Raw genomic sequence first — 228,598 nt, 5'->3', positions numbered from 1 at the left:
TAGATGCCCCGCATGCGCAGCACGTGCAGGGCCAGGGTCAGGTTGAGGCGCAGGTGCGGGTCGTCGGTGAAGTTGCCGAGCAGGCGCTCCAGCTTGCCGATCCGGTAGCGCAGGGTGTTGTAGTGGAAGTGCAGCCGCCGGGCCGTCTCCGCGACGTTGAGGTTGGTCTCCAGGAGCACCTGCAGGGTGCGGCGCAGGTCGGCGTTCTCCGCGTCGTCGTCGGAGGCCAGCGGCCCGAGCGTCTCGCGGACGAACGCGTGCAGCTCGTCCGTGTCGTTGACCAGCGACAGCAGGCGGTAGACGCCGAGCTGGTCGAAATGGGCGACCGCGCCGGGGCCGTGCAGCTGGCGCCCCACCCGGGCCGCCTTCAGGGCCTGCGAGTACGCCTCCGGCAGCGTCTCCGCCCCCGGGCTCGGCCGGGAGGTGCCGGTGGAGAACGTGGCGGGCGGCACGTCGGCGAAGGCGGAGGCCGCGTCCTTGGCCAGCCGGGTGGCGTCGATGCCCGCGTCCACCACGGCCACCACCTCGTGCGAGAAGCCCGCGACCGCGCCGCGCGGGTCGTGCCGCCGCAACGCCGCCGTCCAGCAGGTCACGAGCCGGTCCTGCGCGCTGCGCTCGTCGCCGTCCGGGTCGAGCTCGGCCACCAGCACCGTGACGGTGCGCGCGAGGTCCCAGCCGAACGCGCGGGCCCTGGCCGTGATCCGCTCCGCCGTGCCGGCCCGCCCGGTGAGGACGTCGCGCAGGAAGTCGGCGCGGTACTTGCTCTCCACGGCGTTGACCGCCTCCTGCCGCGTCACGACGAGCGCGGCGACGGTGGCGGCGCGTTCGAGGATGCCGACGTCGCTGTCCCTGATCGCCCCGGATGGGCTGTAGGCGACGATCCTGCCGTGGTGGTGGCCGCCGGCGAGCACGGGCACCGAGGCGAACGACCGCGCCCGGCCGGAGGCGGGCGTGCGGGGCGGGCCCTCTCGGGAGATCGACTCGCGCAGCACCGCCACGTGCTCGGCGGGACCGGCGGTGGCGAGCACGCGGCCGGAGCCGTCCACGGCGGCCACGGACACGTCGAGCAGGTGGGCCACCTCGGCGGCCACCTCGTTGAGCCCGCCGCCGGCCAGCACCACCTGCACCAGCGCCCGGTGCGCCTCCTCGGCGCGGGCGAGGACGGCGGCCTGGCGGTTGAGGATGTCGGTCAGCACCTGGTTGAGGATGTCGTCGAACCCGACGTCGTTCGGCAGCAGGATGAGGGGGAAGCCGAGCCGGTCGGCCTGCTCGACCATCTCCGCCGGCAGCTCGTCCACGTAGCGCCCGAGCTTGATGGCCAGCGCCGCCAGCCCGCGCTCGTCCAGGTCGGCCACCAGCCGCCCGAGCGACTGCGGCGTGTTGCGCAGCGGGTAGCCGGTCGTCAGCAGCAGCTCGTGCGGCTTGACCCAGGCCAGGATGTCGGGCACCTCCATGACGTTCAGCCGCTGCACGATGCGGCCCAGCCCGCTCTCCCCCGCGATCAGCCTGGCCTCGGCGAGGGTGGAGACGCCGAGCACCTCTCCTACGGAAACACCGTGAATGATCGTCCCGGTGCTGGCGAGACGGACGGGGGGCTCCATGTGGACGATTGTGACTCGCGAAGCCGTCTGTCAGGAAGAGCCAACCTTCCCGCTGACTGTTGGCAAATTTACCCGTACGGAGGGTTCCCGGGCCGTTCTACGGTCAGGTCCAAGGTCGGATGGGAGGCCAGGTGACCGTCAGTACTCATGCGCGGCGTACCCGCATCCACGTCACCGGGGCGGCCAGTACGGCGGTGCGCCCCGTGCTCGAGGCGCCGCGCCGTCCGGCCCGCGTGCTGGCCGTCTTCCCGTCGGGGGTGTACCTCCAGGTCAGGACCGAGCTCGAACCGTCGGTGATCGCCGTCATCACGGGCACGGCCACCCGGCTGCCCAACTCGGTGCTGCTGGCCGGCCCGCTGCCGGGCGTCACGGTGGGTGAGGACGCCTCGGTCGGCGAGCGCACCGTCGAGCTGGGCCCGCTGAGCCTGGGGGTGCGCCGCTGGTGGGACCCGGCGCCGCCGCTCGGCCAGGTCGAGCGGGCACGGCTCGAAGACGCCGCGACCCGGCTCGGCGACCCGCCGCGTCCGGGCCTGGCGGGCAACGCCGACGTCGAGCTGCTGGCCGTCAGCTGCGCGAAGGGCTGGCTGCTGGGGGCGGTGACGGCGGCCGAGCAGCTCGTCGGCCTGGGTCCCGGGCTCACGCCGAGCGGCGACGACGTCCTGGCGGGCCTGCTGGTGACGCTGCGCCACCTGGGCGCGGCGGCCGGGGCGGAGCGCGCGGTCTGGCTGGCGGGCTGGCTGGCGGCGACCGTGACGTACGACGCGGGCTCGCGTACCACGCCGATCTCGGCGACGCTCCTGCACTGCGCTGCCAGGGGCGAGGCCAGCCCCGAGGTGATCGCGGTGCTGCGCGGCATCGCCGGCCGGCAGGCGCTGGAGCCGGCGCTGCGCCGGCTGCACCGCCTCGGCCACACCTCCGGCGCCGACCTGGCCCAGGGCATCGCCATCGGCGTGGACGCCGTCCTCGCGCTGGGCGGGCCCCGATGAGCGGTGCGGGGGGCCCGATGAGCCCTGCGGGGGACCCGATGAGCGGTGCGGGCGGCCCGGTGGGCGCCGCGCAGGACCCGGCGAACTCGGACACGGTCCTGGTACGGAAGGGCGCCTACCACGACTCCGTCACCCTCATGCGGATCAGCGGCGCGCTGACGGCGCTGCCGGGGGTGGCGGCGGCCATGGTCGCCATGGGCACGGAGCTGAACCTCGGCATCCTGCGCGACCTCGGCTTCTCGGTCCCGGCCGCCGACCCGGGCGACCTGCTCATCGCCGTGCGCGCGCACGACCCCGGCGCGGCGGTCGAGGAGGCCGAACGCCTGCTGAGCTCCGTACGCCCGCCCGACGGCGGCTCCGCGGAGCAGCCCCCGCTTACCACCGGCTCGGCCGCCAGGGGCGGCGCCGACCTGGTGCTCGTCTCGACGCCGGGCGAGCACGCCTTCGCCGAGGCCCAGGACGCCGTGCGCGCCGGGCTTCCGGTCATGATCTTCAGCGACGGCGTCCCCGTGGCCCAGGAGCGCCTGCTCAAGGAGCTGGCGGAGAGCACGGACGTGCTGGTGATGGGCCCCGACTGCGGTACGGCGGTGATCGGCGGCGTCGGCCTGGGCTTCGCGAACGTCCTCTCGCCCGGCCCCGTCGGGGTGGTGGCCGCGTCGGGCACCGGCGCGCAGCAGGTGACGTCCCTGCTCGACTGGGCGGGCACCGGCGTCAGCCACGTGCTCGGCGTGGGCGGCAGGGACCTGTCGGCGGAGGTGGGCGGCCTGTCGACGCTGCGCGCGCTGCGCATGCTGGACGACGACCCCGCCACCGAGCTGATCGTGCTCGTCTCCAAGCCGCCGTCCCCCGGCGTGGCGGCGGCCGTGCGGGAGGCGGTCGGGCGGCTGCGGACGCCGGTGGTGCCGGCGCTGCTGCCGGAGACCGACCTCACGGAGGCGGCCGAGCGGGCGCTGCGGACGCTCGGCAGGCCCGTGCCCGAGTGGCCGTCCTGGCCCGCCTGGTCGGGCAGGCAGACCCGGGCCAAGACGATCAAGGGGGTCTACTCCGGCGGCACGCTCGGCGCGGAGGCCGCGACGGTCGCCGGGCAGGGCGAGTTCGTCGACTACGGGGACGACGCCTACACCAGGGGGCGGGCGCACCCCATGATCGACCCGACCCTGCGCGTGGAGGCGCTCGCCCAGGCCCACGAGAGCGAGCTGGTGCTCATGGACGTCGTGCTCGGCCACGGCGCCGACCCCGATCCGGCCGCCTCGCTCGCGCACGCCGTCGCCCGCACCCCCGCCACCGTCGTGATCGCGCTCGTCGGCACCGAGGGCGACCCGCAGGACCTGCACCGCCAGGCCGCCGCCTTCCGCGAGGCGGGCGCGGCGGTCTTCACCTCCAACGCCCAGGCCGCCAGGCACGCCAGGAGCCTTCTGTGAACCTGCTGTCCGCCCACCCGTCAGCCGGGCCCCGCGTCATCACGGTCGGCGCGGGCCTGCTCGACGAGGCGCTGCGGGCGCAGGCCGTCCAGACCGTGCCCGTGAGCTGGCGCCCGCCGCTGCCCGGCACCGCCGATGCCCTGGCCAGGGTGCTCGCCGACCCGCGCAGGCAGGCCGCCAACGAGCTGGCCGTGAGCAGGCTGACCTCCGCGCGCCCGCACCTGGTCGGCGTGCGGCGGGCCGCGGAGATCCTCCCCGAGGGAACGTTCCTGCACGCGGGCCCGCCCATCACCTGGGAGCGCGCCTCGGGGCCGCTGCGCGGCGCGCTGATCGGCGCGATGCTGCTGGAGGAGCTGGCGGGCGACGAGCGCGACGCCGCGCGCAAGCTGGCGGCCGGAGAGGTCGAGCTGCGGCCGTGCCACGAGCACGCGACCGTCGGCCCGATGGCCGGCGTGGTCAGCCCGTCCATGTGGGTGTTCGAGGTACGCGACGAGGAGCACGGCGGCACCGCGTACTGCTCGCTCAACGAGGGCCTGGGCAAGGTCCTCAGGTACGGCGCCTACGGGAGCGAGGTGCTGGAGCGGCTGCGCTGGATGGACGCGGTGCTCGGCCCGGCGCTGAAGGCGACGCTGGAGCGCACCGGGCCGGTCGACCTGCGCTCGCTCATCGCGCAGGCCCTGCAGATGGGCGACGAGCTGCACAACCGCAACCGCGCCGCCACCTCGCTGCTGCTGCGCGAGCTGGCGCCCGCCGTGGTCGAGGCCGCCCCGGGCGACGCCGCGGCCGTGCTGCGCTTCGTCAACGGCAACGACCACTTCTTCCTGAACCCCGCGATGGCCGCCGCCAAGGTCAGCACCGACGCGGCCCGCGACGTGCCCGGCTCGTCCCTGGTCGTCGCCATGGCGAGGAACGGCACCGACTTCGGCGTCCAGCTCTCGGGGCTGGGCGGGCGCTGGTTCACCGGCCCCGCCGGGGTGCCCGACGGGCTCTATCTCGGTACGTACGGGCCCGGCGACGCCAATCCGGACATCGGCGACTCCACGATCACGGAGACGTCGGGGCTGGGCGGGTTCGCGATGGCGGCCTCGCCGGCCATCGTGCGGTTCGTGGGCGGCGAGGTGTCCGACGCGGTGCGGGCCACCCGCTCGATGTACGAGATCACGCTCGCCGAGCATCCCGCCTACCAGATCCCGGGGCTCGGCTTCCGCGGCACGCCGGTCGGCATCGACGTGACGCTCGTCGCCCGGACGGGCCTGCTGCCCGTCGTCAACACCGGCATCGCGGGCCGGGTCGCGGGCACGGGGCAGGTGGGCGCGGGCCTGGTCAGGCCGCCGGTGGAGGCGTTCACCGCCGCGCTGGCGGCGCTCGCCGAGCAGGCCGCTGAATAGCGGCGTCACCACAGGTCAGCGCGCTTGTCAGGAACGCTCCAGCTTCCCTTGCGGAAAAGCCGCCGATATCGTAACGAACCACTTTGAATTGCTCGCGGCGCGGGATGGGGGCGGGAACATGGCAGCCGACCACTTGCTCGGCGGACCCGGCCCGGACGGAGGCCCCGACGGAGGCCCCGGCGGCGGCCCGCCGAGCGCTCAGAGCCAGGGACGCCTGGTCGGCCAGCGCTACCGCCTGATGTCGCCGGTCGGCCGGGGCGGCATGGGCATGGTGTGGCACGCCCACGACGTGCTGCTCGACCGGGACGTGGCGGTCAAGGAGCTGATCCTCCCGTACGGGCTCGACCACGCGGGCATGCAGGGGGCGCACCGGCGCATGCTGCGCGAGGCCAGGTCGGCGGCGCGGCTGACGCATCCCGGCATCGTGACCGTGCACGACGTGGTCGAGGAGGACGGCCGCCCCTGGATCGTGATGGAGCTGGTCCGGGCGTGGTCCCTGGAGCAGGCCGTACGCCAGAGCGGGCCGCTGCCGGTGCTCCAGGCGGCCGAGATCGGCATCCGGGTGCTCGACGCGCTCAGGCACGCGCACGCCGCCGGGATCCTGCACCGCGACATCAAGCCGGGCAACGTGCTGCTCACCTCGGACCGGGTGGTGCTGACCGACTTCGGCATCGCCGCCATCGAGGGCGACGTGACGATCACGCAGACCGGGCTGCTCATGGGGTCGCCCGCGTACATCCCGCCGGAGCGGCTGTCCGGGCAGCCGATCACGCAGGCGGCCGACCTGTGGTCGTTCGGCGCGACGCTGTACGCCGCCGTCGAGGGGCGGCCGCCGTACGAGGGGCCCGACCCGGTGGCGGTGCTCGGCTCGGTGCTCACGCAGGAGCCGATCGCGCCGCAGCGGGCCGGGTCGCTGCAGCCGGTGATCGAGGGGCTGCTGCGCAAGAACCCGGCGCTGCGGCTCACCTCCGACCAGGCCGTCGAGATGCTGGAGGCGGTGCTGCGCGCGCACGGCTCCGCCCGGCCGCGCCCGGTCGAGGCGCTGCCGGCGCAGGACGACCCGCCGCCGCTGGATCCGGGGCCGATGCCCTCGCGGATCGTGGAGACGCCCTCCGGTCCGATACGCGTGCCGTACGACCCGATGACCAGCCCGTCGGGCGGCTACTCGATGCCGTACGACGGCCTGTCCAGCCCCTCGGGCAGCCATGAGACCGCATCGCTGCGGGCACCCGCCGGCGGGTTCGACGCGTTCAGGAGCTCGTCGGGGCCGCAGCCGGCCGGTGAGCCCCCGGCCGCCGCCCACCCCTCGGGGCCGCCGTACCGGATCGGGGCCGGCGCCTCGCGGCCCGAGGGGGCCGGGGCGGACGCCGACCTCTCGCGGGCGCGCCGGATCGGGGCGGATCTCGACGACGACTCGGGGCCGCGGCCGCAGCCGATCCTGCCGCTGACCACGGACAGCCGCACGTCGTCCGGCGCCACGCCGTGGCCGCCGGCCTCGTCCGACGACCTGCGCGAGCAGTCGCGCGACATCGGCCGCAGCCGCCTGGCCACGCTGCCCAGCGCGGCGCCGCGCCAGGGCAGGCGCCGGCCGGGCGAGGACGACGGCGGGCGGTCGCGCCGGCCGGCGGTGCTCGCGATCATCGGCGCGCTCGTGGCGGCGGTCGTGGTCGTGGGCGTCGCCGTGATGATCCTCACGAGCGGCGAGCCGGTCACGCCCACCCCGCTGGCCGCGACCTCCCCCACCACGTCCACCCCGGGCGGCGATCCCTCCCCCGCGCCGGCGGGCTACACCGAGCACGAGGCGGCCGGGTTCGCCGTCGCGGTGCCCGAGGGCTGGAAGGAGACCACCTCGGGCGGCGCGACCACGTTCAGCGGGCCGAAGGACTCCGGCATCCGGATCACGGTGCGTGAGGCCGCGCCCCAGACCGACGGCGGGCTGGCCGCGCTGGGCAAGAAGGAGGCCGCGGGCGGCGTGGAGGGCTACATCCAGGTGCGGCTGCAGAAGGTCGGCTACCGCGGCTGGCGGGCCGCCGACTGGGAGTACACCTACACCACGTCCGCGGGCGTCCCGATGCACGCGCAGACCCGGTACGTCACGGTCGGCGACGGGGCCGCGTACACGATCGCGTTCGACCTGCCCGAGCTCACGTGGGACGAGCAGGCGGAGGCCAGGAAGGTGTTCCTGGACACGTTCCAGCCGACCGGCCCCTGAATTTGAACTGACCGTTCCAAAACGTGCTACCGTACGGCGCATGGGGCGACCGCGGAAGTTCGAGGAGGAGCGCGCCGTCGAGGCGGCGATGCGCGCCTTCTGGCGCGCGGGCTACGAGGCCACCTCCACCGAGGACCTGTGCACGGCCACCGGGCTGGGGCGCAGCAGCATCTACAACACCTTCGCCAGCAAGCGCGAGCTGTTCGTCAAGGCGCTGCTGCGCTACATGGAGCAGCGCGAGGCCGCGCTGGCCGAGCTGCTGGACGGCGACCTGCCGCTCCAGGAGAAGATGAGGACCGTGCTGTGGTGGGCGGTCGACCCCGACCCCGGGGAGCCGCCCGGCTGCCTGGTGGTCAGGTCGATGACCGAGCTCGCCCCGCACGATCCCGAGATCGCCGGCCTGCTGCGGCGCGACAACGACCGGCGGCGGGAGATGCTCCGGGCCGCGATCGAGGCCGGCCGGGCCAGGGGCGAGGTCGATCCGGGCAAGGACCCGGTGGCCCTGGCCCACTTCGTCTTCGCCACCGTCGCCGGGCTGCGCGTGTCCGAGCAGGGCGGGACGGACCGGTCCGGGCTGGAGCTGGTCGCCAGGATCGCGCTGGACGCCTTCTGACCCTGCAAGCCCCTGATCCGGGCCTTTTCGCGCCCTTGTTTTGAACTGATCAATCTAAAATGGAGGTTCCGCCATGCCACTGGCGGTCTACGTCCTGGGACTGTCGATCTTCGCCCAGGGCACGTCCGAGTTGATGCTGGCCGGGCTCATCCCCGAACTGGCCGCCGACCTGCGGGTGTCCGTGCCGCGGGCGGGCCTGCTGATCTCCGCGTTCGCGATGGGGATGCTGGTGGGCGCGCCGGTGCTGGCCGTCGTCACGCGGCGCTGGCCACGGCGTACGGCGTTGCTGACGTTCATCGGGGTGTTCGTCCTGTCGCACGTCGTGGGCGGCCTGACGTCGAGCTACGAGGTGCTGTTCGCCACCCGCGTCGCGGGCGCCTTCGTGTACGCCGGCTTCTGGGCGGTGGCGGCCGCCACGGCGATCGGCATGGTGCCCGCGAACGCCCGCGGCAAGGCGATGAGCGTGCTGGCCGGCGGGCTGACGGTCGCCACGATCGTCGGGCTGTCCCTGAGCACGGTCATCGGCCAGCACATGGGCTGGCGGGCGGCGTTCTGGGCGGTGGCGGCCCTGTCGGCGCTGGCCGGGCTGGGCGTGCTCGCCACCATCCCGGGCGGCCGGGCGGACACCGGCGACGCGCCGGGCGCGGGCGCCGAGCTGCGCTCCATGCTCAACCCCGGGCTCTGGCTCGCGTACGGCATGACCGCGCTGACCACGGGAGCCCTGCTCGCCTCCTTCAGCTACCTGAGCGTGCTGCTCGTCGACACGACCGGGCTGGACGCGGCGTGGGTGCCCGCCGTCCTGGCGCTCTACGGGGTGGGCTCGCTGATCGGGATCGCCATCGGCGGCAGGACCGCCGACGCGCGGCCGTTCCGCGTCCTGTACGCCGGCGTGACCGGCCTCGTCGTCACCTCGGCGGCGCTTGCCCTGGCCGCACCGGTCCCCGTGGCGGCCGTCCTGCTGGTGTTCCTGCTGGGCGCGTTCGGCTTCGCCACCAACCCCGCGCTGAACAGCCGCGTCTTCTCGCTGGCCCCGGGCGCCCCCACGCTGGTCGCCGCCGTGAACGTCTCCGCCTTCAACGTCGGCATCACCGCCGGTCCCTGGCTGGGCGGGCTGGCCATCGGCGCCGGGTTCGGCTACCCGTCGGTCGCCTGGATCGGCGCGGCGATCGGCGTACTCTCCCTGGTCACCGTGGCGCTGGCGGCGGCGCGGCACCGCGCGCCCGCTCCGGCGGATCGTGAGATATTTTCGCCGGTATGAAGCTGGCGAGCATGCACTACTACCCCGTCAAGTCCACCGCGGGACACGAGGTCCGCGAGGCCGAGGTGCACCCGTGGGGGCTGGCGGGCGACCGCCGCTATTTGATCACCGACGAGCACGGCGAGGTGGTGACCGCGCGCGAGGAGCCTCGCCTGCTGTCCTGCGTCGCCCGGCTCGACGGCGACGCGCTCACGCTGACGGGGCCGCACGCCGGCCCGCTGCCCGTCACGCCCACCGCTTCGAGGTCCACGGTGACCATGGGGCGCACGCCGATCGAGCTGACCGACTGCGGCGACGACGCGGCGCGCTGGCTGTCCGGGCTGGCGGGGCGGCAGGTCCGGCTCAAGTGGCTGGACGACCCGACCCGCCGGCCGGTCAATCCGCAGTACGGGCTGCCCACCGACCGGGTGAGCCTGGCCGACGGCTACCCGCTGCTGCTCACGACCACCGCCTCGCTCGACCGGCTCAACGACTGGATCGTGGAGACCGCGCTGGAGCGGGGCGAGGAGGCGCCCGCGCCGCTGCCCATGCACAGGTTCCGGCCGAGCGTGGTGATCGACGGGGCGGCGGAGCCGTTCGCCGAGGACGGGTGGAAGCGGATCCGCATCGGCGCGGTCGAGTTCCGGGTGAGCAAGGGCTGCGACCGGTGCGTGATGACCACCATCGACACCGCCACGTACACCAAGGGCAAGGAGCCCATCAGGACGCTGTCCCGGCACCGCAAGTGGGACGGCAAGGTGTGGTTCGGCGTCAACCTGATCCCCGACGCGCCCGGCCGCATCGCTCAGGGAGATTCAGTCACCATTCTCTGATATTTCGCCCTTTGGGGTGATGTTGGGGGTTATGCGAGACTTCACGGGTGACCAGTGCCCCCACAACGTCCTCTGTCTCGCCCTCTGACCGGATTCGCCTCGTCCAGCGGCGCACGCTGGCCGTGCTGTCGGCGACGCAGATCGTGGGCGGCGTGGGGGTCGCCGTGGGGCTCGCGCTCAGCTCGGTGGCCGTGGACCAGCTGTCGGGCTCCACGGTGATCAGCGGCTTCGCCGGCACGGCCACCGTGCTCGGGGCGGCGCTGCTGGCCCTGCCGACGGCCAAGGCGTCGGGCCGGGGCGGCCGCCGCGCCGGGCTGTCCCTGGCGTACGCGGCGGCGCTGGCGGGCTGCGTGATCTCGGTGCTCGCGATCAGCCTGGACCTGTGGCCGCTGCTGCTCGCCGGGCTGGTGCTGGTGGGCGGCGGCAGCGCGGGCAGCCTGGCGGCACGCTACTCGGCGACGGACCTGTCGCCGCAGGGCCGCTCGGCCCAGCACCTGTCGCTCGTCGTGTGGGCCTCGACCATCGGCTCGGTGGCGGGCCCCAACCTGGCCAGGCCCGCCGACCAGATCGGCATGCGGCTGGGGCTGGTCGAGAAGGCGGGGCCGTTCGCGTTCGCGGCGCTGGCGTTCGCCCTGGCGCTGCTCGTCATCTTCGCCTTCCTGCGCCCGGACCCGCTCACGCTCGCCCGCTCCCTGACCGGCGGCGCCGGCTCGAACCGCGACCGCAAGGGGACCGTCCGCACCGCCTGGCAGACCCTGCGCGCCACCCCGGCCGCCCGCCGCGCCCTCGTCATGATCGCGGTCAGCCACACGGCCATGGTCTCGGTCATGTCCATGACCCCGGTCAAGCTCCACCACGACGGCTCGACCCTCGACGTCATCGGACTCGTCATCAGCCTGCACATCGCCGGCATGTACGTGCTGTCGCCCGTGGTGGGCTGGCTGGCCGACAAGGCGGGCAAGGTGCCCGTCCTCGTGCTCGGCATGGCGCTGCTGCTGGGCGCCGCCGCACTCGCCGGCACCGCCGGGCACCGGGTCTGGCAGGTGACGGCCGCGCTGGTGCTGCTGGGCCTCGGCTGGTCGTGCGGGCTGGTGGCGGGCTCGGCGCTGGTCTCGGAGTCCGTGCCGCTCGACGGCCGGCCCGCCGTCCAGGGGCTGTCCGACCTGCTGATGAACGTCTGCGGCGCCACGGGGACGATCGTCGCGGGCGCCATCGTGGGCACGCTCGGGTACGGAACGCTGGGGCTGGTCGTGGGGGTCATGGTGACGCTGGCGGGAGTCTGGCTGACCGTCACCCGGAATCGCGCCGGTCACCTGGCGTCGGCGTAGGAGGAGCCCGCCACCCGGCATCTGGCGTCGGAGTGGCACGTCACTTGGCGTCGGCGTAGGACGAGACCGCCACCGCCTCCATCGGGATGCGCACCGGGGTCTGGCCGAACAGCAGGCGGGTCGCCTCCGACGCGGCCGACGACACCGCGGCGATCACCTCCTCGGCCTGCGCGAGGGGGCAGTGCACCATCACCTCGTCGTGCTGGAAGAACACCAGCCGGGCCGGCTCCGGCAGCAGCCCGCGCAGCACCGCCATCAGCGCCAGCGCCCACTCGGCCGCCGTGCCCTGCACCACGAAGTTGCGGGTGAACCTCCCACGGTCGCGAGCCGCCCGCGTGCCCTCCGGCCCCGACACCAGCTCCTTCCACCGGGACGAGGGCGGCGGGCTGGTGCGCCCGAGCCAGGACCGCACGAGCCGCCCCTCCTCCCCCGCCTTGGCCGCGTCCTCCACGAACTGGTACGCCTTGGGGAAGCGCTGCCGCATCACCGCCAGCAGCTTGGGCGCGTCGCCGCTGGTGCCGCCGTACATGGCGGACAGCATGGCGATCTTGGCGTTGGCCCGCTCGCCACCGAACGACTGCGCCAGCGCGGCGTACAGGTCGATCTCGCCCGCGGCCCTGGCCAGCCCCACGTCGCCGGCCATCGCGGCCAGCACCCGCGGCTCGAGCTGGGCGGCGTCGGCGACGATCAGCGCCCAGCCCTCGTCGGCCATGACCACCCGCCGCATCACCTTGGGGATCTGCAGCGCGCCGCCGCCGCTGGTGGCCCAGCGCCCGGACACCACGCCACCCACGACGTATTCGGGCCGGAACCGCCCGCCGCGCACCCATTGGTCGGCCCACGCCCACCCGTGGGCGCTGAACAGCCTGGCCAGCTCCTTGTAGGCCAGCAGCGGCGCCACGGCGGGGTGGTCGATCTGCTTGAGCTCCCATGAGCGGGTGGTCTTCAGCCCGATCCCGGCCGCCTTGAACGCCTTGACCAGCTGCTGCACCGAGTCGGGGTTGACCGGGTGGCCGAAGGCGGCCGCCACCTCGTCGGCCAGCGCCTGCAGCCGGGCCGGGCGCATGCCGTGCACGGGCCGCGGGCCCAGCAGCTCGGTCAGCAGGGCGTCGTGCGCGTCGCGCCGCCACGGCATGCCGTCGTGCGACATCTCCGCCGCGATGAGCGCCCCGGCCGACTCGGCCGCCGCCAGCAGCCGGAACCTGCCGGGCTCCGGCAGCGCCGCGATGCGCCGCAGCTGGTCGTCGAGCACCTCCGCGACGGCCTCCGCGCCGAGCGGCTCGGGCGCGAACAGCGTGCCGGGCGCGCTCGGCTGCTCCTCCGGCACCGGCAGCCCGCGCAGCCTCGCGTGCGCGGCCCTGGCCGAGCGGGACTCGCCGTAGCGGCCCTCGTACGCGAGCAGCAGCCCCTCGGTGAGCGCGACGTCGTGGCAGCGCGAGACCCGCACCCCCGCGCCGATCAGGTCGGGATAGACCTCCCGGGCGTCGGCCCACACCCAGCGGGGGCGCTCGGCCGCCTCCAGCTCGCGCACGGCGCCCGCCAGGTCGGCGGGGCGGCGGGCCGAGCCGCCGACCGGGAGCACCGTCTCTCCGGCGACCACGACATACACGTGGTCAAGGGTGCCAAACGCCTCCGACAGAAACGCGCGGCGGGTGACGTCACGTCAGCGGGATGCGCACCTCGTCCTCGACCGGCGGGTCGAGCTCCTGCGCCAGGCAGCCGGTGGCGGCGAAGCACCGCAGGGTCAGCTCGTCCGGCGTGACCGACATGTGCAGGAACTGCTTGAAGAACGGCGGGGTGTCCCAGTCGGACAGCTCCGACAGGTAGCGGTGGAACACCCTGTCCACCGGCAGCCTGAACGGCCACGGCCAGGACCCGAGCAGCCGCGCCGCCCACCGCATCCTGAAGGTGATCCGCACCGGCCCCTCGGGCGTCCTGACCGGCTGGTTCCTGATCCGGTCCGCCATGATGCAGGAGGCTTCCGACGGCGTCAGGTAGAGCCACTTCATCCGCAGGCGGCGCGCGTACAGCTGGCTGTAGAACGACAGCGAGTCGCCGCGCAGCGGGTAGCACCGGAACTCGTCCTCGTGCACGCCCTGGACGCCGACCCGCTCGATCGTGTGCGTGGCGTGCATGAACGCGCCGCCGCCGCCCGACACGACGTACTGGATGACCCGGTCGCCCACCCTGACCGGGTAGCGCTGGTAGTTGTGCACGTCTCCGCCGATGGCCGCGACGTACCGGTGTGCCGGGTCGCGCACGATGTCGTCGATCGTGCCGCCTTCCTCCAGCGGTGACGGCTTGTACGCGTTGGCGGTGTAGATGGGCTTGCCCGTGACGAGGATCTTCGGCCGCGGGTCGAGGGAGACGCGCCGCAGCCACGCGGTCTGCCGCCTGTCGATGACGTTCCTGATGCCGGTGTCGACGCCGACGATCAGCAGGCTGTCGCTCTCGATCACCCAGTACGGCCCCGGCTGCGCCGCCTGCTGGGCCGCCTGCTGGGACGGCTTGCCCCGGAGCGCGCGTGCTTCGGCCAGCCGCGCCTCGTCGATCGTCTCCGGCTTGCGCCACAGCAGCCCGCGCAGGCCGCGGTCCGGCTTCGGCTTGAGCGGGGGCGCGTCGCAGAAGACCCGCATGAAGCCGCCGAGCCCGTCGTACCAGTCGTGGTTGCCGGGGACGGCGTAGATGGGGGCGTCATAGTCCTTGTACGGACGGAAGAACTTGTCCCCGTACTCGTTGCCCGATCCGGTCGGATAGATCACATCGCTGGCTATGACGGCGAACGACGTGTCCTTCCCCAGTTTCAGCATCCCCGGAACAACGGCATACTGCGACGCATCTCCCTCTCCTGTATCGCCGAGCAGGAGGAAACTGAAATTTCCCCCGACGGGGGGTTTGATGCGAAATTCCGGATCAATCCCGCGCGCTTCCTGAGCCGCCACCCACCGCGCCCGAACCTGTCCTGACGGATCTCCGAACAACCCGGCGAGGATCTCGTTGCGCGAGCGCCACAGCGTTCCTAATTTGAGCCAGGAAAAACCGCGGTCATCGGGCCTGAGCTGGGCGAATGTTCCCAGCTGGGAGCAGGCCCACCCGGCACCCTCCTCCGACACCCGTGACGAAAGCTGCTTTCCACGCTCGGCCGCGACTTCCACCATGACCACATCTTTACCGTGATCTCCCTTTCGCGCATACTGAACGCGCCGTACCGAGAGGAACGCGGAACGTTCGCAATGGTGTAGCCTCACCCCCCAAGCAAGCGGTTGGGACCGCCGAGGGGAGGCTCCCTTGACCCGTAACGGCCCGGACGACGCGACCCGCAGAGGCACCTCCGACGTGGAGGCCATTGAGGGGTTGCTGGCTTATGCGCAAACCCGCTCCTCCCGGTGGGGCGGGGCGGCGCTGAAAAGGCTCAGCGAGGCGGTCGCGCGCAGCCGGGCCCTCGACGCGCGCGCCCCCGGCCAGCACACGGCCCTGCTGGCGCGCAGCCTCCTCGCCAAGGCCCGGCTGCTGCTCGAGCGGAACCGGGCAGGGGAGGCACTGCCGCTGGCCGAGGAGGCGGTGGCGCTCGCGCGGGAGGTCGGCGGGCCCTTGCTGGTGATGGCGCTGAGCCGCCTGGCCGCCACGCTGGAGGCGCTCCACCGCTACAGCGAGGCGGCCGCGACGATCGCGGAGGCCGACCAGCTGCTCCGCCCGGACGAACCGGACTGAACACCGCACTGCGTCCCCGCACGGCGCCCCCACACGGCGTCCCTGCACGACGTCCCTGCACGACGTCCCTGCACGACGTCCCCCCGCACGGCCGTCCCCGCACGGCCGTCCCCGCACGGCCGTCCCTGCACAGGGCCTCCACGGAGCGCCTCCCTCAGGGAAGCGCTCGCCGAAGCCGCCCTCACAAGCGCGGTCGCCGCCGGAGCAGGAGGGTGGGGCGCACCGTGGGGCTCGTGGTGGGGTGCTCGGTGGAGGCGCCGGGTGCGGGGGCTTCGCCGGTCATGCGTCCCGGGCGGGCGGCGGGACGAGGACGCCGGGGTTGAGGATGCCGGCCGGGTCGAGCCGGGCCTTGACGGCCTGGAGCACGCTCACCCCGGCGGGGCCCAGTTCGGCGGCGCAGGCGTCGCGGTGGTCGCGCCCGACCCCATGGTGGTGGGTGATCGTGCCGCCCGCCTCGACGATGGCCGCGTTCGCCGCCGCCTTGGCCCGGTCCCACTGCGCCACCGGGTCCCCCTCCTGCGCGGTGACGACGGTGAAGTAGAGCGAGGCCCCGGTCTCGTACACGTGCGAGACGTGGCACATGACCAGCGGCGAGGGGAGCGAACCGGCCAGGGCGAGCCGGACCGCGTCGTAGAGGCGCGGCAGGTTCGACCAGAACCCGGCCGTCTCCAGCGTCTCGACGGTGGCGCCGACGGCGAGGAGCGAGTCGCGCAGGTACGGGGCGGAGAAGCGGCCACGCTCCCACGCCTCGCCGGGCTCCGCGCCCAGCGGCTCGCCGCCCATGCGGCTCAGGACCGCCCCGGCCTCCGCCCGCCGCCCGGCCACCGAGCCGCCCTCGTAGCCGGCGATCAGGAGGCAGCCGGAGCCGCCGGAGCCGATCGCGTCGGGCTTGGCCAGGCCGATCATCGTCTCGGTCTCGTCCGAGAGCCGGAGCACGGTGGGGAGCGGGCCCTCCTGGGCGAGCGCGCGCACGGCGGCCGAGCCCTCCGCGAACGTCCCGAACCGCCACCCTTCGTACCGGCGCTCGACCGGCGCCCGGCGCACCCGGAGCCGGAGCAAGGTGATCACGCCGAACGCGCCCTCCGAGCCCAGCATGAGCTGCCGCAGGTCCGGACCGGCCGCCGACCTGGGGGCGCGTCCGAGGTCCAGGGTGCCCGACGGCGTGGCCACGGTGAGGCCCATGACCATGTCGTCGAAGCGCCCGTAGCCGGCGGAGGCCTGGCCGCTGGAGCGGGCCGCGGCGAAGCCGCCGAGCGTGGCGTACTCGAAGGACTGGGGGAAGTGCCCGAGCGTGAGGCCACGTCCGGCGAGCAGCCGCTCCGCCTCGGGCGCGCGCACGCCCGCCTCGAAGGAGGCCACCAGGGACTCCTCGTCCACGGAGAGCAGCCGGTCGAGCCGCGCGAGGTCGAGGGCGATCACCCCGGCGAAGCCCGGGCCGCCGGGCGCGGCCCCCCCGGCAACGCCGGAGAGCCCGCCCACCACGGAGGTGCCGCCGCCGAACGGCACCACGGCGATCCGCTCGGCCGAGCAGACCCGCAGCAGCTCGGCCACCTCGTCGTGCGAGCCGGGCAGCACCACCGCGTCGGGCGCGTCGGAGCCGTCGCCGGCACGCATGCGCAGCAGGTCGGGGGTGGACTTGCCGCGGGTGTGGCGGACGCGGGCCTCGTGGGAGGTCAGCACGTGCGCGGCACCGACGACCCCGGCCAGCGCGCCCAGGAGCGGCTCGGGCAGGGCGACGGGCGGCAGGCGCACCGACTCCAGGGCGACGGCCGGGGTGGCGGGCGCGCGCACGCCGAGGAAGTCGCGCAGCAGGCCGCGCACCTGCTCGGGCAGCTCGCGGGCCCGGGCGGGGTCGCCCCAGCCGGACCACAGCATCGGTTCGGGAGACACGCTTACACTGTGACACATGACGTCGATTCGTCACAATGAAGGCGTGCTGGACGCGGCACGCGAGTGCGTGCTGGCGTACGGGGTGCGCAGGACGACGCTCACCGACGTGGCGCGCCGCGCCGGGGTGTCGCGGATGACGCTCTACCGCCGCTGGCCCGACGTGCGCACGCTGGTGGCGGACGTGATGACCAGGGAGTGGGTGCGGGTGGTCGAGGGGCTCGACGTGGCCGACCCGGTGCGCGCGGTCGTGGCCGGGGTCAGGGAGCTGCGCGCGCACCCGCTGTGGCGCAAGATCGTCGAGGCCGATCCCGAACTGCTGGTGCCGTACCTGATCGACCGGCGCGGCGCGAGCCACGAGGCGGTCCTGGAGGTGCTGGAGCGAGCCGTCGGCGACCCGCGCAAGGCGCGGGCGGTGCTGCTGGTGGCGCAGTCGTTCCTGCTGTCGGCGCCCACGATGCTCGACCCCGTGACGATGGACGAGCTCGACGCCGAGCTCGCCGCACTGCTGGAGGCCTACCTTGGATAGCTCGTTGAACGCGCGGAGGCGGGCCGCGGAGCTGCGCGAGGTCGCCGAGTCCCGGCTGGACGTGCTGGTCGTGGGGCTCGGCGCGACTGGCACGGGGGCCGCGCTCGACGCCGCGTCCCGGGGGCTGCGCGTGGCGGCGATCGACGCGCACGACCTGGCGTTCGGCACGTCCAGGTGGAGCTCCAAGATGGTGCACGGCGGCCTGCGCTACCTGGCCAGGGGGCAGGTCGACGTGGCGTACGAGAGCGCGGTCGAGCGCGGGATCCTGCTCCGGACCACGGCTCCGCACCTGGTGTCGGCGCACCCGTACCTGCTGCCGCTGACGAAGGGCGTGTCGCGGCGGCAGGCGGCGCTGGTGATGAGCGGCTACCGGCTCGGCGACGGCCTGCGGGCCGCCGCGCGCACGCCGCGCCGCCTGCTGCCCGGCCCCACCCGGCTGAGCGCGGCCCGCGCCCGCACGCTGGCCCCGGTGCTGGACGGCGACGGCCTGCGCGGCGCGCTGCTGTCGTGGGACGGCCGGCTGCTGGACGACGCCCGCCTCGTGGTGGCGCTCGCGCGCACGGCCGCCGCGCACGGCGCCCGCGTGCTCACGCGCTGCCGCGCGCTGCGGCTCACCGGCCGGGGCGCGCTGGTGCGCGACGAGCTGACCGGCGAGGAGTTCGACGTCCGCGCCAAGGTGGTGATCAACGCGGCCGGGGTGTGGGCGGGGACGCTGGACCCGGAGGTCCAGCTGCGCCCGTCGCGCGGCACCCACCTGGTGCTGGCGCCCGGCACGCTGCCCGGCCTGATCGCGGGCATGCACGTGCCCATCCCGGGAGAGACCAACCGATTCGCGCTCGTCCTCCCCCAGCGCGACGGCCGCGTCCACGTCGGCCTGACCGACGAACCGGTGGACGGGCCGGTGCCCGACGTTCCGGAGGTGCCCGAGGAAGACGTCAGAACGCTCCTGGAGGTGCTGAACGGGGTCCTTGCGACTCAGGTGACCAGAGAGGCGGTCGCGGGCGCCTACGCGGGCCTCAGGCCCCTTCTGGCGGCCGACGGCCACACGGCGGACCTCTCCCGGAGGCACGCCGTCCTGTCGCACGACGGGGTCGTCACGGTCGTCGGGGGCAAGCTGACGACATATCGGCGCATGGCCGAGGACGCGGTGGATCGAGCGGTCTCGTACGCGAAACTCCCGGCGAGGCGGAGCCGTACCAGGAAGATCCCGCTCGTCGGGGCCGGCCCCCGGCCGGAGGGGGTGCCGCAGCGGCTGGCCGAGCGGTACGGCTCCGAGGCCGGGCCGGCGCACGAGCTCGTCAAGGCGCATCCCGAGGAGGTCGGGCTCGGCCTCACCGCGGGCGACCTGCTCTGGTCGGTCCGGCACGAGGGCGCGCTGGACGAGGGCGACCTGCTGGACAGGAGGACCAGGATCGGCCTGGTCGCGCGGGACAGGGACCGGGCGCTGGCCGCGACACGGGACGTTCTGGACCGTTGGGGCCGCGTCTGACCCCTCCAATCCGTTAGGTTAGTCTTACCTAATTCGGATCGGGGAGGGAGACCGGGCGTTGGCGAGGGGCTGCGAGCATCTGGCGGGGTGCCACACCGGAGAGGTGCCGACCTTGGCCAGCGCCACCGTGGGAGCCAGGCTCTGGATGCTCGTCGAGCACACCGGACCATGGCCGTCGCATCTGGAAAGCTTCGAGCTTCCTGAGAAGATTTCCGAACTCGTCCGCCGGGCGCTCGACCGCGGTATCAGGCCCCAGCTGATCCGCCGGCCCGGCAAGCGGACCCGCCCGGAGAATCAGGGCATCCGTGTGCTAGTCGCGTACGCGACAGGGGAGCACCCATGGCTGGCGAGCGGCGTCGTCGCAGGTCCTGACGATCTTGACCTGGACGCGCTGGTGGCGGGAGTGGTCCCGGAGTCCTGCATACTTGAAGACGAGCCGGTATTTCTGGTCTGCACGCACGCCAAGCGCAATGTGTGCTGCGCCCGCATTGGACTACCCCTCGCTCGGTCTCTGGCCGATTCGCTGCCGGACAGAGTGTGGGAAACGTCACACGTTGGCGGCGATCGCTACGCCGCCAACCTCGTGTGCTTGCCACACGGAATTTTCTACGGCAGCATGTCTCAGGCTGCTGCACTGGCAGCGGCTAACGCGTACCGGTCGGGCGAGGTCATCCTCGACCGCTACCGGGGACGCGCAGGCATCCCTGAGCCATTGCAAGCCGTGGAGCACTTCGCCCGAGCCCATACGGGAGAGTGCGCCGTCGGCGCGGTGGCCGTGGAATCCTCCAGGACGGACGGCGACGTCACCGAAGCGATTGTGCGCTGCGGCGACGTCCGGCTCCAGGTTGTGATTGAGCCATCGGTGTTCACAGCACCGTGTGGTACGGCTTGCGCCGAGACGATCACCACCTACCGGCTGGTTTCGCTGGACAGGCTCGCGCCTGTGCGGTACGCCACGCCTGCCCTCGCCTGAGCAGGGGAACATCGCGGCCCGACGTTGCGTTGGAACAGTGACGCCAAAAGCGTCCAATGCGGCTCAATTACCGAAATACCTCTCACGAAGGTGGTTTTCTCATGTCTCAGGTACGTCGGCAGCTCGCCCGCCCGCGCCCCAGCTGGGGTTGGCAGGATGATGCCGCGTGCCGGGGTGAGGACCTCGTGCTCTTCTTCGGCCCCGACGGGGAGCGGCAGCCCGAGCGTGACGTACGTGAGCGGAAGGCCAAGGCGATCTGCGCCCAGTGCCCCGTCCGCACCGAGTGCCTTGACTACGCGCTGTCCCGTCCGGAGAAGTACGGCACGTGGGGCGGTCTCAACGAAGACGAGCGCGCCTCCGAGCGTCGTCGTCGCATGCGCCGCGCGGCCAGCGCCGGCATCTCCGCCGCCTGACACACCCGGCAGCGTCACCATCATGCGTGATCACGCAGTTGTCCCGATGAACCGGAGCCTGGCCCTCCACGCCCAGGCTCCGGCGAACCCGGTCGGGACAACTGCCTGATCAGGCACCTCCAGGACAACCGGCCTCCGGGCCGGAATCGCGCCGTTCGCCCCCCAAAGACGCGGACGCGCCCATATTCGACGAAGCCGCCCCGGGCCCAGCGCCCGGGGCGGCTTCGTCGTTCCTCACGCCGGCCCGACGGCGGGCGGCGGTAGGGTGCCGCCCATGCCCCTTGACCCGCCTCACGGCCCCGCTACCGGCCCCGCGACCAGCCCTGTGACCGACGCCGTGACTGACCCTGAGACCGGCCCCGTCACCGCCGACGACCTCGACGAAGCCGTACGGCTGGCGATCGGCACCCTCCGCCACGCGCCCGCGGGCGGCTGGGACGAGAGGGCGGGCTCGCTGGAGTGGACCTGCTGGGAGACGGTCGAGCACCTGGCCGACGACCTGTTCGCCTACGCGGCACAGCTCGGGCTCGACATCCCGCCGCTCGACGGCTACGTCCCCTTCGCCCTGGACAAGCGGAGCCCGGACGGCCCCGGCAACACCATCCACGCCGACCCCGGGGCCGGTCCCGCGGGGCTGCTGCAGGTGCTGCAGTCATGCGGCGCGCTGCTGTCGGCGATGGTGCGCACGGCGCCGGCGGACGCCCGCGCGCACCACGGTTTCGGCGCGGCCGACGCCGAGGGCTCGGCCGCGATGGGCATCGTGGAGACGCTCGTCCACACCCACGACCTGGCCGAGGGGCTCGGCCTGGCCTGGGCTCCGCCGGCGGGCATCTGCGCGCGGGTGCTGGCCCGGCTCTTCCCCGACGCCCCGCTCGACACGGATCCGTGGACGACCCTGCTGTGGGCCACCGGGCGCGCCGACCTTCCCGGCCGCCCGCGCCTGACCGCGTGGCGCTGGTACAGCGCACCCCGGTGACCTCGTCCAGACCCGATCAGGCCTGGTTCACCCGTTCAGACCTGGCTCACACGATCAGGTCGTCGAACTCGCCGTCCTTGGCTCCGAGGACGAACGCGGTGATCTCCGCCCGCGTGTAGACCAGCGCGGGACCTTCGGGAAAACGTGAGTTACGCATGGCTATCTCCCCCGTGGGCAGGTTCGCGACTTCGACGCAGTTGCCGTTGGGGTTGCTCCGCCTGCTCTTGCGCCAGACGACGGGAAGACGACCGGCGGGCGTTCCGTTCCGGAACTCATGCATGGGGGCAGCTCCTCGCGATCTTACGGATGCACGTGCATCCGCGTTTGCGAGGAGACAATACGGTAACGCGCTGATCTCCATATAGCGGACGACCAAAAATCCCCTATGGAGTGGCTCACAAGGGAGGGCAGCTCAGAGGGAGAGCAGGCGCTCCAGGAAGCGCCTGGTCTCCTTCGGCTCCTCGGCCTGGACGCTGAGCCGGTCCATGACCTGCATGTAATGGTCGGAGTCTGCGGGTTTGTCCAGGTAGAGGGCGCTGGTGAGCTGCTCCATGTAGACGACGTCGGGCAGCTCCGGCTCGGGGAAGCGCAGGATGCTGAACGGCCCGCCGGCCGCCGCGTGGCCGCCCCGGTCGAACGGCATGACCTGGACCGTCACGTTCGGTTCGGCCGTCAGGTCGAGCAGGTGCCCGATCTGCTCGCGCATGATCCGCGGGCTTCCGAGCGTGCGGCGCACGACCGCCTCGTCGATCACGGCCCAGACCCTGAGCCCGCTCGCCAGCCGCCGCTGCCGCGTGGTGCGCACCGTCACGCGCCGCTCGAGCTCCTCCTCCGGCGCCTTCTCGTGGGCCAGCTCGATCACCGCCCTGGCGTAGTCGGGGGTCTGCAGCAGGCCGGGCATGAACTGGTTCTCGTACGTGCGGACGGCCGAGGCCGCGCCCTCCAGGCCGATGTAGACCTCGAACCAGGACGGCAGCACGTCGCCGTACTTGTGCCACCATCCGGGGGCGTTGGCCTGCTTGGCCAGGGAGAGCAGCTGCTCGCGCTCGTCCAGGTCGGTGACGCCGTACAGCGTCAGCAGGTCGGCCACGTCGCGCTGCTTGAAGCTGACCTGGCCGAGCTCCAGCCGGCTGATCTTCGCGTGAGATGCGCGAATCGAGTATCCGGCGTCCTCGCGCGAGATACCCTGCTCCGTGCGGAGCCTGCGTAGCTGGGTCCCGAGCAGGATCCGCAGCACCGTCGGGCTTCCCGGCGCATGACTGAGCAGTTTTCCCTCCGCGCGCTCCGCGCTCACCACACAGCTCCTAGATCATCTGCACGTGCAGATGCTTTTCGCATCTGTAAACAACGAAAAGTCTTGCATCGGTAAGCACTCCCCGTAAAGATGGGCATTGGATCACCAGACCGCGCTTCGGGGGCCTGAATGACGACTTTCGACGCACGGCCGCAAGCCGCCATCGGTTCTCGGCCACCGGGCTGGCTTTCCTCCATCCTGGTGGAGGGACGCGCCTGGGAGTGCGATGCGGTGTTCCCTTTCCACCAGCGTGTCGCGCTGGAGCCGGCGTGCGTGTCGACGGCCCGCCGGTTCGTCGACCAGACGCTCGCCGCGTGGGGCGCGCTGGGGCTCGCCTATGACGCGCAGCTCGTGGTGTCGGAGCTGGTGACCAACGCGATGCGGCACGGCGGCGGGGCCGCCCAGCTGCGCCTGCTGTGCCATGAGGCCGAGCTGGCGTGCGTGGTGTCCGACCACAGCCGCACGGTGCCGATGGCGACGGCGCCCGACGTGTTCTCGGAGTTCGGGCGCGGGCTGCGGCTGGTCGACGCGCTATGCACCGCGTGGGGCTGGCTGGTCCCCGGCGGCACGCGCAAGCTCGTCTGGGCCGTGCTCGCCGGCTGACCCCACCCCTCATCCGGCCGCCTTGCCCAGCAGTTCGAGCACGTCGGCGTCGCTGAGCTGGTCGAAGTGCGCGTACCACTGCCCGACCGCCCTGAAGTCGACCGGCGTGCGCAGCACGACCACCTCGTCGGCCTCGCGCCGCAGCGACTCGACGGTCTCCCGCGCCCCCACCGGCACGGCCAGCGTCACCTTGGCGGGCCGGGCCGCGCGCACCGCCCGCAGCGCCGCCCGCGCGGTGCCGCCGGTGGCCAGGCCGTCGTCGACCACGATCACCTCCCGCCCTTCGAGCGCGGGCGGCGGGCGGTCGCCCCGGTAGGCGCGCACCCTGCGGGCCAGCTCGTGCCGCTCGTCCTCGACCACGTCGGCGACGGACTCGGGCGTCATGCCCAGGCGGCGCAGCAGCGTGTGGTCGAACACCGGCTCGCCACCCTCGGCTATCGCCCCCACGCCCAGCTCGGGGGAGGGCGGGTAGCCGATCTTCCTCGTCACGAGGACGTCCAGGGGAGCGCCGAGCCTGCGCGCGATGGGCTCGGCCACCGCCACGCCGCCGCGGGGCAGGGCCAGCACGACGGGATCGTGCGCGCCCTCCAGCCGGCCGGCCAGCGACTCCCCCGCCTCGGCCCGGTCTGCGAACAGCTCCATGCCCCTTGCCTACCCGCTCACGAGCGCTCCCCACGCACCGCCAGGAAGCGCGGGGAGCCGGGGCGTCAGGGGCGGCCGCGGCCCGAGCGGCGCATCTCCTTGGTGATCACCTTCCACTTGTTCTGCTGCTCCTTGCGCAGCCGCGCGTCCGTGCGGGCGGCCATCCACGCCGCCTCCCGCTGCAGCTTGCGCCAGCTCTCCAGCCTGCGCTCCGGCAGCTCCCCGCTCTCCAGCGCGGCCAGCACGGCGCACCCGGGCTCGCCGGAGTGCCCGCAGTCACCGAAGCGGCACTCCGCCGCCAGCGACTCGATGTCGGCGAAGACCCGGTCGACCCCCTCGCCGATGTCGTAGAGGCCGATCCTGCGGATGCCGGGCGTGTCGATGACCAGCCCGCCCCCGGGCAGCGGGATGAGCTCCCGGTGCACCGTGGTGTGGCGGCCGCGCCCGTCGGCCGCGCGCACCTGCTGGGTCTCCATGACCTCGTCGCCGGCGAGCGCGTTGACCAGGGTGGACTTGCCGGCGCCCGAGGCGCCGAGGATGACGGCCGTACGGGAGCCTTCGAGGTAGCCGGAGACCAGCGGCACCCCGTCGCCGCGCAGCGACGAGACCGCGTGCACGTCGACCCCGGGCGCGGCCACCCGGACGTCGGCGAGCAGCTGGTCGAGGCCCTGCTCGAACAGGTCGGACTTGGTGACGAGCACGACGGGCGTGCCACCGGACTCCCAGGCCAGCGCGACCAGGCGCTCGATCCGGCCGAGGTCGGCGAAGTCGGTGGAGTGCATGGACGGCTCGGCCACGAAGACGACGTCGACGTTGGCGGCGAGCACCTGGCCCTGGCCGTCGCCCGACAGGCCGCCCACCGAGTCGCGGCTCACGCCGCCCCTGATGAACGCGGTCGTCCGCGGCAGGACCTCCTCCAGCTCGTAGCGCCCTTCGGGCAGCCACCGGAGGGCGGCCCAGTCGCCGACGCAGGGCAGCGCGACGGGATCGGCGGCCGACGCCCGGCGTACGCGGGCGCCGTGCCTGACGTGGAACTGGCCGTCCGCCGCGATCACCTCGGCGGCGCCGCGGTCGACGCGGGCCACGCGGGCGGGGACGGTGTCGGCGGGCAGCTCGGCGGCGCGCAGGTCGGACCAGCCGAGCAGGGAAAGATCGTAAGACAACGTGATGAAACCTTTGATCGAGAAGGGAGCCGGGCGGCTCAGCGGAGCCCCCGGAGGTGGACGGACGGCATGCCGAACAGGACAACCCGCATGGTCCTCACCTCCTCGATCGGTCGCGGCAGCGACTCTACGCACCCCGCGTACCAGGACGCAATCGGATTAAGTATTGCGATCTGTTGAACCCTGTCCGGCCGGGTGGCCGTACCACCTCCCGACGGACACGAGAAAGGGGAATGATGCGCGTCACCACGTATCCCCCACCCTCGGCCGAGGGGGCCGCCCGCGGGGGCGGGGCACGACACCGGATCGGCGGGGCGGGGCCGGACGGCGAGGCCGGTTCGGTATCGCCGATGCCCTGGCTCTGTCAGGGTGCCGGACGTATCGTGATCGATGACCGGCGGCGCCATGAGCCCGGCGGCGCGCCCGTTCCTGACGAGGTGGGGGGACCGCTGCACCAGGTCGTCGTGTCAGAGGCGCTGAAGGCGTTGTCGCCGGCGCACCGCGAGATCCTCAACGAGACGATCCTGCGGAACCGATCCGTCGACGACGCCGCCAAGGCGCTCGGCATCCCGGTGGGCACCGTGAAGTCCCGGGTCTACTACGCCGTCCGCGCCCTGCGCATCGCGCTCCAGGAGCGGGGGGTGCGGGCATGACCTCGAGAGTCGAGCACACGGACGTGGGGGCGTACGCCCTGGGCCTGCTGGAGGAGGACGACCGGCTGGCGTTCGAGACGCATCTGCTGGGCTGCGGCCTCTGCCGCGCGGAGCTATCCGATTTGTCCGGCATGGCGAGCGTGCTGAGCGGCATCGGCCCCGTGGAGGACCGCGCACCGCCCTCCCCCGAACCGGTGGTCAGCCTGCTCCGGCGCAGGCGCGCGGCCCACCGGCGCACCCGCAGGGGGACGTTCGTGCTGGGGATGGCGGCGGCGGTCACGCTGGTCGCCGGCGGGCTCGCGGTCGGCACTCAGCTCGCCGCCGGCTCCGCGCCGACGGTCGCGCAGGGGAGCGACGGCCACATGGGGCCCGCCGAGCAGTTCTACGCCGACGGCGCCCCCATCGAGGGGCGGGGTGTCGACGGGGTGACCGGCGGGCTGGTGGTCGAGTCCAAGGCCTGGGGCACCCACGCGGCGCTCCGGCTGGCGGGGGTGAAGGGACCGCTCCAGTGCGAGCTGGTCTCGGTCGGCAGGTCGGGAGAGCGGCGGGTGATGACCGGGTGGTCCGTGCCTCCAGCCGGGTACGGAGTGCCGGGTTCGCCCGACCCCCTCTACATGCACGGCGGCAGCGCGACCCCGCTGAAGGACATCGATCACTTCGAGGTGGTCACCTCGGCGGGCAGGAAGCTGCTCACCGTCCCGCCCACAGCCTAGGTCCGTACGTTCGCTCATTGACGGCGCTCGTTTTCTGCGCGACAGTACGGAGCATGGCCGGTGACCAACTGTCCGAGGTGTTCGACCTCATCGAGGTCCGCGCCCTGCTGACGGGCGGCTTCGCGACGCGGGGCCCGTGGGTGTCGCGCGCCGCCATCGACGACCCGCTGAAGTTCATCGCGATGGTGGGCGGCCGGGCCCGGCTGACCACCGACGGCGGCGGGCCGGTCGAGCTGGGGACGGGCGACGTCGCCATCCTGAACAACCGGTCGTGGCTGGAGCTGGAGGGCGGCGCCGGCGACGGGCCGCGCCGCGAGATCGTCCCCGAGGAGGGCTTCTCCTCCCCCGGCTTCGTCCGCGCCGACTTCGGCACCGACGACGTCATCGTGGGCGGCCGCGTCGATCTGAACCAGGCCGGTCAGGCGCTGCTCCTGCAGGCCCTTCCGCCGGTGGGGCACGTCCGGGCCTCGGCCCCCGCCGCGGCCACCCTGCGCGGCAGCCTCCGCCGGCTCTTCGACGAGGTGACCGGCGACCGGATCGGCTCGGCGTTCGCGATCCGGCAGTACGGCCAACTCCTGCTGCTGGAGATGCTGCGCGCCTACGTCGGCCAGGCCGAGCTGCCTCCGGGATGGCTCCGGGCCCTGACCGACGAACGTCTGCGCCCGGCGCTCAGCCTGATGCACGCCGAGCCGGGGAAGCCCTGGCGTCTGGAGGAGCTGGCACACGCCGCCGCGATGTCGCGCACGTCGTTCGCCGAACGCTTCAGGACGGTGGCGGGCGTGCCGCCGCTGACCTATCTCAACCGCTGGCGCATGCTGCTGGCGCAGCGCGCCCTCCGCGACGGCGACACCCGGGTCGGCTCGCTGGCGGCCGAGCTGGGCTACGCGTCGGAGAGCGCGTTCAGCACCGCGTTCAAACGGGAGGTGGGCGAGTCGCCCCTGCGCTACCGCCACAGGATGCGCGGCGAGCGCCCGCCCTCTCAGAACGCCCGGCGAGCCACCGTGACGGCGCCGTGACGCGGGGTGGCGCCCGCCGGGCACCGCCGTACCGTATGAACCTTCGTGGAGACGGGAGCTTTAGAGACCGGGAGCGGGGAACTGCGCGGTCAGCTCGCTCACCTCGCGGTGGACGCGCGAGATCACGTCGTCGGCGTCGCCCTTGGCCAGTGCCGTGACGACCTCGTCCATCCAGGCGCCGATCTGCCGCATCTCCGCCTCACCCATGCCCCGCGAGGTCACGGACGGCGTGCCGATGCGGATGCCGGACGGGTCGAACGGCTTGCGCGGGTCGAACGGCACCGTGTTGTAGTTGGTCTCCAGCCCGGCCCGGTCGAGCGCCTTGGCGGCCGGCTTGCCCGCGACCCCCTTGGACGTCAGGTCGATGAGGATCAGGTGGTTGTCGGTGCCGCCGGAGACGAGGTCGAAGCCGCGCCCGGCGAGCTCCTCGGCCAGTGCCTTGGCGTTGGCGACCACCTGGTGGGCGTAGGTCTTGAAGGCCGGCTGGGCGGCCTCGTGCAGCGCGACCGCGATGGCGGCGGTGGTGTGGTTGTGCGGGCCGCCCTGCAGGCCGGGGAAGACGGCCTTGCGCAGCGCGGTGGCCTTCTCCTCGTCGTCGGCCAGGAGCATGGCGCCGCGCGGGCCGCGCAGCGTCTTGTGCGTGGTCGTCGAGATGACGTCGGCGTGGCCCGCCGGCGTGGGGTGGGCGCCGCCCGCGACGAGGCCCGCGATGTGGGCGATGTCGGCGGCGAGGATCGCGCCCACCTCGCGGGCGATCTCGGCGAAGGCGGGGAAGTCGATGGTGCGCGGGATGGCGGTGCCGCCGCAGAAGATGACCTTCGGCCGGTGCTCGAGGGCGAGCTCGCGGACCTGGTCCATGTCGACGCGGCCGGTCTCCTTGCGCACGTTGTAGGAGACGGGCTTGAACCACTTGCCGGTGGCCGACACGGGGGAGCCGTGCGTGAGGTGGCCGCCGGACGGGAGGTTCATGCCCATGAAGGTGTCGCCGGGCTGCATGAACGCGAGGTAGATGGCGAGGTTGGCGGGCGAGCCGGAGTAGGGCTGGACGTTGGCGTGGGCGACGCCGAACAGCGACTTGGCGCGCTCGATGGCGATGGTCTCGATCTGGTCGATGACCTGCTGGCCCTCGTAGTAACGCTTGCCCGCGTAGCCTTCGGAGTATTTGTTGGTCAGCACGGTGCCGGTGGCCTCGAGCACGGCCCTGGACACGTAGTTCTCCGAAGGGATCAGCTTGACGGTGTCGGCCTGGCGCCGCTCCTCCGCCTTGATGAGCTCGGCGATCTGCGGGTCGACGCTAGCGAGAGAACTCATGACTCTCCTGTCATCATTGACAACCGGCGAAGACCCAGGCGCACGGCCTCCGCTCCCTTCGCTCCCCGGTGGTCGTTCCCACCCAATGCGCCAGTCGCGTCTCCCCCTAGAGGGTAGCGGACCTCATTTGGTCCGGCTCACGCCTGGCCAGAGCCGGTCGACCTCCGCGTTCAGGATCGCGCCGATGAGCACCGCCAGCGCGGTGATGTACAGCCACAGCAGCAGGGCGATGGGGGCGGCCAGCGAGCCGTAGACGGAGACGGGCGAGAACCAGGCGGCGAGCACGGCCCGCAGCACCGCCGCGCACACGATCCACAGGAACAGCGCCAGGATCGCGCCGGGCAGCTCGCGGTACCACTTGGTCCGAACCGGCACGCTGACGTGGTAGAGCACGGTCAGGAACAGCACGGAGCCGATGATGACGACCGGCCAGTAGAGCACGTCGATGAGGACGCCGTACTGGCCCGGCAGGGCGTCCTTGAGCAGGGTGGGGCCGATGACGAGGATCGGCATGACGATGATGCCGATGATCAGGCCGACGATGTAGAGGCCGAAGGACATCAGCCTGGTGCGGATGATGCCGCGCTCCTCGCCCAGCCCGTAGGCGACGGAGATGAGGTCGACGTAGACGTAGAGCGCCCTGGAGCCCGACCAGAGCGACAGCAGGAAGCCCAGGGAGATGATCGAGACCTTGCCCGCGTCGTCGCTGAGCACGTCGGTGATGAGCGGGTTGATCACCTTGTTGACGGCGTCGTCGGTGAACAGCAGCCCCGCCTGCTGGATCACCCATGACTTGACCTGCGCGACGACGGTGGAGCCCAGCCAGGTGCCGAGCTTGGCCAGCACGCCGATCAGCCCCAGCACGAACGGCGGCAGCGACAGCAGCGCGAAGAACGCCGCCTCGCCCGCCAGGCCGGACACCCGGTAGGTGACGCCCGCGTTGGTGGCCGCGCGGACGATCGCCCACGACTTCGTGTCGAGCACCCAGCTCAGCCTGGCCCGGGCATGGGAGGTCAGACCCCGCTTCGTCCGGGAAGGCGCATCGGTGGACGTCATGGCACCCAACGGTATTTCGCAGTGACTCTTGCGGACAGCTTACGTCCGCAGCACTGCCCTAATCGTTGTCGACGATGCGGGCGCCCAGCGGGAGGAGGGAGACGGGGACCAGCTTGAGGTTCGCGACGCCCATCGGGATGCCGATGATGGAGATGAACAGCGGGATCGAGGTCAGGACGTGGCCGATGGCCAGCCAGATGCCGGCGACCAGGCACCAGATGACGTTGCCGATCAGGGAGAACGCGCCCGCGTCCGGGTCGCGCACCACGGTCCTGCCGAAGGGCCACAGCGCGTACGCGGCGATCCTGAAGGACGCGATGCCGAACGGGATCGTGATGATCAGGACACAGCAGATGATCCCTGCCACCGCGTAGCCCAGCGCCAGCCAGAGCCCCGCGAAGACCAGCCAGATGACGTTCAGGATTGTGCGCATGCTCACAGCATGTCATCGACCGCGCCGCCCGCGTCATCCGGCAGGTCCCTGACTCCACCCTGAACCGGGCGGGGGCAGGGCAGGGTCATGGGCAGGGTCCGCACCGGGGCCCGCCGGGCATGATGCAGGCGTGATCTGCGAGAGCTGCAAGGACAAGCGTCACGAGGACTGCCGCGGCGGCTCCTGGTGCGACTGCCAGCACCATGAGGAGGAGGAGCGGCCGGAACCGGAGCTGAGCTGGCGGCGCCAGGGGTGAGCGTCCTGACAGCCGGGCTGACACCGGACAGTCCCACACTCTGGACCCCGTCTTGGACATACGGGACGGCCAGAGTATCTTCATAGGTATGCCAGCGGACCCCATGCTCGTCGGTCGACGCCACGTCGACCTCCAGCGTGTCCGCAGTGCCATCTGTTGCGACGCCCGCCAGTAACCCATCCTTTTTCTGCCGCTGAGCGCGTCGCACTCCTCCTCCCCTCCCTGCCCTCGATGATGAGGCAGGAGGACATCATGCGCGCGCCCATGAACCGAAGGACGCGCAATGAGCACCCCTGCCAGCCGCACTCCTGCCGGCCGCACTCCTGCCAGCCGGCACCACAAGCGCCCGCGCGGCGAAGGCCAGTGGGCTCTCGGTTACCGTGAGCCGCTCAACAAGAACGAAGAGAGCAAGAAGAACGACGACGGGCTCAACGTCCGCCAGCGCATCATCGACATCTACGCCAAGCGGGGCTTCGACTCCATCGACCCGGCCGACCTGCGCGGCCGCATGCGCTGGTACGGCCTGTACACGCAGCGCAAGCCCGGCATCGACGGCGGCAAGACGGCCGTCCTGGAGCCGGAGGAGCTCGACGACCGCTACTTCATGATGCGCGTGCGGATCGACGGCGGCCAGCTCAGCCTGGCCCAGCTGCGCACGATCGCGGACATCTCCAACGAGTACGCCCGCGGCACCGCCGACGTGACCGACCGCCAGAACATCCAGCTGCACTGGGTCGAGATCGAGTCGGTGCCGGACATCTGGCAGCGGCTGGAGGCCGTCGGCCTGACGACCACCGAGGCGTGCGGCGACACCCCGCGCGTCATCATGGGCTGCCCGCTGGCGGGGATCGACGTCGACGAGGTGATCGACGCGACCCCGGCCCTCCGCGAGCTGCAGGAGCGGGTCGTGGGCAACCCCGCCTACTCCAACCTGCCGAGGAAGTTCAAGACCGCCCTGAGCGGTTGCCCGGCGCACTGCACCGTGCACGAGATCAACGACGTGGCGTTCGTCGGCGTGCTCAACGAGCGCGGCGAGCCCGGCTACGACCTGTGGGTGGGCGGCGGCCTGTCGACCAACCCGATGCTGGGCAAGCGGGTCGGCGTGTTCGTACGGCCCGACCAGGTAGGCGATGTCCACGAGGGCGTGGTCGGGATCTTCCGCGACTACGGCTACCGGCGGCTGCGGCACCGCGCCCGCCTGAAGTTCCTGGTCAGCGACTGGGGGACGGAGAAGTTCAGGGAGGTCCTGGAGACCGAGTACCTCAAGGAGCCGCTGCCCGACGGCCCCGCCCCCGAGCAGCCGCGCTCCAACCGCCGCGACCACGTGGGCGTCTTCCCGCAGAAGGACGGCAACTTCTACGTCGGCTTCGCGCCCAGGGTCGGCCGGCTCGACGGCGACGCGCTGCACCTGATCGCCGACATCGCCGAGCGGCACGGCTCGGACCGGGTCCGCACCACGGTCGAGCAGAAGCTGGTCATCCTGGACATCGCGCCCGACCAGGTCGACTCGGTCGTGGCCGAGCTGGAGGCCAACGACCTGCGGGTCAAGCCGTCCACGTTCCGCCGCCAGACGATGGCCTGCACCGGCATCGAGTTCTGCAAGCTGGCCATCGTCGAGACCAAGAACGCCGCCTCCGACCTGATCGACGAGCTGGAGCGGCGGCTGCCGGAGTTCGCCGAGCCGCTGACGATCAACGTCAACGGCTGCCCCAACTCCTGCGCCCGCATCCAGGTCGCCGACATCGGCCTGAAGGGCCAGCTCGTCGTGGACGAGAACGGCGATCAGGTCGAGGGCTACCAGATCCACCTGGGCGGCTCGCTCGGCGCCAACTCCGGTTTCGGGCGCAAGGTCCGCGGGCTCAAGACCACCGCCAAGGCGCTGCCCGACTACGTGGAGCGCGTCGTGCGCAACTACGACACCCAGAAGAAGGAAGGCGAGTCGTTCGCCGACTGGGTGCAGCGAGCGGACGAGGCGGACCTCAAATGAGCGAGCGAGCGGTCCCGTTCCACTGCCCCTACTGCGGCGACGAGGACCTCGAACCGTACGAGGGCGAGCTCAACGCCGCCGGGCCCGCGTCGGGTGGCGGCTGGTACTGCCGCGCCTGCGCCCGCGCGTTCAAGCTGAAGTTCCTCGGGATCGGAGTGAAGATATGACGCTGGTGGACATCGAGGTCGGGCTGAAACAGCAGAGTGGCGCGCTCGACCTGCAGGACATCGTCGAGTCCGCCGCGACCTTCCTGGAGGGCGCCCCGGCGCGGGAGATCATCCGCTGGGCGGCGGCGACGTTCGGCGACCGGCTCTGCCTGACCTCCTCGATGAGCGACGCCCTGCTCATCGACCTGGTGAGCCGGGTCAAGCCGGGCGTGGACGTGCTGTTCATCGACACGGGTTACCACTTCGCCGAGACCATCGGCACGCGCGACGCCGTGCGGCAGGTCTACGACGTCAACGTGATCGACGTGAAGCCGTCGCGGACGGTCGAGGAGCAGGACCGCGACCTCGGCCCGCGCCTGTTCGGCCGCAACCCCGACCTGTGCTGCTACCTGCGCAAGGTGGAGCCGCTCAACCGGGCGCTCGAGCCGTACCTGGCGTGGATCTCCGGCATCCGGCGCGACGAGTCTTCCAGCCGGACGAACACCAAGGTCGTCGAGTGGGACGCCAAGCGGCAGATGGTCAAGGTCAACCCGATCGCGTCCTGGACCCAGGAGGACGTCGACAACTACATCGCCGACAACGGGGTGCTGATCAACCCGTTGCACTACGACAACTACCCCTCGATCGGCTGCGCGCCGTGCACGCGGCAGGTGGCCGAGGGTGAGGATCCGCGCAGCGGGCGCTGGGCGGGCCTGGGGAAGGTCGAATGCGGCATTCACCTGTGATCCCCACCAGGGGTCCCGTCCCGTTGGCAGGCGGGACGGCCCCCGGCCGCGTGCCACTGGTGGCGGTGGCGCACGGGTCGCGAGACCCGCGCGCCGCCGCCACCGTGGCCGCGCTGCTCGACCGGGTGCCGCTCGACGTGCGGGTGGCCTACCTCGACCACTGCGCGCCCACGCTCCCCCAGGCCCTCGGCGGGCTGCGGGAGGCGGTCGTGCTGCCGCTGCTGCTCACCGAGGCGTACCACAGCCGGGTCGACCTGCCGTCGGTGCTGAACGAGGTGCGGGCCCGCGAGCCGGGGCTGCGCGTGCGCTACGGCGCCACGCTGGGGCCTCATCCGCTGCTGCTCGCGGCGCTGGAGCGGCGGCTGGCCGAGGCCGGCGTGCGGGCCGGCGACCCCGACACGGCGGTGGTGCTGGTGTCGGCGGGTTCGAGCGACGCCCGGGCCAACGCGGTCATCGCGGAGCAGGCGCGCGCGTGGCGGCGCTCCGGCTGGTGGGCGGTCACGGCCGCCTACGCCTCAGCCGCCGGCCCCTCTCCCGCCGAGGCGGTCGCCGCGCTCCTGCGGGCGGGCGCGCCCCGGGTGGCCGTCGCGCCGTACCTGCTGGCGCCGGGGTATTTCGCGGACAAGGTACGCCGCGGCGCCCTGGAGGCGGGCGCCTCGGTGGTGTCGGACGTGCTCGGACCGGCTCCGGAGCTGGTCGAGGTGCTGGTGGAACGGTACGAGACGGCCGTCGGCGGCCTGCTCGGCGCCCCCGTCGTCCAATAGCCCCGTCGATGGCCCCGGTCGGCCGGCAGCCCCGTCGGCCGGCAGCCCGTCGTTCAGTAGCCGCGCCTGAGGTCGCGGTGTTCGTCGCGGATCTGCCGGTGCAGCTCACGGACGTCGTCCCGCACCTGCCGGTTCAGCTCGCGCACGTCCTCCCGCACGAGCCGGTTCAGCTCGCGGCCGTCGTAGCGCATCCGCCGGCCGAGCTCCCGCCAGTCCTCGCCGTGCAGCCGGCGCCAGTGCTCCCGCCAGGCGGAGATCCCGCGCTTCACCGGCTTCGCCTGGGCGTCACCGATCACCTTCACGTCGCCCATCACCGCGTACGCGCGCACCCGCACCGTGGGGACGTTCATGCCGGGGGCCGCCTGCAGGACGTCCACCTTCTTGTCGCCCATGACGGCGATGCCTTCGAGGTCCACGTTCACCCCGTCGGGCACGATGATCTTCACGTCGCCCATCACGGAGACGGCCACGATGTCCACCGCGTCCGTGCGCACCTCGGCCTCGCGCAGGTCGAGCAGCACGTCGCCCATCACCGCGACCGCGCCGAGCTCCTGGTCGATCCGCCAGGTCCCGCGCCGCTTGGAGTCGCCCATGACGCCCACGAACCAGCGCCGCTTCACGCCCTCGCGCGCCGGCGCGGGCGCGGGAGCCGGCACGGCCCCCGACGGCAGGTCCTGGACGAGCACCACCAGATCGGCGTGCGTGGCCGCGGAGTAGGCGGCCTCTGTGCGGTCCATCAGCTCGGCGAGGGTGAGCCTGCCCTCGACCGAGGCGACACGGAGCTGCTCGACGACGGCCTCGCGCTCGGCGTCCGACGCGCGGACCTCACCCGGATCAGTCATACTCGCAACATATCGCGTTTCGTCGGCTTTGAAGCTCCTCCTTCGGGAGGAAACCATGTCATCACTACGAGGTGTTCGAACCTGGGGCGGGTTCCGGCGCGTACCAGGCGATGACACGGGGCCCTGGCGCGGTCCGGGGCGCGGCCGGACCGGCTAGGGTCCCTGTCATGCATGAGGAACAGCTCTACCGCGCGGCGTTGAACGGCGACTCGGATACCGTGGGCAAGCTGCTCACCGGCGGCGCCGACCCCAACAGTGCGAGCGAGGAGGGGTTGCCGCTGTGCGCGGCCGCCGCGTGGGACCGCGTCGAGGTGGCCGAGGCGCTGCTGGCGGCCGGCGCCGACGTGAACGGCCGGGAGGACGGCGGCTGGACGGCGCTGCTGTGGGCCGCCGCCAACGGCAACGCCGCCACCGCCCGGGTGCTGATCGAGGTGGGGGCCGAGGTCGACACGGCCAACGACGACGGCGACACCCCGCTCACGCTGGCCGCCAGGCGCGGCGCCCTGGGTGTGGTCCAGGCGCTGCTGGACGCCGGGGCCGACGCGCAGAAATATGACGGCGACGGCGACACGCCGCTCGACATCGCCACCGCCTGGGTGGGCGTGCACCTGGAGAGCGCGCTGCTCGACCAGATCGAGCAGGAGGGCTGGGAGTACGTCGTGACCCGCCAGTACGCCAAGGACGGCACCGAGCTGGTCACCGTCACCGGGCGCTCGGCCGACGAGTCGGAGACCGAGCAGGTGCAGGCGCAGCGCGGCCACGCCGCCGTCGCGACCCTGCTGGAGGACGCCACGGACACGTACACGCCGGTCGAGCAGCTCGTGGCGCGGGCCCTGGCGCACCGCGACACCGACGAGGACGCCGAGACCTGGTGGATCGTCGCCGACTCCCTCGGCAAGCGGGCGGACGAGGAGACGTACGAGCTGCTGAGCAGGCTGTGCGCGAGCGAGGACGCCCGCGAGCGGGAGTTCGGGGTGGACGCGATCGCGCAGTTCGGGTTCGCCGACGACGAGAAGCCGTACCTCGACAGGACTCTGCCGCTGCTGCAGAAGATGGTCACCACGGAGGGCAACCCGCAGGTGCTCCGGTCGGTGCTGGCCGCGCTGGGCCACCAGGGCGACCCGCGGGCGCTGCCGTACGTGCTGGACGTCATCCGGCGCCCGGGGCACAAGCGCACCATGACGGACGCGATCGCGCTGGCCGACGTGCTGCCGCCGGGCGACGAGGAGGGGCTGGGGCTGCTCATCGAGATGACGGAGTCCGAGGACACCGAGGTGCGCGACTGGGCCACCGCCGGGCTCGCCGGGCTCGCGGCCGACACGCCCCGCGTCCGGGAGGCCCTGGCGGCCCGCCTCGCCGACCCCGACCTGCGCACGGTGGCGGAGGCCACGCGCGGGCTGCTGTCGCGAGGGGACGAGCGCGGGGCCCGTGGGGCGGAGCGGGTGCTGGCGGAGAGCGACGACGAGTACGCACGGGAGCTCGTCACCCGGCCCGCCGCCGACTGACCGTCCGGTGACCGCCCGGATCGCCCGGATCGCCCGGTGACCGCCCGGCCCCGGCCGCGCGGTGGTGCCGCCGGGGTCAGTCGCCGTTGAGCACCTGGGTCACCCATTCCAGAGTGCCGGTGCGCAGGGCCTCCTCGGCCAGGCGCTTGCCCGTCGGCGTGGTGATGGCCGCCAGCGAGCTGTCGATCCACCCCTGCACGTTGTGGTGGCCCTGCTCCCGGTATTCGATCGCCTGGATCAGGCACTCCAGCTTGTCGGCGTCCCGGGCGCAGACGGCTTCGAGGCTGGCCTTCTCCTCGTACTCGCCGACCGCGTCGGCCATCATGTCGGCCACCTCGGCGGGCACCCCGCGCACCTGGTCGGCGGTGACGTCCTCGTTGGAGGCCGGCTTGAGGTAGCGCTTGCCGATGTACGGGATGTCGGTGATGCGGGTCTCCTGCGTGTCGTGGAAGAGACTCATGAACGCCGCCCGCTCCGGGTTGCCGCCCTCGATCCGGGCGATCATGCCCGCGATGACGGCGGCGCGGAAGGAGTGGTCGGCGATGCTCTCAGGATCGCGTACGCCCGCCACCAGCCACCCGGTCCGCTTGTACCGCTTGAGCAGCCCGAACTCGTACAGCAGGCCCGCCAGCCCCGTCACCTCGTCTTCCACGAGGACCCCCTCTCCTCTAGAGTGACGAGCCTAAACGAAGGGCCCCCGAAATTCGTGGTGCCGGTCCGGGGCGGCGGGGCGCTCAATCGTCGAGCGCCGCGTACGCCGTCGTCCAGAAGTCCTGGATCACCCGCGGCGCCAGCGGCGAGTCCAGGGCGCGCTGGGTGAGCACGATGCCGACCAGGTCCTCGGAGGGGTCGGTGTACGCGTCGGTGCCCAGGCCGCCGCCCCAGCCGTACCTCCCCGGCCTGGTGGCGAGGCCGTCGCGGCGGCCCTGGACGGCGAGCCCGAATCCCCATCCCCCGGAGCCCAGGAACACCTCGTTGCCGGCCTTCTGCGCCGGCGTGAGGTGGTCGGTGGTCATCAGCTCGACCGACGCCCGAGACAGGAGCCGGCCGCCGTCATACCGCCCGCCGGCCAGCAGCATGCGGCAGAAGGCCAGGTAGTCGTCGGCGGTCGAGACGAGGCTGGGCCCGCCGCCACCGGACGGGAACGCCGGGGGACGGTCCCAGGCCCCCTCGCGCGGCCCCGGCCTGGGCACAAGCGCGCCGGTCGCGCGGTCGGCGACGTAGCTGCCCGCCATCCGGCCGAGCCGGTCGGCGGGCAGGTGGAAGCCGGTGTCGCGCATGCCGAGCGGGTCGAGGACCCGTTCGCGCAGGAACGCGTCGAACGGCCGGCCCGTGGCCCGCGCGACCAGCACGCCGAGCACGTCCGCCGAGGTGTGGTACATCCACGCCGTCCCCGGCTGGTGCATGAGCGGCAGCGCGCCCAGCCGCTTGATCCACTCGTCCGGCCCGAACGGCGGCCCGTCAGGGCCCGGGCCGACGCCCGCCTCCTCCATCGCCTGCCGCAGCGGGTGGTCGGTCATGACCGCGCCCAGGCCCATGCGGAACGTGAGCAGGTCGCGGGGCGTGATCGGCCGCTCGGCCGGGACGGTGTCGCCGAGCGGCGCGTCCGGCCGCCTGAGCACGCGCGGCGCGGCCAGCTCGGGCAGCAGGTCGTCCACCGGGTCGTCCAGCCGCAGCACGCACTCCTCGACGAGGATCATGGCGGCCGCGGCGGTGAGGGGCTTGCCCATGGAGGCGATGCGGAAGACGGTGTCCCGCCGCATGGGTGCCTGCCCGCCGGTCTCCGTCGTGCCGTGCGCGGTCACGTGCGTCTCCCCGCGCCGGTGCACGAGCGCCACCAGTCCCGGCACCTCGCCGCGCGTGACGGCGCCGTCGAGCACCGCCCGCATGCGTCCGAGTCCCTCCCGCGACAGTCCTGCGCCCATCGCCCCTCCTTGTGCTGTTCCGGTCGTCAGGAGGACAGACCGGCGGGCGGCCCGGAACTCATCGGTGTCACGCCGGGCGCCTCAGGGACCGGACAGGGCGGGGGCCGTGGCGAGGACGTCTCTGGCCAGAGCGAGGTCGCCGTCCAGGTCGGCGGGGAACCCGGCCGGATCGCCCCGGCCGCCCAGCAGGAAGCAGAACCTCACGACGTCGGCCGTGATGTGCGCGTCGGGCGGGCCGGGCCGCGGGTCCTCCACGCCGAGCGGGACCTGCCACTCTCCCCCGCCGTCGCCCGTCAGCGTGAGGTGGAGGGTACGGCCGGAGCCGTCCAGGCCTGACAGGAGCATCGTCCACGGCAGCAGGCGGGCGCACAGGTCGGCGGTGGGGCGGATGTGGTCGGCGACGGGGTGGGGCAGGCGGACCCGGGCGGTCTCGGCGGCGTCGGCCGTGTGGATCCACGTTTCGAGGCCCCTGGCCAGGATGTGGTCGCGTACGGGGATCTCCATGCCGTCCAAGGTCGCCGGGGTCGTGGGCTCCAGGTCGGCCAGGCGGCGGCACAGGGCGTCGGCCTGGGCCCGCCAGTCCCTCCTGGTCTGCTCGGGGCTGCGGGCCCGCTCGTACGCCTGCACGTCCCCGGTGCGGCCCAGCGCGTCGGTCGCGCCCATGGGCGGGCCCAGCACGGGAGCCCCCACGGCGGCGGCCAGCAGGCCGTCCTTGGCGGCCAGGTGGGCGACGAGCTCCTGAAGGGTCCAGCCCTCGACGATCACCCGTGACCAGTCGTCCTCACCGGCCGAGGCGAGCAGCGCGTCCATGGCGGCCACCCGGCCCGCGTACGGCTCGGCCCAGGGCGCGGTGGGGGCCGCGGGCCTGCGCCGGGCCCGTGCCCCGGCCAGCAGCTGGGGCCGCAGGGACCGGGCCGGCACTTCCGGGTCGCCCATCATGGTGTCCAGGTAGAGGCGCTCGACGGGGTTCATTTACACCTCTTCCTCCGCGAGCGCGTCCGCCAGGCGCCGCAGCGCCAGCCGGATGCGCGATTTGGCCGTGCCCTCGGGCACGCCCAGTTCCTCTCCCACCTGCCGGTAGGTCCTGCCGCCGAAGTAGGCCAGCTCGACCACCTCGCGCAGGCCGTCGGGCAGGGATGTGACCGCCTGCCGCACCCGCTCGGCCTCGTCGGCGGCGAGCACGGCGTCCTCCAGTCTGGCAGGTTCGCGCTCGAACAGCCGGGGCCCCATCGCCGAGACCTTCCGGCGCTCCTCGGCGCGTACATGGTCGACCGCGCGGCGGTGGGCGATGGTCGCCAGCCACGCGCGTAAGGTGCCGCGCTCCGGGTCGTAGGCCAGCGGCCGCTCCCAGAAGACCAGGAAGACCTCCTGCGTGATGTCCTCGGCGATCACCCGGTCCCTGGTGACCCGCAGGGCGAGCCCGAAGATCAGCGGCGACAGCCGGTCGTAGACCTCGCCCAGCGCGGACTCGTCGCCGCCGACCACCCGCTGGTGCAGCAGGCGGTCGTCGTACGGTGCCTCCACTGGCACCACACTCCCGTGTCATGCGGACCAAGGCGGCGGGTGCGCCGCGACCCGAGCATGTCACTATTCGCCGGAAAAGTAGAGACGGATGACCGCCGGCACGAAGGGCGATCGTCTTATTGAGAGACCAAGAGCGTGTTGGCGTGCGACAATCAAGTCACATGCGCGAGGTCTGGCCGGGCGAGCCCTATCCACTCGGCGCTACCTGGGATGGCGTGGGCACCAGTTTTTCGGTGTTCTCCGAGGTCGCCGAGCGGATCGAGCTGTGCCTTTTTCACGATGACGGCGCCGAGGAGCGGATCGACCTGCCCGAGGTCGACGGGTTCGTCTGGCATGGCTACCTGCCGGGCATCCAGCCGGGCCAGCGCTACGGCTACCGCGTGCACGGCCCCTACGAGCCGTCCCACGGCCACCGGTGCAACCCCGCCAAGCTGCTGCTCGACCCGTACGCCAAGGCCATCGACGGTGAGCTGACCTGGAACCAGGCGCTGTTCCCCTACTACTTCACCGACCCCGCCAGGCGCAACACCGAGGACAGCGGCCCCTACATGCCGAAGAACGTGGTGATCAACCCGTTCTTCGAGTGGGGCAACGACCGGCCGCCGCGCACCCCGTACCACCAGACCGTGATCTACGAGGCCCACGTGCGCGGGCTCACCATGCGCCACCCGGACGTGCCGCCCGACCTGCGCGGCACGTACGCCGCCGTGGGCCACCCGGCGATCATCGAGCACCTGCTGTCGCTCGGCGTGACGGCGGTCGAGCTGATGCCCGTGCACCACTACATCCCCGAGCACTTCCTGGTGGCCCGCGGGCTGACCAACTACTGGGGCTACAACACCATGGCCTACCTCGCCCCCCACGGCGGCTACTCCAGCGCGGGGACGCGGGGGCAGCAGGTGCTGGAGTTCAAGGGCATGGTGCGGGCGCTGCACGAGGCGGGCATCGAGGTCATCCTCGACGTGGTCTACAACCACACCGCCGAGGGCGACCACATGGGGCCCACGCTGGGGTTCAGGGGCATCGACAACGCCGCCTACTACCGGCTGCACGACGGCGACCGGCGCTACTACCTCGACTACACCGGGTGCGGCAACTCCCTCAACGTACGCTCGCCGCACGCGCTTCAGCTGATCATGGACTCCCTGCGCTACTGGGTCCTCGAGATGCACGTCGACGGGTTCCGCTTCGACCTCGCCTCGGCGCTGGCCAGGGAGCTGCACGACGTCGACCGGCTGAGCGCGTTCTTCGACCTGATCCAGCAGGACCCGGTGATCTCGCAGGTCAAGCTGATCGCCGAGCCGTGGGACGTGGGTCCCGGCGGGTACCAGGTCGGGAACTTCCCGCCACTGTGGACGGAGTGGAACGGCAAATACCGGGATATCGTGCGAGATTTCTGGAGGGGCACGCATTCCGCCCTGCCCGAGTTCGCCTCGCGCCTGACCGGCTCGGCCGACCTCTACGAGTCGTCCGGCCGCCGCCCGGTCGCCTCGATCAACTTCGTCACCTGCCACGACGGGTTCACCCTCAGCGACCTGGTCTCATACGACCACAAGCACAACGAGGCCAACGGCGAGGACAACCGCGACGGCACCAACGACAACCGCTCCTGGAACTGCGGCGCGGAGGGCCCCGTCGAGGACCCCGGCATCGTCCGGCTGCGCCGCCGCCAGCGCCGCAACTTCCTGGCCACCCTGTTCCTGTCGCAGGGCGTGCCCATGCTCTCCCACGGCGACGAGCTCGGGCGCACCCAGCGCGGCAACAACAACGCCTACTGCCAGGACAACGAGCTGGCCTGGATCGACTGGTCGATGGTGCACATGGAGCCGGACCTGCTGGACTTCGTCAGGGCGCTGTCGAAGCTGCGCCGCGAGCACCCGGTCTTCCAGCGCCGCCGCTTCTTCCACGGCCGCCACGCCGACAACGGCAAGCGCGACCTGGTCTGGCTCACGCCCGGCGGCAAGGAGATGACGGCGGGCGACTGGCACATCGGCTACGCCAAGTCGCTCATGGTCTACCTCAACGGCGAGGCCATCACCGAGCCGGGCCCGCGGGGCGAGCGGATCGTGGACGACTCGTTCCTCCTGCTCATCAACGCCCACCACGAGAACATGTCGTTCACGCTGCCGGGCGACGAGTGCGGCACGCACTGGGTGCCGGTGATCGACACCAGCCACGACACCATGGAGGAGATGTTCGTGGACGAGGGCTGGCAGGCGGGCGACCTGGTGGCCGTCACGGGCCGCTCGCTCCAGGTGCTGCGCCAGCCCCGGCGCGCCGCCCGGTAAGGGCCTCCTGCACCGGCCCTCCGCCAGGTGGAGGAGGTTGTCGGTCGGGTGTGCCAAGGTAGAGGAGTGCGGCGCATCTATCCCGACATTCAGGACAACCCGGACATCGTGCAGGCGTACGCCTACCCCGCCGACCGCCCGTGGCTGCGGCTCAACATGGTCGCAAGCGCCGACGGCGCCGCGTGGCTCAACGGCCGCTCGGGCGGGCTGTCGAGCCCCGGCGACAAGCGCGTCTTCCAGCTGCTGCGCGGCCTGTCCGACGTGATCGTCGCGGGCGCCTCGACCGTGCGCAAGGAGGGCTACGGCCCGGTCCCGCCCCGTGACTCCTGGGCCGAGCTCCGGGTCGGCCGGCCGAAGGTGCCGCCCATCGCGGTGATCACCCGCAGCATGGGCTTCGACCTCGACGGCGAGCTGTTCACCGACGCCCCAAGCCGGACGATCGTGATCACCTGCGAGGCCGCCCCGCACGAGCGGCGCGAGGCGGCGGCCAGGCACTGCGACGTGGTCGTGGCCGGGGCGGAGTCGGTCGACCTGTCCCTGGCCGTGGCCGCGCTGCACGAGCGCGGCCTGACCCGGATCCTGTGCGAGGGCGGCCCCCGGGTCAACGCCCAGCTCTCGGCCCACGACCTGGTCGACGAGCTGTGCCTGTCGATCAGCCCGCTGCTGGTGGGCGGCGGCGCGGCGCGCATACTCAACGGCGAGCCGTCGCAGGTCGGCCTGGGTCTCAGCCAGGTGCTGGAGGAGGAGGGGGTCCTCTTCTGCCGATACACGAGGGAGCAGAGCCATGATCGAGCCGACTGACCGGATGCCGAGTGACGAGGTGCCGGCTGAAGGGGTCCCAACTGCAGGGGTGCCGGCTGAAGGGATGCCGGCTGCGGGGGTGCCGGCCGACCGGGTGGGGCCCGCGGAAACGCCCGCCCCGGCTGATCGGGCGGAGCCGGTCGAGGAGCCGGAGCCGGTGCCCAACCTGCCGGTGCGCCCGCCGGTGCCGCCCATGCTGGCCAAGCCGGTCAAGGCCATGCCCAAGCAGAACGGCACGCTGTTCTACGAGCCGAAGTGGGACGGCTTCCGCTGCATCGTCTTCCGCGACGGCGACGAGGTCTATCTGGGCAGCCGCAAGGAGCGGCCGTTCACCCGCTACTTCCCCGAGCTGATCGAGGCGGTCAAGGCCGAGCTGCCCGAACGGTGCGTGGTCGACGGCGAGATCGTGCTGCCCATGGGGTCGCAGCTCGACTTCGACGCGCTGCAGCAGCGCATCCATCCGGCCGCGTCGCGGGTGAAGATGCTGTCGGAGCGGACGCCGGCCCAGTTCGTCGCGTTCGACCTGCTGGCGCTGGGCGACGAGTCGCTGATGGAGGCGCCGTTCTCGGAGCGCCGGGCGCGGCTGGAGGGGATATTTCCGGAGAAGGGGGAGTCCATCCGGCTGACCCCGGTCACGACCAGCGACGAGCAGGCCGCCGAGTGGTTCGAGACGTTCGAGGGCGCGGGGCTCGACGGCATCATCGTCAAGCCGGGCGACCAGCCGTACATCCCGGACAAGCGCACGATGTTCAAGGTCAAGCACGAGCGCACGGCCGACGTGGTGATCTGCGGCTACCGCGAGCACAAGTCGGGCCCGGTCGTGGGCTCGCTGCTGCTCGGCCTCTACGGCGACGACGGGCGGCTGCACCACGTGGGGGTGGCGGCCTCGTTCCCGATGGCGCGCAGGGCCGAGCTGGTGGAGGAGATCCGCCCCTACCTCGCGGAGCTGAGCGAGCACCCGTGGGGCCACTGGGCCGAGCAGGCGGCGGCCAACGTCGGCCAGCCCGCCGCCGGGCCGTCGCGGGGCGGGCAGCGGGTGCCGGGCGCGGTGTCGCGGTGGAACGCCAAGAAGGACCTGTCGTTCATCCCGCTCCGGCCGGAGCTGGTGATCGAGGTGGCCTACGACCAGATGGAAGGCGACCGGTTCCGGCACACCGCGCAGTGGCGGCGCTGGAGGCCCGACCGCACCCCCGAGTCGTGCACGTACGAACAGCTCGAACGGCCCGTCAGTTACAACCTCGACGACATCCTTGCCCGGTAGCGACGAAAGCCGTTATATCTCGTTTTATGAGCACAGGGGATGAGTTAAAGGCAGCCGTGTCCGCCCGCCGGGATCTCGGGCCGGACTTCGAGGACGCCGTGGTGGAGTCGTTCCTCGACAAGATGGGGCAGGAGGTCGACCGGCGGGTGGACGAGCGCATCGCCCAGCGCGCGCCCAAGGCCGCCGCCCGCGACCGGGTGGCCGACGGGCAGCGGCTCGCCCTGGCGATCGTCTCGGTCAGCCTCGGCACGATCGCCACCATCCTGTTCGTCCTGCTGGGGGAGGACAAGGCGCAGTACCTGATACCGGTCTGGATGGGGTTGATCATCATCAACGCGATCTTCAGCGGGGGACGGCGGCACTGAGGCCGCATCAGCGCAACCCGGTCACACCAGCCAGATGAGCCCGGCGAAGCGGCCTCCGGGCTGCTCGCGGCGGTGGGAGTAGAGCTCCTGCGACTCGATCGTGCAGCGGGCGTCGTGGCGCACGTCGCGCAGGCCCGCCGCCCGCAGCTGGGCCTCGATCCCGGCCCGCAGGTCGAGCGCCGGGGTCTCCCACGACGTCGTGGACCACGTCTCGGGCACGCGGGAGGCCACCCGCTCGCGCAGCTCGGCGGGCACCTCGTAGCAGCGGCCGCACGCCCCCGGCCCGACCAGCGCGACCATGCGCTCGGGCTGGGCACCCTTGGCCACCATTGCCGCCACCAGGGCGCTCGCCACGCCCGCCTCGGTGCCGGGGCGGCCGGAGTGGGCGGCGCCGACCATGCGCGCCGCCGGGTCGGCCACCAGCACCGCCGGGCAGTCGGCCCCGAGCGAGGCCAGCGCCAGCCCCGGCTCGGTGGTGAACACGCCGTCGAGCGGCGGCGGATCGTCGCCGAACGGCTCGCTCACGTAGGCGACGTCGGCGCTGTGGACCTGGCGCATGAACACGATGTCACGCACCCCGAGCTCGGCCGCCACCCCCGCCCGGTTGGCCAGCACGGCCCGCGGGTCGTCGCCGACCTTCCCGCCGAGGTTTCGCGTCGCGTACGGCGGGGCGCTGACCCCTCCATGGCGATCGGTGACGGCGACACGCACTCCAGGGGCCAGCTGCATGCCTCGATCTTAGAAGGTCAGCGGCCCTGCCAGGTGACCTTCTCCTTGGCGAGGAAGGCGGGCACGGCGGCGTGGAAGTCGTCGCTGCCGAAGACGGAGGCGACGATGTCGTCCCCGTCCGGCAGCCCGGCCACGCGCAGCCGCCTGACCGCCTCCTTGGCCGCCCACATCGACAGCGGCGCGTGGGAGAGCAGCCGCTCCTCCACCTCGGCCTGCCGCGCGGGCAGCTCGTCCGGCGGGCACAGCTCGGCCACGAATCCGGCGGCGTGCGCCTCCTCCGCCGTGTACATCCGGGCCCGCAGCAGCATGTCGAGCGTACGGGCGGGGCCGAGGTGGTGGACGAGCAGCGAGTACGTGTTCATCGACAGGCAGTTGCCCAGCGTCTTCGCGATGGGCGCGCCGAACCGGGAGCCGGGCACGGCCAGCCTCAGGTCGCAGGCGGCGGCCACGACGAGGCCACCGCCCACGCAGTAGCCCTGGACGACGGCCACGGTCGGCACCTTGACGCGTTCGAGCCGGTCGATGATCCGCTGCACCTTGCGCTCGTAGGCGATGCCGTCGTCACCGTCGGTGAAGCTGGAGAACTGCGAGATGTCGGTCCCGGCGACGAACGCCCGCCCGCCGGCCCCCGACAGCACCAGCAGCTTGAGCCCGGGGTCGGCGTCGACCCGCTCGCAGGCGTCGTAGAGGCCGTCCCACATCGCCCAGGTCAGCGCGTTGTGCTGGCCCGGCCGGTTGAACGTCACCCGCAGCACGGGCCCGTCGGCGGTGACGAGAAGCTCGCTCACACCGTCTCCTTCTCTCTGCGTGGTAGGAGTTTCAGCAGCGATGGCCCGGCCACCAGCAGCGCCGCCAGCGCGAGCACCACCAGCGCGATCGGCCGGGTGAGGATGAGGGTCAGGTCGCCGTCCCCCATCGCGGACGTCTGCACGAGCGCCTTCTCGAACAGCGGCCCGATCACCAGTCCCAGCACGAGCGGCGCCATCGGTAGATCAAACTTCTTCATGAAATATCCCACCAGGCCAGAGACGAACACGATCCACACGCTGAACATGTTGTTGTCGATCGAGTACGCCCCGACGAAGCTGGTGACCAGGATCAGCGGATACATGTAGCCGTACGGGATCCGCAGCATCTGCGCGAACAGCGGCGCCAGCGGCAGGTTCAGCACCAGCAGCAGCACGTTCCCGATGAAGAAGGACGCCAGCAGCCCCCACACCAGCTCCGGCTGCTCGTCGAAGAGCAGCGGCCCCGGCTGGATCCCGTACATCATGAACGCGCCGAGCAGCACGGCCGTGGTGGCGCCGCCCGGGATGCCCAGCGCGAGGGTGGGCACGAAGTTGGCGTTCGCGGCGGCGTTGTTGGCGCTCTCGGGCGAGGCGACGCCCTCGATCGCGCCGTGGCCGAACTCGTCCCTGTGCTTGGAGACCCGCTTCTCCACCCCGTACGCGAGGAAGGAGGCCAATGTGGAACCAGCGCCCGGCAGGCAGCCGAGCAGGTAGCCGATCAGGCTGCCCCGGGCGATGGCCCCCTTGGAGCGGGACAGCTCCTCGCGGTTGATCACCAGGTCCCTGAAGCGGGCCCTGATGGGGGCGGCCGCGCCCTGCCTGATCTGGTAGAGCACCTCCCCCACCGCGAACAGCCCGATCATCACCTGGACGAACGGCAGCCCCGAGAGCAGGTCGACGTCCCCGAACGTGTAGCGCGGCAGCCCGGTGGCCGCGTCCACGCCGACGGTGGCGAGCAGGATGCCGAGCACGGCCATGGCCAGGCCGCGCAGGCGCGCCCCGCTGGAGAAGCTGACGATGGTGGTGAGGCCGAGCAGCATGACGGCCAGGTTCTCGGGCGGGCCGAAGTCGAGCGCCAGCTTGGCGAACGGCGGCGCCATCGCCACCAGCAGCACCAGCGAGACGATGGCGGCCACGAACGAGCCGATGGCCGCGATCGACAGCGCCGCGCCCGCACGGCCTCTGCGGGCCATCTGGTATCCGTCGATCGCGGTCACCACGCTCGCCGCCTCGCCGGGCGTGGAGATCAGCACGGACGTGATCGTGCCGCCGTACTGGGCGCCGTAGTAGATGCCCGCGAGCATGATGAGCGCGGTCAGCGGCTCGAACGACAGGGTCAGCGGCAGCAGTACGGCCACGCCGGTCGTGGAGCCGAGCCCCGGCAGCAGGCCGATGACGGTGCCGGCGAGCACCCCGACGAAGCACCAGAGCAGGTTGGCGGGCGTGAGGGCCGCGCCGAAGCCCATCATCAGGTTGTCGAGCATCAGCCGTCACCCCCGACGCCCAGCAGCCCGGCGGGCAGCGGCACGGTCAGGAAGAGCACGAACACCGCGTAGATCACCACCGTGGCGGCCACGGCCACGCCGGCGGCGGACACGATCCGCTGCTTCTCCACGAACGCCGACACGGCGAACACCAGCAGCCCGAACGCCACCAGGAACCCGGTCAGCGGCACCAGCAGCAGCGCGACCAGCAGCATGCCGAACACGGTCCACAACGTCCTGACGCGCCGCGGATCGGCCGCCTCCTCCTCGGGCTCGGGCGCGGCCCGCCGTACGGACCGAAGGAGGCAGGCGGCCGAGATCACGGCCAGCGCCGCGCCGCTGACCAGCGGCAGGAACCCGGGACCCACCTGACCGCCCTCCCTGGTGACGCCGTAGCCGAACGAGACGCCGGCCATGGCCGCGGACAGGCAGACCAGCAGGCCCCAGACGGCGGCCTCGCCCCGCAGCAGCCGCCTCATGACGGCTTCTTCAACAGCGGCGCGAGCGCCGTGTCGAGCTGTTCGAGGTAGGCGGCGAAGTCGTCGCCGTACAGCTCGGACTGCTGCAGGTAGTTGTCCTTGAGCCACTTCTGGAACTCGGCGGTCCTGGTGATGCCCTTGGCGGCCTGCACCCAGTACGCCTTCTCCCGCTCGTCCAGCCCGCCGGCCCCCAGGATTCCTCTGAACTGCACATACGACACGTCGATGCCCTGCTCCTTGGCCGTGCCGAGGGAGGCCAGCTCGGGGTAGGTGTAGCGCTCGTCGGTGGTGACGCACAGGCCCCTGAGGTCGCCGGACCTGAACTGACCGATCACCTCGCCCGGGTTGAGCAGCGCGACCTGCACCTGGCCGCCGAGCACCGCGGGCACCAGCTCGCCGCCCGACTCGAACGGCACCCGCTGGAACGTCACGCCGGTCTTCTGCTCGATCAGCGTGAAGATGACGTTGTCGACGCCGTACGCGCCGGACATGCCCACGCTGACCCGTCCTGACTTGGCCGCGTTCACCACGTCCGTGCAGGTCTTGAACGGCGAGTCCTTCTTGACCACGAGGATGCCGCCGTCCTCGGCCAGCTTGGCGACGGGCGTGAAGTCCTTGCGGGTAAAGGACACCTGGCCGCTGATCGGCAGGGACAGGATGGCGTTCTCGGTGGCGAGCAGGTAGTTGCCGTTGCCCTTCTTGCCGAGCAGCGCGGAGTAGCCGACCGCGCCCGAGCCGCCGTCGCGGTTCTCCACGGTGACCTTCAGGCCGGGCTGGGCCTTCTCCAGCGCGGCGGCGATGGAACGGCCGGCCAGGTCGCTGCCGCCGCCCGCGGCGAACGGCACGATCATGCGGACGTCGCCGCGGGGCTTCCACGCGCCCCCGCCGCTTCCGGCGCCGGCGTTCGTGCCGCCGCAGGCGGTCACGCCGAGCAGGAGCACGGCGGCGGCCAGTGCCGCCCTCACGACGCCAGCTCCTTCAGCCTGGCGTCGAACGTGTCCAGGTTGATGATGAAGCGTTCGTGAGTGCCCTCGCCGACCTTGCCGTTGGCGTCCTCGGCGACCACGGCGAACGCCACGCGCCGCCGGTCCACCTCGGTCACCGTGGCGGTCGCGGTCACCTCCCCGCCCTTGAGCGTGGGCGCCACGTGCGCGATGTCGACCTTGCTGCCGACGCTGCCCTCGCCGCCGGCCAGGTAGGGAGCCAGCGCCTCGATGGCGGCGTCCTCGATCAGGTGGACCAGGTTGGGGGTCGAGAGGATGTCGTGCTCGCCGCGGCGGGTACAGTGCCGCTCCGCCACGACCCAGGTGAGGCTGGCGCTCACACCCGGGGTCAGCTGGTCGCTCATGAACTCTCCAAGGGGGTGGGGGATTGAGCCGCCGCGCCTTCGGCGAGCAGCCGGTCGATCTCCTGCTCGGTCAGGCCGCACTCGCGCAGCACCTCGACGGTGTCCGCGCCGAGCAGCGGCCCGGCCGGCCCGCGTCTCGTCGGGGTGTGCGAGAAGCGCATGGCCGAGCCGAGCTGGCGTACGGGGCCCATGTCGGGATGCTCGGCATCCCAGAAGAACCCGCGCCGGTTCAGGTGCTCGTCGTTGAACACCTGCGCGTAGTCGGAAATGGGGGCGCACGGCACGCCGTGCTCGTCGAGCGCGGCCACGATTTCGGCCGTGGTGCGCCCGGCGGTGACCGCCTCGATGGCGGGGATCAGCTCGTGGCGCAGGCCGTGCCGGTCGTGCGCGTCGGCGTAGCGCTCGTCGTCGAGCAGATCGGTCAGGCCGAGCGCGAGGCAGAAGCCGCGCCAGGTCTTGGGGGTGACGGCGCCGACCGTGCACCAGCCGTCCGAGGTGCGGATCGCCTGGTACGGCGCCGTGCTCTGGTGCGCCGAGCCGAGCGGCCGGCCGACCTCGCCGGTCGCGAAGTACTTGCCCGCCTCCCAGACGGCGAACGTCACGGCCGACTCCAGCAGCGACACGTCCACGTGCTGGCCCTGGCCGGTCAGCGTGCGGGCGTGCAGGGCGGAGACCGCGCCGAGCGCGCCGTAGAGCCCGCACACCAGGTCCGCGACGGGCACGCCGACCTTGACGGGATCGCCGCCGGGCATGCCGGTGACGCTCATCAGCCCGCCCCTGGCCTGGGCCATGATGTCGAGCCCCGGCTTGCCGGCGAGCGGCCCGTCCTGGCCCCAGCCGGAGGCGGAGACGTACACGAGTCCGGGGTTGAGGGGGCGGAGGTCGTCGAAGCCGAGGCCGAGCCGGCGCATGGCGCCGGGCCGCAGGTTCTCCACCAGCACGTCGGCGCCGGCGACGAGGCGGCGGAAGGCCGCCGCGCCCGCCTCGGACTTGAGGTCCAGCGCGACGGAGCGCTTGTTCCTGTTGAGGCGGGCGAACGGGGAGCTGTGCCCGGCCGTGAACGGGCCGATGGCGCGGACCGCGTCGCCTCCGTCGGGGTTCTCGACCTTGACGACGGTGGCGCCCAGGTCGGCGAGCTGCATGGTCGCGAAGGGCGCCGCCATGAACGCGCCGACCTCGACGACAAGAATTCCGGACAACGGAGTGGTCATTTGTTGCGAAAACCTCACTTCGGACCGGGGTTGGTCTATTGTCTACAGAAGACAACTCGGCTGGACAAGGGTTCTGCCGGAACTTCTTCGGCACTATGGCGACAGACGCCGATCGCCTACGACAAGAGAGACCACGATGCGCATCGAGGCACCCCCCAGCATGGTCCAGCTCGCGACCGAGGCGCTGATGCGCATGCTGCTCAGCGGCAGGCTGCGGCCCGGCGACCGGGTCGTGGAGAACCAGCTGACCCAGGAGCTGGGCGTCAGCAGGCCGCCGCTGCGCGAGGCCATGCGGGTGCTGGAGCAGCAGGGGCTGATCACGCAGCAGCCGCGGCGGGGCGCGTTCGTCACGCAGCTCACACTGCACGACATCTACGAGATCGTCACGCTGCGCCGCCAGCTGGAGCGCATGGCCGTGGACCTGGGCGTCCCCGTACGCGAACCGGCCCGGCTCCAGCGCTGCCACGCCGCGCTCGACCGGCACGAGGCCTGCGCGCGATCCGGCGACTGGCTGGGCGTGCTGGAGCAGGCCGTCGAGTTCCACAGCTCGGTGATCGGGCTGTCCGGGCACCGGCGGCTGGAGGAGGCCTACCGGTCGATCCAGCTGCAGATGCTGCTCTGCATGGGCATGAACCGGCAGGCCAGGGCGTCGGGCGAGTCCCTCGTCGACGACTGGGACCGGCATCGCCGCCTCCTGGAGGTGATCGAGGCGGGCTCGCCCGAGGCCGTGCACCGGCAGCTGGCCACGCATGGGGACATGACGTTCCTCGACGGCATCGAGGAACGGGTCGGCGGCCACTCCCCCGAGTCGCTGGCCTGGCTGAAGCGGGTCAGGGAAGGAGACACATGATCGAGGCGCTCCAGGAGGCGGTCGGCTGGACGGGCCCGCCGCGCGAGGACGTGATCGAGCGCCGCCACCTGGCGTTCTACCTGCACGCCATCGGGGCGACCGGCGACGAGGTCCCTCCGACGTTCACGGCGTGCTTCCTCGACGAGCCGCCCTCGCTGCCGGCCGCCGCGTCGTACGGGTCGGGGTGGCTGAACGGCGGCGACCGGTTCGAGTACCACGCGCCGCTGCGGGTGGGCGACGTGATCGTGTCGCGGCCCCGGTTCACCGGAGTGGTGGAGAAGAACGGGTCGGCCGGGACGTTCGCGCTGCTGACGTTCGAGACGGAGTTCAGGCGGCCGGACGGTGAGCTGGTGGTCAGGCACATCGGACGCAGGATCAGAAAATGACCGACATTCCCCCTCTGGCGGACATTCCCCCACTGACGGAAACGACCACCTTGCGGAGGCTCGTGGAGTACGCCGGGGCCTCCGGCGACTTCTACGGGATGCACTACGATCTCGACTTCGCCCGCTCGCTGGGCCATCCCGAGCTGGCCGTGCACGGCCTGCTCAAGGCCGCCTACCTGGGCCGGCTCGTCACCGAGTGGCTGGACGGGCGGGGCCGGCTGGCCGTGCTGGAGGTCAGCTACCGTGGCATGGACTTCCGCGACCGCGCCCACACGTGCCGGGGGCGCGTGGTGTCGGCGGCGGCGAACCGGGCGGAGCTGGAGCTGTGGGGCGAGGACGACACGGGCCGCCGCACCACGCTCGGGCGCGCCGAAGTGATCTACGACGAGGAGCCTTCCCCATGACGAACCTGGCCGACCTGCACGCTCTCATGGCCCGGCTCGGCCACCCGGTGGCCGGTGCCGCCACCGCCGTGGAGTCGCGGTTCGCGGACGGCGCGCCGTACCGGTTCGAGATCCCCAGCGTCGAGGGGCCCGCCGTGCTGGAGACCGTGGTGGCCGAGGCCGACCGGCTCGGCGTGCCGGTCGCCAGGACGTCGCAGGGCAGCGGCGTGATGATGCTGACGGACGCCGAGATCTCCGAGATGGCGCGGATCGGGGCGGAGCGCGGCATCGAGGTCAACCTGTTCCTCGGGCCGCGGGCCGCCTGGGACACCGGCGGCCAGGCCAAGCTCACGCAGGCCGTGGGCGCCGCCGCCCGGGGCAACGCGATGGTGGCGGCCTGCGTCGCGGACGCGCTGCGCGCCTGCTCGCTGGGCATCCGCAGCCTGCTCGTGGGCGACCTCGGCACGCTGGACGTGCTGCGCGAGCTGAAGGCGGACGGCACGCTCCCCGCCGGTCTGGTGCTGAAGACGTCCGTGCTGATGCCGCTCACCAACGGGCCGACCGCCGCCGTCCTGGAGCGGCTCGGCGCGACCACCGTGAACGTGGGCACCGACCTGACCGTGCCGCACCTGGCCGAGATCCGGGCCGCGACCCGGCTGCCGATCGACCTCTACCTGGAGGTGCCCGACGACCAGGGCGGTTTCGTGCGCTTCTACGAGGCGGTGGAGATCGTCCGCGCCGCCGCGCCCGTCTACCTGAAGATGGGGCTGCGCAACGCGCCCAACATCTACCCCTCCGGCGGCCACCTCGGGGCGGTGCCCCGGGAGCTCGGGCGCGAGCGCGTCCGCCGGGCGGCCCTGGTGCAGCGGCTGATCGAGGAGCTCGACCCCGGGCTCGCCAAGCAGGCCGGCGCCGGTCCCGCCCCCGACCTCGGCGTCCCCGAAATCTAGCCGTTCAGCCGGTGGACGGTGAGCGGGCCGCCGCCCCAGCGGCCGATCGCCTCCTCGTCGGCGAAGGCCAGCACCCGCATCATGTTCCCGCCGTCGCTGAGCTCGACGTTGCGGCGCAGCCGGCTCACCATCGGGCCGGACAGGCGCGTGGTGCCGGCCTCGACCGTGTCGCCGTAGTGGGGGGCGAAGGCGACCCCCGCGAAGCCGGTACGGCGCAGCAGCGTACGCACGGTCACCGACGAGTAGAACATCAGGTGGTTCTTGGTGAACCCGCTCCACCCCGACCCGTACGCCTTGAGCTGCGTCGAGTGGGCGTTCACCGTCAGGATGAGCAGCAGCCCGCCGGGCGCCAGCAGGCTCCTGAACCTGCCGAAGTCCTCCAGCGGCCGCGGCAGGTGCGCCAGCACCGACCAGAGCGTGATCACGTCGAAGCCGCCCGCGGCGATCTCCGGCACGTCCTCGGGCGCGCCGTAGAACGTGCGCGCGCTGTCCAGCCGCTCGTTGGCCTGGACGACGGACTCGGGCGACAGGTCCACCCCGAAGGCGTCGAACCCGCGCCGCTCGGCCAGCTCCAGGAACAGCCCGACCCCGGAGCCGAAGTCCAGCAGCCGCCGCTCCTTGCCCTCGTCGAACACCGGCGAGAACGCCTCCATGGTCAGCTCGTAGCGGCGTTGCCGGTTGGCGGCGTACCTGCCGGTCAGGAAGGTGTTGTAGCCGGAGGCGTACAAGTCGCCGAGGCGTTCGGGGCGGATGCCCGGGTTGCGGTAGAGGAAGCCGCAGGCGGGGCAGCGCACGACGTGATAGCTCCAGCCGTTGGCGCCCGGCTCGAAGAGCGGCTGCTGGCGCGACTCCCCGCACATCATGCAGCTCAGGAACTCCTCGATGTCCTTGAGCGGCCTGAGCCGCTGGTATTCCGCCAGCGACATGACCGGGGCGCGCCTGATCAGCCGGCGCCACTGGGCCTCGCGTATCAACCGCTCCCCCGGGCGGACATAGACCCGCTGACTCGACGGGATGCGGTCATAACGGGAGCCATAGGCCAGGCGGCCCAGCAGTCGACGTGCCATGCGAAGCGTCCTGCCCGCCCGCGTAGATGACCATGCGTGGGCGTTCGCGTACTTTACGTGATCTTGGGAGTGGCACATTACGGCCCGGATCCGGCCTGTGAAAAGGCGGTCCTCATCCAGATTTGGTCAGATAGATTTACGCCTCATGAGCGAGGGGATCAAGGACGGGGCCGCCCTGCCGGAGGCGGCGGCGCAGTCCCGCGCGTCGGTGTTGCGCAGCCGCGCGGAGTCGTACATCGCCCTGTCGAGACACGACGCCGCGATCGCGGACCTGACCGAGTCGATCGCGCTGGTGCCCGACAACGCCCGCGCCTGGCGGCTGCGCGGCGAGAGCCACCGCGTCATCGAACGTTACGAGGCGGCGCTGGAGGACTTCGACCAGGCGCTCAGGCTGGAACCGGACAGCGCGTACGCCTTGGGCTCGCGCGGCCAGACCTACACCGCCATGGGCCGCCTGGAGGACGCCATGGCCGATTTCGAGCACGCCCTCACCCTCTCTCCCGACTCGCTGTGGATCCTGGAGGCCAAGGCCGACGCCCTGGTGGACCTGGACCGGCTGGACGAGGCCCTGGAGACGCACGGCAAGATCATCGCCCTGAACGAGGAGCTGCCCTACTCCTGGGCCGCCCGCGGCGACCTCTACCAGCGCCTGCACCTCTACGCCGAGGCCATCGACGACTACACCAAGGCGCTGGAGGTCAATCCGGAGTACGTGCGCGCGCTGAGCCGCAGGGGCGAGGCGCTGCGCATGATCGACCGCTACGAGGACGCGCTCGCCGACCTCAACCGGGCGCTGGAGCTGGACCCCGACAACGACCGCGCCTACGGCAGCCGGGGGGCGGTGCTGAGCGAGCTGGGCGACAACGAGGCGGCCCTGAGCGACCTGAACAAGGCGGTGGAGCTGGACCCCGAATACATCTGGGCGTACCGGGTGCGCGGGGAGATCCTCCAGGAGCTCGACCGCCACGAGGAAGCGGTCGCGGACTTCACCAGGGCCCTCCACCTCGAGTTCGGCGACTGACGCGGAAGTGGCCAGGCGGGCGTGCCGATCACGAGGGGGCGCCCGTCCCTGGGCCGTCGGCGCGGGCGCCGTTATTCCGTTGCCGCGCGCCACGCGGATCACCCATGATGGCGCCTATGGCCACGACGCGACGCGCCGACATGTTCACCGCGGACGGCAAGCCCTCCGACGACGACCCCCGCGAGAGCGGGCCCACGCTGGGCGACGAGCGCACGACGCTGGCCGAGGCCCTGCGCTGCGCCCGGCTCACCCTGGAGATGAAGTGCGCCGATCTCGACGCCGAGGCCATGGCGAGGCGCTCCGTCGAGCCGTCCACGATGTCGCTCCTGGGCCTGGTGCGCCATCTGGCCGAGGTGGAGCGCGCGACGTTCCGGGTGCTGATGGCGGGCCAGGACGTGCCCAAGCTCTACTGCTCCGACACCGACCGCGACGGCGACTTCGACGGCGCGGTCCCCGACCCGCGGGTGGTGGCGGAGGCGTGGGAGGCGTGGCGCGCGGAGGCGGACTTCGCGACGCGGTTCGTGGCCGAGGCGCCCAGCCTCGACATCACCGCCGACGATCCCCACAACCTGCACGGCAGCGGTGGCGGGGCGATATCGCTGCGCGAGGCGCTGGTCGGCATGGTCTGGGAGTACGGCCGCCACATGGGCCACGTCGACCTGCTGCGGGAGCGGATCGACGGACGCATCGGCCAGTGACGACCACGGGCGGGGCGGGCCGCGCCTGCCGCCACGGTGGACGGCGTCGAGATCCGCTACCTTCCTCCGAGCCTCGGCACTCCGTACACACGGCATGTCACGGACGGCCCCCTGCACGGCACCGCCATCTCGTGGGGAAGCGCCGACGACCTCGTCCGCATCACCGTCTACCGGCATACGGACGTCTTCAGCCCGGACGACCTCGACCGGCTGGGCCTGCCGCGCCATGCCAGGTCCACCTCCTGGGAGGGGTACGCGCGCGCGCCTCCGGCGACGGGAGCGATCTCCTCTGGATCGAACAGCCCGGTTTCCTGCTCCGCGTCACCGCCGGCAGGCGCCACATCGACGACGTGCGGCCCATCGCCGGAATGCTGCGACCGGCGGACCCGCCCGGCGCGCCGGGAGGGGTCTTCGAAGGCCTGCGCCTCGGCTACCTGCCCGAAGGCGTGCAGCTGCGGTCGACGCGGACCGTGGAGATGGACGGGCGTGACTATCGCACCCGGACCTGGGCAGGCCCGAACAACCGGAGCGTCACCCTGACCGCCACCGGCGGCCTCCAGGGCGAGCTCGACCGCATCGTCGCCGGCGTGCGGTAGCGCCCGTGTCGCCCACGTGGCGAGTCGCGGCATGAAGGACGGCGCCCCCGACGATCCGTCAGGCGGCGTGGGCGCGCACCCAGTCGAGCGCCGCCGGAGCGGCGTGCAGGATCGAGATGTGGCCGTCGTCAGGGAACGTCCGCAGCTCCGCCGAGGGACAGTGCCTGGCCAGCCGGCGGCCGTGCGCGACCGGCACCACGCGGTCCTGGTCGCCGTGGACCAGCAGCACCGGAGCCGACACCCGGGCCGGGTCGGCGCCCCACGGCCTGACGTACGCGAGGTCGTCGTCGATCTGCCCGCCGGGACCGCCCGCCACCGCCGGGCCGACGACGCTGCCGAACCAGGACCACTCCCCCTCCAGCGCCGCGTGATCGGCCGGGGTGAACATCTCGGGGTCGTACTCGGACGTCGCCTCGTGTCGCTCCCTGGCCGCCCGGCCCGCGGCGGCGGCGCGCAGGGCCGCCTCCCCGGAGGGACACATGCCCGCGAACCAGTCGAGGCCGTCCGCGCCGCGCGGGGCCATCCCGGCGATGCTGACGACGGCGAGCACCCGCTCGCCGAGCAGGTCACCGCAGGCCAGGGCATGGGGGCCGCCGCCGGAGTGACCCATGATCGCGAACCGGCCGATGCCCAGCGCGTCGGCGACCGCGGACACGTGGCCGGCGGCCGAGGCGATGTCGCGCCCCGGCACGGGCGTGGAGCCGCCGTAGCCGGGCCGGTCGTAGGACACCCAGCGGATGCCGAGCCGCTCGGACACCGGGAAGAGCGGCTCGGGAGGGGTGCCGATGTTGGGCGTGCCGTGCTGCCAGAACACGACCAGCCGATCCGTCGCCCCCACGGGGCCGGTGTCGTAGACGTGCAGCTTGCGACCGTCGCTCAGGCCGAGATCGAACTCTTTCACCACGCCGCGAGCGTACCCCCCGCGACCGACGGTTCCGCTCCATCTGCGGGGCCCGGAACAGGGACGATCGGCCCGCACGCCCCACGAGGGGAGCTCGGCCTCGCGCCGGGCCCCCCTCCCCTGGCGTCAGATGGTCAGCAGGAGGGCGCTGACCGGCAGACGGGGGTCGGACAACGGGCGTACGGCGATGCTGAGCAGGGCTCGCGCGTTGTCGTCGCCCGCGATGCGGTTGGCGCTGAGCCCGCCGCACGACTGGCACAGGTGGATGATCAGCCACTCCCCGTCGGGCCGGACGCTGACGCTCAGCGCCGCCATCCGGCCCCGGCAGCCCGCCCGTCGATCCCCGGGGACCCGATGATCGACGTGCAGGCTGGTCAGGCAGTTGGGGCAGTGGTTGCGGTGGGCGGTGCCCGGCGCGCTCATCGGCACGTCGAGCCTGCACCCGACGCACCGGAACGTGCCGCCGTGCCGCGTGTTCTCGTGCCGCGCGCTCTTACGCCGTTGGGGCCGTTCCCGCCCCGGGTTCCTCCTCGGCATGTCACAGATCACCGAACGCCTCGAGCGGGAACGGCGGCTGCGCCAGCGGGCGTACCGCCATGCGCATGAGGATGAGCTGGTTGTCGTCCCCGCAGATGGGGTTGGACGTCAGCTCGCCGCACCGGGTGCAGCGATGGATGATCATCCATTCGCCGGTCCGCAGGACCGCGATCGAGATCGGGATCATCCGCGACCTGCACTCCGACGGGCCGCCTTCCACGCGGTCGAGCACGTGCTGCGAGTGCAGGCAGCTCGGGCAGTGGTTACGGCGGGCGCCGTCCGGCGCGGTCGCGGTGACGGTCAGGCCGCAGCGCACGCACGGGAACGTTTCGGTGTTCGTGATGGAACGGGACTTGCTGTTGGTGGACAACCTGGGACTCCTTGCCGGAATGATCGATCTGAGGCAGCAAGGGAGCGCCGAGTGAGCCTCGCGGTGTGCGCGGGCATGAAGGCACCGGCAGGCGGTCCGGCCGATCTGGTGTGACGTCTCAGAGGCAGGATCGGCCCGCGGCACGGCGAGGCGCACTGGGCGCGGTGCCAGGCATCAATTCACCCCGTTTCCAGGGCATGGCTGCCCCGCCGTAGCTTCGTCAGGTCATGACGGAGCCTAGCCATGGGCGGCGGCGTACCGCGAATGGTTTTCCTCCGGGCGCCGGATCAGCTCTCCCACGGGGTTTAGCTACACCCCACCGTGGCAGGGAAATATCGGCATAAAGGGGGACAAATGCCATGAGCAATCCACAGCAGCCCGAGATCCGCCGATCGGGCAAATCTCCCACGGAGTTCAAGTCCGCCCAGGCCGTACGCGACACCAAGAGCGGCGCCAGGCGCTCCGCCCGCCCGCACGGCACCGACAAAGGGCACAGAGGGGGCGGCCAGGGCGGCGGCGTGCCTCCCGGCCAGCGCCCGCCCCACCCGGAGTGAGCAGCCATGAAGGGAAGCCTGCAGTTCATCGGCAACGCCACGACACTGATCCGGTACAACGGCTTCACGCTGCTGACCGATCCCAACTTCCTGCACCGTGGCCAGCGCGCGTACCTCGGCTACGGCCTGTCCAGCCGCCGCCTCACCGACCCGGCCGTCGAGATCGAGGACCTGCCGCCCATCGACGCGGTGGTGCTGTCCCACCTGCACGGCGACCACTGGGACCGGGTCGCCCGCAAGGGCCTGGACCGGGACACGCCGGTCATCACGACCACCGCGGCCGCGCACCGCCTGCGCCGCCACGGCTTCCGGCGCGGCGTGGGCCTGGAGGTCTGGCAGCAGCACGAGATGCGCGGCCCGCACGGCTCGCTGCGGATCACCGCGCTGCCGGCCAAGCACGCCCCGGGACCGGCCGAGGCCCTGCTGCCGCCCGTGATCGGCACGATGCTGGAGTTCTGCGACACCGACGGGCGGGTGGAGCTGCGCATGCACGTCAGCGGCGACACGCTGCTCGACCGCCGCCTCGACGCGATCCCGCGCCGCTTCCCCGAGATCGACCTGGCCCTGGTGCACCTGGGCGGCACCAGGCTGCTCGGCCTGCTGCTCGTCACGATGGACGGCGAGCAGGGCGCAGCATGGGTCGACCTGATGAACCCGCACGCCGTCGTACCGGTGCACTACGACGACTACACCGTCTTCAGCTCGCCCCTGGACGACTTCCGCCACCACATGGAGCAGAACGGCCTGGCCGGCCGGGTGGTCTACCTGGAACGCGGCGAGACCCGCGAGCTCGCCCCGCACCGCCTGGTGCGCTAGCGCGCCACGCCCGCCGGCCTTCGGGAGGTGGACCTGAAGCGCGAGTGCCGCCTAGTCGTCCTTCGTCGCGGCCCTGGCCCGGCTGGGCTGCACCCTCATCGGCTCGCCCGGCATCTTCGGGTAGTTCGGCGGGTACGGCATGTCGCCCCGCTCGTCCTTGGCGTAGAGCTCCAGCAGCGACTCGATGGAGTACGCCACGTCGTCGATGTCCGCGTGCACGTCGCCCACCTCGGCGAAGCGGGCCGGCACCGTGCGGATGTCGAAGTCGCGCGGGTCGGCGTCGGCCAGCTCGTCCCAGGTCAGCGGGGTCGAGACCGGGGCGTGCGGCTGGGCCCTGACGGAGTAGGCGCTGGCCACCGTACGGTCCCTGGCGTTCTGGTTGAAGTCGATGAACACCCGCTCCCCGCGCTCCTCCTTCCACCACGCCGTGGTCACCAGCGCCGGGTCGCGCTCCTCGACCGCCCTGGCCAGGGCGATGCCGGCGTGGCGTACCTGGATGAAGTCCCAGCGCGGCTCGATGCGCACGGCGATGTGCACGCCGCGGTTGCCGGACGTCTTCACGAACCCGGTCATGCCCAGCTCGCCCAGCACCTCCCTGGTGAGCAGGGCCGCCCGGCGGGCCGCCGTGAAGTCCAGGCCCGGCTGCGGGTCCAGGTCGACGCGGAGCTCGTCGGGGTGCTCGACGTCGGTCGCGCGCACCTGCCAGGGGTGGAAGTCGATGGTGCCGAGATTGGCGCAATAGGCGATGGCCGCCACCTCGGTCACGCGGAGGGACTGCGCCGTACGGCCGCTCGGGAACGTCACCGTCGCCGACTGGAGCCAGTCGGGGTGCCGGGGCGGCATGCGCTTCTGGTAGATGGCGTCGCTCTGCACGCCGTCGGGGTGGCGCTTGAGGTTGGTGGGCCGGTCCTTGAGCGCCCGCAGCGCGCCCTCGCCGACGCTCACGTAGTACTCGACCAGCTCCCTCTTGGTGGCGCCGATCCCGGGAAAGTAGACCTTGTCGGGGTTGGTGACCTTGACGGTCCGCTCCCCCACCTGGAGCTCGATGTACGGCGATGCCATGCCCCCGAACCTACCCCTGACGTCAAGGTCGAGGTGGGCCCGTCCCGGAGCCGCCTCGGTGGCGGGACCGAGGGCTCGACGGGACGGGCCGCTAGACCATCCACCGCCGTTCCGGGCGCTGGCGCGCCACCCGGCCGGCCGTGACGACCTCCGGCGGCTCCAGCACGGGCGTGGGCTGTGCCGCTCGCCGAGATCTGCGGATGATCTCACCCCTTGGCAGGGAGCGATGACACCCCCTTGCCTACAAAGACGCGAATTCACCCCAGAACGGATGCTTCACGCTGCGAAGATCTCTTTTTGCCTCATCTCCTACCGCCCCCGGATCTGTCCTCACGGGGATCTCGTAGTCTGGACGCATGGAGAAGGTGGACAAGAGCGAGGCCGAATGGCGGATCCAGCTGTCACCTGAGGAGTTCCACGTCCTCAGGGAGGCCGGGACCGAGCGCCCGTTCACGGGGGAATACGTCGACACCAAGACCGAGGGCGTCTACTCGTGCCGCGCCTGCGGCACCGAGCTGTTCCGGTCCGACACGAAGTTCGAGTCGCACTGCGGGTGGCCGAGCTTCTTCGAACCGTCCGACTCCGACGCGGTGCGGCTGATCGAGGACCGCAGCCACGGCATGGTACGCACCGAGGTGCGCTGCGCGCGGTGCGACTCGCATCTGGGGCATGTGTTCCACGGCGAGGGTTATGCGACTCCGACCGACGACCGCTACTGCATCAACTCGATCTCGCTCAGGTTCGCCGACAGCGCTGGAGATCAGTAGTCGTACCGGCTGAGCCGTCAGGCACCTTGCCCGCCTACGGTCTTTTTACGGGCTGACAGAGGTCTGCGCGGTGTGCCGAGTGACGCCTCCTCTTCTGGGACCCCCTGCAAGGGCCGTGGTGGCGTAGGTCAGTCGTGAGCGCCTGCCGGATCAGTCCATCGCTCGTGTGTTCTACCCTGCGGCACCAAGAAGTAGTAATGTGACGACTACGCTACGTGGCGCCGGGGTTGCGGTCGTGCAACTTCGACACGCCGTTGAGCCAAAGCGCCAAGGGCTGCCTGCGAGGTGTCGGTGACAGCAGTTTCGGCGCGGCTGCGGACAGGTGTACTGGGGTGCCAGGGGTGCGGCCGATGCTGCGGCTGCGGGCGGAGGTGGCCGGTGAGGTGGAAGGTGCCGCTCGCCGAGGGCGAGACGGGTCGCATGGCGTGTACGCGGGTGTTGCTGCGGGGCAGGGTGGAGGAGCGAAGCGGTGTGCGCTCGCATGGGCGGTTGCCGGTGGATCTGTTCGAGCTGGAGGGCGTGCCAGGGGCGGCGCGGATGCTGCTGCTGGCCGCCTGCGACCGGCACCAGGCCGCTCTCGAACGCTCGGAGGCCGACCCACGGCGTGTCGTGCTGCGATTGCAGCTGCCCACCCGGCCGGATCCGCGCTCGTACGCTGATTGGACGTGGGTGGCTTGCCCGATCAGCCTGCCCGTCACGGTCCCGGCCGGGGCGGCGTTGCACCTGCCGACTCTGCACGTGCGGGACGGACGGGTACGCGCAGAGATCACCTTTACTCACGCCGTCCCCCAAGCAAGGCATCGCGGGCACGCGGTCGCGCTCGGTGTGGACCGGGGCCTGAAAACCCTCCTGCCCGCCGGGGCAGCCTGCTTACACCCCGACGGCCGCATCACCACCCTCGGCTCCGGAGCCCGCTTCCGCGCGGCTGGAGTGCTGGCCAAACAACACCGCCTGCGCCGCCTGTCCGAACATCTCCACGCCAAATCCACCCAACACCAGCACCTACTCGACGGACGTGCCCCGAGCCCGGCCCTTCCCGGCGGACACGCCCTGTCGGCCGAGGAGGCCCGACGCGTCTCGGCCCGACGCGCTCACCTCAACGGCGCGCTCGCATGGGCGGCCGCCCGCTGGACGGTCGATCAAGCCCTCACCGCCCACGCGAGCGTGATCTATCTCGAAGACTTGCGCTCGCTGGAAGCGAGCGGGATGGGCCGCACCCTCAACACCCGGCTGTCACAGACCGTGCGCGGCCGGATCGCCCACCGCATCCGGCACCTCGCCGCCGAGGCGGGCATCGCCGTTGTCACCCTCCCCGCCCGCAACACCTCCCGGCACTGCCCGCGCTGCCTGACGGTGCTGCGCCACTGCAAAGCCCCCGACAGGCCAGCGATCAGCGGATGGAAAGGGGCCAGCTGCCCCAACCCCGCATGCGGCTGGCAAGGCGACCGCGATCAGGGCGCCTGGCAGCGCATCGCCGCCCGCGGCCTGACCCACCAAACCCAGACCAGCGTGGAGCGCACAACCGCGACCATGGCAATCCGCTCGGTGAGCGAATCCCTCGAAGCCCAGGCGCTCATCACCCCGAACACCCCGAAGACTGACCGGACAGATCGGTCAAAGACCGGACCAACCCGGCGCAGCACCACATGCCCCGCGCCCAGGCGACGCAGGGCACCCTCCCCGGCACGCCCCCTGGCGCCTGCCGGACAGCGTCCGGAGGGACCCGCATCAACGGACCGGCCGTTGCCCCGCGCAGCTCACCGGCACCAGGGCGGGGCGACGACCAGCACCCCCACCACACGGCACCGACCACGCGGAGCGGCGTTAGGTGCAGGCTTCCACCTGCACGTACACGCCACGCCGCCACGATGGGAAACGATCCCAGGCACCATGTCTTCCCTGGGATCGCTAAGCTGGTCAGAGACGCTTGAACCCACGGGTGACTGCCTCGCGTAGGAGTTTCATGTGCGTTTGGTGCATCTTCGGCACCGGTGGGTGACGATCGAGACGATCGGGCGGGTCGTGACGCAACGGTGCGACGTGTGCTCCAAGACGCGCGTACGGGTCCGGTAGGCGTGCTAGCCGGGCTCGGGGTAGGTGACCCGGCAACTGGTGTCGGACGGGCCGAGGATGTTGGCGAGGACGGGGTTCCCGTTCTCGCCGAACTCCGCCTGGACGAACACGATCGGGTGGGTGACGCCGAGCGAGCGCAGGTAGGCGAGGCCGCGCCTGCACAGGGTGATCGCCTGGGAAGAGTTGTCCGCGGTTTCCGGTAAATCGGTATATATGCGCAGATAGCCACCGACTGTGCGGATGTCCTTGAGGCGTTTCGACGCCTTGTCGTTCGCGTCCCAGTGTGTGCGGAAGTACTCCGCCGCCCGCTGGTCGGTGTGCCGCGACGGCCCGTCCGCCCTGTAGTCCGTGCTGCCCTCCACCAGGCCGCCGGGGCTCGCCTTCGCCGGCGGCTCGGATGCCGACGGGCCCGTTACGGCCGATTCGGGCGCGGTGGACCGGGGCGCGGTGGACCCGGACATGGCGGGCTCGGGCATGGCGGGCTCGGTCTTCTGCGCCTCTCGTGATCTGGGGCGCGCGCTCGCCTCCGCGCCGCCGTCCCCTCCGGTCCTGGCGGTGCCGGACGGTCCTGCCTGCTCACCCGCCCGCCCCGCCCCGGCCTCCTGCCCGCTCGCCCGGCCCGGCCGCCGCCCGGCGGTCACGGTGGGCCTCCCGCCGGTGAGCGCTTCCCCCAGCACGCCGCCGGTCAGCGTCTCGCCGAGCGTTCCTCCAGACAGCGCCGGTCCTAGAACTCCTCGGGTCAGCGTCCCGCCGAGCACTCCCCCGGTCAGCGCGCCGTTCACGCTGAGCACCGCGGCCGCCCCTCCGGCCAGCGCCAGCGCGCCGACGGTCCACCGCCGCCCGCTCCCGCGCCGCCGCGCGCGCCGGCCACGTCGCGAGCGGCCTGCCGCATGCCGGCCTGTCGCCCGCCGCCCTGATCCGCTCATCACCCCGCCCGCTTCTTGGAACGTGCCACCCCCAGGCAACGCCCACACGCATCGAAGGATCACACCGATTCTGACAAACGGGATAGATCACTGCTTGGTTTTGGGGAACTTCGGGTCCGTCGGCACGGTGCAGGTGTCGCGCATCCGCCCGCGGGCCGCACCGCAGGAAGGCCCCGCCTGCAAGCGCCCCCAGAAGGGAGTCTCCTGTCCGGGAGCAGCGCCACAACGCGTCCAGTGGTCGCCGCGGGCTTCCCCCCAGGCAACCAGGACGGCCCGGCCGATCAGTGGTCGCCGCGGGGCTCCAGGCGGACCAGGGCCTTGGTGATGGGATGGGCCGTCAGCGAGAGCTGCCACTCCCGCGCCCCCAGCTCCCGCAGCCTGGCGGTCACGGTCTCCTCGGTGATCTCCGCGGGCGGCTCCCACGTCAGCCGGCGTACGGCGTCGGGTTGCAGCAGGTTCTCCGTGGGCATGTGGTGCTGCTCGGCCAGCCCCGCCACCACCGCGCGGGCGGCGGCCAGGCGTTTGGCGGCGGCCGGATCGCGGTCGGCCCAGCGGTTGGGCGGCGGCGGCCCGTCGCCGGGCGTGCTGGGCGCCGGGAGCTGGCTCTCGGGCAGCCCGCGGGCGCGGGTCACGGCGGCGAGCCAGTCGCTCATGTGCCGCCGGGCGCTCCGCCCGGTGAATGCGGATATTTCGGTCAAGGCCTTCTTGGTACGGGGCCCTTCCAGCGCGGCCGTCACGATCGCGGAGTCGGGCAGCACCCGGCCGGGAGCGAGGTCGGCCTCACGCGCGATCCTGTCGCGCATGAGCCACAGCTCCCGCACGATCGCCAGCGCGCGCACGTTGCGCACCTTGTGAATGCCCGAGGTGCGCCGCCACGGGTCGGAGCGCGGCACGGGCGGCGGCGTGCCCAGCACGGCGGCGAACTCCTCGCGCGCCCACTCCAGCTTCCCGCTCTCGGCCAGCTCCTCATGGAGCATGTCGCGGAGCTCGACCAGCACCTCCACGTCGAGCGCGGCGTATCGCAGCCAGTCTTCGGGCAGCGGCCTGGTCGACCAGTCGGCCGCCGAGTGGCCCTTCTCCAGCCGCAGCCCGAGCACGGTCTCGACCATCGTGCCGAGCCCCACCCGCTCGTAGCCGAGCAGGCGGCCCGCGAGCTCCGTGTCGAACATCCGCCGCGGCCTGAACCCCACCTCCATCAGGCACGGCAGGTCCTGCGAGGCGGCGTGCAGCACGACCTCCGCGTCGGCCACGGCCGCGTCGAGCGCGGACAGGTCGGGGCAGCCGATCGGGTCGATCAGCGCGGTGCCGGCGCCGGCGCGTCTCAGCTGAACGAGATAGGCGCGGTTGCCGTAGCGGTAGCCGGAGGCGCGCTCGGCGTCGACCGCGACAGGGCCGGTGCCGGCCGCGAACCGCGTAACGACTCCGGCCAGCCCGGCGGAGTCCGCGATGACCGGCGGGATGCCCTCGCGCGGTTCGAGCAGCGGCTCGACGGTGCGTTCTTCTGTCATGAGCTCACCGGCCTCATGACGCTGGTGCTGTCTTGACTTGTGCCCTCACTTCGTACGGTCACTCTCTGAATCGTCACGGCGGCGGGGAAGGGCGGACACGTCGGGCGGGAGCGGCGGCATCCCCGCCGCCAGGCACATGAGGTCGCACCAGGCGGCGACGTGGCCGGAAAGATCCTCCTGGGCGGGGGACCAGGACGCCCGCAACTCCAGCTCGGTCGTGACCGGGTCTTCGGCCTTGTTGCCGAACCCCTCTGACACGGCTCTTGTCACCGTACCGCCAGCGGCGGAGTAGTCGGCTTGGTGCGCGTCCAGCGCCTCGGTCAGCCAGCTCCAGGCGACCGGCCCGAGCAGCGGGTCGGAGGTGATCTCCGGCTCCATGTCGGCCCTGACGTAGGCCACCAGCCGGAACGGGCCCTCCCACCCGCGCTGCCCCTCGGGGTCGTAGAGCAGGATGAGCCGGCCGACCGCGAGCTCGTCGTCGTCGCGGTAGACCGACGCGCCGATGGCGGCCGCGTAGGGGGCCAGCCGCTGCGGGGCGGGCAGGTCCTCGAGCTCGATCTCCGGCCTGACCTCGGCCAGCCTCATGCTCTCCGCGGCGCGCGTGAACACCGCGGGAGGGGGCCGCTCACCGAGTGTCATAGCGGAAGCGTAGGTCGAAGACGGGCGGAAGGGGACCACGGGGGTGCTCATCCTTCGTGATCAAGCCGTTGCCGTAACGAACTGGCGAGCCGGTCGGATGGATGCGGCGGTGCCGAGAATGATCGCGTGCCCGCACTCGACGCAGGCCCACTCGGGGCAGTGGCCGGGCTCGTGACCATCGGCGCACGGCGGCTGCTCGAACGGCCGCTCACCTGCGCACGGCGCGCAATGCTCACTGCGGTGCTCAGGGGAACTCCACAACGCGGTCATCGCACGGGTCATCGCACACGTCATCGCATTGGGGCCTTTCTTCGGGTCGTGGCAACGACGTTGGCACGACCCGCTGACATTTCCCCGCAACGCGCTCGGCGTGTCCCGAAAGTGGTCACTGAATCGGTGCCGCGCGGTGGGTTGGCGAACATTTGGCCCAGTCGAGACCGGCTCTCTTGCCGGGCATGGGGTGTGTTCGACCCGAGTGCGGCGCCGATGCCGAGCAGACCGGTAAACCTTCATCTGGCTATCTGATCATGCTTTGGGGTCTGCCATCGATGGTTTTCCGACACCTCACGCCCGTGTCATGACCGCCGCACTCCCATGGCACCCTTGTGGGGTGAACCTCGCCGACTCAGCGTTCCTGCGTGCCTGCCGCCGCCAGCCCGTTCCGCACACCCCGGTCTGGTACATGCGCCAGGCCGGGCGGTCGTTGCCGGAATACCTGCGGGTCCGCGAGGGTGTGCCGATGCTCACCGCCTGCTCGACGCCCGACATGATCGTCGAGATCACCATGCAGCCGGTGCGGCGCTACGGGGTGGACGCCGCGATCTTCTTCAGCGACATCGTGGTCCCGCTCAAGGCCATCGGCGTCGACCTCGACATCAAGCCGGGCGTCGGCCCCGTCGTGGCCGACCCGATCCGCGACGCCAAGGGGCTCGGCGCGCTGCGCCCGCTGGAGCCGGACGACATCCCGTACGTCACCGAGGCCATCCAGGCCCTGACCGGCGAGCTGGGCGGCACGCCGCTGATCGGCTTCGCCGGGGCGCCGTTCACGCTCGGGTCCTACCTCATCGAGGGCGGCCCGTCGAAGAACCACGACAAGACCAAGGCCATGATGTACGGCGAGCCGGAGCTGTGGCACGCGCTCATGGAGCGGCTGTCGGAGATCGTCCTCACGCACCTGCGCCTCCAGGTCGCGGCGGGGGCCTCGGCCGTGCAGCTCTTCGACTCCTGGGTGGGGGCGGTGGCGCCGGCCGACTACCGCGAGTTCGTGCTGCCCCACACGCGGCGCATCTTCGAGGGCCTGACGGGCGTGCCGCGCATCCACTTCGGCGTCGGCACGGGCGAGCTGCTCGGCCTGCTGGGCGAGGCCGGGGCCGACGTGGTGGGCGTGGACTGGCGGGTGCCGCTCGACGAGGCGGCCCGCCGGGTGGGCCCCGGCCGGGCGCTGCAGGGCAACCTCGATCCGGCCGTGCTGCTGGCGCCGTGGGAAGTCGTCGAGCGCAAGGCGCGCGAGGTGCTGCGGCGGGGGCGGGCGGCCGAGGGGCACGTGTTCAACCTGGGGCACGGCGTGCTGCCCTCGACCGACCCCGACCAGCTCAAGCGCCTCACCGACCTGGTCCACGAGGCCGGCTGACCGCCCCGCCGGTCAGGCACCGCGCTCAGGCCGCCTCCGGGTCAGGGCCGCCGGGTCCGCGCTGCGGCATGGCGGCACCCGGGTTCGGGCCGCCGGGCCCGTGCGGCGGCACGGTGGCACCCGGGTTCGGGCCGCCGGGCCCGCGTGGCGGCACGGGGGCGCGCGGACGCCTGGCGCGGTCCCGCCGGACGAGGAAGATCACCAGGACGACCACCGGCAGCGAGACGCCCAGCCAGGGCAGCACCGCGCCGAGCACCGTCAGCGCCACCTGCACGAACGACACCAGCGCCGACCAGCCCGCCTTGAGCCCGGCCAGGAAGCCCGCGGGCTCCTCCTCCGGCTCCTCGACGGCGACGACCGGCCCGACCAGCCGCAGCGTCAGCGTGGCCATGGCGACCTGCGTGGCCAGCTCCTTCTGCTGCGCCTGCAGCGACTCCAGGTCCGACTCGCGCGAGCTGATCTCCCGCTCGACCTCCAGGACCTGCCCGATGGTGTCGGCCTTCTTCAGCAGCGTGCGCAGCGACTCCAGCGACTCCTGCGCCGACTTCAGCCGGCTCTCGACGTCGGCCACCTTCATGGTGACGTCCTCGGTGCCCTGCGTCATGGACAGCTGCTTGCCGAGGTCCTTGCCCAGCTGTACGAGCACGCCCGCGTACTTGTCGGGCGGGATCTTGAACTCCAGCGTGGCCGTGTCCTTGGTGCCGCCGGCCGAGTTGCTCTCCTCCTTGGACAGGTGGCCGCCCGCCGACGTCACGATCTGCTTGGCCTGCTGCACGGCGGCGGGGACCTGCTTGGCGCGCACCGTCAGCCGGCCGGTGTAGATGACCTGGCGGTCCTGCTGGGTCAGGGCCACGTTCGAGACGGGGCTCTTCTCGCGGCTGCTCTTCGACGGTTGCGGCGTCGCCCGCATCTTGGGCCGATCGCCCTGGGCCATGGCGGGCGCATCGGCCGGCTCGCGGGCGGCCGACTCCACGGCGGAGCCCCCGCCGCACCCGGCCAGGAATAAGGCCGAGCAGGCGAAGGTGAGTGCGATTCCGTACCGGATTCTCCTCATGCCCTTACGACGGCCTGCGAAGCGCCCCGGTTTGACGCGGGCGATCACGGTACGGTCACTCCTTCCCCGCGTGGTGCCGCCGACCTGAGAGGCGGGGCGCCCCGGGAAGGCGGTAGCGTCAGGAGGCGTGGAAGGGAACGTGGCAGGCAACAGGGCACACGTGGTCGTCATCGGTGCGGGGATCTCCGGTCTCGCCGCGGCGTGGCACCTCCGCCAGGGCGCGGGCGAGCGGGTCAAGGTGACCGTGCTGGAGGGCGGGTCGCGGATCGGCGGCAAGCTGTACGCCTCGGAGGTGGCCGGGGTGAGCGTGGACGCGGGCGCGGAGGCCATGCTGGCCCGGCGGCCCGAGGCCACGGAGCTGGCCAGGGCGGTCGGGCTCGGCGACGACCTGGTGCATCCGGGCACCACCCGCTCGGCCATCTACACCAGGGGCGAGCTGCGCCCGATGCCGAAGGGCCAGGTCATGGGCGTGCCCGCCGACCTGACCGAGCTGGCGAAGTCGGGCATCGTCTCGCCCGGCGGGCTGCTGCGCGTGCCGCTCGACCAGATCCTGCCCGCCACTCTCGTGCGCACCGACGTCTCCGTGGCCGCCTACATCCGCGCCAGGATGGGCGGCGAGATCGTCGACCGGCTGGTCGAGCCGCTGCTGGGCGGCGTCTACGCGGGCCGCTCCGACATGCTGTCGCTGGAGGCCACGATGCCGCGCGTGGCGGCGCTGGCCCGTTCCGAGCGGTCGCTGCTGAGCGGGGCCAGGCAGATCGTCGAGGAGACGCCGAAGGACGCGGGGCCGGTCTTCGCCTCGCTGCGCAACGGCGTCGGCGGCCTGCCCGAGGCGGTCGCCAAGGCGTCGGGCGCCGACATCAGGACCGGCGTCACCGTACGCGAGCTGCACAGGGACGGCGACGGCTGGCGGCTCGTCACCGGGCCGGTCCCGAGGCCCGAGGTCGTCCACGCCGACGCGGTGATCGTGGCCACGCCGGGGCCCTCCGCCGCCCGGCTGCTCAAGGCCGAGGTGCCCAAGGCCGCGGCCGAGCTGGCCAGGATCGAGTACGCCAGCATGGCCATCGTCACGCTCGCGTACCCGATCAGCGCCTTCCCCGAGCCGCCGTCCTCCAGCGGCTACCTCGTTCCGCCGGTCGAGAAGCGGCCGGTCAAGGCGGTCACGTTCAGCTCGGTCAAGTGGCCCCACCTGGCCAAGGACATGGTGCTGCTGCGCTGCTCGATCGGCCGGGTCGGCGAGGAGCACCTGCTCCAGCGCGACGACACCGAGCTGGTGTCGCTGGCCACCGCCGAGATGGCCGACGTGATGGGCGCGAGCGGCCTGCCGATCGACAGCAGGGTCGCGCGCTGGGGCGGCGCCCTGCCGCAGTACAACGTGGGCCACCTCGACCGGGTGGCCAGGGTGCGCGCGGCGGTGGCCGTGGAGCCCGGTCTGGCCGTCTGCGGCGCCGCCTACGACGGCATCGGCATCCCGGCCTGCGTCGGCACGGCCCGTACGGCCGCGGCCCGGATTCTGGACCACCTGTCCCAGCGAGGAGAATGACAGACATGACAGAGGCTGCCCCGCGGCTCAAGGCCCGCGATCTCAACCAGGTGATCCGTTACACGATGTGGTCGGTCTTCCAGGCGACCGAGCCGTGTCCCGTCGACCGCGACGGCCTGGCGGGCGAGGTCGAGGAGCTGCTGGAGCAGGCCGCCGGCAAGGGCGTCGTGACCAGGGGGGTCTACGACGTGGCCGGGCTGCGGGCGGACGCCGACTTCATGTTCTGGTGGCACGCGCCCACGCCCGAGGACCTCCAGGACGTCTACTCCAGGTTCCGCCGCACCGAGCTGGGCCGGCACAGCAGGCCCGTCTGGTCGGCGATGGCGCTGCACCGGCCGGCCGAGTTCAACAAGTCGCACGTGCCCGCCTTCCTCGCCGAGGAGGAGCCGCGCGCCTACGTGAGCGTCTATCCGTTCGTGCGGTCGTACGAGTGGTACCTCCTCGACGACACCGAGCGCCGCGTCATGCTGGCCGAGCACGGCCGGATGGCGCGCGACTACCCCGACGTGCGGGCCAACACGGTCGCGTGCTTCTCGCTCAACGACTACGAGTGGATGCTGGCGTTCGAGGCCGACGAGCTGCACCGGATCGTCGACCTGATGCGCACGCTGCGGGGGGCGGCGGCGCGCCGCCACACCCGCGTGGAGATCCCGTTCTACACGGGCGCGCGCAAGCCGGTGCGCGAGCTGGTGGCCGCCCTGCCCTGACCTCGCACATCACCGAAACCGCTCGTGGGAGGGCGGCAGGAGCCTGAGCGCCTGCCGCCCTCCTCCGCGTTCGGGAGCCTCCACAGGGACCTGCGGTGCAGGCGGGATCGGCCGGTACTGCGCGGGCGCTGAGGGGTATGAACACTTGACGGCGTCGGCGGCGCGGCCGTACGGTTCGGGAAAGCGCTTTCCACTTGTTGTCCTGAAAGGATCCTCGATGAGCGTGCGCACCATAGGCGTCGTGATGAACGGCGTCACCGGGCGAATGGGCTACCGCCAGCACCTGGTCCGTTCCGTCCTGGCCATCAACGAGCAGGGCGGTGTCACGCTCTCGGACGGCGGCAGGGTGAAGCTCAAGCCGGTACTTGTCGGCAGAAACGCCGATAAATTGGCAGATATCGCGGCGAAGCATGGGCTTTCGGAGTTCACCACGGACCTCGACTCCGCCCTCGCCGACGACGACAACCTGATCTACTTCGACGCCCAGGTCACCAGCGCCCGGGTCAAAGCCGTGCTGAAGGCCATCGAGGCGGGCAAGCACATCTACGCCGAGAAGCCCACCGCCGAGTCGACGCACGAGGCGGTGGCGCTGGCCGAGGCGGCCGCGGCCAAGGGCGTGAAGAACGGCGTGGTGCAGGACAAGCTGTTCCTCCCGGGCCTGCTCAAGCTGAAGCGGCTGATCGACGGCGGCTTCTTCGGCCGCATCCTGTCGGTCCGGGGCGAGTTCGGCTACTGGGTGTTCGAGGGCGACTGGCAGGAGGCGCAGCGCCCGTCGTGGAACTACCGTGCCGAGGACGGCGGCGGCATCGTGCTGGACATGTTCCCGCACTGGCACTACGTGATGGAGAACCTGTTCGGCCGCGTCCAGTCCGTCTACGCCCGCGCCGTGACGCACCTCCCGTCCCGCGTGGACGAGCAGGGCAGGACGTACCAGGCCACCGCGGACGACGCCGCGTACGGGATCTTCGAGCTCGAAGGCGGCATCATCGCGCAGATCAACTCGTCCTGGACGGTCCGGGTGAACCGCGACGAGCTGGTCGAGTTCCAGGTGGACGGCACGCACGGCAGCGCCGTCGCGGGCCTGCGCAACTGCCGGGTGCAGCACCGCTCCGCCACCCCCAAGCCCGTCTGGAACCCCGACCTGCCGGCCACGGCCCGCTTCCGGGACGGCTGGCAGGAGGTGCCGGACAACGCCGAGTTCGACAACGGGTTCAAGGTGCAGTGGGAGGCGTTCGTCCGGCACGTGGTGGAGGACGCGCCGTTCCCGAACGACTTCGCCTCGGGCGCCCGCGGCGTGCAGCTGGCCGAGCTGGGCCTGCGTTCCAACGCCGAGGGCCGCAGGATCGAGGTGCCGGGCCTGTGACGACGATCGACCTGCCCGGGTTCGGCGCGTACGAGCTGCGCGAGCCCGTCGAGTGGCCGGTGCCGGGCAAGCCGCCCGCGAGCCGCGTCGTGTACGCCGCGGCCCACGTGGTGGCCGACCCGCTGGGCGACAACACGCCCGGCTCCCCCGCCGCCGTCGACTGGGACGCCACCCTGCGCTTCCGCCGCCACCTGTGGTCGCACGGCCTGCGCGTGGCGGACGCCATGGACACCGCGCAGCGCAACATGGGCCTGGACTGGGCGGCCACCAAGGAGCTCATCCGGCTCAGCGCCGCCGAGGCCCGCTCGTACGGCGACCCGGCGACGCTGGTCTCGTGCGGCGCGGGCACCGACCACGCCTCCCAGGCCTCCGACCTGAACACGATCATCGCCGCGTACGCCGAGCAGATCGAGGCCGTCCAGTCGGCCGGCGCCGGGGTGATCGTCATGGCCTCCCGCCAGCTCGCCAGGACGGCGACGGGACCGGGCGACTACCACCAGGTGTACGGCAAGCTGTTCGGCCTGACGGACCGGCCGGTCATCCTGCACTGGCTGGGGGAGATGTTCGACCCGCAGCTGGCCGGCTACTGGGGCTCGCGCGACGTGGCGGCGGCCACGGAGTCGTTCCTGGAGCTGGTGCACGCGCACGCCGCGATGGTGGACGGCGTGAAGGTGTCGCTGCTGGACGAGGAGCACGAGGTACGGCTGCGCGCCGACCTGCCCGAGGGCGTCAAGCTCTACACCGGCGACGACTTCAACTACCCGTCGCTGATCAGGTCGGGCTCGCACGCGCTGCTCGGCATCTTCGACGCCATCGCCCCGGCGGCCGCCGCGGCCCTGCACGCGCTCGACGCCGGCGACCTGGACCGCTATGACGAGATTTTCGCCCCGACCGTGCCGCTGTCGCGGAAGATCTTCGAGGCGCCGACGTACCACTACAAGACCGGCATCGTCTTCCTGGCCTGGCTGAACGGCCACCAGGACGCGTTCGCCATGGTGAACGGCGCCCAGTCGGCCCGCTCGCTGCGGCACCTGTCGGAGGTGTTCCGCCTGGCCGACCAGGCCGGCCTGCTGGCCGACCAGGAGCTGGCCGTGCGCCGCATGAAGGCCCTGCTGGCGGTGAACGGCCGATGAGCCTGTCGCTGAACCAGTGGACGACCCGGCACTGGTCCGTGGCCGAGGCCGTGGACGGGTGCGTACGGCACGGCCTGGAGGCGGTCGGGCTGTGGCGGGAGAAGGTCGCCGAGCAGGGCCTGGCGCAGAGCGTGAAGCTGGTGCGCGAGGCCGGGCTGCGGGTGTCGTCGCTGTGCCGGGGCGGCTTCCTGACCGCCGGCGGCGAGGCGTTCGCGCGGGCCCTGGACGACAACCGCCGGGCCATCGACGAGGCGGCCGAGCTGTCGGCGGCGTGCCTGGTGATGGTGGTGGGCGGCCTGCCGGGCGTGCGGCCCGGCGAGTCCCTGCCCGCGGCCGGGTTCTCGCGTGACGTGTCCGGGGCGCGCGAGCGGGTCGCCGAGGCGCTGGCCGAGCTCGCCCCCTACGCCGGGGAGCGCGGCGTGAAGCTGGCCCTGGAGCCGCTGCACCCGATCTACTGCCCCGACCGCGCGGTGCTGTCGACGCTGGGCCAGGCGCTCGACCTGAGCCTGGCCCATCCGGAGGAGCAGGTCGGCGTGGTGGTCGACACGTTCCACGTGTGGTGGGACCCGCGGGTGTTCGAGGACATCGCGCGGGCCGGCCGGCGGATCGCCTCGTACCAGGTGTGCGACTACCTGCACCCGCTGCCGCAGGACATCCTGCTCGGGCGGGGCATGATGGGCGACGGGGTGATCGACTTCGGGCCGATCACCCGGGCCGTGCTCGACGCGGGCTACGCGGGCGACGTCGAGGTGGAGATCTTCAACGCCGACGTCTGGGCCGCCGACCCCGACGAGGTGGTGGCCACGATGAAGGCCCGCTACGACGAGGTGGTGCTGCCCTGAGCCACCCCGGCCGGCCACGAGGCGGTGCCCGGCCGGACGCGAGGGCGGCGCGCCGAGCCACCCCGGCCGGCCAGGAGGGCGGCGCGCCGAGCTACCTCGGCTTGTCCCACACGAGCAGGTAGCGGCGGAGGAGGAGGCGGCGGAAGCGGCAGCCGGGCAGCAGCCGGCGGGCCGCCCGCCGTATCTCTCCCCAGGGCATGACGGCGTCCATCGCCGGTACGCCGGGACCGCGCTTGCGGCCGTGGCGCAGCTGCATCGCGTGCGAGGCAGCCTGGCCGGCGAGGCGGACCGCCCAGTCGACGAGCGAGCGGTCCTGGCCGAGGCCGATGACCACGAGCCGCCCGCCGGGCGCGAGCAGGCGCGCCAGGGCGTCCGTCGCCTGGCGGAAGTCGGCGTGGTGGAGGACGGCGACGGCGGTGACGAGGTCGTACTTGCCCTCGGAAAGGGTCCCCGCCGGGTCGTCGAGGTAGTCGCACTCCACGAACGTGACGTTGTCCAGGTGGCCGTGCTGCCGCCGGGCCATCGCGACGGCCTCGGCGTTCCGGTCCGCGCCCGTCACGAGCGGCACCCGCGCGGCCAGCCGGCTCGCCAGCAACCCGTCACCGCAGCCGACGTCGAGCGCCCGCTCGCAGCCTTCGGGCACGAGGTCCAGCACGAGCCGCTGGTAGTGGACGTTGTGATTCCAGTACGCTTCGGGCATTTGATCACATTAGCGTTACGGTGCCCGCCGCGCCGTTCACTTCGATCTCCTGGCCCGTGGTGATGCGGTGGGTGGCGTCGGCGACGCCGACGACGGCCGGGATGCCGTACTCCCTGGCCACCACCGCGCCGTGCGACATCGCGCCGCCCATCTCCATCACCAGCCCGCCCGCCGTCAGGAACAGCGGCGTCCAGCCGGGGTCGGTCGAGGGGCAGACCAGGATCTCGCCCGGCTCCAGGTGGGCGCCGATCGGGTCGAGCACCACCCTGGCGACACCCTTGATCGTGCCCGCCGACGCGGGAGTGCCGGTCAGCGCGCCTGCCGCCGAGTCGGCGGAGGCGAGCGCCTCCGGCTCGGTGCCGTCGGACAGCAGCACCCGGGGCACGTGTCTGCGGCGCGACTCCTGCTCGTACGCCGCCCTCCGCTCCGCCACCACCTGCCGCAGGTCGCCGCCGCCCAGGGCGGCCCTGACCTCCTCCATGCCCAGGAAGAACACGTCCGGCGCCGAGCCGAGCACGCCGCTCTCCACGAGGTGCTCCCCCACCTTCAGCATGCTCCGCCGTATCCCGGCGAGGGTCTTGACCACGTAGAACTTGGGCAGCTCGCGCAGCCCCGCGAACTGCCGCGTGCGCCGCAGCCCGAAGCGCACCACCGCGGCCCGCCACCGGCCCCTGCGCCGGGCGGCGGCGGCCACGCGGTCGATGGCCGCGCGCGCCTCCTGCGCCCCCTTGGCGAACAGGGCGGGGGGAGCGAGGTCGGCGGCGCCGTCCATGCGCAAATAGTTGGCCAGCACGCCGAGGATGTGCGCGGGCTCATCGGACCAGCGCGGCACGCCCAGGTCGATCTCCGCGACGCCGCGGTGGCCGTACGTGCGCAGGAACGCGGCGATCTCGCGCTGGGCGACCGGCGGGAGCTCACCGGCGCGGTAGCGGCGCACCAGCTCGGCGACCGGCTGCTCCCTGAACGGCTCCGCCTCGATGCGGGTGGCCAGGTCCCACAGCTCCAGGTCCATCTCCGTGGTGGGGTTGTTGGGCAGGCTGCGCAGGATGTCCTGCATGTCGCTCAGCGGCACGCCGGAGAGCTTGGACGCCAGCGCGAACAGGCCGTAGCCGGCGACCGCCATCGGCATGACCGAGACGATGGTGGCGAACGTGTGGGTGAGCACCCGTTCGGCGTGGTCGATGCGCTGCGCCGGGGTGGCGGAGTCGGGCACCTGGAGGCGCCGGTCGAGCCGGTCGCCGATGCCGGTGGCGTACTCCAGGGCCTTGGCCGGCCTGGTGAGCGCGAGCAGGGCCCGCGAGGGCGCGTGGATGCGGCGGGCGAAGCGCAGCAGCGCGCGCAGCGCCGGCCGGCGCGAGGTCTGGACCAGCGAGAGCCGCGGATCGCCGATCAGCTGCTCGAAGACGGGGACGGCGCGCGCCTCGCCCAGCGTGAGCATGCGCGGCGCCAGGGCGCGGCCGACGCGGCTGCGCACGGCCGTGGTGAGGTCGAACCACAGGCGCTGCCCCGACACGGACAGGAACGGCGCGCCGTCGCGCGGGTCGGCGGGGCCGTAGCCGAACATGCCGGCCGCCCCGCCGCTGATCACCCTGATCGCCGACCGGCCCATCGGGGTGATGGGCCCCATGACGCCCTGGGCGACGTTGACCGAGAAGTACACCCGAAGGCCCGGCCTGGTCCGCTCGGGCAGCGGGTAGAGCGTGGTGATCGGCCTGGCCTGGGTGAGCCAGAGCTCGCCGTGCTCGTCGAGCGCCCATTCGGTGTCCTGGGGGGCGCCGTAGTGATCCTCCACGCGGGCGCCGAGCTCGGCCAGCGCGCGCACCTGGTCGTCGGTCAGGCACAGGCCCTCGTACGGGGTCTCGACGCGTTCCGTGCCGCCGCCGGGCACCGACCGGATGGACAGGCGCTTGTCGCCGGCGTGGCGTTCGAGGATCCGGCCGCCGTCCACGACGAACCGGTCGGGGTTCACCGCGCCGGAGACGACGGCCTCGCCGAGGCCGGGGCTCGCGTCGATGACGGCCTCGCGCCGCCGCCCGGTCACCGGGTTGGCGGTGAACATCACGCCCGCCACCCGCGCGTCCACCATCACCTGCACGACGACCGCGAGCCGCACGGCGGCGTGGTCGATGCCGTTGGCCTCGCGGTAGGCGACCGCGCGGTCGGTCCAGAGCGAGGCCCAGCAGCGGCGTACGGCGTCCACGACGGCCTCGGAGCCGATCACGTTGAGGTAGGTGTCCTGCTGGCCGGCGAAGCTGGCGTACGGCAGGTCCTCGGCGGTGGCCGACGAGCGCACCGCGACCGGCACGTCGCCGCCCAGCTCGGCGCCGAGCTCCGTGTACGACTTGACGATCGCCTCGTGCACGGCGGCCGGCACCGGGGCCTCCAGCAGGTGCCGCCTGGCGCGCTCGGCGAGCCCGTCACCGCTCGGGTCGAGGCCCTGCGCGACCTGGCGGTAGGCCTCCGTGGTGAGCACCCATCCGGGCGGGACGGGCAGGCCGGCCCTGGTCAGCTCGCCCAGGTTCGCGGCCTTGCCGCCCACCTCGGCCAGGCTTCCCGCGTCGATCTCGGAGAAGCGCAGTGCCATGGTCATCGTGTGCTCCCCTGCCGTTCAGCGTCCTGGAACACAGTCTCACGCTTTCCCGGCAGAAATTCAACAGTTGATGAACAAACTGGTGCCGTCCAGGTCCCAGCCGGGGTCGGCCTCGATCCCCAGCAGGTCCAGCGCCGTCGGCGCCACGTCGACCAGGCGGGGCGCGGCGAGCGCGCGGCCGCCCAGGTCCTCCCCCAGCCTGTTCGCGATCACGAACACCGTCCGCTCCTCGTCCGACGTCCCGCCGTGCCCGCCCTCGTCCACGTGCCCGTGGTCGGTCGTGACCAGCACGGTCCACTTCTCGTCCGGGTACGCCGCCCGCCCGCGGACCGCGTCGAGCAGGCGGCCCAGGTAGGCGTCCTGGGCCAGCAGGGCCGCGGTGTACTCGGGGCGGTGCGGGTCGAGGGCGTGGGCCACCTCGTCGGTGTCGCCGAGGTACACGAAGGCGGCGTCGGGTCCTGGCCCGGCCAGGTGCCGCTCGGCGGCCTCGGCGACCTGGGCGTCGGCGGCGGCCCAGCCCATGGCGTACCCGTCGAGGACGAGCCGGTGGTCGATCGCCGGGCCGAACGCGCCGTACTCGTGGAGGGCCGTCCAGGAGAAGAACGCGGCGGTGGCCAGGTCGGGGCGGGCGGCCTTCGCCCGGCTCAAGAAGTCCGGAAATTTCGTGAAATGAGGATTGGTGAAGCTGTTGTCCACGACGCCGTGCTTGTCCGGCCAGACGCCGGTGGCGATCGACGACCAGCCGGGACCCGAGTCGGTCCGGGAGGCGATGACCCGGCCGTCCGGCTCGGGGCTCTTGGGGACGACCTCGCCGGGCGACTCCGTGCGGGGCGTGCCGGGCTCGCCGTAGGGGAGCTTGCTGGTGCCGTACGCGCCGGTCGACATGAGGGCGTCGAGCACGGGCGCGCCCACGGCCTGGAGCCGGTCGAACCGGAGGCCGTCCATGCCGACGACGAGCACCTTGTTCCGCTTAGAAGGGGGCATCCCCCTATCTAAGGGCATCTAAGCCGCGAAACGCCGCACCCAGTCGGCCGCTCCCGGCAGAATCTCCTCGACCGGGGCGACCTGCGGATACCACGTGCGCTCCCACTCCAGCGACACCCATCCGCCGAAACCGGCCCCGCGCAGCAACTCGCCGCACTCCTCCAGCGGCACCGAGCCCTCCCCCATGGGCACCGGCGTGGTGTCGGTGGCCGAGACCGCGTCCTTGACCTGCACGTAGGAGAGGTACGGGCCCAGCGCGGCCAGCGTGGCGGCCGGGGACTCGCCGTGGCGCCAGGGGTGCAGCAGGTCCCAGATCACGCCGGTCGTCGCGGGGCTGCCCGCCTCGGCCAGCAGCGCGGCCACGGCGGCGCCGGTGGCCATCTCGTCGTGCGTCTCGACCAGGACGAGCGTGCCGAGCGCGGCGGCCGTACCGGAGACCGCCTTGAGCCTGCGGGCGCCGACGGCCGGGTCGCCGCCGCGCGGGAACACCCGCACGCCGGGCGCGCCGAGGTCGGCGGCCAGCCTGAGGTCGGCGGCCAGCGCCTCGATGACCGGTTCATCCGGTCCAGGCTCACAAACACCGACATATCCGGCGAGCGCCGAAATTTCCAGACCTGCTCGTTCGACGCGCTCCCGCACCGAGCGCCGGCCCGCGGCGTCGAGCCCGGCGTGCACCCCGGTGTCCGGGTGCAGGCGCAGCTCCAGCCCCTGGCAGCCGCCCCCGGCCGCGATCTCGATCGCCCTGTCGAGCCCGTCGCCGGGCATCCCCAGCGTGCTGACCACCAGCTTCACACCGGCCTCCGTACGCTCTCCCGCAGCACGACCTCGCCGGCCACCTGCTCGACCACGACCGCGTCCTCCTCGCCCAGCGCCAGCTCCAGCGCCCGCGCTCCCATGTCCTTCAGCGGCAGCCGCACGGTCGTCAGGGCGGGGACGTGGTCCCGCAGCGTGACGATGTCGTCGAACCCGGCCACCGAGACGTCCTCCGGCACCCTGACCCCGCGCTCGCGGTAGGCGGCCAGCGCCCCGACCGCCATCACGTCGTTGACCGCGAACACGCAGGTCGCGTCCTTCACCTCCCGCGCGGCGGCATGGCCGCCGTCGCGGTCGAACGGCCCGTGGATCACCTGCGGCGCGGGCAGCCCCATCTCCTCCAGCGCCCCGGCGAAACCGGCGCACCGGTCGGCCGCCGTCACCAGGTGCGGCGGCCCCGCCAGCACGGCGAACCGGGTGTGACCGAGCCCGGCCAGCGCGCGGGCCAGCTCGGCCGCGCCCTCCTTGTTGGCGGGCGCGACGGTGTCGACGCCGAGGAGGTCCTGGCCCACGCAGGCGGCACGGCCGCCGCCCGACTGGTAGCGCGCCAGCTCCTCGCGCAGCCGCCGCGTGACGTCCGGGTCGGCGACGCGCGAGCCCACCAGCAGCACCGCCCGCACGCGCTGGGCGTTGAGCGTGGCGACGTAGGCGATCTCCTGCTCGGGGTCGCGGTGCGTGGTGCCCACCATGACCAGCAGGCCCTCGGTCGCGGCCGCCCGCATCGCGCCGTCGGCCAGCGCCGCGAAGTAGGGGTCGGTCAGGTCGTGGACGACGATGCCGATGACGTTGCTCGCGCCGCGCGCCAGCGTCTGGGCGGCGACGTTGGCGCGGTAGCCCAGCTCGTCGGCGGCCTGCTCGACGCGTGCCCGCAGGGTGGCGCCCACCTGGCGGGTGCTGCCGTTGAGCACCCGCGAGGCGGTCGCGAGCGAGACGCCCGCCTGCCTGGCGACGTCTTCCAGCGTGACCACGAGACCTCCCCGGAAAGCGGTTTCCAAGTCTGCCAGACCGGCGCCCGGATCCGCATCCCCGTGATTCCCGTTCCCCGGAGGAAACGGCTTCTCGCGTCCCGGCCGCGACCGCCGCGACGCTCTGGGGCCCGGGACGCGAGCAAACGTTATCAGGGAAACGATCGCCCGAAGAGCACGATCATCCGACCTCGGGAGACCAGTCACCGGACCCAGGGGGCGAACCGGACGGTATCCGCCGGGGTGGAACTCAGGTGGCCAGGTTCAGGCCCAGGGGAACAGGATGTCCAGCAGGCCCTTGCGCTCCTCCTTCGTCGGAGTCGGCGCGGGCGCCTGGGTCTCCGGCGCCTGGGTCTGCGGCGCCTGCTGTTGTTGCTGCTGCTGGGTCGACCGGGTCTCCGGCTCGCGGGTGCGGTCCGTGCCGCCGCGCTGGCTGATGGTCGGGTCCTCGTCGGTGCCCTGCATCCGGTTCTGCGGGGCGCGGGTGGGCCTGACGCTCGTCTTGGTGGTGGGCTCGCCGGCGCGCGTGTTCGTCGGCCGGGCCGAGGGCTCGCGCGTGGTCCTGGCCTGCCGCGTCGGGGGCGTGACCGGGTTTGCGGCCTCGGTCTCCTCCGGCTCGGAGGTGTCCGAATCGACGGGCTCGGGCGTGTCCTCCTCCTCGTAGGGCGTCTCGTCCTCGGGCAGCGCGGACTCGGACGGGGAGGACACCTCGCCGGCGCTGGCGCACTGGCCTGCCGAGCAGGGGTCGTCGGAGGAGTTGCCGGTGAGCAGGAAGCCGGCGCCCACGCCGACCATGACCACCGCGGCGGCCGCCACCAGCAGTTTCCGCGTACGGCGGCGCACCTCCCCCTCGCCGTCACCGTAGCCGGACCGGCCGCGCGAGCGCCCGTCGTCGGAGTCGTCCGTCCAGCCGGAGCCGAGGAAGCCGCGCTTGGACCGCCCCTCCTCCCGGTCGTCGTCGAAGCCCCCGTCATAGCCGCGGTCCAGCGGGAGGTACGGGCTGTCGTCCTCGTCGCGGTGCGGGCTGCTGGGCTCTCCGAGCACGCCGTGCGGGCCACTGGGCTCGTCGAGCATGTCGTGGGGACCGCTGCGCTCGTCGAGCGCGTCATGCGAGCCGCCGGCCCCGCCCAGCACGTCATGAGCGCCGCTGGCCGGGCCGAGCAGGTCGTGCCCGCCGCTGGGACCGCCGAAATCCTGGGCGACCAGCACGTCATGGGAACCGCCCGAGGCGCCGGAGCCGCTGAGCACGTCGTGCGGGCCGTCGTCCAGCACGTCATGGCCGCCGAGCACGTCACGGCCCTCGATGAGCTGCGGCTCACCGCCCTTGTCAAGGGGAAGGATGTAGGTCTCGTTGCCGACCACCTGGATGGCGGGCTGCTCGTCGGTGTCCTCGGTGCTCCACCGTGGGGAAAGCACGTCACCCGTCATCTCGGGGTTTAACGACCTCCCCTGCCCATCCTCATAAGGCCTGTCGTTCTCGTCGCGCGCCACGATGGAACCTCTCTAGTACGAATTCGACCCGCCCTTTCCTAGCAGACCCGACCACCACTTGTCCGGAAATTTCACATGTTTCCCTAAAATCACGTAGAGTAACATTCGTCACTCTGAGCAAAGGAGTGCTCATCCAGCGACACGAAAAGCGGGGCCGGAAGGGCGTCAGAGGCAGGGGTCGGTGGTCGAGTCGACGACCTTGTCCTTGAGCGAGTCGGGGATCGTGGACACCACCCGCACCCCCGGCCAGTCCGCCCCGATGACGAGCTGGATGATCGGCCCGTCCGGCATCTTGGCGGGAGCGGCCTCGGGCTCGTACGGCTGCGCGTTGAGCGGCCGTACCTTGCCCGCCACCGGCGTCTTCTTCGCCTTGGACAGCCGCGCGGCCACCGCGTCGCCGTAGGCGGGCCCGTCGGCCGCGTCCTTCTTGGCGTACCGGATGGCGGTCTTGGCCGTCGCGGCGACGTTGCCGACGCCCGTGATGACGAACCCCTGGTCGGCCAGCTCGCCGGCCACCTGTCCCGCCTTGCCGCTCTCCCCCGTGCCGTTGAGCACCTGGACGCGTACCTGGTCGTTGGAGACCTTGGGCGCGGCCGGCTTGCCGGCCGCGGCGGTGGGCGTGACCTCGACGTCGGTGCGCACGCGCTCGAAGAAGTCGCGCGCGGCCGGCTGGCTGAACTGCACGCGGTTCTTGTCGGCCGGGTACGGTTCGACGGGCACGGTGATGCCCTTGAGCTCCTTGGCCGTCAGGCCCTTGACGCTGTTGGCGATGTCCAGCATCCGGTCGAGCGTCAGCTCGCTGTCCACGGTGACGGCCGCGGCGGCCGCCTGCAGGAACCCGTTCAGCTTGCCGGGGTCGGTGAGCAGGCCGCCGTCGGTGACCTTCTCCATCACCTTGGTGAGGAAGACCTGCTGGCGCTGGATCCGGCTCAGGTCGCTGCCGTCGCCCAGCGCGTAGCGGGTGCGGACGTAGCCGAGGGCCTGCTCGCCGGTCACCACGTGCCTGCCGGCGCTGAGCACCAGCTTGGACTTGGGGTCGTTGACGGCCTTGGGCAGGCAGATCTCGATGCCGCCGATGGCGTCGATGATGCCCTTGAAGCCGGTGAAGTCGACCTTCACGAAGTGATTGATCTTGATGTTGGTGAGCGACTCGAGGGTCTTGATCGTGCAGTTGATGCCGCCCTCGTTGAAGGCGGAGTTGATCTGGCGCACGCCGGCGGGAACCAGCTGGCCGGCGCGGCTCTTGCACTCGGGGATCTGGACCATCGAGTCACGCGGGAAGCTGATCATGATGGCCTTGTCCCGGTTCGGGGAGATGTGCAGCAACATGATCGTGTCGGTGCGCTCGCCGTCGTTCTGGAGGTAGGGCCCGTACTTCTTGTTGGCGCCGCCGCGCGAGTCGGAGCCGACGAGCAGCACGTTGAGGGCGCCGGTCTCCGGCGGACGGCTGGCGCCGGGGTCGATGGGCTCGCGGTGGATCCCGCTCTCGATGTAGCGGTAGTAGCCGTACGCCCCCAGCGAGACGGCCACCAGCACGAACGTCAGCCCGATGCCGGCCCAGCCCATCACCGAGATCCGTCGGCGGCGCGGCGCGCGGCTCCTGCGCCGGGGCGAGGAGTCCACCGCCTCCCTCGTGCCCTGCCTCACACGCCTCCCTCCGCCCGACCAGAACCAAGAGACCTAACCAAGAGACCTGAACAAGAGAAACGCATTCCTCTCGCGGTGACGCGCAGTGTAGTGAGAAAACCTGTGATTCCAGGAATCTGGCGCGATCCAGGGGGCCGCCGCAATGCACTGGACTGCCACTCTTCCGTGCCGGCGATGGCTCCATCCAAAGCACGCGAATCAGGGGCGCCGCTACGCGCTGTGACGCCATCATGACATTCATGTTGCTGACCGAGATGGCGCCCCCTCCAGGCGCTCAGGAACTGGCCGGGCTGCGGGCCCGCGCCAGGACCGCCCGCCGCCGGGCCTTCGTCGCGCTGTCCGCCTCGCTCGCGCTGCTGACCTCAGCGCAGCTGCTCGCCGACCGGGCGCAGAGCAGGGAGCAGGCGCTGCCGCTGGCCGTGCTGTCGCTGGCGGTGTTCGTGGTGGCGCTGCCCGCGCTGGCCATCACCCAGTACGCGTGGGGCGCCCGTGCCCGGCTCGTCCGCGAGCGGGAGCGCGAGCTGTACGCCGTCGTCCACTCGGGCCGGGCCCGCCCCTTCACCCGGCTGGCGGTGGCCGGCTGCTGGGCGGTGACGCTGCTGCTCGGCTGGACCGCGCCGCGCTTCTTCCGCCAGGCCGCCCTCGACTCCTTCGCCGACGTCCTGAGCTGGATCGCCGAGGCGCTCGCGGTGGTCAGTGTCGCGGTGGGGGTGTCGTTCGCGCTGTGGTGGGCACGTGACGCGGTGGGGATGCTGGCGCGTCGGCTGCGGTCGGGCGGATCACCTGGCGATCCGTGGGACCCCGGCCCGGCCGCGCGCCCGAGGGAGGGCGCGGCGCTCTGGGCGGGCGCGGCCGTCGCGGTCGCGGCCCTGGTCGGAGCCCGCGCCCACCTCTGGGAGCCGGCCACGGGCATCGTTTACGCGTTGCTGACCGCGGCGCTCGTCTGCGGAGTAGTTACTGACGAGTAGCATAGGCACGGAACCCATCCACCAAGGAGGAGCGAACCCGTGCCTTCCTCTCGTGACGTCGTGTTCGTCGACGGCGTGCGCACGCCTTTCGGCCGGTCGGGGCCGAAGGGGCTGTACGCGGAGACCCGCGCGGACGACCTGGTCGTCCGTGTCATCCGCGAGCTCATCAGGCGCAATCCCCAACTGCCCCCTGAGCGCGTGGACGAGGTCGCCATCGCCGCGACCACGCAGATCGGCGACCAGGGACTGACCATCGGCCGGGCGGCGGCGGTGCTGGCCGGGCTGCCGAAGAGCGTGCCCGGCTACGCCATCGACCGCATGTGCGCGGGCGCGATGACCGCGGTCACGACGGTCGCGGGCGGCATCGCGTTCGGCGCGTACGACGTGGCCATCGCGGGCGGCGTCGAGCACATGGGCCGCCACCCGATGGGCGAGGGCGTCGACCCGAACCCGCGCTTCCTGTCGGAGAAGCTGGTCGACCCGAGCGCGCTGGTCATGGGCATGACGGCGGAGAACCTGCACGACCGCCACCCCGAGATCACCAAGCGGCGCGCGGACGCGTACGCGGTGCTGTCGCAGGAGCGGGCCGCCAAGGCGTACGCCGACGGCAAGATCCAGCCCGACCTGGTGCCGACCGCGATCAGGACGGCCGAGAAGGGCTGGGGGCTCGCCGTCGAGGACGAGGCGCCGCGGCCGGGCACCACGATGGAGGGGCTGAGCGGCCTGAAGACGCCGTTCAGGCCCCATGGCAACGTCACGGCGGGCAACTCCTCCGGCATCAACGACGGCGCCACCGGCTGCGTCGTGGCCGCCAGGGAGGTGGCCGAGGAGCTGGGGCTGGGCGCGAAGATGCGGCTCGTCTCCTACGCGTTCGCGGGCGTGGACCCCGAGGTGATGGGCGTGGGGCCGATCCCGTCCACGGAGCGGGCGCTGCGGCTGGCGGGCCTCGGCATCTCCGACATCGGGCTGGTCGAGATCAACGAGGCGTTCGCCGTACAGGTGCTGGCCTTCCTCGACCACTTCGGGATCGCCGACGACGACCCGCGCGTGAACCAGTACGGCGGCGCGATCGCCTACGGCCACCCGCTGGCCTCCTCGGGCGTGCGGCTGATGACGCAGCTGGCGCGGCAGTTCGGCGAGCGCCCCGACGTGCGGTACGGCATCACCACCATGTGCGTCGGCATGGGCATGGGCGGCACTGTGATCTGGGAGAACCTGGCATGAGCGACATCGAGACCTGGCGGTCGCTGCTGGCCGAGCGCGCCACCGACGAGGTGGTCACCAAGGCGCTGGTGCGCGACGTGCAACTGCCCTACGGCGCGGGCACGATGGCGCTGATCACCCTGGACAACGGCTTCGACCACACCAAGCCCAACACGTTCGGCCCGCACGGCCTGTTCGCGCTCAACGGCGCGCTGGCGGAGATCGCCGAGCGCACCGACCTGGCCGCGGTGGGCGTGACGGGCAAGCCGTTCATCTTCGCCGTCGGCGCCGACCTCAAGGGCGCTGCCGCGCTGACCACGCGCGAGGAGGCCCTCGCCATCGGCGCGCTCGGCCACCACGTCTTCCGCAGGCTGGGCGAGCTGCCGATCCCGTCGTTCGCGTTCGTGAACGGCGCCGCGATGGGCGGCGGGCTGGAGGTGGCGCTGCACTGCTCGTACCGGACGATCTCCTCCGGCGTGCCCGCCGTGGCGCTGCCGGAGTGCTCCCTCGGCCTGGTGCCGGGCTGGGGCGGCACGCAGCTGCTCCCCCGCCTCATCGGCCCGGCGGCCGCGATCAGGCTGATCGTCGAGAACCCGCTGGCCCAGAACCGCATGATCAAGGGCAGGGAGGCGTACGAGCTGGGCGTCGCGGACGCGATGTTCGAGCCGGCCGACTTCCTGGAGGAGTCGCTGCGCTGGGCCGCCCGCGTGGTCAACGGCGAGGTGCCAGTGGAGCGGCCCGTCGAGCGGCCGGCGCGCGACGAGGACTGGGACAAGGCGGTCGGCGACGCGCGGTTCCTGGTGGACATGAAGCTGCGCGGCGCCGCGCCCGCCCCCTACCGCGCGCTCGACCTGATCGCCCTGGCCCGCACGGCCTCCCGTGACGAGGGCTTCGCCGCCGAGGACGAGGCGCTGGCCGACCTGCTGACGGGCGACGAGCTGCGGGCCGGGCTCTACGCGTTCGACCTGGTGCAGCGCCGCGCCAAGCGGCCGGCGGGCGCGCCGGACGCCTCGCTGGCCCGCAAGGTCACCAAGGTCGGCGTGGTGGGCGCCGGGCTGATGGCCTCGCAGATGGCGCTGCTGTTCGCCCGCCGCCTGGAGGTGCCGGTCGTGCTGACCGACCTCGACCAGGCCAGGCTCGACAAGGGCGTCGGGTACGTGCACGCCGAGGTCGACAAGCTGCTGGGCAAGGGCCGCGTCTCGCCCGACCAGGCCAACCGGCTCAAGGGGCTCGTCACCGGGTCGCTGACCAAGGACGCCTTCGCCGACGCCGACTTCGTGATCGAGGCCGTGTTCGAGGACCTGGCGGTCAAGAAGCAGGTGTTCGCCGAGGTGGAGGCCGTGGTCCCGGCCGAGTGCGTGCTGGCCACGAACACCTCCTCGCTGTCGGTGACCGAGATGGGCGCGGAGCTGCGGCATCCCGGGCGGCTGGTCGGGTTCCACTTCTTCAACCCGGTCGCCGTCATGCCGCTGCTGGAGATCGTCCGCGGCGCCGCGACGGACGACGCCACGCTCGCCACGGCGTTCGCCGTGGGCAAGGCGCTGAAGAAGTCGTCGGTGCTGGTCAAGGACGCCCCCGCGTTCGTGGTCAACCGCCTGCTGACCTGTTTCATGGGTGAGGTCGTGGCGGCCGTGGACGAGGGCACCCCGCTGGAGGTGGCCGAGCACGCGCTGGACGGGCTCGGGCTGCCCATGACGCCGTTCGCGCTGCTGCAGCTCGTCGGCCCGGCCGTGGGCCTGCACGTGGCCGAGACGCTGCACGACGCCTTCCCCGACCGGTTCGGGGTCTCGGAGAACATGGCCAAGCTGGTCGCCACCGGCAAGCCGGGCGTCTACCGTCCCGACTTCACGCTCGACCCCGAGGCGGTCGCCGTCTTCTCCGGCGGCTCCGCGCCGTCCACCGCCGAGCAGGTACGCGAGCGCGTCCTGGCCGCACTGGCCAGGGAGATCCGCATCATGCTGGACGACGGCGTGGTCGCCGCGCCGCAGGACATCGACCTGTGCATGATCCTCGGCGCCGGCTGGCCGTTCCATCTGGGCGGAATCACCCCGTACCTGGACAGGACCGGCGTCGCCTCGCCGCGGTTCCTCGCGCCGGGCGTCGCCTCGATGCCCTGATCTCCGGAAGGCCCCGGCGGGTCTCCTTAACCCGCATCCGGCTCCGTCGTAGCGTTCGGTAGCGTTCCTACGAACGGAGGGTAACCATGATGCGAGCACTCGGCGCCGCCACGCTCTGCGGCGTCCTCGTGCTGGGCGCGTCCTCGCCCGCGGTGGCGGCGGCGCGCCCGAAGGCGCAGCTCAAGATCATCGATTCGGTCAAGGGCGGCTCGACGAGCACGGCCTGGCTGAACTGCGCGCCCGCCGGGGGCACTCATCCGAACGCGCGCGCGGCCTGCCGGCTGCTGGCGGGGGTCCATGGGTATCCCGAGCGGCTCAACCTCGACCCCGACGCGGTCTGCACGAAGGAACTGCGGCCACACGCCGTGGCCGTGGTGGGCCGCTGGTACGGCAGGACCGTGCGCTGGGGCAAGGTCTTCGGCAACGACTGCCTGGTCAAGGCGGCCACGGGAGCACTCTTCTCGCTGTGACCGGGCGGGCGGGCGCGGGCACCACACCGGGCGCCGCACCGGCGCGGTGCCCGCGCCCGCCCGCTCAGCCGTCGCTCCCGGCCCGGGCGGCGGCCGCGGTCCTGCTGTGGCGGTAGCCGTACGTGAAGTAGACGACGACGCCGATGATCATCCAGACCACGAACCTCAGCCACGTCTGCACCGGCAGGTTGAGCATGAGGTAGAGGCAGGCCAGCACGGACGCGATCGGCAGCACCGGCACCAGCGGCGCCCGGAAGGCCCGCGGCAGGTCCGGCCTGGTGCGCCGCAGCACCATCACCCCGATCGAGACCACCACGAACGCGAAGAGCGTGCCGATGTTCACCAGCTCGGCCAGCTCGCCGAACGACACGAACCCGGCCAGCGCCATCGTGACCACCCCGATGGTGATCGTGAGCCGGGCCGGCGTGCCGAAGCGCGGGTCGACCTTCGCCATCGGCCGCGGCAGCAGCCCGTCGCGGCACATCGCGAACAGCACCCGGGTCTGGCCGAGCAGCAGCACGAGCACCACCGTGGTCAGCCCGGCGATGGCGCCGATGCTGATGATGGTGGCCAGCCAGTTCTGGCCGACCGAGACGAACGCGTCCGACAGCGGCGCCGACGTGCTGAGCTGGTCATAGCGCTGCATGCCGACCACCACGAGCGAGACGGCGACGTACAGGGCCGTGCAGATGGCCAGGGAGCCGAGGATGCCGCGCGGCACGTCACGCTGCGGCTCGATGGTCTCCTCCGCGGCGGTGGCCACGATGTCGAAGCCGATGAAGGCGAAGAACACGATCGCCGCGGCGGAGAAGACGCCCAGCACGCCGAACGCGACCGGCGTGACGCCGAACACGACCTGGATGAGCGGCGCCTTCAGCCCCTCGACCCGCGCCGTGGACACCGCCTCGGGGATGAACGGCGTGTAGTTGGCGGCCTTGACGAAGAAGAGCCCGGCCACGATCACCAGCAGCACCACGGCGATCTTGGTGATCACGAGGACGAGGTTGACCCGCGAGGACACCTTGATCCCGGTGACCAGGACCGTGGTGAGGATGAGCACGATGAGGACGGCGGGCACGTTCACCACCGGGTCGTCGCCCGCGATGGAGGCCGGCAGGTGGATGCCGACGGACGACAGCAGCGAGGCGAAGTAGCCCGACCAGCCGACCGCCACCACGGCCGCGGCCAGCGCCAGCTCCAGGGTCAGGTCCCAGCCGATCACCCACGCGGGGAACTCGCCGAGGGTGGCGAAGGAGAAGGTGTAGGCCGACCCGGCGACGGGGATCGTGGAGGCGAACTCGGCGTAGCACAGGGCCGCGAGCCCGCAGACGACGCCCGCCACCACGAACGAGACCGCCACCGCGGGCCCCGCCACCTCCTTGGCCACCTGGCCCGTGAGGACGAAGATCCCGGTGCCGACGATCACGCCGATGCCGAAGACGGTCAGGTCGGTGGCGGTCAGGCGCTTGCGCAGCTGGTGCTCGGGGGCTTCGGTGTCGCGGATGGACTGCTCGACACTCTTGGTGCGAAAGATCTCCACGCCCGTGATCCTTCCCATACCCTAAGTGATCATGCGCTTACCGGTCGGGACCAGGGATGATCCCGGTGGAGCGGCCTGAGCTGGGTAGCAGGCAGGGACCATGTTCGATACCGCGCTCGACGCCCTCGCCGGGCAGGACCTCTCCGTGGTGGCCGGACTGCTGATGGTCTTCCTGACGCTGGACGCCTCGGTGGGGATCGGCCTGGTCGTGCCGGGCGACGGCGTGCTGCTCGTCGCGGGCGCCACCGCGCGGAGCGCGGGAGAGGTGCTGGCGCTGATCGGCACGGGCGTGCTGGCCTGCTTCGCGGGCGCCTCCGGCGGCCACTTCCTCGGCCGCCGCTACGGCGCCCGGCTGCGGCACAGCAGGCTGGGGCGGCGGGTCGGCGAGGAGCGCTGGGAACGGGCGGAGCGGTTGTTCGAGCGGAGCGGGTGGGCGCTGGCGCTGGCGTACTTCCTGCCGGTGCTGCACGCGCTGACACCGGCCGTGGCGGGCACGGTCGGGATGCCGTACGGCCACTTCATGAGGTGGGCGATGCTTGGCAGCACCGCCTGGGTGAGCGCCTACGTGACCCTGGGCGCGGTCGCGGGCCACGTGGCGCGGCGGCACGCGGAGTGGCTGCCCCCGGTGGCGGTCGCGGCGGTGATCGCCGTGCTGGCGATCACCGCCGTGGTCCGCAAGGTGCTCAACGGCGGGCGGGCTCCTCGTGGGAGGTCCGCTTGGCGACGGCCTCGGTGACCTGGCGGGCGAGGTCCTGGGCGGTCAGGCCGATCCGGCTGAGGATGGCCGCCCGCTTGGCATGGTCGAGGAACTCCTGCGGGATGCCGTAGGTGCGCACGGGCACGTCGACGTCGGCGTCGCGCAGCAGTCGGGCCACCGCGTCGCCCACGGCGCCCACGCGGCCGTTGTCCTCGACGACGGCGACCAGCTTGTGGGCGCTCGCGGCCAGCACCAGCGCCTCGTCGAGCGGCTTGACCCAGCGGGGGTCGACCACGGTGGCCGCGATGCCCTGGGCGTCGAGCAGCACAGCCGCGTCCATGCAGACCTGGGCCATCGGGCCGACGCCGACCAGCAGCACGTCGGGCTCGCCCGCGGGGGCGCGCAGAAGGTCCATCTCGCCCAGCCTGCCCACCGCCTCCAGCGGCTCGGCGACCGGGCCCTTGGGGAAGCGCAGCACCGTGGGACCCTCGGTGACGTCGACGGCCTCGCGCAGCAGCTCGGTCACCCGGTCGCCGTCGCGCGGCACCGCGATGCGCAGGCCGGGGACCACCTGGAGGATGGACAGGTCCCACATGCCGTTGTGGCTGGCGCCGTCGTCGCCCGTGACGCCCGCCCGGTCGAGCACCACGGTGACGGGCAGCCGGTGCAGGGCGACGTCCATGAGGAGCTGGTCGAAGGCGCGGTTGAGGAATGTGGCGTAGACGGCCACCACCGGGTGCATGCCGCCGAGCGCCAGCCCGGCGGCGCTGGTCAGCGCGTGCTGCTCGGCGATGCCGACGTCGTAGATGCGCTCGGGGAACGCCTCGGAGAAGGCGTTGAGGCCCGTCGGGTGCAGCATGGCCGCGGTGATCGCCACGAGGTCGTCGCGCTCCTTGCCGAGCCGGACCAGCTCCTCGCCGAACACGTCGGTCCAGATGCGCGGCTTGGGCTTGCCCACGCCCGTGGCGCGGTCGAAGGCGCCGGTCTGGTGGAACTGGTCCTCGTCGTGGTTCTCGGCGGGGGTGTAGCCGCGGCCCTTCTGGGTGAGCGCGTGGACGATGACGGGGCCGCGGAAGTCGCGGGCCTTGCGCAGCGCCGCCTCCATGGCCTGCTCGTCGTGGCCGTCGATGGGGCCGACGTATTTCAGCCCGAGGTCCTCGAACATGGCCTGCGGCGCCAGGACGTCCTTGACGCCCTTCTTGAAGCCGTGCAGGGCGTCGTAGAGGACGGGAACGTTCCCCAGCTTGTCCTTGACGTATTCGAGCATGTCCTCGTAGCGGCGGTTGACGCGCAGCGAGGACAGGTGGGAGGCCAGGCCGCCGATCGTGGGTGAGTAGGAGCGGCCGTTGTCGTTGACGACCATGACGACCGGCAGGTCCTTGGCGGCGGCGATGTTGTTGAGCGCCTCCCAGGCCATGCCGCCGGTCAGCGCGCCGTCGCCGATCACCGCCACGACCGTGCGGTCGCGCTCGCCGCGCACCTTGAACGCCTTGGCCAGGCCGTCGGCGTAGGACAGCGCGGTCGAGGCGTGGGAGTTCTCGACGAAGTCGTGCTCGGACTCGGCCTGGCTCGGATAGCCCGACAGGCCGCCCTCCTGCTTGAGCGCCTCGAAGCCGGCGAGCCTGCCGGTCAGCAGTTTGTGCACGTACGACTGGTGCCCGGTGTCCCAGATGACGGGGTCGTCCGGGGAGTCGAAGACGCGGTGCACCGCGATGGTGAGCTCGACGACACCCAGGTTGGGCCCCAGATGCCCGCCGAACCTCGCGCACGAGTCGACGAGCAGATCACGGATCTCCCCCGCCAGCCGCGGCAACTCCTCGACAGCCAGCCGTTTGACGTCGTGCGGTCCCTTGATCGAGCCCAGCAACCCGCTCACGGATCCGACTCCCCTCTGCTTTTGTACGCCGACGGTCCGAGTCTAGTTCGCTGCTGCCTCATTGACTCCATCGAGTCAAATCCCCCCACATATGTCCGATCTTGACCTACTCTTTCGATACCTATGAACTCCGTCCCCAAAAGTAAACTCCTGGCGCTTGTGGCGGGCATGCTGGCTCTTGCCCTGGCAGCGGCCGGTTTGGTCATCGTGCTGGCCGACATGGCCACCACCTCGACGGCGCCGGGGAACGAGGCCCAGCAGCAGGCGTCCCCGCCCGCCAGGGCCTCCGGCAAGGGGGCGCCCGTGCCCGGCAAGTCACTGGCGACGGCGAACCCGCTCTACCGGACCGGTCGCCTGGCCGACGTGAACTGCGCGCCGGGCGCGCTGCCCGCCGGGAGCATGAGCGCGTACCGGCGGTTCCTCATCCGCGTGACCACCTGCCTCAACAAGGCGTGGGGCGCCCAGTTCCGCAAGGCCGGGATGCCCTTCAGCAAACCGCGGCTGCGCATCATCACCCGCAAGGTCAAGACGCCGTGCGGCTCGTGGAACGCCGGCGCCGACGCGGTCTACTGCTCCACCGACCGCACGATGTACCTGATGATCAGCAAGGACCAGGTGCGCAACCCGTTCCCGCTGGGCATCACCCGCCTGGTCGCCCACGAGTACGGCCACCACATCCAGCAGATCTCCGGCATCTGGGACTACTACTGGCTGGTCAGGTCCATGGCGGGCAAGGCCAGGCGCCTGCAGCTGTCCCGCAACTCCGAGCTACAGGCCGAGTGCTTCTCGGCGGTCTTCATGAGCACGATGAGGGGGACGGAGCTGGTCACCGAGGAGGACTGGGCGTACACCGTCGACTGGTTCAAGAAGAACGGCGCCAAGGGCTGGCCCCAGAACGACCACGGCAGGGGGCCCACGCAGGCGGCCTGGATGAAGCGCGGCTTCAACCGCGGCACCCCGGGCGCGTGCAACACCTGGTCCGTCTCACCGCGGAAGACACTTTGATCGTCCTTTACCTGGGGTCCCCGCTTCACTAGGGTGCCGTCTCATGCGTATCCCCCGATCGGCGCTCGTGGCAGGCGCCCTGGCGAGCCTGCTCCTGGGCGGCACGGCGCACGCGGCCGCCGCGCCCGCGTACAAGCCCGTCCTGACGAAGAACCCGCTCTACAAGACGGGCAAGCTGGGCTTCGACACCTGTGAGGAGCCGGCGGTGCGGTCCGGGAGCGTGGAGGAGGTCAAGGGCTATCTGGACGTGGTCCTCGACTGCCTCAACGCCGCCTGGGAACCCAGGATCAAGCAGGCGGGCCACACGTTCAGCAAGCCCGGACTGCAGGTGATCACCAAGCCCGGCGCGAAGACCGGGTGCGGCAAGTTCCCGGCGGGTGTGCAGGCGCTCTACTGCACGGCCAACAACAAGATCACCTATTGGGTGAGCCCGCGACTCGTCGAGGAGCCCACCGACCTGATCCTGATGCTGGTCCTGGCTCACGAGTACGGCCACCACGTCCAGCACCTCACCGGCATGTTCGACGCCCTGACGGAGTACAACGGCAAGAACGAGGCCCGGGTGCTCGACGAGGCCCGGCGGTTCGAGTTGCAGGCGGAGTGCCTGTCGGGCGTGTTCACCGGCAGCGTCTGGCACTCCCTGGGCCGCAAGGAGACCGAGTTCGCCTACTACGTCAAGAACAGCGGCACCGGCCTCGACCTGTCCGCCATCGGCGTGGAGGTGGAGGGCTGGGCCGAGAAGTCCCATGGAAAGGCCGCGAACATCGGGCGCTGGCTCAAGCGCGGCTACGACACCGAGTCGGCGGGCGGCTGCAACACCTGGAAGGCGCCGAAGTCCCAGGTGTCCTAGAAACTCCTCTATGATCCGCGATCATGCGCATCTCCCTCCTGGCGGGCATGGTCGCGGGTCTGGTCCTCCTCGCCGGACCGGCCCAGGCGGCGTCGCGCATCGCCCAGCCCGGCCTGTCGGGGGCGATGAGCGGTGACGTGGCCCCCGTGAAGTGCGCGATCCCGCGCATCCGCCAGGGAAGCGTCGCCTCGCTCACCTCCTTCCACCGCGCCATGGCCGCGTGCGCCGACCGGTTCTGGGCCGGCCAGTTCGCCGCCGCCGGCCTGGCGTACAGCTCGCCCGAGGTCACGATCACGGCCGGGGACGACTCCGTCTGCGGGAAGATCACCGGCAACGGCGCGCAGTACTGCCCCGAGCGGCACACGATCGCCATCCGCATCATGAAGGAGGACCTGCGCGACCCGTTCAGGATGAACATCGCGCACTCGGTCGCCCATGAGTGGGGGCACCACTTGCAGCAGCTCATCGGCGTGCTGGACGTGCAGAGCGCCCTGTACCGGCCGGCCTCGGAGAGCGCGCGGGCGCTGCTGAGCCACCGGCTGGAGATGCAGGCCGAATGCTTCGCCGGAGTCTTCTACAGCGCCACCCTGGAGTCGATCAAACCCGGGATCGCGTGGGACGACTGGCTCGACGCCGTACGCAGGGCGGACGAGAGCGACATCCACGGCAAGCCGCGCAACCTGGCGTTATGGCAGGACCGCGGCTACCGGGGCGGCGCCACCGGGTTCTGCAACACCTGGACGGCCACCCGGTCCAAGGTGTCGTGAGAGCCGGTCGCCCGGATCAGGCGTGGGCGCGGGCCAGGACCTCCAGGGGGTCGGCGAGGACGTGGGCGAAGGCGAGCTCGGCCGCGCCGACCAGCGTGGCGGCGTCGCCGAGCGACGACGTGCGCAGCCGCAGCCGCTCCCGCTGCGGCGCCATCGCGTGCAGCGCCAGCTGGGTGCGCACCTGCGCCGCCGACCCCAGGTAGACCTCCCGCAGCATCCCCCCGAAGATCACCATTTCCGGGTTGAAGATGTTCGCCAGGTTCGCCACGCCGAGGCCCAGCCAGTCGCCGACCTTGCAGAGCGCGGCCTGCGCCTCGATGTCGCCCCGGTCGGCGGCCTCCACCACGGCGCGCACCGCGTCGCGCCCGTGCTGCCCGGGGCCGACGCGGCCGGCCGACTCCAGCAGCGCCCGCTCCCCCACCTCCGCCTCCAGGCAGCCGTGCGAGCCGCAGCCGCAGGCGCGGCCCCCCGGGTTGACGACCATGTGGCCGACCTCGCCGCCGTAGCCGTCGTGGCCGCCCAGCAGGTGGCCGCCCGCGATGATGCCGCCGCCGATCCCCACGTCCCCGTGCAGGTAGATGAGGTCCCTGATGCCGGCCCCGACGCCGCGGCTGTGCTCGGCGAGCGCGCCCAGGTTGGCGTCGTTGCCCACGCTGACCGGCAGGCCGAGGCCCAGCCTGCGGCTCAGCTCCTCGCCGAACGGCACCTCCTCGGCCAGCAGGTTGGGCCCGAACCGCACCACCCCGTCGGCCTTGCGCACCCCGCCCGACACGGCCGCCGCCGCGCCGACGCAGACGGTGTCGTCCCTGGTCTTGCGCCGCATCTGCCTCGCGAAGCCGGCCAGCGTCCCGGCCAGCTCCTCCAGCATGAACGGGCCGCGCTCGCGGGCCGTCTCCCGGCGGTCGAGGATCACCCCGCCCAGCCCCACGCGGGCCACCGCGAGCCGGTCGGGGCCCACGTCGAAGGCGAACACGTACACCCGCGCCGACTCGGGGCGCACGACCAGCGAGGGCCGCCCCGCACGGCCCGTCTCGCGCGGCAGCTCCTCCCGCACCAGCCCGGCGGCGGTGAGGTCGGAGGTCAGCGCCATGATGGTGCTGCGGTTGAGCCCCATCTTCGAGGTCAGCTCGGCGCGCGAGATCGGCCCGCCCAGGTGGACATGGCGAAGCAGCGCGCCGAGATTGTGGCGCCTGATGTCCTCTTGGGAAGGGCCGGCACGCATGGTCTGGGGTTCCTTGGGCGGGGGCTGCGAGTCGCTGATCACCTTAGACCAGCGGCAGCCGCCCGCTTGCGCGCCAGGGCGTCCACGCCCGCGGCGAGCAGCAGGACAGACCCGGTGACCAGGTATTTCACACTGGCTCCGTACCCCATCAGCCCCATTCCGTTCTCGATGACCGCCACCACGGCGCCGCCGAGCACGGCGTCGAGCACCCTGCCCTTGCCGCCGAACAGGCTGGTGCCGCCGATGACCGCCGCGCCGACCGCGTACAGCAGGACGGAGCTGCCGCCCGTGTTCGGGTCGACGGAGCTGGCCCTGGAGGCGGCCACGATCCCGCCGACCGCCGCCATCGACGAGCAGATCACGAACGCGCTGATCCTGATCCGGTCGACCGGGATGCCCGCCCGGCGCGCGGCCTCGGTGTTGCCGCCGACCGCGTAGATGTGCCGCCCGAACGCGGTACGGCGCAGCACCAGCGTCCACACGACCAGCAGCACCAGGATCACCGGCACCACGATCGGCACGCCGGTCAGCGAGACCAGGGCCGGGTTGCGGCTGCGTTCGAGGTTGAGCACGTAGACGGCCAGCCCGGCCAGCACCGCGAGCGCGCCCACGCGCGCCGCGATCAGCGACATCGGGTCGGACGTCAGCCCGCGCCTGGAACGCTTGGCGGCCCGCAGCAGCTGCACCGCGGCGAAGACCAGCACGCAGAACGCGTAGAGCGCCCAGCCCAGCCAGGGCGGCAGGTTCTCGTTCGCGATGGCGACGATCACGCTGTTCCTGATGGAGATGTTCGTGCCCTCGTCGACCAGCACCAGGACCAGGCCCTGGAAGGCGAGGAACGCGGCCAGCGTGACCACGAACGACGGGATGCCGACCTTGGCGACCAGCGCGCCGAGCGCGGTGCCGATGACCACGCCGGTCGCGATGGCGGCCAGCACGCACACGTACCAGGGCAGGCCCGCGGAGGTCAGCGTGACGGCGAGCACCGCCGCGCACACGCCGCTGGCGAAGCCCGCCGACAGGTCGATCTCGCCGAGCAGCAGCACGAACACCAGGCCCATCGCGATCAGCGTGATCGCGGCGCCCTGGGTGAAGAGGTTGGCGAAGTTGATGGAGGTGACGAAGGCGGGCCGGGCGATGGCGAAGACCGTGCAGAGCACGATCAGGCCGAGCACGGCGGGCAGCGCGCCCATGTCCCCGCCGCGTACCCGCTCGACGTAGGCGACGAAGCTGTGACCGATCGACGGCGACCGCGTCGCGGTGACGATGGCCTCGCCGGGAAGGTCCTTGACCTTGCTCATGGGGTGACCCCGTTCTTGAGGCCGAGATCGCCGCTGCGGCCTGAGGTGATCAGTTCGACGACCTGGGCGTGCGTCACGTCGGCGGTCTTGACCTGGGCGGCCATCCTGCCGAGGTAGAGCGCCGCGATCCGGTCGGAGACGGCGAAGACGTCGTTCATGTTGTGCGAGATGAGCACGACGGCCAGCCCGGTGTCGGCCAGGCGGCGCACCAGTTCCAGCACCTGCGCGGTCTGGGCGACGCCCAGCGCCGCGGTCGGCTCGTCGAGGATGACGACCTTGCTGTTCCACAGCACGGCCTTGGCGATGGCCACGGTCTGCCGCTGCCCGCCGGACAGGCTGGAGACCTGCTGCCTGATGGACTTCACCGTGCGCACGGACAGGCTGCTGAGGGTCTGCGCGGCCAGTTCCTCCATGCTGTCCTCGTCGAGCAGGAGGCCGTTCTTGCGCTCCCTGCCGAGGAACATGTTCTGGACGATGTCGAGGTTGTCGCACAGCGCCAGGTCCTGGTAGACGATCTCGATGCCGAGCTCGCCCGCGTCGCGCGGGCCGTGGACCTGCACCGGGTTGCCGTCGAAGAGGATCTCGCCGCCGTCGATCGGGTAGATGCCGCCGACGCACTTGACGAGCGTCGACTTGCCCGCGCCGTTGTCGCCGACCAGGGCCGTCACCTCGCCGGCGTACGCCGCGAACTCGACCTTGTGCAGGACTTTCACCGGGCCGAAGCTCTTGTCGATTCCGCGTACTTCAAGGAGGGGGATCATGGGGCTCCCTAGGAGAGGGGACGCGACCGGTCGGGCCGCGCCCCCTTGGTGTTACTGGATACCGGCCTCGGTGCACTTCTCGGCGAAGTCACCCGTGCACAGTTCCTCCTTGGTCACGTAACCGTCGGCCACCACGTCCTTGACGTTGTCGAAGTAGATGGCCTGCGGCTCCATCAGCTCGGCCGGCACGTCCTGACCGCTCTCGGGGTCCTTGACGCTGCCGCTCGCCGCGGGCTTCTCGCCCTTGGCCAGCGCCACCGCGAGCTTGGCCGCGGCGTCGGCCTCCTTCTTGACGGCCTTGTAGACCGTCATGCACTGGTCACCCGCGAGGATGTTCTGCAGGCCCTGGACGGTGGCGTCCTGGCCGGTGACCGGCACCTTGCCGTTGAGGTTGTTCTTCTTCAGCACGGTGATGGCGGCGTTGCCCAGGCCGTCGTTGGCGGCCAGCACGCCGGCGATCTTCGGCTCCTGGGTGAGCATCTGCTCGAAGATCGTTCCCGCCTGGGTGTTGTCCCACTCGGGCACGTCCTGGTCGGGGCCCTTGACGTACTCGCCGGAGTCGAACTTCGGCTTGAGCACCCCGTCGTAGCCCTGCTTGAACAGCGTGGCGTTGTTGTCGGTCGGGGAGCCGTTCAGGTAGGCGACGATGGGCTTGTCGGCCTTCTTGTCGGTCAGGCACTTGCTCAGGCCTTCGCCTTGCAACGTTCCGACCTTGGTGTTGTCGAAGCTGACGTAGTACGCGGCGCCGCCGCCGAGCGTCAGCCGGTCGTAGTCGATCACGGGCACGCCCTGCGACTTGGCCTTGTCGATGACGGCCTTGCCGCTGCCGCTGTCCAGGTTCACGATCATCAGGACGGTGGCGCCGTTGGTGACCATCTGGTCGGCGATCGTCTGGAACGCCGTCTTGTCGTTCTGAGCGTTCTGGATGTCGTACGCGACACCGGCCGCCTTGAACGCCTCTTCGAGGTACTTGCGGTCCGCCGTCTCCCACCGGGCCGAGGACTTGCTGTCCGGCAGGATGACGCCGACCTTCCCGGCTTTGGCCGCTTCTGAGGCCGAAGCCGAGGAGGAGGTCGACGCCGAGGTCTGACCGCTTTCGCCCCCGCATGCGGTGAGACCGAGGGCGAGCGCGGCTGCCGTGGCGGTCAGGCTGAGGATCCCCTTGCGCATGGTGCAGGGTCCTTTCTTCCGGAGGGGCCCGGATGAATGTTGTTTGCGGCAACGTATTCCGGGACGGCCTGCTTTGGAAGACCCTGCGAGACGGTAGTTTGTTGTTTCGGGTAACAATCCAGAAACGCCCGCCTACCTCACGGGTAATCGCCACGGCGGCGCGAGCTCCGGAAGACTCCTCCCCGATGACTTCCACGACTTCCTCCGCAAAGACCTCCACGCCCGCCGGAACGGCGGCTCCGCGAGGACGGACCATGACCCGTGACACCGTGCAGGAGCTGCTGCGCCGGATGGCCGAAGGCGACCACGACCGGACCGCCGAGCTCTTCGCCGACGACATCGACTGGAAGCTCGGCTGGCCCGAACAGGGCCATCCGGCGACGCCCTGGATCCGGCCGCGCACCGGCCGCCGGGACCTGGCCGAGCACTTCCGCCTGCTGGACGAGCACCACGTACGCGAGCTGAACGCGACCTCGGTGGCGCGGATCCTGGTGGACGGGGACGACGCGGTGGTCACCGGCGACATCGTCCAGACCGTGAGGGCCACCGGCACGGCCTACACGGCCGCCTTCGCGCTCCACGTGACGGTCAAGGACGGTCTCATCACGCGGTTCCACCTCTACGAGGACAGCCTCTCCGTGGTCCGCGCCCACTCCGGCGGCGCCGCTCCGGCCGGATTGGCGTAGGCTGGGCGGGCGCGCTCAGGGCGCGCCCACGTCCGCGGGAAGGGCCGAGCCCACCTGGTGTTCACCGGACGACTCGGCGTGACCTCTTTTCCGGCCTGATCATGCGGACGCCAGGCCAGACGGAAAGGAGGCCCTGGTGCCCGTCCACCGCCTGCCCGACAACCCCAGCCTCGAACGGCTCCGCAAGCAGGCCAAGACCCTGCTGCGCTTCGCCGGAGCGGGGGTGCCCGAGGCGCTCGGGCTCGTCACCGAGTTCCATCCCCGCCCGCCGCGCACGCTCAAGCTGTCCGACGCGCAACTCGTCACCGCCCGCATGTACGGCTTCGCGACCTGGCCCAGGCTGAAGGAGCACATCGGCACGGTCGAGCGCTACACGCGCTCGCCGCACCGGGTCGCGCCGAGCCGGGAGCCGGCGGAGGAGTTCCTGCGGCTCGCCTGCCTCACCTACGGCGCCGACTCCCCGGACCGCACCCGGCAGGCCGGCCTGCTGCTGGCCCGCGATCCGGGGCTCGCCACCGCGAACGTCTTCACGATGGCCGCCACCGGCTCGGCCGACGCGCTGGCGGAGCTGCTGGCCGGCGATCCCGGCCCGGCCAGGGCGCAGGGCGGCCCCTTCGGGTGGGAGCCGCTGCTCTACCTCGCCTACGCGCGCCTCGACCCTCCCGGCCGGTACGTCGAGGCGGCCCGGCTCCTCCTCCGGCACGGCGCCGACCCCGACGCCGGGTTCCTGTGGGACGGGCTGACCTCGCCGTTCACCGCGCTCACCGGCGCGTTCGGCGGAGGGGAGGGCGACCAGCCGCCGCACCCGCAGGGCCAGGCGCTGGCCAGGCTGCTGCTGGAGGCCGGAGCCGACCCCAACGACGCCCAGACCCTCTACAACCGCGGGCTCGGCGGCTCGTTCACCGACGACACCAGCCACCTGCGGCTGCTGCTGGCGTTCGGCCTGGGGCGCGGCCAGGGCGGGCCGTGGCACGCCCGGCTGGGGCCGACGCTCCAGACGCCCCGCCGGCTGTTGCGCGACGAGCTGGCCACCGCGGCGCTGCGCGGCGGGCCGCGGCGGGCGCGGCTGCTCCTCGCCGGTGGCGCGGAGGTCGACGGGATCGGCGGGCATCCCGCCTTCGAGGGGCGCACGCCGTACGAGCTGGCCCTGGTCAACGGGCACACCGAGGTCGCGGAGATCCTGGCCGAGGCGGGCGCGTCCGCGGTGCTCGACGAGACGGACGCGTTCACCGCCGCCTGCATGCGCGCCGACGCCGGCGCGGTCGCCGCCTTCGGCCCGGAGGTCGCGAGGCGGGTGCTCGCCCGCTCCCCCGAGCTGATCAACCGCGCGGCCGAGCATCGCAGTCCGGCGGCGGTGCGGCTGCTCGTGGAGCTCGGCTTCGACGTGAACCACCTGCGCCGCGCCACGCCGCTGCACCAGGCGGCGTGGCACGACGACGTCGACCTGGCCAGGACCCTGGTCGAGCTCGGCGCCGACCCGTCGATCGAGGACGCTGAGCACGGCTCGACCCCGCTCGGCTGGGCCGAGTACGGCGGCAGGCACCGCGTGGCGGCCTACCTGCGCACCCTCACCTGAGAGGGTCACCGGTGCATGATCAGGTTCTGCACGATGAGGCCCAGGGCGGAGGCGGCGGCCACGGCGAGGACCGCCGTCCGCACCCGGCCGCCGTCGAGGTAGCGCCGCAACGGCCCGGAGACCAGGAACCCGAGCACCATGGGCACGACCAGCGCCGCCCCCGTCATCAGCGCCCGGGCCGGAAGCTCGCCCACGACCGCGAGCATGATCATGGACAGGACCGCGCTCAGGAAGAAGTACATCGCCAGCGTCGCCCTGATCTGCGGCCCCTTGGCGTGCTGGTAGACGAGCGCCATGGGCGGCCCGCCGATGCCGGTCGCGGTCCCGGTGATCCCGGAGACGAATCCGGCGGAGGCGACCGTCACGCCGTTGCGCGGCACGCTCAGCGCCCTGGCCGTCAGCGCCACGGCGAGGAGGACCATCGCGGCGACGAAGAGGCCCCTGACGGACACGGAGACGTAGACAACGATGACCGCGCCCAAGACGCCCCCGGGGAGCCTACCGAGCACGCCGAAGCCGAGCCCGCGCCAATCCACCATCCGCCATTCGGCGGCCAGCGTGAACAGCGGGAGCGTGACGTTGACCACCTGGATCGCTCCCGGCATGAGGTCGGGGGCCAGCATGGTGAGCACCGGCGCGGAGACCAGTCCGACCCCGAAACCCACGGCCCCTTGGACGATCGCACCCACAAAGACCGACAAACCACCAATTATCAGCACCAATGCCGTATCAGCCATGGGCGAGAGTCAATCACCCTTACTCTCCGTCGCCGCGGTCCACCCTTAAGCTGCTCCCGTGCGATCTCTCCCCCGCGTCCTGACCCTGCTCGCGGCCCTGACAGCTCTGACCACCCTGACAGCCCTCCGCGTGCCCGCCGAGGCCGCCGAGGCCGCCGACGGGCAGGTCACCGACGCCCACGCCGTCCCCGTCAAGAGCCCGTTCGCGAAGAAGGCCGGGAAGCCGGCGCGCACGTCGTGCCCCGAGACGGAGATCGCGCACGGCGGGGTCCCGCGGGCGCGCCAGTACCTCGGCGTCGTCATTAAATGTCTGGACAAGTCATGGGGTGCGTACTTCGCCCGCGCCGGCTGGACGTTCCGCAAGCCCGTCGTCCGCTACTACGACGAGCCCGCCGGCACCGTGTGCGGAGGGCCGTGGCCCGGGGAGGCGGCGGTCTTCTACTGCCCCGGGCACTCCACCATCGTGTTCCCGCTCACCGGCCGCTGGATCGAGAACAGGACCGACCTCTACCCCTTCAAGGTCGCCGCCCACGAGTACGCCCACCACCTGCAGAAGCTGCGCGGCCTCCGGCCCGGCGCCGAGCGCTCGGGCGAGCCGAAGCGGCGCTACGAGCTGCAGGCCGACTGCCTGGCCGGGGTGTTCCTCGGCAGCGTGTGGCACTCGCTCGACCGCGGCGACCAGGACTGGGAGGCGCTGCTGGACGCCACCCGGGCCAGCGGCGACGAGGAGGACGGCCGCCACAGTCACGGCGCGCCCGCCAGCCGGGCCTCCTGGCTCAAGCGGGGCTACCTGGCCGTCTCCCCCTCCGCCTGCGACACCTGGTCGGCGCCGGCCGCCGCGGTGGACTGAGCCCCGAGCCGCCGCTCCATCCCGTCCAGCACGAGCTGCAGCCCGCCCTCGAACGACCGGTCGCCCTGCGGGTCGCCCACCTCCGCCAGGCCCGCCATCAGCCGCGGGTAGGCCGCCTGGAACGCTTCCATGTCCGGCCGGGCGTGCCCCACGTCCGAGCGCATCCGGTCGGCCTGCTCCTCCAGCACGAAGCCGGCGACGTAGCCGCTGACCGCGAACAGCCCGCGCACGGCGTCGCCGACGGCGAACCCCGCCGACTCCAGCCCCGCCACCGCCCGCTCCACCCGCGCGAAGAGCTCGGGCGAGGGCCGCGTGCCGGCCACCAGCTTGGCGCCGTCGCGGTGGGAGTTGAGCATGGCCCGCTCGGAGTGGGCGTAGCCGGCGATCCACTCCCGCCACCCGTCGGGCTCCTTCAGCTCGGGCCGGGACATGTGGGCCGCCATCATGGCCGCCGCCATCGCGTCCAGCAGCTGCTGCTTGTTCTTGAAGTGCCAGTAGAGAGCCGGGGCCTGCACGCCCAGCTCGCCGGCGAGCCGCCGCAGGGTCAGCCCGTCGAGCCCGAGCTCGTCCAGGAGCCGTAGCGCGGTCGCGACGATGGTGCCTTTTTCGAGTGCCACGGTTGACAGCTTAACAATGTTCAATCCATCCTTAACAGCGTTAGATTTAACACCGTTAAGGAGGTGTTCGGATGATCTACGTAGAAGGGCTGCGGAAGCGGTACAAGGCCAAGGAGGCGCTCAGGGGCATCGACCTCGAGGTCCCCGCGGGCACCGTCTGCGGCCTGCTCGGACCCAACGGGGCGGGCAAGACCACCGCCGTGCGGATCCTCGCCACGCTCCTGCGGCCCGACGCGGGCCGGGCCGAGGTCGCCGGCCTGGACGTGGTCCGCGACGCCGACCGGCTGCGCTTCCGCATCGGCCTGGCCGGTCAGCACGCGGCCGTCGACGAGCTGCTGACCGGGCGGCGCAACCTGGAGCTGTTCGCCCGGCTCTACCACCTGTCCAGGGCCGGCGCGCGGCGCAGGGCCGGCGAGCTGCTGGAGCGGTTCGGGCTGGCGGAGGCGGGGCGGCGGCCGGTCAAGGAGTACTCCGGCGGCATGCGGCGGCGGCTCGACCTGGCGGCCAGCCTGATCGTGTCGCCGCCGGTGCTGTTCATGGACGAGCCGACCACCGGGCTCGACCCGCGCAGCCGGATGCAGCTGTGGGACCTCCTGCGCGACCTGGTGAAGGAGGGCACGACGCTGCTGCTGACCACGCAGTACCTCGACGAGGCCGACCAGCTGGCGGATCAGGTCGTGGTGCTCAGGGAGGGCGTGGTGGCCGCCGCGGGCTCGCCCGCCGAGCTGAAGCGGGCCGTCGGAGGCGACCGCGTACGCGTCCTCTTCCGGGAGGCGCGCGACGTGGACGCGGGGCTGCGGGTCCTCCGCGCCACCGGGTCGCCGGAGCTCGACGGCGCGGACGCGCGGCAGGTCACCGTGCCCGCCGCCGACGGCGCGCAGTCGCTCGTCCGCATCGCCGGCGCGCTGGACGCCGCCGGCATCCCCGTCGAGGACCTGGCGCTGCGCCGGCCCACCCTCGACGAAGTCTTCCTCCGCCTGACGGCCTGAAGGAGCGACGCAGATGACGAAGCCCTCGTTCGACACCCTGCGCTGGACCGTGCTCGACTCGCTCACCATCGCGGGCCGCACCTACTCGCGCCAGGCCGCCCAGCCCGGCGAGATCCTCGCGTTCCTGGTCTTCCCCGTGATCATGACCGTGCTGTTCGGGTACGTCTTCGGCAGCGCGATCACCCTGCCCAACGGCGGCGACTACCGCGACTACCTCATGCCGGGCATCTTCATGCAGGTCATGGCCATGACCGCGACGGCGGCGGCGACCGCCGTGGGAGAGGACATGGCGCGCGGGATCATCGACAGGTTCCGCGCCCAGCCCATCGCCCGCAGCGCCGTGCTGGTGGGCCGCAGCGTGGCCGACCTGTCGATGCACCTGCTGTCGCTGGCCGCCATGGTGCTGGCCGGGATCCTGCTGGCCGGGTGGCGGGCGCACGGGAGCCTCGGCGCGACGGCGGCCGCGTTCGGGCTGCTGGTGCTGTTCGGGTTCGCGATGATCTGGGTGGGGACGTACATCGGGCTGTGGGTCCAGAGCGGCGCGCAGGCGGACGCGGCCACGTTCGGCTGGCTGTTCCCGATGACGTTCCTGGCCAACACCTTCGTGCCCATCGAGGGGCTGCCGGCCTGGCTCAAGCCCGTCGCCGACTGGAACCCCATGAGCGCCGTCGTGGCCGCCACCCGCGAGCTGTTCGGCAACCCCACCTCGGTCTCCTCCGCCTGGCCGCTGCGGCATCCGGTGGCGGCGAGCGTGCTGTGGTCGGTGGCGATCATCGTGGTGTTCGTGCCGCTGTCCGTCAACCGCTACCGGTCCACGTCCCGCTGAGCAGCCGGACCACGGCACCGGAGCGGGCGGCCCGGAGCGCGAAGAGCCGCCAGGCGGGGGTTGTCCCGCCGGGCGGCTCTCCATGTGTCGGGTGGTTCCCCCGATACGGGCGCGTGAGGATCGCGCCCAACCCCGGCTCAAGGCAAGCCAAGGGTTCCCGGCCCCCGCGCGGCTCATGACCGCGCGCGGGCCCGGGAAGTCACTTCGCGAGCAACGAGCGAAGAACGTACTGCATGATCCCGCCGTGCCGGTAGTAGTCGGCCTCGCCCGGCGTGTCGATGCGCAGCACCGCGTCGAACTCCACCTCGCCGGCCTTGACGTGCACCGTACGCGGGATGCCACCGGAGTTGAGCTCCGTGACGCCCGTGAGGTCGAACGTCTCCTCGCCGGTCAGCCCCAGCGACGCGGCCGTGACGCCCTCGGGGAACTGCAGCGGCAGCACGCCCATGCCGATCAGGTTGGAGCGGTGGATGCGCTCGTAGGACTCGGCGATGACGGCGCGCACGCCGAGCAGCGCCGTGCCCTTGGCCGCCCAGTCGCGCGAGGAGCCGGAGCCGTACTCCTTGCCCGCCAGCACCACCAGCGGCGTCCCGGCCGCGGCGTAGTTGACGGAGGCGTCGTAGATGAACGACACCGGGCCGTCGGGCTGGGTGAAGTCGCGGGTGTAGCCGCCCTCGGTGCCCGGCGCGATCTGGTTGCGCAGGCGGATGTTGGCGAACGTGCCGCGGATCATCACCTCGTGGTTGCCGCGCCGCGAGCCGTAGGAATTGAAGTCCTTCACCTCGACGCCGTTGGCCCGCAGGTATTGGGCGGCCGGGGTGCCGACCTTGATGGAGCCGGCCGGCGAGATGTGGTCGGTGGTGACCGAGTCGCCGACCTTGACCAGGACGCGGGCGCCGGTGATGTCGGTGACGGGCTCGGGCTCGTGCGGCATGCCGTCGAAGTAGGGGGCCTTACGCACGTAGGTGGAGTCGGCGTCCCACTCGAACGTGTCGCCCGTCGGGACGGGCAGCGAGCGCCAGTGGTCGTCGCCCTTGAAGACGTCGGCGTAGTCGCGCTCGAACATGTCACGGCCGATGGAGGAGTTGACCACCGCGGAGATCTCCTCCGGCGCGGGCCAGATGTCCTTCAGGTAGACCGGCTGCCCGTCGGCGCCCGTGCCGAGCGGCTCGGTGTCGAGGTCGATGTCCATGGTCCCGGCCAGCGCGTAGGCCACCACGAGCGGCGGCGAGGCCAGGTAGTTCATCTTCACGTCGGGGTTGATGCGGCCCTCGAAGTTGCGGTTGCCCGACAGCACGGCGGTGACCGCGAGGTCGTTGGCCTGGACCGCCTCGGAGATCTCCGGCAGGAGCGGCCCCGAGTTGCCGATGCAGGTGGTGCAGCCGTAGCCGACGAGGTTGAAGCCGATCTTGTCGAGGTACGGCTGGAGCCCCGAGCGCTCGAAGTAGCCGGTGACGACCTGCGAGCCGGGCGCCAGCGAGGTCTTGACCCACGGCTTGCGGGTCAGGCCCTTGTCGACGGCGTTGCGGGCCAGCAGCGCCGCGCCGAGCATGACGTACGGGTTGGAGGTGTTGGTGCACGAGGTGATCGCGGCGATCGAGACGATGCCGTGGTCGATCTCGAACGAGGTGCCGTCGGAGAGCGTGACGGGCACCGGCTTGTGCGGCCGCTCGCCGTTGGCGCGGGCGTTGGAGGCGGGCGCGTCGGAGGCCGGGAAGGTCTCCTCGACCGCCTCGTCGACGTTGTCCTCGACGTAGTTCTTGACGTCGTGGCGCCAGGTGGTCTTGGCGGCCGACAGCGCGATGCGGTCCTGCGGGCGCTTGGGGCCGGCGATCGACGGGACGACGGTGCCGAGGTCGAGCTCGATGTACTCGGAGAACGCCGGCTCGGGAGCGGCCGGGTCGAGCCAGAGGCCCTGGGTCCTGGCGTACGCCTCGACGAGCGCGATCTGCTCCTCGGGGCGCCCGGTCAGCCGCAGGTAGTCGATGGTCTGGCCGTCGATCGGGAAGATCGCGCAGGTGGAGCCGAACTCGGGGCTCATGTTGCCGATCGTGGCCCGGTCGGCCAGCGGCACGGACGCGACGCCCTCGCCGTAGAACTCGACGAACTTGCCGACCACGCCGTGCTTGCGCAGGATCTCGGTGATCGTCAGCACCAGGTCGGTGGCGGTGGCCCCGGCGGGCAGCTTGCCGCTGAGCTTGAAGCCGACGACGCGCGGGATGAGCATGGAGATCGGCTGGCCGAGCATCGCGGCCTCGGCCTCGATGCCGCCGACGCCCCAGCCGAGGACGCCGATGCCGTTCTCCATCGTGGTGTGGGAGTCGGTGCCGACGCAGGTGTCGGGGTAAGCCTTGCCGTCGCGGGTCATCACCACGCGGGCCAGGTGCTCGATGTTGACCTGGTGGACGATGCCGGTGCCGGGCGGGACGACCTTGAACTCGTCGAAGGCGGTCTGGCCCCAGCGCAGGAACTGGTAGCGCTCGCGGTTGCGCTCGTACTCGCGCTCGACGTTGCGCTGGAAGGCGTCGGGGTGGCCGAAGTAGTCGACGATGACCGAGTGGTCGATGACCATCTCGGCCGGCGCCAGCGGGTTGATGCGGGCCGGGTCGCCGCCGAGGTCGCGCACGGCCTCGCGCATGGTGGCCAGGTCGACCACGCAGGGCACGCCGGTGAAGTCCTGCATGATCACGCGGGCGGGCGTGAACTGGATCTCCACGCTCGGCGCCGCGTTCGGGTCCCAGCCGCCCAGCGCGCGGATGTGGTCGGCGGTGATGTTGGCGCCGTCCTCGGTGCGGAGGAGGTTTTCCAGCAGGATCTTCAGGCTGTACGGGAGGCGTGCGGCGCCCTCGACGGCATCCAGCCGGAAAATCTCGTACGACGCGTCGCCGACGCGTAGCGTGTCACGGCTGCCGAAGCTGTTCGCGGACACGGTGATTCGCCTCCTCATCAGACAGGTTCCAGACCAAATCCTGCCGCACTCTCCGAACGAGCCGCACGTTAGGTGACCCTAACCAGTGCGCCTGGCGGCGGATGTCTCGACATCAAGATATCTCGCAGGATATCTCGACATCAAGTTAAACGGGTGCCAGCCGCCAGAAGAGGAGCCCGATGATGGCCACGGACAGGACCGGGGCCAGGATCTTCTGCTCGAACGTCTTCCCCGTCTTGATGCCGATCTTCCACGGCAGCAGGAACTTGGCCCCCAGCGGCCACAGCACGGGACAGCCTCGCTCGGTCATGCAGTCGCCGACCACGTGGATGAAACAGCCGAGCGCCACCGCCAGCCCCAGCCAGGCGTAGCCCACGTCGAGCGAGAGGAAGACGGCGTACAGCCCGGCGGTCAGGCCGATGTTGACCATCGCGGAGCCCGCCTTGTTGCCCGGGATGCCGATGCCGATGGCCCGCAGGGCGAGGCCGACGAGGAGCACCACCATGATGTCGCGGCCGATGGGATAGGTGTTGGCCAGCCAGTGCGCGCCGAAGCCGAGCGCCACCGCGAAGGCCAGCGAGTGCGTCGCGCCGCGGTGCCCGCCGCTGATCCAGGACACCGCCTTGCTGATCGCCCACGTGATGGGCCCGAACGTGTGCGCGATCGTCGCGCTCGGGTGGTCGAGGTCGGGCAGCATCGCCGCGCCGGCGCAGATGAGCGCTCCGGCGATCAGTTCCGGGGGGTTGAGCGCGTTCGCCATGATCCCGGTCTCGATGAACCGGGAGGACTCGTTCAGCAGCGGAAGCGCGGCGAGGGGAGGCGCGAGCCCCAGCCAGGCGATGGCCCCCGTCATCGCGTGCGTGTGCCCCATCATGATCCGGACTGTACGGCAAAGCCGTTCTTTACGCGTCCGGACATACGAAGACGAGGTCGTTTCCACGGCGACAGCACCCCCCAGCCCTGCCGACGCGGAACGACCTCGTCTCGCTGTGAATAACGAGCCTCCCCCGTTCTCTGTTCCCGGATTCCGCAACTTTTTCGTGATCTGGCTCACTCCCGCTCGGGCCTTGCGAACGACACACTAACGATATATCTTTGACGCATCGAGAACAGATCACGATATAGGAGGAAAAATGACTTCCGCACAGGCAGCAGGCGGCCCCTGGCCCGGCGCGCGCGAATACCGCCAGGCCGCCCGAGAGGCGAAGCGCACGGCCCGCGAGGCCATCCAGGCACTGTCCGAGGCCTTCGACGAGATGGGCGGGCGCCGCCGCCACCATCACGAGCACCACCACGAAGAGCATCACGAGCACCACGAGCGCCGGCACCGCGGCCGGCGAGGTCCCGGCCCGTTCCCGTTCGACTTCGGGCGCGGCCCGTGGGGCGGGCCCGGCGCTCCCTGGGGCGGCGGTCCCGGCGGGCCGTGGGGCGGCCACCGCGGATGGGGCAGGGGCCGCAAGGCCAAGCGGGGCGACGTGCGCGCCGCGATCCTGGCCCTGCTCTCCGAGGAGCCGCGCAACGGCTACCAGATCATCCAGGAGATCGCCGAGCGCAGCGAGGGCGGCTGGAAGCCCAGCCCCGGCGCCGTCTACCCGGCGCTGCAGCAGCTGACCGACGAGGGCCTGGTCATCGCGGAGGAGAACGAGGGCCGCAAGTCCTTCCGCCTCACCGACGAGGGCCGCGGCTACATCGAGGCGCACGCGGACGAGGTGCGCGCCCCGTGGGACGAGATGCGGCCCGACATCGACGACAACACCGCCGATCTCTGGCACATCGGCCGGCAGGCGGCGTTCGCCATGATGCAGATTCTCCAGAGCGGGAATGACGCACAAATCCGCGAAGCGCGTAAGACTCTTGTAGAGACCCGGCGCAAGCTCTACCAGATCCTGGCCGACGGCGAACCGGGCGAGGAGTGAACGCGCGATCTTCCTGGAGGGGCTCGGCAATGGATCCCAACGACCTCCGCATCGGCGACGCGGAGCGCGAGCAGACGATGGCCGCCCTGCGAGAGCACTTCGCGCAGGGCCGCCTGACCCACGAGGAGCTCGACGAGCGGCTCGACCAGGCACTGGCGGCGAAGACGGCCCGTGACCTGGCCACGGTCACGGCCGACCTCCCCGGGCCGCGTCCCGCGCCCGGCTACTCGCAGCCCGGCCACGACGAGCCCGGCTACCGCGAGCCCGCCCTGCCCCACCCGGGCATGGACGGCTGGCGGGAGGCGATGCACGCCCACCGGCAGCAGATGCAGTCGATGCGCCAGGCGCAGCGGGACATGCGCCAGTCCATCCACCAGGCACGGCGCGACATGCGGCGTGGCCACCACGGCCACCCGTGGCGCGGGCACCGGCACGGGCCGCACCCGATCGTGGGGCTGCTGTTCGTCGCCATGATCCTCGGCCTGATCTTCGGCGGGGGCGGCATCTTCAAGGTGCTGCTCGTGGTGTGGATCGGGGCCATGCTCTTCAGCTTCGTCCGGGGGCGGTTCCACCATCGCGGGTGAGGGCCCGCCCAGGTCGTTTTGGGCCTTGACCCGGTCAAGGGCTCATTTCATGATCTGGGCGGGTCTTCCGACGCGAAGGGACGCAGCATGACCGAGCAGGGCGCACCGGCCCGACATCCCCATCCGTTCGCCGCCGTCGCCCACGCCGGCGGCCTCGTCCTCGACGTTCCGGAATACCAGGAGAGTTTCGACCGCGACCACGCGCTCTGCTCCGAGCCGATGTGGAAGCTGGAGCGGGCGCAGCACTTCTTCGAGCCGGACGTGGCGAGCTGGCGGGCCATGATGGACGGCGACTGGGAGCGCTCGATGGCCCTGACCGAGCGCATGGCCGCGCCCCTGACCGAGCATTTCCGCCACCGCTTCCCCGTCCGGCGCGTGCGGGTGGTGGAGTTTCCGATCAGCGCGTACCTGCAGTGGGAGCTGCACGTGCTGGCCACCCGCGCCCGGGTCGGCTCGCCGTGCCGGGTGGTGCGGGCCGAGCGGGTGGCGGCCCTCGACCCGCTGCCCGAGCTGGTGATCTTCTCCCCTTCCCTCATGTACGAGGTTCTGTACGACACCTACGGCGGCTGCGTCGGCGGCCGGCGGATCACCGACCGCGCGGTGGTCGAGCCGTGCCTGCGGACGGTCCGGTACCTGTTCGAGGCCGGGGAGGACGTACTCGGCTTCCACGAGCGCGAGATCGTGCCGCTGCCGCCGCCGCTGGTCACCGACGAGATGCGGGCCGCGCTGCCCGCCTACGCGCACCGTACGGAGGAGTTCAGGGTCTGACCGGCGGGCAGGCGCCGAGCCGGGCGCACGCCACGAGATGGCCCGGCTCCGCCTCCAGGAGACCTCCTTCGGCGCCCCGCTCGTGGTAGAGGCAGGTGTCCACGGGCTCGGCGTCGTCCCACGACTCGTGCAGGCGCGGCACCGCCGACAGCAGCTCGCGCGTGTACGGGTGCAGCGGCTCGCCGAAGACCTTCTCCGTCAGTCCCATCTCGACCACGCTCCCCCGGCGCAGCACCACGGTGCGCTCGGCGAGGTAGTTGCCGAGCGACAGGTCGTGCGTGATGTAGAGCACGCCGAGCCCCCTGGCCTTCAGCTCGGCCAGCAGGTTGAGCACGTCGATGCGGGTGGAGGCGTCGAGCATGCTGGTGATCTCGTCGGCCACCAGCAGCTTGATGTCCAGCAGCAGCGCGCGGGCGATGAGCAGGCGCTGGAGCTGCCCGCCGCTGAGCTGGTGGGGGTACTTGCCGAGCACCTGGCCGGGGTTGAGGCGCACGTCGCTCAGGCACGCGGCGACCCGCCTCGCCCACTCGGGCTCGGGCACGGCCGGGTAGTACGCCTCCTTGATCATGGCGAACACGCGGTCGGCCTTGAACACGGGGTTGAACGAGCTGAACGGGTCCTGGAAGATGCCCTGGACGTGGCGGTAGTACTCCTTGCCCGGCCGGGCCGGCCGCCCGTCGAAGGTGATCGAGCCGCTGGTGGCCGGGTTCAGCCCCAGGATCATGCGGCCGATCGTGCTCTTGCCGCTGCCGCTCTCGCCGATCAGGGAGACGACCTCGCCGGGCACGACCTCGAAGCTGACGTTTTTGACGGCCGTGACGCTCCTGCCGCCGAACGCGCCGATCCGGAATTCCTTGGTGACGTCGTCGAGTTTCAGCATCAGGCCTTCCAGCAGGCGACGTGGTGGTCGGGGGCGAGCGCGACCACCGGCGGGTCCTCGGCGCATTCGTCTCCGGCGACCGGGCAGCGGTCGCGGAACCGGCAGCCGGCGGGCGGGTTCAGCAGGGAGGGCGGGCTGCCTGCGATGCCTTCCAGCCGGCGCTCGGCGTAGCGCACGCCGACCTCGGGCAGGGCGTCGAGCAGCAGTTTCGTGTACGGGTGGCGGGGCGCCTTGACGATCACGTCGGCGGGCGCCTTCTCGGCGAGCCGGCCCGCGTACATGACCATGATCGTGTCGGCGATGTGGTGGGTGAGCGCGATGTCGTGGGTGACGAAGATCATGCTTCTGACGTAACCACTCTCGCGGAAGCCGAGCAGGGCGCGGGCCACGGCCTTCTGGGTGGAGACGTCGAGCGCCGAGGTGACCTCGTCGGCGATCAGGAGGGACGGGTCGAGCAGCGTGGAGATGACCATCACCATGCGCTGCTTCATGCCGCCGGACAGCTCGATCGGGTAGCGGTCGAGCACCTCGCGCGGCAGGCCGACCTGGTCCATCCGGCGCTCCAGCTCGGCGGTGTCCGGCTCCGCGCCCCTGGACCTGAGCAGCTCCCCGACCATCTTGCGGATCTTGCGGGTGGGGTTGAGCGCGCTCATGGCGTACTGCGGGATGAGGGAGACCTCCTTGAAGCGGACCTCGTTCATCGCGCGGTCGTCGGAGATCGGCAGCTCGCGGCCGTCGAGCACGACCCGGCCGCCGACGTGGCGCATCCGGCCGTCCATGCGGATGAGGCTCTTGCCCAGCGTGCTCTTGCCGCAGCCGGACTCGCCGACCAGCCCCAGGATCTCGCCGTCCTTCAGCTCGAAGGACATGCCGTCGAGGGCGCGCACGTCGCCCCTCAGCGTGCGGTAGTGCACCCTCAGCTCGCTGACCTGCAGGCTCATGTCTCCCTCAGTTTCGGGTTGAAGACCTCGTCGAGGCCGACGTTGGCCACGTACAGGGCGCCCACGATGGCGGTGATGCCGGCGCCCGGGGGCACGAACCACCACCAGAGGCCGAGCTGGAGAGCGCTCCACTGGTTGGCGTTCTGCAGCATCAGGCCCAGCGAGACCCCCTCGGTGGGGCCGAGGCCGATGAAGTCGAGCGAGGACGCGATGAGGACCGCCCCGCCGAACAGCAGGATGAACGTCATGAACAGGTAGGAGCTCATGTTCGGCGCGACCTCCCTGGTGATGATCTTCCAGGTGCCCGCGCCGCTCATCCGCGCCAGGTCCACGAACTCGCGGGTGCGCAGCGAGAACGTCTGCGCCCTGATCGCCCGCGCCGCCCACGGCCACTGCGTCAGGCCGATGAACAGGCCCTGCACGGCCACGCTCCTGATCCCCAGGTAGGCGTTGGCGATCAGCAGCACGGCCAGGGTGGGGATGACCAGGATGACGTTGGTCAGCATGCTGAGCACCTCGTCGACGGCGCCGCCGCGGTAACCGGCCACGAACCCGACGACCATGCCGATGGCCGCCGCGATGCCGCCGCCGATCACGCCGACCGCGAACGTGCTGCGCAGGCCGTACACGAACTGCAGGAAGATGTCCTGGCCGAACGTGGTGGTGCCGAGCCAGTGCTCGCCCGACGGCGGGCTCATGGGCCGCGGGCCGTAGTCGTTGGGCGCGCCGTCGAGCAGCACCGGCCCGAGCAGGCCGAGCAGGAGCAGCACGAGGACGAGCGCGAAGCCGGACATCAGCTTGCCGTTGCGCACCGCGAAGTAGAGCGCCTCGCGCCGGACCCCGGCCGGCTCGCGGGGGGCGACCTCCTGGAGTGCCGTCATGCCTGAGCACCCGCCATTCCCGCCCTGGTACGCGGATCGACCACGACGTAGACGATGTCGATGATGAAGTTGGCGATCAGCACGCCCAGCACGATGAACAGGAACGTGCCCTGGAGCAGGAAGAAGTCCTTGTTCTGGATGGCCTTGAGTATCAGGCTGCCGAGCCCCGGGTAGGCGAAGACGATCTCGGTGACCAGCGCGCCCGCCACCAGCACGCCGAGTTGCAGGGCCAGGCCGGTGATCTGGGGCAGGACGGCGTTGCGGAAGGCGTACCTGCGGATGAGCCGGGCGGGCGCGCCGAGCGCGGACAGGTAGGCGGAGTAGTCGGACTCCAGCTCATAGATGATCATGTTGCGCATGCCGATGGCCCAGCCGCCCAGCGCCACCAGGAACAGCGACAGGAACGGCAGCGTCCAGTGGTGCAGCAGGTCGAGCAGGAACGCCCACGACCAGGTGGGCCGCATCGAGAAGCTGTAGCCGCCGGCCACCGGGAACAGGCCCGCGATCACGCCCAGCGCCCAGGCCAGCAGCACGGCCAGCCACATGTACGGCATCGCGGTCAGGATGTAGCCGACCGGGAGCACGGTGTTGTCGAGCAGCTTGCGGCGGGCGGCGTACGCGCCGAACCGGTTGCCCACCACCCAGCTGAGCAGCACCGACGGGACGATCAGCGCCAGCGTGTACGGCACCGCGCCGCCGATCACGGCGCTGACCGGCGTGGGGAACAGCCAGATGCTGATCCCGAAGTCGCCCCTGAACAGCGCGCCCCAGAAGTTGAGGTACTGGGTGATCAGCGGCTGGTCGAGGCCGAAGAGGCTGGTGTAGTAGGCCCGCATCGCCTCCACGGCGGCGGGCTGGGAGACGTTGGCCCTGGCCACCATGCTCGCCACCGGGTCGCCCGGCATGAAGCGCGGGATCATCCAGTTGACGGTGACCGCGACGAAGAAGGTCAGCCCGTAGATGAGCAGCTTTCTGCCGAAATATCGACGCACGTGATGCTTTCTCCGTGAGAGCCCCCGCCCCCTGGGAGGCGGGGGCGGTTGGTCAGGAGCCGGACGGCTGGAGCTGCGTGAGGGTCTCGAAACCGCCCAGCTCGAGCCAGTTGTGCCACATCACGGCCGGGGTCTTGGGAGCGCTGCCCTCCGCGGCCGGCCAGTTCTTCCAGACCTGGTTGCTGGACTGCGCCCACAGGCCGTTGTACCAGAGCGGGATCACCGGCAGGTCGTCCAAATGGATCTGCTGGAGCTGAGAGGTGATCTTCTTCATGCCCTCGACGTCGTCGGTCTTGACCTGGTCGAGCTGCTTGGTCAGGTCCCAGGCCTTCTTGTTCTCGTAGCGGCCGAAGTTGACGGTGTTCTGCTGCTTCTGGACCGGCAGCTGGAAGAGGTACTCGTAGTAGGTGTACGGCGAGTTCGACAGCTGCCGCTCGTTGTTGATGAGCAGGTCGAAGTCGCCCTCGCTGCGCTTCTCCACCAGGGCGTTGAAGTCGGGGAAGTCGGGGGTGATCTGGATGCCGGCGGTCTTGGCGCTGGCCGCGATGGACCTGGCCGACTCCATCCAGTCCGTCCAGCCGGAAGGGACGATGAGGGTCAGAGAGATCTTGGAGCCGTCCTTGTTCTCGACGTACCCGTCGCCGTCGCCGTCCTTGTAGCCGGCGTCGGCCAGCATCTTCTTCGCCTTGTCCGTGTCGAAGGCGAACCCGGACGAGGCCACCACGTTCTGGTCGACGAACTGCTCCCACTGCGGCAGCAGGCCGGTCGGGCTGGCCGCCTTGACGAGGTTGCCGTACACGCCCTCGACGATCTTCTTGACGTCGATCGAGGTGGCCAGCGCCTTGCGGAAGGCCGGGTCGTCCATCGGCTTCTTGGTGGTGTTGGGCACCAGCCAGGCCGTGTTGGCCGACAGCATGTACGGCGGTTCCTTGTAGTAGGTCGTCAGGCCGAAGTCGCCCTTGACCAGGTTGGCCACGCCGGGCAGGAAGTTGTTGCTGAGGTCCATGCCCTTCTGCAGCAGCAGGCCCATCGCGACCTCGTTGCTCGGGGTGGAGACGTCCACGATGTAGCGCGGCTTGGGCTCCATGTTGAGCGCCGCCTTGCCCCACCAGTCGTCGCGCCGCTGCAGCACGACGCGGTCCTGGTCCTTGGCCATGAACGTGTACGCGCCCGTGCCCACCGGGTTCTCGTTGATCCCGTCGAGCACCTCCTTCTCGGAGCGGTCCTTCCAGATGTGCTCGGGGACGATCGAGCGGCTGTAGAGGTTGAAGTCCCACTGCTGGTAGTTGGCCGTGGAGAAGGTGAACCTCACCGTCTGGTCGTCGACCGCCTCGACGCTCTTCAGCCAGGTCCACAGGTTGTGGTACGGGATCGTCTCCATCTTGCCGAGCTCGAAGGTGAACGCCACGTCACGGGCCGTCAGTGGCTGCCCGTCCGACCACTTGACGCCCTGGCGGATCTTGGCCTCGTACGTGGTGTCGTCGGTCCACGAGCCGCTCTCGGCCAGCCAGGGCACGAGCTTGCCGGCGGTCGCGTCGTAGTGGAAGAGCGTCTCATACACCAGGCCCTTGGTGCCCGTGGCGTGGTCCCACTCCCTGATCGGGTTGAAGTTCGCGGGCGGCCCCCACTGGGTGCCGGTCGTGTAGAGCGTCTCGTTACGCGGCAGCGAGTCGGGGTCGGCGTTGGCCACCGCGCCCTGGCTCTGCGAGGCCTGCGGGGCCGGCGTGGCTCCGCCGCCGGTGCACGCGGTGGCGAGCAGGCCCGCCGCCACGAGCGGAATCATGATCCGAGCCCGGTTACGCATCGCTTCTCTCCTTCCTTCGCGCCCGGCGCGAAGGTTCGCACGTCTTGCCGACACCCCCGATGGGCCGGCCTGGCGGGCGCGCCACGCTTCCTGGGAGCGCTCCCAGAGCAGAGCGGGACACGCTCCCCTGGGGCCGGTGAGCGATCTGTCCTCAGTGGCCGCGGGTCACCTGGACCTGCTGAACCGGATAAGTACCGCGAACGTAAGTTCCGGGCATCCAAGCCGTCAAGAGGTCGTGACGCTTTCGAGACGTAGCGTGTGCGTGGGGAGCTTCGGTGGCTAACCGGTAAACACTGGACGGGCGCCGTGACGCCTCAGTGATCACTTTGGTTTACCCGAGTCTTGTGGCAAATATCCCAATTTGATGACAAATAGGTTTCGTTCCCGGCAGAATGCCTGGCCATCCAGCGTCCATCGCCACGGGAGGCGACCCCTATGCGCAGACCTCACGAGGTATACGCCGGGCTCTTGAGCCTGGCGGCGCTGTGCGCGACCGGCTGTGCGGCCGGGGCCGCGACACAGGGCCAGGCCGCGCCGCAGGGTGCGGCGGCGGCGCAGCGCCCGACGCCCGCGCCTGACCCGGCGGCGCCGCGCCGCCCGGCGAAGTCGCCGGAGGCCTCGTGTCAGGTGCGCGTGGCCAAGCCGCGGCTCAGCGACGAAGGCGAGATCACCTCGTTCGCCACCCGCCGCGGCTGCTCCGACCCGGCGCTGATGCGCATCCGCGTCAAGCGCGCCGTCCCCGGCGGCGACCCCGTCGTCAAGAGCGGGGCCACCAGGAAAGGCCGCATCACCCTGACGCTCCCCTGCAAGTCCGGCACCTATTACGCGTTCGCCACCGACTACCGCGGCCGTACGGCCACGTCCAAGGCCATCAAGCTGACCTGCGCCCCCGCCGTCACACCCACGCCCACCCCCACGTCCAAGCCCACGTCGAGGCCCACGTCGAGGCCCGCGACCGCGACGACTCCCTCGCCGCGCGGGGCCGGCACGTCCCTGGAGAAGGAGGTCCTCAGGCTGACCAACGCCGAGCGCGCGAAGGGCGGCTGCGGGCCGCTCAAGCCCGACCCGCTGCTCCGCGCGGCCGCGGTGGGCCACTCCGCCGACATGGCGAGGCGGAACTACTTCGACCACGACTCCAAGGACGGCCGGAGCTTCATGGACCGCATCACGGCGGCGGGATTCACCGGAGGCAGGGCCTTCGCGGAGAACATCGCCTTCGGGCAGCCGTCCGCCGCCTCGGTGGTCAGGGGCTGGATGGAGAGCCCCGGCCATCGGGAGAACATCATGAACTGCGCGTACACCCTCATCGGTGTCGGCGCGGTCAAGAACTCCCAGGGCCGGATCTACTGGACCCAGGACTTCGCCGGCACGTAGCCGTGCGGTGGGGGCCGACGGCCCAGGCCCCCACTCTCAGCCCATCTCCTCCAGCCTGCGGCCCTTGGTCTCCCTAACCCATCTGGCCACGAAGAGGAACGACAGCGCCGCGAAGATCGCGTACATGGCGTAGGTGACCGGCAGATTCCACGCCGCCAGCGCCGGGAACGACACCGTGATCGCCCAGTTCGCGATCCACTGCGCCCCCGCCGCGACGCCCAGGGCGGCGGCGCGGAGGTGGTTGGGGAACATCTCCCCGAGCAACACCCAGACCACCACACCCCACGACATCGCGAAGAACAGCACGAACGCGTTGGCCGCCACCAGCGCGATCTGCCCCTGCGGGTCGGGCAGCGTGACCGACCCGCCCACGCTCCGGGCGGCGCTGAACGCCCACGACGTGGTGGCCAGCGTGACCGCCATCCCGGCCGAGCCGATCATCAGCAGCGGCCTGCGCCCGATCCGGTCCACCAGCGAGATCGCGATGAACGTGCCCACGATGTTGATGATCGAGCTGGAGAAGCTGATCAGCAGCGAGTCGCTCTGGTTGACGCCGACCGACTGCCACAGCACGGACGAGTAGTAGAAGATCACGTTGATGCCGACGAGCTGCTGGAACAGTGACAGGATGATCCCGATCCAGACGATCCCCAGCAGCCCGAGAGCCGGCCCGCGCAGGTCCTTCGTCGTCGGCACCCGCTGGGTGCGCAGCACGTGCCGGATCTCCGCGACGCGGGCGTCGAGGTCGGTGTCCTCGCCCTCGACCTCGGCCAGCACCTCGCGCGCCTTCTCCGTCCGGCCCGACATGACGAGGTAGCGCGGCGACTCGGGGATCACCAGGGCGAACAGCAGGTAGCACAGGGCCGGCACGACGCAGGCCCCCAGCATCCACTGCCACGCCTGCAGGCCCCACACCTCGTTGTTGACCTGGTCGCCCGCCAGCCGGACGATCACGTAGTCGGCGAGCTGCGAGACCGCGATGCCGAGCACGATGGCCAGCTGCTGGAACGAGCCGAGCCTGCCCCGGTAGGCGGGCGGCGCGACCTCGGCGATGTACGCGGGCCCGAGCACCGAGGCCATGCCGATCGCGAAGCCCGCCAGCACCCGCCAGAGCGCGAGGTCCCAGATGGCGAACGGCAGCATCTGCCCGATCGAGCTGATCGCGAACAGCACCGCCGCCACCCGCATCGTCCGCGTACGCCCCAGCCGGTCGGCCAGCCCGCCGCCCGCCCACGCCCCCACGGCGGAGCCGAGCAGCGCGATGGCCACCACGAAACCCGTCTCGACCGGCCCCGCGTGGAAGTAGCGCTGGATGCCGACGACCGCCCCGTTGATGACCGCGCTGTCGTAGCCGAACAGGAACCCGCCGATGGCCGCCGCCGCCGAGATGAAGACGACGTGACCCAGGTGCTCGTGGTGGGTGTACTTGGTAGCCATGCAGGTCCTCCCCCGAGGTGGGGGGAGCATACCCGCAGGTCAGGCCGTCAAAGCCGCGGGTCTACCGGCTCCGACTCCAGGGCGAGCACGGCGAAGACCGGCTCGTGCACCCGCCAGCCCGCCTCGCCGTCGGCCAGCCGCGACAGCGCCTCCAGCCCCAGCGCGTACTCGCGCAGCGCCATCGACCGCTTCTTGCCGAGGAAGCGCCGGCGCAGCACGTCGAGCGACTCGGTGTAGTCGGGGCCGTAGATGATGCGCAGGTATTCGCGCCCGCGCACCTTCACCCCCGGCTGCACCCGGCCCGGCGCGTAGGAGGCGGGCTTGACCACCATGCCCTCGCCGCCCGCCGCCGTCAGCGACTCCCACCACGCGGTCGCCTCCGCCCGGGACCCGGCGGAGTCGAGCGTGACGAAGACGTGCTCCGTACGGGTGATCAGCGGCGAGTCGAGCAGCGCCAGCGTGGACAGGTGCCAGGCGTGCGGCTCCAGCGCCGTGGCCCGCCCCTCGCAGGCCAGGATCTGGAACGGCGCCAGCCTGATGCCCTCCAGGCCGTCGACCGGCCAGCAGTAGCGCGCGTAGGCGTCGCGGAACAGGGCAGCGTTACGGGAGCGGCGCCGGGTACGGGTCAACAGTTCGCCCACATCCAGCCCGCGCCCGGCCGCCGCCTCAAGGGCCGAGACCGCCTCGGGCAGCGCGGCGCGCGCCGCCGCCCCGACGGAGGCGTACTGCGACCTGATCAGCTCGCCGGCCTTCGCCGACCAGGGCAGCAGCTCGCAGTCGAGCACCACCCAGTCGGAGCCGAGCTCGGCCCACAGCGGCTCGCACGCCTCGCGCAGCCGCGCGACCAGCGGCGCCGTGTCGGCGAAGAACGGCCGGCCGGTGCGCGTGTAGACGGCGCCGGCACTGCCGTCGCTCACCCCGAACCTCGCCGCCGCCACCTCCGGCGTCCTGGCCAGCACGGCCACGGCCCGCGAGCCCATGTGCTTCTCCTCGCACACGACCTCGCGCACCCCGGCGGCGGCGAACTCCTCGAACGCCTCGTGCGGGTGCTCCAGGTAGCCGTCGAGCTGCGACGTCTCGGGCGGCGCCATGGTGGGCGGCAGGTAGACCAGCCAGCGCGGGTCCACCGCGAACCGGCTCATGACCTCCAGGGCTGCGGCGGCGTTCTCCTCCATGACCTTGACCCGGGCGCCGAACCTGGTCTCGACGTACCGGGTGCCGGCGACGTCGTTGATGTCCAGCATGCCTGGATCGCGAGCGGGGGCTCCGAGGGGCTTGGCCGGCTCGTACCAGACCTTCTCCGCGGGGACCTGCACGATCTGGCGCTCCGGGTAGCGCAGCGCGGTCAGGTGGCCGCCGAAGACGCAGCCGGTGTCGAGGCAGATCGTGTTGTTCACCCACTCGGGGCGGGTCGTGGGCGTGTGGCCGTAGACGACCATGGCCCGGCCGCGGTAGTCGTCGGCCCACGGGTAGCGGACCGGCAGGCCGTACTCGTCGGTCTCGCCGGTCGTGTCGCCGTACAGGGCGAACGCGCGCACCCGGCCGGAGGCGCGGCCGTGGTAGGCCTCCTTGAGCCCCGCGTGCGCGACGACCAGGTGCCCGCCGTCGAGCCGGTAGTGGCTGATCAGGCCGTCCATGAACGCCCTGGCCCGCGCCACGAACTCGGGCGGCTGGCCGGCCAGCTGGTCGAGCGACTCCTGCAGGCCGTGCGCGACCCGGACCTTGCGGCCGCCCAGCGCGCGCACCAGCTTCTGCTCGTGGTTGCCCGCCACGCAGATCGCGGTGCCCGCCTCCACCATGTCCATCACCAGGCGCAGCACGCCCGGCGTGTCGGGACCGCGGTCCACGAGGTCACCGACGAAGACGGCGGTGCGGCCCTCCGGGTGCGCGAGCCCTCCCTCCGGCCCGCGCCGCCAGCCGAGCCTGCCCAGCAGCGCCTCCAGCTCCGCGCGGCAGCCGTGGACGTCGCCGATGATGTCGAAGGGGCCGGTCAGCTCGGTCCTGTCGGACCACGCCTTCTCGTACGTGATCAGCGCGCCGTCGATCTCGTCGACGCCGCGCAGGACGTGCACCCGCCGGAAGCCGTCGTGGGAGATCCGGCTGAGCGAGCGCCGCAGGTCCTTGCGCTGGCGGACCACCACGCCGCGGCCGAAGTCGCGGTCGGGCCGGACGGCGTTGCGCTCGACGGCGACCTCCTCCGGCACGTCGAGCACGATCGCGTCGCACAGCACGTCGTGCCGCCTGGCCAGCTCGATCAGGCTCTTGCGGGCGGCGTACTGGACGTTGGTGGCGTCGACCACGGTGAACAGGCCCCTGGCCAGGCGCACGCCGACGATGTGGTGCAGCAGGTCGAACGCCGCGGGCGTGGCCGACTGGTCGTTCTCGTCGTCGGAGACCAGGCCGCGGCAGAAGTCGGACGAGATGACCTGCGTGGGCTTGAAGTGCCGCGCGGCGAACGTCGACTTGCCGCTGCCCGAGACGCCGATCAGCACCACCAGGGACAGCTCAGGAACGCTGATCACGGGTGAACACTCCCATCTGGGTGGGCGGGCCGACCTCGGGGTCGTCGTCGCCGACCGGCTCGAACGCCACCTGGTAGCCGTACTCGCCGGCCACCCGGGTGGCCCAGGCGGCGAACTCGGCCCGGGACCACTCGAAGCGGTGGTCGGGGTGGCGCCGGCCGGTGAGGAACTCGTAGCGGACGTTGTACTCGACGTTGGGGGTGGTGACGAGCACGTGCCCCGGCCTGGCCTGGCCGAACACGACCCGTTCGAGCGCCTGGAGCCGGGGCGGGTCCACGTGCTCGATCACCTCCATGAGCACCGCGGCGTCGTAGCCGGACAGGCGCCTGTCGGTGTACGTGAGCGCGCCCTGGAACAGCGTGAGCCGGGCGCGCCTGGCCTCGGACATGCGGTCGAGGCGCAGCTTGCGGGCGGCGATGGTGAGCGCCATGGACGAGACGTCCATGCCGCCGACCCGGGCGAAGCGGGGCCTGGCGAGCAGCGCGCCGACCAGCTCGCCCTGGCCGCAGCCGAGGTCGATCACGCTGGTGGCGCCGAGCTGCTCCAGCCTGGCGAGCACGGCCTCGCGCCGCCGGACGTTCAGCGACTTGGGCTTGTCGGGCTGCGGGACCTCGCCCTGCGCCTGCTCGGAGGGGACGTCGCCCTGGGCCTCGGCCTCCACGGCGGCGGCCTCGTCGGCGGCGCTCTCGCCCGCGGGCGCGTCCTCCTCGACCGCGGGCTCCAGCTGCTCCTCGGTCTCGTCGCCCAGCTCGGCCAGCCGCGCCAGCGCGGCGCGGGCCAGCGACCAGCGCCGCCCCAGGTAGCGCCGGGTGATCAGGCCACGCTCCGGGTGGTCGCGCAGCCAGCCCTCACCGGCCCTGATCAGCTTGTCGACCTCGTCGGGGGCGATCCAGTAGTGCTTGCCGTCGTCGAGCACCGGCAGCAGCACGTACAGGTGGTTGAGCGCGTCGGACAGGCGCGCCGTCCCGCGCAGGACGAGCCGGACATAACGCGACTCGCCCCACTCGGGAAACCCCTCGTCGAGGGGTACGGCCCGCGCCTCCACCTCCCATCCGAGCGGCTCGAACAGCCGCCCGGCCAGCTCGGGGCCGCCGCGGCAGGGCAGCGCGGGCAGCCGCAGCTCCAGCGGCAGCGGCGTGTCCGGCAGCTCCGGCCTGGCCTTGCACCGGCCGGCCCGCGCGGTGCGGAACACGTCGGCCAGGGCCACGGCCAGCAGGGAGGAGGCCGCGTAGGGGCGGTCGTTGACGTACTGCGACAGGCTGAAGTCGGGCGACCTCTTGCCGCGTGACCTGACCAGCGCGATCGGGTCGACCTCCAGCATCAGGGCCGCCGTGCAGCGCTCGTCACCCGCCTCGGGGTAGAAGACCGTGGCCGTGCCGAACGACTGGCCGAATTCCTGCACCCGGCCGGGATGCTTGTGCAGGAGAAAACCCAGGTCGGTGGCGGGCTTCGCGGTGGTCGTGATGGTCAGCAGCACGCCCCAAGTGTGCCGTAACCCCCGCGAAGCACTCCAATGGATTACACGTGCGGGAGCACCTCGGCGGCGATCAGCTCCAGGTGCTCCAGGTCGGCCAGGTCGAGGACCTGCAGGTAGACCCGGTCGGCGCCGAGCTCGGCGAACTTCCCGATCCTCTCCAGCACCTCGGCCGGGGTGCCGACCAGGCCGTTCTGGCGCAGGGTGTCGGGGTTCTCGCCGACGGCCGCCGCGCGCCGCTCGACCTCCGCCCGGTCGCGGCCCACGATGGTGGTCTGCGCCACCGAGTAGACCAGCTCGCGCCCGGTCGCCTCGCACGCCTCGCGCACCCGTCCGAACCCCACGGCCGTGTCGGCGAGGGTGCGGAACGGCAGGTTGTACTCGTCCGCGTACGCCGCCGCCAGCCGCGGCGTCCGCTTCGCGCCGAAGCCGCCGATGATGATCGGCGGCCTCGGGGCCTGCACCGGCTTGGGCAGCGCGGGCGAGTCGGCCAGCCGGTAGTAGCTGCCCTCGAAGGAGTAACCCTTCTCCGCCGTCCACAGACCCGTGATGATCTCCAACTGCTCCTCGAACCGGCCGAACCGCTCGTTCTGCGGCGGGAACGGGATGCCGTACGACGCGTGCTCGCCGTCGTACCAGCCGGTGCCGAAGCCCAGCTCGACCCGGCCGCCGCTCATCTGGTCGACCTGCGCCACGCTGATCGCCAGCGGCCCGGGGAACCGGAACGTGGCGGGCGTCACCAGCGTGCCCAGCCGGATCCGCGAGGTCTCCCTCGCCAGACCGGCCAGCGTGATCCACGCGTCGGTGGAGCCGGGGCCCGGATCGCCCGACCCGATGCGCTGGTAATGGTCGGAACGGAAGAAGGCGTCGAAGCCCAGCCGCTCGGTGGCCTGCGCGACGGCGAGCAGGTCGTCATATGTCGCGCCCTGCTGGGGCTCGGTGAAGATCCGCAATTTCATGACGCCATTATGCGTACACATCGGACGCGTACCGGAAAAGCCTCGCACCGCGGCGTGGACACTTGCTAGCGTTCCCGATAGCGCCGGACCGTAGCCGACTGACCACACGGGGTTGCCTATGCCGCGGCACAAGAGGGAACCGGGCACGCTCCCACGCCCGATCGCGATCCTCGGCGCACTCGCTCTCGCCGGGGCCACCGCCATGGCGGTGCGCCTGCTCCCCGCGGGCGCCGCGCCCGCCCCCGAGCCGCCGCCGGTGGCGAGGCACACCCCTGCCGCCTCGTCTCCGGTGGCAGCGGAGCCGGAGCCGAGCTTCGTCGCGTTCGTCGACACCGCCCGCGAGCCCGGCTTCGACCTGTCGAAGGACGCCCGGCGCACCGGGGTGCGCCACTACGCGCTCGGCCACCTGGTGGCCGGCGACGACGGCTGCGCGCCCAAGTGGAACGGCCCCGACCAGGCCGGCCCGCTCGATCCCGGCAAGAATCCCGTGGCCAACCGGATCAGCCGGCTGCGGGCCCTGGGCGGCGACGCGGCGCCCGTGTTCGGCGGCCCGGACGGGCGGGAGCTGGCCCGCACCTGCACCAGGCCCGGCGGGCTGGCCGCCGCCTACCGCAGGGTGGTCGGCGCGTTCGACGCCGCCGCGATCGGCTTCGAGGTCCGCGACAGCGCCGACAGGGCCGCCGTGCTGCGCCGGGCGCGGGCCATCCACGCCATGCAGCGCGAGCGGCGGCTGCGGGTCAGCTTCACGCTGCCGCTGAAGCCGTACGGGCTGACCTCGGGCGACGTCGCGATGCTCCGGGCCACCCGGCTGGCGGGCGCCGAGGTCGGCACCGTCAACCTGCTGGCCGAGCTGGAGCCGCGCGGCGCCCCCGAGGGCCGCCTGCGCAGGGTGGCCGCGGCGGTGCTGGCGGCCAGGGACCAGATCGCGCGGGCCCAGGGCCTGGAGGACCCGCAGGACGCGTGGCGGCGCATCGCGCTGACGCCCGTGCTGGCGAGCGCGGACGACCTGACCGAGGTCGAGGCCCGCACGCTCGCCGCGTACGCCGCCCGCCACGAGCTGGCCTGGCTGTCGCTCCGCGGAGCCGCTCCGAAACCGGACGTGTCACGAATTCTTTGGCGTACTCCTTCCCGAATATAGGATTTCGGGGACCGATGGAGGTTCCGGCAGCGGGGGGAGGGCGTGATGGCGGCGCGTCCGGAGACGGCGCGAAAGATCCTGCTGCACTGGATGGACGCCTTGATGGCGCTGCTCGCCGTGCTGTTCGTGACCCTCGCGGTGCTGCACGCGGCGACCGGCACCATCTCCCCCCTCGGCGCGGCGATCGCCATCACCTGCCTGCTCGGCTGCTTCGCGCTCTTCCCCTTCATGCTCAGGGACGCCTACGACACCAGGCCGCGCGGGCCCACGCCCAAGGTGCTGGCCGCGGCGGTGCTCGCGGCGGTGGCGCTGGCGCTGCTGCCCCACGGGCCGGCGAACGAGGTGCCCGGCTGGCTGGAGATCGGCATCCTGTGGCTGTCGATCACCGCCCTCTACGTGCCGCTGGCCGTGACCGCCTGCCTGGGGGCCGCCGTGGTCGGGCTGGTCACCGCCTACGTCGTGGCCATCAGCGGCAGATCCTGGCCGAGCGTGCTGATCCCCGAGCTGATCAGCGCCGTCGTCGCCACCGCGGGGATGCTGCTGTGGCGCTGGCTGTGGTGGACGATCAGGGAGGCGCACGACAGCAAGGAGGCCAAGGCCCGGCTGGCGGTGTCGGAGGAGCGGCTGCGCTTCGCCCGTGACCTGCACGACCTGCTCGGGCACAGCCTGTCGGTCATCACGTTGAAAAGCGAGCTGGCCGCCAAGCTGGCGACCAAGGACGCCGGGCGGGCGGCCGGCGAGATGGCCGAGGTGCGGCGGCTGGCCGACGACTCGCTGACCGAGGTGCAGCAGGCGGTCCACGGATACCGGGCGCTCGATCTGGACGAGGAGCTGTCCGGCGCGCGGGCCGCGCTGGAGGCGGCGGGTGCCCGCTGCCTGATCGACGCCAGGGCCGACGGGCTGTCACCGGCCGCCCGGACGCTGCTGGCCTGGGCGGTCCGCGAGGGGGCCACCAACGTGCTCAAGCACAGCACGGCCACGCGCTGCGCGATCACCATCGACGGGGGCGTGCTCGAGATGCTCAACGACGGGGTGCCCGCTCGGGCGTCCCTGCCCGGCGGCGGCCGGCCCGGCAGCGGGCTGCGCGGCCTGTCGGAGCGGCTGGTCACGGCGGGCGGCAGCTTTTCCGCGGAGCCGACCGCGACCGGGGAGTTCCTGCTGCGCGCGGTGGTGCCGGCGTGATGCGGCGCGCGACGAAGCTGGACAAGGTCCGCTGGCTGATCCTCTACTCCACCGACGCCATCCTGCTGATCACCCTGTTCGGCTACTACGACCTCTACCTCCGCCTCCAGATGGGGCTGCCGCTGCCGGTGATCGCGGTCGCCGCCGTCCTCCTGCTGGTCCTCATCGTGCTGGGGACGCGGCCGTTCCGGATTGCCATGCGGGGCGGCTCGCGGCCCACGGCGATCCTGGCGGTGACCGGGGCCGTCAACGTGCTGCTGGCCCTGCTGGGCCTCATGTGGGCCGTCCCGGCGTGGCTGGGCATGCTGGCCCCGTTCGTGCGCAGGCGCACCGCCGTCGTGGTGTCGGTCGCGACCGTCGTGGCGTTCAACCTCTACGTGTGGGCGCTGCAGGGCACCGCGGTGGTGGCGGTGCTCCTGGTGCAGTCGCTGCTCACCGCCATCAGCGTGGGCGGCGTGCTCGCCAACCTGTGGCTGTGGCGGGTCGCCAGGGAGGCCCACGAAGGGCAGGAGGCGCGGGCCAGGCTGGCGGTATCGGAGGAGCGGCTGCGCTTCGCCCGCGACCTCAACGCCCTGCTCGGGCAGAGCCTCACCGACATCTCCGCCCGTACGGAGGGCGCGTCACGCACGCTGGCCGCCGACCCCGCCGCGGCGGCCGAGGAGATGTTCGCGGTGCGCGACCTGGCCAGGCGGTCGCTGCGCGAGGTGCGCTCGGTCGTGCAGAGCTACCGCGCCGTCGACCTCGACGAGTTGCTGTCCAGCGTGCGGGCGGTGCTGGAGGCGGCGGACGTACGGTGTAGCGTGCGCGCCGAGACGGACTCGCTGTCGCCGGAGACCCGCACCCTGCTGGCCACGGTCGTGCGCGAGGGCGCGACGAACGTGCTCAAGCACAGCAAGGCCGAACACTGCACGATCACGATCGAAAACGGAGTGCTGGAGATGTCCAACGACGGGGTCAGCGGCCCGGTGAGCGAGCACGCGCCCAACGGGCTGGCCGGGCTGGCCCAGCGCGTCCGCACGGCGGGCGGCACCCTGGAGGCGGCGCCGACCCGCGAGGGCCGCTACCTGCTGCGGGCGGCGGTGCCCGCATGACGACCCGGGTGCTGCTCGCCGACGACGAGCACCTCATCAGGGGAGCCATCGCGGCCCTGCTCGACCTCGAGGACGGCATCGAGGTGGTGGCCCAGGTGGGCAGGGGTGACGAGGTCGTGCCCGCCGTGGCCGAGCACCACCCGGACGTGGCCGTGCTCGACATCGAGATGCCCGGCATGGACGGCCTGAGCGCGGCCGAGCAGATCAGCGCCCAGTGCAAGATCATCATTCTCACGAGCCTGGGCCGGCCCGGCTACCTGCGCCGGGCCATGGCGGCGGGCGTGAGCGGCTTCCTCGGCAAGGACGCCTCGGCTGAGGAGCTGGCCATGGCGATCCGCAAGGTCCAGGAGGGTGGCCGCTACCTCGACGCCGAACTGGCCGCCGCGGCGATGGCCGCCGGCGACAGCCCGCTGACCGACCGGGAGCGCGACGCGCTGCGGCTGGCGGGCGACGGCGCCACGATCTCGCGGATCGCGGCCGAGCTGCACCTGACCGAGGGCACCGTGCGCAACTACCTGTCGAGCGCGATGACCAAGCTCAACGCGCAGAACCGCCTGGAGGCCATCCGCACGGCCCAGCGCATGGGCTGGCTCTAGCGGCGGCCCGGGGCCGCGGGCGGCCGCCCGCGACGGCCGCCACCGTGAGGCCGGGTCACCCCCGGGTCAGCAGCGCCACGCACTCCACGTGGTGGGTCATGGGGAAGGCGTCGAAGGCCCGCAGCTCCGCCAGGGTGTAGCCGCGCTCGCCGAACCAGGCCAGGTCCCGCGCCAGCGTGGCCGGGTCGCAGGAGACGTACACGATCCGCAGGGCCTCCAGCGACGCGACGCGCGCCACCACCTCGCGGCCCAGCCCGGACCGTGGCGGGTCGACCACCACGACGTCGGCGCGCTCGATCTGGAAGCGGTCCAGCGCCTCCTCCACCCGCCCCCGCTCGACCCGGGCCTGCGGCAGGTCGCGGAGGTTGGCCCGAGCGTCGCGTACGGCGGACGCGTCGGACTCCAGCCCGAACACCGCGCCGGACGGCCCCACGGCCTCGGCCAGCCCGGCGGCGAACAGCCCCACCCCGCAGTAGAGGTCGAGCGCCCACTCCCCCGGCTCGGCGGCCGCGTAGGCCAGCACCGCGTCCAGCAGCGTCTCGGCGGCCCCGGGATGCACCTGCCAGAACCCGCTCCCGGCCACCCGGAACTCCCGGTCGCCCACGTGCTCGCGCAGGACGCCGGAGCCGCGCCGGGGCACCGTGCGGCCCTTGCCCTGGTCGAGCAGGATCGAGGCCGGGGCGTCGAGCTCGGGCACCGTGACCCCGCTGTGCGGCTTGGGCGCGACCACCACGGCCCGGTCGCCGGCCGACGAGGCGATGACCTCGACGCCGGAGGCCCCCTCCCAGGAGTGCAGCTCGGCCCCGACCGCCTCCACCTCGGGATGGGCGATCAGGCAGGCGTCCACGACCTCGATCTCGTGCGAGCGGTGGCGGCGGAAGCCCAGCTCGCCATCGGGCCGGGCGGCGAACTGCACGCGGGTGCGCCAGCCGAGCCCGTCCTTGGCGCCGGGCACCTCCTCCACCACGACCTCGCGCGTGATGCCCGCCAACCGCTGGAGCTGCTCGGCCACCACCTGCGCCTTGAGCCGCCGCTGCGCCTCCGGTGTGGCGTGCTGCCAGTCACATCCGCCGCACCGCCCGGGGCCCGCGTACGGGCAGGGCGGGACGACGCGGTCGGGCGACGCCTCGATGATCTCCACGGCGTCGGCCCGCAGGAACCGGCTGGTCTCCTCCGTGACGTGGGCGACGACCCGCTCCCCCGGCAGGGCGTGCCTGACGAACACCACGCGCCCTTCGTGGCGCGCCACGCACCAGCCGCCGTGCGCGACCGGGCCAACCGTCAGCTCCAGAGATGCCTGTTCCACAGCACCCACCCTATGCCCGGGTCTGGTGCTCATCCTTCACGGTCTCGTGCCAGGGACGGCGTACGGCCCCGGGCGCGAACGGCTCGGGCCTGCCCTTGAGCCGGTCGGACGAATGCAGCTGCCAGGGCACGCTCGTCACCATGACCCCCGGCTTGAACAGCAGCCGCGCCTTCAGTCTGAGCGCGCTCTGGTTGTGCAGCAGGTGCTCCCACCAGTGGCCGACGACGTACTCGGGGATGAAGACGGTCACCACGTCGCGGGGCGAGCGCCGCCGCAGGGTCTTGACGTAGTCGAGGATCGGCTGGGTGATCTCGCGGTACGGCGAGTCCAGCATCTTGAGCGGCACCGGGATGCCGCGCCGTTCCCACTCCTCCTGCAGCCGCCGGGCCTCCTCGCCCTCGACGCCCACCGTGACGGCCTCCAGCGTGGACGGCCTGGTGGCGCGGGCGTAGGCCACCGCGCGCATGGTCGGCTTGTGGATCTTCGACACCAGCACGATGGCGTGGTTGCGGGCCGGCAGCATGGCCGGCTCGTACTCCTCGGTGAGCTCCAGCTCGGTCGCCACCTTGTCGTAGTGGCGCCTGATGCCCTTCATCATGAGGAACAGCAGCGGCATCGCCAGGCACACGATCCACGCCCCGACCAGGAACTTCGTCAGCAGCACCACCACCAGCACGAGCCCCGTCATGATCCCGCCGAACAGGTTGATCACGCGGGAGCGGTGCATCTGGTGGCGCGTCTTCGGGTCGGTCTCCGTCTTCAGGTGGCGCGTCCAGTGGATGACCATGCCGGTCTGGCTGAGCGTGAAGGAGACGAAGACGCCGACGATGTAGAGGTTCAGCAGGCGGCTGACGTCGGCCTGGAAGCCCCACAGCAGCAGGCACGCCCCGAGCGCGAGGATGACGATGCCGTTGGAGAAGGCCAGCCGGTCGCCGCGGGTGTGCAGCTGGCGCGGCAGGTAACGGTCCTGCGCCAGGATGGCGCCGAGCACGGGGAAGCCGTTGAACGCCGTGTTGGCCGCGAGGAAGAGGATCAGCGCCGTGACCGCCGAGATCACCACGAACGGCCCCGACCCGCCGCCGAACACCGCGTCGGCCACCTGCGAGATGATCGGCTGCTGGTAGTAGCCGGGGCCGACGGGCGTGCCGTCCGGCCTGAGCAGGTCCTCGGCGACCACCGACGGCTCGGCCACCTTCACGCCCGAGGCCAGGCCGAGCGCGATGATCCCGCCGAACATGGTGATCGCGATCAGGCCCATCATGAGCAGCGTGGTGGCGGCGTTCCTGCTCTTGGGCTTCCTGAACGCGGGCACGCCGTTGCTGATGGCCTCGACCCCCGTCAGCGCGGCGCAGCCGGAGGAGAACGCGCGCAGGATCAGGAACGCGGCGGCGAAGGAGGCCAGATTGGCCTGCTCGGGCTGGATGGTGAAGTCGGCGCTGGGCGCGCGGATCTGCTCCCCCAGCACGAGCAGCCGGAACCCGCCCCAGGCGATCAGGAGCAGCACGGCGATCATGAAGGCGTACGTCGGGATGGCGAAGGCGACGCCCGACTCACGAATGCCGCGCAGGTTGACCACGGTGAGCAGGATGACGATGACGATGGCGACGGCGGGCTTGTGCTCGGCCACGAACGGGATGGTGGCGCCGACGTAGTCGACGCCGTTGGCGACGGACACCGCGACGGTCAGCACGTAGTCGACCAGGAGCGCGCTCGCCACCGTCAGCCCGGCGTTCTTCCCGAGGTTGGTGGTCGCCACCTCGTAGTCGCCGCCGCCGCTGGGATAGGCGTGCACGTTCTGCCGGTACGACGCCACGACCGTGAGCATCACGACCACGACGGCGACCGCGACCCACGGACTGTAGGCATAGAAGGAGACACCGGCCAGCGAGAGGATGACAAGAATCTCCTGAGGGGCATATGCCACAGAGGAGAGCGCGTCACTCGCGAAAACAGGTAGTGCGATCCGTTTGGGGAGGAGTTGCTCGTGGAGCTGCCCGCTACGCAGGGCGCGCCCCACGAGCAAGCGTTTGACAAGATCTGTTACCTTCGCCACGTAACGAGATGCTAGCCCCAGGCCAAGCTCCTAAACGAGGCGCGCCCCCCTGCCGCCATACTGGTGTCCAGCAACAGGCCGACCGCGAAGTGCGGGGGGAAATGCATATAGTGATCATGGGGTGTGGCCGGGTCGGCTCGACCCTCGCCCACATCCTCGAAGACAGCGGCCATTCAGTCGCCATCATCGACCGCGACCCCCAGGCGTTCCGGCGGCTGCGCGCCGGATTCCGGGGTCGGCGCGTGACGGGCGTGGGCTTCGATCGCGACGTGCTGACCGAGGCCGGCGTCGAGTCCGCCACCGCGTTCGTCGCGGTCTCCAGCGGCGACAACTCCAACATCATCTCCGCCCGCGTGGCCCGCGAGACGTTCGGCGTCGACAACGTGGTGGCCCGCATCTACGACCCCCGCCGGGCCGAGGTCTACCAGCGCCTGGGCATCCCCACGGTGGCCACCGTGCGCTGGACGGCCGACCAGATCATGCGCCGCATCCTGCCCGAGGGCGCCGAGCCGCTCTGGCGCGACCCCACGGGCACGGTCATCCTGGCCGAGGTCATCGTGCACCCCGGCTGGATCGGCACCCGCGTCGTCGACCTCGAATCCCGCGTACGCACCCGCGCCGCCTTCATCAACCGCATGGGCGAGGCCCTGCCCATCACGGACGGCACCGTGGTGCAGGAGGGCGACGTGCTGCACGTCATCGCCGCGGAGAACGACATGGACCGGATCAACAAGGTGCTCGCCGCGGCACCGGAAGAGGACGAGTGATGCGCGTCGCCATCGCCGGGGCGGGCGCCGTGGGCCGCTCCATCGCGGCCGAGCTCCTGGAGAACGGCCACGAGGTCCTGCTCATGGACATCGACCCCCGCGCCATCAAGATCGACAGCGTGCCGCGCGCCGAGTGGCTGCTCGCCGACGCCTGCGAGATCGCCTCCCTCGACGAGGCCGGGCTCAACAACTGCCACGTCGTCGTCGCGTCCTCCGGCGACGACAAGGTCAACCTCGTGGTGTCCCTGCTCGCCAAGACCGAATATGGCGTGCCGCGCGTCGTGGCCCGCATCAACCACCCCAACAACGAGTGGCTCTTCAACGAGTCGTGGGGCGTCGACGTGGCCGTCTCCACCCCGCGCCTGCTGAGCGCGCTCGTGGAGGAGGCGGTCAGCGTCGGCGACCTCGTCCGCCTGATGACCTTCCGCCAGGGGCAGGCCAACCTCGTGGAGCTCACCCTGGCCGAGGACGCCCCGGTCGTGGGCCAGCGCGCCGGCGCCGTCCCCTGGCCGGTGGACGCGGCACTGGTCGCGATCCTCCGCGAGGGCCGGGTCCTGGTGCCCACGGCCGACGACCCGCTGGAGGCGGGGGACGAGCTGCTGTTCGTGGCCAACCAGGAGGTGGAGCAGGAACTCGCCCACCTCCTCTCCCAGCACTAGCCCGTACGAGGCCGGGGCCGAAACGCACGCAAGGAGCTCGGGCAGGTCAGGCCCTTCGGTGGACAAGGCCTCGGTCTCGATGCCGCATGGCCTGGACGGGCGGTAGTCTGCCTGCCACGGGTACGGATCTTCCGCCGTGCGATCATCGGACGGTTCGGCTCACGCCCGTCCCCCCTCACACGACGCGACCCCGAAAGCATGCCATTGGACCGATGGGACCAGTTGACCCAGCGCCTGGAAGAGGCGGTGGACAAGCTGCGGGGCATCCCCGTCGGCGTCGAGCTGGTGGACGACGACGAGCTCGTGCGGCGGCGGATCGCTGAGGCCGTGGAGTCGGCCCGTGAGCTGCGCGCCATGCATCCCGTGGGCACACCGGACAAGGGGCGCGAGGAGCAGAAGAGCAGGCGGAGGGTGCTCGACGCCCTGCGGCGCGGCATGGCGATGCGCACCATCGTCCACGCGAGCGTGCTGGACGATCCGCGCAAGGCGGCGCGGATCAGGGAGTTGCACGCCTCGGGCGATCTCCACCGGGTCGTCGACGAGCCGATCCAGCAGGTGCTCATCTTCGACCGCGCCGTGGCGTTCGTCCGGATGACCCCTGTCGCCTACGCGCCGGGCGCGCTGGTGATCAGGCAGCCGAGCCTCATCGCCGTTCTCGTCGACCTGTTCGAGCGCACCTGGGTCGGGGCCAGGGAGGTCACCGAGCCCGTGCAGCGGCTGACCGCGCGGGAGCGCGAGGTGCTGGAGCTGATCGCGGAAGGGCGTTCCAACAGCGCCGTCGCCCGCGAGCTGTCGATCACGGAGGCGGCCGTCGGCAAGCATGTGGCCGGGGTGTTCGCCAAGCTGGAACTGCCGGCGAGCGAGGACGTCAACCGCCGGGTCCTGGCCGTGCTGGCCTACCTGCGCGGCACCGCCAGGTAGGCCCAGCGGATGACCTCGCTGAGCCGCCTTCTCGGCTGGAGGCCGTACCCCGGCACGGTGGCGAATCAGCGAGGAACCATGCCTGTTCGCCGATCGCGTCGGTGACGCGTTGCCCCGGTTTCGGCGAGGTGTCGCGTGTGGCTTCGGCGCGCCGCTGGACGAGGCCGACCGGCGGCCGGCCGACCGTGACGTCGTCGCCGAGGTCACCGAGGTCACCGAGATCGCCGAGATCGCCGAGATCGCCGAGGCCACTGAGATCGATGATCAAGCGAGGTCGCTCAGGTCGTGAGGTCTGCCGGTAGGCGACCTTCATCTCGGCCTGGCTGTGACCGTCACCGCACCCGGCGACCTCGTCGATGATGGGGTTCAGCGTGGGCGCAGGCCCTCGAAGACCAGGTCGAGGAGGCGTTCGGCGGTGTCCGGCGGGGCGGTCGTCTCGTTGACCCAGGCGACGGCCGTAGCCATCTCGATGAGTTCGGAGCCGGTCAGGTCGGTCCGTGCCTGGCCGCGGGCTCGTGCGTGTCGTACCAACTCGGTGGCGGCCTGTTCGACGGCCAGACAGCGGGTGCCCAGCGGGCCGTCCCCGGTATGCGCCGCACGCGCGTAACTGGTGGCGATCCCCCGATATCGGGTGATGTGCCGTACGAGAGCGGAGACCCACTCGCGCAGGATGTCCCGCGATGGCGGCTCGTCGAGCAGTTCGATGGCCAGTGTGGCGAGTCCGTCCAGGCTTTGGCCGACGATTTCGGCCGTCAGCGCCTCCTTGTCGGGGAAGTGGCGCCACAGCGTGCCCGGTCCCACTCCCGCACGGCGAGCGATGTCGTTCATCGCGGCCGCGTTGACACCGACCTCGTCGAAGAGCGCGGTTGCCGCCTCGATCAAACGAGCTCGGTTGCGGCGCGCGTCGCTGCGCCTGGGGTGTTCGGTCATGCGTCGTCTCCCCTCCCCTTGTACCGGAGTGGCACTCCGTTATTATGTGGAGTACCACTCCGGATTCTAGCGAGGAGCCCGTACATGAAATCGACCCTGCCGTCCATCGGCGCAGTAGGACTGTGGGTGCCCGGCATGGACCTACGGTCACCGGCGGCGGCCGCCCAAGCCGCCGCCGAGGTCGAGACGCTCGGCTACGGCGCGCTGTGGCTGAGCGAGGGACTGGTCCGTGACCCGTTCATGGAGGCGTCCAGACTGCTGGACGCCACCGGTTCGCTGGTCGTGGGAACGGGAATCGCGGTGATCTGGGGCCGCCACCCCCGGGTGATCAGATCGCAGGCGCGGGCGCTGCTCGACGCCCATCCCGGCCGGTTCGTCCTGGGACTCGGCACGTCCCACGCCCGGTTCGTCGAGGGCGTGCTGGGCCTGCGCTACGAACGGCCTTTGACGGCACTGCGCGACCACCTAGAGCGCCTGGAGGAGCCCGATCCCGTACTCGAACTGGCCGCGGTCGACCATGGTCCGGCGCCCCAGGCGCCCCGGGTGCTCGCCGCGCTCGGCCCACGGGCCCTCGAACTGGCGCGGGACCGGTCGGACGGGGCCTTCTCCTACCTGGTCACGCCGGAGCACACCGCCCAGGCCCGCGCGGTGCTGGGGCCGGACCGCACCCTGATCGTCGAACAGGCCGTGGTGACCGGAGTGAGCACCGACGAGGCCCGGGCCAGGGCGCGCGCCCACATCGCCGGCTACCTTCCCGGCGCGCCTTACCGGGCGAGCTGGCGGCGGCTGGGGTTCGACGACGCCGACTTCGCCGACGGCGGGAGCGACCGCCTGGTCGACGCGCTGGTCGCGATCGGCGACGACGAGATCGCGACGCGGGTCAGCGCCCACCTGACGGCAGGTGCCGACCATGTGTGTCTCCAGGCGCTGCCCGCGAATCCAGCCACCCTCCCGCTCGACCAGTGGCGGCGGCTCGCGCACCTCACGCGGCGATCGGCCGGTGCCGCCACCGTCCCGATCATCTGAGCAGTACGCGCCCACCGGCCCGTCTCCCGGCAGCCGCGGCGTGCGCCCCACGGGCCTCCCAGGCCACCCGGCTCCGAGTGCTCAACTGGGCGAGGATCGAGCTTGGCGACGTACACGGCACCGCAGTTGACGGAAGCATTGCTCATCCGCGCCGGCGACGGTCGCCGACCTGCTCGAACTCCTTGACCCCCAGCCGGGCGATCGCTTCTTGGAGATCGGCACCGGCGTGGGCTGGACGGCGGCACTTGGTCGTCGGTGAAGGGGCCGCCGATCGGGGGCCGTTCGACCGTGTGCACGCCATGGTGTGGATGGTGCCGCATGCCTCGATCCAGCGGTGCCGGCCGAGGGCCGCTTCCGCGGGTACGCCGACGACGCTGACGATCGCCGCGCCGACCAGGGCTGCGGCTGGACGCGCACCGAGCCGGGTCGCTTCCCCGGAACGGGTGTCCAGCGCTACCAGGGCACGGGAAAATGCCGTGGTCATCTGGGAGGAAGGGAGACCGAGCACACGCTGTACCGGCTGAGCGTCGCTGCGGCCACCGGAAAGGACCGAGACAGTGAAAAAGTACATTCTCTTCGATCACGACGGCGTTCTGGTGGACACCGAATTCTGGTACTACAGAGCCGGGGAACGCGCCCTGGCGGACATCGGCTTGACCCTGGACAAGGATCGATACCTCCGGGAGATGAGCCAGGGATTGGGCACGTGGGCCCAGGCCAGGGCGGCCGGCATTGATGAACAGACGATCAGCAGGCAGCGTCGGGTCCGCAATGACTACTATCAAGAACATCTGAGAACAGAAGCCATCGAGATCGAAGGCGTCGTCGAGGCCCTGGCCGAACTGTCGAAATACGTCCGTATGGCCATCGTGACAACCGCCAAACGCGCGGATTTCGAACTCATCCATGAGAAGCGCCGGATCAAGCAGTTCATGGATTTCGTCGTTGTTCGTGAGGATTACCAGCTCGCCAAGCCGCATCCGGAACCGTACCTCATCGGCCTGAAGCGCTTCGGAGCCACCGCAGAAGAGACGCTGGTCGTGGAGGATTCATCCAGAGGGCTGAACTCGGCCGTGGCGGCCGGCATTGACTGTGCCGTTGTCCACAACGACTTCACAAAGTCTCATGACTTCGCACAGGCTACCCATCGAATCGAAACTCTGGCCGAATTGAAGGACATCATCATTGATGTAGACTGAAGCACTTTCTCCGGCCCCGTTTCGCGCCGCCTGTCCGAAGCCTGAAGCCGCAGGAGTCCCACCCCTCAAGGAAGATGGTCCGTGACCGACGTCGTCCCGCTGCGCAGGAACGTGCGTTTCCAATTGCTGTGGATCGGCAGCGCGGTGTCCCAGTTGGGGTCGGAGTTCACCAGACTGGCCATGCCGCTGCTGGTGCTCGCGCTTACCGGCTCGCCCGGGCTGGCGGGCATCGTCGCCGGGGCCCGCACCGTCGCTTTCCTTCTGGTCCAGATACCGGCCGGCGTCTGGGTGGATCGGTGGGACCGCCGCCGTACGCTGATAACCGCCCAGGGCCTCCAGGCGGTTGTCTCAGCGCTGCTGGCGACACTGATCCTCATCGGCCAGGTGCAGATATGGCACCTCGTCACGCTGGCGGTGCTCGACGCGCTGTGCGCTGCCTTCATCGAGCCTGTCCAGGACACAGCCATTCGCGGGATCGTCCCCACGACCCAACTGCACAGCGCCTACGCCCAAGAGGAATCCCGCACGCATGCCGCCGGACTGATCGGCCCTCCGCTCGGTGGCCTGCTGTACGGCCTGGGGCGTGCGGTGCCCTTCGTCGTCGACACCATCACCTTCCTCGCCGCCACGATCTTCTACATCCTGGCCAAGGTGCCGCGCCGCCCGGCGAACCAGTCGCCGGCCTCCTCACGAGAGGACGGCGAGGAGCGGCACCCCGTCCGGCGCGGCATGCGCCGAGAAGCAACCGAGGCCATCACGTGGCTCTGGCGCCGGCGGGGCCTGCGGGAGGTCACCGCGGCGGTGATGGTCCTCAACCTCCTGGGCGGGGCATTCCTGATACCTCTGATCGTGCTGGTCGGCGAACGCGGTGGTGGTGCGCTCACCACCGGCACGGTCCTGGCCGGCCTCGGCATCGGCGGGCTGGCCGGGGCGCTGCTGTCGGGCCGCATCAGCAGACTGCTGCCGCCCGGCAGACTGCTGTTGGTCGTCCTGACGGTCTTCGGCGCCGCGCTGGCGGCCACGGCGCTGCCGTGGGGGCCGTGGTGGCCCATGGTTCCCCTGGTGTTCATCACCCTGTCGACACCGTCGCTGAACGTGGTGCTGAACGTGGTGATCGCACGCATGGTGCCGGTAGAGATGCTCGGCCGGATGGGCGCGGTCCTGAGCATGGGCGGAACGACGCTCAAACCCTTCGGCCCGGTTCTCGGTGGAGCGCTGGCCGCGGCACTGAGCGGCGCGGTGGCGCTCGTCGTCCTGGGTGGGCTCCTTGGCGCGACCGCTGCCGTGGCAGCGCTCAGCCGAGAGTTGCGCCGCTTCACCGGGGAGACCGCCCCGGCCGGAGGCGACGCCGTACAGCCGGGGGCGAATCCCGGGCTGGTGCCTGAATAGGCGCCTGGGCCAGGGCTGAGGCAGGAAGCCCTGGACCGTCGATCGTCCCGCGCCGTCCGGGACCGGCCCTCAGACCGCATGCCCGGTAGGGCCAGGCATACCTGGGACTCGCCCTGGCCCCCATGTGCCCGCGTTTCTCACCGGGTTGGATGGAGGCATGCAGCGAATGACTGGATTGCTGATCGGCGCGGTCTTCGGCGCGGTTTTCGTCATCGTGAACGCGCAGAGCCCGCTGCCCGCCGTCGCCGTGACCGTTCTGCGGGTGGCCGCCGTCCTGGCGGCGGCGGGCGTACTCGCCATGTGGTTCACCGCCGCCCGGCGAGAGCGTTCCGCCCGGACAGACGGTTCCGCCCTCGCTGGGCCTGCCCCCGAAGGGCCGCGGCCGGGCATGTTCGGCCGCGGCTACCTCGTGGTCGTCGCCGCCGAGGTGATCCTGCTCTTCGGCGGGCTCCGGGTGCTGGCCATGTGGGAACGCCCCGTCGAGGCCAACGTGGCGTGGGTGGCCCTGGTGGTCGGCGTGCACTTCGTCGCGCTGGCCCCCATCTGGAAGGACCGGAGCATCGCGGTCCCCGGGGTGCTGCTCACCCTGCTGGGCGCCGCCGGCCTCGTCCTCGCCTCGACGCCCGCCGCCGGCTGGGTGCCGCTCGTGAGCGGGGTGCTGTCGGGCGTGGTGCTGCTGGCGGGCGGCCTCACGTTCGGCCTGCGTACGGTGACGGCCCCTGCGGGCGTACGGCCCCCAAAGGCCGGCCGAGCGGAGGCCACCCGTGCGGAGGCCGGGCACCCGGAGGCCGGGCACCCGAGAGCCAGGCATCCCAAGGCCGGCCGCGCGGAGGTCAGCGGAGGAAGCGGCGTGGCGTGAACGCCTCCGCGGCCGGGGACGTGTCGCCGTCGAGGATCGCGGCGGCGGCCAGGTCGCCCCAGGTGGGACCCCAGCCGATGCCGCCGTGGGAGACGGCGACGTAGAGGCCGGGGCGGCTGGGGTGCCAGCCGACGACGGGCCCGCCGGGCGGCACCGGGCGGACCCCGACCGCGCTGCGGGCCGGCGCGGTGCCGCGGAGTTCGGGGATGACCTCCGCGGCGGCCTCGATGACCTGGGCGGGCGTCTCGGCGTTGTAGCCGTGCGCGGTGTAGGTGTCCTCGCCGCGCCAGTGGACGGCCACCCCGCCGTCCGGGTCGGGCCGGATGTTGAGCGTGGTGCTGTTGATCACCCGCCCGATGGGCGTGGCCAGCGGCCGGCTCCAGACGACGAGCCCCGGGCGCAGGTCCAGGGGCACGGGCGCGCCGGCGAGCGCGCCGACGTGCGAGGCCCAGCTGCCCGCGGCGTTGACGACGACGTCGGCGGTGACCTCGCCTTCCGGGGTGCGCACGACGTGCCGGTCGCCGTCGGCCTTGACGGCCAGGACGGGTGCGTCCTGGAGGACGGTCGCGCCGTGCCATCCCGCGCCGCGCAGCAGGGCGGCGACCATGGCGGGCGCGTCCACCCAGCCGCCGTCCTCCTCCAGGTAGACGGGGGTGTCCGGGGGCGGGTCGAGCCCGGGTTCGGCGGCGCGGACGGCACCGGCGTCGAGCTCGCGCAGCGGCTCGCCCATGGCCGTCATGGCGGCGAAGTCCTGCCGCAGCCTGGCCGCCGTACGCGGGAGGTCCGCCCACGTGAGGGTGCCGGTCCAGTGGATCCAGCCGTCGCCGATCTCCCCGGCGAGGCGGCGGAAGCCGTCGTTGGTACGCCGCCGGTGCGCCACCATCGCGGGAACGGACCCGGCGATCTGCGGGAACGTCGACAGCCACGAGATGCTGGCGGCGCTGGTGCCGTTGCCGGGCTTGCCGGCGTCGACGACGGTGACCTCCGCTCCCCGGGCGGCGAGCCGGTAGGCGATGTTGGCGCCGATGGAGCCGGCCCCGATGACCGCGACCCGGGTCATTTCGCGCTCACGTTGTAGACCCACAGTTCGGAGGCGTACATGCCGTTGTAGTTCTGGTACGTGTACGGGTCCCGGATCGCCATGATCGTCTTCGGCCAGTAGAGGTTGACGTTGGGCACGTCCTTGGCCACGGTCTGCAGGATCTCCGTCATGATCTGCACCCGCTCGGCGTCGTCGGTGGACGCCAGTTCCTCGTCGATCAGCTTGTCCACCTTGTCGCTGCGGTAGTTGGACAGGTTGTACTGGTTCTTGACCGCGTGGCTGCTCGGGTACTGGCTGAGGATCAGGTCGCTCGGGTCCGGGTAGTCCGGGTTCCACTGCGCGATCTGGATGGTCAGGTCCTTGTGCTCGCTGATCAGGGTCGACCACTGCGTGTACGGGATCTCGGTGACCTTCAGGGTGATCTTCAGCTGCTTGAGGTTCTCGGCCAGTACCTGGAGCGCCTGCCCCAGCTCGGGCCGGCTGTCCGGGTAGCTGATCGAGGTCGAGAAGCCGTCCGGCACGCTCGACTGCGCCAGCTCGCGGGCCGCCGCCGCCATGTCGAACGGCTGGGCGGGGATCGATGTGAAGACCTCGTCCACCTTGGCGGGGTCGGCGATGTTGGCCCAGAACCCGGGCGAGGAGATGGCGTTGGCCGGGGTGGCGTGGCCGCGCAGCACGTTCTTGGTGAAGGACTCGGCGTCCCAGGCGTAGGCGAACGCCCGGCGTACGTGGATGTCGTCGAACGGCTTGGTGTCCATGTCGAACATCAGCGAGGCGGTGGCGAGCGCGTCGCCTTCGGTCAGCGTGACGCCCTTCAGCCGCTCGAACTGGGACACGTTGGACAGGGCGATGCCGAACGACCCGTCCACGTCGCCGGAGCGCAGCGCCAGCGACAGCGAGTTCGGGTCGGCGATGTAGGAGAAGTGGATCTCCTCGAAGGCGGGCTTGGGTCCCCAGTAGTGCTCGTTGCGCCGCAGCACGATGCCGTCGGACGCGGAGAACGACTTGACCGTGTACGGGCCGGTTCCGACGACGGTGCCGCCGGGCGCGCCGTACTGCTCGCCGGCCTTCTCGACCACGCTCTTCTCCACGACCGGCGCGAACATCGGGTCGTACACCCAGGTCGCGTCCGGCTTGGTGAGCGTGACCGTCACCTCGTGCTCGCCGGTCACCTTGGCCTTCTTGAGCGTCTTGAGGTGCGAGACGCTCTGCGAGGTGGAGTCCTCGGCGAGGTGGCGGTTGAAGGAGAACGCGACGTCCTCGGCGGTGACGGGGTTGCCGTCGGAGAAGGTGACGCCCTCGCGCAGGGAGTAGACGTACGTCGTGGGCGAGGTCCGCTTCCAGCTCGTGGCCAGGGCGGGCTTGAGCTTGAGGTTGCCGAGCGTGACGAGGCCCTCGTTGACCAGCGAGCTGACGACGTTGGCGTTGGCGCTGAAGTCGCCGTACATGTCGATGGCGCGGGGCGCGGAGGCGATCGCCCAGTTGAGGGTGGTGCCGGTGGGGGATGTGGAGCCGCTGCCGCCGCCGGACGATCCGCAGGCGGACAGGGCGAGCGCCGCGGCCATCACCGCGGCCGTCCCACCGAGCATGCGGGGGAACTTCATGGTTGGGTCTCTTTCTCTGTGCGGGCGGGGATCGAGGAGATCAGCGTGCGCGTGTAGGCGGCCTCGGGTTCGTCGAGGACCTTCTCGGTCGCGCCGCTCTCGACCAGCTGTCCGTGGCGCAGCACGTACAGCCGGTCCGTGACCTGTCGGACGACGGCCAGGTCGTGGGTGATGAAGACGTACGCGACGCCGAGCTCGCGTTGCAGGCGGGTGAGCAGGGTGAGGATCTGCGCCTGCACCGACACGTCGAGCGCGGACACGATCTCGTCGCAGACGATCAGGTCGGGCTTGCGGGCGAGGGCGCGGGCGAGCGCCACGCGCTGCCGCTCGCCGCCGGACAGGGCGGCGGGCTTGCGCCCGGCGTACTCGGCGGGCAGGCCGACGAGTGCGAGCAGCTCGGCGACCTCACCGTCGAGCCGCCGCCCGGAGCCGCCCGGCCGTCCGCGCCCCGACCCGTCCGCCTGTCCGGGTGCGGAGCCGTTCAGCCGGATGGCCTCCTTCAGCACGGCGCCGATCGACCGCGCGGGGCTCAGCGTGGAGTACGGGTCCTGGAACGCCATCTGGACGCGGGACCGCAGCGCCGCCACCACCCGTCCGGGCAGCCGCGCGTAGTCGCCGGCGTCCACGTCGCCGATGCGGACGGTGCCGCCGGTCGGCGTCTCCAGGCCGACGAGGCAGCGCCCGAGCGTGGTCTTGCCCGACCCGGACTCCCCCACGATCCCGACGCTCTCCCCCTTGCCGACCTCGAGGGTGACGCCGCGCAGCGCGTGCACCGTACGGCCCGCGCGGGTGAAGTCCTTGCGCAGGTCGCGTACCTCGACGAGCAGGTCGTCCCGCCGCTCCGCCGGGGCGGGCACGGCGGCGCCCTGCCGCCGCCCGGCCCGCGCCAGCTCCCCGCCGATCTCGCCGATCCGGACGCACGCGGTGCTCCGCCCCTCCTCCGTACGGCGGAGCGGCGTCGGCCGGCGGCACTCGTCGGCCACCCAGGCGCACCGGTCGGCGAACGGGCAGGTGCCGAGCACGTCGGAGGCGCGCGGCACGGAGCCGGGCATCGACGTCAGCGTGGCCAGCCGCCGGTCGGCGGGCGGCTCGGAGTCGAGCAGGCCCTGGGTGTAGGGGTGCAGGGGCCGCCGCTCGATGCCGGCGCTCGGCCCCACCTCCACCAGCTGCCCGGCGTAGAGCACGTAGATGCGGTCGCACATGCCGAACGCGACGCCGAGGTCGTGGGTGATGAGCACCATGCCCATGTCGCGCTCGCGCTGGATCTTCTTCAGCAGGGCGAGGATCTCGGCCTGCGTGGTGACGTCGAGCGCGGTGGTCGGCTCGTCGGCGAGCAGCAGCGTCGGGTCGCAGGACAGGGTGGCGGCGATGCCGACCCGCTGCCGCATGCCGCCGGACAGCTCGAACGGGTAGCGGTCGGCGACGGACGGGTCGTGGATGCCGACCTCCGCCAGCCGTACCCGCTCCTGCTTCCGGGCGGCGGCGCCGCGCAGGCGGCGGCCGCGGGGGTCGCGCAGCGTCTCGCTGATGTGGCGGCCCGCCCGCATGAGGGGGTTGAGCATGGTGAACGGGTCCTGGAAGACCATGGCGAAGTCGTCGTGCAGTCGGCGCCCGCGCCGTCCGGGCAGGAGCTCCCTGCCCTGGTACGTGACGCTGCCGCTGACCTCGACACCGCGCGGCAGCAGGCCCATGAGGGCGCGGGCGGTCATCGACTTGCCGGATCCGGACTCGCCGACGATGCCGATCGTCTCGCCCGCGCCGACGGTGAGGTCGACGCCGGAGACGATGACGCGTCCCTGGCCCGATCGCAGGGTGAGGTCGCGGACCTCCAGCAGAGGGGTGCTCATGTGCGGTCCTTTCCGCGTCCCGCGAGCCGTTCGTGCAGCCAGTCGCCCGCGATGTTGAAGCCGGCCGCGGTCAGGGCGATGGCGAGGCCGGGAGCGATGGCGGTCCACGGGTTCACGTCGACGAGGTCGCGGCCCTCGGCGAGCATCCGTCCCCAGTCGGCCGCGCCGGGCGCGACGCCCAGCCCGAGGAACGACAGGGAGGCGAGCGTGACGAGGCTCGTCGCGAAGTTGAGGAACGTCTGCGCCACGGACAGCGGGACGAGCGTCGGCCAGACGTGCCTGATCAGGATGCGCGGCCCGGGCACGCCGAGCACGCGCAGCGCCTCCACGTACGGCAGGCCGCGCTGTTCGATGGCGGCGCCGCGCAGGATGCGGGTGTCGCCGGGCGCGGTGAGCACGATGAGCACCAGCACCGCCTCCCAGTAGGTGCCGCTGAGCACGCCGACGACGACGATCGCGATGAGCAGCTGCGGGACGGCGTACATCAGGTCGACCCAGCGCATGATCGCCGTCTCGGTGAAGCCGCCGCGGTAGCCGGCGGTGAGCCCGAGCAGCGAACCGATGAGCATCGCGCCGAGCGCGATGACCAGCGGGCCGGTGAGCGCGGACGCGGCTCCGGCGAGGATCCGGGAGAAGACGTCCCGGCCCAGGTCGTCGGTGCCGAGCAGGTGCGCGGCCGACGGCTCCGCCAGGGTGTCGGTGAGGTCCTGGGCGGAGGCGGAGTACGGAGCGAGCGCGGGGCCGGCGATCGCGCAGACCACGACGAGGGCGATGACCAGGAAGGAGAGGCCGACCAGGATCGACGGGCGGCCCGGGCGGCGGGACGGGACCGTGGTGGGGGCGTCGAGTATCTCGGTCATGCGCGGCGCGTCCTCGGGTCGATGGCGAAGTAGCTGAGGTCGACCAGCAGGTTGACGACGACCACGAGGACCGCCACGAGGATGGTGGTGGCCTGCACGACGGGGATGTCCTTGTTGTTGATCGACGAGATGAGCAGCTCGCCGACGCCCTTGAGGCTGAACGTCTGCTCGATCAGCACCGAGCCGGTGAGGGTGGCGGTGATGACCATGCCCGCGGCGGTGACGATGGGGACGAGCGAGTTGCGCAGCCCGTACACGAGCAGGATGCGCAGGCCGCCCACGCCCCGGCTGCGGGCGAAGCCGACGTAGTCCTGCTCGTAGCCGGCGATGAGGGCGGCCCTGGTCATCTTGGCCATCAGCGCGGTGCCGGTCACGCCGAGCGCGATGGCGGGCAGCGTCAGGTGCCAGAGCCGGTCGGAGAACGTCGGGTCGCCGTCGCCGATGACCGGGAACCAGCCGAGCAGGATGCCGAAGACCCACAGCAGGATCAGGCCGGTCGCGAACGTCGGCGTGCTGACGCCCAGGACGGCGAGGCCGACCGCGCCGCGGTCGACGGACGTGCCGCGGCGCAGGGCGGCGGCGATGCCGAGCGCGAGCCCGCACACCACGGCGACCAGGAACCCGAAGACGCCGAGGAACAGGGTGACGGACATCCGGTCGGCGAGGACCGCCGTCACCGACTCGTTGAGCTTGATGGACGTGCCGAAGTCCAGCTGGACCGCGTCCTTCAGCCACAGCAGGTACTGGACCATGAACGGCTGGTCGAGGTGGTATCGCGCCTCGATGGCGGCCACGAGCTGCGGCGACTTCTCGCCGGTGCCGAGCAGCGCGTCCACCAGGTTGCCCGGTGCCAGGTAGATGAGGGAGAACACCAGGAAGGAGATGATCAACAGGAGGAGCACGAGTCCGAGGAGGCGTCGTCCGAGGAACGCCGCCAGCGCGCGGAGGGTCATGTGGTTCCTTACGGGGCGTTGGCCGGGGGATGGCCGTGCAGTTCACTGGACGCTAATGCCGGAACAAAACGAGCGTCAATACTGGACAGCGCAAAAGCCCCATCTTTTGCCAAAAGTGGCTCTAGCTGGCCGATCGGCCCGAGGTTTGTCCAGTATTGACACACATCGCGGGCCGGGGATAGCGTGCCCGCACCCCCGAATTCGCTCATCACGTCCAGTTGAACTGGCCACAGAGGAGAGGCATGTCCAGACGGTTCCCCACGGTCCGCTCGGTCGTCGCCGAGGCCCGGCTGAACCTCAGCCCCCGGCTGTGGGACTACCTGGAGGGCGGCGCGAGCGGCGAGGACGGCCTGCGGATCAACCGCGCCGCGTTCGCCTCCTGGCACTTCGACCCCGACATGCTGACCGGGCTCAGCCGCCCCCGGCTCGGCACGACGCTGCTCGGCATGGATCTGCGGATGCCGGTGTTCGTCTCCCCCTTCGGCTACGACCGGGCCCTGCACCCGGCCGGCTACGCCGCGGTCGCGCGCGCCGTCGCCGAGGCGGGCATCACCAGCGTCGTCTCCGAGAGCTCCTCCGACAGCCTGACCGACCTTGCCCCGCACTTCCACGGGCACCAGGGCCTCGTCCAGGTGGCGCTCGTCGCTGGCGAGGAGCACGTGCTCGGCTTCGAGGAGCGCGCCGCCGCGGCCGGCTACCGCGGCCTGTGCCTGACCGACTCGCCCACCCGCGCCTGGCGCGAGCGCATGCGCGAATCCGGCCTCGACCTGCACCGCTACTACGGCATGGGCAACTACGGCGAGGGCGGCGCCAGTCTCGACGCGCTGCGCGAGCTGATGGACTTCAGCAAGCCGCGCTGGGACTGGGACCGCCTGGAACGCCTCGCCGGCCGGCTCACCCTGCCGTGGGTGCTCAAGGGCGTCGTCTCCGTCGAGCAGGCCCGCCGCGCCGTGGACGCCGGCGCGTCCGCCATCTACATGTCCAGCTACGGTGGACGCAACCTCGACGGCACCGTGAGCCCGCTCTCCCGGCTGGCCGCCGTCGCCGACGCGGTCGGCTCCGAGGTGCCCATCATGATCGACAGCGGCGTACGGCACGGCACCGACGTGGCCAAGGCGCTGGCCCTGGGCGCCACGGCCGTCGGCGTCGGCCGGCTCGCCGCCTTCGGCCTGGCCGCGGGCACCCACGAGGACCCGTCGTCCGGGGTGCGCGACGTGCTGCGACACCTCTACGACGAACTGGAGAGCGTGATGGGTAGCCTCGGGTGCGAAACCGTTGGCCGGCTGCAGCGACGGCACGTCGTCCCCGCGTGACCGTCAGCGCCCCCTCCCGAGACGGGAAACGACCATGAAGTCAAAGACGGACAAGGGCACGCGGGCGGTCGAGCCACCCGACAGCCGCTTCGCGGGCTCTCTCACGGCCATCGGATCCCAGCTCAGGCAGGCCCGGCTGGACGCCGGGCTGTCGCTGCGCGAGCTGGCCGCCCGGTCGGGGCTGTCGTCGAGCTTCCTGTCGCTGGTCGAGCGGGGCGAGTGCTCGCTCTCGCTGACCTCGCTGTTCGCCATCTCCGAGGCGCTCGGGCTGGCGCCCGCCGCGCTGCTCGGGGCCGAGCTGGGGGCGCCGCCCCCGCGGCAGGAGTTCTCCGTGTGGCGGGGGGCCGACCAGGCCGAGCACCGGGTGGTCGTGGGGGAACGCGAGTACTTCCCGCTCCGGCCCGGCTTCGAGGGCCAGCAGCTCGAATCCCTCTATTTCCGGATCCATCCCACAGCGGTGATGGCGCCGCCCGCCGTACACGAGGGGGAGGAAGTCGCCTACGTCACCTCCGGCGAGCTGTTCATCCGGCTGCGCAACCACGACCTCACCCTCGCCGCCGGCGACGCCATCCACTTCCCGTCGTCCGTGCCGCACACCATCGCCAACCGTACGGCGGGCGTCACCGAGGTCATGTGGGTCATGACCCACCCCTCCCCCAACGCCCACCCCGCCCTCCTCTGACTCCAGGAAGGACACCGTGTCCCAGCACCGCGTCATCGTCATCGGCAGCGGCATCGCCGGAGCCGGCGCCGCCTTCGCCCTGGCCCGCCGCGGCGCCGCCGTGACGATCGTCGACTCCGCGCGCGTGGGACAGGCGACGGCGGCCAGCGCCGGCATCATCTCGCCCTGGGCCTCCACCGTCGAAGGCCCCTTCTACGACCTGTACGCCGCGGGCGCCGCCTACTACCCCGAGCTGATCGAGCTGCTCGGGGAGGCCGGCATCACCAGGACCGACTACCGCCGCACCGGCGCGCTCCTGGTGAGCACCGACGAGACCAGGCTGGGCGAGGCCCTGTCCCGCGTCGAGACCCGGGCCCGCACGGCCGGCCCCATCGTCGGATCCGTGGAGCGGATCGGCAACGCCGAGGTGCGCGAGCTGTTCCCGGTCCTGTCCCCGGAGCTCGAAGGCGTCTTCGTCTCCGGCGGCGGCCGGGTGGACGGCCGCACCCTGCGGGACGCCCTCCTCGCCGCCGCCCACCACCACGGCGCGGTGACGCTCGCCGCCGAGGCCCGCCTCCGCGGCCGGCTGACGGGCGGCGACGCCGCTGCGGTCGTGGTCGAGGCCGACGGCGAGACACTGGAGGCGGACGAGGTGGTGGTGGCCGCCGGCGCGTGGGCCAACCATGTCCTCGAACCGCTGGGCCTGCGCCTCCCCGTCGAACCGCAGCGCGGCCAGATCACGCACCTGCGCCTGGAGGGCGTCGACACCAGCCGCTGGCCCTCCGTCCATCCCCTGTCACACCACTACATGGTGGCGTTCGACGACTCGCGCGTGGCGGTCGGCGCGACCCGCGAGACCGGCAGCGGCTTCGACCCCCGCGTCACCGCCCGCGGCCAGTGGGAGGTCCTCTCGGACGCCCTCCGCATCGCCCCCGGCCTCGCCGACGCCACCCTCATCGAGACCCGCGTCGGCCTGCGCCCCCTCCCGGAGGGCAACCTGCCGGTCGTGGGCCGCATGCCCACGGTCAGCGGACTCAGCGTCATCGCCGGCTTCGGCGCCGCCGGCCTGACCATGGCCCCCTTCACCGGCAACGCCCTGGCCCGCATCCTTCTGGAATCCGGCCAGGCCCCGGAGCTGGCCCCCTTCGCCCCCTGACTCCTGATGTGGCGTGGCCGGTTCCCGCGGCGACGGGGACGGCGATCAGGCGTTGATCGACTGGCCCAGGGCGCTGCCCGCCAGCCAGTCCTCCCACGACTTGGCCCACGGCGTCGGCCCGTTGCCGAACTCGAGCTTGCGCGACGTCCCCGTGACCTTGATGATGTCCCCCCGCTGCGTGAAGTTGTAGAACCAGCGGGCGTTGGCCATATTGGCGTTCACGCAGCCGTGGCTGACGTTCCGCCTGCCCTGGTCGGAGACCGACCAGGGGGCGGCGTGGAAGAACATGCCGCTGTAGGTCATCCTGACGTTCCACTTGGTGTGAGCGTAGTACTCGCCCGGCCTGCCGACGGTGGCCGAGTCCATGAGGACGTCCGCGGCCTTCTCCTGGGCGATCATGGTGCCGGAGTAGCTCTCGTCGCCCTTCTTCCCCAGGCTGACCGGGATGGTCCTGACGACGTCGCCGTTCTTCCGCACGACCGCCCGATGGGTCGAGTTGCGGATCTTGGTGATGTGCTCGGGGCCGACGGTGAAGGACACGGCGCGGTCCTTGGCGCCCCACAGGTTCCGTCCGGCCCGGACGCCGGCCAGGTGGGCGACCACCGTGACCCGCTCGCCGGTCGGCCAGTACTCGCGTGGCCTGAACTGGACCTCCCGGTCGCTCACCCAGCTCCAGGCGCCCTCGACCGGCTTGGACATCCGGACCTCCAGCGACCGCTCGACCGCGGCCCGGTCCTCACGCTCGGCCAGCGGCCGCGACAGGAGGAGCTGGATCGGCATCCCGACGCCGACCTTCTCGCCGTTCAGGGGCGACATGCCGGTGTCCAGCACCCGCTTCGGCTTCAGCGTGGTGAACTCCGACCGCGCCGTGACCTGCTCGCCGTCCGTGCCGGTGGCCCGCACGCTCACCGTGTACGCCGTCGACGGCTTCAACGGCCACCTCGGCCGCCACGTCCCGCCCGCGTCCGCGCTCCCCATGACCTCGCGCCCCTTGGCGTCGGCGACGGTCAGCCGGGTGACCCTGCCGTCGGTGACCTTGACGCTGATCCCGGTGTCCGGGGCGACCTTCTTCGAGCCGTCGGCGGGCGTGATCGACAGCTTGGCCGCCGGGCCCCGGTCCCGCTGCCCCTCGGGCGGCGCGTTGGAGCCGCCCGAGAAACAGCCCGCGGTCAGAAGCAGCATCACCGCGAACGTGCTGACCAGTAGGGTCCCGCCATTCCGCATCGCCGACGCCTCCCATGCCCGATAAATAGGCGTATTTCAGCCTGGATAGCCCAATAATGATACGGAGAGCATATTGCCCATTGCCGTCAGCAATCATGCGGAGTTACCTAGATCAATGGTGAATTGATGTGAGATCTACCCTGAGCGACCGCGTGCCACCGAGGCGCCGGAGCCGGCTACGCCCGCGTTGACCGGGGATGCTCGCGCCACTGACCCGGCCCTCACCTGAGGACATCGGGCGACGATGTCTCAAACATCAAAATCATGGTCGTATAACACCCTTTAGGTTTTTGCTAGTTGTTTGTGCATAAAGAGGTAACTGCGAATATCTGATACGGGTATGTCTGCTTCCGTCCAAGAGCCTGCTGCATCTGAATGCCCGCCGAATCGGCGGGTGCCAATTGTCAGGCCTATCCATCCAATGAACGGAAACAGAGCACGTGAATACCGAAAGTCGGCGGTCACGGACCTCTCGCCATGGGCGGTTCGCGGCACTAGCTCTTACCGGCGCGGTCGCCGGTGTCATGTTCCTTCCACTCGTCCAGGGGGTAGCCGGAGCAAGCACGGGCTTCCCCGCCGTCCAGGCCGGCGGGCCGCCGATGCCGGCACCCAAGGTGGTGCAGCAGGCCGCGCCGGCGCCGCGCGTCATCGTCAAGCGTGAGCGGATCCGCGTGCATCGGCCGCGTCCCCGCAGGCACCACGAGACCACTGACGTCAACGTTCACAACCGCAACGTCAACCTCAACCTCCACCGTCGTCACAGGAACAACTTCGATGTTGAGAGGTTCAACGAGGACGAGTTCCAGAAGAAGTTCCATGAGCCGTTCGGTGACATCCTTTCGGACTGACACCATGCCGGCCCGCGGGCCGAGGCAGGCGGACACCGAGGAGGCGGTCGAACGGATGCCGGCCACCTGCTGACGGGTTCCGCACGCGGAACGCCCCGCCCCTCCCGGCTTCTCTTCGAGTGGCTGTCGCGACGCCCCGGCTGAGGGGACGCGATGGACTTCGGGATCCGGGAGGGCCGGGAACGCGGTCGGGCCGCGTGGCGCTTACGACGACGGCGTAAGGGACGGCGTAAGCGACGCGTTCCGACCGGCAGGAACATGGGGGCGCCACCGATCACATCGGTGGCGCCCCCAGACGTGTGTGGCCTCCATGTGAACCAGACCGAGCGGGCTCACAGCGTTGGTTGCGCGCGGGCCTTCGACTCGACCACGAAGCAGCCCCACGATGCGCACGTTACGGCGGCCGGCCACCATCCGGTCAGCGGGCGTTCCCCTGGAGGCCGCCCGCCACGTGCGGCGGCCGGCGCCTACCCTGGCTCTGCCGTGACGAGAAGGAAGAAGGTCAGGCGGCGGCGGGCTTGATGGGGGTGCGGCCGCGGCCGAGCACCCAGAGCATGGCGGCGAGGGCGGCGACCTGAAGGGGCCAGCCCATGGCGATCTTGGCGAAGCCCAGGGCGGCGACCGCTTCGTCCCCGCCCCCGAACAGGTAGACCGGCCCCTGCACGGCCACCCGGACCGCGCACGGCAGCATGAGCAGCCAGGTCAGCCGCATGCACAGCTTCACGATGCCATGGTCCTTGTGCCAGGCGGTCGGGTCGCCCGTGACCGAGCCGATCAGGAAGCCCACTACCGGCCAGCGCGTGACGATCGACAGCAGCATCGCCACCATGTAGCCGGCGTTCCACAGGATGCCGGGCAGGAAGTAGTCTTTCGCGTCGCCGCTGCGGCTGGCGAAGAAGGCGCCGATCGCGATGCCGATCAGGCTGTTGATCACGAACTGCGGCGTGGACCGCTGCACGATCCTGACCAGCAGCAGCACGACCGACAGCGAGATGCTGACGATCAGCGAGATCTTCAGGTCCTCGGTGGTGATCCAGCTGAGCGTGAACGCGATCGTCGGGATCGCCGCCTCGATGATGCCGCGCACCCCGCCGAACGCCTTGGCGAGCTGGGCTCGCACCGCCGCCTCAACGGTGTCGTGGGCGACCTCTTCCGCCTCAGCACTCACGTGTCAACTCCCTGGGCGCAGCTCGTAACGCGGATTGAACATCACCTTGCGCCCGTCCTGCACGCTGACGAGGCCCTCGGCCTTGACCGTGCGGCCCGGCTCGATGCCCGCGATCTTGCGGCGGCCGAGCCAGACCAGGTCGATCACGTCGGACCCGTCGTAGAGCTCGGCCTCCAGCGCGGGGGCTCCGCCCCTCGGACGCAGTGTCACTGTACGTAGCGTACCGGCTACGCAGAAGCGGCGGCGGCCGCCACACGAGACGATGGGGGTCGCGCCGATCTCATCGGCGTCTTCCCTCAGCTCCTGGGCCTCGATTTCGGACTGGGGTGAAGCCAGCCGACTGAAGAACCCGCGCAATCCCCCACGTTTCGGAGGCTCTGCCGTACTCATGATGAATCAGCCTATGTGATGTCGGCGCGATGTCAGCCCTCAGCGAATCTCGCTTATTTCCGGCCCTCGCTTGAACGGGTTGAAGCCGGGCCGCTCGTCCGCGCCCTCGCCCGTCTGCTCGTTGGGCCGGCGCAGCGGAATCGGCTCCTCGCGGGCCATCGGCTCGTCGCCGCGGACCACCACGACGTCCTTGACGAAGTCGATGTACGCGGCCGCGACGGTCTCGTCGAGCGCGGCCTTGCCGGAGATCACCGCGAGCAGGAACCAGCGGGGCCCGTCGATGCCGATGTAGCGGGCGGGGCGGGTGGTGCTGTCGACCCTCATCTCGCCGGTCAGCTCGCAGCCGAACGGGCCTTCCCGCTCCTCCAGGTGGCCGGCCTGCCCGACGATCTTGGCCTTGACCTCGTCCCACAGGCCCGAGCTGCGCGGCGCGGCCAGGGCCTGCAACTGCAGCGAGCTCTCCTCGTAGAGGACGACGACCCCGACGTGCTGGTCGCCGACGGAGGCCAGCCGTACGTCGAAGTCGGGGTTGTGCGGCAGCCGCAGGCCGCCGAGGTCGATCCTGTCGCTCTCCGGGTGGGGCTCGTCGGCGTCCCACGGGCCGGACTCTCGCATGGGCGCGGCAGACTCCTGCTCGGCCTGCTCCGGCTGCTCACGACGACGACGTCGGAACACGTTCCTCACTCTCCTCGCTCGGGGGGCCGCCGGGGCGGCCCATTGATCATCGTCCTGTCGATCCGAATCCGTTGCCGCCGCGCACCGAGCCCGGCAGCCGCTCGACCTCGTAGAAGGCCGCGCGCTCGACCCGCTGGACCACGAGCTGGGCCACGCGGTCACCCCGCCGCAGCCGGAACGGCTCCTTGGCGTCGGTGTTGATCAGCGTCACCTTGATCTCCCCGCGGTATCCGGCGTCGACCGTGCCGGGCGCGTTGACCAGCGTGACGCCGTGCCGGGCCGCCAGGCCCGAACGCGGGTGCACGAACGCGGCGTAGCCGTCGGGCAGGGCGATCGCCACCCCCGTCGGGACCACGGCCCGCTCTCCGGGCAGCAACTCGACGTCCTCGGCCGCGTAGAGGTCGGCGCCCGCGTCTCCGGGGTGGGCGTAGGACGGCATCGGCAGCTCGGCGTCGAGCCGCTGGATGAGGACCTCGACCTTGCTCAAGGATTCACCTCGTAGTCCTGGAGTTCGGTGGCGATGGCGGACAGATCGCCGTGCTTGGCGAAGTGTCCCATGCCGACCTCGATGAACAGCGCCGCCGCGCGGACGGCGACCGGTCCGTCGGGTGCGCCGATGCGCCCCTCAGCCTCAAGGTACGCCTGCCTGCCGGTGATGCCGTTGCACCAGGCACGCAGGTGGAGTGTCGTGCCCACGGGAACGGGGAGAACGTAGTCGGTCTCCAGCCGTCCCGTCACATAGGGTTTACGGAACAGGTAGACGGACATTCCGATGACCTCATCCATCGCGGCGGCCAGCACGCCGCCGTGCGCCAGCATGGGCGAGCCCTGGTGCGCCTCCCCCACCGTGAACTCGGCCTCGACGGTGGCGCCGTCAGGGGTCACGGCCTTGAGGTGCAGGCCGGTCGGCTGGTCGGTGCCGCAGCCGAAGCAGCGGCCGTAGTGGGAGCCCAGGGCGGTGCCGGGCGGCGGCCCTTCGGGGTGCGCCGCGGGCACGACCGCGCCCGGCGGCGGGGTGGTGAGGGGGGAACGAGTCACGGGTGTCGAGGTTACTCCGTGTCCACCCGCCGGCCGCCCCCGGACTCGACACCGGCTCCGGTCCGGGACCCGCTCTCCGGTCGCGCCCCCGGTCCGTCGTCAGGCCCCGCCTCCGGGCCGACCGTGGGCCTCCTCCTGCGCGACCACGAGATGCGGATGCGGTCGAACGGCCTCCCCCTGTGGATCTCCGGCTCCATGTCGGCGTCGCGTTCCGTGTCACGCGCCTCCTGCCCCTCACCGGGCCCCGAGGGTGAATCGGGCCCGGGGTCATCGCCGGGTGGCGGGAGCTCGGAGTGCTCGGGCGGTGGCAGGGCCGGGGGCTTGTGCCTCAGCTCGGGCAGCGCCCGGTAGATCACCGCGGCCACCGGCACGGCCACCGCGGCCCCCGCGATGCCCGCCAGGATGCCGCCGATGGCGAGCACCAGGATGATCGCCAGCGGGTGGAAGTTCAGCGCCCGCCCGACGATCAGTGGCTGGAGCACGTGGTTCTCCAGCTGCTGCTCGATGATGAGGATGCCGAGGAAGATCAGCGCGTAGACGAGCCCTCTGGCGCCCAGGGTGACGAGGGTGGCGACCGTGCCGGCGAAGAAGATGCCGACGATGGGGATGAAGCTGGCGAAGAAGATCAGCACGGCCAGCGGCGCCCACAGCGGCACCCCCATGCCCGCCAGCACGATGCCCATGATGAGCCCGTGCACGGCGGCCACGGCCACGGTGCCCTGCACGTAGTGGGAGAGCGTGGTCCAGGCGGCCCGCCCGGCCCGGTCGACGCGGGGCGCGACGTTGCCGAACCCCTTCAGGATCCACGCCCAGATCCGGTCGCCGTCCTTGAGCAGGAAGAACGTCACGAACAGCAGCAGCACGAGGGAGGCCAGCACCTCGATGGCGACGGCGCCGGCCGACAGCACGGTGCCGGTGATGGCCGTGCGCTGCTGGTTGACCATGTTGGCGATCTCGTCGACGTAGCCGGTGATCTGCGCCTCCTGGAGGTGCAGCGGGCCGGTGATCAGCCACTCCTGGACCGACCTGGCGGTCTCCTGCACCTGCCTGACCAGGTTGGGGAACTCGTCGCTGGCCCGCGCCCCCACCAGCCAGCCCGTGCCGACGAGCACGGCCAGGGCCACCAGCATGGTGATCCAGGTGGCGTAGATGGGCCGCATGCCGGCCTTGCGCAGGCCGTTGGTCAGCGGGAACAGCAGCGCGGTCAGCAGCAGCGCGATCGCCACGGGCAGCGCCACGAACGTGAGGCGCGCGATGACCATGGCGAAGAAGTAGACGACCACGCCGACGAGGATCAGGCACACGCACCACGCGGCCATCGTGGCCAGCACGGGAGGCACGAGCTTGGTTGGGCGGTCGGGCAGCACGTGTTCCAGACTGGCATGTCCGGGCCCCGGATGCGCGCGGTTAACCGCGCCGCGTCTTACGAGGTCATGATCGGTTCTGTACGAGGGGCAGCTCGCGCATGGTCCGCAGGGGCGAGGTGATCAGCCACAGGCACGGCAGGCAGAACCCCACCGCGGCGACCAGGAGCGTGCCGCGCACGCCGATCGCCGCGCCGAGCGCGCCGCCGATCAGCCCGCCCAGCGGCAGGGTGCCCCAGACGACGAAGCGGATGGTCGCGTTCATTCGGCCGAGCAGCGGCTCGGGCGTGATGGCCTGGCGGAAGCTGAGCTGTGTGACGTTGTAGAACACCACGCAGGCCGCGGTGCAGAACTCGTAGAGCACGAACAGCGCGAGCCGCCAGTCGGCTCCCATCCACGGCATGACGAACGCCAGCGGCGCGGGCAGCGCGACGCCCAGCCACATCATCGGCCCCTGCCCGATCCGCCTGGCGATCCGGGCGTTGACCAGCGCGCCGACGACCCCGCCTACCCCGCCCGCGGCCATGAGCAGCCCGATGGCGCCCGCGTCCAGGCCGAGCTCCCTGGCCAGGAGCAGCAGGCTCATGGGCTGGGCGATCGCGAACGACAGGTTGGCGGTGGCGGTGCAGCCCACGATGCGGCGCAGCAGCGGGTGCCCGAACACGAACCTGACGCCTTCGGCGATCTCCTGGCGCAGGTGGGTCCGGGCGGGCTCCTGGCGCGGCTCGCGCTTGCGGATCATCCCCAGGCACAGCGCCGACCAGGCGAACCCGGCGACGGTGGCGACCAGCGCGAACGGCGCTGTGAGGAACTGGATCAGGTAGCCGCCCAGGCTCGGGCCGCCGACCTGCGCCACCGTGCGCACGACCTCCAGCTTGGAGTTGCCCTCGACGAGCTGCTCGCGCTCGACCAGGTGCGGCAGGTAGCTCTGGTACGCGACGTCGAAGAACACGGTGAAGACGCCCAGCACGAGCGCCACCACGTACAGCTGCTGGACGGTCAGCACGCCCAGCCACCACGCCACCGGCACGGAGGCCAGCGCCAGCGCCCGGGCCACGTCACCGACGATCATCACGACCCGCTTGCGCAGCCGGTCGACGATGGCCCCGGCGGGCAGCCCGATCAGCACGAACGCCAGCGTCTGGCACGCGGCCAGCAGGCCCACCTCGAACTCCGAGGCGTGCAGCGCCGACACGGCCACCAGCGGCAGGGCCAGCAGGAGGAGCTGGGCGCCTGCCTGGCTGGCGGTGTCGGCGAGGAACAGCCGTCGGAAGTCGTGCTCGCGTAAAAGACCCACCGGGCCAGCATGGACGACCGATTGGGAAAAATCAATCGGCTATAGGCTGATCGGCCATGGGCACCAACCGCCGCCCGGCCACCGAGGCAGAAGCCCGCGCGCTGGCCTCGACCGTCCGCCTGCGCATCCTGCGGCTCTGCCTCGACCAGGCGCTCACCAACAAGGAGATCGCCGGGCGGCTCGACGCCAACCCGGCCACCACGCTCCACCACGTGCGCAAGCTCGTCGAGACGGGGTTCCTGTCCGCCGGGCCCAGCCGGCCGGGGCCGCGCGGCTCCACGGAGATCCCCTACCAGGCCACCGGGAAGTCGTGGGAGATGGACGTGCGCGAGAGCGGCGTGACGGGGGGCGGCGCGGCGATGGTGGGCGCGTTCCTGGAGGAGATCAGGCTGGTCGACCTCGACGAGGTGGACGTCACCAGGCTGGGGCTCAGGCTCACCGAGGAGGGGCACGCGGAGCTGACCCGGCGCCTGCAGGAGGTCTTCGACGAGTTCAGCGAGCGGGAGCCGGCTCCGGACGGGCAGGCCTACTCGGTCTTCCTCGCCGTGCACCGCGACGTCACCCGCGACGCCTGAGGCCACCGGCGCCCCGGACGCGGGGGTGAGGTGAAGCGCGGACGCCGGGCGCCCGCCCGAAGGGGGCGGCCCGGCATCCGGCCATCCGGACGTCAGCCCAGGTGGACTTCGGCTTTCAGCTCGTCACCATACTCCAGAACGAACTCCTCCACGTTGCCCGCGGCGCAAAGGTCGTCCTGAGCTTGACGGACAAGCCCGACCTCCGGCACGAGAACGGTCAACCTGGAGACCTCGGCCCGCATCGACAGCTTGGCCTCCGACTTCGCCTTGCGCACCCGGCCGAGCACGTCGGACGCCACGGCGAGCACCGCCGGGTCGCCAGGACCGCGTTCGAGGGCGGGCCACGGGGCCCGGTGCACGGAGCCCTCGCGCCACCACGACCACACCTCTTCGGTGACGAAGGGGAGGAACGGCGCGAACAGCCGCAGCAGCACGTCGAGCGCCTGCCGCAGCGCCGCGTGGGCCGAGGCGGCGGCCGGCCCCGACTCGTACGCCCTGGCCTTGACCAGCTCCAGGTAGTCGTCGCAGAACGCCCAGAAGAAGCGCTCCACGGCCTCCAGCGCCCTGGTGTGGTCGTAGACCTCGAACGCCTCCCCCGCCTCGCGGACCACGTCGGACAGGGCCGCGAGCATGGACAGGTCGAGCGGCTCGGTGATCTCGCCGTCGTCGCCGGCCAGCCCGAGCACGAACTTGGAGGCGTTCAGGATCTTGATGGCCAGCCGCCGCCCGATCTTGAGCTGCCCGGCGTCGAACGCGGTGTCCACGCCGTAGCGGCCGCTGGCCGCCCAGTAGCGCACCGCGTCGGAGCCGTGCTTCTCCAGCAGGTCGAGCGGGGTGACGACGTTGCCCTTGGACTTCGACATCTTCTTGCGGTCGGGGTCGAGGATCCACCCGGAGATCGCGACGTCGCTCCACGGCAGCCCGCCGAACTCGTAGTGCGACCTGACCACGGTCGAGAACAGCCAGGTGCGGATGATCTCGTGGGCCTGCGGCCGCAGGTCGGCGGGGAAGACCCGCCTGAACAGGTCGTCGTCGGTCTCCCACCGGCCCGCGATCTGCGGCGTCAGCGACGAGGTGGCCCAGGTGTCCATCACGTCGGGGTCGGCCATGAACCCGCCGGGCACGCCGCGCTGCTCCTCGGTGTAGCCGGGCGGCGTGTCGGAGGACGGGTCGACCGGCAGCGCGTCCTCCGGCGGCACGATCGGCGCGTCGTGCACGGGCTGCCCCGCCTCTTCGAGCGGATACCACACCGGGAACGGCACGCCGAAGAACCGCTGGCGCGAGATCAGCCAGTCGCTGGTGAGCCCTTCGACCCAGTTGTCGTAGCGCACCCGCATGTGCGGCGGGTGCCAGTCGAGCTCGCGCCCGCGCTCCAGCAGCCGGGCGCGCAGCTCCTGGTCGCGCCCGCCGTTGCGGATGTACCACTGGCGGGTGGTGACGATCTCCAGCGGCTTGTCGCCGCGCTCGTAGAACTTCACCGTGCGGGAGACGGGCCTCGGGTCGTCCTCGAGGTCGCCGGACTCGCGCAGCAGCTCGACGATCCGCTCGCGCGCGCTGTGGACCGTCTTGCCGGCCAGCTCCTTGTACGGCTCCGCCTCCACGCCCTCGGGCGGCTCGGGCAGCAGCCGCCCGTCCCAGCCGATGACCGGCCGGGTCGGCAGGTGCAGCTCCCGCCACCAGGTGACGTCGGTGATGTCGCCGAAGGTGCAGATCATCGCGATGCCGGTGCCCTTGTCGGGCTCGGCCAGCCGGTGGGCCAGCACCGGCACCTCCACCCCGAACAGCGGGGTCAGCACCGACGTGCCGAACAGGGGCTGGTAGCGCTCGTCGTCGGGATGGGCGACCAGCGCCACGCACGCGGGGATCAGCTCCGGCCTGGTCGTCTCGATCCAGACCGGCCCCTTCTCGCCGTAGAAGGAGATCTTGTGGAACGCGCCGGGCCACTCCCGGTCCTCGAGCTCGGCCTGCGCGACGGCGGTGCGGTAGGTCACGTCCCACAGCGTCGGCGCCTCGGCGAGGTAGGCCTCGCCGCGCCGCAGGTTGCGCAGGAACGCCCGCTGCGAGACGGCCCGCGCCTCGTCGCTGATCGTGGTGTAGAGCATCGACCAGTCGACCGACAGGCCGACCCGCCGCCAGACCTCCTCGAACGCCTGCTCGTCGAGGGCGGTCAGCTTGTGGCACAGCTCCACGAAATTGCGCCGCGAGATGGAGATCTCGCGTTTGCCGGGCTTGTCCGGTGGAACGAAGTCGGGGTCGTAGGGCAGCGACGGGTCGCAGCGCACGCCGTAGACGTTCTGCACCCGGCGCTCGGTGGGCAGGCCGTTGTCGTCCCAGCCGATGGGGTAGAACACGGACTTGCCGATCATCCGCTGGTAGCGGGCCATGATGTCGGTGTGGGTGAAGGAGAAGACGTGACCGACGTGCAGGGAGCCGGAGACGGTCGGCGGCGGCGTGTCGATCGAGTAGACCTGCTCGCGCGGCCTGGACCGGTCGAAGCGGTAGGTGCCGTCCTCCTCCCAGCGCGCTACCCATACCTGCTCCAAGCCATCAAGGGTCGGCTTTTCCGGCATGGAGGCATGGCGTAGTCGCTGTTGAGTCATGCCTCCTTATGGTACGGCTTCGCCGGCCTGACAAGCGGTACAGACTAGTGTTCGTTACAAAGGGGAAGGGAGATCGGCATGGCGGAGGACAAGCCCGATATCGCCTGGCGCGTCATCGGCGGCCTGGTGGGGCTGGTGACCGCCTGGGCGGCCAGGAAGATCCTCGGATTCGCCTGGGTGAAGGCGACCGGCAAGGAGCCGCCGGTCGACTCGGAGTCGCCCGAGGTCAGCATGGGCGAGGCCATCGGCTACGCGGTGGTGATGGGCGTCGGCATGTCCGTGGCGCAGATCGTGGTCAACCGGACCGCCAAGAAGCGCTACGACGCGTGGAAGTCTGTGAAGCAGGTGTCTCAAGGGCATTGAGAAACTCGCTGGCCCATCGGTCCACGTCGTAGGTGGCGACCCGGCGGCGCATGGTGCGCATCCGCCGGGCCAGCTCGTGCGGCGTGGCCCGCATCGCGGCCAGCATCTGCCGCTTGACGTCCTCCACGTCGTACGGGTTGACCAGGTAGGCCTGGCGCAGCTCGTCGGCCGCCCCGGCGAACTCGCTCAGCACGAGCGCGCCGTGCAGGTCGTGGTGGCAGGAGACGTACTCCTTGGCCACGAGGTTCATGCCGTCGCGCAGCGGGGTCACGACCATGACGTCGGCGGCGAGGTAGAGGGCCGCCAGCTCGGCGTGGTCGTACGACTGGTGGAAATACTGCACCGGCTGGTAGCCGAGCTGGGCGTGCTCGCCGTTGATCCGCCCGACCTGCAGCTCGATGTCGTCGCGCAGCCGTTTGTACTCCTCCACCCGCTCCCGGCTGGGCGTGGCGATCTGCACGAACACGGCCTCGTTGGGCGCCAGCCGCCCGTCCTTGAGCAGCTCCCCGAACGCCTCCAGCCGCTGGCCGATGCCCTTGGTGTAGTCGAGCCGGTCGACGCCCAGCAGCACGTGCTCCGGGTCGCCGAGCTCCACCCTGATCTCCTTGGCCCGCGCCATGATCTGCGGGTCGCGTACGAGCGAGTCGAGCTGCCCGAAGTCCACCGAGATGGGGAACGCCTGCGTGGTCACCACCCGGTCGTCCAGGAAGATCTCGTTCCCCTTGTACGGCAGGCCGAGCAGCCTCCGGCACAGCCGCCGGAAGTTGGAGGCCCCGCCGGGCAGCTGGAAGCCCACCAGGTCGGCGCCGAGCAGCCCTTCGACGAGGTCCTTGCGCCACGGCAGCCGCCAGAACAGCTCCGTCGGCGGGAACGGGATGTGCAGGAAGAACCCGATCCGCAGGTCGGGCCTGAGCCTGCGGAGCATGGCCGGGACGAGCTGGAGCTGGTAGTCCTGCACCCAGACGACCGCGCCCTTCTCGGCGGCGTCGGCGGCGGCGTTCGCGAAGCGCTCGTTGACGGCGCGGTAGGTCTCCCACATCTCCCGGTCGAAGATGGGCGGCGCCACCACGTCGTGGTAGAGCGGCCACAGGGTGGCGTTGGAGAAGCCCTCGTAGTAGAGCTCCACCTCGCGGCCCGACAGCGGGACGGGAATGAGGTTCATGCCGTCCTGCTCGAACGGCGCCAGCTTCTCGTTGGGCGCGCCGTGCCAGCCGGCCCAGGCTCCGTGGCGGCGTTGCATCACCGGCGCGATGGCGGTGACGAGTCCTCCTGGGCTTCTGCGCCACGAGGCCGTTCCGTCAGGCTCGATCGTGCGGTCCACCGGCAACCGGTTGGCGACGATCAGAAACGAGCTACGGCCAGTCACGCAGGTTCCTCCTCCTCACCGAGCGCGCGGCGGACTGCGGCCGCCACTGACTCGGGCCCCGCATGGGGGATGATCGCGGCGATGTGGGAATCGGGCCTGATGAGCCATGCCTCATCGGGCCCGGCGCCGAGCCTCTTCGCGAGCGAGCCCGTGTCGTCGAGCTCGGCGAGCCCCCGAACGGCATGCGGCACCGGTATGACCGTGCCCAATACCTGCACAAACAAACGCGAATCGCACATTTCACCCAGTAGAACCAGGAAACCGTCGCGGCAGTGCTCCCTCATCCTCCCCTCAGGGAGCGCCATGTCCGGCAGGATCACGCCAGGCGCGGGCGCGCACAGCGCCCCCTTCGCCGGCCTGCCCCCGAACGGCCGCGTCGGCTCGGGAGTGGTCAGCGGCGAGTCCACGTACCAGTACGGCTCCGCGAACCGCCCCGAGTCCACCTCCGCCACCACGCCGCCCTCCAGCGCGGCCCGCCGGCGCATCCGCTCCTCCACTGTCCTGGGCGCGAGGAAGCGCATGGTCGCGGCGGTGACGTCGAGGTTCTCGCGCGCCGCCGCGTGCCGCTCGACGTGGTACGACTCCAGCAGCCCTGGCCCGGCCCAGCCGTTGAGCGCGAAGGCCAGCTTCCAGGCCGCGTTCTCGGCGTCGGGCACGCCGGAGTTGAGCCCCCGGGCGCCGAACGGGGCCACCAGGTGGGCGCAGTCGCCGGCCAGCAGGACCCGGCCGACGCGCATGCGGGAGGCGAGCCGCGAGTGGAAGCGGTAGGTGCTGTGCCAGAGCAGCTCGTACGGCTCGTCGCCAAGGATCTGCCGGATTTTTCGCGAAATATCGACCTTAGTTGGGATGTAGTCGGGCGCGATCTGCCAGTCGATCCGGAACGTGCCTCCGGGGCAGGGATGGATCAGCACCTGGCGGCCCGGGTTCCAGACGGGGTCGAAGTAGAAGCGGCGCTCGTTCTCCCAGCCCGGCAGGTCGGCCCTGATGTCGCAGATCAGGAACTGGTCGTCGAAGCTCTCCCCGTCGAACGTGACGCCGAGCGCCCGGCGCACCTGCTCCGCCCTGGCCCCCGCGCAGACCAGCGCGTACGGCGCGCGCAGCCGCCGCTGGCCGCACTGGACCGTCACGCCCGCGCCGTCCTGGACGAGCCCGGTGACCTCGTGGTCCCAGCGCACCTCGACGAGCGGCTGCGCGGCGACGGCCGCGTCGAGGAGCTGCTCGGTGCGGGTCTGGGAGATGTTCACGCAGGACGGCAGCGGCCCCTCGTGCTCGAAGCGCCAGGAGAACAGCTCGCGGTCGCGGTAGTAGGTGCGGGCCGTGGTCCAGGCCAGGCCCTCGTCCGCGATCGCGCCCGCCCCCGCGGCGGCCCAGATGTCGAGTACGTCGCGCTGCTGGCAGATGGACTTGGACCCGGTGGAGTCGCGCCCCGCGCGCCGGTCGAGCACGAGCACGCGCACGCCCCAGCGGGCCAGCAGCAGCGCCGCGCTCTGCCCGACGGGCCCCGCCCCGACGACGATGACCTGAGCGTCCATGGCCGGGCCGGTCATGACTGGAGCTGGTCCCAGACCTCGCGGTCGCGCTCGGCGGTCCAGACGCGCGGCCGCTCCACGCCGTGCAGCTCGTCCCAGAGCCTGGAGACGTTGAACGGCAGGCAGTGCTCGAAGATGGGCCAGGCCCCGTAGCGCGGCTCCAGGGCCCGGTGCGTGCGCTCGAACGCCTCCTTCAGCGTGCCGGCCGCGCTCGTCTCGCGCAGCATCACGGCGAGGAAGTCGCGGGTCTGCGCGATGGCCGCGTCGACGCCCGCCCTGCCGCGCGCCACCGCGCCCCTGCCGCCGACCAGCGTCTCGGCCCCGAACGAGGCCACCCTGTCGAGCGTCGCCCCCGACCAGTCGCGGTGGAAGGCGTCGCCGGTGTAGAGGGCGGCCTGGGACTCGACGAGGTCGCCGGCGAACATGATCCGCTGTGCGGGCAGCCAGGCCACCAGGTCGCCCTCGGTGTGCCCGCGGCCGCAGTGGGCCAGCACCAGGTCGCCTCTGCCGCCGCCGAGGTCGATGGTGAACGTGTCGCTGAACGTCGCCGTCGGCCACGTCAGCCCGGGGATCGACTCGGGATCCTTGAACAGGCGGGGCATCCTGGCGTACTCGCTGGCCCAGTCCTGCTCCCCGCGCTCGGCGATCAGCGCGCGGGTCATGTCGTGCGTCACGATCACGTCCGCGCCGAACGCCGACGCGCCCAGCACCCTGACCGCGTGGTAGTGCGACAGCACCAGGTATCTGATCGGCTTGTCCGTGTGCTCGCGCAGCCTGGCCAGCCACTGGCGGGCGGCCACGGGCGTCGCCAGCGCCTCGAAACAGACGAGGAAGTCGTCGCCCTCGACGGCGCCCACGTTGGGGTCGCCCTCGGCGGTGAGCGCGTAGACGCCCTCCGCCAGGATCTCCAGCGACTGCCGCTTCTCGGCGAGATCCGCCGACGACGCGAACGGCTTGGCCATCGCCCCTCCTTCAGGTCACCACTCCCAGAACACTTCCCGTTCCCGAGCGCCCTGACCGGGCGGGCCGGGGGTCAGGCCGGGCGGCGCGACTGGACGACGTGGAAGCGGCCCGCCACGTAGCCGGGGTCGGTGAGTGAGGCGGTGGCGGCCGGATTTGCGCCCGTGCCGTGGTAGTCGCTGAACGCGGCCGACTGGTTGACGAAGACGCCGCCCGTGAGGTTGCACGACAGGTTGACGCCCGCGTCGAGGGCGACGCGTTCGGCCCGGTCGAGCACGCCGTCCGAGGTGGAGTAGGCGGCGGCGGTGAGCGCCCCGCGCTCCCCGGTCGTGTGGCGCAGCACGTCGAGGCTCTCCTCGGTGGAGGCCGTCGGGATGACGAACGAGATCGGCCCGAAGTGCTCGCGCCCGTAGACGTCGGGCCGGTCGGCGGCCACCTTGACGATCACCGGGGTCCGCACCACCGCGTCGGGGAAGGCCGGGTGCTTCAGGGCACGCGACTCCAGCACCACCTCGCCGTACGACGGCGCGGCCTCCACCCGGGCCAGCACGTCGGGATTGACGATGGCCCCGGTCAGCTCGACCGCGCGCGCCTCGTCGCCGAGCAGGGCCCCCACGGCGCCCGCCAGCCCCGCGCAGACCTCCTCGAAGCTCTTGTGCCCCTCGTCGGTCTCGATGCCTCCGGCGGGCACCAGGATGTTCTGCGGCGCGGTGCACATCTGTCCGCTGTAGAGCGACAGGGAGAACGCCAGGTTGCCCAGCATGCCGCGCCAGGAGCCGGTGGAGTCGACGACGATCGTGTTGACCCCCGCCTTCTCGGTGTGCACGAGCGCCTGGCGGGCGTTGGCCTCCAGCCAGTCGCCGAACTCCGTGGAGCCGGTGAAGTCGACGATGCGGACGCCGGGATGCGTGGCCAGCGTCCTGGCAAGGCCCCGCCCCTCCTCCACCGCCAGCGAGACGAGCGCGGGGTCGAAGCCGGCCTCGGCCAGCACCTCGCGGGCGATCCGCACGGTGATCGCGAGCGGCAGCACCGCGCGCGGGTGCGGCTTGACGATGACCGGGTTGCCGGTGGCGAGCGAGGCGAACAGCCCCGGGTAGGCGTTCCAGGTCGGGAACGTGTTGCAGCCGATCACCAGCGCGACGCCCCTGGGCACGACCGTGAAGCGCTTCTCCATGACCAGCGGCTCGCCCTTGGCCGGCTTCTCCCAGCGGGCGGCCCCGGCCGAGGAGGTCATGGCGGCGTAGGCGTACGCGATCGCCTCCAGCGCGCGGTCCTGCGCGTGCGGTCCGCCCGCCTGGAAGGCCATCACGAACGCCTGCCCGGTCGTGTGCTGCACCGCGCCGGCCAGCTCGAAGCTGCGCCGGTTGATCCGCTCGACGATCTCCACGCAGGCCAGCGCGCGGGCCTGCGGCCCCGCGTCGCGCCAGGCCGGCAGCGCCGCCTGGGCGGCCGCGACCAGGTCGCCGGGGACCGGCTCGGGGTAGGTGACGCCGAGGTCGATCCCGTACGGCGAGCGCTCGGCGCCGATCCACGCCCCCGTGCCCGGCTGGTCGAGGGCGAACGGCTTGCCGAGGTGCGCCTCGAACGCCTCCTTGCCCCGTTCGGCCGCCCCCTCGCCGTAGACGCGCGGGCTCGGCGACTCGGGATAGGCGCTCCAGTATCCGCGCTCGGCGATGGCGGCCAGCGCCCTCTCCAGGGTCTCGCGGTGCTGCTCGAACATGGTGCTCACCCTCTTGACAGGCATGTCCTGACGGTGATGTGTTTACCGAACATTCGGTCAGTTGACAAGGAAGACGTGCGCCGGAAAAAGCACGTCCCCATCCGGTCCCACTGAGGCGGAGAGGCATGAGACTCGGCGACCCCCCGGCGCCGGAACAGCTCGATCCCATGGAGCGCGTGTCCCGCGACGAGCTCATGGCGATCCAGCTCACCCGGCTTCAACGGACACTCATCCGCGCCTACCAAAATGTCCCGCTATATCGGCAAAAATTCGATAATGCGGGCATTCATCCGAACGATTGCCAGGACCTGAGCGACCTCGCGAAATTCCCCTTCACCACGAAGCAGGACCTGCGCGACTGCTACCCGTACGGCATGTTCGCCGTCCCGCGCGAGCGGGTGGCCAGGATCCACGCCTCCAGCGGCACCACCGGCACGCCCACCGTGGTCGGCTACACCCGGCAGGACCTCGACCTCTGGGCGGACGTCATGGCCCGCTCGATCCGCGCCTCCGGCGGCCGGCCGGGCGACGTCGTCCACGTCGCCTACGGCTACGGCCTGTTCACCGGCGGCCTCGGCGCCCATTACGGGGCCGAGCGGCTGGGCTGCACGGTGGTGCCGGTCTCGGGCGGCATGACGCCCCGGCAGGTGCGGCTCATCACGGATCTGCGGCCCGACATCGTCATGGTGACGCCGTCGTACATGCTGGCCCTGCTGGAGGAGTTCGGGCGGCAGGGCCTGGACCCGCGCGCGGCGTCACCGCGGATCGGGATCTTCGGCGCCGAGCCGTGGACCGAGCGGATGCGCGAGGAGCTGGAGGAGGGCTTCGACCTGCACGCCGTCGACATCTACGGGCTGTCGGAGGTGATGGGCCCCGGCGTGGCCAACGAGTGCGTGGAGAGCAAGGACGGCCTGCACGTCTGGGAGGACCACTTCTACCCCGAGACGGTCGATCCCGTCACCGGCGAGCCGGCGGAGGCGGGCGAACTGGTCTTCACGACGCTCACCAAGGAGGCCATGCCGGTCATCCGCTACCGCACGGGCGATCTGACCCGGCTGCTGCCCGGCACCGCCAGGCCCGCGTTCCGGCGGATGGAGAAGGTGACGGGCCGCACCGACGACATGATCATCCTGCGTGGCGTGAACGTGTTCCCCACCCAGATCGAGGAGCTCGTGCTGCGGACCGAGGGCCTGTCACCGCACTTCCAGCTCCACCTGACCCGGCCCGGCCGGCTCGACGTGATGACGGTGCGGGTCGAGGCCCGTCCCGGGTCCGCGGACCGGACGGAGGCCGGGCGGGCGCTGCGCGGGGCCGTCAAGGACACCGTCGGCGTCAGCGTGGAGGTCGAGGTCCTGGATCCGGCGACGCTGGAGCGCTCGGTGGGCAAGCTCCAACGAGTCATCGACAAGCGGGATAATTGATGACATGTCCCCTCCCACCACCCGCCGGCGCAGGCGCGCGCACGACCCGGAGTCCGTGCTGGCCACGGCCGTGGGCGTCTTCAACGAGCGCGGCTACGACGGGACGAGCATGGAGGACCTCGCCAGGGCGCTCGGCGTGACCAAGTCGGCCATCTACCACCACGTGCCCGGCAAGGAGCAACTGCTCGCGCGGGCGCTGGAGCGGGCGCTGGACGGGCTGTCGGCGGTGGTGGGCGACGAGCGCGCGGCGTCGGGCGGCCCCGCGATCGAGCGGCTGGAGTGGGCCGTACGGCAGAGCGTGCACATCCTCGTCGACCGGCTGCCGTACGTCACGCTGCTGCTGCGGGTGCGCGGCAACAGCAGGACCGAGCAGGCGGCGCTGGAGCGGCGGCGGGAGTTCGAGGGGTTCATCAGCCGCCTGGTCAAGGAGGCGGCGGCGGAGGGGAGCATCCGGCCGGACGTGGATCCGGCCCTGGTGACGCGCCTGCTGTCGGGCACGGTGAGCTCGATCACCGAGTGGTACCGACCGGCGCCGGGCGCCTCGGCCGACGACCTGGCCGACGCGCTGCTCAAGATGACCTTCAGCGGTCTACGGGTCTAACTCCCTGCGCCGCTGGGGGTCGATCTCCGCCTGCGGCGTGGCGGGCGGCGCCGCAGGCCCCTTGATGCGCAGGTCCTCGCGTACGGCCTCGCCGAGCTTCTTGGTGGCCACGCGGTTGAGCGCGCCGCCCGCGATCGCCCCGGTGAGGAACGGGCCGAACGTGGTCAGGTGGCGGCCGAGCGTGCGGAGGAGGCGGTTGCGCAGCGCGGTCTTGGTGGCCGTGCCGAGCGCCAGGGTGACGGACGTGGGCGCGAGGGGGTCGATGCCACGCTGTCTGGCCCAGGCGGCCGTGAAGGCCATCGCGCGCTGGGCGCCGGAGCCCTCGACGCGGACGCCGTAGACCTCGTGCAGCTCTGCCAGGAGCTTGACCTCGATGGCGGCGACGACGATGGTCTCGGCCACGAGCTGTGCGGGGGCGGAGAGCAGGAGGGGCGGCGCGGCGAACTCGGCGGCGGCCAGCGCTCCGCCGATGGCGCCGACCGTCATCGTGGCCTTCTGGGCGGTCCGCACCAGGTCGTCGGCGAGCTGCTCGCCGGTCAGTCCGTGATGGTGCTCGGAGAGGGTGTGCAGGTCCCTGATCGGGATGCGGGGGGCGATGTTGAGGAAGACGTCGGCGAGCCAGCGTCCCCGGCCCGCGCCCCTGGCGCGTGCCCTCTTCGCCCCTTCTGAAAGGGCCTTGGCTAGTCGGCCGAGCAGCCTGCGCCGCTCGGCCGGCTCCAGCTCGCCGGGCGCGGTGAGCTTGCCCACGAGCTCGCCGACCTCGCGTTCGGGGTCGGCGACCTCGTCTTCTGGTCTGTTGTCCGGTACGGCCACGCGTTGCCTCCGTCCTCTTGGTCGCGAACGCCCGGGGTCGCCTTTCTCGCTTCTACCCCGAGTCTGTCGCTCCAGCGGTCAGGCGGCGCACTCCCGGCAGACCTGCTGGCCGTTCCTCTCGGAGGCCAGTTGACTACGGTGATGCACCAGGAAGCAACGCGAGCAGGTGAACTCGTCGGCCTGGCGGGGAATCACCCGCAGGGACAGCTCTTCGTTCGACAGGTCCGCACCGGGCAGCTCGAGCGACTCGGCCAGGTCGGTCTCGTCGATGTCGATGCTGCCCGACGACTTGTCGGTGCGCCGCGCCTGGAGCTCCTGGAGGCTGTCCTCCCCCAGGTCGTCGTCTGTCTTGCGCGGGCTGTCGTAGTCGGTAGCCATTGTGCTTACTCCATCCCCCTCATCTATATGTCCTCGCGCTCATCGCGCGTCTTCTAACGTCCAGGAGGCCCATCTTGTGCCCGTTCCGCCACGGAGATTTCCCATCGGTACCCCGCGGGAACGGGCAACGAACCTCCCAACACGTCAGGGCCTGCTGCCGTCGGCAATGGTTAGCCAAATATGGCGAAACCCACAGCCTTGGCGCCATGCACCACCGTGTTCGACGGCACATCCAACCACATGTGTGGCGAGAACGAGACGCCCCCCGTACATCAACACGCGGACGAACACGCCGGAGCGGCACGAGCCTCAGCGTCTCGGCAGCCGAATGGTCACGACCAGCCCTCCGCCGTCGCGCGGCGCCGCGGACACATTTCCCCCGTGCGCCTGCACGACCGCGCGAACGATGGACAGTCCGAGCCCCGATCCCTTCGCCGATTCCACGCGGTCCGCGTGGAGCCTCCTGAAGGGCTCGAACAGGCTGTTGACCTCGTACGCCGGGACGTGCTGCCCCGTGTTGGCCACCTGAACAACCAAGGCACCGTCCACCATTCCCGTCCGGATCCAGACTTTTCCGTTTTCGGGAATGTTGTACTTGACAGCGTTCTCCAGCAGGTTGCTGACGGACCGCTCCAACAGCACGGGGTCGCCTATGGTAGGCGCGCTGACCAGATCGGTGGTCAGGCTCACCCCGTGTTCCTGGGCGAACGGCTGGACCTGTTCGACGGCCGTCTGCGCGACTTCCTGAACGTCGAGCGGTTTGCGCACCGCGAGTTCGCGTTCGCTCCTCGCGAGCAACAGCAGTCCCTCGATGAGCTTCTCGTTACGCGCGTTGACTTCGAGCAGGGTACGGCCGAGCGCTTTGAGGTCCTCGGACGCCTCGGGATCGGACAGGGCGATCTCCAGGACGGTCCTGTTAATGGTGAGAGGGGTGCGCAATTCGTGAGAGGCGTTGGCCACGAATCTGCGCTGGGTGTCGAAGGCGATGTTGAGCCGGGTGAGCATGGCGTCGAACGTGTCGGCCAGCTCCTTCAGCTCGTCGCTGGGGCCCTCCAGGGCGATGCGCTGGTGGGCCAGGGTGCTCTCGGACAGCTTGCGCGCCGTCGCGGTCATCTGCGCCACCGGCCGCATCGCCCGGTCCGCCACGAAGTAGCCGATGATGAGCGCCAGAAGGCCGACGCCCAGCAGCGCCAGGATGACGTTGCCGAGCAGCGCGTCGCGCGCCCTCTGGACGGCGTCCTGCTGCCAGCTGTGCCACGCGTTCTGGAGATAGTCATCCTGCGCAGGAGGGAGGCCCAGGTCGATGGTGGGCCACGCCGCGCTGATCGACGAACCGACGATCGCGTAGACCGATCCCAGGAGGGCGGCGGCGGCGGCGAAGAAGAGCGCGCTGTAGGTGAGCGTGAGACGCCACCGGATGCTGACCTTGCCCGGCAGTTCCTTCACGCGGTCCATCGTGGTCCGCTGCACCGGCGGGTGCGACGGCGGGGGCGGCCCGTCCCAGACGGGCGGGCCGCTGGGCGGAGGAGCCTCCTGCACACGGGTCGCCTTCCGCGCCGAGTGCGGACTGATCATCGGATGCGTCGGCCCTGCCTCGCGCTCTGGCCGGTCACTCACAATTTGTACCCAACCCCGGGCACGGTCTCGATCACCTGAGGCTCGCCCAGCTTCTTCCGCAACGTCATCATGGTCACGCGGACCACGTTGGTGAACGGGTCGATGTTCTCGTCCCACGCCTTGTCCAGCAGGTCCTCCTGGCTGACCACGGCGCCCTCGGCCCGCATCAGCTCCTCCAGGACCGCGAACTCCTTCTTGGTCAGCACGACCTCCCTGCCGGCGCGCTCCACCAGCCGCTTGCCCGGGTCGAGCCGGATGCCGCCGCGCTCCAGCACGGGCGGCAGGGCGGGGGCGGAGCGGCGGCCGAGCGCCCGCACCCGGGCGACCAGCTCGATGAACACGAACGGCTTGGCGAGGTAGTCGTCGGCCCCCAGGCCCAGACCCTCCACCTTGTCGTCCACGTCACCCGACGCGGTCAGCATGAGGATCCGGGAGGCGGTGCGCTCCTCCACCAGCCGCCGGCACACCTCGTCGCCGTGGACCACCGGCAGGTCACGGTCGAGCACGATCACGTCGTAGTCGATGTACGAGGTGCGCTCGAGGGCCCCGCCCCCGTCGTAGGCCACGTCGACCGCCATGGCCTCGCGCCGCAGCCCGGTCGCGATCGCGTCGGCGAGCACCCGCTCATCCTCCACCACCAGCACTCGCACGCCTGAAGCACCTCTCTCCGGTTCTGGTCACTCATTCTGCTCACAGCCTCGATAAGCGCACGGTAAGGCATGTTCAGGGGTGGGTGACCCCCCGGTCAGGAGGAGGACTCAGAAATTCATGTTTCGGGGGGCGACAAGCAGGGGTATGCCTGCGGGACACCCATTGCCCGGATATCACCTGGCAATGGGCGTACCTCGCATCCCCGCACGGATCGGACCCCAGAGAGTAGGTGAGATGGGCGAGTTCACCACCACGATCGAACACCGCCTCGACCAGGCTTACAAGGGCCTTCGGGAGGCCAAGAGCGTCGGCGACGACTACCTCGCCGACACCCTCACCGCCGAGATCGAGGACCTGCGCAGGCTGGCCGACGATCACGGCATCCCGTTGCCCCGCTAATCCACGACATGAAACGGCCGGAGCCCACCGCAGGGGCTCCGGCCGTTTCATGCCGGTCAGGTCATACCCGGTCAGGCGTCGCGCTCGGGATCCAGCGGTGCCAGGACGTCGTGCAGCTCCTCGAACAGCCCAGGCGCCGCGCAGAGCGCGAAGTCCGGGCTGACCGGCCTGCCGTTCAGGCCGGCGAGCCGGGCGCCCGACTCGGTCGCCACCAGGCCGGCCGCCGCGAAGTCCCACGCGTTGATGCCGCGCTCGTAGTAGGCGTCCACCCGGCCCGCCGCCAGCGAGCACAGGTCGATCGCGCACGAGCCGCCGCGCCTGATGTCGCGCACCCGGGGCAGCACCGCCGCCACCACCTGGCCCTGCACCGTGCGCTTGGCCACCGAGTAGCCGAAGCCGGTCGCCACCAGCGCCTGCGCCAGCGGCACCCCGGTGTTGCAGCGCAGCCGCTCGCCGCCCAGCCAGGCGCCCTCGCCGAGCGCGGCGCTGTAGAGCTCGCCGCGCACGGGCACGTTGACGACCCCGGCCACGACCCGGCCGTTCACCTCGACGGCGATCGACACCGCCCAGTCGGGCAGGCCGTACAGGAAGTTGACGGTGCCGTCGATCGGGTCGACGATCCAGCGCACGTCCGACTCGCCGGGCTGCTCTCCGCCCTCCTCGCCGAGGATCCGGTCACCGGGCCTGGCGGCCAGGACGCGCTCGCGGATGAGCGCCTCAGAGGCCGTGTCGAGCGCGGTGACCACGTCGGTGGGGCTGGACTTGGTCTCGACCTCCTCGGACATCGTGGGCCGCTTGGCGAGCAGCATGTCGCCCGCCTCGCGCGCGATGTCCTCGGCCAGCCGCAGGAAGTCCGTCATCAGGCCACCGAGTCCGGGCGCTTCCACTCCTCGCCGAGCACGTGCTGGGCGAGGAAGGCGAACACGGTCTCGTACCAGGCGACGGCGTTGCCCGGCTTGAGGATCCAGTGGTTCTCGTCGGGGAAGTAGAGGAACTTCGACTCCACCTCGCCGCGCCGCAGGTCCCACCAGAGCCGCAGGGCCTCGCCGATGGGCACGCGGTAGTCCTTGTCGCCGTGGATGACGAGCAGCGGAGTGGTGATCTTGTCGAGCGAGTGGTGCGGCGAGAGCAGGGCGTAGCGCTCGGAGCCGGGCTCGCCGAACTCGCGCTGCCAGTACATGGAGGCGTCGGTGGTGCCGGCGAACTGGTCGAGGTTCCACAGGGAGGCGTGGGTGACGATGGCCTTGTAGCGGTCGCTGTGGCCGGCGAGCCAGTTGGCCATGTAGCCGCCGTACGAGCCGCCCATCGCGCCGATGCGCTCGGCGTCGATGTCGTCCCTGGCCAGGGCCACGTCCACGATCGCGTCGAGGTCGGCCTGGGTGCGCGGGCCCCAGTTGCCCCAGCCGCGGTCGATCATCTCCTGGCCGTAGCCGGTGGACAGGCACGGGTCCGGCAGGAGGACGGCGTAGCCGCGCGCCGTCATGAGCCACGACTGCCAGCGCCACTGCCAGTCGTTCCACGAGGAGACCGGGCCGCCGTGGATCCACAGCAGGAACGGCGCGGGCTGGTCGGCGGAGGCGCCCTCGGGCAGCGCGAGCCAGCCGCGGATGGTGGTGCCGTCGTCGGCGGTGGCGGAGATCTCGGTGAGCGTGCCGGGCACCTCGGGGCGCGGCGCGGGCGAGGGCAGGTCGGTGACCTCGCCGGTGGCGACGTCGATGCTCGCCGGGCCGGGCGCGAGGTCGACGGCGCTGCGCAGGGCGTACACGACGGTGCCGTCGGGGGAGGCGTTGAGCGCGGCGTACGAGGCGTCGTCCCCGGTCAGACGGGCCATCTCCCCGTCCAAAGAGACGCGGAAGACGGGGCGGCGGCCCTGGTGGTCGGCCACGATGTAGACGGCCGAGGAGTCGGGGGCCCACTCGATGCCCGAGGGGAACAGGTCGGGCGCGTACGCGCGGCCCTCGCCGGTGGCCAGGTCCGCGATCCACAGCTCCAAGCGCACCGAGACGTCCAGCCCGGTGAAGCGCTCGCGCGAGCAGGCGATCCTGGCGCCGTCGGGCGAAATCGCGAGAGGGGCCGTGTGGTCGAAGCCCTCCTCGGCGAGCACGGTGCGCCGCTCGCCCGAGGCCACGTCCACGGCCACCACGTCGGTGCGGAACTCGCCCTTCGGCAGGTACGTGCGCCACGTCGTGACGACGGTGGCCCCGTCGGGGGTCAGCTCGAACGAGGCGTCGCGCAGCGCGTCGCCCGCGTCGGGGGTCAGGTCGCGCACGTCCTCCAGCCGGTCGGCGCCGAGCCGGGCCGCGAACAGCCTGGTGCGGCCGGGGCCGAGGTCGTGGTCCCAGTAGCGGACCGGGTAGCCCTCGTGCAGGATGGCGCTGATCCCGGCGTCCTTGCGGGCCTTGCGCTTGGCCTCCTCGGCGGCCTCCTCGCCGTCGAGCACGTCGGAGGAGAACACGACGACGTCACCGGCCGTGCGGACGGCGCCGATGCCGCCCGGGCGGGTGGCCACCTGGCGGGCCTCTCCCCCGGCGCGGGGCAGCAGCCAGAGCGAGGGCACCTCGTCGGTGGAGTCCTTGACGGTGGGGTCGGTGCGGGAGGAGGTGAACAGCACGTCGCCCGCGTCCGTGAAGACGGCGGCGGACTCGCCCTTCGCCGAGCGGGTCAGCCGGTACGGCTCGCCGCCGACCGGGCCACCGACCGAGATCGCCCAGAGCGCGGTGCCGAAGGACTTGCCGTCGGGATTGAGTGACTGGACCGTCGAGATCAGCCTGGAGCCGTCGGGAGAGAGCCGCAGGGAGAGGACCCGGGGGATGGCCACATAGTCTCGTATGTCATTGAAAGCGCTCACTCGATCGAACCTACCTCGCCGCGAGGACCACCCGCATTCCTGAATACTGTGGTCACGTGGGAGATTACGACGCGTTGCTGGTCCTGTCGTTCGGTGGGCCCGAAGGTCCCGACGACGTGATCCCGTTCCTCGAGAACGTCGTGCGCGGGCGCGGTGTGCCGCGCGAGCGGCTGCTGGAGGTGGCCGAGCACTACCAGGGCTTCGGCGGGGTCAGCCCGATCAACCGCCAGAACCGCGAGCTGGTCGAGGCGCTGCGGCCGGTGGCGGGCGTGCCGGTCTACTGGGGCAACCGGAACTGGCACCCCTTCGGCGAGGACACCGTGCGCCGGATGCGGGACGACGGGGTCAGGAAGGCGGCGGTGTTCGCGACGTCGGCGTTCGCGGGCTACTCCAGCTGCCGCCAGTACTACGAGGACATCGCCAGGATCTCCGTCGAGGGCGGCCCCGAGCTGGTCAAGATGCGGCACTTCGGCGACCATCCGGGGTTCGTGGCCGCGATGGCCGACCACACGCGGGCGGCGCTGGAGCGGCTCGGCCGCGACGACGCCCGGCTGGTGTTCACCGCGCACAGCATCCCCGTCTCCATGGCCGAGACCGCCGGGCCGTCGGGCGGCCTGTACGAGGCGCAGCTGCGCAGGAGCGCCGAGCTGGTCAACCAGGCGCTGGGCCGCACGCAGCCGTGGGACCTGGTCTGGCAGTCGCGCAGCGGCCCGCCGCAGGTGCCGTGGCTGGAGCCGGACGTCTGCGACTTCCTGCGCAAGACGGATGCCCGTCCGGTCGTGCTGGTGCCGATCGGCTTCGTCTCCGACCACATGGAGGTCGTCTACGACCTCGACACCGAGGCCCGGCAGGTGGCCGCCGAGCTGGGGCTGCCGATGGAGCGGGCGGCGACGGCGGGCACGCACCCGCGCTTCGTCCGGATGGTGCGCGAGCTGATGGACGAGCCGGAGCCCGTCCCGTGCGCCCTCACGTGCTGCCCCGCCCCCAGGCGGCGGCCGGCCGCTCAGGCGTAGGTGCGGGCGTACGCCTCGGCGATGCCCATGACCTTGTTCACGTAGTCCCATGAGTGGTTGTAGAACCAGATCGCCTTGCGCAGCTTCTCGCCGCCCTGGCCCGCGCCGTTGGCGCACAGGTAGTTGGCCGCGCCCGGCACCGCGTCGTACGGGCTCCAGATGTCGCTCTTGCCGTCGCCGTCGCCGTCCACGCCGTAGTGCTTCCACGTCGCGGGCATGAACTGCATCGGCCCGAGCGCGCCCGCGCTGGACGGGCCGTTGTTGCGGCCGTGGCCGCTCTCCACCTGCCCGATGGCCGCCAGCACCGTCCACGACAGGCCGGGGCAGCGGGTGGCGGCGGCCTGGTAGAGCTCCAGGTAGCTGCCGGGGCGGCCGACGTTCACGGTGGCCCGCGGCTGCTCCTCCCTGGCCGTACGGTGGGCCGCGTCGAGCATGACGATCTGGGCGCGCTTGCCGAGCAGCTTGCGCACGCCCGACTCACTGATCTTGCCGGGCTTGCCGTGCAGCAGCACCGCGACGTCTTTCGCGAACCCCAGTGACCTGCCCAGGTCCGCGCTGACCAGCCCGTCGACGCCCTTGAGACCGAGCGTGGCCGAGGCGGCGAGGCGCAGCGTGGGCCCGCCGTCCACCTGGTACATGGCGCCCAGGATCAGCCCGTACTTGCGTACCGTGCCCGCGTCGGCCACCCACTCGCCCCTGGCCAGCGCGCTCCACACGCCCGGTTCGTCGGCGACCTGCCGCGGCGTCCAGGAGCGGAAGTCCACCGGGTCGACGGCCAGCAGGTTGAGCCCGGTGCCCGACACCTTGAGCGCGCCGGCGTCCACCACGATCGCCTTCTCCACGTGCGCCAGCCCGCCGAGCGCGAGCCTCGTCTTCGCGGGCACCGTGCCGGCGGCCACGGCCAGCACGCGCGGCGGGGTCACGGTGACCCCGGGGCCGCCCCTGCCGAACTCCTTGACCGGCTCCTTGACGGGCTCGGCGCTCGGCACGATCTGGTCGAGCCGGGGAGCCGGCTTGCGGGCCCTAGGCGTCGCCTGGCCGCGTACCGGCTCGTTGGCGGTTTTTACCAGGTCATCACCCATGATCACGACTATTCCGCCGGCGGCGGTGGTGATCGCGAGTACGGCGATGATCATGAGCATGACCGCACGGAACGAGGGAAGACCGGACACTCGGGACACGTTAACTCACGCGGCCGAAAAACACTTGCCCTCCGGACGTACGGTGCGCAAAGGTTAGCTCGCTCAAGTAAGGAGGAAATGGTGTGGTCGGGCCTTACCGGGGGTTGTTCGACGGGTCCGGCGTCAAGGGGTTCGTGCTGGCGGGTTTCTTCGGCCGCATGCCGATGTCCATGCTGGGCATCGGGGTCATCCTGCTGATCTCCACGCTCACCACCTCCTACGCCACCGCGGGCGCGGTCGCCGCCATGACCAACGTGGCGTTCGCCGTGGCCGCCCCGCTGTCGAGCCGCCTTGTTGACAGGTTCGGGCAGAGCCGGGTGATCCCGCCGTTCTCCGTGACCAACGCGCTGGCGCTGCTCGCGCTGATGCTCTGCGCCGGCTTCCGCCTGCCCGACTGGACCCTGTACGCCACGGGCCTGCTCGTCGGCGCCAGCTCCATGTCGATCGGCTCCATGGTGCGGGCCCGCTGGTCGGTCATCCACGGCGGGTCGAACAAGCTGCACACCGCCTTCGCCTTCGAGTCCGTCGTGGACGAGGTCATCTTCGTCACCGGGCCCGCGCTGGTGACGGTGCTCGCCACGGCGGTGAACCCGTACGCCGGGCTGGTGGTGGCGCTGGTCTCCATGCTCCTCGGCTGCCTGGCGCTGGCGGCGCAGCGGCGCACCCAGCCGCCCGTGCAGGCGGTCAGGGCGGTGGGCGGCACGCCCATCCTCATCCCCGGCATCGCCCTGCTGGCCGGCGTCTACCTGGCGCTGGGCGCGGTGTTCGGCTCCGTCGACCTGATCACGGTGGCGTTCGCGGAGGAGCACGGCGTGAAGGGCGCCGCCGGCTTCCTGCTGGCCTCCTTCGCGGGCGGCTCGATGGTGTCGGGGCTGTGGTTCGGCTCGCGGCACTGGAAGATCTCGCTGCGCGGGCGGTTCATGCGCACGCTCGCGCTGTTCGTGGTGGGGCTGGTGCCGATCATGTTCATCGGCAACCCGTGGATCATGGCGGCCGCGCTGTTCCTGGCCGGCTTCGCCATCTCGCCGACGCTCATCACGGGCTTCTCGCTCACCGAGCGGCTGGTGCCGCCGTCCCTGCTCACCGAGGGGATGGCGTGGATCTCGACCGCGATCGGCTTCGGCGTGGCGGCCGGGGCGTGGGCCGGGGGGCGGATCATCGAGACGTTCGGCGCGTCGCACGCGTACGCCTTCTCCTGGGGCGCGGCGCTCCTCGCCGCGATCGTGGGGATCGGAGGTTCGGGTTTGCTGAGACTTCCGGAGGCTTCTTCACCCGCGAACAACTGATCCGCTACCGTCGGGACATCCCTCGCAACACCCATCACAACGGAAGCTTTACTTATGTCCCGACAAATCAGTTCACTTCTAGCCATCGCGGCTGTCTGCGTCACGCTGGCGCCGGCACCCGCCTTCGCGCAGGCGCCGAAGGAGAAGCCCGTCGACTGCAGCCAGGTCAAGTGCCTGGCCCTGACGTTCGACGACGGGCCCGGCAAGTACGCGGGGACGCTGCTCGACACGTTGAAGAAGTACGACGCCAAGGCGACCTTCTTCCTCGAGGGCCAGTACGTCAACAGCCGCCCCAAGTACGTCAAGCGCATGGTCGCCGAGGGCCACGAGCTCGGCAACCACAGCTACAGCCACCCCGACTTCACCAAGTCGGACGCCGCGACCATCCGCAGCGAGATCCAGAAGACCCAGGACGCGGTCAAGAAGGCGTCGGGCGTCGAGCCCAAGCTGCTGCGCCCGCCGTACGGGCTCGTCGACCTGCAGGTCTCCGACATCGCCACCGAGTTCGGCATGCCGATGATCCTGTGGACCGCCGGTTCGGAGGACTGGGCCAGCAAGAACGTCGACAAGATCCAGGAACAGACGCTGAAGGTGGCCAAGCCCAACGGCATCATCCTCATGCACGACTGGGTGAAGCAGACCGTCGACGGGATGCCCGCGCTCATCAAGACCCTGCAGCGCAAGGGCTACCACCTCGTCACGGTCTCCGACGTGATCAAGGACGAGAAGCTCGAGCCGGGCGACGCCTTCCCGCTTCCCGCCGGCTGGGAGAACTGAGTATCGTTCGCGTCTAGCCGGATGCCGCCGAAGGGGTGCTCATGACGTTCGCGAACTGGGCGCGTAACCAGTCGGGCACCCCCGCCGAGGTGCGCACGCCGGCCTCGGCCGACGACGTCGTCCGCGCCGTGCGGGACGCCGCCGCCTCCGGGCGGCGCGTCCGCATGGTGGGCACCGGCCACTCCTTCACCGGCGTGGCGCTCACCGACGGCGTCATGCTCCGCCCCGGCGCGCTCACCGGGGTCACGTCGTGGGCGGGCGATCGCGTCACCGTGCTGGCCGGCACCCCGATCCGGGTGCTGAACGAGCTGCTCGACGAGCGCGGCCTGGCCCTGGCCAACATGGGCGACATCACCGACCAGACCGTCGCCGGCGCCATCCAGACCGGCACGCACGGCACCGGCCGCGACAGCGGCGGCCTCGCCGACCAGGTCGCCGGACTGGAACTGGTGCTGGCCGACGGCTCCCTGGCCGCCACGGGGCCGGGCGAGGAGCTGTTCGACGCCGCCAGGGTCGGGCTCGGGGCGCTCGGGGTGCTGACGGCCGTGACGTTCCGGGTGGAGCCCGCGTACCTGCTGCACAACCGGCGGCGCAGGCTCCCGCTCGGCGAGATCCTCGACTCGCTCGACACCCTGACCTCCGAGAACGAGCACCTCGACTTCTTCTGGCTGCCGCACACCGACGCCTGCCTGGTCAAGACCAACAACCGCAGCGCCGGCCCCGCCCGGCCGCCGGGCGCGTTCCGGCACTGGCTGGACAACGTGTTCCTGGAGAACACCGTCTTCGGCGCGGCCTGCGCGCTCGGGGCCGGCTTCCCCGCTCTGATCCCGCGGATCAACGCCGTCAGCGCCGCCGCGCTGGGGGACTCCGAGGCGGTGGACACCTCGTACAAGGTCTTCACGGCGCGGCGCGACGTGCGCTTCCTCGAGATGGAGTACGCGGTGCCGCGCGAGCACCTCGCCCAGGCGCTGCGCGAGACCCGGGACCTGATCGAGCGGATGGACTGGAAGATCACCTTCCCGGTGGAGGTGCGGGTCACGCCGCCCAGCGACGCCTGGCTGTCCACCGCGTACGGGCGGCCGTCGGCGTACATCGCCTGCCACGTCTACCGGCCGACGCCCCACCCCGCGTACTTCGAGGGCGTGGAGGAGATCATGACCCGCCTCGGCGGCCGGCCGCACTGGGGCAAGCTGCACACCAGGGACGCCTCCTACCTGAGCACCGTCTATCCCCGCTTCGCGGACTTCACGGCCCTGCGCGACCGGCTCGACCCGGAACGCCTGTTCGGCAACGAGTACCTGGATCGAGTGCTCGGCTAACGCAACCTTAGGTAAAGAGCTGCCTCGAAAACGTGTCCCGGCGTCCGCGCGGGCCGCGCGGCGGGCATCCTCGTAACTCGTGCCCCGACGACTCGGCCTGCCCTCCGTGTACCTCGCCGCGGCCGTGGCCACGGCCGCCACGACCGCCGTCCCTCTCGCCATGACGCCCGCCTCAGGACTCTCCCTGCGGCCCTCCCCGTCCGAACCCACCCACCCCTACATCGTCACCGCGCGCAGCCGGGGAGCGGCCCGCGACCTCGTCGGCGAGGTGCGCTGGCGGGTGCGGCGCTACTACACCGCGGCGCTGCCCGGATTCGCCACCTTCCTCACCGCCGCCGAGCTGGCCGAGCTCCGGACCGACCCGCGGGTACGCGCGATCGAGCCCGACCGCCCGATCCACGCGACGCCCGCCGCCGGAACCCGCCCGCCGAAACGGGCCGCCGCCACCGTCTACGTCGTCGACAGCGGCGTCGACACGGGCCGGCCCGAGTTCGGCGACCTGGCCTGGCGCGCCTTCGACGCCACCGGCGGCACCGGCCACGACTGCGCCGGCCACGGCACCGAGGTCGCCCGGCGCCTGCACGCCGCCGCGCCCGACGCCAGGATCGGCTCGGTGCGGGTGCTCGGCTGCGACGGTTCCGGCACGCTGACCGACGTGCTGGCCGGGCTCGACTGGATCCACCGGCACGCGCGCGGCCCGTCCGTCGCGAACCTCTCCCTGGACGGATCCGGCTCCCCCGCCTTCGACTCCGCCGTACGGTCGCTGGTGCGATCGGGCGTGTCCGTCACGCGCGGCGGCGCGATTCGCCAGAACCCGTCGGCGGCCTCTAACCTCCACATACGCAACGGCGGGCTCTAGAGGAATGGACTCCACAAATGTGACCGGCGTCACACCCTCCCGGGAGTATCCCAGGAAGGCGATGTTCGGACATGCCGGGTACGGTGCTGGCAGGCAACCGGCACACGCGAGAGACTCAAGGGTCCGGGGGAAGAATGGCGACGCTGACGAAGGGACTCGCATGCAGGAGCTCCGACTCGTCGCGGTGAGTGAGGACGGCACCTACCTCGTGCTGGCGACGGCCGGGCGAGGCACCCGCTTCACGCTCCCCGTGGACGACCGGCTCCGTGCTGCCGTCCGCGGCAACTTCTCCCGTCTCGGCCAGTACGAGATCGAAGTGGAGAGTCCGTTGCGCCCCAAGGAGATCCAGGCACGCATCCGCGCCGGTGAAACGGCGGAGGAGATCGCCGCGACCGCCGGGATCCCGGTCGAGCGTGTCCGCTGGTTCGAGGGTCCGGTGCTGCAGGAGCGCGAATACGTCGCCCAGCAGGCGCAGCGGGTGGCCGTGCGCATGCCCGGGGAGTCGGCGCCCGGGCCCACCCTCGGCGATCTCGTGGCGGAGCGGCTGACCAGGCGGGGCGTGCCCACCGACGAGATCGACTGGGACTCCGCCAAGCGCGACGACGGGCTGTGGCGGGTCAAGCTCGGCTACGTGTGGAACGGTCACACGCGCCACGCCGAATGGCTCTTCGACCCGCGCAAGCGGCACGTGACACCCCACGACGACGAGGCCATGCGGCTGTCGTCGGCCGACTTCGACCCCGAGCCTCCCGTGGTGGAGGACACCACGGTGACGCCGTTCACGCCGCGCGTGGCCAAGCTGCAGCCGGTGCCGCCGCTCACCTCCGTGCCGTCGGCGATGCGGCGGGACGCCGCGGAGGAGGTCCCCTCGGTGACGCGGCGCGAGGCCGCGGAGGAGCCCGCGGTCGGCTACAACCCGCCGGCGCGCTCGCCGGAGCCCGGCTACGGGCGCGCCCACGACGCCTCGCCCCCGTTCGACCGCGCCCCCTACGACAGGACCACCGCACAAGACCGCACCGCTGCCCCGCACGACAGGACCACGGCACAAGACCGCACCGCCCCCGTGCACGACAGGTCCAGCGCGCAGGACCGGCCCGCCTCTCCGCTCGACTGGGCGCCGCCGCAGGACCGGACCGCCTCCCCGCTCGGCCGCGACGCCGGGGAGGCGTCCTTCGACGTGCCCGGCACCGGCGCCGGGATGCGGCGGGAGCCGGCCACGAGCCAGGAGCCGGCTTCGCGCGAGCCCTTCCGCCCTGAGCCGCCCGCACGTGAGACCGGCCACGCCCGCCCGGGCGACGCCTCGCAGCGACGCGGCGCGCCTTCACCGTGGCTGCCCGACTTCGGCCCCAGCCGCCCCGCCGACCGCGACGCGGACTCCATCTACGCACCCGCCACCACCCCCGGCCCGGTGGACTCCCACACGGCACCACCCACCACGGAGCGCCCCGCCACCGTGGAGCCACCGGCACCTCAGGCTCGGGTGGAGGAGCAGGCGGTCACCCAGCCACCGATGCCGCCCTCCGTCCCGGCGCACCCGCTTGCCGTAACAAACCCCACTCAGCAGGAGCCGCAGGCACCCGCCGAGCTGGACACGCCCGCACCCCAGGAGCCCACGGGGCAGGAGCCCGTCGAGGTCGAGCCGCCCGTCCAGGCACCGCAGACCGCCGCCGCCCAGGCACCGGCCGCAACGGCGTCGCCCGCCCGCACGGCGTCCCCGTCCTTCAGCGAGCCTCCGTCCCAGACGGAGTCGCCGTCCCACGTGGCGTCCGTGACTCAGACAGAGCCCACCTCTCAGACACAGCCCGCGTCTCAAGCAGAGCCTGCCTCTCAAGCAGAGCCCTCGTCTCAGGCAGAGCCCACCTCTCAGACACAGCCCGTGTCTCAAGCAGAGCCTGCCTCTCAAGCAGAGCCCTCGTCTCAGGCAGAGCCCACGTCCCGCGCAGAGCTGGCGTCCCAGGCGGAGTCGCCATCCGTCCCGGCAACGGCCGACACGAGCGCCGCGGTGGCGCCCGCCCAGCCGACCTCGGAGCCGGCCACCGCGAGCACCACCGAGCCCGCCACCACCGAGGCCGCCCCCGCCGAACCCGCCACCGCCGAAGTGTCCACGCCAGACGCCTCGGACATCCAGACACCCGCCGAGCCGACCGCCGCTCCCGCTCAGACGCCCGCTGCCGCGGACGCGCAGACACCTGCCACTGCGGACGCCCAGGCTCCTGGCGCCGTGGACGGTCAGAAGCAGGACACCGCGGACGTCCGTCGGCCCGAGCCCGTGCCGGCCGAGACGCCGAAGACCGCGGAAGTCGTGGCGGACGCGACCCCCGCCGAGCCGACGCCGACCGAGCCGGCGCTGGACAGCAGCACCACCCAGCCCGCCACGTCAGCGTCCGAAGACGTCGCCCAGCCCGCCGAGTCCAAGAGCGCAACCGCTCCGCAGCCCGCCACGCCGCCGGCGGAGAGCACCGCGCAGCCCGCCACGCCACAAGCGGAAGGTGCCGAGCAGCAGACGGAAGCTCCCGCGCAACCGGCCGAGAGTGCCGCACAGCAGGCCGCGTCGGAGCCCGAGACCACCACCCAGACGCCCGCACCGCAGGCGGAGAGCGCACCCGAGTCGCGCAAGCCGGAGCCCACGACGGCCGACCGGCCGTCCGCACCAGCAGCCGGGAGCGCCGCCGAGCCGCATGCAGCGGAACCGGCGACCTCCGCCCAACCGGCCGCGTCCGAAGCCCGGACCGCTGCCCAGCCGACCGCGTCCGAAGACCAGACCGCGGCCCGGCCGGCCGCGGCGAAGGCAGGCGAGGACGCCGGTAAGCCGGCCGCAGCGGCGGCGGAAGCCGAAAGCGCCGGTAAGCCGGCTGCGGCCGAGGCGCCCGCCGAGGCCGAGCGGCCGGAGCAGGAGGCGAAGCGGCCGGCCAAGGAAGGCAAGCCACCGGCGCCCGCTCCCAAGCCCAAGCCCGCGGTCCCCGCGGCGCGTTCCGGCAAGGACGCCTCCAAGGAGGAGCCGGCAGTGCCCGTGCCGTCCCCGCCGCCCGCCCCGGCCGCTCGCCAGGCGCGCAAGGGCTCGAGAGGGCGCAGGGCTTCGGTCCCGACCTGGGACGAGATCATGTTCGGCGCCCGCCGCCAGGACTGACGACCCCGTTCCAGCAGCCACCGCCGGCATCGCACGGCGTCCAAGGGATGCCCGACGTCCAGGCCGCCCGCAAGTCGGCACCGACGCACGGCGAACCGGCCGCGCTGCCGGCCAGGCTCGGTTCGGTGCGCCGTGCGGCGGGCGCCGACGTTCCGACCCGCCCGGCATGCCCCCAGCGCCAACGATCGCGAGACGGCTCTCATGCGCCGAGTGCCGACGATCGGGGACGGCCGGCATGCGCCGAGTGCCAATGGCCATGAGGCAGCCGCCCTCCGGCCTGCACCGACATCTCCGGCACCGATGCGGTGCCCAGGCGAAACGGTCTGCGGTCCTCAGGCGGCGACCAAGCCTCACAAAGGCCCAGGCCTGGAGGATGACGGCGGGCGGGAGCGGTGGGGGTCAGGGGGTGGGCGGGGTCCGGGACGTGAGGAAGGGGGCGAGCCACTCCGGTGTCACCTCGGCCGGAAACCCGGCCCCCTGCGCCTCCGACATGTCGATCGCCGAGTAGCCGCCCTTGCCGGCCCCCACTCCCGCGATCAGCGTGAGCACCCCCGCCCGCCGCTGGAACCACGTCTGCCGCAGCCGCCAGCCCACGACGGCCCGGCGTTCGATCACGGCCTGGGACCGCCGCAGCGATCCCGAGCGCACAGCCAGCCGGACGCCGTCGTACCCGTGCCCCAGGGACGCGTACCGGTCGAGCCCCAAGGGAACCCCCACCGCGGCGAGCAGCAGCGACGGCACCAGCAGGAACCACCACAGCACCGTCCCCGTCGCGAGGAGGGCGACCGCGCTCACCAGGGAAAGCACCGCCCACGGGAAGACGGCGCGGAACAGGCGGCGGTTGCGGGCCACGGGCGGGTGGGGGCGGAGCGGGGCGCGGTAGGGGCCGATGGCGTCGGCGGTCACCTGGTACGCCACGACTCTCGGCACGTCCGGCAGGAGTTGCCCGCGGGTCTCGGAGTCGCCCAGCCCGGTCACGATGGCCCAGGCGCGTACGACTCCGGCCCACCGCTCGGCGAGCCCGTCCACGATCTCGTAGCCGCGCACCCGGGCGGACTCCAGCGACACGCTGCGCCGGTTGATCAGCCCGCGTTCCGCCACGAGGTAGCCGTCGCGGCGTTTGAGCTGGAAGTCCCAGTTGAAGACCGCGTACATCACCCCGCCGACGAACGGCATCGCCAGCACGAGCAGCAGCACCGCGACCAGCAGCAGGTACGGGTGGTCCCACAGCCACTCCCCCGCGCTCCAGGCGGCGTCCTGGTCGAGGCCGAGGTCGTCGCCCCACTGGAAGGTCAGCCCGATGGCGCCGCCGGCGAGGGCGAAGGGGGTGAGCAGGTACGCGCCCGACAGCGGCCCGTACAGCAGCCACCTGCGCGGCACGCCGATGATCACCCGTTCCCCGGGGCCCGCCAGGTCGGGCGCGTGGGTCTCGGGGCGGGCGGTACGCCGCAGGAGCACGGCGCGGAGGCGTTCGGCCTCCTGCAGGGTGACCCCGTCGAGCTCGGCCTCCTCGTCGCCGCCGCTCGCCCCCGTGTCGATCTTGAGTACGGCGAGGCCGAGCAGGCGGTGCATGGGCGGCGTGGACACGTCCACGCCGCGGATCCGTTCGAGCGGGATGGTGCGGACGGAGCGGCTGATCAGCGAGCGCTTGGTCTCCAGGCGATCGCCGACGATCTCGTACGTGAAGGTGGCCCACCTGATGATCGCGAACACCACCGTGCCGGCGACGCCGAGCGCCGCCCAGAGGTACGACCTGGCCGAGAACCCGCCCACGAACAGCACGCCGACGAGGGGGAGCAGGAGCGAGGGCAGCATGCGTACGGGGTCGATGAGCAGGACCTTCGGGCTCAACCGCAGCGGCAGCCGGACCTGCGGCGGCGGTGGCGGCGGCCCACCTCCCCCTGGACCGCCTGGCGCACCCCAACCCGGCGCGCCTCCATGTGGTGCGCCCCCACCCGGCGCCCCTCCATGCGGTGCGCCTCCGCCTGGGGCGCCTCCACCCGGGGAGCCGCCGCCGGACGGGCCCTCGGGCGGGGAGTCGTGGGGCGTCATGTGGCGTCGTCCCTGAGCGCCTCCGCGCGGTGCGCCAGCTGCTCGGCCAGCCCGGCCGCGACGTGGTGGTCGAGCCCCTTGATGGTCGACGACCCGGCGTGGGACGCGGTGCGGATCTCCAGCGTGGCCAGCCCGAGCATGCGCTCGAACCATCCCTGCGCCTTGTCGACCGTCTGGATGCGGCTCACGGGCACGAACACCCACTCCCTGGTCAGGTAGCCCGACCTGGCGTAGACGACGTCCCCAGAGAGCTCCCAGCGGTGCACGGCGTACCGTATGAAGGGCTCGGTCACCAGGAACGGCCCCAGCAGCACCACGACGGCGGCGGGCAGCGTCCACGAGTGGTCGGCGAACCAGCCGGGCACCCACGACCAGCCGCTCCCGCCCACCCAGTGAGCGATCAGCAGCGAGCCGCCGAGGAACAGCACGAACGCGAACAGCGACTCCAGCAGCCACAGACGCACGGCCTTGGGGGAGACGCGGTTCGCCGGATCGCGCAGCGGTCCAGTTGACGTCACAAGGCCAGCTTAGGGCGCGATACGCGACTTTCGATCTGCTCGTGCCCTGTCGAGATCGCCGGGAACTCCCGGCGTGTCGGGCGCGGGCGGGCCGTACGGCGGTGCCATGCTCGATGGCGGCCGGCCGCAGGCTGTCGAGCTTGGCCACGTCGGCGGCGCCACGTACGTGCCAGCCAGGCCCGGCCAGCGCGTGACCGCACCAGAGCGCGAGCGCCTCACGCAACGTGGCAGCCGCCGTCCGCCCGACGAAGGGCCAGCTCAGGCCAAGTCACGTCATGGCGCCGAAAACCCTTACATCCCGGGCCGATCTGGCGCACCCGGTTTTTGCGACACGGGCACCACAGAGGCAATGTCCGTTTTGTCGGGCGGCCGTACGCGATGCCGCCGAGCGTCCGCCCCGGTGAACCGGCAGGCCAGCCGGGGTCCCCGGTACGGCACCGTTTCGATCGGCGAGGCCCGGCAAGGGCCGCGTCTGTGGCCAAGGTCACTGCACGGATCCCATGATTCCGGCTCGTTTCGGATCCTTTACCGAGGACCGACCATCGAGAAACGGTCTGCGCACCGCCGAGAGCCGCGTAGCATCGTCCGGCATGGGGCTGTGTAACGCGGCATCACACATGCGACGCATCGCCGTCACTGTGACGGTGGTGGCCGCCGCGTTCGCGTTGGCGGGTTGCGGCAGCTTCATCGGCAGATCACAGGCTCAGGACATCACGGAGATCAACGTCTCGAGCCCCGAGCTGCGCGAGGGCCAGCCGCTGCCGGCCGAATACTCCTGCCGCGGTGACCAGGGCAGCCCGCCGCTGCGCTGGTCGAGCAGGCCGCTGCCCGAGGCGAAGTCGATCGCGATCGTGGTCGATTCCCATACGGCGTCCAACTCGGCGGCCGTGCACTGGGTGCTCTACAACATCCCGGCGACCACGACCGAGCTGGGCCCCAACGCCGCGGCCGACCCTCCGGAGGGGTCCGGCCAGGCGAGAGTGACCAGCGGGGAGATGGGCTACGACCCTCCGTGCGAGGAGGGCAGCTACCGCTTCACCGTCTACACGCTGAACGACAGGGTCGTGATCGACAAGGACGACGGGCTCCCCGAGGTCCTGAAGGAGATCGCCGACAAGACCATCGCGCGGGGGCGGCTCACGGCGGTCGACATCGAGTGAGAGCCTGAATACAGCAGGTAGTACGGTGTACCAATTCTTCACTTAGGGTGTGACAACGCTCATAGTGGTCCGACAGAATCAGATCCAATCGTTAGGCACTGGTGATCAAAGGGGGCAGATCGCGTCGATGGCCGCGCGATCTCACCGGCGCCGAAGGGAGGCCATGGCTTTGAGGGTGGTGCAATGATCGCGGTCGTAGTGAGCTTGGTCGCTGTCGTGCTCCTCGTGCTCGTCGTCGTGGCACTGGGCATGCGTTCCATGAACCGCCGGGAGAGCTCTCTCCCTCCGGAACGGCTGAAGGAGATGGCCGAGAAGGAGGAGATGACGCACACGCGGTCCACTGACGAGTTCTCCAAGCACGAGCCGCGCATGGCCAACTTCAGCCCCGACTTCAGCCCCATCGGCGAGCCCAAGCCCAAACCGGTCCGCACCGGTCAGCGTGGCAGGCGCGGCGTCGACGAGTGGGGCAACCCGACCACCGACGACGATGACGAGGAGTTCTGGGCCAACATCCGCAGCGATGCGGAGGAGGGCGGTTTCGGCGCCGGTGGCACCGTGGCGGCCAGGAAGGGCGCCTCCCGCCCCGTCGAGCGCGAGCGGCCCGCCGAGCAGCCCACCGAGCGCCCCGCGGCCGAACGTCCCGCGGCCGAGCGCCCCGCCGCTGAGCGGCCCGCGGCCGAGCGCAGGTCGTCGGAGCGTCCCGCCGCCGAGCGCCGCTCGTCGGAGCGTCCGGCGGCCAAGCGCAGGAGCCGCGCCGCCCAGCCGCAGCCCGCGGCGGCCTCCGCCGTCGACCCCGACGCGACCACCGTCCAGGGCCCCCTGCCGCAGCGCCAGCCCGCCGCGGCGGCGGCCAACCTCGCCGACCTGGTGGAGCCGGCCCCCGGGCGCCGGGAGACCAAGCGCACCCCGTCCCAGGCCGAGTTGGCCGACCAGCGCACGGTGACGTTCGCGGCGCCCGCCGGCGACGTGATGAGCATTCTCGGCGCGGGCGCCCAGCCGGTGCCCTCCCCCCGCCCCGACTCGCTGTCGTCCAACAACTCCAGGAGCGGCACCGGATCGTTCCCGGCCACCAGCGGCTCGTTCCCCGCGACGCCCGCCGCCCGGCCCGCGCCCGTGAGCCAGCCGGCCTCCCTGAGCCAGCCCGCGGGCCAGCCCGCTCCGGCGAGCCGCCAGAGCCCGCTGAGCGCCCCGACCGGCGGCTCGTACGGCAGCGGCGCCCACTCCGCGACCCCGGCCGCGCACGGCAGCGGCTCCTTCCCCGCCGGCCCGGCCGCGCACGGCAGCGGTTCGTTCCCCGCGACCCCGGCGGCCAACACCAGCGGTTCCTTCCCCGCCCAGCCCGCCTCCCTGCACGGCGCGCCCACGAGCGACCCGTTCCCCGCCTACACCAACGCCGCCGAGACCACCTGGACCGACCGGCCCGCCGCCTCGTCCGCCGCCTCGTCCGGCGCCTGGCCCGCCCAGCCCGACATCCTCGACGACCCCGCCCCCGCGCCCTCCTACGGCTCGGGGAGCTCCTGGCCCGCCTTCGAGCAGCCCGCCGCACGCTCCTCCTACCCCGCCTCGTACGAGGTGCGCGCCGGCTGGGCGGTGGCCGACGACAGCGACGCGCTCACCGGCCCCTCCCCCGCCACCGGCGCCCCGACCGCGCCTGGCCGGGTGGTCTCGGCCAACGACGACGTGCTGTCGGCCCCCACGCCGCAGCCGAGCTCGTTCGCGTACGAGACCGGCGACATCACCACGAGTTCCGCGGCGTGGCCCGAGCCGCCGTCGAGCGCGACGTCCTGGCCCGCGTACGGGTCCGACAACGGCAAGGGCGGCAGCCACCGCCGCTCCTCCGACCAGGACCATCCGCACGACTACTACCGGTGATCCCGGGCGCCCATTAATTGGGTAAAACCCCCGTGATACGCCCCTAAAGCGGGGTCGACGGAGCAATAGGGTTTGCTCCATGATCCCCGACACGAAGAGTACCCGGCTGAGCACGCTCAGACATGACGTGCCGGCCTCGCTCGTGGTCTTCCTCGTCGCGGTGCCCCTCTCGCTGGGCATCGCGATGGCCTCGGGCGCCCCGCTGGCCGCCGGCCTCATCGCCGCCGTGGTCGGCGGGATCGTGGGGGGCGCGCTCGGCGGCTCGGCCGTTCAGGTGAGCGGGCCCGCCGCCGGGCTGTCGCTGGTGGTCGTGGATCTCGTCCAGACGTACGGCTGGCGCGCGACCTGCATGATCACCCTGCTGGCCGGGGCCGTGCAGCTCGTGCTCGGCGTCTTCAAGGCGGCCAGGGCGGCGCTCGCGGTGTCGCCCGCCGTCATCCACGGCATGCTGGCGGCGGTCGGCGTGATCATCTCGCTGGCCCAGCTCCACGTGGTCCTGGGCGGCAACTCGCAGCGCTCCGCCGTGGCGAACCTGATCGAGCTGCCCGGCCAGATCGCCGACCTGCACGGCCACAAGGTCGCCGTCGGGCTGCTCACCATCGGGGTGCTCGCGGTGTGGACGCGGCTGCCCAAGCGGGTCAAGGTCGTGCCCGCGCCGCTGGCGGCGCTGGTCGCGGCGGCGGTCACGGCGTGGGCGTTCGGCTGGGAGGTCACGCGCGTGGACCTGTCCGACAGCGTCACCCACTGGGCCTTCCCCGTGCTGCCGCAGGGCGACTGGCACCTGGTGGTGGCGGCGGTGCTGCTGGTGGCGCTGCTGGCCGGGTGCGAGTCGCTGCTGTGCTGCGTCGCGGTCGACAAGCTGCACGGCGGCCGGCGCGCCGACCTCGACCAGGAGCTGACCGGTCAGGGCGTGGCCAACATGGTCAGCGGTGCGCTCGGCGGCCTGCCGCTGGCGGGCGTGATCGTGCGCAGTACCACGAACGTGCGAGCCGGCGCGCGCACCCGCTGCTCGACGATCCTGCACGGGGTGTGGGTGCTGGTGTTCGCGATCGGGTTCGGCTGGACGATCCAGCTGATCCCGCTGGAGGCGCTGGCGGCGTTGCTGGTGTTCATCGGCGTGCAGATGGTGAACCTCGCTCACATCAAGAAGGTGCACGGCCACGGCGAGGTGCCCGTCTACGTGGTCACCATGCTCGCCGTGATCCTGCTCGGCCTGGCCGAGGGCGTGCTCGCCGGGCTGGCGCTGGCCGCGCTGCTCGCGTTGCGCCGCCTGACCCGGGTCACCGTGCTGAAGCACGAGGAGCGCGACGGACGGGTCCAGGTGACGATCTCCGGCTCGCTGACGTTCCTGGGGGTGCCGAGGCTGACGCGCGAGCTGCGCGCGATCCCGCACGGCGCCGCCGTGGACCTCGACCTGAACATCGACTTCATGGACAACGCCGCCTTCGAGGCTCTCCACTCCTGGCGCCTGGACCACGAGCGCATGGGCGGCACGGTCGACATCGACGAGCTGCACGACGAGTGGTACACGCTGGCGGCCAGCGGCGGGCGCATGTTCCCCGTCAAGTCGCCGCCCAAGGCGCCGGACCGCTGGTGGCTGCCGTGGGCGCACCGGCGCCGCCGTCCCGTCACCACGCCTGGCCCGGCCGGGGCGGAGTGCCAGCTGACGGTGGGGGCGCGCGAGTTCCACCGGCGTACGGCGCCGCACCTGCGGCCCATCTTCACCGAGCTGGCCCGCAAGCAGCAGCCGACGCACCTGTTCATCACGTGCGCGGACTCCAGGATCGTGCCCAGCCTGATCACCGCGAGCGGCCCCGGCGACCTGTTCACGGTGCGCAACATCGGCAACCTGGTGCCGCGCAAGGGCTCCGAGCCGCACGACGACTCGGTGGTGGCGGCGATCGAGTACGCGACGCAGGTCCTGGGCGTGCACACGATCACCGTCTGCGGCCACTCCGGCTGCGGCGCGATGGCGGGGGTGCTGAGCGGAGGCGTGCGGGCGGGCAGCCTGCCGGGGCTGAGGCGGTGGCTGCGGCACGGGAACCACAGCCTGGCCAGGTTCATCGAGACCGAGGGCGATCGGCTGCACAGCGGCGCCCTGGACGTGCTGTGCCGGGTCAACGTGCAGCAGCAGCTCGAGAACCTGCGCACGTACCGGAAGGTCGACGAGCAGGTGCGGGCCGGCAAGCTGGAACTGGTGGGGCTCTTCTTCGACATCGCCTCCGCGAGGGTGCACATGGTGCCGCCGGTACGGCCCGGTCTCTCAGCTCTGCGTGAAGACGGGCGGACCGAGGCCGGCGATGGGCGAACAATGATCGTATGAAGTTGCTCATCATCGGCGGCACGCGCTTCCTCGGGCGTGCCGTCGCCGCCGAGGCGCTGGCCCGCGGGCACGAGGTCACGACGTTCAACCGGGGCCGCACGGGCTCCGACCTGCCGGGGGTCGAGGCCGTGCGCGGCGACCGCGAGTCGCCCGCCGACCTCGCCCGGCTGGCCGCGGGCCGGTCATGGGACGCCGTGGTCGACACGTGCGGCTACGTGCCGCGGGTCGTGGGGCGGTCGGCGCGGGCGTTGTCCGGGCATGCCGGCACATACGCCTTCATCTCCAGCGTCTCGGCCATCGACGGCTTTCCCGGCGAACCGGCCGCCGAGGGCGCGCCGGGGTTCGCGTGCGAGCCGGACGCCGGGCCCGACGACGGCGACTACGGCGTGCTGAAGGCCGGCTGCGAGCGGGCGGTCACGGCCGGTTTCTCCGGAAACGCGCTGGTGGTGCGGCCCGGCCTCATCCTGGGGCCGCACGAAGACGTGGGCCGGTTGCCGTGGTGGCTGACGAGGATCTCGCGCGGTGGCCGGGTCCTCGCGCCCGGCGACCCGCAGACGCCGATGCAGCTCGTGGACGTACGCGACGTGGCGATCTTCACGCTCGACCAGGCGGAGCGCGGCGCGTCCGGCACCTTCGTGGCGACGGGGCCCGCGGGCAACACCACCTACGGCGAGTGGCTGCGCCTGTGCCGCGAGGCGACCGGGTCGGGCGCGGAGCTGGTCTGGGTCGACAGCGCCTTCCTGGTGGAGCAGGGGGCGGGGACGTTCGTGGAGCTGCCGCTGTGGGGCGGTCCGCCGTCCGCGGAGACCGGCCACTTCTGGAGCGTGCCGACGGCGGAGGCGGAGGCCGCCGGGCTGCGCACCCGCCCGGTGGCGGAGACGGTGCGCGACACGTGGGCGTGGCTGCGGGAGGTCCCCGAGGAACGACGGAGCTACGGCGTCAAGATGCGGCACGGCATGGCGCCGGAGAAGGAGGCCGCCATCCTCGCGGCCTGGGACAGCCGCTCCTGAGACGCCGCTCGGGGTGGGCGACCCGCGCACGGCGGGCGCCCATGGCGGGCGACCGGCCTGCGGGACCACCACGGTCACTCATCGTGGTCCCGACAGTGCGATGTGCCCGTCCGGCGCTTCAGTAGAGAGGCTTGAAGCCGTCGATCGTACGGCCGCCGATCTTCATGGAGTCGTTCGCCGTCTCGAAACGGTGCATGGTGAGACCGAGGAAGTATGCCGCCGGGGCGAGCTGGACGGCCGCGATGATCATCGTCGCCCACTTGCTGCCGATGCGCTCCCTGAACGCCTGCAGTACGGGGTTGCCCGGACCCGCGAGATAAACGGCGAGGAGAAAGCCGAGAGAGATCCCGCTGAACCACAGGGCGTAATAGTAAATCCTCTGGAGTTCCTCGATCGTCTCCCTGAGGGCCTTGGAGAGCCGGCGAACCCGGTTGGCGAGCTGCGCTCCCGCCGCCATGTACGCGACGAGCCGGGCGTCAGAGGAGTCGCTGGCGAGGCCTTCCTCCCAGGCGGCCGCGATCGCCTCCCGGACCTTGCCCGCCGAATGTCCGAACAGGTCGCCTGTTCTGTCTTGCAGGTTCAGCCACTTGAGCTGGGCGTTGAACAGGTCCTCATCGGACGGGATGACCAAGCTCTCCCACGCCAGTCCTGCGACGATGAGGCTCCAGCTCAGCCGCTTGCCCAGCATCAGTTCCCGTTGCGTCCGCTTGCTGAGGTCACTGACATGTGACGCGTACGTGGTCGAGGGCCTGGGACGGCTCGTGTCCTCGTACCACTTGGCCATCTTGTCGCTCTGTCGTGCATTATGCGCGTCTATGGCATCCTCGGTGCTGGAGGCCATCCCGAGCAGCAAGCCCGCGCCGACCGCTGTGAATCCAGTCCCGTAATGGGCCCTGTTCCACACGGAGAGAGTCGACTCCCTGCTGTAGTCGGGCTCACGCGCGTCGGCGACGGCCGCGAGCACCCTCTTCGCCGCCTCGCTTTCCGCGACGTCGTAGCCGTGCTTGGTCCGGCCGATTCTCTCTCCCAAATCTATGGAGTGCTGACGGGCATAGCGATACTGGTCTTCGAGGTCCGCTTCGATCGCGTTGAACTGCCACCTGGCCGGCTCACCCGCTGGAGCGAGCGCGAACCGAGGCAGCCGGTCAGCCAGGTAGTCGCTGGACAACAGCCCGATGATCTCACCCATCTTGCGGAGGTTGAACTCCTCCTTTCCGAGTTCGGTGCTGTTGACTTCGAATCCCTCGTTCGAGCTCACGTATTGACCTCATATCCGGCTCCGACAGGCCGCGCATGCCGCTCACAAGCTTCGCGTGACGTTGGCGCGATCACCCTAGTGATCAGCTCAAGGGGCGGCAACCCAGGCGGGCCTGGGCATTCGTCGCTCGGTCGGCCGGCTCGAAGCCATCGCCCGGAGCCTCCGCCAGCGCGTTCGGATCGTCACCGGACGTGGCCCAGGCGTGCTCCGACCTTGGAGAGTGCCCGTTCCCTCCCAGGTCAGAGAGGGAACGGGCGACGAGTCGGCCTGTAGGCCGGGTTCTGTCCTTCCTGGAGGAAGGGGCGACCATCCATCTAGGGCCGCCGTTGCCGGCGGCCTCGAGCGGTCTACCCGCGCGGCTCGGGCGGGCAGCCCTCGAACGTCGCGCGCGGGACGCTCCGGAGAGCGTCCCTTCTTGACCTTGCTCCGGGTGGGGTTTACCTAGCCGCCCACGTCACCGTGGGCGCTGGTGGTCTCTTACACCACCCTTTCACCCTTACCTCCCGTCGACCGGGAGGCGGTCTGCTTTCTGTGGCACTGTCCCGCGGGTCACCCCGGGTCGGCGTTACCGACCACCCTGCCCTGTGGAGCCCGGACCTTCCTCGGCGGGCCGCAGGGCCCGACGCGGCCGCCCGGCCGGCTCGTCCGCGAAAGTCTACCGTTATCCGCGGTGCAGGTGCGAGGTGTCGTTGAACGACTTCACCACGGCCGGGCCGTCCGCGTAGTACTCGACGAGCGACAGGCACGCCAGGTCGAGGTGCATGCGGTAGAGCGACTCCAGCGGCGCCATGAGGGCCAGCCGCAGCACCATCTTGATGGGCGTCACGTGCGAGACCACGAGGACGGTCTTGCCTTCGTACCGCTCCACCAGCCGATCGCCCGCCGCCCGCACGCGGCGCTCGGTCGAGGCGAAGCTCTCGCCGCCGGGCGGGGCGGCCTCGGGGTCGGCGAGCCACGCGGCCAGCTCGGCCGGCCAGCGGCGCTGCACCTCGGTGAACGTGTGGCCCTCCCACGCGCCGAAGTCGAGCTCCCTGAGGTCGTCGTCCACGTCGATGTCGAGCCCGGTCCGGCGGGCGACCGCCTCCGCGGTCTGCCGGGCGCGCTTGAGCGGCGAGGAGACGATCGCATCGGGCAGGTACGGCTCGCGCGACAGCCGCTCGGCGGCGGCGGCTGCCTGGGCCAGGCCGTTGGGCGTGAGCTCGGCGTCGCCCCGGCCCGAGAAGCGGCGTTCGATCGAGAGCTCGGTCTCGCCGTGCCTGAGCAGCAGCAGTGACGTGGCCACACGGGTGGGCGGGCGCCAGCCGGTGCCCTTGGCGCCGCGCTGCTGGGCGGTGGCGATGGAGGCGGCTGGGGCGGATATTTCGGAGATGTCGCCTGCGTCGAGCAGGTCCGTCTGACGTGCCGTGCCCGCCGCCTTCGTGCCCGCCGCCTTCGTGCCCGAAGGGCCTCGCGCGCCGGACGGCGCCGGCGCCTCCGGGGGCTCGTGCGCGGCGGGCTCGGCCGTGCCGGTCGCGGTCCAGGTCAGGCCCTTGGCCGCGGCGTCCATGGCCTCGTTGGCCAGGCGGTCGGCGTGCTTGTTGCGCTCGCGCGGGATCCAGGTCCACTCCGTCACCCGCAGCCGCCTGACGAGCGCGCCGGCTTCCACCGCGAGCGGCCTGAGCCCTTCGTTCTTGATCTTCCAGCGGCCCGCCATCTGCTCGATGACCAGCTTCGAGTCCATGCGTACGGCCACCGGCGCCCCCTCGCCGCCCAGCCGCAGCGCGGCCTGGAGGCCGGCGATCAGGCCGCGGTATTCGGCGACGTTGTTGGTGGTCACGCCGATGGCCTCGGCCGACTCCGCCAGCACCCGGCCGTCGGAGGCGTCCTTGACGACCGCGCCGTAGCCGGCGGGGCCGGGGTTGCCGCGCGAGCCGCCGTCCGCCTCGATGATGTAGGAGGTCACAGCCCCGATTCTGCCGTACGTACGAGGATGCGGCGGCACTCGTCGCAACGGAGCACCTCGTCGTGGGGCGCGGCCTTGATGCGGTTCATCTCGGCGATGGACAGGGCGACCTTGCAGCCCTGGCACCGGCCGGCACGCAGCATCGCGGCGCCCACGGCGTACTGGTCCTTGAGCTTCTCGTAGAGCGCGAGCAGGTCGGCGGGGATGTCGCCGGCGACGGTGGCGCGCCGGGCCCGGACCTCGCCCGCCTCCTTGTCGATCTCCTGGAGCGCCTCGTCGCGGCGGGCCTCGGCGGCGGACAGCACGCCGGCGAGCTCGTCGCGCTGCGCCACCAGGTCGGTGACCCTGGTGTCGGCCGCCTCCTTGCGCTCCATGATCTCCAGCACGACCTCCTCCAGGTCGCCCTGGCGCTTGTGCAGCGAGGCGATCTCGGACTGCAGGCCGGCCAGGTCGCGCGGCGAGGTCACGGCGCCGGAGTCGAGGCGCTTCTGGTCGCGCTCGGCGCGGGCGCGCACGGCGTCGACGTCACTCTCCGCCTTGGCCTGCTCCCGCGCCAGGTCGCTCGCCTCGGTCTCGGCCTCGATCACCTGCGTGGCGATCTTGGCGAACAACTTGGACCGCTCGTCGATCTCGGCCAGCTCGGGCAGGGTGCGGCGGCGGTGCGCCAGCCGGTCGACCACCGAGTCGAGCTCTGCCAGGTCGAGCAGTCTCTTCTGGGCCTCAGGGGCTGCTTTCATGATCAATATCCTCTTGTCCAAGCATCGGTGACCGCGGCGGAGACACGCGTTTCAACGGTAACGCCACTGGAACGCAGGATGGACGCCGCGCTCTCCAGCCAGGGCCACTCGGTCGCCCAGTGCGCGGCGTCGATCAGCGCGGGTCCGCCCGCCTCCACGAACTCGCTGGCCGGGTGGTGCCGGAGGTCCGCCGTGAGGAACACGTCGACACCGGCGGCCTTCGCCGTATTCAGGAGCGAATCGCCCGCACCCCCGCTGACCGCCACGCGCCGGACGGGGCGGGACAGGTCGCCCGCCACGCGGATGCCTCCGGGCGTGTGGGGCAGGCCCTTGGCCACCTGCGCCGCGAACTCCCCCAGCGTCATCTCCGTGGCCGGCTCTCCGACGCGGCCGAGGCCGCGCCACGGATCGTCGGGGAACGGCTGGAGCGGCATCAGGTCGTCGACCAGCCCGACCGCCTTGGCCAGGGCGTCGGAGACGCCGGGATTGGCCACGTCGGCGTTGGTGTGGGCGGTGTAGAGGGCGATGTCGTTCTTGATCAGGGTGCGGATCAGGCGGCCCTTGGGCGTGGTGGCCGCCACGCTGGTGGTGCCGCGCAGGTAGAGGGGGTGGTGGACGACGATCAGGTCGGCCCGCCACTCCAGGGCCTCGTCCGCCACGGCCGCCACCGGGTCGACCGCGAACAGCACCCGCCGCACCTCCTGCGCGGGGTCGCCACTGACCAGACCCACGGCGTCCCACGACTCGGCCCGGGCGGGCGGGTAGGCCGCCTCAAGCACCTCGATCACGTTCGTCAACGTCAAAGCAGCCACCTGGGCAGACTATCGGCCCGCGGGAGGGTGTCGTTGGAACGGCGTTCGGCGTACTGTAAGTGGATCCTGACTTGCGGAGGGCGGCATGTCACGACCACGCGTCGCGATCATCGGGGCGGGATTCGGCGGGCTGTGCATGGCGATCCGGCTCGAACGGGCCGGGATCCGCTCGTACACCGTCTTCGAGAAGGCCGACCGGCTCGGCGGCACCTGGCGCGACAACAGCTATCCCGGGGCGGGGTGTGACATTCCCTCGCATCTTTACTCGTACTCGTTCGAGAAGTACGGGAGCTGGACGCGCCGTTACCCGGAGCAGCCCGAAATTCTTGAATACCTTGAGCATTGCGCCGATAAATACGACGTCAGGCGAAAGATCCGCTTCGGCACCGAAGTGCGGCGGGCCGTTTTCGACGGCTCGTGGTGGCAGCTCACGAGCGGCGGGCGTACGGAGGAGTTCGACGTGGTCGTCATGGGCGTCGGCCAGCTGAACCGGCCCCGCCTCCCCGACATTCCTGGAATGTCAGACTTTGAGGGCGTCTCCTTCCACTCCGCCCGCTGGGACCACGGCCACGACCTCACCGGCCGGCGCGTCGCCGTGATCGGGAACGGCTCGTCGGCGGCCCAGCTCATCCCGCGCGTCGCCGAGCAGGCCGGCCACCTGTACGTCTTCCAGCGCACGCCCAACTGGGTGATCCCGAAGCCGGACGCCGCGTTCGGGCCGAGGACCAGGGTCGCGTTCCGCTTCGTCCCCGGCCTCCAGCGCGCCTACCGCGAGTGGATCTACCGGTACGCCGAGACCACCCTCTACCCCGCGCTCGCCCAGGGCTGGAGCACCGAACTGCTCAGGAAACGCGCCCTGCGGCACCTGCACGACCAGGTGCCCGATCCGGCGCTGCGGGCCAAGCTCACCCCCGACTACCCGCCGGGCTGCAAGCGGGTCGTCATCGACAGCGCCTTCTACCCCGCGCTGACCAGGCCCGACGTGGACGTGGTGACGGACAAGATCGTACGTGTCACGCCCAAGGGCGTGGAGACGACCGAGGGGCTGTGCGAGGTCGACACGATCGTCTACGCCACCGGCTTCAAGAGCACCGAGTTCCTGGCGCCGATGGAGATCACGGGGCGCGACGGCCTGACGCTGGAGGAGCGGTGGCGGGGCGGCGCCGAGGCGTACCTGGGCATCTCGGTGCCCGGCTTCCCCAACCTCTTCCTCCTGTACGGGCCCAACACCAACCTCGGGCACAACTCGATCGTCTTCATGATCGAGTGCCAGGTGCGGCACATCATGGCATGCCTGCCGTACCTGTCGGACCACGGGCCGATCGAGGTGCGCCCTGAGGTCATGGAGGCGTGGCGCAGGCAGCTCGACGCCTCGATGGCGCGGATGGTGTGGGGCGGCGGGTGCCAGAGCTGGTACAAGACGGCCGAGGGGCGCGTGACGAACAACTGGCCCGGACCCACCACGCTCTACCGCAAACTCACCGCCCGGCCCCCGGCCCCCGCCTACCGCCCCGTCTAGCCCACCGCCCCACGACCGGACGCCGGGGCCCTCGTCGCCGGACGCCGGAGCCTTGCCGCCGGACGGCGGGGGCCCCCACGGTCGTACACATGATCCAAAAGATCCGACCCAGGACGCATTGGAGCAGGTCCAGCCCTCGCGATAACGTCCAACGCATGACGCTTTCGCTGCACCAGCGCGCAGTCGTGGCCGACACCCACAACGACCTGCTCATGGCCGTCTCCGCGAGGCCGCCCCAGCAGTGGGCCTCGTTCTTCCGCGAGAGATGGCTCCCCCAGCTCCTCGACGGCGGGGTCAACCTGCAGATTCTGCCGGTTTTCATCGACGACCAATACCGGCCGGAGGGTGCGCTGCGGCAGACGTTGCGCATGATCGAGTGTGCGCACGTGCTCGCCGAGGGAAACCCCGATCATGTCCGGCTGTGTCTTGACGCGGGCGACATCGACCGGGCGCTCGACCAGGGCAAGATCGCTCTGGTGATCGCGCTGGAGAGCATGCCCGGCATCGACGCGGACGTCGAGCTGATCTCGACCGTTCACCGGCTTGGCGTGCGAGTGGCGTCGATCGCCCACTTCGGCCGCACGCCGCTGGCCGACGGCAGCGGCGAGGACGCCACGGGCAGCGGCCTGACGTCCCACGGCGTCGAGGCGCTGCGGGAGATGGAGCGGCTGGGCATCGTGTTCGACGTGTCCCACCTGGGTGCGTCCGGCGTGGCCCACGTCCTGGAGCTGACCGCCAAGCCCCTTCTGGCCACCCACTCCTCCGCCCGGGCGCTGCGCGACCACCACCGCAACCTCACCGACGACCAGCTCCGCGCGGTGGCCGCCACGGGCGGCGTGATCTGCGTCAACTTCTTCGCCCCCTTCCTCGCCGACCGTGAGGAGGACATGACGCTCGACCGGCTGCTCGACCACATCGAGCACATCGCCTCCGTGGCCGGGATCGACCACGTCGGCCTGGGCCCCGACTTCATCCGCGAGGTCATGGACGATCTGACGCCGCCGTGCTGCGAGGGCCTCAACACGAGGGGCGTCGACCCCAAGTCGGCCATCGCCGGCCTGGAGGGACCCGCGGGGCTGCCCATGGTCACCGAGGGCCTGCTCGCCCGCGGCGTCCCGGAGAAGGACGTCACGAAGATCATCGGTGCGAACGTGCACCGCCTTCTCGGGGAGCAACTGGCGTGATGGGCGTCCTGGACAAGGCAGTGACGACGGGCGGCTCCAGCGGGGGGACGGCATGATCGAGGATCTTGAAGAGCTGGTGTGCTGCGAGTCGTTCTCCAGCGACCTGGAGGCGGTGGCACGCAGCGCGAGGGTCGTGGCGGCGATGGGCGCCCGCCATCTGGGCGCGCAGCCGGAGTTCCTGGTGATCGACGACGTCACGCACCTGCGCTGGACGTTCGGCACGCCCAAAGTGCTCCTGCTCGGCCACCATGACACCGTGTGGCCGATCGGCTCCCTGACCACCCACCCCTGGTCCGTGACGGACGGCGTGGCGCGGGGGCCGGGCGTCTTCGACATGAAGGCGGGCCTGGTGCAGACGTTCCACGCGCTGGCGGGGCTCGACTCGCTCGACGGCATCACGCTGCTGATCACCGGCGACGAGGAGGTCGGCTCCCGCACCTCCTCGAAGCTGATCGAGGAGGCCGCGCGCGGGCCGGTCGCCACCTTCGTCATGGAGGCCAGCGCCGACGGCGGCGCACTGAAGACGTCCCGCAAGGGCACCTCCGACTACACCGTCAAGGTTCACGGGAAGGCGGCGCACGCCGGGCTGGAGCCCGAGAAGGGAGCGAACGCCGGCGTCGAGCTGGCCCACCAGATCCTGGCCATCGCCGCCCTCGGCCAAGGTCCCACGACGGTCACGCCGACGATCCTGTCGGGCGGGACGGCGCTCAACACCGTCCCGGCCGCCGCCTCGGTCGGGGTGGACGTGCGCGTGGCCGAAGCGTCGGAGCAGGCCCGCGTGGACGCGGCGATCCGCGCCCTGGAGCCGGTGGTGGCCGGCACCACGCTGGAGGTCCAGGGCGGCTTCAACCGGCCACCGCTCGAGGCCACGATGTCGTCGTCGCTGTTCGCCCTGGCGCAGGAGCTGGCGGCGGGCCTGGGGCTGGGCCCGCTGACCTCCGCCTCGGTGGGCGGGGCTTCCGACGGCAACTTCACGGCGGGAGTGGGCTGCCCGACCCTCGACGGCCTGGGCGCGGTGGGCGGCGGAGCCCACGCGGACAGCGAACACGTCGTGGTCGCCGAGATGCCCCGGCGCACCGCCCTCTTGCGAGCCCTGATCGAAGCCGTACAGAACGGAGCGCCGACCGGGGCCGCCTGACGGCGCTTACCCGCACGGCCCAGAACGGCGACCCGCCACCCGGGGTGGGCGGCGGGTCGCCATGCGGCGTCGACGGCCACGCCCGCGCGAGGCGTGGATCGCCGAACGCGGGCGGCGGGTTCTCGTGCGGCATGAACGGCCGGTCGTCGCACGCGGCATGGACGGCGTAGGTGGCGTGGGCGGTGCACGCGGCGTGGGCGGTGCACGCGGCGTGGGCGGTGCACGCGGCGTGGGCGGTGGACGCCGTACGTCATCAGACGGCGGGTCTCATATCCCGTCGGCCCCTGAACGCCGGCGGCCGTGTGCTGCGGACTTCGAGGCGATGGGGGTAGAGGGAGCGGCGGGGCGAGAGAGGCGGATGATGCCTGGTTGAGCTGATGATGAGCGGATCGGTGAATGGGCTGAATATGGCGCCATGCGGTTTAACTGGCTATTCCACTGACATTTCCTAGCTCTGTAATGTGGCGATCAGGCAATACCGAGCAAGGAGATCCGCATGGCGGACTACACCCCCACCGTTCCTGCGCGAGTCCTACCTCCCGTCACCGTCCGCGACCTGCCCGCTCCCCCCACCTCGAAATGGCGCATCATCGGGCCCGGCCTGGTCGGCGCCGGGGTCGGGCTGGCGTCGGGCGAGTTCATCCTCTGGCCGTACATCGCCTCCCAGGTCGGGCTCATCTTCATCTGGGGAGCCGCGATCGGGATCATCACGCAGTGGTTCCTCAACATGGAGATCGAGCGCTACACGCTGGCCACCGGCGAGACCGCGCTCACCGGCTTCAGCCGCATGTGGAAACACTGGGGCCTGGTCTTCGTCCTCATGACGCTCTGCTCGAACCTCTGGCCCGGCTGGGTCACCACGTCCGCGACCATGGTGACGTACCTGACCGGGTCGGGCGAGGGCAGCGTGCGGTGGATCGCGATCGGCATGCTCGTCGTGATCGCGCTCGGCCTGACGCTGGCGCCGGTCATCTACACCGCGCTCGAACGCGTCATCTTCGTCAAGATCGCCCTGGTGGCGACGCTGATCGTGGTGGCGGTCCTGTTCGCCATCAACGCCGACAGCTGGATCGAGCTGGGCAAGGGCCTGTCGGTCGGGGCCAGGTTCCCCGTGCCGCCGCTGGAGTTCTCGGTGCTGATGGGCGCCATCGCGTACGCCGGCGCGGGCGGCGGGCAGAACCTGTGCCAGAGCAACTGGATCCGCGACAAGGGCTTCGGCATGGGCCTGTACGTCCCGCGCCTGGTCAGCCCGGTCACCGGTCAGGAGGAGGCGGCCGCGTCGACGGGCTTCCAGTTCGCCCCCACCAAGGAGAACCTGGCGCGCTGGAAGCAGTGGTGGCGTTTCGCGAACATCGAGCAGGCGTGGACGTTCGCCGTGGTGTCGTTCGTGACGATCGCGTTCATGTCGATGCTGGCCTACTCCACCGTGTTCGGCCGGGAGGGGCTGGCCAACAGCATCGAGTTCCTCCACGCCGAGGGCGAGGTACTGCAGAACGTCGTCGGGCCGTGGTTCGGCGTGCTGTTCTGGGTGATCGGGGCACTGGCCCTGTTCGCCTCGGCCATGGGCATCGTCGACTACACCTCGCGGCTGGCCTCCGACACCATCAAGACGGTCTACCTGCGTGACAAGCCGGTCTCCGTGAACCGGGTCTACTTCGTCACGGTCTGGGCCATGGCGGTGATCGGGATCGTCATCCTGCTGGCCGGGCTCGACCAGCCGCTCATCCTGCTGGTGTTCTCGGCGTGCTTCGCGGCCGTGATGATGTTCGTGTACTCGATCCTGCTGATCATCCTCAACCGGCGCTCGCTGCCCGAGGCCATCCGGGTGCGCACGTACCGGCTGGGGGCGCTGGTGTGGTCGGTGGCCTTCTTCGGCATCCTGACCGTGCTGGTGGTGATCCAGCAGGCGCAGAACCTCTTCGGCGGCCAGTGACCCGCGGCCGGCTACGCTGACGGGCCGACCCGCCCAGTGACCCGGCCAGGCGACCCGGCGACCCGGCGACGGTCAGCGTTGCCGGGTCCTGCCTGTTCTGGCCCCATCCGCCTCTGCGCGTCGGCGGAAGGTTGACCTCAACCGAGCTTGAGGTTGAAGACTCGGTCGCATGAACGTGATCGAGGTGACCAAATTCGGCGGTCCTGAGGTGCTGGAGGTCCGGCGGCGGCCTGACCCCGAGCCAGGTCCAGGACAGGTGCTCATCGGCGTGTCCGTGGTGGACGTGATGTCGCTGGACGCGCAGTTGCGTGCGGGCTGGGGGCGGGAGTGGTTCCCGAACAAGCCGCCCTTCGTGCCCGGTACCGGGGTCGCCGGGCGGGTGCTGTCCGTGGGTGAAGGCGTCGATGCCGGGTGGGCAGGGCGGCGGGTGGCCGCGTTCCTGCCGGGCGGCGGTGGGTACGCCGAGCGGGTCGTGGCCGAGGTGGAGACCGTGGTCGGGGTGCCGGACGAGGTTCCCTTGTGGCGGGCGGCCTCGGTGCTGCAGGTGGGACCCGCCGCCCTGAGCCTGGTGGCGGCGGCCGAGCTGAAGCCCGGGATGCGGGTGCTCGTCACGGGGGCCGGGGGCGCGCTGGGGCTGCCGATCGTGCGGCTGGCCCGCGCGGCCGGTGCCCAGGTGACCGCCGCGGCCAACGGTGCGGCCAAGCGGGAGGCGGCGCTGGAGGCGGGGGCGCACGAGGCGGTCGGCTACGGCGAGCTGAAGGGTCCCGTCGATGCGGCGGCCGATCAGCCCGACGGCCCCGACGGTTCGGCGGTCGGCGGTCCCGACGGCGAGGCGCCCGGCCGGTCCGGCGGTTCCGGCGGCGAGGCGGGCGGGCCGGGTGGCGGGCGGGCCGGCGACGGGCTCGGCGAGGTGGGCCAGGGGTTCGATGTGGTGTTCGACGGGGTCGGCGGTGAGGTGGGAGGTGCCGCGTACGCGCTGGTGAAGCCCGGCGGCACGTTCTTCGCCTACGGCGTCCCCAGTGGCTCGACCGCGCTGATCAGCCCAGGAGCCGCGCGGGTGGTCGGCATGGAGCAGGTGCAGTTCGCGCCGGACGAGTTCCGAACGCTCGCCCGCCAGGCCCTGGAGAGCGTCACGACCGTCGTGGGGCTGGCCGTGCCGCTGGAGCGGGCGGGCGAGGCGCACGAGGCGCTGCGGCGGCGCGAGCTGGTCGGCAAGGCGCTGCTGCTGGTCACCGCGCACGCCGCCCGCTACCACGCCCACGGCGGCCCGGAGGTGCTGGCGGTGGACGAGGTGCCGCTCCCCGAGCCGGGGCCGGGCCAGGTGCGGGTCGCGGTCAGGGCGGCCGGGGTGAACCCCATCGACTGGAAGCTGCGCCGCGGTTCCATGGGCCCGCCGCTCGACGGGCCCGAGGGCACCGGGATCGAGCTGGCCGGGACGATCGACGCCATCGGTCCGGGCGTGACCGGGTGGAGGCTCGGCGAGCCGGTGTTCGGGCAGGTCGCGTCGGGGGCGGCGGCCACGCACGCGATCGCGGACGCGGCGGCGCTGGCGGCCAAGCCGGACGACCTGACGTACGAGGAGGCCGCCGCGCTGCCGGTCGCCGTCGAAACCGCCCGGCGCACGCTGCGCCTGCTGGACCTCCGGCCGGGGGAGACGCTGCTGATCCACGCCGTCGCGGGCGGCGTCGGGCTGGCCGCCGCGCAGCTGGCCCTCGCGAGGGGAGCCCGGGTCGTCGGTACGGCGAGCGAGCGCCACCACGCCTTCCTCCGCGATCTCGGCGTCCACCCGGTCACCTACGGCGAGGGCCTGGCGGACCGCCTGCCGGGGCCGATCGACCGGGTGCTGGACGCCTCGGGCAGGGGCGAGCTGGAGCTGTCCGTACGGCTCACCGGCGACCCGGACAGGGTGGTCACCATCGCCGACCCGGCCGGAGCGGCGAAGCTGGGGGTGCGCTTCTCGACCGGCCGCGGCGAGGCAGCGTCCTTCGCGGGCGGCTCCGAGGACGGTTCGACCGGCGGCGCACCAGGGCAGGCGGGCCCGGCCCATGGCGTACGGATCCCGGTGGCGGAGACGTACCCCCTGGAGCGGATCGCCGACGCGCACCGGCGCAGCGAGGACGGCCACTTCCTCGGCAAGATCGTGGTGAACACGGAAAGCTTCTTGCCGCGATAGCGGGCACACTGGTCTGCATGCTGGAAACCTCCGCCCGCCTGCTGAAGCTCCTGTCCCTGCTCCAGGCACACCGGGAATGGACGGGGCCGGAGCTGGCGGCCCGGCTCGAGGTCTCCACGAGGACGATCCGCAACGACGTCGAGCGCCTGCGCACGCTCGGCTACCCCGTGCACGCCACGCCGGGGGTGGCGGGCGGCTACCGGCTGGGCGCGGGGGCCGCGCTGCCGCCCCTGCTGCTCGACGACGAGGAGGCCGTCGCGATGGCGGTCGGGCTGGGCAGGGCGGCGGGCGGGGGTGTGGAGGGCATCGAGGAGAGCTCCGTGCGCGCCCTGGCCAAGCTGGAGCAGGTGCTGCCGTCGCGGCTGCGCCGCCGGGTGAACACGCTGAACGCCTACACGGTGCAGATCCCCGGGCAGGTCCCCGGCAGCACCCCGGCGGTGTCCCCCGAGGTGCTGACCACGATCGCGAACGCGGCCCGCGACCACGAGCGGCTGCGCTTCGACTACACCGGCCACGAGGGCGGGACGACGGTGCGGAACGTGGAGCCGCACCGCCTGGTGCACCGGCGGGGCCGCTGGTACCTCGTGGCGTACGACGTCGAGCGGGACGGCTGGCGCACGTTCCGGGTCGACAGGGTGCGACCGCGCACGCCGTCCGGGCCCCGGTTCACGCCGCGCGAGCCGCCCGCGGACGGCGACGTGGCGGCGTACGTGGAGAAGGGCGTCAACACGGCCATGTGGCGCCACAGCGGCACGGTGCTGGCGCACGCTCCGGCCGAGCGGCTGCGCGCGCTGTCGCTGGGGCCGGAGATCGAGCCGGTCGACGATGCCACCTGCCTGCTGAAGCTGGGCGGCGACGATCTGGACGGGATGGCCGCGTGGCTGGGCTTCATCGGGGTGGACTTCGAGGTGCTCGACCCGCCCGAGCTGGCCGAGGCCGTGGTGAGGCTGTCCGAGCGCTACCGGCGGGCGGTCAGCGGGCGGTCAGGGCGCGGTCAGCGGGGGGCGGCAGGCTGCCCGACATGAAGAACATGACGCAGGTCGCGGGCGGCAAGGACGACTTCCAGCTCGTCCGCCATCTCACGCTCAAGGGCGACCAGGTCGAGATCGGCAGGGCGCTCACCGAGGAGGCCCGCCGGCTGGGCTGGGCGCCGGCCCCGGTGGATCCCACGGTGGGCCGGGCGCGCAGGACGTGGTTCGAGCGGTACTGGCCGCAGCACCACGCCCGCATGGACGGCGCGGCGGCGGCCCTCGGGCTGGACCCCGACCAGGACGAGCTGGCCCTCGACGGGCTGGGGTTCGTCCCGCACGGCTCCGGCTGCTCGGCCCTGTGGGTGCCGCCGTCGGCGGCCACGGACGGCCACGGCAGGGCGGGCCGCAACTACGACTTCTTCCCCACGACCACCAGCGAGATCATGGGCGGCGAGCCCCGGCCGGGGGAACTGCCCATGGCCTCGCGTCCGTACGTGATCACGACGGTGCCGGACGAGGGGCTCGCCTCGACCGTGATCACCATGTCGGACCTCGACGGCTGCATGGACGGCGTCAACGAGGCGGGACTGGCGGTCATGCTGCTGGTCGCCGACATCGAGAACGCCGCGCCGCCGGAGCAGGTCTCGCCGCAGGTGGGGGTGGGGAGCGTGCAGCTGCCCAGGTTCCTGGTCGACACCTGCGAGAACGTGGAGCAGGCCAAGCAGGCGCTGCTCGGCGCGAAGCACTACGACCACGGCATGCCCCTGCACTACCTGGTGGCCGACGCCAACGGTCAGGCGTTCGTGTGGGAGCGGGGCAGGGACGGCGCCGAGCACATCGTGGAGTTCGGCGACGGCCCGCTCTGCGTCACCAACCACCTGCTGCACCGCCACCCCGACCCGATGGACCTGCCCGCCGACGGCCCGGCGACGTTCCGGACGTACGGGCGGCTGCGCGCGCTGCACGAGCGGAGCAAGGGCGTCGCCATGTCGCCGGACGACCTGCGCGACAGCTTGCGCGCGGTGCGCCAGCAGGAGGACCCAGGGCTGCCCTTCCGCACCCTGTGGACCACGGTCTTCGACACGGCCGCGCGTACCCTCTCCACGCGCTTCTACCTGGGCGACGGCCGGGGTTACAGCGACGAGCTGGTGTTCGGCTGCTCCGACAGGTAGTCGTCGCGCACCTTCGAGCGCGACAGCTTGCCCGTGGGCGTGCGCGGCAGCCGGGAGCGGTACTCGATCACCTTCGGCCGCTTGAACCTGGCGATACGCGGCTCGCAGTGCTCCAGCAGCTCGGCGGTCAGCCGGGGGCCGGGCTCGGCCCCTTCGGCGGGCTGGACGAGGGCGACCACGTTGTGCCCCCACTCCTCGTCGGGCACGCCGATGACGGCCACGTCCGCCACCGCCGGGTGCTCCAGCAGGGCGGCCTCGATCTCGGCGGGGTAGATGTTCACCCCGCCGGAGACGATCAGGTCGGTACGCCTGTCGCACAGGAACAGATAGCCGTCCTCGTCGAGGAAGCCGATGTCACCCGGCGAATACCATTCGCCCATCATGCTGGCGGCGGTCTTCGCCGGGTCCTTGCGGTATTCGAACGTTCCCATGCCGGACTTCACGTAGATCATGCCGGGCTCGCGGGGCGGCAGCTCCATGCCCGCCTCGTCGACGATCTTGGCCTCGAACGTGGGCGCGGGCCTGCCGACGGTGCCCGGCCTGGCCAGCCACTCGTGCGGCTTGACCGCGAACGCGATCGTCGACTCGGTCGAGCCGTAGTACTCGTACAGCACCGGCCCCCACCACTCCATGATCTGCCGCTTGACCGCGACCGGGCAGGCGGCGGCGGTGTGGATGACCTGGCGCAGGCTCGACACGTCGTACTTGCCCCTGACGTCCTCCGGCAGTTGCAGCATGCGGTGGAACATGGTCGGCACCATCATCGCGTTGCTCACCCGGTGCCGCTCGATGAGCTCCAGGATGGTCACCGGCTCGAACCGGGGCGCGATGACCACGGTGTGGCCTAGATGCAGCGCGAACTGGGTGTGCGCGCACGGCGACGAGTGGTACATCGGCGAGGTCACCAGGTGCGTCTCGTCGCCCGGCCGCAGGTCCACGACCTCGCCGAGGAACCACGTGTAGAGCGGCACCAGCTGCTCGGGCTCGCCGCCCGGCAGCGGCCGCTGCACGCCCTTGGGGAAGCCGGTGGTGCCCGAGGTGTACCACATGACCGCCCCGGACGTCCGCTCCCCGGGCGCGCCGGTGGGCTGCCCCGCGGCCAGGGCGGCCGTCCCGGTCTCCGCGCCGGGCACGTCGAAGCCGGGCCCCGCCACCACCAGCCGGGCGTCGCAGTCGTCCAGGATGTACGCCACCTCGGACGCCGTCAGATGCCAGTTGATCGGTACGTAGTAGAGCCCGGTCTGCGCGGTCGCCATGAGCATGACGACGGCGTCGAGGCCGTTGGGCAGCACTCCCGCCACCACGTCGCCGGTGCCGAGCCCGCGCGCCCGCAGGCCGTGCGACACCTGGTTGACCAGGGCGAGCAGCTCGCCGTAGGAGGTCACCGTGCCGTCGGCGTCGATCACCGCGCGGCGGCCCGGGTCGGCGGCGGCGATGGCGTAGAAGCCGGGCAGCCCGCTGACGTCCATCACAGCTCCAGCAGGTCGGCGAGGCGGGCCCGGTGGACGCGGGGCGGGCCGAGCAGCACCTCGTCCGCCTTGGCCCGCTTGTAGTAGAGGTGCGCGTCGTGCTCCCAGGTGTAGCCGACGCCGCCGTGCAGCAGCAGGTGGTCGCGTGCCACCTCGAAGCAGGCGCGGCCGACGTACGCCTGGGCGAGCGCGGCGGCCTCGGGCAGCTCGTCAGGCGACTCGTCGGCGGCCCAGGCGGCGTACCTGACGATCGACTCGGCCTGTTCGAGCTTGCACCACATGTCGGCGAGCTTGTGCTTGACCCCCTGGTACGACCCGATGTAGCGCCCGAACGCGACGCGGATCTTGGCGTAGGCCACGATGGCCTCCAGGGCGGCCCGCATCACCCCGAGCTGCTCGGCCGCCAGCGCGACGCACAGCCGGTCCCCGACCTCGGGGGCCGGGCCGAGCACGCGGGCGGGCGCGCCGTCGAGCGCCACCCGCGCCTGGCCGCGCGTCAGGTCGAGGCTCTCCAGCGGGGTCCTGGCGACGCCGGGGCCGGCCAGGTCCACCGCCACGAGGGCGGTGCCGCCGTCGGGCAGGCGGGCGGGCGCGACCAGCACGTCCGCCTCCATCCCGCTGAGCACCCGCTCCAGCGTGCCGCGCGCGGCGGCGCCGTCGAGGTCAAGAACGCCCTGGCCGCCGGACGCCCCGGCGCGGAACGCGAGCGTGGCCGTGACCCGGCCCTCCGCGATGCCGCCGAGCAGCTCCTTGTCGGGCGTGGCCGCCAGGGCGATCGCGGCGAACGCGGTCGCCAGGAACGGGCCCGGCAGCAGGGTGGCGCCCGTCTCCTCCAGCGCGACCGCCAGCTCGGCCAGGCCCGCGCCCGCGCCGCCGTACTCCTCGGCGACGATGAGCCCGGACAGGCCGAGTTCGCCGTTGAGCCTGGCGTACACCTGCGGGTCGTAGCCGTCGCGCACCTTGGGCAGCGGCGAGGCGGCGCGCAGGAACGCGCGTACGGCCTCGCGGAGCTGCCGCTGCTCCTCGTCGAGTACGAGCTTCACCCCTGCGTCCCCACCTTCAGGTCCTTGAACGGCACGTTCTTGTCCACCCGGGGCTCCGGCGGCAGGTTGAGCACGCGGTCGCCCACGATGTTGCGCATGATCTCGTTGGTGCCGCCGCCCAGTGACATGCCGGGAGCCATCGAGATCGCGCGGGCGAGCGGATGGTCGCCCAGCACGGACTCGGGGCCGGCCAGCCGCGTGGCGAGGTCGGCGCGGTACATGGTCAGCTCGGCCAGCAGCAGCTTGGCGGCGCTGCCCCGGGCGCCGGGGAAGATCCCCGCCTCGGTCTCCTGGGCCAGCCGCTGGTTGAACAGCGCCAGCGCGCGGTCGCGGATGTGCAGCTCCACGAGCTCGTCGCGGACCAGCGGGTCGCCGGTGTCGACCGACGTGCGCAGCGCCTCCAGCGAGGTCGGGTCGTCCTTCTGGCCGCCCATGCCGACGCCCGCCGAGATCGACAGCCGCTCGTGCAGCAGCGTCGTGACGGCCACGCTCCAGCCGTCGTCGACCTCGCCGACGCGGTGCTCGTCGGGGATCGGCACGTCGTCGAAGAAGATCTCGTTGAAGTTGGCCCTGCCGCTCATGTCCTTCAGCGGCCGGACCGTCACGCCGGGGTGGTGCATGTCGACCACGAACATGGTCAGCCCCTTGTGCTTGGGCACGTCCACGTTGGTGCGGGCCAGCAGCAGGCCCCAGTCGGCGTGGTGGGCGACCGAGGTCCACACCTTCTGGCCGTTGACGATCCAGTGGTCGCCGTCGCGCTCGGCCCTCGTCTGCAGGCTCGCCACGTCGCTGCCCGCGCCGGGCTCGGAGAAGAGCTGGCACCAGATCTCCTCGCCGCGCAGCAGCGGCCGCAGGAAGCGCTCGCGCTGCGCGTCGGTGCCCCGGTCGACCAGCGTGGGCCCGGTCATGCCGAGACCGATCGAGAAGACGTACGTGGGGAGCGCGTGGCCGCGGGACTCGGCGGCGAACGCGCGCTCCTCGGCCTGCGTCAGCCCCTGCCCGCCCCACTGCCGCGGCCAGGTGATGCCGGAGTAGCCGGCGTCGTGGAGCTTGGCCATGAACTCCTTGGCCGTCGCGATCGGGTCCGTCTCCGGGTGGCCGTCCGCCGGGACGTTCGCCTGCAGCCAGGCCCTGGCGGCGCGTCGATAGTCGGCAAGGTTCACATCGACTCCTTGGCAATCAGTGCTCACTTACTCTAACCAGGCCGCCGGACGGCGCATAGAGCCTTGTTCTGGAGGCCTTTAGCGTGATTTGTCGCTGAATCTCCGCTAAATGGAGCCGGGGGCACGTACTGTGATCATCTGGTCACGGGGGGATTGAGGTGATCGCACGGCTTGACCGCTCCATCCGCGCGCGGCTGGCGCTGTGGGCCAGCGTCGCGATGGCCGTGCTGTGCCTGGGGGCCATGGCGGCCGTGCTGTGGGTGGGCCACAACGTCGCGCTCGACTCCCGTACGAGAGAGGTGCTGAGCGTCTCCCGCCGCTGGGCCCACGAGGTGCGGGAGAACAAGCCGCCCCCCGTCGTCACCCCCGCGGTGAAGGGCCTGCAGGTCATCGACCCGTCCGGACGGGTGGCGTCCTCGACTCCCAACCTGATCGGCGAGCCGCGCCTGGCCACCCTGCTCCCGGACCCCGACATGAGCACCCGCTCCGACGAGGTGTGCGACCTGCCGCAGCTCGGCGGCGAGTGCCAGGTGGTGGCCGTCGCCCGGGCCGGCCGCCCGGACGGGAACTGGCTCGTCTACGCCTTCAACCCCTCGGCGCCCTGGTACGTCAACCCCGCCGTGATCGGCCTGGCCTCCGGCCTGTCGGCACTGCTGATCGCGATCACCTGGTTCGGCGTGTCGAGGGTGGTGTGCAGGACGCTCGCGCCGGTGAACGAGATCACCGAACGCCTGAACGCGATCACCTCCGGCGAGGAGGCCATGCGCGTGCCGGTGCCGGCCAACACGAACGAGATCAAGGCGCTCGCGGAGGCCGCCAACCGGACCCTGGCGCGGCTGGAGGCGGCGATGGAGCAGCAGCGCAGGTTCGCCTCGGACGCCTCCCACGACCTGCGCAGCCCCATCACGGCCATGCGCGCCGAGCTCGAGATGGCCATGCTCGTCCCCGACGAGACCGACTGGTGCGAGACCGGCGTCAGGCTCAAGGCCAGTTTGGACCGGCTGCAGAACATCGTCGCCGACCTGCTCACCCTGACCAAGCTCGACGCCGGCGCGCCCGGGCGGCTGGAAGCCGTCGACCTGGCCGAGCTGGTCGCCGCCGAGACCACCAGGCCGCGCGCGAAGAGGATCGTCACCAGCCTGCAACCCGAGGTGGTGGTCACGGGCGACCGGCTCAGGCTGGCCCGCCTGCTGACGAACCTGCTGGACAACGCCGAGCGGCACGCCGACAGCACCATCACCGTGACCGTGCGGCGGGACTGCGACGCCGTGCTCGAGGTGATCGACGACGGGGCGGGCATCGCGCCGGAGCAGCGCGAGGTCGTCTTCCGGCGTTTCGCCCGGCTGGACGCCGCGCGCAGCCGCGACGCCGGGGGCACCGGGCTCGGCCTGCCCATCGCCCGCGAGATCGCGCGGGCCCACCAGGGCACCCTCAAGATCGAGGACTCCGACACGGGCGCCCGCTTCGTCCTGCGCATACCGATACGACAAGACTGATGGTGGGTATGACACGCTTTCGACCCCACAAGAGGCTTCGGAAAGGTGAGCGACCCGCAGTGACATCAGGGCTCAGCCGATTAAGGCGTACGGATTTACTGAAGACGGCCTGCGAGGTCATCGCGGATCAGGGGTTCGGGCACACCCGTACCATCGACATAGCCAAAGCCGCCGGCGTCAGCCAGGCGCTGCTCTTCTACCACTTCGAAAGCAAGGAACGCCTGTTCGCGCAGGCCTTCGCCTACGCCGCCCGCCAGCATCTCGAGGCGCTGATCGCCATCGAACGCTCCACGGCCACCCCGTTCGACCGGCTGCGCACCCTGCTGCGGCTCTGCTCGCCGGCGACCCCCACCGAGGGCTGGCGGCTGTGGATCGAGGCGTGGTCGGAGGCGGTGCGCAACCCCGAGCTGGAGGCGATCTCCCGGCGCATCGACTCCCAGGGCCGCGTGCTGTTACGGGAGATCATCGAGTCGGGCGTCGCCTCCGGCGAGTTCGCGTGCAACGACCCCGACGGGGCCACGTGGCGGATCCTCGCGCTCGTCGACGGGCTGGCGATCCAGACGCACGTCCATCCCAAGGTGCTGTCCAGACGCCGGGTCAACGTGCTGATCCGCACGGCCGCCGCCGCCGAGCTCGGGCTCTCGGCCGACGAGCTGTGACCCGCCCTGCCGGCGCCTGCTCGCTCCGCGCGCGCCTGGCGATCAGGACCTCGGTGGCCACCCCGTGCTCCCCACCTGCCGGAGGGATCGAGCGCGAGCAGCGCCCTCCTGGCCGCGTCCTCGAACGCCTCCACCGCGGCGCCGGCCGGATCGCGACCGTGCCGGGACCGCGCCCAAGGTCGAGTACGGTGGCGTCGCGGCCGAACGTCTTCGCCAGGTGCTCGATGGCCAGGTCGCCATGGCCGACGTGGTGGCGGGCGTAGTACGACGCAGCGCCGCCGAACAGGTCGGTCATGAATGGCACCATATACAGGTTCGATGTCATCGTTGGAAGGTTCTGATCCTTGAGGCGGCTCATCACGGTCCTGCTGCTCGCCCTCGCCGCCGCCTGGGTCGCGCAGCCCGCGGCCCAGGCGCACAACGTGCTGGTCGGCAGCGACCCCAAGGACGGGGCCACGCTGGACGCCGCGCCCTCGCGGGTGACGCTGGTGTTCGACCAGGCGGTACGCCAGGGCTACGCCCAGGTGGGCGTCACGGGCGCCGACGGGTCCTCGTGGGCGGACGGCAGCGCCGAGGTGGCGGCCGAGCGGGTGTCCGTCCGCGTCAAGCCGCTGCCGGCGGGCGGCGCGTACGTGGTGGGCTACCGGATCCTGTCCGCCGACGGCCACCCGGTCACCGGCAAGATCACCTTCACCCTGTCCCCCGGCGCCGCCGGCGCCCCCGCCACCGGCCAGGCCCCTCCCCGTCAGGCGGCCAAGGACGCGGCTGCGGCGGAGGCGGCCGCGGGCGGCGGGGCCGGCATGGCGGTGGTGTGGATCGTGGGCGCCCTGCTGCTGCTCGCGGCCGGCACCGCCGTCGCCCTGCGCCGCTCCCGTCCGGCCCTCGCCGCGCAGGCCCAGCCCGCGTCCGGCCCGCCTCCGGCCCCCGAGGGTGTCCAGGGCTCCGGGCCTCGCCCCGTCCCGGAGGACGGTCCAGGTTCGGGGACGCGTCCCACCACGGAGGACCTCCCGGATGTGGAGGCGCGTCCCACCACGGCGGACCTCCCGGATGCAGGGACGCATCCCGCCGCTGAGGACCTTTCGTCATCCGAGGGTCGCCAGCCGGAGGCGGGCGCGGGGAGGCGGGCGTGAGCGTTTCCGCGCCCACCGTCCCCCGCCGGATGAGCGAGGGCCGGCTGGTGGCCGGCGCGTTCGGCGTGTGCGCCCTCGTCGCCGCCGTGGCCGCCAGCACGTTCACCGCGCAGCAGGCCGTGCCCGGCATCCCCATGCCCGGCCCGCTGGTGTCGGTCGGGCTGCCGATCGTGCGCGTGCTGCTCGACCTTTCAGCCGTGGCCGTGGTCGGGCTGAGCCTGGTGGCCAAGCTGCTCGGGTTCAACGACCCGGAGCGCACCGAGCCGGTCATGCTCAGGGTCCGGCCGCTGGCCGTGATCGCGGCCTGGGCCTGGGCCATCTGCGCGCTGCTCACCATCGTGTTCCAGACGGCCGAGCTCAACCCGGGCGGCGTGCCGACGTTCGGGATGATCGCGGATTACGTCGAGAGCGTCGGCACCGGCCAGGGCCTGCTGTTCAGCGCGGCGTGCGCGCTGGCGGCGGCCGGGATCGGGCTGATGGCGGTGCGGTTCGGCGAGAAGGTGCCCGCCGAGCTGCGCGTGATCGTGGCGCTGTTCGGGCTGCTGCCGATCCCCGTCACCGGCCACGCCGTGAACTCCGTCTGGCACGACCCGATCATGGTCTCGATGGAGATCCACGTGATGGGCGCGGCGGCGTGGGCGGGCGGCATGGTGGCGACGGCCGTGTTCGTGGCGCCGCACCCGCACCTGCTGGCCGTGGCGCTGCCCAGGTTCTCCAGGATCGCCACCGTGTGCGTGTTCATGGTGGCCGGGTCGGGGCTGATCACCGGGCTCGGCACGATGGCGCTCACACCCGGCGTGACACTGCCCGGCGCGCTCCTGACCAGCCACTACGGCGTGCTGGTGCTGGTCAAGACGGCGCTGGTGGCCGCGCTCGTGCCGCTGGCCGCGCACATCCGCTTCCGGCTGATACCGGCCATCCGCGCCGGCCGGGCCACCGCCCTGGTGGGCTGGGCGGCGGCCGAGGTGGGCGTGATGGGGTTGGCGTACGGCGTGGCGGTGGCGATCACCCGCTCCTCCATCGCCTGAGCCCCCGCTTGGGGCGGGCTCAGCCTGGTGCGGCGGCGCCTGCGGGGGTGGGCACGGCGGGCGTCTCGACCATGCGGGGCCCGCGCCGGCGCGTGGCCCACTCGGCGGCCAGCCAGACGGCCAGCAGCCCGAGCCCCGCCCAGACAGCCGACGACGGGACGAGCGGCGGCGCACCCAGCAGTTCCTCCTGGCCCTTGAGCACGCCGTACACCGCGCCCATGACCGTGCTCTGGACGGCGAGCGCGGCGTAGGCGGCGGCCGTCCCGGCGGCGGCGCCCAGCACGGCCCGTACGGCGGGCACGCGCACGAGGAACGCGAGGTCCACCACGAGCCCCGCGACGACCAGGAAGAACGGCACCGCCGACGGCGGGAAGCCGGTGAAGGTCAGCAGCGGCCAGATCACGGTGCGGAAGCCCACGTAGGCGGCGGCCACCAGCGTCGCGGCCCCGAACCTGCCGATCAGCAGCCTGGCCACGACCAGCACGGACAGGCCGACGACCACCGCGTAGACGGGGTAGAGCGCGTCGGGCACCGGCAGCGTGAAGCCCATCATCATCTCCCGGTCCACCGGCCGCTCCATCTGGTCGGCGGCGAAGCGGAGCAGGATCGGCTCGGCGTAGGTCACGTGGTTGTCCCAGGCGCCGATCGACAGGATGCCGTACTCCTGGTGCTGCTCGGGGAAGTGCACGTTCTCCAGGAAGAACGCGAAGAACGCGCCGAGCACGACGGTCCGCTCCCTGCCGGGCGGCGCGCCCATGAACCAGCCGCGGATCACGCCCGCGATCATGAAGAACGTCCCGACGTACAGCATGATGTGCGACGGGCTCCACGAGGTGATGTCGAGCCCGTTGACGCGGTGGTTGATCAGGTCGAGCGGGACCGCGATGAGGAAGATCCCGGTGCCCCACTGGATGAGCCGGAGCGCCGCCTTGTCGGCGCCGTAGCCCGTGTAGCCGTGGATCAGGGTCAGCGCGACGGCGATGGCCGTGCCCGCGGAGTTGAGCAGGTGGGGCGGGGCGAGGTCGTCGCGCAGCCACTTGAAGTGCCACGAGACGTCCCACGCCGATCCGAGCAGCTTGAGCGTGAGCGCCACCAGCCAGCCGAAATAGAGCACCCTGAACAGGTCTTGCGGCGTCTCGCGCCCCGCCTGGCCCCTGGTCCAGTACGGCAGGGCCCACGCGGCGGCCCTCTTGAACGATGCTGGAGACTTCACGAAGGTGCATCTTACGGTTTCGCAGGTCGTGCCAGGTGCGCCCGGGTGCCTCAGGACGCCGAGGCGCGCAGGGAGTACATGAGCGGGATCCGCGGCGCGCCCTCCGGGAAGCGGTAGTCGCCCCGGTTCCCCGTCAGGGAGGGGAACTGCCGGTAGAGGGTGTGGCCGTGCTCGTGCACGGAGTCCACCCGCAGCCCGGCCGCCACCACGGCGTTGATCACCTCGCCGAGCCCGTGCTGGAACTGCACGGAGGTCTGGTGCTCCAGGATTTCGCTGCCGGTGTAGGTGTACGGGTACTCCCAGACGTGGGGGCCGCGGTCGAAGTAGTCGTGGGCGACGGTGGTGCCCGTCTCCTCGTCGAGGATGGCGGCGAACGGGTGGAACTCGGCGAGGTAGAGGAAGCCGCCGGGTTCGAGCAGCCCGGCGACCGTCTCGGCCCAGCGGGTGAGGTCGGGCAGCCACACCAGCGCCCCGAGCCCGGTGTAGACGATCTCGTACGTCGCTCCGCCGAGCGCCTCGGCCGCGTCGTACACGTCGGCGGTGACGAACCGGGCGGGGATGCCGCAGTCGGCGGCGATGGCCCTGGCCTGCTCGATGGCGGCCTCGGAGAAGTCGAGCCCGGTCACCTCCGCGCCGAGCCTGGCCCAGGACAGGGTGTCGAGGCCGAAGTGGCACTGGAGGTGCAGCAGGCGGCGACCGGACACGTCGCCGACCTCCTCCCGCTCGAACGCCCGCAGCGGGCTCTGGCCCGCCTTGAATCCCTCGACGTCGTAGAAGTCGCTGGCGACGTGGATGGGAACGCGCGCGTTCCAGTTGGCCCTGTTGACGTCCCGGTAGTCCATGAGGTGGAAGGGTAGGCGAGCGCCCGCTCCCGCCGCCGCCGATTTTCCTGGCTCCCGCGGCGTCTCAGCGATCTCTCAGGTGTGAAAAGTAGGCTCACCGGCATGAAGCGTGTGGCCGCGCTGGCGGCGGCCCTCGCCCTCATCGGGGTGACGGCGTGGCTGGTGTGGCCGTCGGCTCCTGAGGTGCGGGGTCAGGACCAGACAATCACCGTCGTCGACGGACCGGACGACGACCAACGGGTGGAGCTCGATACGACCTTCTTCCCGCCGCCTGACGGCGGGAAGGCGCCGGCCGTGCTGATCGCCCACGGATTCGGCGGCACCAAGCAGAGCGTGCGCCAGCAGGCGATCGACGTGGCCCGGCAGGGGTACGCGGTGCTGACCTGGTCGGCGCGCGGCTTCGGGCGTTCGACCGGCGAGATCGCGCTCAACTCCCCCGACTACGAGGTCAAGGACGTCAAGCAGCTGATCGACTGGCTGGCGAAGCGGCCTGAGGTGCGGCTGGACGCCGCGGGCGACCCGCGCGTGGGCATCGCGGGCGGCTCGTACGGCGGCGCCATCGCGCTGATGACGGCGGCCCTCGACCACCGCGTCGACGCGATCGTGCCGCAGATCACCTGGTCGGACCTCGCCGCCGCGCTCTTCCCCAACGCGGCCACCCAGACCACCTCCGGCGCCGCCTCCGCCGAGAGCACCGTCACCGTCGACCCGGCCACGGGCGCCATCGGGCAGGACGCCGAGGGCGGCGTCTTCAAGCGCATGTGGGCGGGCATCTTCTTCGGCCAGGGCGTCTCGCTCGACGCATCCTCGCTGCTGGGCCGGCGCGAGGCCGCCGCCCCGCTGACCCCCGAGCAGGCCCGCTGCGGCCGGTTCCTGCCCACCATCTGCGACATCTACCAGCAGGTCGCCACGAACGGCCGGGCCACGCCGGAGGCCGTCTCGCTGCTGCGCGCGTCGAGCCCGATCACCGTGGCGAACCAGATCAAGGCGCCCACGCTGCTCATCCAGGGCCAGCGCGACTCGCTGTTCCCGCTGAGCCACGCCGACGCCACCGCCAGGGCCATCGCCGCCGCCGGCACCCCGGTGAGCCTGGCCTGGTTCGACGGCGGGCACGACGGCGGCGACGGCGAGGCGGAGTGGGTGGCGGAGCAGTCCTCCGCCTGGTTCGCCCGCTACCTCAAGGGCGACACGTCGGCCCCGGCGGTGAGCGCGTTCACGGTGACCCGCGACGGCGGCCGTGACCCCGGCACCCGCCAGCGCATCCGCCTGCACCCGGAGGCCGGCTCCTACCCCGGCCTGACCGGCACGGACACCACCACCGTCCGGCTGAGCGGCCCCGAGCAGAACATCGTCAACCCGCCCGGCGGCGCGCCCGCCTCGATCTCGACGGTGCCCGGCGTCGGCAGCCTCCTGGGCGGCGGCCAGAGCGGCGGCGTGTCGATCGACATGCCGGGCCAGAGCGCCGCGTTCGAGTCCGCGCCGCTCACCGCTCCGCTCCAGCTCACCGGTAGCTCCACGGTGCGGATCAGGGTGACGGGCGAGGGCGAGGTGACGCTGTTCGCCAAGCTGTACGACGTGTCCGACGGCGCCCAGCCGCCGGCGCTGCCCGCCGGGCTGGTGGCGCCCATCAGGGTGACCATTCCCGAGGACGCGGCGAGCGCGGAGGCCGCCGTGACCCTGCCCGCCGTCGACTACCGCTTCGCCGCCGGCCACCGGCTCCGGCTGGTCGTGACCACGACGGACATGGGCTTCGCGACCCCCGCCACGCCGGCCGCGTACCAGGTGGCGCTGGCCTCGCCCGAGCTCAAGGTGCCGACCGTGCGCACGCTCGCCGCGCCCCCGAGCGGGGTGGCCTGGTGGGTGTGGGCCATGCCGCTGGCCGCCGTGGTCGTGGCCGGGGTCCTGCTGGCCACCGGCCGTACCGGGACCAGGAAGCGCCGCGCGGCCGTCCCGAGCCGCACGGACGGCGGCCAGGCGGGCACGGACCCCACAGGAGCGGACGCGGGCCTCGCGGGCGACGCGGACGTGCCGCTGGAGATCAGCGGGCTGACCAAGGCGTACCGGAACGGCGAGCTGGCCGTCGACGGGCTGTCGTTCCGCGTCGAGCGGGGCCAGGTGCTGGGCCTGCTCGGCCCGAACGGCGCGGGCAAGACGACCACGATGCGCATGATGATGGGCCTCATCCGGCCGGACGACGGCGAGATCCGCATCTTCGGCGAGCGCGTGACGCCCGGAGCGCCCGTGCTGTCCAGGTTGGGGTCGTTCGTGGAGGGGCCCGGGTTCCTGCCGCACCTGTCGGGACGCGACAACATCGAGCTGTACTGGGCCGCCACCGGACGGCCCGCCGCCGACGCGCACTTCGACGAGGCGCTGGAGATCGCCGGGCTGGGCAAGGCGCTGGAGCGGGCGGTGCGCACGTACTCCCAGGGCATGCGCCAGCGGCTCGCCATCGCCCAGGCCATGCTGGGCCTGCCCGACCTGCTCGTCCTCGACGAGCCCACGAACGGGCTCGACCCGCCCCAGATCCGCGAGATGCGCGAGGTGCTCAAGCGCTACGCGAGCGACGGCCGCACGGTGATCGTCTCCAGCCACATGCTGGCCGAGGTGGAGCAGACCTGCAGCCACGTCGTGGTCATGCAGCGGGGCAAGCTCGTGTCGGCCGGGCCGGTGTCGCGGCTGCTCACCTCGTCGGCGGCCACCACCAACGGGCACGGGCCGCGCCTGGAAGACGTGTTCCTCGACCTGATCGGAGACAAGCCGTGACCGTCGCGACGGGTTACGCGGCCCACCGCACGCTGCCGCTGCGCGTGGAGATCGTCAGGCAGTTCAAGCGGCGCCGCACGATGGTGATGTTCGGGCTGCTGCTGGCGCTGCCGTGGATCCTGGTGATCGCGTTCCAGTTCGGGCCGCAGCGCAACGGGCAGGGCCAGTCGCTGCGCATCTCCGACCTGGCGACCGAGAGCGGCCTCAACTTCGCCGCCTTCTCCCTGTCGGTGTCGGCCAGCTTCCTGCTGATGGTGGCGGTGGCGCTGTTCTGCGGCGACACGGTGGCCAGCGAGGCCAACTGGTCGTCGCTGCGCTACCTGCTGGCCGCGCCGGTGCCGCGCGACCGGTTGCTGCGGCAGAAGCTGATCGTCTCGCTCGGCTACTCGGCCGCGGCGGTGATCTGCCTGCCGCTGATGGCGCTGCTCGCGGGCACGCTGGCGTTCGGCTGGAACGACATCCAGGTGCCCGGCACGGGCGAGACCATCCCGGCCATGGACGTGCTGCCGCGCTTCGGCATCGTCATCGGCTACGCGCTGGTCAGCCAGCTCGTGGTGGCCGGGCTCGCCTTCCTCATCTCCACCATGACCGACTCGCCGCTGGGCGCGGTCGGCGGCGCGGTGGGCCTCTGGATCGTCTGCACCATCCTGCAGGCGGTGGAGGCGCTGGGGGTGCTGCGCGAGTTCCTGCCCACCTTCTGGAACAACGCCTGGCTCGACGCGCTGGCCCCCGAGCTGGACTGGAGCGGCATGGCCAAGGGCGCGTCGATCTCGATCACGTACGCGGCGCTGCTCGTCGCCGTCGCCTTCCGCCGCTTCCGCCGCAAGGACGTGGTGAGCTAGGCCCAGTCGAACGCCCTGGTCACCGCCTTCCTCCAGCCGGCGTACGCCTCCTCGCGGCGCTCCTCGCTCCACGTGGGCTCCCAGCGGCGGTCCTCCGCCCAGTGCGCCCGCAGCTCGGCCAGGTCCCGCCAGTAGCCGGCCGCCAGCCCGGCGGCGTAGGCGGCCCCGAGCGCGGTCGTCTCGGTGATGACCGGGCGGCTGACCGGCACGCCGAGGATGTCGGACTGGAGCTGCATGCACAGGTCGTTCGCGGTGACCCCGCCGTCGACCTTGAGGACGTCCAGGGCGACCCCCGAGTCGCGCCGCATCGCCTCGACGACGTCGCGGCTCTGGTAGCAGATCGCCTCCAGCGTGGCCCTGGCGAGGTGGGCGTCGGTGTTGAAGCGCGACAGGCCGACGATCGCGCCGCGGGCGTCGGGCCGCCAGTACGGGGCGAACAGCCCGGAGAAGGCCGGCACGAAGTACATCCCGCCGGAGTCCTCCACCTGCCGGGCGAGCGCCTCGCTCTGCGGCGCGGAGGTGATGACGTGCAGCTGGTCGCGCAGCCACTGCACGGCCGAGCCGGTCACCGCGATCGACCCTTCGAGCGCGAACACGGCGGGCCGGTCGCCGATCTTGTAGGCCGGGGTGGTGAGCAGCCCACTCCGCGAACGGACGCGGTCGGTGCCGGTGTTGAGCAGCAGGAAGTTGCCGGTGCCGTAGGTGTTCTTGGCCTCGCCGGGCGAGAAGCAGACCTGACCGACGGTGGCCGCCTGCTGGTCGCCGAGGATGGCGGTGATCGGCACCTCGCCGCCGAGCGGCCCGTACGGGATCGTCGTCCCGTAGGCGGCGGGCTCGGACGACGGCCGGATCTCGGGCAGCATCGGCCGCGGGATGCCGAAGAACGACAGCAGCTCGTCGTCCCAGTCCAGCGTCTCCAGGTCCATGAGCATGGTGCGGCCGGCGTTCGTCACGTCCGTGACGTGCACGCCGCCGTTCACGCCGCCGGTGAGGTGCCACAGGGTCCAGGTGTCGGTGGTGCCGAAGACGGCCTCGCCGCGCTCGGCCGCCTCGCGCACGCCGGCCACGTTCTCCAGGATCCACTGGATCTTGCCGCCGGAGAAGTACGCCCCGGGCCGCAGCCCCGTCCTGTCGCGGATGACGTCCCCGCGGCCGTCGCTCTCCAGCGCGGCGGCGATCCGGTCGGTACGGGTGTCCTGCCACACGATCGCGTTGTGGTACGGGCGCCCGGTGCGCCGGTTCCAGACGACGGTCGTCTCCCGCTGGTTCGTCAGCCCCAGCGCGGTGATGTCCTGGGCGTGCAGCCGGGCGCGCTGGAGCGTCGTCTGGATCACCGCGGCGGTACGCGTCCAGATCTCGATCGGGTTGTGCTCGACCCAGCCCGCCCTCGGCAGGATCTGCTGGTGTTCCAGCTGGAACTTGGCGACCTCGGCGCCGTCGTGATCGAAGATCATGAAGCGGGTGCTGGTGGTGCCCTGGTCGACGGCTCCCACGTACTCCGGCATGGCCCCTCCTCAGGCGTCCGACGGTTTGACGGCGTCGCGGTCCTCGCCCGGCGGGAGGAAGGGGGCGATGGCCGCCTGGTAGAGGCCCGCCCCGAAGGCGCCGCCGACCAGCGGGCCGACGATCGGCACCCAGAAGTACAGGTCGCCGTACTGGTCGCGCCACGCGCCGGCGTACCCGGTGAGGTAGCTCGCCAGGCGCGGCCCGAAGTCGCGCGCGGGGTTGATCGCGTAGCCGGCGTCCGCGCCGTAGGCCATGCCGATCCCGACGATGAGCAGGCCGATGACGACCGGGCCGAGGTTCGCGCTGGGGGCCAGGTTGGCGGTGTCGGACAGGGCGAAGAGGACGAACATCAGGATGGCGGTGCCGATGATCTGGTCGCGCAGCCCGCCCCACAGGCTCACCGGCAGCGTGCCGTTGCCCGGCAGGGTCGCGAAGACGATCTGGGTCTTGATCGTGTGTCCTGGGTCCACCATGGCCAGCACCTCGGTGTAGTTCCACCGCACGATGAGGGCCCCGACGAAGGCGCCGGCCGTCTGCGCCAGCGAGTACGGCACCACCTTCGCCCACGCGAACCCGCGGAACAGCGCGAACCCCAGCGTGACGGCCGGGTTGATGTGCGCGCCCGTGGTGCGGCCGGCGACGTAGACGCCGAGCGCGACCCCGATCCCCCACGCCCAGGCGATGCTGTCGTGATCGCCCAGCCCTGCCGCGATCACCTGCGCCACCACCCCCGTGCCGAACAGGATCAGCACCAGGGTCCCGGCGAACTCGGCGATCAGCTCGCCGGCCAGGCCCCTCCGGTCGAGGCGTACGGCCACCGGTCCTCCTCGCGCGCGTGATCATTGTGTGCCATTCCCGTTTCCTGGGGAACGCATACGATCCGCGCGCTATGCGTCACGTAAAGTGACTTCAGAGGCTCCGTACGAAGGTGACCAGGCTCGTGCCCGGGCCGTTGTAGCCGGCGACCGGCGCGCCCACCTCGAACCCCATGCGGCGGTGGAACGCGACGGACGTCTCGTTGACGGGCGAGGTGATGGCCCTCACCAGGCGCCGGTCATGGCGGCGGGCCAGGTCGAAGAAGCGCTCGTACATCGTGCGCGCCAGGCCGCCCGCCCTGGCCTCGGGCGCGACGCCGACGAAGTGGATGTAGGCCTCGTCACGCTCCGACGGAGACAGGAAGCCGATCAGGAACCCCGCGAGGCCCGCCGGGCCCTCGGCGATCAGGCTCGTGCCGTGGAAGTGGTCGAGGAACAGCCTGGGCAGCGAGGCCAGCACCGGGCGGCCCCACCACGCGTCCACGACGGCGGCGATGGAGTCGTAGTCGGCGGGCGTGGCTGCGCGGAGCACGTGGCCGCCGGTCGGCGTCACGCCCAGTGCGGCGGCTTGTTGTCGAGGTAGAAGGCGTCCGGGTCGTCCTCGCGCCGGTCGCCCCAGCCCTCGTCCGTGTCGTCCGCCGTCTGCTCCGGCAGGACATCCGAGAGGAACTCCGGTGGGAAATCGTTCACGCCCGACATGCTACCGAGGCGTACAAACCGACACCCACGCGTCCGCCGCTCCAAGGACAGGCGCGATCGTCGGCGGTACGATACGAGGGCAGGTGTCGCCTACCCCCCGTGAGGCTGCCCATGGCCACCGCATCCGGCTGGCGGCGAGAAGGCAATCTACCCGCGGAGCTGACGAGCTTTGTCGGGCGGACCCGCCTTCTTGCCACGCTCAAACGGCACCTCAGCGAGTCGCGCCTGGTGACCGTGACCGGCATCGGAGGAGTCGGGAAGTCCCGCACTGTCTTGCGGCTCGCCCACCAGGTGCGCGGACAGTATCCCGACGGGGTCTGGTTCGCCGATCTCGGGCGGCTGCAGGACTCCGGCATGGTGAAGCACACCATTGCCTCTTCGCTCGGTATCGCGGACCAGTCTTCTCGCGCGGAGTCCGAGTCACTGTCGGAGTGGGTTGGCGAGCGGGACATGCTTCTCATCATCGACACCTGCGAGCACCTTGTGGAGGCATGTGCCGAGCTGGTGCAGGAGTTGCTGGAGGCTGCTCCTCACCTGAAAGTTCTCGCCACCAGCAGGCAGTCGTTGCACCTGCCTTACGAGCAGGTGGTGCCGGTGCCGCCCCTTCAAGTGCCAGGCGACGATCCGGCGGAGAGCCTGTTCACCAACGAGTCCGTCCGCTTGTTCGCTGCTCGGGCCGGGGCAAGCGTGCCCGACTTCACCCTCGACGAGGAGAACATCGGCACCGTCGCTGAGTTGTGCCGCCGCCTCGACGGAATCCCGCTCGCGATCGAGTTGGCCGCTGTGCGCCTGCGCGCCCTGTCCGTGGAGCAGATACTCGGGCTTCTGGCCGATCGCTTCAGCCTACTGGCGGGCGCGAGCAGAACAGCCCTGCCCAGACACCAGACCCTACGTGCGGCCATCGGCTGGAGTCACGAGCTGTGCGCTCCCGAGGAGCGACTGCTGTGGGCGCGATTGTCGGTGTTCGCGAGCGACTTCGAGCTGGACGCAGCCCGATACGTCTGCTCAGATGGGCGCCTGTCCTCCGAGCGCATCACCGACCTGATCGGGGAGCTGGTCGAGAAGTCCATCCTGATGATCAGGAATAACGGCGCCGGCATGCGCTACAAGCTGATAGACACCCTCGCCGAGTACGGCGACGAATGGCTCGACAAGCTCGGCGAGGCCGAGCAGATGCGCCAGCGGCATCTGGAGTACTTTTTGAGCCTGGCCAAGCGGGGCGAGGACGCCTGGTCGGGCCCACGGCAGATCTACTGGTTCGTCCGCATGCGTCAGGAGCACGACAACGTGCGGATCGCCCTCGAATATGCGCTGAAGACGCCGGACAAGCGGCCCCTCGCGCTGACGCTGCTGTCGTCCCTCTGGTTCATGTGGGTCTGCTGCGGGTTCGCCCGCGAGGGACGCCTGTACCTGGAGCGGGCACTGGATGCCAACCCCAACCCGAGCAAGGAGCGGTGCAAGGCGCTCTGGGTGCTCGCCTACATACGCAACTCCCAGGGCGACAGCGTCGGAGGGCAGGAGGCGGCGGAGAGGTGCAGCTCCGAAGCCGTCCAGGTGGGCGACTCCCGGGCGGTGATCCTCGCCTCCAAGATGCAGGGCACGGCGGCCATGCTCCAAGGCGACATGCAGAAGGCGAGCGCGCTGCTGGGCGTGGCGATCGAGTTCAACACCGACAACAAAGAGCTCAACCCCGGGCTGCTTCCCGCCATCCTCGAGCTGTCCGTCGTGCTGACCGCGCAGGGGGAGTTGTACGAGGCCGAGTCCCTGCTGCGAGACTGCCTGCTCGTGTGCAAGGAGCGCGGCGAACTCTGGCTGAGCTCGCACGCGCAGTGGGCGTTGGCGAGCACCAAGATCGCAGCCAACCGACTGGAGGAGGCGCTGCAGAGCATCAGGGAGGCATTGCGGATCAAGCAGCATTTCCACGACACCCTCGGCACCTTGTTGGCGCTTGAGTCCTCGGCACGGATCTTCGTCGGCCTGGACCGGCTATCGCTGGCCGCCCTACTGCTAGG

The 228,598-nt window shown here is 71.7% G+C and carries 210 protein-coding genes, 1 other RNA gene and 1 riboswitch (1 of these 212 cut by a window edge); of the genes, 109 read left to right on the top strand and 102 right to left on the bottom strand.

Annotation, left to right across the window (positions count from 1 at the left end):
• Positions 1-1,601 carry the 5' portion of a PucR family transcriptional regulator gene (locus FH608_RS26790; protein ID WP_139633359.1) on the bottom strand. Its footprint begins 1 nt before the window's first position, so 1,601 of the gene's 1,602 nt are visible here — the first part of the coding sequence; it begins with the start codon at positions 1,599-1,601; the stop codon is cut by the window's left edge — 2 of its three bases fall inside, at positions 1-2.
• A gap of 131 nt (positions 1,602-1,732) precedes the next feature.
• Between FH608_RS26790 and FH608_RS26785 the strand changes: the two genes are divergently transcribed.
• The 8 genes from FH608_RS26785 (at position 1,733) to FH608_RS26750 (ending at position 11,619) form a co-directional block, all read left to right on the top strand.
• Complete coding sequence (locus FH608_RS26785; protein ID WP_226899931.1) at positions 1,733-2,587, top strand: DUF2877 domain-containing protein; 855 nt, start codon at positions 1,733-1,735, stop codon at positions 2,585-2,587.
• A 17-nt stretch (positions 2,588-2,604) separates the two neighbouring features.
• Entirely contained in the window at positions 2,605-4,008 is a 1,404-nt protein-coding gene (locus tag FH608_RS26780; RefSeq protein ID WP_226899930.1) for an FdrA family protein, read from the top strand.
• Complete coding sequence (locus FH608_RS26775; RefSeq protein WP_226899929.1) at positions 4,005-5,396, top strand: YlbE family protein; 1,392 nt, start codon at positions 4,005-4,007, stop codon at positions 5,394-5,396. Before FH608_RS26780 ends, FH608_RS26775 begins: the two co-directional genes overlap by 4 nt.
• A 118-nt stretch (positions 5,397-5,514) precedes the next feature.
• Positions 5,515-7,608, top strand: coding sequence for a serine/threonine-protein kinase (locus FH608_RS26770; RefSeq protein ID WP_139633357.1), 2,094 nt, complete (start codon positions 5,515-5,517; stop codon positions 7,606-7,608).
• 40 nt (positions 7,609-7,648) lie between these two features.
• Positions 7,649-8,221, top strand: a complete 573-nt coding sequence (locus FH608_RS26765) for a TetR/AcrR family transcriptional regulator (RefSeq protein WP_139633356.1) — start codon at positions 7,649-7,651, stop codon at positions 8,219-8,221.
• Between the two features lie 73 nt (positions 8,222-8,294).
• Positions 8,295-9,479, top strand: coding sequence for a Cmx/CmrA family chloramphenicol efflux MFS transporter (locus tag FH608_RS26760; protein ID WP_139633355.1), 1,185 nt, complete (start codon positions 8,295-8,297; stop codon positions 9,477-9,479).
• A complete protein-coding gene (locus FH608_RS26755) occupies positions 9,476-10,291 on the top strand; it encodes an MOSC domain-containing protein (protein WP_139633354.1) in 816 nt (271 codons plus the stop codon). Before FH608_RS26760 ends, FH608_RS26755 begins: the two co-directional genes overlap by 4 nt.
• Positions 10,292-10,338: 47 nt before the next feature.
• Positions 10,339-11,619, top strand: coding sequence for an MFS transporter (locus tag FH608_RS26750; RefSeq protein ID WP_226899928.1), 1,281 nt, complete (start codon positions 10,339-10,341; stop codon positions 11,617-11,619).
• Between the two features lie 40 nt (positions 11,620-11,659).
• On the opposite strand, the gene FH608_RS26745 is transcribed toward FH608_RS26750, so the two are convergent.
• Positions 11,660-13,228 carry a bifunctional 3'-5' exonuclease/DNA polymerase gene (locus FH608_RS26745; protein ID WP_139633353.1) on the bottom strand — a complete coding sequence of 523 codons (1,569 nt, stop codon included), beginning with the start codon at positions 13,226-13,228 and terminating at the stop codon, positions 11,660-11,662.
• Between the two features lie 49 nt (positions 13,229-13,277).
• Positions 13,278-14,561, bottom strand: coding sequence for a metallophosphoesterase family protein (locus tag FH608_RS26740; RefSeq protein ID WP_226899927.1), 1,284 nt, complete (start codon positions 14,559-14,561; stop codon positions 13,278-13,280).
• Positions 14,562-14,907: 346 nt separating this feature from the next.
• On the opposite strand from FH608_RS26740, the gene FH608_RS26735 reads away from it, so the two are divergent.
• Positions 14,908-15,330 carry a hypothetical protein gene (locus FH608_RS26735; protein ID WP_139633351.1) on the top strand — a complete coding sequence of 141 codons (423 nt, stop codon included), beginning with the start codon at positions 14,908-14,910 and terminating at the stop codon, positions 15,328-15,330.
• 279 nt (positions 15,331-15,609) lie between these two features.
• Here FH608_RS26735 and FH608_RS26730 read toward each other — a convergent pair whose 3' ends face one another.
• Positions 15,610-17,205, bottom strand: a complete 1,596-nt coding sequence (locus tag FH608_RS26730; protein ID WP_139633505.1) for an FAD-binding oxidoreductase — start codon at positions 17,203-17,205, stop codon at positions 15,610-15,612.
• Positions 17,206-17,236: 31 nt separating this feature from the next.
• Between FH608_RS26730 and FH608_RS26725 the strand changes: the two genes are divergently transcribed.
• From FH608_RS26725 to FH608_RS26705, 5 genes are all read left to right on the top strand, one after another.
• Positions 17,237-17,746: a TetR/AcrR family transcriptional regulator gene (locus tag FH608_RS26725; RefSeq protein WP_139633350.1), complete on the top strand. Its 510-nt coding sequence runs from the start codon at positions 17,237-17,239 to the stop codon at positions 17,744-17,746.
• On the top strand, positions 17,739-19,235 hold the full coding sequence (locus FH608_RS26720; protein WP_139633349.1) for a glycerol-3-phosphate dehydrogenase/oxidase: 1,497 nt from the start codon (positions 17,739-17,741) through the stop codon (positions 19,233-19,235). Before FH608_RS26725 ends, FH608_RS26720 begins: the two co-directional genes overlap by 8 nt.
• Positions 19,236-19,338: 103 nt before the next feature.
• Positions 19,339-20,208, top strand: coding sequence for a sucrase ferredoxin (locus FH608_RS26715; RefSeq protein ID WP_226899926.1), 870 nt, complete (start codon positions 19,339-19,341; stop codon positions 20,206-20,208).
• A 101-nt stretch (positions 20,209-20,309) separates the two neighbouring features.
• The gene (locus FH608_RS26710) at positions 20,310-20,621 is read left to right on the top strand and encodes a WhiB family transcriptional regulator (protein WP_101784355.1); all 312 of its coding nucleotides are present in this window, start codon (positions 20,310-20,312) and stop codon (positions 20,619-20,621) included.
• A gap of 337 nt (positions 20,622-20,958) precedes the next feature.
• The gene (locus FH608_RS26705) at positions 20,959-21,597 is read left to right on the top strand and encodes a DinB family protein (RefSeq protein ID WP_226899925.1); all 639 of its coding nucleotides are present in this window, start codon (positions 20,959-20,961) and stop codon (positions 21,595-21,597) included.
• 46 nt (positions 21,598-21,643) lie between these two features.
• Here FH608_RS26705 and FH608_RS26700 read toward each other — a convergent pair whose 3' ends face one another.
• On the bottom strand, positions 21,644-21,877 hold the full coding sequence (locus FH608_RS26700) for a DUF397 domain-containing protein (protein ID WP_139633347.1): 234 nt from the start codon (positions 21,875-21,877) through the stop codon (positions 21,644-21,646).
• 132 nt (positions 21,878-22,009) lie between these two features.
• Positions 22,010-22,891, bottom strand: coding sequence for a helix-turn-helix domain-containing protein (locus FH608_RS26695; protein ID WP_226899924.1), 882 nt, complete (start codon positions 22,889-22,891; stop codon positions 22,010-22,012).
• Between the two features lie 231 nt (positions 22,892-23,122).
• Here FH608_RS26695 and FH608_RS26690 point away from each other — a divergent pair, with 231 nt between their 5' ends.
• Entirely contained in the window at positions 23,123-23,494 is a 372-nt protein-coding gene (locus FH608_RS26690) for an ATP-binding protein (RefSeq protein ID WP_193318629.1), read from the top strand.
• Positions 23,495-23,503: 9 nt separating this feature from the next.
• On the opposite strand, the gene FH608_RS26685 is transcribed toward FH608_RS26690, so the two are convergent.
• Both FH608_RS26685 and rsgA read right to left on the bottom strand, forming a co-directional pair.
• A complete protein-coding gene (locus FH608_RS26685; protein WP_139633344.1) occupies positions 23,504-24,136 on the bottom strand; it encodes a phosphoribosyltransferase in 633 nt (210 codons plus the stop codon).
• Between the two features lie 65 nt (positions 24,137-24,201).
• A complete protein-coding gene (gene rsgA / locus FH608_RS26680; RefSeq protein ID WP_139633343.1) occupies positions 24,202-25,299 on the bottom strand; it encodes a ribosome small subunit-dependent GTPase A in 1,098 nt (365 codons plus the stop codon).
• 383 nt (positions 25,300-25,682) lie between these two features.
• Here rsgA and FH608_RS26675 point away from each other — a divergent pair, with 383 nt between their 5' ends.
• From FH608_RS26675 to FH608_RS26665, 3 genes are read left to right on the top strand one after another with little or no spacing between them, the layout of a single operon-like run.
• Entirely contained in the window at positions 25,683-25,952 is a 270-nt protein-coding gene (locus FH608_RS26675; protein ID WP_317135583.1) for a sigma factor-like helix-turn-helix DNA-binding protein, read from the top strand.
• On the top strand, positions 25,949-26,665 hold the full coding sequence (locus tag FH608_RS26670) for an anti-sigma factor family protein (protein ID WP_139633342.1): 717 nt from the start codon (positions 25,949-25,951) through the stop codon (positions 26,663-26,665). The genes FH608_RS26675 and FH608_RS26670 overlap by 4 nt, the downstream gene beginning before the upstream one ends.
• 53 nt (positions 26,666-26,718) lie before the next feature.
• Entirely contained in the window at positions 26,719-27,681 is a 963-nt protein-coding gene (locus FH608_RS26665) for an AraC family transcriptional regulator (protein ID WP_139633341.1), read from the top strand.
• Between the two features lie 60 nt (positions 27,682-27,741).
• Here the strand turns inward: FH608_RS26665 and glyA are convergent, their stop codons facing one another.
• The 3 genes from glyA to FH608_RS26650 all read right to left on the bottom strand — a co-directional run bounded on the left by glyA (position 27,742) and on the right by FH608_RS26650 (position 30,481).
• Complete coding sequence (gene glyA / locus FH608_RS26660; protein WP_139633340.1) at positions 27,742-28,992, bottom strand: serine hydroxymethyltransferase; 1,251 nt, start codon at positions 28,990-28,992, stop codon at positions 27,742-27,744.
• A 25-nt stretch (positions 28,993-29,017) separates the two neighbouring features.
• Positions 29,018-29,094, bottom strand: a riboswitch (ZMP/ZTP riboswitch).
• Between the two features lie 21 nt (positions 29,095-29,115).
• Positions 29,116-30,048, bottom strand: coding sequence for a YihY/virulence factor BrkB family protein (locus FH608_RS26655; RefSeq protein WP_226899923.1), 933 nt, complete (start codon positions 30,046-30,048; stop codon positions 29,116-29,118).
• A 58-nt stretch (positions 30,049-30,106) separates the two neighbouring features.
• Positions 30,107-30,481 carry a YccF domain-containing protein gene (locus tag FH608_RS26650; protein WP_139633339.1) on the bottom strand — a complete coding sequence of 125 codons (375 nt, stop codon included), beginning with the start codon at positions 30,479-30,481 and terminating at the stop codon, positions 30,107-30,109.
• 130 nt (positions 30,482-30,611) lie between these two features.
• Here FH608_RS26650 and FH608_RS53870 point away from each other — a divergent pair, with 130 nt between their 5' ends.
• The 6 genes from FH608_RS53870 to FH608_RS26630 all read left to right on the top strand — a co-directional run bounded on the left by FH608_RS53870 (position 30,612) and on the right by FH608_RS26630 (position 34,380).
• Positions 30,612-30,737 carry a hypothetical protein gene (locus FH608_RS53870; RefSeq protein WP_264372920.1) on the top strand — a complete coding sequence of 42 codons (126 nt, stop codon included), beginning with the start codon at positions 30,612-30,614 and terminating at the stop codon, positions 30,735-30,737.
• 88 nt (positions 30,738-30,825) lie between these two features.
• Entirely contained in the window at positions 30,826-30,912 is an 87-nt protein-coding gene (locus tag FH608_RS54440; protein ID WP_364239720.1) for a putative leader peptide, read from the top strand.
• 108 nt (positions 30,913-31,020) lie between these two features.
• Complete coding sequence (locus tag FH608_RS26645) at positions 31,021-32,724, top strand: nitrite/sulfite reductase (protein ID WP_139633338.1); 1,704 nt, start codon at positions 31,021-31,023, stop codon at positions 32,722-32,724.
• Positions 32,721-32,891 (top strand): Insertion element protein, encoded by a 171-nt coding sequence (locus FH608_RS26640; RefSeq protein ID WP_139633337.1) that lies wholly within the window; start codon positions 32,721-32,723, stop codon positions 32,889-32,891. Before FH608_RS26645 ends, FH608_RS26640 begins: the two co-directional genes overlap by 4 nt.
• Positions 32,888-33,616 carry a phosphoadenylyl-sulfate reductase gene (locus tag FH608_RS26635; RefSeq protein WP_139633336.1) on the top strand — a complete coding sequence of 243 codons (729 nt, stop codon included), beginning with the start codon at positions 32,888-32,890 and terminating at the stop codon, positions 33,614-33,616. Before FH608_RS26640 ends, FH608_RS26635 begins: the two co-directional genes overlap by 4 nt.
• Entirely contained in the window at positions 33,598-34,380 is a 783-nt protein-coding gene (locus FH608_RS26630; protein WP_139633335.1) for a sirohydrochlorin chelatase, read from the top strand. The genes FH608_RS26635 and FH608_RS26630 overlap by 19 nt, the downstream gene beginning before the upstream one ends.
• A gap of 53 nt (positions 34,381-34,433) precedes the next feature.
• Here the strand turns inward: FH608_RS26630 and FH608_RS26625 are convergent, their stop codons facing one another.
• Entirely contained in the window at positions 34,434-35,222 is a 789-nt protein-coding gene (locus FH608_RS26625; RefSeq protein WP_139633334.1) for a DUF1707 SHOCT-like domain-containing protein, read from the bottom strand.
• A gap of 167 nt (positions 35,223-35,389) precedes the next feature.
• Between FH608_RS26625 and FH608_RS26620 the strand changes: the two genes are divergently transcribed.
• Positions 35,390-36,727, top strand: coding sequence for an ankyrin repeat domain-containing protein (locus FH608_RS26620; RefSeq protein ID WP_226899922.1), 1,338 nt, complete (start codon positions 35,390-35,392; stop codon positions 36,725-36,727).
• A gap of 76 nt (positions 36,728-36,803) precedes the next feature.
• On the opposite strand, the gene FH608_RS26615 is transcribed toward FH608_RS26620, so the two are convergent.
• From FH608_RS26615 to FH608_RS26600, 4 genes are all read right to left on the bottom strand, one after another.
• Positions 36,804-37,379 carry an HD domain-containing protein gene (locus tag FH608_RS26615; protein ID WP_139633333.1) on the bottom strand — a complete coding sequence of 192 codons (576 nt, stop codon included), beginning with the start codon at positions 37,377-37,379 and terminating at the stop codon, positions 36,804-36,806.
• 82 nt (positions 37,380-37,461) lie between these two features.
• Positions 37,462-38,652 carry a serine hydrolase domain-containing protein gene (locus tag FH608_RS26610; RefSeq protein WP_139633332.1) on the bottom strand — a complete coding sequence of 397 codons (1,191 nt, stop codon included), beginning with the start codon at positions 38,650-38,652 and terminating at the stop codon, positions 37,462-37,464.
• Positions 38,653-38,733: 81 nt separating this feature from the next.
• Positions 38,734-39,624: a maleylpyruvate isomerase family mycothiol-dependent enzyme gene (locus tag FH608_RS26605; RefSeq protein ID WP_139633331.1), complete on the bottom strand. Its 891-nt coding sequence runs from the start codon at positions 39,622-39,624 to the stop codon at positions 38,734-38,736.
• Positions 39,625-40,182: a sigma-70 family RNA polymerase sigma factor gene (locus FH608_RS26600; protein ID WP_226899921.1), complete on the bottom strand. Its 558-nt coding sequence runs from the start codon at positions 40,180-40,182 to the stop codon at positions 39,625-39,627. It lies immediately after the preceding gene.
• 155 nt (positions 40,183-40,337) lie between these two features.
• Here FH608_RS26600 and glgX point away from each other — a divergent pair, with 155 nt between their 5' ends.
• The 4 genes from glgX to FH608_RS26575 all read left to right on the top strand — a co-directional run bounded on the left by glgX (position 40,338) and on the right by FH608_RS26575 (position 44,891).
• Positions 40,338-42,464, top strand: a complete 2,127-nt coding sequence (gene glgX / locus FH608_RS26595) for a glycogen debranching protein GlgX (protein ID WP_139633329.1) — start codon at positions 40,338-40,340, stop codon at positions 42,462-42,464.
• Positions 42,465-42,530: 66 nt separating this feature from the next.
• A complete protein-coding gene (locus FH608_RS26590) occupies positions 42,531-43,265 on the top strand; it encodes a pyrimidine reductase family protein (protein ID WP_139633328.1) in 735 nt (244 codons plus the stop codon).
• 64 nt (positions 43,266-43,329) lie between these two features.
• Positions 43,330-44,526, top strand: a complete 1,197-nt coding sequence (locus tag FH608_RS26580; RefSeq protein WP_139633501.1) for an ATP-dependent DNA ligase — start codon at positions 43,330-43,332, stop codon at positions 44,524-44,526.
• A gap of 56 nt (positions 44,527-44,582) precedes the next feature.
• Complete coding sequence (locus tag FH608_RS26575; RefSeq protein WP_226899920.1) at positions 44,583-44,891, top strand: hypothetical protein; 309 nt, start codon at positions 44,583-44,585, stop codon at positions 44,889-44,891.
• A gap of 21 nt (positions 44,892-44,912) precedes the next feature.
• Here FH608_RS26575 and pgeF read toward each other — a convergent pair whose 3' ends face one another.
• Genes pgeF through FH608_RS26540 form a run of 7 tightly spaced genes read right to left on the bottom strand, consistent with a single transcriptional unit; the run spans position 44,913 to position 50,930 of the window.
• Entirely contained in the window at positions 44,913-45,620 is a 708-nt protein-coding gene (gene pgeF / locus FH608_RS26570) for a peptidoglycan editing factor PgeF (RefSeq protein WP_193318628.1), read from the bottom strand.
• Positions 45,621-45,637: 17 nt separating this feature from the next.
• Entirely contained in the window at positions 45,638-46,408 is a 771-nt protein-coding gene (locus FH608_RS26565) for an enoyl-CoA hydratase/isomerase family protein (RefSeq protein ID WP_139633326.1), read from the bottom strand.
• Positions 46,405-47,892, bottom strand: a complete 1,488-nt coding sequence (locus FH608_RS26560; RefSeq protein ID WP_139633325.1) for a tripartite tricarboxylate transporter permease — start codon at positions 47,890-47,892, stop codon at positions 46,405-46,407. The genes FH608_RS26565 and FH608_RS26560 overlap by 4 nt, the downstream gene beginning before the upstream one ends.
• Complete coding sequence (locus FH608_RS26555; protein WP_139633324.1) at positions 47,892-48,371, bottom strand: tripartite tricarboxylate transporter TctB family protein; 480 nt, start codon at positions 48,369-48,371, stop codon at positions 47,892-47,894. Before FH608_RS26555 ends, FH608_RS26560 begins: the two co-directional genes overlap by 1 nt.
• Entirely contained in the window at positions 48,368-49,336 is a 969-nt protein-coding gene (locus FH608_RS26550; protein WP_226899919.1) for a tripartite tricarboxylate transporter substrate binding protein, read from the bottom strand. Before FH608_RS26550 ends, FH608_RS26555 begins: the two co-directional genes overlap by 4 nt.
• Entirely contained in the window at positions 49,333-49,719 is a 387-nt protein-coding gene (locus FH608_RS26545) for a thioesterase family protein (protein WP_139633323.1), read from the bottom strand. The genes FH608_RS26550 and FH608_RS26545 overlap by 4 nt, the downstream gene beginning before the upstream one ends.
• Positions 49,716-50,930, bottom strand: a complete 1,215-nt coding sequence (locus tag FH608_RS26540) for a CaiB/BaiF CoA transferase family protein (RefSeq protein WP_139633322.1) — start codon at positions 50,928-50,930, stop codon at positions 49,716-49,718. Before FH608_RS26540 ends, FH608_RS26545 begins: the two co-directional genes overlap by 4 nt.
• A gap of 136 nt (positions 50,931-51,066) precedes the next feature.
• Here FH608_RS26540 and FH608_RS26535 point away from each other — a divergent pair, with 136 nt between their 5' ends.
• The 4 genes from FH608_RS26535 to FH608_RS26520 are packed head-to-tail and all read left to right on the top strand — an operon-like array spanning position 51,067 to position 53,499.
• On the top strand, positions 51,067-51,780 hold the full coding sequence (locus FH608_RS26535) for a GntR family transcriptional regulator (RefSeq protein ID WP_139633321.1): 714 nt from the start codon (positions 51,067-51,069) through the stop codon (positions 51,778-51,780).
• Positions 51,777-52,166: an FAS1-like dehydratase domain-containing protein gene (locus FH608_RS26530; RefSeq protein WP_139633320.1), complete on the top strand. Its 390-nt coding sequence runs from the start codon at positions 51,777-51,779 to the stop codon at positions 52,164-52,166. The genes FH608_RS26535 and FH608_RS26530 overlap by 4 nt, the downstream gene beginning before the upstream one ends.
• Positions 52,163-52,570 (top strand): MaoC/PaaZ C-terminal domain-containing protein, encoded by a 408-nt coding sequence (locus FH608_RS26525; protein ID WP_139633319.1) that lies wholly within the window; start codon positions 52,163-52,165, stop codon positions 52,568-52,570. Before FH608_RS26530 ends, FH608_RS26525 begins: the two co-directional genes overlap by 4 nt.
• Complete coding sequence (locus FH608_RS26520) at positions 52,567-53,499, top strand: U32 family peptidase (RefSeq protein WP_226899918.1); 933 nt, start codon at positions 52,567-52,569, stop codon at positions 53,497-53,499. The genes FH608_RS26525 and FH608_RS26520 overlap by 4 nt, the downstream gene beginning before the upstream one ends.
• Here the strand turns inward: FH608_RS26520 and FH608_RS26515 are convergent.
• A complete protein-coding gene (locus FH608_RS26515) occupies positions 53,496-54,566 on the bottom strand; it encodes a class I SAM-dependent methyltransferase (protein ID WP_193318627.1) in 1,071 nt (356 codons plus the stop codon). The genes FH608_RS26520 and FH608_RS26515 overlap by 4 nt on opposite strands.
• 145 nt (positions 54,567-54,711) lie before the next feature.
• Between FH608_RS26515 and FH608_RS26510 the strand changes: the two genes are divergently transcribed.
• The 3 genes from FH608_RS26510 (at position 54,712) to FH608_RS26500 (ending at position 56,881) form a co-directional block, all read left to right on the top strand.
• Positions 54,712-55,587, top strand: coding sequence for a tetratricopeptide repeat protein (locus FH608_RS26510; protein WP_139633317.1), 876 nt, complete (start codon positions 54,712-54,714; stop codon positions 55,585-55,587).
• 116 nt (positions 55,588-55,703) lie between these two features.
• Positions 55,704-56,285: a DinB family protein gene (locus FH608_RS26505; RefSeq protein ID WP_139633316.1), complete on the top strand. Its 582-nt coding sequence runs from the start codon at positions 55,704-55,706 to the stop codon at positions 56,283-56,285.
• A 368-nt stretch (positions 56,286-56,653) separates the two neighbouring features.
• Positions 56,654-56,881 carry a hypothetical protein gene (locus tag FH608_RS26500; protein ID WP_139633315.1) on the top strand — a complete coding sequence of 76 codons (228 nt, stop codon included), beginning with the start codon at positions 56,654-56,656 and terminating at the stop codon, positions 56,879-56,881.
• A gap of 58 nt (positions 56,882-56,939) precedes the next feature.
• Here the strand turns inward: FH608_RS26500 and FH608_RS26495 are convergent, their stop codons facing one another.
• From FH608_RS26495 to FH608_RS26485, 3 genes are all read right to left on the bottom strand, one after another.
• Entirely contained in the window at positions 56,940-57,785 is an 846-nt protein-coding gene (locus FH608_RS26495) for an alpha/beta fold hydrolase (RefSeq protein WP_139633314.1), read from the bottom strand.
• Between the two features lie 123 nt (positions 57,786-57,908).
• The gene (locus tag FH608_RS26490; RefSeq protein ID WP_139633313.1) at positions 57,909-58,319 is read right to left on the bottom strand and encodes an RNHCP domain-containing protein; all 411 of its coding nucleotides are present in this window, start codon (positions 58,317-58,319) and stop codon (positions 57,909-57,911) included.
• A gap of 1 nt (position 58,320) precedes the next feature.
• A complete protein-coding gene (locus FH608_RS26485) occupies positions 58,321-58,689 on the bottom strand; it encodes an RNHCP domain-containing protein (protein WP_139633312.1) in 369 nt (122 codons plus the stop codon).
• Positions 58,690-59,048: 359 nt separating this feature from the next.
• Between FH608_RS26485 and FH608_RS26480 the strand changes: the two genes are divergently transcribed.
• On the top strand, positions 59,049-59,243 hold the full coding sequence (locus tag FH608_RS26480) for a hypothetical protein (protein ID WP_139633311.1): 195 nt from the start codon (positions 59,049-59,051) through the stop codon (positions 59,241-59,243).
• A gap of 6 nt (positions 59,244-59,249) precedes the next feature.
• Positions 59,250-60,059, top strand: a complete 810-nt coding sequence (locus FH608_RS26475) for an MBL fold metallo-hydrolase (RefSeq protein WP_139633310.1) — start codon at positions 59,250-59,252, stop codon at positions 60,057-60,059.
• A 51-nt stretch (positions 60,060-60,110) separates the two neighbouring features.
• Here FH608_RS26475 and ligD read toward each other — a convergent pair whose 3' ends face one another.
• Entirely contained in the window at positions 60,111-61,121 is a 1,011-nt protein-coding gene (gene ligD / locus FH608_RS26470; RefSeq protein WP_139633309.1) for a non-homologous end-joining DNA ligase, read from the bottom strand.
• 356 nt (positions 61,122-61,477) lie between these two features.
• Between ligD and msrB the strand changes: the two genes are divergently transcribed.
• Both msrB and FH608_RS26460 read left to right on the top strand, forming a co-directional pair.
• Positions 61,478-61,888: a peptide-methionine (R)-S-oxide reductase MsrB gene (gene msrB / locus FH608_RS26465; protein ID WP_139633308.1), complete on the top strand. Its 411-nt coding sequence runs from the start codon at positions 61,478-61,480 to the stop codon at positions 61,886-61,888.
• Between the two features lie 495 nt (positions 61,889-62,383).
• Entirely contained in the window at positions 62,384-63,844 is a 1,461-nt protein-coding gene (locus FH608_RS26460) for a zinc ribbon domain-containing protein (protein WP_226899917.1), read from the top strand.
• A gap of 122 nt (positions 63,845-63,966) precedes the next feature.
• Here FH608_RS26460 and FH608_RS26455 read toward each other — a convergent pair whose 3' ends face one another.
• From FH608_RS26455 to FH608_RS26445, 3 genes are all read right to left on the bottom strand, one after another.
• On the bottom strand, positions 63,967-64,887 hold the full coding sequence (locus FH608_RS26455) for a hypothetical protein (protein WP_139633307.1): 921 nt from the start codon (positions 64,885-64,887) through the stop codon (positions 63,967-63,969).
• 281 nt (positions 64,888-65,168) lie between these two features.
• A complete protein-coding gene (locus FH608_RS26450; protein ID WP_139633306.1) occupies positions 65,169-66,395 on the bottom strand; it encodes a ribonuclease D in 1,227 nt (408 codons plus the stop codon).
• Positions 66,396-66,440: 45 nt separating this feature from the next.
• Positions 66,441-67,034 carry a DUF3000 domain-containing protein gene (locus tag FH608_RS26445; protein ID WP_139633305.1) on the bottom strand — a complete coding sequence of 198 codons (594 nt, stop codon included), beginning with the start codon at positions 67,032-67,034 and terminating at the stop codon, positions 66,441-66,443.
• A 577-nt stretch (positions 67,035-67,611) separates the two neighbouring features.
• On the opposite strand from FH608_RS26445, the gene hemE reads away from it, so the two are divergent.
• Positions 67,612-68,664, top strand: a complete 1,053-nt coding sequence (gene hemE, locus FH608_RS26435; protein ID WP_139633304.1) for a uroporphyrinogen decarboxylase — start codon at positions 67,612-67,614, stop codon at positions 68,662-68,664.
• A 25-nt stretch (positions 68,665-68,689) separates the two neighbouring features.
• Here hemE and FH608_RS26430 read toward each other — a convergent pair whose 3' ends face one another.
• Positions 68,690-69,718 carry a DUF4349 domain-containing protein gene (locus tag FH608_RS26430; RefSeq protein ID WP_193318626.1) on the bottom strand — a complete coding sequence of 343 codons (1,029 nt, stop codon included), beginning with the start codon at positions 69,716-69,718 and terminating at the stop codon, positions 68,690-68,692.
• Between the two features lie 127 nt (positions 69,719-69,845).
• Here FH608_RS26430 and hemG point away from each other — a divergent pair, with 127 nt between their 5' ends.
• The 5 genes from hemG (at position 69,846) to FH608_RS26405 (ending at position 75,306) form a co-directional block, all read left to right on the top strand.
• On the top strand, positions 69,846-71,261 hold the full coding sequence (hemG, locus tag FH608_RS26425) for a protoporphyrinogen oxidase (protein ID WP_226899916.1): 1,416 nt from the start codon (positions 69,846-69,848) through the stop codon (positions 71,259-71,261).
• Positions 71,258-71,968: a hydrogen peroxide-dependent heme synthase gene (gene hemQ / locus FH608_RS26420; RefSeq protein WP_139633301.1), complete on the top strand. Its 711-nt coding sequence runs from the start codon at positions 71,258-71,260 to the stop codon at positions 71,966-71,968. Before hemG ends, hemQ begins: the two co-directional genes overlap by 4 nt.
• A gap of 217 nt (positions 71,969-72,185) precedes the next feature.
• Positions 72,186-73,331 (top strand): Gfo/Idh/MocA family protein, encoded by a 1,146-nt coding sequence (locus FH608_RS26415; RefSeq protein ID WP_139633300.1) that lies wholly within the window; start codon positions 72,186-72,188, stop codon positions 73,329-73,331.
• A 5-nt stretch (positions 73,332-73,336) separates the two neighbouring features.
• Entirely contained in the window at positions 73,337-74,464 is a 1,128-nt protein-coding gene (locus FH608_RS26410; RefSeq protein WP_394367706.1) for a dihydrodipicolinate synthase family protein, read from the top strand.
• Positions 74,461-75,306 carry a sugar phosphate isomerase/epimerase family protein gene (locus FH608_RS26405; RefSeq protein ID WP_139633298.1) on the top strand — a complete coding sequence of 282 codons (846 nt, stop codon included), beginning with the start codon at positions 74,461-74,463 and terminating at the stop codon, positions 75,304-75,306. The genes FH608_RS26410 and FH608_RS26405 overlap by 4 nt, the downstream gene beginning before the upstream one ends.
• 91 nt (positions 75,307-75,397) lie before the next feature.
• Here FH608_RS26405 and FH608_RS26400 read toward each other — a convergent pair whose 3' ends face one another.
• The 7 genes from FH608_RS26400 to FH608_RS26370 form a co-directional block, all read right to left on the bottom strand.
• Entirely contained in the window at positions 75,398-76,006 is a 609-nt protein-coding gene (locus tag FH608_RS26400; protein ID WP_139633297.1) for a class I SAM-dependent methyltransferase, read from the bottom strand.
• Between the two features lie 4 nt (positions 76,007-76,010).
• A complete protein-coding gene (locus tag FH608_RS26395) occupies positions 76,011-78,596 on the bottom strand; it encodes a PEP/pyruvate-binding domain-containing protein (RefSeq protein ID WP_139633296.1) in 2,586 nt (861 codons plus the stop codon).
• Between the two features lie 60 nt (positions 78,597-78,656).
• The gene (locus tag FH608_RS26390) at positions 78,657-79,580 is read right to left on the bottom strand and encodes an alkaline phosphatase family protein (RefSeq protein ID WP_226899914.1); all 924 of its coding nucleotides are present in this window, start codon (positions 79,578-79,580) and stop codon (positions 78,657-78,659) included.
• Between the two features lie 18 nt (positions 79,581-79,598).
• Complete coding sequence (locus tag FH608_RS26385) at positions 79,599-80,372, bottom strand: sugar phosphate isomerase/epimerase family protein (RefSeq protein WP_139633294.1); 774 nt, start codon at positions 80,370-80,372, stop codon at positions 79,599-79,601.
• A complete protein-coding gene (locus FH608_RS26380; protein WP_139633293.1) occupies positions 80,369-81,361 on the bottom strand; it encodes a LacI family DNA-binding transcriptional regulator in 993 nt (330 codons plus the stop codon). The genes FH608_RS26385 and FH608_RS26380 overlap by 4 nt, the downstream gene beginning before the upstream one ends.
• 261 nt (positions 81,362-81,622) lie before the next feature.
• Complete coding sequence (locus FH608_RS26375) at positions 81,623-82,774, bottom strand: hypothetical protein (protein WP_139633292.1); 1,152 nt, start codon at positions 82,772-82,774, stop codon at positions 81,623-81,625.
• A gap of 240 nt (positions 82,775-83,014) precedes the next feature.
• Positions 83,015-84,496 (bottom strand): LCP family protein, encoded by a 1,482-nt coding sequence (locus tag FH608_RS26370; RefSeq protein WP_226899913.1) that lies wholly within the window; start codon positions 84,494-84,496, stop codon positions 83,015-83,017.
• A 239-nt stretch (positions 84,497-84,735) separates the two neighbouring features.
• On the opposite strand from FH608_RS26370, the gene FH608_RS26365 reads away from it, so the two are divergent.
• The 4 genes from FH608_RS26365 to FH608_RS26350 all read left to right on the top strand — a co-directional run bounded on the left by FH608_RS26365 (position 84,736) and on the right by FH608_RS26350 (position 89,254).
• Positions 84,736-85,464, top strand: a complete 729-nt coding sequence (locus FH608_RS26365; RefSeq protein ID WP_139633291.1) for a hypothetical protein — start codon at positions 84,736-84,738, stop codon at positions 85,462-85,464.
• Between the two features lie 60 nt (positions 85,465-85,524).
• Complete coding sequence (locus FH608_RS26360) at positions 85,525-86,688, top strand: thiolase family protein (RefSeq protein ID WP_394367705.1); 1,164 nt, start codon at positions 85,525-85,527, stop codon at positions 86,686-86,688.
• The gene (locus FH608_RS26355; protein WP_139633289.1) at positions 86,685-88,784 is read left to right on the top strand and encodes a 3-hydroxyacyl-CoA dehydrogenase NAD-binding domain-containing protein; all 2,100 of its coding nucleotides are present in this window, start codon (positions 86,685-86,687) and stop codon (positions 88,782-88,784) included. The genes FH608_RS26360 and FH608_RS26355 overlap by 4 nt, the downstream gene beginning before the upstream one ends.
• Before the next feature lie 86 nt (positions 88,785-88,870).
• A complete protein-coding gene (locus FH608_RS26350; protein ID WP_139633288.1) occupies positions 88,871-89,254 on the top strand; it encodes an SSI family serine proteinase inhibitor in 384 nt (127 codons plus the stop codon).
• Between the two features lie 64 nt (positions 89,255-89,318).
• Here FH608_RS26350 and FH608_RS26345 read toward each other — a convergent pair whose 3' ends face one another.
• A complete protein-coding gene (locus tag FH608_RS26345; protein ID WP_139633287.1) occupies positions 89,319-90,794 on the bottom strand; it encodes an amino acid permease in 1,476 nt (491 codons plus the stop codon).
• 100 nt (positions 90,795-90,894) lie between these two features.
• Between FH608_RS26345 and FH608_RS26340 the strand changes: the two genes are divergently transcribed.
• Positions 90,895-91,530, top strand: a complete 636-nt coding sequence (locus FH608_RS26340; protein ID WP_139633286.1) for a DedA family protein — start codon at positions 90,895-90,897, stop codon at positions 91,528-91,530.
• On the opposite strand, the gene dxs is transcribed toward FH608_RS26340, so the two are convergent.
• Positions 91,478-93,358 (bottom strand): 1-deoxy-D-xylulose-5-phosphate synthase, encoded by a 1,881-nt coding sequence (dxs, locus tag FH608_RS26335; RefSeq protein WP_139633495.1) that lies wholly within the window; start codon positions 93,356-93,358, stop codon positions 91,478-91,480. The genes FH608_RS26340 and dxs overlap by 53 nt on opposite strands.
• A gap of 177 nt (positions 93,359-93,535) precedes the next feature.
• Here dxs and FH608_RS26330 point away from each other — a divergent pair, with 177 nt between their 5' ends.
• From FH608_RS26330 to FH608_RS26320, 3 genes are read left to right on the top strand one after another with little or no spacing between them, the layout of a single operon-like run.
• A complete protein-coding gene (locus FH608_RS26330) occupies positions 93,536-94,372 on the top strand; it encodes a neutral zinc metallopeptidase (protein WP_226899912.1) in 837 nt (278 codons plus the stop codon).
• 43 nt (positions 94,373-94,415) lie between these two features.
• Positions 94,416-95,222, top strand: a complete 807-nt coding sequence (locus FH608_RS26325; protein ID WP_139633285.1) for a neutral zinc metallopeptidase — start codon at positions 94,416-94,418, stop codon at positions 95,220-95,222.
• Between the two features lie 23 nt (positions 95,223-95,245).
• Complete coding sequence (locus FH608_RS26320) at positions 95,246-95,989, top strand: neutral zinc metallopeptidase (RefSeq protein ID WP_139633284.1); 744 nt, start codon at positions 95,246-95,248, stop codon at positions 95,987-95,989.
• Positions 95,990-96,005: 16 nt separating this feature from the next.
• Here FH608_RS26320 and FH608_RS26315 read toward each other — a convergent pair whose 3' ends face one another.
• From FH608_RS26315 to FH608_RS26300, 4 genes are read right to left on the bottom strand one after another with little or no spacing between them, the layout of a single operon-like run.
• Positions 96,006-97,211, bottom strand: coding sequence for an ROK family transcriptional regulator (locus tag FH608_RS26315; protein ID WP_139633283.1), 1,206 nt, complete (start codon positions 97,209-97,211; stop codon positions 96,006-96,008).
• Positions 97,212-97,249: 38 nt separating this feature from the next.
• Positions 97,250-98,512 carry a sugar ABC transporter permease gene (locus tag FH608_RS26310; protein ID WP_139633282.1) on the bottom strand — a complete coding sequence of 421 codons (1,263 nt, stop codon included), beginning with the start codon at positions 98,510-98,512 and terminating at the stop codon, positions 97,250-97,252.
• Positions 98,509-99,273, bottom strand: a complete 765-nt coding sequence (locus FH608_RS26305) for an ATP-binding cassette domain-containing protein (RefSeq protein WP_139633281.1) — start codon at positions 99,271-99,273, stop codon at positions 98,509-98,511. The genes FH608_RS26310 and FH608_RS26305 overlap by 4 nt, the downstream gene beginning before the upstream one ends.
• A gap of 51 nt (positions 99,274-99,324) precedes the next feature.
• Complete coding sequence (locus FH608_RS26300) at positions 99,325-100,443, bottom strand: sugar ABC transporter substrate-binding protein (protein WP_139633280.1); 1,119 nt, start codon at positions 100,441-100,443, stop codon at positions 99,325-99,327.
• Positions 100,444-100,697: 254 nt separating this feature from the next.
• Between FH608_RS26300 and FH608_RS26295 the strand changes: the two genes are divergently transcribed.
• Together FH608_RS26295 and FH608_RS26290 are read left to right on the top strand one after the other, a co-directional pair.
• On the top strand, positions 100,698-101,129 hold the full coding sequence (locus tag FH608_RS26295) for a nuclear transport factor 2 family protein (RefSeq protein WP_226899911.1): 432 nt from the start codon (positions 100,698-100,700) through the stop codon (positions 101,127-101,129).
• 136 nt (positions 101,130-101,265) lie between these two features.
• Positions 101,266-102,705, top strand: a complete 1,440-nt coding sequence (locus FH608_RS26290; protein WP_139633278.1) for an ankyrin repeat domain-containing protein — start codon at positions 101,266-101,268, stop codon at positions 102,703-102,705.
• 5 nt (positions 102,706-102,710) lie between these two features.
• Here FH608_RS26290 and FH608_RS26285 read toward each other — a convergent pair whose 3' ends face one another.
• On the bottom strand, positions 102,711-103,442 hold the full coding sequence (locus tag FH608_RS26285) for a sulfite exporter TauE/SafE family protein (RefSeq protein ID WP_226899910.1): 732 nt from the start codon (positions 103,440-103,442) through the stop codon (positions 102,711-102,713).
• Positions 103,443-103,500: 58 nt separating this feature from the next.
• Here FH608_RS26285 and FH608_RS26280 point away from each other — a divergent pair, with 58 nt between their 5' ends.
• The gene (locus tag FH608_RS26280; RefSeq protein WP_226899909.1) at positions 103,501-104,292 is read left to right on the top strand and encodes a neutral zinc metallopeptidase; all 792 of its coding nucleotides are present in this window, start codon (positions 103,501-103,503) and stop codon (positions 104,290-104,292) included.
• Here FH608_RS26280 and FH608_RS26275 read toward each other — a convergent pair.
• Positions 104,229-104,909, bottom strand: coding sequence for a TetR/AcrR family transcriptional regulator C-terminal domain-containing protein (locus FH608_RS26275; RefSeq protein ID WP_193318625.1), 681 nt, complete (start codon positions 104,907-104,909; stop codon positions 104,229-104,231). The genes FH608_RS26280 and FH608_RS26275 overlap by 64 nt on opposite strands.
• A gap of 71 nt (positions 104,910-104,980) precedes the next feature.
• Here FH608_RS26275 and FH608_RS26270 point away from each other — a divergent pair, with 71 nt between their 5' ends.
• Positions 104,981-105,898 (top strand): ATP-binding cassette domain-containing protein, encoded by a 918-nt coding sequence (locus tag FH608_RS26270; RefSeq protein WP_139633276.1) that lies wholly within the window; start codon positions 104,981-104,983, stop codon positions 105,896-105,898.
• A gap of 13 nt (positions 105,899-105,911) precedes the next feature.
• Entirely contained in the window at positions 105,912-106,724 is an 813-nt protein-coding gene (locus tag FH608_RS26265) for an ABC transporter permease (RefSeq protein ID WP_139633275.1), read from the top strand.
• 199 nt (positions 106,725-106,923) lie between these two features.
• Here FH608_RS26265 and acnA read toward each other — a convergent pair whose 3' ends face one another.
• On the bottom strand, positions 106,924-109,653 hold the full coding sequence (acnA, locus tag FH608_RS26260; protein WP_139633274.1) for an aconitate hydratase AcnA: 2,730 nt from the start codon (positions 109,651-109,653) through the stop codon (positions 106,924-106,926).
• A gap of 145 nt (positions 109,654-109,798) precedes the next feature.
• Positions 109,799-110,527 carry a metal-dependent hydrolase gene (locus tag FH608_RS26255; protein WP_139633273.1) on the bottom strand — a complete coding sequence of 243 codons (729 nt, stop codon included), beginning with the start codon at positions 110,525-110,527 and terminating at the stop codon, positions 109,799-109,801.
• A gap of 259 nt (positions 110,528-110,786) precedes the next feature.
• Here FH608_RS26255 and FH608_RS26250 point away from each other — a divergent pair, with 259 nt between their 5' ends.
• From FH608_RS26250 to FH608_RS26240, 3 genes are all read left to right on the top strand, one after another.
• On the top strand, positions 110,787-111,569 hold the full coding sequence (locus tag FH608_RS26250; protein ID WP_139633272.1) for a PadR family transcriptional regulator: 783 nt from the start codon (positions 110,787-110,789) through the stop codon (positions 111,567-111,569).
• A gap of 29 nt (positions 111,570-111,598) precedes the next feature.
• Complete coding sequence (locus tag FH608_RS26245) at positions 111,599-112,153, top strand: DUF1707 SHOCT-like domain-containing protein (RefSeq protein WP_139633271.1); 555 nt, start codon at positions 111,599-111,601, stop codon at positions 112,151-112,153.
• A gap of 87 nt (positions 112,154-112,240) precedes the next feature.
• Positions 112,241-112,921, top strand: a complete 681-nt coding sequence (locus FH608_RS26240; RefSeq protein WP_139633270.1) for a DUF6879 family protein — start codon at positions 112,241-112,243, stop codon at positions 112,919-112,921.
• Here the strand turns inward: FH608_RS26240 and FH608_RS26235 are convergent.
• The 5 genes from FH608_RS26235 to FH608_RS26215 are packed head-to-tail and all read right to left on the bottom strand — an operon-like array spanning position 112,911 to position 118,419.
• The gene (locus FH608_RS26235; RefSeq protein WP_139633269.1) at positions 112,911-113,801 is read right to left on the bottom strand and encodes an ABC transporter ATP-binding protein; all 891 of its coding nucleotides are present in this window, start codon (positions 113,799-113,801) and stop codon (positions 112,911-112,913) included. The genes FH608_RS26240 and FH608_RS26235 overlap by 11 nt on opposite strands.
• A complete protein-coding gene (locus FH608_RS26230; RefSeq protein WP_139633268.1) occupies positions 113,801-114,742 on the bottom strand; it encodes an ABC transporter ATP-binding protein in 942 nt (313 codons plus the stop codon). The genes FH608_RS26235 and FH608_RS26230 overlap by 1 nt, the downstream gene beginning before the upstream one ends.
• On the bottom strand, positions 114,739-115,623 hold the full coding sequence (locus FH608_RS26225; RefSeq protein WP_139633267.1) for an ABC transporter permease: 885 nt from the start codon (positions 115,621-115,623) through the stop codon (positions 114,739-114,741). The genes FH608_RS26230 and FH608_RS26225 overlap by 4 nt, the downstream gene beginning before the upstream one ends.
• A complete protein-coding gene (locus FH608_RS26220; RefSeq protein WP_139633266.1) occupies positions 115,620-116,615 on the bottom strand; it encodes an ABC transporter permease in 996 nt (331 codons plus the stop codon). Before FH608_RS26220 ends, FH608_RS26225 begins: the two co-directional genes overlap by 4 nt.
• Positions 116,616-116,667: 52 nt before the next feature.
• Positions 116,668-118,419, bottom strand: a complete 1,752-nt coding sequence (locus tag FH608_RS26215) for an ABC transporter substrate-binding protein (protein ID WP_139633265.1) — start codon at positions 118,417-118,419, stop codon at positions 116,668-116,670.
• 468 nt (positions 118,420-118,887) lie between these two features.
• Here FH608_RS26215 and FH608_RS26210 point away from each other — a divergent pair, with 468 nt between their 5' ends.
• Complete coding sequence (locus tag FH608_RS26210; protein WP_226899908.1) at positions 118,888-119,793, top strand: CAP domain-containing protein; 906 nt, start codon at positions 118,888-118,890, stop codon at positions 119,791-119,793.
• Between the two features lie 36 nt (positions 119,794-119,829).
• Here the strand turns inward: FH608_RS26210 and FH608_RS26205 are convergent, their stop codons facing one another.
• The 4 genes from FH608_RS26205 to FH608_RS26190 are packed head-to-tail and all read right to left on the bottom strand — an operon-like array spanning position 119,830 to position 126,185.
• Positions 119,830-121,230 (bottom strand): sugar porter family MFS transporter, encoded by a 1,401-nt coding sequence (locus FH608_RS26205; protein WP_139633264.1) that lies wholly within the window; start codon positions 121,228-121,230, stop codon positions 119,830-119,832.
• 47 nt (positions 121,231-121,277) lie between these two features.
• A complete protein-coding gene (locus FH608_RS26200) occupies positions 121,278-123,752 on the bottom strand; it encodes a polynucleotide kinase-phosphatase (RefSeq protein WP_139633263.1) in 2,475 nt (824 codons plus the stop codon).
• Positions 123,736-125,229, bottom strand: coding sequence for a 3' terminal RNA ribose 2'-O-methyltransferase Hen1 (locus tag FH608_RS26195; protein WP_139633262.1), 1,494 nt, complete (start codon positions 125,227-125,229; stop codon positions 123,736-123,738). Before FH608_RS26195 ends, FH608_RS26200 begins: the two co-directional genes overlap by 17 nt.
• Positions 125,230-125,270: 41 nt before the next feature.
• Positions 125,271-126,185: an LLM class F420-dependent oxidoreductase gene (locus FH608_RS26190; protein WP_139633261.1), complete on the bottom strand. Its 915-nt coding sequence runs from the start codon at positions 126,183-126,185 to the stop codon at positions 125,271-125,273.
• A 118-nt stretch (positions 126,186-126,303) separates the two neighbouring features.
• On the opposite strand from FH608_RS26190, the gene FH608_RS26185 reads away from it, so the two are divergent.
• Genes FH608_RS26185 through FH608_RS26170 form a run of 4 tightly spaced genes read left to right on the top strand, consistent with a single transcriptional unit; the run spans position 126,304 to position 130,192 of the window.
• On the top strand, positions 126,304-127,323 hold the full coding sequence (locus tag FH608_RS26185; RefSeq protein WP_139633260.1) for a glycoside hydrolase family 18 protein: 1,020 nt from the start codon (positions 126,304-126,306) through the stop codon (positions 127,321-127,323).
• A 45-nt stretch (positions 127,324-127,368) separates the two neighbouring features.
• Positions 127,369-128,505, top strand: a complete 1,137-nt coding sequence (locus tag FH608_RS26180) for a sensor histidine kinase (RefSeq protein ID WP_139633259.1) — start codon at positions 127,369-127,371, stop codon at positions 128,503-128,505.
• A complete protein-coding gene (locus FH608_RS26175) occupies positions 128,505-129,596 on the top strand; it encodes a sensor histidine kinase (protein WP_139633258.1) in 1,092 nt (363 codons plus the stop codon). Before FH608_RS26180 ends, FH608_RS26175 begins: the two co-directional genes overlap by 1 nt.
• Positions 129,593-130,192, top strand: coding sequence for a response regulator transcription factor (locus tag FH608_RS26170; protein WP_139633257.1), 600 nt, complete (start codon positions 129,593-129,595; stop codon positions 130,190-130,192). The genes FH608_RS26175 and FH608_RS26170 overlap by 4 nt, the downstream gene beginning before the upstream one ends.
• Before the next feature lie 55 nt (positions 130,193-130,247).
• Here FH608_RS26170 and FH608_RS26165 read toward each other — a convergent pair whose 3' ends face one another.
• Both FH608_RS26165 and FH608_RS26160 read right to left on the bottom strand, forming a co-directional pair.
• On the bottom strand, positions 130,248-131,498 hold the full coding sequence (locus tag FH608_RS26165; RefSeq protein ID WP_226899907.1) for a class I SAM-dependent RNA methyltransferase: 1,251 nt from the start codon (positions 131,496-131,498) through the stop codon (positions 130,248-130,250).
• 10 nt (positions 131,499-131,508) lie between these two features.
• Positions 131,509-133,551 carry an APC family permease gene (locus FH608_RS26160; protein WP_139633255.1) on the bottom strand — a complete coding sequence of 681 codons (2,043 nt, stop codon included), beginning with the start codon at positions 133,549-133,551 and terminating at the stop codon, positions 131,509-131,511.
• Between the two features lie 101 nt (positions 133,552-133,652).
• Here FH608_RS26160 and FH608_RS26155 point away from each other — a divergent pair, with 101 nt between their 5' ends.
• The 4 genes from FH608_RS26155 to FH608_RS26140 all read left to right on the top strand — a co-directional run bounded on the left by FH608_RS26155 (position 133,653) and on the right by FH608_RS26140 (position 136,187).
• Positions 133,653-134,318, top strand: coding sequence for a potassium channel family protein (locus FH608_RS26155; RefSeq protein ID WP_139633254.1), 666 nt, complete (start codon positions 133,653-133,655; stop codon positions 134,316-134,318).
• Entirely contained in the window at positions 134,318-134,977 is a 660-nt protein-coding gene (locus tag FH608_RS26150) for a potassium channel family protein (protein ID WP_139633253.1), read from the top strand. Before FH608_RS26155 ends, FH608_RS26150 begins: the two co-directional genes overlap by 1 nt.
• 198 nt (positions 134,978-135,175) lie before the next feature.
• Entirely contained in the window at positions 135,176-135,898 is a 723-nt protein-coding gene (locus FH608_RS26145) for a helix-turn-helix transcriptional regulator (protein ID WP_226899906.1), read from the top strand.
• A 109-nt stretch (positions 135,899-136,007) separates the two neighbouring features.
• Positions 136,008-136,187: a hypothetical protein gene (locus tag FH608_RS26140; RefSeq protein WP_139633252.1), complete on the top strand. Its 180-nt coding sequence runs from the start codon at positions 136,008-136,010 to the stop codon at positions 136,185-136,187.
• A gap of 77 nt (positions 136,188-136,264) precedes the next feature.
• On the opposite strand, the gene FH608_RS26135 is transcribed toward FH608_RS26140, so the two are convergent.
• Positions 136,265-136,828 carry a TetR/AcrR family transcriptional regulator gene (locus tag FH608_RS26135; protein WP_139633251.1) on the bottom strand — a complete coding sequence of 188 codons (564 nt, stop codon included), beginning with the start codon at positions 136,826-136,828 and terminating at the stop codon, positions 136,265-136,267.
• 84 nt (positions 136,829-136,912) lie between these two features.
• Between FH608_RS26135 and FH608_RS26130 the strand changes: the two genes are divergently transcribed.
• The 5 genes from FH608_RS26130 to FH608_RS26110 all read left to right on the top strand — a co-directional run bounded on the left by FH608_RS26130 (position 136,913) and on the right by FH608_RS26110 (position 141,301).
• Entirely contained in the window at positions 136,913-137,854 is a 942-nt protein-coding gene (locus FH608_RS26130) for a TIGR03620 family F420-dependent LLM class oxidoreductase (protein WP_139633250.1), read from the top strand.
• A gap of 169 nt (positions 137,855-138,023) precedes the next feature.
• Complete coding sequence (locus FH608_RS51680; RefSeq protein WP_153266086.1) at positions 138,024-138,113, top strand: hypothetical protein; 90 nt, start codon at positions 138,024-138,026, stop codon at positions 138,111-138,113.
• A gap of 298 nt (positions 138,114-138,411) precedes the next feature.
• Positions 138,412-139,053, top strand: a complete 642-nt coding sequence (locus FH608_RS26120; RefSeq protein ID WP_139633249.1) for an HAD family hydrolase — start codon at positions 138,412-138,414, stop codon at positions 139,051-139,053.
• An 81-nt stretch (positions 139,054-139,134) separates the two neighbouring features.
• On the top strand, positions 139,135-140,442 hold the full coding sequence (locus FH608_RS26115; RefSeq protein WP_139633248.1) for an MFS transporter: 1,308 nt from the start codon (positions 139,135-139,137) through the stop codon (positions 140,440-140,442).
• A 166-nt stretch (positions 140,443-140,608) separates the two neighbouring features.
• Entirely contained in the window at positions 140,609-141,301 is a 693-nt protein-coding gene (locus FH608_RS26110; RefSeq protein WP_226899905.1) for a hypothetical protein, read from the top strand.
• On the opposite strand, the gene FH608_RS26105 is transcribed toward FH608_RS26110, so the two are convergent.
• Genes FH608_RS26105 through FH608_RS26085 form a run of 5 tightly spaced genes read right to left on the bottom strand, consistent with a single transcriptional unit; the run spans position 141,276 to position 147,607 of the window.
• Positions 141,276-142,361, bottom strand: coding sequence for an NAD(P)/FAD-dependent oxidoreductase (locus FH608_RS26105; protein WP_139633247.1), 1,086 nt, complete (start codon positions 142,359-142,361; stop codon positions 141,276-141,278). The genes FH608_RS26110 and FH608_RS26105 overlap by 26 nt on opposite strands.
• Positions 142,358-143,947: an ABC transporter substrate-binding protein gene (locus FH608_RS26100; RefSeq protein WP_139633246.1), complete on the bottom strand. Its 1,590-nt coding sequence runs from the start codon at positions 143,945-143,947 to the stop codon at positions 142,358-142,360. Before FH608_RS26100 ends, FH608_RS26105 begins: the two co-directional genes overlap by 4 nt.
• Positions 143,944-145,794, bottom strand: a complete 1,851-nt coding sequence (locus tag FH608_RS26095; protein ID WP_139633245.1) for a dipeptide ABC transporter ATP-binding protein — start codon at positions 145,792-145,794, stop codon at positions 143,944-143,946. The genes FH608_RS26100 and FH608_RS26095 overlap by 4 nt, the downstream gene beginning before the upstream one ends.
• Positions 145,791-146,654 carry an ABC transporter permease gene (locus FH608_RS26090; RefSeq protein WP_139633244.1) on the bottom strand — a complete coding sequence of 288 codons (864 nt, stop codon included), beginning with the start codon at positions 146,652-146,654 and terminating at the stop codon, positions 145,791-145,793. The genes FH608_RS26095 and FH608_RS26090 overlap by 4 nt, the downstream gene beginning before the upstream one ends.
• A complete protein-coding gene (locus tag FH608_RS26085) occupies positions 146,651-147,607 on the bottom strand; it encodes an ABC transporter permease (RefSeq protein ID WP_139633243.1) in 957 nt (318 codons plus the stop codon). Before FH608_RS26085 ends, FH608_RS26090 begins: the two co-directional genes overlap by 4 nt.
• A gap of 242 nt (positions 147,608-147,849) precedes the next feature.
• Here FH608_RS26085 and FH608_RS26080 point away from each other — a divergent pair, with 242 nt between their 5' ends.
• From FH608_RS26080 to FH608_RS26070, 3 genes are read left to right on the top strand one after another with little or no spacing between them, the layout of a single operon-like run.
• Positions 147,850-148,920 (top strand): alpha-hydroxy acid oxidase, encoded by a 1,071-nt coding sequence (locus FH608_RS26080; protein WP_139633242.1) that lies wholly within the window; start codon positions 147,850-147,852, stop codon positions 148,918-148,920.
• A gap of 34 nt (positions 148,921-148,954) precedes the next feature.
• Positions 148,955-149,602, top strand: a complete 648-nt coding sequence (locus FH608_RS26075) for a helix-turn-helix domain-containing protein (RefSeq protein WP_139633241.1) — start codon at positions 148,955-148,957, stop codon at positions 149,600-149,602.
• 16 nt (positions 149,603-149,618) lie between these two features.
• Positions 149,619-150,737, top strand: coding sequence for an NAD(P)/FAD-dependent oxidoreductase (locus tag FH608_RS26070; RefSeq protein WP_139633240.1), 1,119 nt, complete (start codon positions 149,619-149,621; stop codon positions 150,735-150,737).
• Between the two features lie 45 nt (positions 150,738-150,782).
• On the opposite strand, the gene FH608_RS26065 is transcribed toward FH608_RS26070, so the two are convergent.
• Complete coding sequence (locus tag FH608_RS26065; RefSeq protein WP_226899904.1) at positions 150,783-151,919, bottom strand: L,D-transpeptidase; 1,137 nt, start codon at positions 151,917-151,919, stop codon at positions 150,783-150,785.
• A gap of 641 nt (positions 151,920-152,560) precedes the next feature.
• Between FH608_RS26065 and FH608_RS26060 the strand changes: the two genes are divergently transcribed.
• Positions 152,561-152,809, top strand: coding sequence for a hypothetical protein (locus FH608_RS26060; RefSeq protein WP_139633238.1), 249 nt, complete (start codon positions 152,561-152,563; stop codon positions 152,807-152,809).
• Between the two features lie 502 nt (positions 152,810-153,311).
• On the opposite strand, the gene FH608_RS26055 is transcribed toward FH608_RS26060, so the two are convergent.
• From FH608_RS26055 to FH608_RS26025, 7 genes are all read right to left on the bottom strand, one after another.
• The gene (locus FH608_RS26055) at positions 153,312-153,977 is read right to left on the bottom strand and encodes a DUF3159 domain-containing protein (RefSeq protein WP_226899903.1); all 666 of its coding nucleotides are present in this window, start codon (positions 153,975-153,977) and stop codon (positions 153,312-153,314) included.
• Positions 153,978-153,980: 3 nt separating this feature from the next.
• A complete protein-coding gene (locus FH608_RS54735) occupies positions 153,981-154,187 on the bottom strand; it encodes an OB-fold nucleic acid binding domain-containing protein (protein ID WP_226899902.1) in 207 nt (68 codons plus the stop codon).
• Between the two features lie 219 nt (positions 154,188-154,406).
• Positions 154,407-155,042, bottom strand: a complete 636-nt coding sequence (locus tag FH608_RS26045) for a DUF3710 domain-containing protein (RefSeq protein WP_226899901.1) — start codon at positions 155,040-155,042, stop codon at positions 154,407-154,409.
• 46 nt (positions 155,043-155,088) lie between these two features.
• Positions 155,089-155,529 (bottom strand): dUTP diphosphatase, encoded by a 441-nt coding sequence (dut, locus tag FH608_RS26040; protein ID WP_139633236.1) that lies wholly within the window; start codon positions 155,527-155,529, stop codon positions 155,089-155,091.
• Entirely contained in the window at positions 155,526-156,080 is a 555-nt protein-coding gene (locus FH608_RS26035; protein ID WP_139633235.1) for a PaaI family thioesterase, read from the bottom strand. The genes dut and FH608_RS26035 overlap by 4 nt, the downstream gene beginning before the upstream one ends.
• 11 nt (positions 156,081-156,091) lie before the next feature.
• Positions 156,092-157,447 carry an AI-2E family transporter gene (locus tag FH608_RS26030; protein ID WP_226899900.1) on the bottom strand — a complete coding sequence of 452 codons (1,356 nt, stop codon included), beginning with the start codon at positions 157,445-157,447 and terminating at the stop codon, positions 156,092-156,094.
• Between the two features lie 64 nt (positions 157,448-157,511).
• Positions 157,512-158,741, bottom strand: coding sequence for an MFS transporter (locus FH608_RS26025; protein ID WP_139633234.1), 1,230 nt, complete (start codon positions 158,739-158,741; stop codon positions 157,512-157,514).
• 56 nt (positions 158,742-158,797) lie between these two features.
• Between FH608_RS26025 and FH608_RS26020 the strand changes: the two genes are divergently transcribed.
• On the top strand, positions 158,798-159,316 hold the full coding sequence (locus FH608_RS26020; RefSeq protein WP_139633233.1) for an ArsR/SmtB family transcription factor: 519 nt from the start codon (positions 158,798-158,800) through the stop codon (positions 159,314-159,316).
• A 92-nt stretch (positions 159,317-159,408) separates the two neighbouring features.
• Here the strand turns inward: FH608_RS26020 and valS are convergent, their stop codons facing one another.
• Positions 159,409-161,916: a valine--tRNA ligase gene (gene valS / locus FH608_RS26015; RefSeq protein WP_394367703.1), complete on the bottom strand. Its 2,508-nt coding sequence runs from the start codon at positions 161,914-161,916 to the stop codon at positions 159,409-159,411.
• Between the two features lie 78 nt (positions 161,917-161,994).
• Between valS and FH608_RS26010 the strand changes: the two genes are divergently transcribed.
• Entirely contained in the window at positions 161,995-162,279 is a 285-nt protein-coding gene (locus tag FH608_RS26010) for a DUF4235 domain-containing protein (protein ID WP_139633232.1), read from the top strand.
• Here FH608_RS26010 and FH608_RS26005 read toward each other — a convergent pair.
• The 4 genes from FH608_RS26005 to paaN form a co-directional block, all read right to left on the bottom strand.
• On the bottom strand, positions 162,212-163,645 hold the full coding sequence (locus FH608_RS26005) for an alpha,alpha-trehalose-phosphate synthase (UDP-forming) (protein ID WP_139633231.1): 1,434 nt from the start codon (positions 163,643-163,645) through the stop codon (positions 162,212-162,214). The two genes, FH608_RS26010 and FH608_RS26005, sit on opposite strands and share 68 nt — an antisense overlap.
• Complete coding sequence (locus FH608_RS26000; protein WP_139633230.1) at positions 163,642-165,192, bottom strand: FAD-dependent monooxygenase; 1,551 nt, start codon at positions 165,190-165,192, stop codon at positions 163,642-163,644. Before FH608_RS26000 ends, FH608_RS26005 begins: the two co-directional genes overlap by 4 nt.
• Positions 165,189-166,136, bottom strand: a complete 948-nt coding sequence (locus FH608_RS25995; RefSeq protein WP_139633229.1) for an MBL fold metallo-hydrolase — start codon at positions 166,134-166,136, stop codon at positions 165,189-165,191. The genes FH608_RS26000 and FH608_RS25995 overlap by 4 nt, the downstream gene beginning before the upstream one ends.
• Before the next feature lie 71 nt (positions 166,137-166,207).
• A complete protein-coding gene (gene paaN / locus FH608_RS25990; protein WP_139633228.1) occupies positions 166,208-167,878 on the bottom strand; it encodes a phenylacetic acid degradation protein PaaN in 1,671 nt (556 codons plus the stop codon).
• Positions 167,879-167,979: 101 nt separating this feature from the next.
• On the opposite strand from paaN, the gene paaK reads away from it, so the two are divergent.
• Both paaK and FH608_RS25980 read left to right on the top strand, forming a co-directional pair.
• A complete protein-coding gene (gene paaK / locus FH608_RS25985) occupies positions 167,980-169,275 on the top strand; it encodes a phenylacetate--CoA ligase PaaK (protein ID WP_139633227.1) in 1,296 nt (431 codons plus the stop codon).
• A 4-nt stretch (positions 169,276-169,279) separates the two neighbouring features.
• On the top strand, positions 169,280-169,876 hold the full coding sequence (locus FH608_RS25980; protein WP_139633226.1) for a TetR/AcrR family transcriptional regulator: 597 nt from the start codon (positions 169,280-169,282) through the stop codon (positions 169,874-169,876).
• Here the strand turns inward: FH608_RS25980 and FH608_RS25975 are convergent.
• From FH608_RS25975 to FH608_RS25960, 4 genes are all read right to left on the bottom strand, one after another.
• Positions 169,865-170,689, bottom strand: a complete 825-nt coding sequence (locus FH608_RS25975) for a hypothetical protein (protein ID WP_226899899.1) — start codon at positions 170,687-170,689, stop codon at positions 169,865-169,867. The two genes, FH608_RS25980 and FH608_RS25975, sit on opposite strands and share 12 nt — an antisense overlap.
• Before the next feature lie 78 nt (positions 170,690-170,767).
• The gene (locus FH608_RS25970) at positions 170,768-171,067 is read right to left on the bottom strand and encodes a DUF4193 domain-containing protein (protein WP_090929286.1); all 300 of its coding nucleotides are present in this window, start codon (positions 171,065-171,067) and stop codon (positions 170,768-170,770) included.
• 309 nt (positions 171,068-171,376) lie between these two features.
• On the bottom strand, positions 171,377-172,642 hold the full coding sequence (locus tag FH608_RS25965) for a sensor histidine kinase (protein WP_139633225.1): 1,266 nt from the start codon (positions 172,640-172,642) through the stop codon (positions 171,377-171,379).
• Positions 172,643-172,680: 38 nt separating this feature from the next.
• Positions 172,681-173,334 (bottom strand): response regulator transcription factor, encoded by a 654-nt coding sequence (locus FH608_RS25960; RefSeq protein WP_139633224.1) that lies wholly within the window; start codon positions 173,332-173,334, stop codon positions 172,681-172,683.
• Positions 173,335-173,569: 235 nt separating this feature from the next.
• Here FH608_RS25960 and FH608_RS51675 point away from each other — a divergent pair, with 235 nt between their 5' ends.
• A complete protein-coding gene (locus tag FH608_RS51675; protein WP_193318623.1) occupies positions 173,570-173,734 on the top strand; it encodes a hypothetical protein in 165 nt (54 codons plus the stop codon).
• A 71-nt stretch (positions 173,735-173,805) separates the two neighbouring features.
• Here the strand turns inward: FH608_RS51675 and FH608_RS25955 are convergent, their stop codons facing one another.
• Positions 173,806-174,594 (bottom strand): inositol monophosphatase family protein, encoded by a 789-nt coding sequence (locus FH608_RS25955; RefSeq protein ID WP_139633223.1) that lies wholly within the window; start codon positions 174,592-174,594, stop codon positions 173,806-173,808.
• Positions 174,594-176,582 (bottom strand): S9 family peptidase, encoded by a 1,989-nt coding sequence (locus tag FH608_RS25950; protein WP_226899897.1) that lies wholly within the window; start codon positions 176,580-176,582, stop codon positions 174,594-174,596. The genes FH608_RS25955 and FH608_RS25950 overlap by 1 nt, the downstream gene beginning before the upstream one ends.
• Positions 176,583-176,638: 56 nt before the next feature.
• Between FH608_RS25950 and FH608_RS25945 the strand changes: the two genes are divergently transcribed.
• Positions 176,639-177,595, top strand: coding sequence for a ferrochelatase (locus FH608_RS25945; protein ID WP_139633222.1), 957 nt, complete (start codon positions 176,639-176,641; stop codon positions 177,593-177,595).
• On the opposite strand, the gene FH608_RS25940 is transcribed toward FH608_RS25945, so the two are convergent.
• On the bottom strand, positions 177,586-178,767 hold the full coding sequence (locus FH608_RS25940; RefSeq protein ID WP_139633221.1) for a lytic transglycosylase domain-containing protein: 1,182 nt from the start codon (positions 178,765-178,767) through the stop codon (positions 177,586-177,588). The two genes, FH608_RS25945 and FH608_RS25940, sit on opposite strands and share 10 nt — an antisense overlap.
• A gap of 92 nt (positions 178,768-178,859) precedes the next feature.
• Here FH608_RS25940 and FH608_RS25935 point away from each other — a divergent pair, with 92 nt between their 5' ends.
• The 5 genes from FH608_RS25935 (at position 178,860) to sepH (ending at position 186,144) form a co-directional block, all read left to right on the top strand.
• Positions 178,860-180,062, top strand: a complete 1,203-nt coding sequence (locus FH608_RS25935; protein WP_139633220.1) for an MFS transporter — start codon at positions 178,860-178,862, stop codon at positions 180,060-180,062.
• Positions 180,063-180,116: 54 nt separating this feature from the next.
• Positions 180,117-180,839, top strand: coding sequence for a polysaccharide deacetylase family protein (locus FH608_RS25930; RefSeq protein ID WP_139633219.1), 723 nt, complete (start codon positions 180,117-180,119; stop codon positions 180,837-180,839).
• Positions 180,840-180,880: 41 nt separating this feature from the next.
• Entirely contained in the window at positions 180,881-182,158 is a 1,278-nt protein-coding gene (locus FH608_RS25925) for a D-arabinono-1,4-lactone oxidase (RefSeq protein ID WP_139633218.1), read from the top strand.
• Positions 182,159-182,237: 79 nt separating this feature from the next.
• Positions 182,238-183,017, top strand: a complete 780-nt coding sequence (locus tag FH608_RS25920) for a S8 family serine peptidase (protein WP_139633217.1) — start codon at positions 182,238-182,240, stop codon at positions 183,015-183,017.
• Positions 183,018-183,177: 160 nt separating this feature from the next.
• Entirely contained in the window at positions 183,178-186,144 is a 2,967-nt protein-coding gene (gene sepH / locus FH608_RS52965) for a septation protein SepH (protein ID WP_226899896.1), read from the top strand.
• A 399-nt stretch (positions 186,145-186,543) separates the two neighbouring features.
• On the opposite strand, the gene FH608_RS25910 is transcribed toward sepH, so the two are convergent.
• Complete coding sequence (locus tag FH608_RS25910; protein WP_226899895.1) at positions 186,544-187,995, bottom strand: PH domain-containing protein; 1,452 nt, start codon at positions 187,993-187,995, stop codon at positions 186,544-186,546.
• 197 nt (positions 187,996-188,192) lie between these two features.
• Positions 188,193-188,714: a PH domain-containing protein gene (locus tag FH608_RS25905; protein ID WP_226899894.1), complete on the bottom strand. Its 522-nt coding sequence runs from the start codon at positions 188,712-188,714 to the stop codon at positions 188,193-188,195.
• A 617-nt stretch (positions 188,715-189,331) separates the two neighbouring features.
• Between FH608_RS25905 and FH608_RS25900 the strand changes: the two genes are divergently transcribed.
• From FH608_RS25900 to FH608_RS25885, 4 genes are all read left to right on the top strand, one after another.
• Positions 189,332-189,874 carry a YbhB/YbcL family Raf kinase inhibitor-like protein gene (locus tag FH608_RS25900; protein ID WP_139633216.1) on the top strand — a complete coding sequence of 181 codons (543 nt, stop codon included), beginning with the start codon at positions 189,332-189,334 and terminating at the stop codon, positions 189,872-189,874.
• A 183-nt stretch (positions 189,875-190,057) separates the two neighbouring features.
• Positions 190,058-191,746 carry a hypothetical protein gene (locus tag FH608_RS25895; RefSeq protein WP_139633215.1) on the top strand — a complete coding sequence of 563 codons (1,689 nt, stop codon included), beginning with the start codon at positions 190,058-190,060 and terminating at the stop codon, positions 191,744-191,746.
• A gap of 79 nt (positions 191,747-191,825) precedes the next feature.
• The gene (locus FH608_RS25890; protein WP_139633214.1) at positions 191,826-194,069 is read left to right on the top strand and encodes a SulP family inorganic anion transporter; all 2,244 of its coding nucleotides are present in this window, start codon (positions 191,826-191,828) and stop codon (positions 194,067-194,069) included.
• A complete protein-coding gene (locus tag FH608_RS25885) occupies positions 194,066-195,079 on the top strand; it encodes an NAD-dependent epimerase/dehydratase family protein (RefSeq protein ID WP_139633213.1) in 1,014 nt (337 codons plus the stop codon). Before FH608_RS25890 ends, FH608_RS25885 begins: the two co-directional genes overlap by 4 nt.
• 118 nt (positions 195,080-195,197) lie before the next feature.
• Here the strand turns inward: FH608_RS25885 and FH608_RS25880 are convergent, their stop codons facing one another.
• The 5 genes from FH608_RS25880 to FH608_RS25860 all read right to left on the bottom strand — a co-directional run bounded on the left by FH608_RS25880 (position 195,198) and on the right by FH608_RS25860 (position 199,819).
• Entirely contained in the window at positions 195,198-196,337 is a 1,140-nt protein-coding gene (locus FH608_RS25880) for an MFS transporter (RefSeq protein ID WP_139633212.1), read from the bottom strand.
• A 254-nt stretch (positions 196,338-196,591) separates the two neighbouring features.
• Positions 196,592-196,981: RNase P RNA component class A (gene rnpB / locus FH608_RS25875), an RNA gene on the bottom strand.
• A 17-nt stretch (positions 196,982-196,998) separates the two neighbouring features.
• Complete coding sequence (locus tag FH608_RS25870) at positions 196,999-198,279, bottom strand: bifunctional RNase H/acid phosphatase (RefSeq protein WP_139633211.1); 1,281 nt, start codon at positions 198,277-198,279, stop codon at positions 196,999-197,001.
• A complete protein-coding gene (locus tag FH608_RS25865; RefSeq protein ID WP_139633210.1) occupies positions 198,276-199,016 on the bottom strand; it encodes a zinc ribbon domain-containing protein in 741 nt (246 codons plus the stop codon). Before FH608_RS25865 ends, FH608_RS25870 begins: the two co-directional genes overlap by 4 nt.
• Positions 199,017-199,018: 2 nt before the next feature.
• Positions 199,019-199,819 carry a Nif3-like dinuclear metal center hexameric protein gene (locus FH608_RS25860; RefSeq protein ID WP_139633209.1) on the bottom strand — a complete coding sequence of 267 codons (801 nt, stop codon included), beginning with the start codon at positions 199,817-199,819 and terminating at the stop codon, positions 199,019-199,021.
• A 94-nt stretch (positions 199,820-199,913) separates the two neighbouring features.
• On the opposite strand from FH608_RS25860, the gene FH608_RS25855 reads away from it, so the two are divergent.
• From FH608_RS25855 to FH608_RS25820, 7 genes are all read left to right on the top strand, one after another.
• Complete coding sequence (locus FH608_RS25855) at positions 199,914-201,347, top strand: flavin-containing monooxygenase (protein ID WP_139633208.1); 1,434 nt, start codon at positions 199,914-199,916, stop codon at positions 201,345-201,347.
• 155 nt (positions 201,348-201,502) lie between these two features.
• Positions 201,503-202,531: a dipeptidase gene (locus tag FH608_RS25850; RefSeq protein WP_139633207.1), complete on the top strand. Its 1,029-nt coding sequence runs from the start codon at positions 201,503-201,505 to the stop codon at positions 202,529-202,531.
• A gap of 52 nt (positions 202,532-202,583) precedes the next feature.
• On the top strand, positions 202,584-203,669 hold the full coding sequence (locus tag FH608_RS25845) for a M20 family metallopeptidase (protein WP_139633206.1): 1,086 nt from the start codon (positions 202,584-202,586) through the stop codon (positions 203,667-203,669).
• 496 nt (positions 203,670-204,165) lie between these two features.
• Positions 204,166-205,602: an Nramp family divalent metal transporter gene (locus FH608_RS25835; RefSeq protein WP_139633204.1), complete on the top strand. Its 1,437-nt coding sequence runs from the start codon at positions 204,166-204,168 to the stop codon at positions 205,600-205,602.
• A 169-nt stretch (positions 205,603-205,771) separates the two neighbouring features.
• The gene (locus FH608_RS25830; protein ID WP_139633203.1) at positions 205,772-207,775 is read left to right on the top strand and encodes an alcohol dehydrogenase catalytic domain-containing protein; all 2,004 of its coding nucleotides are present in this window, start codon (positions 205,772-205,774) and stop codon (positions 207,773-207,775) included.
• Between the two features lie 17 nt (positions 207,776-207,792).
• Complete coding sequence (locus FH608_RS25825; RefSeq protein ID WP_139633202.1) at positions 207,793-208,800, top strand: helix-turn-helix transcriptional regulator; 1,008 nt, start codon at positions 207,793-207,795, stop codon at positions 208,798-208,800.
• Complete coding sequence (locus tag FH608_RS25820; RefSeq protein ID WP_226899893.1) at positions 208,797-209,918, top strand: C45 family autoproteolytic acyltransferase/hydolase; 1,122 nt, start codon at positions 208,797-208,799, stop codon at positions 209,916-209,918. The genes FH608_RS25825 and FH608_RS25820 overlap by 4 nt, the downstream gene beginning before the upstream one ends.
• Here the strand turns inward: FH608_RS25820 and FH608_RS25815 are convergent.
• Genes FH608_RS25815 through FH608_RS25805 form a run of 3 tightly spaced genes read right to left on the bottom strand, consistent with a single transcriptional unit; the run spans position 209,879 to position 213,593 of the window.
• Positions 209,879-211,387: an AMP-binding protein gene (locus FH608_RS25815; RefSeq protein WP_139633201.1), complete on the bottom strand. Its 1,509-nt coding sequence runs from the start codon at positions 211,385-211,387 to the stop codon at positions 209,879-209,881. The genes FH608_RS25820 and FH608_RS25815 overlap by 40 nt on opposite strands.
• Positions 211,387-212,430: an acyl-CoA dehydrogenase family protein gene (locus tag FH608_RS25810; protein WP_139633200.1), complete on the bottom strand. Its 1,044-nt coding sequence runs from the start codon at positions 212,428-212,430 to the stop codon at positions 211,387-211,389. The genes FH608_RS25815 and FH608_RS25810 overlap by 1 nt, the downstream gene beginning before the upstream one ends.
• Positions 212,427-213,593 (bottom strand): acyl-CoA dehydrogenase family protein, encoded by a 1,167-nt coding sequence (locus FH608_RS25805; RefSeq protein ID WP_139633199.1) that lies wholly within the window; start codon positions 213,591-213,593, stop codon positions 212,427-212,429. The genes FH608_RS25810 and FH608_RS25805 overlap by 4 nt, the downstream gene beginning before the upstream one ends.
• 158 nt (positions 213,594-213,751) lie before the next feature.
• Here FH608_RS25805 and FH608_RS25800 point away from each other — a divergent pair, with 158 nt between their 5' ends.
• The 4 genes from FH608_RS25800 (at position 213,752) to FH608_RS25785 (ending at position 217,906) form a co-directional block, all read left to right on the top strand.
• Positions 213,752-215,089 carry a sensor histidine kinase gene (locus FH608_RS25800; RefSeq protein ID WP_226899892.1) on the top strand — a complete coding sequence of 446 codons (1,338 nt, stop codon included), beginning with the start codon at positions 213,752-213,754 and terminating at the stop codon, positions 215,087-215,089.
• Between the two features lie 59 nt (positions 215,090-215,148).
• Positions 215,149-215,748, top strand: coding sequence for a TetR/AcrR family transcriptional regulator (locus tag FH608_RS25795; protein WP_226899891.1), 600 nt, complete (start codon positions 215,149-215,151; stop codon positions 215,746-215,748).
• A 344-nt stretch (positions 215,749-216,092) separates the two neighbouring features.
• Entirely contained in the window at positions 216,093-216,878 is a 786-nt protein-coding gene (locus tag FH608_RS25790; RefSeq protein ID WP_226899890.1) for a copper resistance CopC family protein, read from the top strand.
• Positions 216,875-217,906 (top strand): copper resistance D family protein, encoded by a 1,032-nt coding sequence (locus FH608_RS25785; protein ID WP_139633197.1) that lies wholly within the window; start codon positions 216,875-216,877, stop codon positions 217,904-217,906. The genes FH608_RS25790 and FH608_RS25785 overlap by 4 nt, the downstream gene beginning before the upstream one ends.
• A 19-nt stretch (positions 217,907-217,925) precedes the next feature.
• On the opposite strand, the gene FH608_RS25780 is transcribed toward FH608_RS25785, so the two are convergent.
• Both FH608_RS25780 and FH608_RS25775 read right to left on the bottom strand, forming a co-directional pair.
• Entirely contained in the window at positions 217,926-219,119 is a 1,194-nt protein-coding gene (locus tag FH608_RS25780) for a hypothetical protein (RefSeq protein ID WP_226899889.1), read from the bottom strand.
• A gap of 50 nt (positions 219,120-219,169) precedes the next feature.
• Positions 219,170-219,961 carry a class I SAM-dependent methyltransferase gene (locus tag FH608_RS25775; RefSeq protein WP_139633196.1) on the bottom strand — a complete coding sequence of 264 codons (792 nt, stop codon included), beginning with the start codon at positions 219,959-219,961 and terminating at the stop codon, positions 219,170-219,172.
• Between the two features lie 102 nt (positions 219,962-220,063).
• On the opposite strand from FH608_RS25775, the gene FH608_RS25770 reads away from it, so the two are divergent.
• Both FH608_RS25770 and FH608_RS25765 read left to right on the top strand, forming a co-directional pair.
• Positions 220,064-222,724 carry an alpha/beta fold hydrolase gene (locus tag FH608_RS25770; protein ID WP_193318622.1) on the top strand — a complete coding sequence of 887 codons (2,661 nt, stop codon included), beginning with the start codon at positions 220,064-220,066 and terminating at the stop codon, positions 222,722-222,724.
• Entirely contained in the window at positions 222,721-223,566 is an 846-nt protein-coding gene (locus tag FH608_RS25765; RefSeq protein WP_139633195.1) for an ABC transporter permease, read from the top strand. Before FH608_RS25770 ends, FH608_RS25765 begins: the two co-directional genes overlap by 4 nt.
• On the opposite strand, the gene glpK is transcribed toward FH608_RS25765, so the two are convergent.
• From glpK to FH608_RS51670, 4 genes are all read right to left on the bottom strand, one after another.
• Positions 223,563-225,071: a glycerol kinase GlpK gene (gene glpK, locus FH608_RS25760; RefSeq protein ID WP_139633194.1), complete on the bottom strand. Its 1,509-nt coding sequence runs from the start codon at positions 225,069-225,071 to the stop codon at positions 223,563-223,565. The genes FH608_RS25765 and glpK overlap by 4 nt on opposite strands.
• A 9-nt stretch (positions 225,072-225,080) precedes the next feature.
• On the bottom strand, positions 225,081-225,890 hold the full coding sequence (locus FH608_RS25755; protein ID WP_139633193.1) for an MIP/aquaporin family protein: 810 nt from the start codon (positions 225,888-225,890) through the stop codon (positions 225,081-225,083).
• Between the two features lie 91 nt (positions 225,891-225,981).
• Complete coding sequence (locus FH608_RS25750) at positions 225,982-226,419, bottom strand: GNAT family N-acetyltransferase (protein ID WP_226899888.1); 438 nt, start codon at positions 226,417-226,419, stop codon at positions 225,982-225,984.
• A gap of 17 nt (positions 226,420-226,436) precedes the next feature.
• On the bottom strand, positions 226,437-226,577 hold the full coding sequence (locus FH608_RS51670) for a hypothetical protein (RefSeq protein ID WP_193318648.1): 141 nt from the start codon (positions 226,575-226,577) through the stop codon (positions 226,437-226,439).
• A gap of 120 nt (positions 226,578-226,697) precedes the next feature.
• Here FH608_RS51670 and FH608_RS25745 point away from each other — a divergent pair.
• Positions 226,698-228,598: ATP-binding protein (locus FH608_RS25745; RefSeq protein WP_139633191.1), on the top strand; the 1,901-nt coding region annotated here is incomplete at its 3' end.

Origin of the sequence: Nonomuraea phyllanthi, from assembly GCF_006334985.2 — a bacterium.
Classification (GTDB): Bacteria; Actinomycetota; Actinomycetes; order Streptosporangiales; family Streptosporangiaceae; genus Nonomuraea; species Nonomuraea phyllanthi.
Note: the sequence above shows the minus strand (reverse complement) of the source record. Positions and strands in the feature narration are given on the sequence as shown.

What these genes read in the sequence shown, in the direction of transcription:
- FH608_RS26010 (WP_139633232.1), top strand. Translation starts at nt 161,995, where the DNA reads ATGGCGGAGGACAAGCCCGATATCGCCTGGCGCGTCATCGGCGGCCTG.
- FH608_RS26355 (WP_139633289.1), top strand. Translation starts at nt 86,685, where the DNA reads ATGAGCGACATCGAGACCTGGCGGTCGCTGCTGGCCGAGCGCGCCACC.
- FH608_RS26390 (WP_226899914.1), bottom strand. Translation starts at nt 79,580, where the DNA reads ATGCCCCCTTCTAAGCGGAACAAGGTGCTCGTCGTCGGCATGGACGGC.
- FH608_RS26325 (WP_139633285.1), top strand. Translation starts at nt 94,416, where the DNA reads ATGCGTATCCCCCGATCGGCGCTCGTGGCAGGCGCCCTGGCGAGCCTG.
- msrB (WP_139633308.1), top strand. Translation starts at nt 61,478, where the DNA reads ATGGAGAAGGTGGACAAGAGCGAGGCCGAATGGCGGATCCAGCTGTCA.
- FH608_RS25775 (WP_139633196.1), bottom strand. Translation starts at nt 219,961, where the DNA reads ATGGACTACCGGGACGTCAACAGGGCCAACTGGAACGCGCGCGTTCCC.
- paaK (WP_139633227.1), top strand. Translation starts at nt 167,980, where the DNA reads ATGAGACTCGGCGACCCCCCGGCGCCGGAACAGCTCGATCCCATGGAG.
- FH608_RS54440 (WP_364239720.1), top strand. Translation starts at nt 30,826, where the DNA reads ATGCCAGCGGACCCCATGCTCGTCGGTCGACGCCACGTCGACCTCCAG.
- pgeF (WP_193318628.1), bottom strand. Translation starts at nt 45,620, where the DNA reads ATGCAGCTGGCCCCTGGAGTGCGTGTCGCCGTCACCGATCGCCATGGA.
- FH608_RS26145 (WP_226899906.1), top strand. Translation starts at nt 135,176, where the DNA reads ATGCCATTGGACCGATGGGACCAGTTGACCCAGCGCCTGGAAGAGGCG.
- FH608_RS26610 (WP_139633332.1), bottom strand. Translation starts at nt 38,652, where the DNA reads ATGGGCGCAGGACTGTCGCGGGAGGGACTCGGACGCATGCGGGCGGTG.
- FH608_RS25865 (WP_139633210.1), bottom strand. Translation starts at nt 199,016, where the DNA reads ATGAAAGCAGCCCCTGAGGCCCAGAAGAGACTGCTCGACCTGGCAGAG.
- FH608_RS26500 (WP_139633315.1), top strand. Translation starts at nt 56,654, where the DNA reads ATGCTGCGACCGGCGGACCCGCCCGGCGCGCCGGGAGGGGTCTTCGAA.
- FH608_RS25925 (WP_139633218.1), top strand. Translation starts at nt 180,881, where the DNA reads ATGACGTTCGCGAACTGGGCGCGTAACCAGTCGGGCACCCCCGCCGAG.
- FH608_RS26630 (WP_139633335.1), top strand. Translation starts at nt 33,598, where the DNA reads ATGCGGCATTCACCTGTGATCCCCACCAGGGGTCCCGTCCCGTTGGCA.
- FH608_RS26095 (WP_139633245.1), bottom strand. Translation starts at nt 145,794, where the DNA reads ATGAGCACCCCTCTGCTGGAGGTCCGCGACCTCACCCTGCGATCGGGC.
- FH608_RS25895 (WP_139633215.1), top strand. Translation starts at nt 190,058, where the DNA reads ATGATCGCGGTCGTAGTGAGCTTGGTCGCTGTCGTGCTCCTCGTGCTC.
- sepH (WP_226899896.1), top strand. Translation starts at nt 183,178, where the DNA reads ATGCAGGAGCTCCGACTCGTCGCGGTGAGTGAGGACGGCACCTACCTC.
- FH608_RS25835 (WP_139633204.1), top strand. Translation starts at nt 204,166, where the DNA reads ATGGCGGACTACACCCCCACCGTTCCTGCGCGAGTCCTACCTCCCGTC.
- FH608_RS26365 (WP_139633291.1), top strand. Translation starts at nt 84,736, where the DNA reads ATGTTGCTGACCGAGATGGCGCCCCCTCCAGGCGCTCAGGAACTGGCC.
- FH608_RS26080 (WP_139633242.1), top strand. Translation starts at nt 147,850, where the DNA reads ATGTCCAGACGGTTCCCCACGGTCCGCTCGGTCGTCGCCGAGGCCCGG.
- FH608_RS26190 (WP_139633261.1), bottom strand. Translation starts at nt 126,185, where the DNA reads ATGAAATTGCGGATCTTCACCGAGCCCCAGCAGGGCGCGACATATGAC.
- FH608_RS26645 (WP_139633338.1), top strand. Translation starts at nt 31,021, where the DNA reads ATGAGCACCCCTGCCAGCCGCACTCCTGCCGGCCGCACTCCTGCCAGC.
- FH608_RS26665 (WP_139633341.1), top strand. Translation starts at nt 26,719, where the DNA reads ATGGCCGGTGACCAACTGTCCGAGGTGTTCGACCTCATCGAGGTCCGC.
- FH608_RS26000 (WP_139633230.1), bottom strand. Translation starts at nt 165,192, where the DNA reads ATGACCGGCCCGGCCATGGACGCTCAGGTCATCGTCGTCGGGGCGGGG.
- FH608_RS26655 (WP_226899923.1), bottom strand. Translation starts at nt 30,048, where the DNA reads ATGACGTCCACCGATGCGCCTTCCCGGACGAAGCGGGGTCTGACCTCC.
- FH608_RS26230 (WP_139633268.1), bottom strand. Translation starts at nt 114,742, where the DNA reads ATGAGCCTGCAGGTCAGCGAGCTGAGGGTGCACTACCGCACGCTGAGG.
- FH608_RS26700 (WP_139633347.1), bottom strand. Translation starts at nt 21,877, where the DNA reads ATGCATGAGTTCCGGAACGGAACGCCCGCCGGTCGTCTTCCCGTCGTC.
- FH608_RS26235 (WP_139633269.1), bottom strand. Translation starts at nt 113,801, where the DNA reads ATGCTGAAACTCGACGACGTCACCAAGGAATTCCGGATCGGCGCGTTC.
- FH608_RS26250 (WP_139633272.1), top strand. Translation starts at nt 110,787, where the DNA reads ATGACTTCCGCACAGGCAGCAGGCGGCCCCTGGCCCGGCGCGCGCGAA.
- FH608_RS26105 (WP_139633247.1), bottom strand. Translation starts at nt 142,361, where the DNA reads ATGACCCGGGTCGCGGTCATCGGGGCCGGCTCCATCGGCGCCAACATC.
- FH608_RS26670 (WP_139633342.1), top strand. Translation starts at nt 25,949, where the DNA reads ATGACCTCGAGAGTCGAGCACACGGACGTGGGGGCGTACGCCCTGGGC.
- FH608_RS25845 (WP_139633206.1), top strand. Translation starts at nt 202,584, where the DNA reads ATGATCGAGGATCTTGAAGAGCTGGTGTGCTGCGAGTCGTTCTCCAGC.
- FH608_RS26215 (WP_139633265.1), bottom strand. Translation starts at nt 118,419, where the DNA reads ATGCGTAACCGGGCTCGGATCATGATTCCGCTCGTGGCGGCGGGCCTG.
- FH608_RS26110 (WP_226899905.1), top strand. Translation starts at nt 140,609, where the DNA reads ATGACTGGATTGCTGATCGGCGCGGTCTTCGGCGCGGTTTTCGTCATC.
- FH608_RS26580 (WP_139633501.1), top strand. Translation starts at nt 43,330, where the DNA reads ATGCCGGCTGCGGGGGTGCCGGCCGACCGGGTGGGGCCCGCGGAAACG.
- FH608_RS26430 (WP_193318626.1), bottom strand. Translation starts at nt 69,718, where the DNA reads ATGAGGAGAATCCGGTACGGAATCGCACTCACCTTCGCCTGCTCGGCC.
- FH608_RS26620 (WP_226899922.1), top strand. Translation starts at nt 35,390, where the DNA reads ATGCATGAGGAACAGCTCTACCGCGCGGCGTTGAACGGCGACTCGGAT.
- FH608_RS26400 (WP_139633297.1), bottom strand. Translation starts at nt 76,006, where the DNA reads ATGCCCGAAGCGTACTGGAATCACAACGTCCACTACCAGCGGCTCGTG.
- FH608_RS26480 (WP_139633311.1), top strand. Translation starts at nt 59,049, where the DNA reads ATGAGCAATCCACAGCAGCCCGAGATCCGCCGATCGGGCAAATCTCCC.
- FH608_RS26265 (WP_139633275.1), top strand. Translation starts at nt 105,912, where the DNA reads ATGACGAAGCCCTCGTTCGACACCCTGCGCTGGACCGTGCTCGACTCG.
- FH608_RS26295 (WP_226899911.1), top strand. Translation starts at nt 100,698, where the DNA reads ATGACCCGTGACACCGTGCAGGAGCTGCTGCGCCGGATGGCCGAAGGC.
- FH608_RS25815 (WP_139633201.1), bottom strand. Translation starts at nt 211,387, where the DNA reads ATGGACGTCAGCGGGCTGCCCGGCTTCTACGCCATCGCCGCCGCCGAC.
- FH608_RS26770 (WP_139633357.1), top strand. Translation starts at nt 5,515, where the DNA reads ATGGCAGCCGACCACTTGCTCGGCGGACCCGGCCCGGACGGAGGCCCC.
- FH608_RS25995 (WP_139633229.1), bottom strand. Translation starts at nt 166,136, where the DNA reads ATGGCCAAGCCGTTCGCGTCGTCGGCGGATCTCGCCGAGAAGCGGCAG.
- FH608_RS26725 (WP_139633350.1), top strand. Translation starts at nt 17,237, where the DNA reads ATGACGTCGATTCGTCACAATGAAGGCGTGCTGGACGCGGCACGCGAG.
- FH608_RS26760 (WP_139633355.1), top strand. Translation starts at nt 8,295, where the DNA reads ATGCCACTGGCGGTCTACGTCCTGGGACTGTCGATCTTCGCCCAGGGC.
- FH608_RS26635 (WP_139633336.1), top strand. Translation starts at nt 32,888, where the DNA reads ATGACGCTGGTGGACATCGAGGTCGGGCTGAAACAGCAGAGTGGCGCG.
- FH608_RS26685 (WP_139633344.1), bottom strand. Translation starts at nt 24,136, where the DNA reads ATGGAGCTGTTCGCAGACCGGGCCGAGGCGGGGGAGTCGCTGGCCGGC.
- FH608_RS26780 (WP_226899930.1), top strand. Translation starts at nt 2,605, where the DNA reads ATGAGCCCTGCGGGGGACCCGATGAGCGGTGCGGGCGGCCCGGTGGGC.
- FH608_RS26060 (WP_139633238.1), top strand. Translation starts at nt 152,561, where the DNA reads ATGCCGGCACCCAAGGTGGTGCAGCAGGCCGCGCCGGCGCCGCGCGTC.
- FH608_RS26640 (WP_139633337.1), top strand. Translation starts at nt 32,721, where the DNA reads ATGAGCGAGCGAGCGGTCCCGTTCCACTGCCCCTACTGCGGCGACGAG.
- FH608_RS26340 (WP_139633286.1), top strand. Translation starts at nt 90,895, where the DNA reads ATGTTCGATACCGCGCTCGACGCCCTCGCCGGGCAGGACCTCTCCGTG.
- hemQ (WP_139633301.1), top strand. Translation starts at nt 71,258, where the DNA reads ATGACAGACATGACAGAGGCTGCCCCGCGGCTCAAGGCCCGCGATCTC.
- FH608_RS26450 (WP_139633306.1), bottom strand. Translation starts at nt 66,395, where the DNA reads ATGACAGAAGAACGCACCGTCGAGCCGCTGCTCGAACCGCGCGAGGGC.
- FH608_RS26535 (WP_139633321.1), top strand. Translation starts at nt 51,067, where the DNA reads ATGCGCATCGAGGCACCCCCCAGCATGGTCCAGCTCGCGACCGAGGCG.
- FH608_RS25900 (WP_139633216.1), top strand. Translation starts at nt 189,332, where the DNA reads ATGCGACGCATCGCCGTCACTGTGACGGTGGTGGCCGCCGCGTTCGCG.
- FH608_RS26525 (WP_139633319.1), top strand. Translation starts at nt 52,163, where the DNA reads ATGACCGACATTCCCCCTCTGGCGGACATTCCCCCACTGACGGAAACG.
- FH608_RS26555 (WP_139633324.1), bottom strand. Translation starts at nt 48,371, where the DNA reads ATGAGGCGGCTGCTGCGGGGCGAGGCCGCCGTCTGGGGCCTGCTGGTC.
- valS (WP_394367703.1), bottom strand. Translation starts at nt 161,916, where the DNA reads ATGACTCAACAGCGACTACGCCATGCCTCCATGCCGGAAAAGCCGACC.
- FH608_RS25980 (WP_139633226.1), top strand. Translation starts at nt 169,280, where the DNA reads ATGTCCCCTCCCACCACCCGCCGGCGCAGGCGCGCGCACGACCCGGAG.
- FH608_RS25770 (WP_193318622.1), top strand. Translation starts at nt 220,064, where the DNA reads ATGAAGCGTGTGGCCGCGCTGGCGGCGGCCCTCGCCCTCATCGGGGTG.
- FH608_RS25885 (WP_139633213.1), top strand. Translation starts at nt 194,066, where the DNA reads ATGAAGTTGCTCATCATCGGCGGCACGCGCTTCCTCGGGCGTGCCGTC.
- FH608_RS26320 (WP_139633284.1), top strand. Translation starts at nt 95,246, where the DNA reads ATGCGCATCTCCCTCCTGGCGGGCATGGTCGCGGGTCTGGTCCTCCTC.
- FH608_RS26315 (WP_139633283.1), bottom strand. Translation starts at nt 97,211, where the DNA reads ATGCGTGCCGGCCCTTCCCAAGAGGACATCAGGCGCCACAATCTCGGC.
- FH608_RS26285 (WP_226899910.1), bottom strand. Translation starts at nt 103,442, where the DNA reads ATGGCTGATACGGCATTGGTGCTGATAATTGGTGGTTTGTCGGTCTTT.
- FH608_RS26185 (WP_139633260.1), top strand. Translation starts at nt 126,304, where the DNA reads ATGCCGCGGCACAAGAGGGAACCGGGCACGCTCCCACGCCCGATCGCG.
- FH608_RS26510 (WP_139633317.1), top strand. Translation starts at nt 54,712, where the DNA reads ATGAGCGAGGGGATCAAGGACGGGGCCGCCCTGCCGGAGGCGGCGGCG.
- FH608_RS26330 (WP_226899912.1), top strand. Translation starts at nt 93,536, where the DNA reads ATGCTGGCTCTTGCCCTGGCAGCGGCCGGTTTGGTCATCGTGCTGGCC.
- FH608_RS26540 (WP_139633322.1), bottom strand. Translation starts at nt 50,930, where the DNA reads ATGACCACTCCGTTGTCCGGAATTCTTGTCGTCGAGGTCGGCGCGTTC.
- FH608_RS26130 (WP_139633250.1), top strand. Translation starts at nt 136,913, where the DNA reads ATGAAATCGACCCTGCCGTCCATCGGCGCAGTAGGACTGTGGGTGCCC.
- FH608_RS26175 (WP_139633258.1), top strand. Translation starts at nt 128,505, where the DNA reads ATGCGGCGCGCGACGAAGCTGGACAAGGTCCGCTGGCTGATCCTCTAC.
- FH608_RS26475 (WP_139633310.1), top strand. Translation starts at nt 59,250, where the DNA reads ATGAAGGGAAGCCTGCAGTTCATCGGCAACGCCACGACACTGATCCGG.
- FH608_RS26520 (WP_226899918.1), top strand. Translation starts at nt 52,567, where the DNA reads ATGACGAACCTGGCCGACCTGCACGCTCTCATGGCCCGGCTCGGCCAC.
- FH608_RS26240 (WP_139633270.1), top strand. Translation starts at nt 112,241, where the DNA reads ATGACCGAGCAGGGCGCACCGGCCCGACATCCCCATCCGTTCGCCGCC.
- FH608_RS26395 (WP_139633296.1), bottom strand. Translation starts at nt 78,596, where the DNA reads ATGACCATGGCACTGCGCTTCTCCGAGATCGACGCGGGAAGCCTGGCC.
- hemE (WP_139633304.1), top strand. Translation starts at nt 67,612, where the DNA reads ATGACCGCCGCACTCCCATGGCACCCTTGTGGGGTGAACCTCGCCGAC.
- FH608_RS25930 (WP_139633219.1), top strand. Translation starts at nt 180,117, where the DNA reads ATGTCCCGACAAATCAGTTCACTTCTAGCCATCGCGGCTGTCTGCGTC.
- paaN (WP_139633228.1), bottom strand. Translation starts at nt 167,878, where the DNA reads ATGCCTGTCAAGAGGGTGAGCACCATGTTCGAGCAGCACCGCGAGACC.
- FH608_RS26065 (WP_226899904.1), bottom strand. Translation starts at nt 151,919, where the DNA reads ATGCTGCTTCTGACCGCGGGCTGTTTCTCGGGCGGCTCCAACGCGCCG.
- FH608_RS26765 (WP_139633356.1), top strand. Translation starts at nt 7,649, where the DNA reads ATGGGGCGACCGCGGAAGTTCGAGGAGGAGCGCGCCGTCGAGGCGGCG.
- FH608_RS26730 (WP_139633505.1), bottom strand. Translation starts at nt 17,205, where the DNA reads ATGCTGTGGTCCGGCTGGGGCGACCCCGCCCGGGCCCGCGAGCTGCCC.
- FH608_RS26560 (WP_139633325.1), bottom strand. Translation starts at nt 47,892, where the DNA reads ATGCTCGACAACCTGATGATGGGCTTCGGCGCGGCCCTCACGCCCGCC.
- FH608_RS26455 (WP_139633307.1), bottom strand. Translation starts at nt 64,887, where the DNA reads ATGAGCGGATCAGGGCGGCGGGCGACAGGCCGGCATGCGGCAGGCCGC.
- FH608_RS26090 (WP_139633244.1), bottom strand. Translation starts at nt 146,654, where the DNA reads ATGACCGAGATACTCGACGCCCCCACCACGGTCCCGTCCCGCCGCCCG.
- glgX (WP_139633329.1), top strand. Translation starts at nt 40,338, where the DNA reads ATGCGCGAGGTCTGGCCGGGCGAGCCCTATCCACTCGGCGCTACCTGG.
- FH608_RS25850 (WP_139633207.1), top strand. Translation starts at nt 201,503, where the DNA reads ATGACGCTTTCGCTGCACCAGCGCGCAGTCGTGGCCGACACCCACAAC.
- FH608_RS26405 (WP_139633298.1), top strand. Translation starts at nt 74,461, where the DNA reads ATGAGCCTGTCGCTGAACCAGTGGACGACCCGGCACTGGTCCGTGGCC.
- FH608_RS26300 (WP_139633280.1), bottom strand. Translation starts at nt 100,443, where the DNA reads ATGCGCAAGGGGATCCTCAGCCTGACCGCCACGGCAGCCGCGCTCGCC.
- FH608_RS26150 (WP_139633253.1), top strand. Translation starts at nt 134,318, where the DNA reads ATGCGCGTCGCCATCGCCGGGGCGGGCGCCGTGGGCCGCTCCATCGCG.
- FH608_RS26505 (WP_139633316.1), top strand. Translation starts at nt 55,704, where the DNA reads ATGGCCACGACGCGACGCGCCGACATGTTCACCGCGGACGGCAAGCCC.
- FH608_RS25825 (WP_139633202.1), top strand. Translation starts at nt 207,793, where the DNA reads ATGCTGGAAACCTCCGCCCGCCTGCTGAAGCTCCTGTCCCTGCTCCAG.
- FH608_RS26100 (WP_139633246.1), bottom strand. Translation starts at nt 143,947, where the DNA reads ATGAAGTTCCCCCGCATGCTCGGTGGGACGGCCGCGGTGATGGCCGCG.
- FH608_RS26085 (WP_139633243.1), bottom strand. Translation starts at nt 147,607, where the DNA reads ATGACCCTCCGCGCGCTGGCGGCGTTCCTCGGACGACGCCTCCTCGGA.
- FH608_RS26445 (WP_139633305.1), bottom strand. Translation starts at nt 67,034, where the DNA reads ATGACACTCGGTGAGCGGCCCCCTCCCGCGGTGTTCACGCGCGCCGCG.
- FH608_RS26490 (WP_139633313.1), bottom strand. Translation starts at nt 58,319, where the DNA reads ATGCCGAGGAGGAACCCGGGGCGGGAACGGCCCCAACGGCGTAAGAGC.
- FH608_RS26605 (WP_139633331.1), bottom strand. Translation starts at nt 39,624, where the DNA reads ATGAACCCCGTCGAGCGCCTCTACCTGGACACCATGATGGGCGACCCG.
- FH608_RS25855 (WP_139633208.1), top strand. Translation starts at nt 199,914, where the DNA reads ATGTCACGACCACGCGTCGCGATCATCGGGGCGGGATTCGGCGGGCTG.
- FH608_RS26255 (WP_139633273.1), bottom strand. Translation starts at nt 110,527, where the DNA reads ATGATGGGGCACACGCACGCGATGACGGGGGCCATCGCCTGGCTGGGG.
- FH608_RS26625 (WP_139633334.1), bottom strand. Translation starts at nt 35,222, where the DNA reads ATGACTGATCCGGGTGAGGTCCGCGCGTCGGACGCCGAGCGCGAGGCC.
- FH608_RS26245 (WP_139633271.1), top strand. Translation starts at nt 111,599, where the DNA reads ATGGATCCCAACGACCTCCGCATCGGCGACGCGGAGCGCGAGCAGACG.
- FH608_RS25820 (WP_226899893.1), top strand. Translation starts at nt 208,797, where the DNA reads ATGAAGAACATGACGCAGGTCGCGGGCGGCAAGGACGACTTCCAGCTC.
- FH608_RS26225 (WP_139633267.1), bottom strand. Translation starts at nt 115,623, where the DNA reads ATGACGGCACTCCAGGAGGTCGCCCCCCGCGAGCCGGCCGGGGTCCGG.
- FH608_RS25830 (WP_139633203.1), top strand. Translation starts at nt 205,772, where the DNA reads ATGAACGTGATCGAGGTGACCAAATTCGGCGGTCCTGAGGTGCTGGAG.
- FH608_RS26135 (WP_139633251.1), bottom strand. Translation starts at nt 136,828, where the DNA reads ATGACCGAACACCCCAGGCGCAGCGACGCGCGCCGCAACCGAGCTCGT.
- FH608_RS25890 (WP_139633214.1), top strand. Translation starts at nt 191,826, where the DNA reads ATGATCCCCGACACGAAGAGTACCCGGCTGAGCACGCTCAGACATGAC.
- FH608_RS26270 (WP_139633276.1), top strand. Translation starts at nt 104,981, where the DNA reads ATGATCTACGTAGAAGGGCTGCGGAAGCGGTACAAGGCCAAGGAGGCG.
- FH608_RS26755 (WP_139633354.1), top strand. Translation starts at nt 9,476, where the DNA reads ATGAAGCTGGCGAGCATGCACTACTACCCCGTCAAGTCCACCGCGGGA.
- FH608_RS26650 (WP_139633339.1), bottom strand. Translation starts at nt 30,481, where the DNA reads ATGCGCACAATCCTGAACGTCATCTGGCTGGTCTTCGCGGGGCTCTGG.
- FH608_RS26170 (WP_139633257.1), top strand. Translation starts at nt 129,593, where the DNA reads ATGACGACCCGGGTGCTGCTCGCCGACGACGAGCACCTCATCAGGGGA.
- FH608_RS26350 (WP_139633288.1), top strand. Translation starts at nt 88,871, where the DNA reads ATGATGCGAGCACTCGGCGCCGCCACGCTCTGCGGCGTCCTCGTGCTG.
- FH608_RS26305 (WP_139633281.1), bottom strand. Translation starts at nt 99,273, where the DNA reads ATGATCCCCCTCCTTGAAGTACGCGGAATCGACAAGAGCTTCGGCCCG.
- FH608_RS51675 (WP_193318623.1), top strand. Translation starts at nt 173,570, where the DNA reads ATGGGCGAGTTCACCACCACGATCGAACACCGCCTCGACCAGGCTTAC.
- FH608_RS26020 (WP_139633233.1), top strand. Translation starts at nt 158,798, where the DNA reads ATGGGCACCAACCGCCGCCCGGCCACCGAGGCAGAAGCCCGCGCGCTG.
- FH608_RS26180 (WP_139633259.1), top strand. Translation starts at nt 127,369, where the DNA reads ATGGCGGCGCGTCCGGAGACGGCGCGAAAGATCCTGCTGCACTGGATG.
- FH608_RS26545 (WP_139633323.1), bottom strand. Translation starts at nt 49,719, where the DNA reads ATGAGCGACCAGCTGACCCCGGGTGTGAGCGCCAGCCTCACCTGGGTC.
- FH608_RS26710 (WP_101784355.1), top strand. Translation starts at nt 20,310, where the DNA reads ATGTCTCAGGTACGTCGGCAGCTCGCCCGCCCGCGCCCCAGCTGGGGT.
- glpK (WP_139633194.1), bottom strand. Translation starts at nt 225,071, where the DNA reads ATGCCGGAGTACGTGGGAGCCGTCGACCAGGGCACCACCAGCACCCGC.
- FH608_RS26075 (WP_139633241.1), top strand. Translation starts at nt 148,955, where the DNA reads ATGAAGTCAAAGACGGACAAGGGCACGCGGGCGGTCGAGCCACCCGAC.
- FH608_RS25955 (WP_139633223.1), bottom strand. Translation starts at nt 174,594, where the DNA reads ATGACGGACTTCCTGCGGCTGGCCGAGGACATCGCGCGCGAGGCGGGC.
- FH608_RS26155 (WP_139633254.1), top strand. Translation starts at nt 133,653, where the DNA reads ATGCATATAGTGATCATGGGGTGTGGCCGGGTCGGCTCGACCCTCGCC.
- FH608_RS25965 (WP_139633225.1), bottom strand. Translation starts at nt 172,642, where the DNA reads ATGATCAGTCCGCACTCGGCGCGGAAGGCGACCCGTGTGCAGGAGGCT.
- FH608_RS25970 (WP_090929286.1), bottom strand. Translation starts at nt 171,067, where the DNA reads ATGGCTACCGACTACGACAGCCCGCGCAAGACAGACGACGACCTGGGG.
- ligD (WP_139633309.1), bottom strand. Translation starts at nt 61,121, where the DNA reads ATGGCATCGCCGTACATCGAGCTCCAGGTGGGGGAGCGGACCGTCAAG.
- FH608_RS26515 (WP_193318627.1), bottom strand. Translation starts at nt 54,566, where the DNA reads ATGGCACGTCGACTGCTGGGCCGCCTGGCCTATGGCTCCCGTTATGAC.
- FH608_RS26205 (WP_139633264.1), bottom strand. Translation starts at nt 121,230, where the DNA reads ATGGCTACCAAGTACACCCACCACGAGCACCTGGGTCACGTCGTCTTC.
- FH608_RS26530 (WP_139633320.1), top strand. Translation starts at nt 51,777, where the DNA reads ATGATCGAGGCGCTCCAGGAGGCGGTCGGCTGGACGGGCCCGCCGCGC.
- FH608_RS26310 (WP_139633282.1), bottom strand. Translation starts at nt 98,512, where the DNA reads ATGAGCAAGGTCAAGGACCTTCCCGGCGAGGCCATCGTCACCGCGACG.
- glyA (WP_139633340.1), bottom strand. Translation starts at nt 28,992, where the DNA reads ATGAGTTCTCTCGCTAGCGTCGACCCGCAGATCGCCGAGCTCATCAAG.
- FH608_RS26415 (WP_139633300.1), top strand. Translation starts at nt 72,186, where the DNA reads ATGAGCGTGCGCACCATAGGCGTCGTGATGAACGGCGTCACCGGGCGA.